The following is a 196447-nucleotide window of genomic DNA, read 5'->3' on the forward strand; positions in this document are numbered from 1 at the left end:
TGCTCAGTGCCCGTTTCATTCGATTTGGGAGTGCAAAGGTAGTGGTTCTTATTTTGATTGTCAAGAGAAAGTTTAAAATCTTTTTCGAGTCATTCGCCACTCACTCTGTTTTGTTTATCCTCGTGGGGTCAGCCGTTGCTGATCAGGAGGCCCTGTTTCGTTCGATTTGGGAGTGCAAAGGTAGGCAAAAAACAGGGTTTGTCAAGGGCTCGGGTTAAACATTTCGGAGTGATTTGCGTCGCCTGCGGGTAAGTCGCTGATAGCGTCTAAGTTACCGTATAAAAATTTTTTAAACTTTTTTTAGTTCATTCAGATACTACTCCTTCTATATATATGGTATTGTATTTTACCTATATTGAATTGACAGCAAAAACGTGATTTTACGCCAACCAACCGCTCTCCATGCGTTATATTGCATCTTTGTTTTAAGGTTCTATTTCTGGAACAAAGTAGTAAGCCATGAAAATATTGCACACAGCAGACTGGCATTTGGGGAAACGCTTGCAGGATTTTCATCGGTATGAGGAGCAGGTAGCTGTTCTGAATGAAATTGTACAGATCGCCGACGAACAAGAGATCGATCTGGTTCTGGTGGCTGGCGACCTGTTTGATACGTTCAATCCAGACCCAAAAGCAGAAGACCTATTATATAGTACGCTCAAGCGACTGTCCAACGGAGGACAACGAGCCGTAGTAGCCATTGCTGGTAACCACGACAATCCCAGTCGGCTCGAAGCACAGGACCACTTTGCCCGGGAATGCAGCATTGTACTGATGGGTTTTCCACAAACCGAGTTTCGCCCGTTCGATTGCGACATCAAAATTTCACGATCGGCACCGGGTTTTGTAGAACTACAGTTGCCCACGCTTGATTACCCCATTCGTATTATATTGACGCCCTATGCCAACGAGTCCCGAATGCGTACGTATCTCGGTCTGCTTACCGTTGAAGAAGAGTTGCGCCAGCATTTACAACGCCATTGGGAGAACCTGGCTACTGCTTATATGGATACAGCTGGTGTCAATCTGCTTGTTGCTCATTTATTCGTTATGAAGCGTGGGGGTGAACAGCCCGAAGAATCCGACGATGAACGAAGTATTCTGCAGGTTGGTGGCGCGTCGGTTTTCTATACGGATATGATTCCGGAGCAGGTTCAATACACAGCACTCGGGCATTTACACCGTTATCAGCAGTTGGATGGCGGTCATGCTCCCGTCGTATATAGCAGTAGCCCGCTGGCCTACAGCTTTGCCGAGGCCGATCAGCAGAAGTACGTAATCATAGTAGATGTAGAACCGGGCCAACCGGCTGCTATAACTCCCGTACCGTTGAAGGTAGGAAAGCGGTTACTACGGCCACGGTTCACCCAGGTTGAGGAAGCGGTGGAGTGGTTACAGCAAAACCAGGAGTGTTATGCCGAAATCACGATGCAAACAACGTCGTACCTCACCAGCGAGGAGCGTCGACAACTTCAGCAGGCACACAGCGCACTGGTAACAATCGTGCCCGATGTGCGCGATATAGATAAGACAGGCGAGACCGAAGCTAGCCAGACCATCGACCTGACGCAGAGCATGGAGCACCTTTTTACCGATTACTTCAAAAACAAGAACAAAGGCCAGGAGCCGAACGAGCGCCTGAAGCAGTTGTTCAAAGAGATTTTAGCAACAGATTCCGAATGATACCCATAAAACTGTCCATTCAGGGACTATACTCTTACCAGGGCTTGCAGGAAATTGACTTCCGTCAGCTCGTCGGGTCGAGCGTGTTTGGTATTTTCGGAAAGGTAGGCAGCGGGAAAACCTCCCTATTGGAAGCTATCAGCTTTGCTTTGTATGGCGAAACCGAGCGCCTGAACAGCCGCGACAATCGACAGTATAATATGATGAATTTGAAGTCGAAGCATCTGATGATCGACTTCGAATTTCAGGCGGGACCCGATGAGCAGCTTTACCGGTTTGTTTACGAAGCGAAGCGACATCCCAAAAAACACCAGGAGATCAGTTCGTCCGAACGACGTATGTTTATTCGTCAGAGTAATGAATGGCATCCGATCGGTAATGAGAAGGAAGACGTAGCCATACTGTCGAAGCAGATCTTGGGGCTGGACTACGATAATTTCAAGCGGACGATTATCATCCCCCAAAACCAGTTCCGGGAGTTTCTGGAGCTTAGTCCGACCGATCGGACCAAAATGATGAACCAGTTGTTCAAACTGGATCAGTATGACTTGGCGGCACGAGTGAGTAAACTCAGCAAAGCGAACGACGACCAACTCTCTGAACTTCGTGGCCTCCTGGCTCCTCTGGCGGATGTAAACCTGGAAGCCATTGAGCAGGCTGATCTCGATATTTCGGCGGTTTCGGTTTCGTTACGCCAAAAAGAGGATGAAATTAATCGGCTGGTGCCGGTTGAAAATCAACTGCTCGACAATCAGAAACGCAGCAAAACGCTGGTTTCTATGCAGGAAGAGCTTGCTTTGTTGCTTACCAAAGAGCCTGCTTACCAGCAACGGGAGCAGGACCTCGCAGTATTTGAAAGCTGCCTGCTCATTTTTCAGGCTGATTTTGCCAACCTCGACAAGCTACAGGCCAAAAAGCAGAAGCTTACTGAGTCGGTGGGATCTGCCCAACAGCAACTCAACTTGGTTACGAAACGGCTGGTCGGTTTGCAGAACGTCTTTGAAGCAGCCAAACAAGCCTACGAGACGCGGGAGGAACTACAGCAAAAGGCCGATGAGTTGGATACCGTTCAGCAAATCAGAACGCTGCATCAGTCGATTGGACAGCAAACGCGCAACCAGACTTTACTGACCGGCCAACTCAGTGAGTTAGTCGGTCAGCTTGATCGCTTCAAAACCGATCGGGCTAACCATCAGCGATTACTTGACGCTGCGATTGGTCGTACGTCCGATATGGAACGCTTTTATAAAGTAAAAGACTGGTTCACGGCTTATAAACCGCTAAAGAAGCAGGCTGACGATCTACAGCTGGCCGTCGAGAAATACGATCTGGCCATTGCAGCGCTTAAGCAGGAAAAGGATAAAGCGCTGGAGGGTTTTCCATCCGACTGGGCTGCGTTAAATCTGAAGACATTGCCGGATGCCATTGAGCAGGCCCTTGTCAAATTCAAAGCGGCCCGGCAGGACCGGGAGACAAAACACCGGCAACTGATGGTTCAGGATGGGTTACGGAGGTACGCGGATGCGCTGCACGACGGATCGCCCTGCCCCCTCTGCGGATCAGAACACCACCCGAACCGGCATACCGGTGATGCCTATACCGTTGATGTGCAGCAAAGCGAAGCCGCGCTGAACAACGTAGACCGAAAAATTGAGGTAACAACTGCTCTGCAATTAATCATCAAAGAGCTAACGACGAAGCTGCGTAGCGAGTTGGAGAACGGCAAACGTTTAAATCAGGAACGGGGCGACGTACTCCAGCGATTGATCGAACACGAGGATACCTTCATCTGGCCCGAGTTCTCCAGAGATCAAGAAGGTCAGGTTGTTGAGGCAATCCAGAAAGAAAGTGATACGCAAAAGCAAATTCAGGACGCTCAACAGGCTATTCGCACGATCGATGCACGGATTGGAGAAACGGAAACAGCCCATAATCGACTAGCGCAACAGGTCGTTGACGTGGGTAACGCCATCTCAGGCTTAAACGGCCAGTTGAAAACCGCTGCCGAATCGCTGGATCATTTTCGGTTGGATGAAGTGAAAAACTGGGCTATAGATCAGATCAATGATCTACGCAACTCGCTAACCAAGGCCTATGCGCAGGTGAAAGTCCATTACGATAATGCGTCGAAGCAGAAAGGAGATACCGAGAAAGAACTGGCAACGGTTGAGGAACAGATTCAGCAGCTACAAAACCAGCTAGCCGAAGTGATTGCGGAACTGGACTCCCTGGAAGCAACCATCGAGCAGAACCTGATTCATCAAAACCTGACCCGCGACCAGGCCAGACAAATTTTGCGATCGGGGCTGGATGTTACCCAGGAGAAACAAGCCATAAAGGAATACAACGAGCGACGTAGCGGTTTGCAGTTACAGGTCGGTAACCTGGAGACCGAACTGGCCGAACACCCCTTCGACCCGGTTGCGTTAGAGACGATTCAACAGCAGCTGGCCGTAGTGCAGGCCGAAAAAGATGCGCTGAACAAAGAGCATGGCCGGGCAACCAGCGTATTGGAATCGCTCAAAACCCAGTGGAAACAGAAGAAAGACCATCAGAAACGGCACGATGCGCTCGAACTACGTCGGCAGGATCTAAAGAAGATGGACGAGATGTTCCGGGCGCAGGGCTTTGTCAACTACGTATCGTCGGTCTACTTGAAAAACCTCTGTGAATCGGCTAACGAGCGTTTCTTCAAGCTGACGAACAATCAGCTGAAGCTTGAACTCGATGAGAAGAATAACTTTCTGGTGCGCGACTACCTGAATGGGGGCGATGTGCGAAGCGTGAAGACGCTGTCGGGCGGGCAAACGTTCCAGGCCGCTCTATCGCTGGCGCTGGCGTTGTCGGATAATATTCAGCATTTGACCAAAGCGAAGCAAAATCTGTTTTTCCTCGACGAAGGCTTCGGTACTCTCGACAAAGACGCGCTGCAAACCGTGTTCAAAACGCTGAAAGCACTACGTTCCGAAAACCGCGTAGTCGGCATCATCTCCCACGTTGAAGAACTCCAGCACGAAGTGGACAACTACATCCGGGCAGAATCCACCGACGAGGGAAGTAGGATCTTCAGGAGTTGGGAAAAATAAAAAAGGAGTAAAGGGAGGGGGACGAAAGGGAAGAAGGGGGCATGTACGCGATCCCTCTCTTCCCTTTCGTCCCCCTCCTCCCTTTACTCCCTCAATTTATTCCTTATTCACCAGCGCCATTATCTCTTCCGAGATACCGGTCATGGAGAAACCGCCGTCGTGGAACAGGTTTTGCATGGTTACCATGCGGGTCAGGTCCGAGAACAGCGTGATGCAGTAGTCGGCGCACTGGTCGGCGGTGGCGTTGCCTAGGGGAGCCGTTTTATTGGCAAAATCGTAGAACTTGTCGAATCCACCGATGCCGCCACCGGCTGTTGTTGGCGTTGGCGACTGCGAAACGGTGTTTACCCGCACCTGTCGGTATTTACCATAGTGGTAGCCAAAGCTTCGGGCAATGGACTCCAACAAAGCTTTTGCATCGGCCATGTCGGTATAGAACGGGAAGGTCCGTTGAGCGGCCATATAGGTCAGCGCCACAATCGATCCCCCTTCGCTGACGGCATCAAGCTTATAAGCCGTCTGCATCATTTTATGAAAGGACAGCGCCGAAATGTCGACGCTCTGCTTGAACCACTCATAGTTCAGGTCGGTATACGCTTTGCCTTTACGGATGTTCGGGCTCATACCAATGCTGTGTAGGACAAAATCAGCTTTACCGCCCAGAATTTCGGTCGACTGGGTAAATAGGTTCGTCAGGTCATCGACCGACGTAGCGTCAGCGGGGATAATTTCGGCGTTGCAGTGTTGAGCCAGTTCTTTGATGGCACCCATACGCATGGCAACGGGCGCGTTGGTGAGCGTAAAGGTGGCGCCTTCTTCTTTCGCTTTCAGCGCGACTTTCCAGGCAATTGATTTTTCGTCGAGGGCACCCGAAATGATGCCGCGTTTTCCCTTCAGTAATCCGTAGGCCATAATAGTTAATAAGTAATGAATAATGAACAATGCCTAGCAAGGGCTGTAGACCGCACATTCATGCAGGCTACCGTATTCATTATATATGGGTCAAAGTTAATTATTTTTTTGTCGGTCTTTCGTCGCTCCGAACCGCTACCAGCGATGTCGGGGTAGCCGGTACGACCGGCAGCTTCAATACGTCGACAATGAATTTCTCGGTTTGGTTATATACACCATCCAGATCGCCCGATGTGAAATGGGACGCAATGACGTGCTGTCCGGCATTGGGAAACGCCATTTTCCGTTTGTTTTCGGCTGGCGTGCCTAAGGCTTCGTACATATCCAGCATAGCCTCCACCGACACAACCTTATCCTGATTATCCTCATCCTTGTAGTAATACCCCATGAACAGCGGCTGTTTTACTTTTGCGAACTGCTCGGGCGTCATGACCTGGTCGAGCATGGTTTGCAGCGTGATCAGGCCATTGATATGGTACTGCGGAAACCAGTAACGTGCACGACCTCCTGTATAATTGGTATTTACAACATGGTCGCCCCCCATGGCCGTCCGCACGATTTGTTCACCCCATGGTTTGGTCGCGAGTTTCAGGGTGGGATTAGCCACCGCAATACAGGGCGAGTAGAGTACCAGCCCATGAATTTCGGGGTGATGAGCGGCCAGATATAGCGACAGCATACCCCCCGCCGACGTACCAATGACCACGACCTTATCGCCTAGTTCCTTACCGATAGCCAGGGCGCGCTCAGCCGAAGCCGCATAGTTAGCAGGGGTAATGTCTTTGAGTGCATCAGGCGAGTCAACGCCATGTCCATAGGTACGAGCGAGGTAGAGGTTACAGCCAAAGCGTTTGGCCAGCTGCTTATGAACGGGGTCGCCCTCGGCCCAGCTAGCCGAATAGCCATGGATGTAGACCATGCTGAATGGCGTTTTTACCTTCTTCGTACTATCGGCCCAAATGATACGGGCCTCGTTGTCGGGACGCAGGTTTGCTTTCTGTTCCGACGCTATGATATCCTGTTCCAGTTTGACTAAATCCGGGTCGAGTTTGATGACTTCGTTCGTAACGCCCTCAGGATGAGCAGTGGGACCAACCATATAACCAACAACGAGTAGAGCCAGTACCAGGCCCGTAATAGTGAAAAACCGTTTCATAATGTGTATGGAATAGGTGGGGGGTTACGCTTACTTCTCACTGATGTCCATTCTGATTCGCCAGTCTTTGGGCAGGTAGTTGTTCACCCGGTTGCCAACGCCTTTCATCCAGCCAATGTTTAGTCCGTTATACCGGGCCAGGAGCCAGCCTGTTGCGGGTTCGTCGAGGATCAGGTTCTCTTTCTTAAAATACCGCAGGGCATTTTCTTTACTCAACGATACGGCAGGCAGATGCTGGTTAATGGCCGTACTCAGCGCCAGGGCATGCGAAGGGATAAAGTCCGTTCCTTTAAACTGGCCGATCTCCAGCCCGAAGCCTTTGTTTTTCAGCGCGACATCCAAACCAAGAAACTGCTTCTCCAGCGCTTTGGGCAAGGCCATGACGTCGCCGTTCGGCTTTTCCCAGAGCGAGAAATCAGCCGGGTTCTGTAGCCAGGTTGCCGCCGACGCAGCTTCCCGCGTCCGTAGTGCCCGGATGCTGCGAAACGTGCGGGCGTCTAGCTTGGGTGGGGCCGTGAAGGCTGTTTTTTTGAATACGCTAATGAAGAACCCTTCCCCCCGCACCCGGTGCGGATAGCATTGATACCCTACCGAACCGTCGATATCTTTCTCGACAATATTCCAGTCGGGCGGTAACACGAGCGGGTGATTCCGGAAGCCGTTTTCCGTCAGGTACCGGATATTGTCCAGGTTCTCATCATCATTGTAGGTGCAGGTGCTGTAGATAAGCGTCCCGCCCATATCGAGCAGGGGAGCCGCAGCCGCCAGAATACGTTTCTGGCGGGCCGAACACAGTTGCACGCTATCTTCCGACCACTCGTTCATGGCGTCGGGGTCTTTCCGGAATAACCCTTCGCCCGAGCAGGGGGCATCGACAACGACCACATCGAAAAAGCCCGACAGGCTCAGCATATCTTCGGGGTCGTGGTTGCTGACGACAACGTTAGGAAAGCCCCACTTATCGATGTTCTCGCGCAATACCGATACCCGGCTGCGGATAACCTCATTACAAATCAGCAAACTATCGGGATGCAGCGCCGAGGCCAGCAACGTGCTTTTGCCACCCGGAGCCGCACACAAATCCAGCACCCGCAGCGGCCTCGTCAGGTTAGCCGACTGTTTGAGGGCTTCGTTCAGCAGCATCGACGAGGCTTCCTGAACGTAGTAAGCGCCCGCCTGAAACTGAGGATCGAGTGTAAAGCTGGGGCGCTCGGGCAGGTAAAATCCGTCGGCGCACCAGGGAACGGGCTGCAGACCCGACGTATCGAATCCACTCTTGCGCGGGTTCACACGGATACTCACCGGCGTTTCCTGCCTTAAAGCCGCTTCAAATGCGGCATAGTCATCACCCAGTTGAGCCCGCATCTGTGCCACAAATGCCTGAGGCAGTTCGGCGGTTACCACTTCCGTTCGGGCTTCATCCGGTTGACCGCTCCCTGTTTCAGTCGGTCCATTTATAGACCCATCCGATCTGAACTTGCCAGCTGACTGTCGGTCTTGGCGCGGCCGCTTGTGTTGCTTCATTGGTCAAAAATACGGAACTGTCGGGCGGTTTTTGCTAAACTTGCAGCATGCTCAACAAACAAGCCCAATTTGCCCGCGTCAAAACCCTCATTTTCGACATTGACGGTGTATTTACCGATGGCCGTGTCCATCTGCTATCATCGGGAGAACAATTCAGAACCTTCGACATCAAAGATACGTATGGTGTCGAGCAGGCCCTGAAAGCGGGTCTTCGGGTTGGTATCGTCTCGTCGGCCAATGCCGATGGTATTCGAAAGTGGCTGGATATTATCGGCATAAAAGATATTTTCATGGGTGGACCACCCGACCAGAAACTGAACGCTTTTCTGGGTTACGTCACCCGCGACGGTCTGGATGAGTCAGAAATCCTCTACATGGGCGACGACCTGCCCGACTGCCCTATTCTTAGCCGCGCCGACGTCCTGGCTGCGTGTCCGGCCGATGCTGTCGACGAAGTCAAAGCAGCCTGCGCCTATATATCACCCAAAGCGGGTGGCTGCGGGGCCGTGCGGGATGTTGTTGAGCAGGTATTGAAAGCGCAGGGCAAATGGCCCGTCATTTAACAGTTATGACAAATTTATCGGTTCGTGATCAGGCTGTCATCTGGCATCCGTTCACACAAATGCAAACAGCTCCCTCGCCAATACCCATCGTGCGGGGTGAGGGCTCAGTCCTATTCGACGCCAACGGCCGCGACTACCTTGATATGGTTTCGTCGTGGTGGGTGAATCTTCACGGTCATGCCCACCCGTACATTGCCCGGCGCATCTCGGAGCAGCTGAACACCCTCGAACATGTCATCTTTGCCGGGTTTACCCACCAGCCCGCTGTCGAACTTGCTGAGCGCCTGTTAACTATTCTGCCCCCGAATCAGGCAAAGATTTTCTACTCCGACAATGGTTCCACAGCCGTTGAGGTCGCGCTGAAGATGGCGTTTCAGTACTGGCACAACCTGGGCAAGCCCCGGCTGAAAGTAGTAGCGTTCGACAGTGCTTACCACGGCGATACGTTCGGGGCTATGGCGGTGAGTGGCCGCAGTGCCTTCACCGCGCCGTTTACGCCTTTCCTGTTCGATGTTACCTACCTACCTGTTCCGGTGGCCGGTCAGGAAGAGGCCGTACTGAAACAGGCCGCCGAACTGTTTACCGATGAGGTAGCAGCTTTCATTGCCGAACCGCTCGTTCAGGGGGCGGGCGGCATGGTGATGTATGAGCCCGCGCTGCTCGACCAGTTAATTCAACTGGCCCGGCGCAACGACACCCTCATCATTGCCGACGAAGTCATGACGGGTTTTGGGCGAACGGGTCGTTTGTTCGCGTCGCATTATCTGGCCAACAAACCCGACCTGATGTGTTTGTCGAAGGGGCTGACGGGCGGAACAATGGCCCTGGGCGTAACGGCCTGCACCCAGCCCATTTACGACGCTTTTTTGTCGAACGATAATTTCAGGACCCTGTTCCACGGACACTCCTTCACGGCCAATCCCCTTGCCTGCACGGCGGCTTTAGCCAGTATGGATCTGTTACTGGCCGAGGAAGCCCAAGCCAGTATACAGCGGATTGCCGAGCAGCACCAGGGGTTTGCCAATCGCCTGGCCACCCGGAAGAACGTAATCAATATCCGTCAACACGGTACGATCATCGCCTTTGACATTTACGTGGGAGAGCAAACTTCGTACTTCAACACCATCCGCGATACCGCCTATAATTTCCTGCTGGATCGGGGGGTGTTAATGCGACCGCTGGGTAATGTGCTGTACATGATGCCGCCGTACTGTACTACTAACGAGCAGTTACAGTATACCTACGTGCAGGTGGAGGACTTGCTGGATACGCTTGCGAAGAGAACGGAACAGGAATGAAAAAACGAATGCCATTACTTCGAGTAATGGCATTCGTTTTTTCATTCCTGTTCCGTTCTCTTAACTGACCGGGCGGGTCGTATACTGATCCATGACATCGCTCGGGTGAATTTCCAGCACATTGGCCAGCACCAGCAATACCAGCGTGCGGGAAGCGATTTTCCGGGATATTCCCGCGATCGATGCGAACAGATCGACCGTAATGTTATCATGCTCGCCGAGGTGCTGCATTAGTTTTTTCTCCTTCTCGCCGTAGCTGAATCGGATATCACGATCGGCCTGCGTTCCCTTTAAAATTTCGCGCACCTCCCGACTGGCCTGCACCGATTTGTCGGCCACCCGAACGTAAGCTTTCTTGATTTCCGGGTCAGCCGGGTCGGGCAGGATATAGTGGGGTTTGCTAAGACTGGGCGGTACCCGAATGACAAGCACCTCGCGCTCGTCCAGGAGCTGAACCCGGTCGATAGTGTAGCTGATGCGCGGGAAACAATGTTTGTGTATGGCCCGAACGAGCAAGTACTCGTCTTCGTCGGCATATTTGAGGCCTGGAATTTTTTTGTCGTCGCCGACGCCGATGAGCATGATGCCGCCATATGTATTGGCGAAGGCTACCACGCCCCGGATTATTTTTTCAGGGTGATTGGTTTTCAGTTTGAACTCTAAACTGCTTCCCTCTCCCCGCCTGACCAGGTTCTTGAGCGCCTGATAGTCCATACCCGATGGGTTCATCTGGTTGAGCACTGAATCGTGATAAAGATACGGTTTCTCCACAAATTTGCAAGTCTAACCGGTGTATCTCTACTTTGCGCTAAAAGTTGAATTAAACAAGCCAACTTTTACGCATAGCAAACCGTTACTGAATACAAAACTTACCTACTGTTGTCATTTTAATAAACGCAAAAATGCTGCTAAACGTTGCTCTGGTTCTTGGTACATTCCTTTTTATGGAAGGTGTCGCCTGGTTCACACATAAGTATGTAATGCATGGCTTTTTGTGGAGCTGGCACCGCGACCATCATAACCATCATGCCGGTTTTTTTGAGATAAATGATTTGTTCGCCGTTGTCTTTAGTTTGACGGCTATCAGCCTGATCGTTACAGGAGTGGAAGTGCCAGAGTACAATTACCTGGCCTGGGTTGGCGCGGGCGTTACGCTCTATGGCCTATTTTACTTTCTGTTTCATGATGTCATTGTGCATCGGCGGGTGAAAGTGAAACTCGATACCAATGGACGGTATATGCAGCGTATTATGCGTGCCCATTATATTCACCACAAGGTGCACTCGAAGGAAGGTGCCGAAGCATTCGGCTTTCTATACGCCCCTAAAAAATACGACCGGCCCGTAAAAAGTAAGCCAGTCGATGTCGATTCAACCACAGCCTGATCAGGTACTGCCTATAGATGCCAGGATGGTATCGAACTTATCATCAAAAAAGGGAGCCATTCTAGCGAATGGCTCCCTTTTTTGATGATAAGTTCGGCAGGTCAGTACTCGTCTTCATTGAAGAAGAAGTCATCCTTGGTTGGATAGTCGGGCCAGATCTCTTCGATGCTTTCGTAGGGTTGTCCATCATCTTCGAGTTCCTGCAGGTTCTCAACAACTTCCAGTGGGGCGCCGGAACGAATCGAATAATCGATTAATTCGTCTTTGGTTGCAGGCCAGGGAGCGTCTTCGAGGTAGGATGCTAATTCGAGTGTCCAGTACATAGTGTGTTCCGTATTTAATTACTACTTTTTCAATGAGGGTGCAAAAGTAAAAAAATCGTTATTATCCAAGCTCTTTTCTACAAAAATGTTCTGTAGTTTCGACCTGCTGGGGTTTAGGCCATTAACCCGGAAGGCGTATGTTTGTTTTCAATAGCGAATTAAACGTATTCTGTGATTCATGGATACGAAACGTCACTATCTTTTCAATTATTTTACCAAACATCATTTTACGCACGCTAACTCGCTCATGACCATTGAAGTATGTGCCTATTCGCTCCAATCCTGCCAGACGGCGCAGACGGCGGGCGCACACCGTATTGAATTGTGTGGCGGACTTGCCGAAGGAGGTACTACGCCCAGCGCAGGCCTTATCCAACTGGTCTGTCAACAAATAACTCTTCCGATATACGTTATGATCCGCCCACGGGGTGGCGACTTCCTCTATACCGATACCGAACTGGCCGTTATGGAAGCCGACATCCGACTGGCCAAACAGCTGGGTGCCGGTGGCATCGTGCTGGGTTTGCTACACGCCGACGGTAGCGTTGACGAAGAACGAACCCGGCACCTGATTGAACTGGCCCACCCGCTGCCCGCTACCTTCCACCGCGCCTTCGACATGACGAACCAGCCACTGGAAGCGCTCGAAGCCATTATCCGCACCGGGGCCGAACGTATTCTTACCTCTGGCCAGCAACAAACCGCCGAAGCGGGTCTGCCTCTGTTACGCCAGTTGGTTGAACAGGCAGCCGGGCGAATCGATATTATGGCTGGGGCTGGTGTCAACGCCACGAACGCCGAAGCACTCCTCGAAGCCGGCGTCGACGCGTTGCACCTCAGCGGCAGCGTTCGGTATGACAGCGGTATGATCTACCGGCATCCCGCCGTTTCCATGGCCTCGGCCGTACCGGGCGAGTACGAACAGCTAGAGACGGCCGAAGAGAAAGTACGGGCAGTTCTGCAAAAAGCCGGACTTACAACACAATAGCCCGGTTGCCAGAGATGAACACCCGATCGCTGAATACCAGTTTCAGCGCCTGCGACAGCACAATTTTCTCCACATCCTTTCCCTTGGTAGCCATATCCGCAGCCGTGTGCCGGTGATCGACCTCCTGCACATTCTGCGCGATGATGGGCCCTTCGTCCAGGTCGTTGTTGACAAAGTGTGCCGTGGCCCCAATGATTTTAACCCCCCGCTCATACGCCTGCCGGTAGGGATTGGCACCCACAAAAGCGGGTAGGAACGAATGGTGGATATTGACGATCCGGTTGGGAAAATTGTTGACAAAGTCCGGCGTCAATACCCGCATGTACTTGGCCAGTACGAGGTACTCGGGTTCGTAGATAGCCAGCGTACGTAAAATGGCTTCTTCGTGTTCTTCCCGGCTGCGTCCCTCGTGGGAGACGTAATGAAACGGAATCCCGAACTTGCTCACCAGCGGTTGCAGTACATTATAATTACTGACCACGGCCAGAATATCGGCATCCAGTTCATCGAAGGCGTAGCGAATCAGTAACTCACCCAGGCAATGATGCTCTTTTGTCACCATCACCACGATGTTCTTCTTACGCTTCGGATTCAGCCGGAACGTAATGCCCTCGGCGTTGGGCAGGGTCGAGTTGAGTTCGGTAAGCAGGGCGTCGCTCTCAAATGTCCCTTCGAACTCCGTCCGCATAAAGAAATGCCCCGACGGGCTAACGTACTCGTCGTTATGAATAATGTTGAGGTTGTGCCGGTACAATACGCCCGTCACGTGGTAGATCAGTCCCTTACTATCGGGGCCATCCATGAGTAGAATATGTTTTGTCGCGTCGGGCATGAACGAAAGGTCAATTGTGCGGCAAAGTAAGCGAAAGACCCGCATTTACCGCCAGCCTTCGGGTTGCTGAGCCGTACGATATAAGCTTTCCCTGCAAGGTTCGCAGGTGGTCCAGACGGGATACACGTTTCTGGCGAATGGCAAACCCGCTCCGCTTAGTCTATTCACGTATACAATTCGCTGCTTACGGGCCGAAGACCAGAAACCGGGTTTGCGAGTAGGTATAGCTGAGCCAGCCCGTCAGCAGTCCGACGTTTTTGCGGACGTAGAGTTCCAGCCCCCGAGAAAAACCGCTGCCCTGTAAAAAAACTGTTTCAGGATAGGGGTTCAGCAGCAGTGTAGTGCCGCCTTTAAAATCATTAACGTTGTTCAGCCGCTTATAAAAAACCTCGACCGACACTTCAACAGCATCGTTACGCAGGTTCTGAAAATACCCCAGCGAAGCCTGATCCGCAACTTGCGGTTTTAAGTACGTGTCAGCCACCAGCCAGCGGTCGGCAGGAAGGGCGGCAGTGGTATTGGTAAGCTGTTGCAGATACTGAATCATACGGCTCAGTCCAGCCTTAATGGACGCCCGCTCACTGAGAGCCAGCCGGATAGACAAACGGGGTTCCAGACCACCGTAGGTTTTGGCGAACCGCCCCGCCCCGGTCAGGACCGAATCACTGATGGTTTCGGGCGACCGGGAAGCACCCGTACGATACGTGTAAATTTTGGCAGGTCCCATGCGCCCAAACCAAGAATACCGCAGTCCCACCTGCGCTGATAGTCGTTTCGAAAGCGTCACCTCAGCCTGCCCGTACAGGCCAGCTTCAACGGCCTGTACGTTGGGTAAGAATAACGGGTTTACCTGCGAAGCGGGATGGTTGGGTTCAAGCTGCCCCGATCTAATAGCATACAAGATTCCGCTCAGCCCAACTTCGGTCTGCAGACGTGTGCTACTTGCATAGCTTAACCCTGTTTTGACCTGTTTATAGTCGATACCGGATGTTAGCTTGTAGGCCTGCGCCGAATCGGGAGTACTAATAGTGGACCGGTAACGGCTACAGACACCTGTTGTCTGTATCTGCCAGCGAGCCGAGAGGTAGTGCGACCAGCCGAGTGAAACCATCTGTGTTTGCCAGTTGAACACAGACTGGGAACCGTCTAATTCGACCTGCCGCAATGAATCGCCGGGGAGACGAAAGCGGTCGGCACTGCTGAATAGCGTCAGCGACAGTTTGTTTTTGGCATTGGGGAAATAGTCAGCCCGCAGGACGCCATCCGTAAAACCTGCCTTGACGCCCATAAGCGCCTTTATCGGAAATAATTTCAACAGCTGATCAGGATAGGCCAGCCGCCCCGCTGCGTAGAACGCTAGTTTATTCCTGATGAGTGGTGCTTCGATCTTTAGCCGACTACTGATTAAGCCCAACCCGCCCGACACACCAAATCGGGTAGCTTTAGCTTCCTTCAGCCGCGTGTGCAGCACCGAAGCCGCCCGACCGCCATAACCGGCGGGTACGCTGCCCCGGTAAAAGTTTATGTCCTGCACCACGTCAGGATTAAACACCGAGATGAACCCCAGCAGGTGCGAAGCATTAAACAAGGGTGCATCATCCATTAAAATGAGATTTTGGTCGGCATTGCCGCCCCGCACGTTAAAGCCCGAACTAGCTTCACCCACATTACTGACGCCCGGCAAAAACTGCACTGTTCTTAAAACGTCAACTTCGCCCATCAGGGTTGGTAACTGCTTCAGTGTCCGAACCGATAGCGTTGTTACGCCCACCGAACTACTCCGTACGTTTTGTCCCGGCTGACTGCCCGTTACGGTTGCTTCGCGCAGCAGTGTAACCCGCTCCGTCAGCCGGAATGTCAGCGACATGTTAGCCCGTGCCGTAAGGGTACGCTGTTGGGTCTCGAAACTCTGATGTGACACCTGTATGGTTTGATTGCCTTTGGGTAGCGAGAGGGCGAAATACCCCATCGAGTCAGTGAGTGTGCCTAATCCTACGTCCAGCAGCAGTACCGTCGCGCTGGCTACAGGAGCGTCGGTCTGGGCATTACGCACGTAGCCTGTTACCTCAAAGCGGGGCTGTGCAAGGCAAAAACTCACAAAAAACACATTCAACAGCACACAGCCTAAAAGTATCTTCATTCGATCGAAGGATTTCTGGTTACTTAATGACTAAGCACCCTTACTCGTAAGGACGTTATTATCCCCATCCAGAGGCACATGTAACACTTGTCTTTTGTGGAACAGGTAATTTCTCCGCTTATTGCATTGTCGTTTGAGCGCTGAATGCACCCAAAATCGCCACTATCATCGTCGTAATGACAACTTGATAAGAAGTCTTAAGACCAGTTCTCATAGCTTATGTTTTGAGTTGGAGAGTAGTAAAGCGGTATACCAAACATAAGTAATTCTACTCAGTACATACTAGTTGGTTATTCAGCTTATACTAACAAGTAGCCTCATGTTGCCTTTAGCGGAGTTATCAAATCAATACAATTTTTCACCTGTCATGTTAAACCGTCGTCGTTTTCTAACCCTCAGTTCTCTATCAGGCCTGTTCCCATCGCTGGCCTTTCAACCCGGCAGCGTGGCTCCCGCTCCGCTGGTTATCTCGACCTGGAAACAACCGAAAGCCAACGCAGCCGCTCAGGCCGTCCTCGACCGGGGTGGACGGGCGCTGGAAGCCGTAGAAGCCGGGGTTCGTATACCCGAAGCCGACCCGAACGATACCAGTGTTGGTTACGGTGGCCTGCCCGACCGCGACGGTCGCGTAACGCTCGATGCCTGCATTATGGACGAGAAGGGGAATGCCGGTTCGGTTACTTATCTCGAAAAGATCATGCACCCCATTTCGGTGGCGCGTGCTGTTATGGAAAAGTCGCCCCACGTCATGCTCAGTGGCGAAGGTGCCCTGGCGTTTGCGCTGGCACAGGGATTCAAGAAAGAAAATTTGCTGACCAAGTCTTCCGAAGCGGCCTGGCGCGAGTGGCTGAAAACGGCCAAGTATAAGCCCATTATCAACATTGAACGGCACGACACCATAGGTATGCTGGCGATGGACAGCAAGGGCGATCTCTCAGGAGCCTGCACCACCAGCGGGCTAGCCTACAAAATGAACGGCCGCGTGGGCGACTCCCCCATCATTGGTGCCGGCCTGTTTGTCGACAACGAAATTGGCGGTGCCTGTGCAACGGGCCTGGGTGAACTGGTCATGCGTACGTGCGGGTCGTTTCTGGTCGTTGAGCTGATGCGGCAGGGCCGTAGCCCGCAGCAGGCTTGCGAAGAAGCTGCCCTGCGCATTGTTAAGAAGCAGGACTACAAAGAAGTACAGGTTGGTTTTCTGGCTACAAACCGCCAGGGCGAGGTTGGCGCATACAGCATCCAGCCCGGATTTAGCTACACCGTTTCACGAGGTGGCAAGACTGAAGTGCTAGAAGCTAAATCTTTTCTGGGTAAATAGTTTGGGGTTTGTGGTTTGTGATACGTAGTTTGGGCCTACTTTTCGTAAGGTAAGTGCTCAGACTCGTCCAAACCGGTACTTCTCATTCTACCACAAAACCACAAACATTAACTTGGAATCGATATTCTCAACGTCAAAGCGGAAACTTCTACTCGAAGTTGCCTGGGAGGTCTGCAATCAGGTAGGCGGCATCTATACGGTCATCCGTTCGAAGGTTCCGGCAATGGTCGAGAAGTGGGACGATAACTATGTAGCGATTGGTCCTTATTTTCCCCAGCGGGCCGCTTCTGAGTTCGAGCCTATCACCGAACCTGACGAAACCGAAATTGGACAGACCGTTCGAAAAATGCGGCAGTTAGGCTATGGCGTCGAGTATGGCTACTGGCTCGTAACGGGTCGGCCGCGGGTGGTGATGTTCGACATTGCCAGTTTCAGCGCCGATCAGCTCAACCAGGTTAAAGGATTGCTCTGGCAAAATCACCAGATTTCGACATTAAACGTCGAGGACCTTGTCAACCAGACACTCATTTTTGGCGAAATGGTCCGGCAGTTTGTGACCTTACTGGCCGAAGATCATGCTAAACGAATTGATATTGTTGCTCATTTCCACGAGTGGATGGCCAGTTCGGGATTACCTGACTTACGCCGGGACAACGTTAAAGTAGCTACGGTCTTCACTACCCATGCAACCATGCTTGGGCGTTATCTGGCTCAGAACGAACCCGGTTTCTATGGTAAGCTGCCCTTCTTCGACTGGAAACGCGAAGCCCAGCACTACGGTATTGAAACGCAGGCCACCATCGAACGGCTGGCTGCCATGCAGTCCCACGTGTTCACGACGGTAAGTGATGTTACAGCCCGGGAGTGCGAAGTATTCCTGGGTCGGAATGCAGACCTGGTACTACCCAACGGCCTGAATATTACCCGCTTTGCGGCCGTTCATGAATTCCAGAATTTACACGTCCGGTATAAGCAGAAGATCCACGAGTTTGTGATGGGGCACTTCTTCCAGAGCTATTCATTCGATCTGGAAAAAACGCTGTACTTCTTTACCTCGGGCCGGTTTGAGTTTTCGAACAAAGGCTATGACCTGACCCTGGAAGCGCTCGCCCGGCTTAACTACCGCATGCGTGAGGCTAAAATGGACATGACCGTCGTCATGTTCATGGTTACGAAACAGCCCTATACATCCATCAATCCTGACGTACTTCACTCGCGGGCCCTGCTCGACGAGATCCAGGAAACCTGCGAAAACATTGAAAAGCAGGTTGGCGAACGCCTTTTCCAGGCAGCAGCATCGGATCAGGGAATTACCCTGCCCGACCTGAACAACTTCGTAGACGAATACTGGCGGCTCCGGCTTCGGCGAACCGTTCAGAGCTGGAAAACCAAACGGTTGCCACCTTTCGTGACCCACAACCTGGTGGAGGAGGATGATATGACCCGCTTTATTCGTCAGGCCAATCTGGTCAACAACGAGTTTGACCGTGTCAAGATCGTGTATCACCCCGATTTTATTGCTTCAACCAACCCCCTATTCGGGCTGGACTACAGTCAGTTTGTGCGCGGCTGCCACCTGGGGGTGTTCCCAAGTTATTATGAGCCCTGGGGCTATACGCCCCTGGAGTGCGTAGTACGGGGAATTCCAACCGTCACCAGCGACCAGTCGGGTTTTGGTGATTTTATCATGCAGATCATGCGTGACTATGAGAGCCGGGGTATCTACGTCATTAACCGCCGGACGCAGAATTTCAACGAAGCCGCCGACCAGTTAGCCAGCGTCCTGTTCCGATTTGTTAAGATGGCGCAGCGTGACCGCATTGCGCAGCGTAACCGCGTCGAAAGCATCGCGGAGGTATTCGACTGGAGCAACTTACGTTCCTATTACGATACCGCACACGATCTGGCACTGAAGCGAAAAAAACCATAAACGGGTTCAGAATGTATGATATAGGGTGTATGTTTTTTTAACATGCACCCTATATTTTATACCTTACAGTGAATACTTATGATCAACATTGGCATTATTAACGTCTCAGACCGGGCCAGCGCAGGCGTTTACGAAGACATTCCCGGTAAAGCCGTTGTCAGTTTGCTAACAGAGTGGCTTACCTGCGACTGGCAACCGGTCTATCGGGTTATTCCCGACGAGCAGGATCAGCTTGAGGCCACTATGACTGAACTGGCCGATACAGAGGGGTGCTGTTTAGTCGTCACCACCGGCGGCACAGGTCCTGCCCTACGCGATGTAACGCCTGAAGCGACGGAAGCCGTCTGCCAGAAAATGCTGCCCGGTTTTGGGGAGCTTATGCGGCAGGAAAGTCTCAAGTATGTTCCAACAGCCATTCTTTCCCGGCAAACTGCGGGTATCCGCAACCAGACACTCATCCTGAATTTGCCGGGAAAGCCGACTGCCATTGGCCAGTGTCTATCGGCGGTATTCCCCGCTATTCCTTACTGTATCGATCTTATTGGCGGCCCTTTTCTGACAACAAACGAAACGCTGATGAAGGTATTCAGGCCTAAAAGTTAGGTAACCCAAACTCAGCCAGGAAAACTTATCTTGCCCATCGACACCGTTGGTACCCCTTGACGGTCTCCAAAAGAGGTAGTTCCTCCCACCAGACATTCGTTGGCTAAAACGGCAAACAGGACCGCTTCCTTAGCATCACCGTCGATGCCGAGTTCATCGGTTCGTTTAAACAGGCAGTTGGGCAGCAAGGTCTGAATAGCCGTTGTCAGGGCTGGATTGTGCGCTCCGCCCCCACTCAGGTAAACGACATAGGACTCGCCCGATTGCATCAGTTGTCCAACAGCATCGGCAATGGTATCGGCGCTGAACTGAACGAGTGTGGCCATCAGGTCGGCAGGTGCTACAGCCGTTGTTTGGCTTGCCGCTTGGGCTTTCTCAACATAGCTGGTATTGAACACCTCCGGCCCGGTAGTTTTGGGGAATGAGGTACCAAAAAAAGGGTTGTCTTTGAGCGCATTCAGCAACTCAGTATTGACATTTCCACGAGACGCCAGTTGACCGCCTTCATCGTACGGCTTGCCTAGCACACGCCTTGCGTAGGCATCCAGTAGTGTATTACCCGGTCCGGTATCGGTCGTAAAAACAGTTCCCGCATCCTGATTAGCGGGCAGGTACGTAAAATTGGCAATCCCCCCCATATTCAATAAGATGCGATGCTCGCCCCTGGCAGAGAACATAAAGTAATCGCCGTAAACCGCCAGTGGAGCGCCTTCGCCCCCCAAGGCAATATGTTTCTGCCGAAAATCGCTTATCGTGATAATACCCGTTGTAGCAGCTACGTGGTCGCCATCGCCAATCTGTAGCGTAGCATTGGGGAATTTAGCCCGGCCATGCTGCCGTTTGGGGGCATGATACACGGTTTGTCCATGGCTGGCTATAATGTCTATATCGGCAGGTTGCAGGCCCCACAAGGCCAGACAATCAAGAATCAGCTGACCGTGAAGCCGACCAATGTAGGGATTGAGCAAACAAAGCTGCTCGAATTCGATTTCTCTTTTGGCGAAGATGGTGCGAATTTCGGCTTTCAGTTCCTCATCGTACGGCACAGTAGCGAAACGTTCGAGGAGTACGGTCGTATCAGGTCCACTTCCCGACAGGCGGCAAAGCGCCACATCAAGACCATCGAGCGAGGTCCCGGACATAAGACCAATAATCCGACGCTCGGTTTTACGGGCAATAGTGTAAAGCTGTTGGATTTGTACGTTCATAGGAAAACAACTGTCTGGCAAAAGTATTTAATTCACAATAAACGTTCGTGGGAACGTTTGCTACCACATGGATTTCTGGGGCGACGAGCAATTTTCCTTTTTTGAGTCTATCCTTTTCCTGGCTCTTGGTCAGACCGTAGAGGTTATTGGAACACAATTTTTATCGGGGGGCGATATCAGCACGGCTGCGCAGGTATTCACGTCGGAGGGTGTCTTTTTCATCAAGTGGAATCATGCCCGCCCTAACGAATCAGACGCTATCGACATGTTCGAGGCCGAAGCACGGGGACTCGATCTGCTTCGGCAGACTGACGCCCTTTACATTCCGCAGGTTGTTGGTTTTGGACAGCAGTTGGATAAATCCTATCTGATCCTCGACTACATTGACCCCGGCCAGCCCGACCACCGGTACTGGGAGACACTTGGCCAGTCGCTGGCCATACTGCACTCGCACACACAGGCTACGTTTGGACTGAGTTTTTCAAACTACATTGGTTCGCTACAGCAGACGAATACCCCTACTACCAGCGGAATCGATTTTTTCTTCGAGCATCGACTATTGCCTCAGGCCGGGATGGCTCTTTATAAAGGGCTCCTTACAAAAACTACCTACGAGGCCCTGTTCCGACTGCGTAACCGGTTACCCGATATCCTTCCCCACGAACGCCCGGCGCTGCTCCACGGCGATTTATGGTCCGGTAATGTGATGGTTACTGAGCAGGGGCAGCCTGCCCTGATCGACCCGGCGGTCTATTACGGCTTCCGCGAGGCCGACCTGGCACACACTCGATTATTCGGTGGTTTCGATCAGCGCTTTTACGATGCCTATGACGAAGCGTTTCCGCTTCATGATGGCTTCGACGAGCGCGTGGCCATCTACAATCTGTATCCATTACTGGTCCATGTGAATCTGTTTGGCTCAGGTTACGTTAGTGGCGTGGAACGGGTGCTGAAAAGGTTTTAATCAGTCGATCAGTTAGTGAGTCAATCAGTTGGTGAGTCGGTCAGTCAGTGAGTCGGTCAGTCAGTCAGTGAGTTGTACATTTACTGGCCCACCGACTGACCGACTCACCAACTGATTGACTGAGTAACTGTCCCCGGCCCCCTTATTTATTTTTATGGAAATTACGTCTTTCGAGCAGTTTGACCTAAATCGGCAGTTGCTTAACGCCATCGCCGATGCTGGCTATACAGAACCCACACCTATACAGCAGAAAACTATTCCGCTGAGTCTGGGCAACCATGATGTGCTGGGTATTGCCCAGACAGGCACTGGAAAAACAGCGGCCTATCTGCTGCCCTTACTCATGAAGGTCAAGTACGCGCAGAGTAATAACCCAAGGGCGTTAATTCTGGCACCAACGCGTGAACTGGTGATGCAAATCAATGAAGCGATCAGCCAGCTAGCGAAATACACGGATCTGCGCCACCTGGCCTTGTATGGGGGACTCGGTCCAAAAACGCAGATCGAGATGCTTCGTAAAGGAGTCGATATTCTGGTTGCTACTCCCGGCCGGCTGATGGATTTGTACAGGACGGGCGAGATTGTGATGAAGGAAATCCGGACGCTGATCATTGATGAGGCCGACAAGATGATGGACATGGGCTTCATGCCCCAGATTCGGTCTGTTCTGGAGGTTATCCCGTCGAAACGGCAAAACATGCTCTTTTCGGCTACCTTCGGTGCCCGAGTTGAGCGGTTGTCAGGCGAATTCCTGGAAGCCCCCATCCGGGTAGAAGTGAGCCCTCAGGCTTCTACCGCCGACATGGTCAACCAGATTCTGTATCTGGTACCAAACTTTCGGACAAAAATCAATCTGCTCGATTATCTGATTCGAAAAGAAGAATTTCAGCGTGTCATCATCTTTGCCCGCACCAAAGGCACAGCCGATAACGTCTACAAGTTCCTGGCCAGAAAGGTACTTGATCCAGCCAATATTCGGGTTATCCACGCCAACAAAGGTCAAAACACCCGTATCAATGCCATGGAGGCTTTTCGGGAAGGCAATATAAAAGTGCTTGTCTCTACCGATGTAGCGGCACGGGGTATCGACATTGCCGAAGTCAGCCATGTCATCAACTTCGATGTCCCACTGATTTACGAAGATTATGTACACCGTATTGGCCGGACAGGTCGCGCAAACCATACCGGTGAGGCCATTACCTTTATGACAATGGCCGAAGAATACCATGTGCAAAAGATCGAGCGGATCATTCGTATGACCATTCCGCGCGAGCCAATTCCAAGAGTAGTTGAGATAACAGAGACACCAGCTGAAGAGCAGCAGGCCATGCTTCGTGAGATTGATGATCAGCGCCGGAAAGAAGATCCAACCTTTTTAGGTGCCTTTCATGAAAAAAAGGGCATAACCACTGTCGTTGGCAAAGACCGGCTGAAAGCCAAATCAAAAATGACGGCTACCAAGAAACCAGCCTCATCATCTACAGGGCCGCGTTCAGGCCCGGCACGCTCCAAACCAGGTACATCGACAGGGTCAAAAACGGGTGGTGTAAAGCGCTCAGGCACACGGGGGGGACGGCGGTAATTTCCATTTTATGTACTAACTTGGATTCCCTCTTCGTTCTACCGGAACATAGGCCCAACGGTATATAGATTATATGAGCGTTCGGATAAATCTGATGCACTTGAGTTTGGTTGTTTTTCCGCTCTTTGCGGTCGCGCAGCCCAGGCAGCTTATTACGTCAGCGCGTTCAGGCGATTCTGTCCGGCAGGCTAGTAGTGATAAACGCACCACCGAAGAACGCAAACAAGCCAGCAAAGAGACGTCTACCAATGAAACGAATACAGACGTAGTTGGCGGATCGGTCAACCTGTTACCACTCTTTGGCGAACGCCCCAAAACAGCGGCTCAGATTGATGAGGAAATTCATTTTCTGAACGATTGTGACCGGAATTTTGCCAGTCGCCCCGAAGCCAGTGATTTTTTTGCTGCCCGCGGCTGGGATTACGTCGCCGACGGACAGCTGGATACGGCTACACATCGCTTTAACCTCTCCTGGTTGCTCAATAACCGTAACCCTGATGCTTATTGGGGACTGGGTGTAGTTAGTTATCAGAAGAACGACATACCCGGTGCTATTCGACTACTGAAAAAGGGGTTAATCGTTGCTGATACCAACGTTGTGCTGATGGACGATCTGGCTGCTCTTCAGATCAAGAACTACCAGCAAAAGAAAGACCCGACCGATTTAGCCGAGTCTGAGCGTTTGTTACTTAAAATAGTTGCGCTGAATCCTGCTTCAGCTTCTTCCTACCAGAAGCTTTCGGTAGTTAATTACCTCAAAGCCGATTATGAAAAGTCCTGGGATTACTTTCACCAGGCACGCACACTCGATCTATCCATTCTCGACCTGGAATTTCTGAACGAGCTTCTGGCCAAGCAACCCGACCCCAAAGGCGTCTTTAAGTGACGTCGCAGGCTCAATTCTCGGTTTCCTCTTCCTGAATGACTTTTTCTTTAGCCCGCTCGAAGGTTATCTTGCCTTTTTCGTCCCACTCACTGATTGTATAGGGCTCGAATGCCGTGTCCCACTGGTCGCTGGCATACTGCGTCAGTTTCCGGCGCATCCGGCGGCCACTCGGATTAATTGGGTAAAATTCGGTCCATCGGCCAACCTTCACTCCATTGTCGTACTTGCCCTCTTCGGCCAGTAAACCGTTCTCATGAAAGGCCAGGTACGTACCTTTCACTTTGCCGTACTCGATGGGAATAATCTCTTTGATTTTGCGGTGTGTTGAATCATAATAGGTCAGTTTGGATTCAGCAGGTACCCCCCTATGCCAGTTCGTCTTGTCGAGAAGCATAAAATTGGCATCATACCGCTCCCATCGTCCATCTTTCATACCGGCATAGTAATAGCCTTCCTCAACGAGATCATCATTTTGGTATCGTTTGTAGGGACCATGTAAGAGAAGACCTTTGTCATCGTCTTTAATGATTGAGCTTGTAACCCGTCCACTCCGCTGGTAATACCTGAATATCTCCCGTATATAGGGTAGTGGTTTAGCCGCGTCATTGTCCCGCAGTATATAAAACTCCTCCACGATGGTCCGGTCACCACTACCTAGCTTGGTATATGCTTTTACCATCGACAGACCTTCATAATCTGTTTTGGACACTTTCGCCTTGGCCTTCCTGTCGGCTTTCAGCTTCTTCAGCTGTTTCATTTTCAATCCCAGGTCGGGCATAATGCCCGACAGGTAGGCATCTTTCTGCTCCTTCAACGAGGCTACAGTTGGCAAGCCGAGCGTGGTGAGCGAAGACGGAACAGACGTGAATGAAGACAAAGGAGACGCGGGTGCACCCGATGGTGCCAGCACAGGTGCCGATGATGTAGTAAGCGCAGCTGGTGCCGTCGTTTGCGCCCACAAGCGAGTGACAAGCAGGCCACTTAGTAAAATAAGATTGAATACGAATTTTAAGCCGGGAGTAAACATGATGCGGGCAAACGATTGATGCCTTTAGTTTGTTAAATTTGCAACGCTTTATAAAGCGCTATTATTTTGTCAATCTGCCTGTTGCTCTTATTCGACAGGCTATCACAAGCAATCATCGTGGAAAAACAGGCCCGTATTTACGTTGCCGGACATCGGGGTATGGTCGGTTCGGCCATCGTTCGCAAATTACAAGCTGAAGGCTATGATACCATCCTCACACGCACTTCGTCGGAACTGGATTTGCGTGACCAACGGGCGGTAGCTAATTTTTTTGAAACTGAGCAACCTGAATTTGTATTCCTGGCAGCCGCCAAAGTTGGCGGTATTATGGCCAACAATACGTATCGTGCCGATTTTCTGTACGATAATCTGATGATCGAGTCGAACATCATCCACAGCGCGTATAAGACCGGCGTTCGTAAATTGCTGTTTCTGGGTTCGTCATGTATTTATCCGAAACTAGCGCCCCAACCGCTTAAGGAAGAATATTTGCTGAGCGGCTTACTGGAGGAAACCAATGAGCCTTATGCCATTGCTAAAATTACGGGAATTAAACTGTGTGAGTCCTACCGGAGTCAGTACGGCTGTAATTTTATTTCGGCCATGCCTACAAACCTCTATGGTCCTAACGACAATTATGACCTACAGGGATCGCACGTGTTGCCTGCGCTCATCCGTAAATTCCACGAAGCTAAAGTAAACGACCAACCTGTTGTTGAGGTATGGGGTACGGGCTCACCCATGCGTGAGTTTCTCCATGCTGACGATCTGGCTGCGGCTTGTTTCTTTCTGATGGAACAGTACAACGACGACCTCTTCGTGAACGTCGGTACCGGTGAGGATGTCACTATCCGTCAGCTGGCCGAGATGGTGAAGGAAACCGTCGGGTTTGAAGGCGAATTGCGCTGGAATACGGATAAACCTGATGGCACCCCCCGTAAGCTGATGGACGTTTCGAGGCTGCATGCGCTGGGCTGGAAACACACAACCGAGCTTAAGGATGGATTAGAGAGAACCTACCAGGATTTCCTGGCCAATGAGGTTCTGTACGTAGAGTAAACCCAAATCCGCAACCTATTGTGGCCTGGGGCCGTCAGCTCTGTTCCAAAAACTGCTGACGACCCCAGGCCACAATAGGTTACGGATTTACAGTTTTTTCGCGGGGTTACCGAATACGGTTGCGCCAGCTTCGACGCTTTCCACCACAACAGATCCAGCACCAACACGCGCGCCTTTACCAATGGTAACGCCCGCAATGATTGTGGCACCGGTACCGATAAAGGCTCCTTCTTCCACTACAGTTCCGCTGTTGATTAAGCAGCCGGTTCCCAGATGAACATAGTCGCCCACTTTGGCGCGGCTTTCAATAATGGTCCCCGCCTGAATGATGCAGTGGCTCCCCACCTCTGCGTATGGATTCACGACAGCGCGGGCAGCAATCAGATTACCATGTCCTAGTGTTGCCATTGCGGAGACGACAGCCGTATCGTGAATAGCATTTACAGGCTGCACTTTACGCCGTTCATTAAGCATCTTGACCAATCGCTTACGCACTCGCCCGTCGGCAATAGCCACAAACGCTTCGCATTTCTGTCCGACGAACTTCAGGAAGCCATCGTCATCTGTCTCGCCCAACACCGACACATCACCGAATTCTGTACCGTGCAGGCTCTTATCATCGTCGAGTAATCCGTAAACAACTACATTATTGCGCTGAAACAGGTCTAGAGCCGTTAGGCCAAGATTGCCGGCGCCAAAGATCAACACTGGATTCTCCATCTACTATATCTTGTTAAGTCAATGTAAACAATTGTCTATTTACGTGGCAATCGTTTCCAATTTGGTAACCGTTTGGTAAAATCCAGTTCATGTACAGAACGTAATTTCGTACATGAAATCAAGTACTCAGTTCCGCACCATCGTACTATCCGACATTCACCTCGGCACGACCGGGTCAAAGGCAAAAGAGGTTACTGAATTTCTACAAAATTACTCCTGCCAGAAACTCATCCTCAATGGCGACATTATCGATGGCTGGCAACTGAAGCAGTATGGTACCTGGAAGAAAAAACACACTGCTTTTTTTAAAACGGTTTTAAAGCAAATCGTTCATTACGATACTAAAGTTGTTTATCTGCGCGGTAATCACGACGACTTTCTGGATCAGGTTATGCCGATGAAAGTTGGCAAGAACTTTTCGATCCGTAAAGATTATACCCTTACATCCGGCACAAAAAAATTCTATGTCACTCACGGCGACGTCTTTGACTCGATCACATCGCACATGAAATGGCTGGCTTATCTCGGTGATATCGGATACACATTTCTTTTGTGGGTTAACAAGTTCTACAATCAATACCGGGCCTGGCGGGGCCTACCTTATTACTCGCTCTCCCAACAGGTAAAAAGCCGCATCAAGCAGGCCGTTAGCTACATATCCGACTACGAGCAAAAACTTACCGAGCTGGCTCGTGCCCGCAACTGCGATGGGGTTATCTGCGGACATATCCACCAGCCGGCGCTTCATGAGTTTAATGGGATTATATACATGAACTCCGGCGATTGGGTTGAGTCTCTTAGCGCGCTGGTCGAAGACCACGAGGGCAACTGGAGCCTCCTTTACTACACATCCGATTTATCTGAAGAGGATGCCGAAAAAAAAGCATTGAAAAAGGTGGCTAAACAAGCCCGGCAAATTCTCAAAAACGATTCGCCCCTCTTACGGGCCGACTAACTCTCAAGGGCTATGCGTGTTTTATTTTTGGTACAGGGCGAGGGGAGAGGCCATTTGACCCAAGCGCTTTCACTGGCACAAATTCTTACCATTGCGGGCCACGAAGTTACCGGCGCTCTCGTTGGTGTTACGGCCGAACGGGGCGTTCCGGCTTTTTTTTCCGAGACGTTTACGGCCGCTATAACGCCTGTATTCAGTCCGGGCCTGGTTTATAACACGGGCACTAACGAGCTACAGCCATTTAAAACTACCCTACACGCTATTCGCCACATTCCGTCGCTCTGGCGAAGCTTAAAGCAGGTTCAGCGCCATATTAAGGAACATCAGCCAGATGTTGTCGTCAATTTTTACGAAATGCTGGGGGGCCTAACCTATGCGTTGCTCCATCCAGGCGTACCTATGGTTTGCATAGCCCATCAATATATGGCCTTTCATCCCAATTTTCAGTGTCCGAAAGGGCAATGGTTCTATCGGCAGGCGTTCAAACTGAACACCCGGCTTACCTGCCTGGGAGCCCGTGAGCTATTGGCACTTTCTTTCGATAAACAAGCCGATGAGCCAGCGCAGCGACTGCGGATCGTCCCACCACTGCTCCGTCAGGAAGTTACGCAGTTGAAACCGGTTACGGGCAATTCGCTGCTGGCTTATGTTACGCAGCCGGGACTAACGGTTGACATACAAAAGGCACACAGGCAACGTCCCGACGTACCGATCGATGGATTCCACGCTGGTGTGACTGTTCCGGATCAGGTTATCGATGAAACATTAACCTACCACGCTATTGACGGAAAGCGATTTTTAGCGTTTATGGCCCGTTGCAAAGCCGTTATCACTACGGCGGGGTTCGAGTCGGTTTGCGAAGCGGCCTATCTGGGAAAGCCGGCTCTTATGATTCCTCAACCCAACCACTACGAGCAGGCTTGCAATGCCATTGACGGAGAGCGGGCAGGCGTAGGAAAAGCATCAGCCCGTTTCGACCTTACCCTCCTGCTGGACTACCTGCCTCAGCACGATGCTCAGGTAAGCGAGCAGTTCAGGGCCTGGTATGGGCAGGGCTACTTTCTCTTTCTGGCTGCGCTCAATCGGGCAACCACACCGCGACCCAAATCGACGGGCGGCTTTTTCGGTACGCGAGTCAGGCATTTATTACGCTCGTAGGTTAGTGTCCTTCCAGTCCTTTATACGCTACTGACTGTAATAAAAATCCAGCGGATTTGGGTAGTGAAATTGGTAGCCAGTAGCTTGAATCAATTTATCAGGGCTAACCACTTTGTAAGGAACTGGTGTATTTGGCTCAACGAACGTAGGAAGGGTATACCCAAAATCCATGCAACTTCTGCGGTAAATAGCCTCCCGGGCCGGGTGTTCAGGGGCTACCGCATTAAAGACGCCAGCCAAGGGCTTTTCGATCAGATGCAACAGGAGATCGACCGCATCATCACGATGAATATAGTTTACTGGTACAGCGCCACTATCAACGGTTCGTCCGGCCACGTACTTGCCGGGAATACGATCATAGCCCATTAATCCCCCGCAACGAAGAATGGTTACGAGTCGCTGTGGTTCTAGTGCCTGTACATATGTTTCGGCTTGAAACAAAGCAGGTGCAGCTGTCTGGGCGAGCGCGGTAACATCTTCTTCCCTGGCTATACCGTTCGCTTCGGCATACACCGATGTGGAGCTAACATAAATAACGTGCGTGATGCGCGAACCCTGTACAGCCTCAACTATACTCCTGACCTGTTGCGGGTGAAAACTATCCCCCATTTTCCCCGCTTTGGGCGGTATATCGATCAGCAATGTGTCGGCCTGTACTAAGGCTGTCAGATCGCCAACCGGATCAGGGCTCAGCTGCAACAGGTGTGCATCGATCCCTTTCCGGCGAAGGAGGGTTAACTTTTCTTCCGATGTGGTACTTCCCTTAACTGAGTGGCCTGCGCCTGTCAGTCGTTCTGCCAGGGGTAGGCCCAACCAGCCGCAACCGAGTATAGAAATGAGTTTGTTAGCCATTCATTATAAGCCAATGCCGAAGGTGAGTACGCGCACGTCGGGACCCTTACCGGCAACGAACAGCGGGCTAAGGTCATACTTTACAAAGAAGTTCGCGCTTTTGATGCCCAGATGTGCCATGAGCCCATACCGGTAGTCAGCCAGATCGAAGTTGGAATGTCGTCGGTCTTTGCTACCATCGGCCTCCTTTATTTTGCGGTAACTATCGATCCGGTAATTAACATAACCACCTAGCCCGATATGGCCAATACGCCGGCCATCGCTATTGTAAAATGTCAATCGGGGCACTACGGGAATTCCAATCGTGCACACGGTTAACTTACTCTTCCGAAGTTCCCGTCCGGCATCGGTGAAAGCAATACCGGTGGGCGTTCGCTCGGGAATAACATCTGCGTCGAACATGAAATTGGTCCAGGCCAGTTCGAGCCCATAATATAGCTTTAGCGAAGCCCGTTTACCCCGAACAAGCGTTGGCATGGCGCCCATAGCCAGCGACAAGTAGCGCGATCCAATTGGCCGCAGCGCATAACTATTTTCGGGATATACCGGCAACACCGACTGTTGGAGAAAATTACTCAGGCCGATACTCAAACCGTAGTCGAAGCTACTACCACCTCCCCCCCGTTTACGTTTCGATTGGGTATAGTCTTTTTTATGCTGTATAGTTTCTGTCCATGTCGTATCGCCCGATCTATTGATCTCAATGGTCACTCCGTCTTTCTTCTTTATGACCAGTACCGTATCCTTCAGGTATTTGTCACCTTCTCGTGAAATGGCGGTTTTACCATCTGGCAATGAGTCCAGCTGCATACCCATTTCACGCACGATTTTGTTCAGGTCATAATTAGCTAACGCCTGAATCCCTGCTTTATCAGGTGCATAAATAACCAGGCGAGTTCGATTGGCAAACCGAATCACCAACGAGTCTGCCGGAATTGCCGACGCTGCCATCGGCCTTGTAGCCACTAACCCAATAACCAATGCAGTGATTAGTCGGAGTCTAGTATTCATTGTTTTATTGATTTATCCTTATCCAATGTCTGCTTCAGGCCGCTGTAAGCCCGACCAATCAGACCACGTTCATCGTCTACAGCGTCTTTCCGGGCAAATATTTCACCCTGTTTTATTCGCTTCACCTGCTGCCAGAGGGCAGCGGCTTTCGTATCCTTTTCCGGCTTATTATCCAGGCTATTGTCAAGTTCTTCACCAGACAGTACTCTCTTTGCCGTTTTACGGGCGCCAATGAGGGCTTCCGGCTCAGCAATGGTTACGACCAGCACACGCTCAGTACTTACTGCTGGAGTAGGACTAGTTACAATTTTGTCATCGGTTGCCTCTACTGAAACTGGTCTTTGCTCTGTTTTAGCAAGCTGATCGGATAGTTTAGTAGACGCCGGTACCGGCATTTCGGGCTGCACTTTTTCGGCTTCGGGAAAAGATTTTTTCTGTTTAGCTACTCGTTGACTTTTATTGCCTTTCGAGTAGGCCACTGATCGTTCAGCCTCTGTTACTGATTCCTCAACCAGAGGTATATCTGACTGATTCGAAATCGTAGGGTCAGGAATTGGCTTGGTCGCCACCAGATTGCTGTCTGTACTGTTCAACGAGCGATCCTCAAGCTGTGGCCGTATGATGGGGGCTTTAATTGTATTCGCAGCAACCGTATCATTGCCTGGTGTGGGGGTTTCGGTCGATAGATAGAACCACCCAAAGAGACATACCAAAACCAGACAGGCTGCAACAGCCATATAGCGCTGAACGGTCACGTTCTGCCAGAAAACGACGCGAGTCTTTACATCACGCTGTTCCATTCGCGCCTGTAAGCGTGCCATACCATCCCGGCTGGGTGGTAACAACATGTTTTTCAGCTTGCGGGCGAACAGGTCGTCAATTGGCTGCTTTTCGTTGTGTTCCTTCATTTTTATTCAGTTGGTTAGCTCCGCTCCTTAATCCTGTAGGCTGCGGTTGTCCGCTGGCTCCTACCCGGTGTTGCGACTCCTGTTCCAGTTTTTTTAAATTCATTTGTAACATCGTCCGGGCCCGGCTCAGTTGAGACTTAGATGTTCCCTCCGATATATCGAGCATGGCAGCAATCTCAGCATGAGCATACCCCTCAATGGCGTACAGGTTAAATACGGTTCGGTAGCCATCTGGTAATTGATTTACGAGACGCAACAGGTCATTCTCATGTACTGCCGTATCGGCCCACTCGTAGTCTGGCTCAATAGTAACTTCATCCATTGAGACCTCTTGCCGCCACTGTTTGTTTTTTCGTAGAAACATTAGCGACTCTGTAACCATCACCCGTCGTATCCACCCCTCAAAGCTACCATCCTCACGAAACTGCTCTATCTTCTCGAACACCCGCATGAAACCGTCGATCATTATCTCTTCCGCGTCATCCCTATTGGCGCAGTAGCGAGTACAAACGGCTAACATCTTGCCCGAAAAACGTTCATAAACGACTTTATGAGCGCGGCTTTCGCCCCGCTTCAGCGCAGCGATCAACTGCGTTTCAGTCGTAAAAAACGGTATAAGTCGCAGCATACATGTTCAGGTTCGATCAGTAGATGCAAGATACAGAGGGGAGGTTGCATGGCTATAAAAAAAGTTTGCAGGCTACCCTTTCCAGGCAACCTGCAAACAAAAAAAGGGCCTTTAGAGCCCTTTTACGTATTTTATGCCAGCTACATAATGAAGCCAGATTACTCTCGATATTCTGAAGTTGACGGGCGCTATGAGGATCATAACAGGTGCCACAACAACTGCGTATACCCATCCCTCAGGATCGCCTGCCAGGTAGAAGAGCATAAATCCCAGTACCAGTGCAACTCCACCCGATATAGCATAGCTGACGTACATGGCTCCGATAAAATATCCTGGTTCGACTTCGTATCTCAACCCGCAATGCGGGCAAAACTCATACATCTCATCGAAGTGCTTCGGAGAATAAAAGGGTTTGCGAAAAAGTTTACCCTTTCGACACCTAGGACAAAGCCCGTTTAACGCGGCCTGCAATTTCGAGACGTCTTCCATGTTCCTGTTTACTGTTTCGATACCACAAATAACCAATCGTGGCCACAATCAGGTATGGAATCACTAACAAATACAAAATGCCAAAATTTAATTCCGACGCGATAACGCTACGGCCATCGCTAACGGTGCTTTCAACTGTTCCCCGACACATAGCACATTGGGCCATCAGGTCCGGAGCAAGCGTCAGTAAAGCAATAACAACCAATAATACTCTGATATTTTTCATTGCCTCCCTTAGGTTAATGAAGATAATACGGCTCTATAAGGAAATACACGACAACTCCTGTTACGCTAACATATAGCCAGATCGGAAAGGTATATTTTACGGTTTTTTTGTGTCGAAGGATCTGTCCACTCAACGCAAAGTAAACGGCTCTCAATACAAACCAGACAACAACGATCGATAGAACGATATGTGACACCAGCAGGAAGTAGTAAACCGGACGAATCCAGCCCTGACCGCCAAAAGGGGTCGATTCATGGGTGATGTGATACAGAATGTAACATACCAGAAACAAAGAACCCAGTCCGAAAGCGGTCAACATAACTCGCTTATGTGCCTGCACATTACCTTGCTTGATAAAGAACAAGCCCAATAGCAACAGAACTGACGTGAGCGAATTAATTATAGCATTCAGGTGGGGTAGATAAGAGGTCCAGCTACCGAGGTCAACTTTCTGCCGAATTCCTAGCATGACGGCTACGGCAACTGGAATAGCGATAGAGAGAACATTGATCACCCGGCTTACCTTTTTCTCCTGAACCGGTTGTAGCGTTTCCATCTTGAATGAATTATTCTTTACTGTAGATATCAAGTAACACTCTGATTTCAAGCACGAGCCGGTCTACATCTTCCTTATCGGTACCGTCGTAAAAACCTCTGACAATGCCCTGCTTATCTACTAATACCAACTTTTCGCTGTGAATAAAAGTTTCGTCCGGACTGCCATCCTTAACGCCTGCGTCGACGGCTGGCAGGTAGTAACCCCTCATGGCTAATTTGTAGATATCAGCTTTGTCTCCCGTCAGGAAATACCATTTTCCTGGAATAGCTTCGTATTTCGTTGCATATGCTTTCAGCTGAGCAGGGCGATCATGTTCCGGGTCGACAGAATGGGATAAAAAGACCAGATCAGGATTATTTCGAAATATGTCCTGCACACGAGTTAGCTGAGACGAAATACGTGGGCAAACTGTGCCGCACCTTGTAAAAAAGAAACTGGCTACGTAAATCTTGCCTTCAACGATAGATTGATTTACGGTTTTGCCATCCTGGTCGATTAAACTGAAAGGCGGTATATGGTTAAAGACAGTGTCTGTTACTTCACGACCATCAGCCAGCTTGACACGGCTCATCAATGGCTCCCCACGTGCTGAGTCGATTTTGGGTAAGTAACGGGGTAAAACGTAATGATTTTCTGTAAAAAACCGAAGGAATACATACAGCAAAGCCGGGACCAGCAGCGTAGTGAGCAGGATCCCGGCTTTTTGAGGTTTTGTCATGTTACCTAAGTTGGAAAATCGAGCCGCCTTCGGTTAAAAGTGCGATCAACAACCAGACAATGAACAATACCGGAACAGTAATTGCCCAAATCAGGCTTTTGACCTCGTGCTTCAAGTGCATAAATTCACCTACGATGTAGAACGCTTTGACTAAAGTCATGCCTACAAAGATCGAGGTACGTAATCCGCCAGCTTTCATCAGATAAGCCAGCGTAAATTCAAAGGCTGTGATGACGGAAAGAATAATAAATGTCCGCCAGATCAGACCTGTATTTGCAGGCGGTATTTCTGTACCCCCCTGTGCGTCGTGGTTGTGTGCGTTGTCAGCCATTAGTGTGCGAGCTTTATCAGACCAGATAAAAGAAGGTGAATACAAATACCCAAACAAGGTCAACAAAGTGCCAGTACAGACCTACTTTCTCAACCATTTCATAGTGACCACGACGTTCGTAGAGACCCGTGGCAGAGCGATAAAATATAAGTACATTCAGTACCACTCCACTTAATACGTGTGTACCATGGAAACCTGTGATAAAGAAAAACAGGTCGGCAAATGCAGGCGGTCCATACTGATTTTCTACCAGATTAGCACCGAATATCGTACGTTGGATGGTTTGTCCATTGACAAGCTCATTAATTATAGTGCCCTGTTCCGTACCATGTATAAAGTGACTCCACTCCCATGCCTGGCTTCCCAGGAAGGTAATACCGCCAAGAATAGTCCACAGCATGTACTTATCTACATCTTTGCGGTCCATCCGGTGTCCAGCCTCAACAGCTAATACCATTGTAACACTACTAAAGATGAGGATAAAGGTCATAATGCCCACAAATATCAGGGGCAGGTCAATACCATGGAGAAATGGCACTGAGTTGTAAACTTTCTCAGGAGTAGGCCAGTACAAGTTCGAGAACTGGAATACCTCACCGTATATAGCCGGATCCCATGCAGGATAGCTGTAACGAATCAGACCATAGGTTACCAGCAAAGCTGAGAACGTAAATGTATCTGAGATCAGAAAAAACCACATCATCAACTTGCCATAACTGGCATTCATTGGCTCGACACCACCCATCCAGGCTTTCTTGTCGAACGTTTGTGTTGAATCTGTTGCTACGGGGTTCGTCGCAGTAGCCGCCATGCGTCTAAAAGATTATCAATGAAAATAAACCAAAAAGAAAAACAAATACAACCATAAAATGTCCAGGAAATGCCAGTATGCGGCTGCTATCTCAATCTGATTCAGGCTTTTTGCATGAATCGAGAATCGGAAAGCGGCTACTAACGCAAACACCAGCACGATCAGGCCAGATATCAGGTGAAAGCCATGTAATCCCGTGAATATGTACATGAACGATCCAGCCGGGTTCCCAACAAAGAAAACATTTTGGTTCACCAACTGTACCCATCCCTGAAACTGCATATAGAGGAATGCCATTCCAAGCGCAAAAGTAATGGTAATTGCTATCTTAAGACTTCTAAAGTTATCTTTTTTTGCAGCAATGTACGCCCAGTGCATAGTAAGGCTACTCACCACCAGCACAACTGAACTGTAAGAGAAAACAGCTGGAATTGTGTATTCCAGCCAGTTACCCTCTGCCCTACGTACTAAGTAAGCACTAGTCATAGCGGCAAAAAGCATAATAATACTTACAATGAACAACCAAAGAATAAACTTCTTTGGGTTCATCGAAAGAGTTTGTTCAGGCTCTTCAATCAGCGAAATATCATTTACTAACTCACTCATGGTCTGTTATACTTTATCGATCAAGTAAACAATTTGCACGACCGGCAAATACAGTAATGATCCAAACATCATCTGCAGTGCGGCCTTATCCGTGCAGGTTCTCATTAAGTGAAACGTTTGGGCCAGGAACAAGATTCCGCCAACCATAGCCACCAGTGCGGAATTAATACCCGTCATCCCCAGCATATAAGGCAACCAGCCTATAGGAATCAAAAACAGCGTATAGATCATGATCCGAAAAGCGGTATCCGTATTTTTGCTGTCGCCGGGCATCATTTGTATGCCTACTTTTTTGTATTCATCAAATGCTAACCATCCAATTGACCAAAAGTGGGGAAACTGCCAGAAGAACTGAATGGCAAACAGTATACCAGGTTCCCACCCATAATGGTTCGTTGCAGCTACCCAGCCAATCATAGGTGGGAAAGCGCCTGGTAGAGCGCCAACCCAAACAGCTATTTGCCCTTTCGTCTTTAGGGGCGTGTAAACAAACCCGTAAAGCAGCAATGATAATACTGCCAACGCAGCTGCCCTGATATTGAATACTTCAACGAACAGGTAGCAGGAGATCCCGAATAAGCAGAAAGCGAACAAGGCGGCTTCTGTCACTGTCAAACGGCCTGTTGGTAAAGGACGCGATGCAGTACGTTTCATCACCTTATCAGACTCTCTCTCAATAATCTGGTTTATGGTGTTTGCGGAGCCTGTTATTGCAATAGAAGCAATAATTAGCACAGCTAATTTCCACCATATGACTTCGTTTACTGCCAGGCAATAACCAAACACTCCCGAAAACACAACTGCCAATGTCAATTTAAGCTTTATTAGCTCCACATAAGCTTTTGCTTTGGCGTTTATTGCAGCCAAGCCAAGTACTTTATCCATCTTAAATTTTCTGTAAGCGAGTGGTGTCCACTATTCGCTTCGGTGAACTCAAAGCCGGGTGTAGCAATAGCCAAATGGTAAATTGCAAACCCATCATCAGTACAGCCAAAAATAGATGTGCAGGCTGAGCTGCCGCCGGCACAGCAAAATAGGCCATTACGATACCTGTTACTATTTCTGCTACAACCAGTGTTATCAATCCGGTTGTCAGTTGCCGCATAACACCGTCATTGAATGATTTTTTCAACTGGTATATGAAGCCAATGTGTAGCGCTAGAACGACTAACGAGAAGGACCGGTGTACATAAAACCGCCAATCCAGTTCACTAATCCATTGCTCACGCTGATCGTACCCTATTCGCTTTACTACTTCGTTCAAACCGTCACGAACCTGTGTTCCCAATACAATTTGAGCAAAAGAAACTGCCAATAGTAGTAATAAAAATGAGTTAAGCTTTTTACCATTCTGGTCACTGTGTAACGCCGGTTGTTTAACTGCACCCGACCGTACCAGGACAAAAAGTAAAGAGAATACCAGAAGAATAGCCAACAGCAAGTGAAACGTAATCATGTACTGCGCTAACTCGGTAGCAACAACACGAGAACCAAGCCATGCATTGGCCAGAATTAACAATAAGGCTAAAAAAGTACCCCAGAAAACTAGGCGATCTTTGCGAAGATAGGGAAGAGAAGCCACCAGCGTGGCCAGAACGAGGAAGCCAGAAAAGGCACCTAACAAACGATTGATGTATTCAATCCACGTTTTAACAGCATTAAACTCGACTTCTCCTTTCAATTTCGCACCGTATACCTGCTGGTAGTTAGGCGGTAACTGTGAGACTTCGGTTGGGGGCACCCATCGGCCAAAACATTTAGGCCAATCAGGACAGCCCATCCCGGAGCCTGTTCCTCTGACAATACCTCCTGCCAATACAAGCAGGTAAATAGTGACTACCGTCAGAAGAGCCAGGCTCCGGAAGCGTACTGAATGTTTATCAGTGAGGCTGCTTGAATTGATCATTTAAATTTTGTGCCTCTATCTCTTTTTCCAGGGAGATTAACTCATTCTCGTGGGGAAGATTCGATTCAGGCGTCTGCGAATAAGGAACGTTCTGAGGAATAAAATCATCCTTTGCTCCTGGTTTGCTGTAATCATATGGCCAACGATAGACGGCAGGAATTTCGCCGGGCCAGTTACCATGACCGGGTTCGATAGGCGTCGTCCACTCCAGCGTATTAGATTTCCATGGATTCTGTGTAGCTTTTTTACCTTTAAAAAGGCTATACACGAAGTTGTACATGAATACCCATTGAGCTGTGAATGTAAACACAGCCGCAAGGCTAATGAAGCTGTTCATATCGGCGAAGATGTTCTTCGTGAAATCATAGCTTGTAAAGGCATAGTACCGCCGTGGGAATCCTGCTATACCTACATAGTGCATCGGGAAGAACACCAGATAAATACCGATGAATGTCAACCAGAAGTGAATATAACCCAGCTTCTCGTTAAGCATCCGCCCGAACATTTTGGGAAACCAATGATAAACACCGGCCAATAGACCAAAGGCTGAAGCAGCACCCATCACTAAGTGAAAGTGAGCTACTACAAAGTACGTATCGTGTAATTGAATATCTAAGGCTGAGTTACCAAGGATCAAACCTGTCAGTCCCCCAGATATAAAGAACGATACGAGACCAATCGAGAACAGCATGGCCGGTGTAAACCGGATGTTTCCACGCCAGAGTGTCGTTATGTAGTTAAACGCTTTAACAGCTGAAGGTACAGCGATAATAAGCGTCAGGAACATAAAGATCGACCCTAGGAAAGGGTTCATACCTGTAACGAACATATGGTGGGCCCACACAATGAACGCCAGGAAAGCAATACCCATCATGGAGGCAATCATGGCACGATACCCGAAGATTGGTTTACGAGAATTTGTAGCAATGATCTCCGAAGTCATACCTAGAGCTGGCAGAAGTACTATATATACCTCCGGGTGACCCAGGAACCAGAACAAGTGCTGGAACAGAATTGGGCTACCTCCTACGTTTGGCAATGCCTCACCGTTGATATAAATCTCAGAAAGGTAAAAGCTTGTACCGAAGCTACGGTCAAATATTAACAGCAGGGAAGCCGATAACAGAACAGGGAACGAGATCAGACCCAACACAGCTGTTAGGAAGAAGGCCCAGATTGTCAACGGTAATTTGCTGAACGACATACCACGCGTCCGTAAGTTAATTACCGTTGTGATGTAGTTGATACCACCCAAAAGCTGAGATACTATGAACAGGGCCATACTTACAAGCCACATGGTCATACCGCTTCCACCACCGGGACTTGCCTGGGGTAGTGCACTCAACGGCGGATAGACCACCCACCCACCACCGGCAGGTCCTGTCTCGATAAACATCGAAGCAAACATGATAACACTGGCCAGAAAGAAAAACCAGTACGATAACATGTTCAAGAAACCCGATGCCATATCACGGGCACCAATTTGTAGGGGAATCAGAAAGTTAGAGAACGTACCACTTAGGCCTGCCGTGAGAACGAAGAATACCATGATGGTACCATGCATCGTCACCAGAGCAAGATAAAAGTTTGGATCTAACTTATTGGACTCATTAATCCAGTTACCAAGAACAGGGCGTAAAAAACCCATGTTCATATCAGGAAAGCCTAATTGGAGCCGAAATATAACTGACAGGCTAATACCGATTACCGACCAGATGATACCGGAAATAAGGTACTGCTTAGCAATTGTCTTGTGATCTTCCGAGAAGATATACGTGCGCAAAAAACTCTGTGGCTCATGGTGCTCATGCTCGGCTACATGTGCCACAGTTGCCTGATTATCTATTGCAGTCGCCATAGTAAGTTTGTTGTAATTTGTAAAAGTTATCGAATCGTAGAGCGAACTACTGCCAGACCACCACTTTTCTGCACAGAAGCAGTTGCGCTGTCGGCAGGTGCCGAGGCTCCATCAGCAGGCAAATACTTAGCAGCTTTTGCCTTTAGATTACCAGGAATACGTACAGCCAGTTCAGGAGTTGAGCTAAGTAGCGGCTTTTGCTCCTTACACCAGGCTTGCCAAGAGGCTTCATCTTCAACAATTAATCGTAGACGCATTGAAAAGTGTCCCCGTCCACAAACTTCAGTACAAGCAATCTCGTATCCGAAGTCCTGATTACCGGTTTCATTTCGCATTTCATCAGTCGTTTTGTCTGCTACAAACCAAAAACGGGTTGGCATTCCAGGTACTGCATCCATTTTAACCCGCATGTGGGGAATGAATACGCTATGCAATACATCACGTGCACGGATTTTCAACAAGATGGGCTTATTAACAGGAATATGCAGCTCTGTTGTCGATGTGAAGTCATCGAATGATGCCTCATCTGTATAATCGATACCTGTGTCGTTATTGTTATCGATCAACTTGTAGTTATAAGCTCCTAACTTATTATCGTCAATACCTGGGTAACGAACAATCCAGTTAAATTGCTTACCTACTATCTCAAACACCTGCGCGTCTTTTGGAGCTTCGGACATAATATCCCGCCATGCTCTCCAGCCTGTGAATACCAGAACGGCCATGATAACAGCTGGTATTACAGTCCATATTAACTCCAGCTTATGGTTTTCAGGATAGTACGAAGCCTTTCGGCCTTCCTTATGCTGATAACGCCAGGCAAAGTAGAATAAGAGAATATTCGTAACTACGAAGGCGAAGGTGATTATACTCATCGAAAGCCAGAACAGGAAATCTACCCGCCGACCATGAATGGATGAAGCTTCCGGTAGAAAGAACTGGCGAGCATATAAAAATGACCAGACAGCCCCTATCAAACCCAAAATCAAAAAGGCTAAAAAGAGCGCGCCATTTATACGATTGCTCGTACCGATACGATCTTCGCTAACCGGTCCGTTTACGTTCTTAACTACGCCCGCCATTCGAGAGACAACTAATGCGGCAAGCCCCAGGAAAACTACTGCCAACAGTGCAACTATGTAAACCATGACATGAACAGATTATAAGATTAAATATCGTGGTGTAATGTCTCTTCCAACATTGGATGATTCTTCGCGATTAGGTTGGCTTTGGCAAGCTGCGAAGAAAGAGACCACATAAATCCACAGGCAAAGATCAAAATCATTCCAAACTCAATTGGGCCAAAACCCGCGTGTTCGCCTACTGTGCCAGGCATTATGTTCGTGTAGAAATCAAAATAGTGGCCAACTATTATTCCCCAGGCAGCAATCTTTAAAAAGATATAAGTCCGCTTGGAATCCCTTGTCATCAGAACAAAGAATGGAAAGACAAAGTTTAGGAAGATATTTATAAAAAATGGGGCTAAATAGATACCGCCATAGCCGCTAAAACGCTCCCGATAATAAATGGCTTCCTCAGGTAAGTTAGCGTAGTAAATCAACATAAACTGAGCGAACCAGACGTATGCCCAGAAAATACTGAAAGCAAACATAAACTTGCCCAGATCATGCAGGTGGCTGTCGTTGACGATCTGTAGATATCCCCGCTCTTTCAGCGTAACAACTGTCAGCGTAATTATTGCCAGACCCGTTACGTGCCAGCTAGCCAGTGTGTACCAGCCAAACATAGTGCTGAACCAGTGTGTGTCAATAGACATTACAAAATCCCAGGCCGATGTCGAAGACGTAACAGCAAATACTACCAGAAAAGCAGTACCCCATTTGATACTCTTCTCATAATACTCTGTTCCACCATGCAAGTCTTCCTGTAACGAGAAGTTACGCAGCATACGCCAGAGCAAATACCACGAAACAATATAAATCGCCAACCGGATTAGATAGAAAGGGGTATTCAGGAAACCCTGCTTTCCAGCGATGACCGGGTCATAGCTTTCACTCGTTTTGTTAAAAAGGTCTGGGTTCGTCCAGTGGAATAAATCGTGACCCGCCAGGAAGAAAACAGCAATGATTACAATACCCATTGGCAACACATAGGCTGGCATCGCTTCCGGAATACGTTTGAAAGCGGATGACCAACCGGCTTGGGCCAGATAGTTATAGGATATGAAGAACATACCAATAACCGATGCACCAATAAAATAGATGGCATTCAGCCAGATATTAGCGTACAGGCGGTTTGTCCATTTATACGCATGACCACCATCATGACCCTCACTCGCTCCCGCTCCATGAACAACCTCATGCTGTTCGTGACTGCCAACGCCTGAAGCAAGCAGATAAGAGCCAATTGCCACCAATGCCACGCCAACACCGATGCCGATGAGAAGCCGACGTTTGGATTCCGCAGTAAATTCAAATTGTTCGTCTAAAGACGGTATTGCGTGAGCCGATGCCATTCTTTGGTTAATTGTTTCAGATTTAAGCTATGAAAGAAGACTCCCACAGCTCAAATCCGAACTTGAAACGATACTAAATATTATCCCTGCTGTAATTTGTGAACGTATTGCACAATTTTCCACCGTTCCTCGGGGGTCATTTGAGAGCCATGAGGCCACATACGTCCTTTTCCGTGTGTGATCACGTGGAAAATGTGACCATCATTCATAGTCTTGTAAGCATCTGCCGAATAGCTTGGAACACCTTTATATTCTTTACCTACCAGACCGTCTCCTTTGCCACCTTCACCATGGCAGTGAATGCAGTAGCGACCGTAGAGAATTTTACCTTCTTCCAGTGTTTTTTCAGTCTGTGGAATCGGGCTTGTAAGCGCCCGTTCTGCCAAACCGATACTGTCTTTAGGAATGTTGTAAATCATTAAATCCGTAGCGGCACTATCACCCGTACCGAAGGTGGTATGGTAATTTGGGCGTGATACCGTCCCACGCGCTGGATCACGCATGTTCAGCCCATAAGGATTTATGGAGTTTGCACGGATCTGACGGTACGGCTCATAACCAACAGCATCATACATCTGTGGTGCGAACTCACGACCTGTATCGTTGTGGCTATCTGTACAGGATGTCCCTGCAAATAATAAACCAACGATGGCCAATGCCGTTGCGCTCGTATGTTTGATTGTCATGTTCATCTTGATAGTTAGAACTGCTTCACGTTAACTTCAGCAGCTCCGGAGTTTTTCAGGATTCTCTCTACGTCACCTTCGCCCAGATTGTTTTTGCTCATATCAATAGCCATGGCAAACTTGTTATCTGTTGTACGAAGATCGTACATCAACGGCTTCACCGTTGGTCCAAGTCCATTTGAGACGATGAATGTCCCAACCATGCCCAAAGCACAGAAAAGAACAGTCAATTCAAAAATGATAGGTACATAGACAATTATTGAATATGAATCTTTACCCCCAACGATCATAGGCCAATCGAAGCTCTCCATGTAAGCTGTCAACAGAAGGGCAGTTGATGTCCCAGACAAGGCAAATAGGAAGGCAGCAATACCCAGGCGACTACGTGGATGGCCAAGGGCAATATCAAGACCGTGGATTGGGAAAGGAGTATACACCTCATGAATCCGGACACCCGCATCTTTTACATCTCTAACGGCTTTTAATACGACATCATCATCATCATAGATGCCAACTAAAAACTTGCCGTTACCAGTTACGTCTGACATGTTCAGTAATTATTGGTTTGTGGGTCAATGGCCTGTACAGTTCGCAAGTTGTCAAACGGTAACAGAAACCTTTTTATTCTGCGTCCTTATTAAACGTCGGGTTAGTAACACGCTCTCCCTTAGCCACACCCGATACCGAAACCGGTAACTTCTCGGAAGAAGACTTGATAATCGCTTTTACTTCTGCCATGTTGACAACAGGAAGGAATTTGGCGAATAGCAGGAACAACGTAAAGAAAAGACCGAATGAGAAGATGTAATCGCTGATATCGAACAGAGTCGGGTGGAACATGGCCCAGCTGGATGGCAGATAATCACGGTGAAGCGAAGTGACGATAATCACAAAACGCTCGAACCACATACCGATGTTCACAATTACGGAGAGCACAAAGGTCCAAACGATGCTTCGACGGATGGTCCTTGACCAGAATAGCTGCGGAGAAATTACGTTACACGTCATCATGGCAGCATAAGCCCACCAATATGGACCTGTTGCACGGTTAATGAAGGCATAGCTTTCAAACTCAACACCCGAGTACCAGGCAATAAAGAACTCGGTCAAGTAAGCTACCCCTACAATAGAACCTGTAAGCGTAATAACCTTGTTCATCGACTCAATGTGCTCTACGGTGATGTAGTCTTCCAGTTTGAAAACCACCCGGATAATCAACATCAGGTTCTGCACCATAGCAAAACCAGAGAAGATAGCACCAGCAACGAAGTATGGCGGAAAAATAGTTGTGTGCCATCCAGGTATAACCGACGTAGCAAAGTCCATACTTACGATCGTATGTACAGACAGTACAAGTGGGGTAGACAGACCAGCCAGGATCAGACTCATGTATTCGTACCGAGCCCACGTTTTAGCCGAACCATTCCAGCCTAACGAAAAAGCACCGTAGATATAACGGGACACCTTACTCCTTGCGCGGTCACGGATAGTAGCCAGATCAGGAAGTAAACCCATATACCAGAACACCAACGAAACAGTAAAGTAGGTACTGATAGCAAATACGTCCCAAACAAGTGGCGACTTAAAGTTTACCCAAAGCGAACCGAATGTATTAGGCAAGGGAAGTGCCCAATAAGCCAACCAAGGCCGACCCATGTGCATCAGAATGAAGCTGGCTGCGCATAGTACAGCAAAGATGGTCATCGCTTCGGCAGCCCGGTTGACTGCTGTCCGCCATTTTTGACGGAACAGTAATAAGATAGCTGAGATCAGTGTACCAGCGTGACCAATACCAACCCACCATACGAAGTTTGTAATGTCCCACGCCCAACCAACGGTTTTATTTAAACCCCATACGCCCAGACCTTCCCACCAGGTCCAGAACACGCAGGCGGTTCCATAAAGTAGCACGATCACCGAGATAGTGAAGGCAATGGTCCACTCGCGGGTGGGGGAGCCCTCAACCTGTCTGCTGATATCCTCCGTCACGTCGGCGTAGGTTTTACCACCGGTGACGAGTGGAGTTCTTACGGCTGATGTTACATGCGACATATTTCTACTCAATTAATAGTTCTGCGATTGACATTATACGCTTTACGGTCTGTGAGGTTCAATTGTTTTGCTTGCCTTGCACAACACAAACCGTAAAGCGAATTATTTTTTATGCCTGTGACTCCTGACGAGTTTCCTGCTTTGGCATTTCGTCCTTGTTACGAATTTTCGTCAGGTACGAAATCTGCGGCCGAACGTTGATTTCTTCCAACACGTGGAAGGCACGCCCTTTCATTTCGACCTCCAGCGTTTTAGAAATCGTACTTTCAGGGTTATTCATGTCTCCAAATATGATAGCGTTGGTTGGACAAGCCTGCGCACAAGCTGTTTGGATTTCGTCTGGTAATGGACGACGACGCTCTTTCTTGGCAGTAAGTTTTCCTTCCTGAATCCGTTGTACACAGAAAGAACACTTTTCAATAACACCCCGCGACCGTACGGTCACATCTGGATTGATGACCATTTTTCCCAGGTCATTGTTGAAGTGATAATCGAAGTTATCGTTATCGAAATACTTCCACCAGTTGAAACGACGTACTTTATATGGACAGTTGTTAGCACAATAACGTGTACCGATACAACGGTTGTAGGTCATCTGGTTCAGACCTTCCGTGCTGTGGGTCGTAGCTAATACAGGGCAAACTGTTTCGCAGGGAGCATTGCTACAGTGCTGGCAAAGCATTGGTTGAAACACAACCTCAGGATTAGCAGAGGCTACTTCCAGGGCTTTAAAATCTTCGGCTTCAGCATCACTGCTATAGTAGCGGTCAATCCGAATCCAGTGCATTTCACGCCGGTTTATAACCTCCTGGCGGCCTACTACCTGAATGTTATTTTCAGACTGGCAACCAACTACACAGGCGTTACAACCTATGCAGGAATTCAGGTCGATAACCATACCCCAGGAGTGGTTCGGCTTGCCGTAACCATGCCAGAGCGAGATATCTGCCGTTTCGGTTGGCCCTTCCGATGTTTCTACCTTTGGGACATAACGTCCCGCCATCGGGTTTTTCTGGTAATCAGCAAGTTTGGCTTCCTGCACAACGGCCCGACGGCCCATTACGGTATCGTGCGTTTGTGTCTGCGCAATCTCACGTGTACCGCTGGCCTTCTCAACTTTAGCATTGACAGCGCTGTAGCTTAGATGGCCATTAACCGTCGATACGAACGGAAAAGCATTTTTACCAACGCCATTCGCCGACTTGCCGCCTTTTTCACGACCATATCCAACAGCAACCGAAACCGTGTTGTCGGCCTGCCCGGGCTGAACCAGTACAGGCAATTCCATCGATTTGCCACCAACTGTGATCGTTACCAGATCGTTCTGGGCAAGACCCATGTCATTAGCAGTCTTCTGTGACAGAGCTGCATAATTGTCCCAACATGCTTTCGTTACGGGATCAGGCATTTCCTGTAACCAGGGGTTGTTAGCTGTCGATCCGGTTCCCATGCTTACTTTCTCGTAAAGAGCTAGTTCCATGCCGGTTGTCGGCTTATAACGTTGCGTTACAGCAGCAGCAGCCTGGGCTACGTTACCAGCGAAAGAAGCACCAGCAGCAGCGGTCTGGGCAGTAGAGGTTTCAAAAACACCGTCGTGCAGACACTTGATCCAGAATGCATCAAATGAGTCGAAACCGGTTGCCTGAGGATAATACGTCGTGCGCCAGAAACTCTTCAGGTAAGTCTGGAAGTCATTAGGCTTGCCAGCCCACGTTAACAGACTCGACTGAAACTGACGGGTCTTAAATATATGCGTAATAGCAGGCTGTGTCAGGCTGTAAGAACCTTGCTTTGGCTCGGCATCATTCCAGCACTCCAGAAAGTGAGGAGCTGGTGTGATGTACTTCGCCAGAGAAGCCGTCTCATCGGCCCGATCCGCAAACGAAATAGACAGGCTTATTTTCGGCAATGCTTCAGCTAGTTCAGCACCACGAGGATGATCATAAACCGGGTTAGCGCCAAAGAACAACACGGCACCAACACGTCCTGCTTTTGCTTCGTCGATGAACGCGTTCATCTGTTGGTCATTGCCCTGCCGATAATTGACTGGCTTACCCAAGTCGATTGTCGTCCCGTAATTGCCCAGCAGATTGTTTAAAGCATTAACAATCACTTGTACGTTGGGATCGTTGGATCCTGACACAACCAGGGACCGGCCGCGGGTAGCTGCCAAGTCTGTAGCAGCTTTGTCCAGATACTGAATATCAACGGATGCACCTCCTGCCGAAGCACTCCCTACTTTGGCAGCAACTTTATTGTACAAAGCAAGAGCGACCAAGCCTTCCTGCGAAGGTTTATAGGTGCCTCTGTAGTCAGCATTTGCGCCGGTCATCGACAAACCGGTTTCAAACTGGTAGTGCCGTGACATCGTCTTTTTACCAGAACCCACCGCACCGATCTTACGACCTTGAGCGTAAGGAAGCGCATATTCGAGAGGAGAAACCCAGGTACCCAGGAAATCAGCTCCTAAACTGACGATAGTCTGCGCCTTGCTGAAGTCGTAAGTTGGAATTACGGCTTGGCCAAATGATGTCTGGTTAGCCTGCACCATACCAAAAGCCGAGTTAGCATCATACATGATGTGCCGGGCGCTTGGGTACTTAGCAATGAAATCAGCCACAACGGCTTTGGTAGCCGGACTTAAAATGGTAGAAGTGACGATACGAATAGCACCACCACGGGCTGTAACTGACGCAAGCTGACTGGTTATCTCCCGGTCGGCGGTAGCCCAATCGATAACAGTCTCTCCCCGGCGCGGGCCATTCAGCTTATCGATATCATAGAGCGACAACAACGATGCCTGCACCCGGGCAGTAGTTCCACCTTTTGAGATACTCGAGAGGGGATTGCCTTCAATTTTTATTGGTCGACCTTCACGGGTTTCAACCAGTATAGCTGCGTAATCTCCTCCGTCAGTATAAGTTGATGCGTAATAATCCGAAATTGAAGGGAACGTAGCTTCCGGCTTATTAAGATACGGAATAGCTTTATGGACGGGTGTTTCGCAGGCGGCTAAAGATACAGCAGCCATACCAAATCCCATTACTTTCATGAAGTCACGGCGCTTGGTATTCGAGCCGCCGAGCAGACCATCCAAATCACTTGGAGACTCACTCGGATCAGGATTTGCAAACTCACTGTTAGCGTTCTTAACAAACGTAGCGTCGTTTCGTAACTCCTCAACCCCTTTCCAATACCGTTTAGTTGTATTTTCCATGCGTGGCATTTGTAATTGAACAATGGCTAATGAATGATAGACCCGTTGCTCACGCAGAAACCCATGTCAGGTTCGGGGTCGCCCAGCGGGTCATCATTCATCATATTAATAGTGGCATTTAGAACACTCCAAACCACCGATATTGGCTACTTTAAGCGGTTCCTTACTCTCTTTCCGGTGCAGCGCAACGAGCTTGTCGTAATAAGCGTTGTCCTTGGTATTAACTTCTGTCTTCCGGTGGCAATCGATACACCAGCCCATCGTTAATGACGAACGCTGCTCAACTACTTCCATCTTCTCGATTTCACCATGGCAGGTAGTACACTGTACATTACCCACGTTCACGTGTTGGGCATGGTTGAAATAAGCCAGATCGGGCAGATTATGAACCCGAACCCATTCGATAGGCCGGTTATTTTCAATAGCTGCGTATATCTTTTGAATTTCAGGAGACTCCTTTTTGATGACTCCGTGGCAATTCATACAGATATTAGCGGATGGGATCGTAGCCGATTTACCCTTGTTCACACCGGTGTGGCAGTAGTTACAATCGATCTTGTACTGCCCGGCATGGAGTTTGTGCGAGTAAGCAATAGGCTGCTTAGGAGCATACCCTTGCTGAATACCAACGCTGTAAGCGCCATCCAGAGTGGCCTTCGTCACAACCAGCAAGAATATCCAGATAGCGATCGACCGAAGTGTAGGATTGTTAAAGGCACTTGACATACCTTCTTTCAGCCGCTGGCCTAGGGAAGACGCTGTTTGTGTACCATCTGTAACTCCTACCGGCGTTACGGCTTTAGACAGGATTGTTACGATAACGAGTAGAACACCCAGTACCAGCAGCATCACAACCAATAGAGCTACCAGAACAAACGTGAACAGTTCAGATGGACCAGCACTGCCACCACCATTCTCGGCAGAAGCACCACCACCGCCCCGTTCCTGAGCCGTGCCTCCACCGCCAACAGTTGCCGTTTTAGGAGCACTAGCCTCATCAATGTAAGCGAGAATACCATCGATGTCAGCATTCGTCAAGTTCGGGAAACTCGACATCTGGATCTTCTGGTATTTGTTAAATACCTGTACAGCATAAGGGTCACCTGTAGCGATGACTGCACTGGAATTACGAATCCATTTGTACAGCCACTCTTTGCCCGGTGTCCGTTGTACCACACCTTTTAAACCAGGTCCTACGACAACCTCCTCGGTTACTGCATGACACTGAGCGCAGTTGTTTGTAAAAAGGGCTTTACCCTTTTCAGCATCACCTCCACCAGCTGCCGCTGGCGTTGCCGCAGCTGGTCCACCACCACCTGCTGCGGTCGAGTCCTGTGCTGTTACCTGACTACTGTTCACAAACAGCGCCAACGATAGAGCTACAGCCCCCCAAAGCCTGGATAAGCGACTCATTTTGTGAAATTTATTTATAGTGTTAATCAACATAATTACCGCTGAATTATCATTGGCCCACAAAAGTACGACACGATTGGTTGATAGGCAAAAATCCTCGTTTAGTTATTTTTAAACCTGATTTTTATTTATATCGGTTCTACTTAAGTTGGGTTACCTGGTTTCATTTTGCCCTCTTAACGCTTTGTTCCACACCTTGTTTAAAAAAAAGCCGTTTGGCTAATTCTGTTAGAATCAGCCAAACGGCCAGTGAGCCAAAGGCTCTCGATCACGAAGAGGTTCCGAGCGGATTCGAACCGCTGTACGAGGTTTTGCAGACCTCTGCCTAGCCACTCGGCCACGGAACCTTATTGCCCCAAACATGACAGATCACGCTTTCGGGACTGCAAACATACACTTTTATTGATTATATGTAAACGTGTGACCTAAAAAAAGTGCTCCAGCCCTTCCGGACCGGAGCACTTTTGATTACTGAAAGCTAAACCTTAGCCTTAGTTACGACCTTCCATCTGCTCTTTTAGAGCAGCCAGAGCGTCAAGATCGCCTAGCGTAGCACCCCGATCAGCCTGGTTAGAGGTCGATGTGGGAGCTGCCTTAGCTGCTTTAGGTGCTTTTACCTCTTTAACGGGCTCATTCTTCTCGCCCCAGGTTCTGCTGTGCGAAAGCATGATGCGTTTTTCATCTTTAGAGAACTCCGTTACTTTGAAGTCGAGGTTTTCACCTACTTCAGCGAACGTACCATCTTCTTTGGCCAGGTTCTTCAACGACGAGAATCCTTCGATACCGTATGGCAATTCCAGGGTTGCCATCTTGTCGTTCTTGTTCAGAATCGTGCACCGGTGAATCGTTCCAACGGCAAAGACCGTCTCGAACGTATCCCATGGGTTCTCTTCAAGTTGCTTGTGACCAAGGGCCAGACGACGGTTGTCAACGTCCAGTTCCAGTACAACCACTTCAAGTTCTTCACTAACCTTGATGAAGTCAGATGGGTGTTTCACCTTCTTCGTCCATGATAGATCCGATACGTGTACCAGACCGTCGATACCTTCTTCCAGTTCAAGGAACAGGCCGAAGTTGGTCAGGTTACGCACCAGACCTTTGTGGTGAGTGCCGATTGCGTATTTCTCACGCAGTTCAGGACGCGTCCATGGATCTTCGGTGAGTTGTTTGATACCCAGCGACATTTTCCGATCGTTCCGATCCAGTGTCAGCACTTGTGCTTCTACTTCATCACCAACTTTCAGGAACTCCTGTGGGTTACGCAGGTGCTGCGACCACGACATTTCTGATACGTGGATTAACCCTTCGACACCTGGCATGATTTCGAGGAACGCACCGTAATCGGCTACGTTTACGATTTTGCCTTTGATTTTCGAGCCAATCTGAATATCCTGCGACAAAGCATCCCAAGGGTGTGCCTGCAGTTGCTTCATGCCTAACGAGATACGCTTCTTGTCCTCATCGAAGTCAAGTACCACCACATTAACTTTCTGGTCAAGGTTGAGCACTTCCGATGGGTGGCTGATACGACCCCACGAGATATCGGTGATGTGCAACAGACCGTCGACACCGCCGAGATCGATAAACACACCGAAGTTGGTCATGTTCTTGATAACACCCTCCAGTACCTGACCTTTCTCAAGGTTATTCAGGATTTGAGCGCGTTGGGCTTCAAGGTCTTTCTCGATCAGGACTTTATGCGATACGACAACGTTATCGTTGGCATAGTTGATCTTAACGACCTTAACTTCCATTTTCTTACCGACAAAGATGTCGAAATCACGAATCGGCTTAACGTCGATCTGCGATCCTGGCAAGAAGGCTTCAATGCTAAAAATATCAACGATCAGACCACCTTTTGTCCGGCGCTTAACAAAGCCGTCGATCACGAGGTCTTCGTCCAGCGCACGCTGAATTTTCTGCCAGGCGGTGATCACTTTCGCTTTCTTGCGCGACAGTACCAACTGGCCGTTCGGGTCTTCCTGATTTTCTACGTAAACTTCAATCTCATCACCCATCTTCAGTTCCGGCATATCGCGGAATTCGGAAGCTGGAACCAGTCCGTCCGATTTGAAGCCGATGTTGAGCAGAACCTCCCGGTCCGTGATGCCAACAACGGTTCCCATCACTACTTCTTTCTCTTTGACTACCGCCAGGGTATTGTCATAGAGTTCCAACATCCGGTTGTGTTCGTCAACCGAATAGCCGCTCCCAAATCCTTTGTTGTCTGCCCGGTCCCAATCAAATGCCGGCAGTTCGCGTTGCTGCGTTTTGCTCATAAATACTATTTCCTGACCCGCTCCGTACATCAGTCCGTAGGTCAATGGCGGACTGACTTTTATATTAGTGAATTTTTGCCCTTAAAAAAGGACTGCAAAGATAGCAAATGCATTTCGATAAAAGTTTCGGAAGCGGCAAAAGTCTTTGACAGAGAAGGAGTAGAGGGGAAGAGGGGGAGTAAGGAGGAAAGGGAGGAGGGGGAAGAAAGGAAATGCGATCAGCAAACTCCCTTTCTTCCCCCTCCTCCCTTTCCTCCTTACTCCCTTATTTAAAAGCCTTTTCCTTCTTCGCCAGAAATGGCATCCAGCTTTCTTCGATCGAGCCGGAGAATTCCCGCAGAAAAACCAGGAACGTTGGCTTAAACGGTTTTTGACGCAGTTTTAGGTTGGCTTCGTCTGGCGTGTAGTCACCCTTGCGTGAGTTACATCGTTTACAGGCGGTAGCCAGATTGTCCCAGCTTGTTTTGCCTCCTCTTGATTTAGGGATAACGTGGTCGAGCGTCAGGTCTTCGGTAGTACCACAATACTGGCAATGATGACCATCACGTTTGAAAATATTCTGCCGCGTGAGCATAACTCCTTTGTAAGGCAGACTTACGTACCGATGGAGCCGGATGACCGTCGGCATCGGGAACTCGGCAGAAACCGTTCGGAGCATAAACTGCTCGGATTCGGCAACAAGTTCGGCTTTGTCTAAGTAAACCAGCAAAAATGCTTTAGGAACGGAGCAGATGCTGAGTGCGCTGTAATCTTGATTTAAGACTAATACTTTCCTGCCCATATCGCGTTTAGATGCCTCTGTACGGTAGCAAGTTACAGAGTTATCCACAAAACGACAAGTAGCGTTGCAAAGTTTAATATCGTTCGCGTTGCATCTCCCGCTGTACGTCGCGCTCCTTTATACTATCACGTTTATCGAATAACTTTTTACCCTTGGCCAGCGCAATCTCTATCTTGGCGAAACCCCGATCGTTGGTAAACATTCGGATCGGCACAATCGTCAGCCCCTGATCTTTCAGCTTTTCGCTGATGCGTTTGATCTCGCGCTTGTTGAGGAGCAGCTTGCGGTCGCGAAGGGGTTCGTGGTTGTAGTGGGTGCCCTCATTGTAAAGTGAAATGTTCATCTGCCGAATGTACAGTTCGTCATTCAGAATCAGGCAATACGCATCCTGTAGGCTCACCTTCCCCTGCCGGGCCGATTTAATTTCGGTACCCGTCAGAACAACGCCAGCCGTGAATTTTTCCAGAAATGAATACTCGAAAGAAGCTCGCCGGTTGCGAACGTCAACGTGTTTTACAATAGAAGCAGAGGCCATACAAATCAGTCAAAGGGGCTACAAAGGTAACCGGGTAAGACCAAGAACACCGTAAAATGAAGAGTGGTTTAAAGCACAACTAAAAAAGAAGCGGAATGACTATGCCGCAGTGATTGCCTGCGAGAAGGTCCCAAACGAGAACGCCTGCTCATCGCGATTACGATCGAACAGGCGTTCTGGTGATTAAAACAGTCGTACAGCAAGTCAACGCAAGCCTTATTTCTTCTTGGTCTCTTTAGGCTGGTATTCTTTGTTAAGACCATCCAGAATAGCTTTGGTCTGATCGGCTGCTGGATCGGCAAATAGTATGCCGCCCCCTTTGGTGTAGCCTAAAACGAATTCGTATTTGTTCTGAGCATTCACCTTTTTGAGGTAATCATAAATCTGATCATACAACTGCTTATTCTTGGTCTGCTCTTCAGCTGCTAAGTTTTGAGCAGCCCGCTCGCGGTAAGCCAGGATATCCTGTTGTTCTTTTTGTAGTGAAGCTTCCGTTGCCCGGCCTTGCTCCTGCGTCATAGTTGGGGCGCGCTGCTGGAAGAAAGCTACTTTGTTTTGCAGATTCCGGCCTTTAGTAGCTAACTCATTCTCAAGCTGAAAGCGCTTACTTTCAAGCACTTTCTGGGTGTCTTTGAAAAAGTCATACTTGGTCAACAGCGAATCGACATTGACATACACGATGGCCCGGCCTTTTGCTTCAGCAGGTTTCGCCGATACAGATGCCCCGGCAGGTTGTTGGTCTTTAAAATGCAGGTAGTATAAAATAGCTACGGCGATTGTCAGGACGACGTTCAGAATTAACGAGGCATTCTTCACAGGAAACAGATTGGTTAGTGACAAGTATATTCTACAAAGGTATAGGATTTAAGGATTAGGCGTTACGAACCGGCGGTTGATTTACCGTCGCCTGTTTAACGAAGTACCCGGTCAGTCCGGATAGTCCACCCACTAAACCACCCAGGAGCGCTGTAACAAGTGCCGGCAAAGCGCTTGTATTCGATTTAAATAACAGCTCGCTCATTCGGCCAATAAACAGCCCATCTGTCCGGAGTTGGATTAGGAGCGCGTAGCCCAGCCATACCAGGGCTACCCCAGCGAAGCCGTAAAGAAAAGCCCGGCCAGCACTATGACTACGCCAGAAACAAACACCAAAAGCAACCAGCGCAATACTCCACCACGGTAGAATCAGTTGAGCCACTAAGCTTACTACAACAATAAGGATGAGTTGAATCATGTAGATAAGGCAGCGATCAGGCTGCTTTTTTGATAAAATAGATTAGAACCAGGTGGCTGTACTACTTGATAATGACTTTGCGCCTGATACGGGGGTTCTTTTCCTGCGCCGATTGCAAATACAGCAACTCATTGAGTTGTCCGGTGCGCCATGTCTCAAGCATGTTCAGGTAATTAGGGCTACCGGGATTCCCCGATTGTCCACCCGGATACACGCCATATGCTTTGGGTTTCGGTCCCAGTGCCACAACCATTCGCCAGGACGGACCATTACGCTCGCTGGTGGCGTTGACAATTCCGTTGCCACCACCAATTTGCACATTCAGGGCACTCAGCGCGTCGAGTCTGGCCAAATGGCTGATACGTGTCGCCTTATGGTTACCCCATTGCCAGGCCTCACTTAGTTTACCATGCTGACGGGACAGGGAGTCGACGGCTGATTGAAAACTTTGCGTCAGGGCCTCCCGGATGGTTTCCCGGCCGGGCGTCTTCGTGTTATCGAACCAGCGAGCGGCTGGCTCCTTCTCGGCCAGTTGAAGCGTTCGGTCGAAGCTTGGGTAGCGCAAGGGGCTCGAATCATCACTGGGGAAGTCGTCTTTCCAGACAGCATCCATGTATTGCCGCATCCATTCGGTGAAAATAGTAGGGGCAATTTCAGCTACATCATGGTTATAGCGCCACGTCTTCACGATGCTCAGTGCCTTGACTTGCTCTTCAGTGAGTTTCTGGGTCTGTAGATAAGGCAGGAAAACAGGTAGTGCATTTCTGGCCCGTATGTTCAGGTTGTCATTCTGCAATAAGCGCAGGCTATCGGGGGTTGCGGCCTGCATAGCGGCAAGGCGCTCATTGATACGGGTACCTCGCTCCGAAGGGGCAAACTGCCAGTTTATATAGTACGGGTAAGTAGGATCGGTAGATGACTGGTTGGCCGAGCTGACAAAACCACGTGCGGGATTTATCACGTGCGGATTATGCTCTGCCGGAATCCAGCCCTGCCAGTCGTGAGTCGGATCGGTGCCGTCCAGCAGAAACTTGCCCTGATCTTTCCATTTAAGCGGAAAGCGGCCGTTGGGCGAAATGGCGATGTCTTTGGCAACGTCGGCAAAGACGAAGTTCTGCGCCGGAGCACCGTAGTAAGACAGGGCTTTGCGGTAATCGGCGTGATTTTTGGCGCGATCGAGCAGGTAATAGGTCAGGAAATCGTTCGACTCCTCATGGGCAATCCAGCGGGCCGCATAGCCAACAGGCACGTTTTTGGCGAATGGCTTCTGGCCAGCCATATACATGACCGGTCCGTGGTGGGTGTACAGCACCGTATCAACAACCGCCGGTTGGCCCTTCACTTTCACCGTTTCAATCCGCCGGGTAACGGGCTTCCACTGGTTATCGTGCCAGTATTCACGCCGGTTATTGTCTTTAAATCGAATTTTATAGAAGTCCAGCACATCGGCTCCTACGTTGGTGACGCCCCAGGCTACCTGTTTATTGAATCCAATAATGACCCCCGGTGAACCCGGCATGGTAGCTCCATATACATTCATGGTTGGCGTTACGAGCTGCATCTGGTACCAGATCGATGGAAGGCTCAGCGATAGGTGTGGGTCATTGGCCAGAATGGGATAGCCAGTGGCCGATCTCTGCGCCCCAACGGCCCAGTTGTTGCTGCCGATGGTGGGGTCGTGCTCGGGCCATTTCATGCTGATCGCGTCTGTACTGCTGAACGAGTTGACAGGCGTAGGCGGACGGGGAACGGGTTTGAAATCCCACTTGGTCCCAGTCGGAATAATAGGATCTTCGCGGAAGGGATAATCGGGGAATAAGTCGGCAGCTACGGTAGGGCCAACCTGTTTGAGCACATTGCTCATGTTCAGGTCGTCGGCTCCCAGGGCCAGTACACCTGACATATACTTGAGGAAATAGGCACACTTGATCGGCTTCCAAAGCTCGGGGGCATATCCCAGCAGTTTGTATTCCAATGGATACTGAGCGGGCTTGAGCTGTTTGATATACGCATTTACCCCCGCCGTGTAAGCTTCGACCGACTCCCGCGAACGCGGATCGGCCAGCATCGCTTTCAACGAACGCTCGGCACCAAAACCCATACCCAACCGCCGGTTGTAGCGATCCAGTTCCAGCGCCCGATCACCCACTATTTCCGATACGCGACCAGCAGCTGCGTGGGTCTGGAATTCCATTTGCCAGAGTCTGTCACGGGCCGTCAGGTAACCCTGAGCAAAATAGGCATCTCGGTCGTTCTGGGCGAAGACATGGGGAATGGCCAGATCGTCAATGATAACTGTAACCGGCGCGGTTGTACCCGTCAGCGTTATTTCTTCATCCGTTGCATCGACAGACTCCGCATTTTGCCAAAATCCAACGAAGGGACTTAACAAGGGACCAAAAGCGGGTATAGCACCCCAGGAGCGGTTCAATCCGTAAACTATTCCAAAAGTAAGCAGTGAAATCAGGGCAGCTTTTGTGTAGCGCATAGCAAAAACAAATACAGTTACTTAGTAGGCGATGCAAGTTTACGATTGCACATAGCAAATAAAAAATATTCTAATATCAACCCGGCTGAAAGTTTTTTACATTTGCTTACTAGGATAACTTGTCTTTAAGCATTAGTTACCTGTTACATAAACGGTGTGCTAGTATGGAACCAACAGATTCGCAGTTGACGCGTCGATTAAGGCAGCACGACGAGGCAGCGTTCGAGACGCTGTTCAGGCGATATTACCGGTATTTATATACTGTTGCCATTCAGTACGTAAAAGATCCCGACCTGGCTGAAGACGCGCTTCAGGAAGTGTATCTTAAAATATGGATAAACAGGGAGCAGTTGGACGAATCGCAATCGATCAAAGCTTACCTGGCAACAGCTATGCGCCATCAGGTCCTGAACCGTCTGCGTAACGATAAACGGGCGGTTTTGCATCACCTCGAACATCAGTCGATGCTGCCCGAGTTTGATACAGCGACGGAAGAGAGTATCACGTTGAGCGAATATGGGTCAGTTGTCCGTCAGGGATTGCTGTTGTTGCCTGCTCAGCGCCGGTTGATATTTACACTTCGCTCAGAACTAGGCCTCACCAATCAGGAGGTCGCTGAGCAACTACGAATTTCCATCAATACCGTTAAAGTACAATACTACCATGCCTGCCGCTTTCTGCGCGATTACCTGCGCCAGCATGCCGATTTGCCTACGTTACTGGCGTTGATCATACTATATAATTATCATTAAAAAAAGAATATATTTTTTCATTCCAATAATACTTATGATTCCGGGGGGTGTATAGCCTATAAATTCGCTATACCCTATGACAGAAGAATTACTTCAACGGTACTTTGTCAGCCAGACTACGCTGGAGGAAGCCCGGCAAGTACTGGACTGGTTCGATACCGAAGCGGGTCAGGCTTATCTGGCCCACCGGCTCGATACCCAGTTGAGCCCCACCGACTGGCCTCTGTCTGCATCGGACCCTATGCCTGATGCTAACCGCCTTTGGCACCGGCTTTATCAAACCGTACACCATACCGATCTGGAGCAAGAGCCAACTGTTCGTCGCCTGAACTGGTATGCTACACCCATGCGCTGGGCTGCTGTATTGATAGGCGCGCTTCTGGTGGCCTTGAGCAGTTACTGGGGTTATCGTCAACTATATCCGGATGACTTGATTCGAAATACGGCCTATGGAACAACCAGTAAGCTAACGTTGCCCGATGGCTCGATGGTGACATTGAACGGCAACAGTCGCCTGCGCTATGCCCCCCGCTGGGCTTACGGGCAAGTTCGTGAAGTTTGGCTCGATGGAGAAGCGTTTTTCCGCGTTACCCACCAGCCCCATCATGAGCGCTTCCTGGTACACCTGCCTAACAAACTAACGATCGAAGTGTTGGGTACGCAGTTTAACGTCCTGGCGCGTCAAAGCCGGGCGCGGGTGGTGCTTAGCAATGGAAAAATCCGGCTCGACGTTGGCCAGCAGTCAACAGAGCGGCTGGTCATGCTGCCGGGCGATCTGTTCTTCGCTGATGTCAAAACTAATGTCTTTTACCGCAAGCGCGTCGACCCGGCGGTTCAGTCTTCCTGGCAGGAGGGCAAATTGCGTTTCGACGGTACTACACTGGGCGAGGTAGCCCAAATGCTCGAAGAAACCTATGGCGTAACCATTGTCATTGCCGATACCACGTTGCAAAAACAAGCGATATCCGGCACAATACCGAACAAAAACCTTAACATAATTCTGAAGGGCCTGTCAACGCTCTTCGACTTGCACATTGTCCGTCAGGCTAACCAAATTACAATCCAATAACTTAATCTACTTCTGTCATGAAGAGAACATTATCTACACTGTGGCTTTTGCTATCGATTGGTTTTTTGCCAGCCAAAGCTCAATTGCTGGCTTCTACCAGTGGCTCTTACCGCGCGGCTCAGGCGAAGGAAACCGAAGTCCGGCTCACTACGCTGCGATCAGCCCTAACTGATCTGGAACAACGGTACCGCGTATCCTTTATCTATCCGACCAGTCTTGTCGACACAAAGGTGATCCAGTCGAAATCGGGAAGCCGAAACCTGGAAGCCGACCTGACCGAACTATTGGCTGATAAGGGATTATCGTATAAAAAGGTACAGGCAAATTTTTACGCCATTGTATCTGAAAAAGATAAAAAAGGGCGGTTTTTTCGCCAAATCGAGCGAATTAACGCCCAGCCGGAAGCTGAACCGGCCGAAACGCCTGGCACGATTTCAACCAAAGCCATCGACAAATTAGAGCGAATTGGCTGGTCGATGACCTCCGCTCAGCCCCTGGCCGACATCGGCGGTAAAGTGACGGACAAAAGCGGACAGGGCATCCCGGGCGTAAGTGTCGTCATCAAAGGCACCAGCCGGGGAACGACTACCAGTGCCACGGGCGATTACAGCATCAACGCACCCAACAACGCGGTGCTGGTATTCAGCTTCGTTGGCTACGAATCCCGCGAAGTAGCCGTGTCGAACCGCAGCCGCATCAATGTCTCGCTAACCGATGACATTAAAGCACTGAGCGAGGTCGTCGTGGTGGGCTATGGTACGCAGAAGCGGGCCTCGGTAACGGGCGCCATTTCGTCGATATCGTCGCAGGAGGTGACTCAGTTGCCTGTTCCCAGCATAGAAAGTGCCATTCAGGGCCGGGTACCGGGGGTAAGCGTTGTCAACAATGGATCACCGGGTGAGAGCCCTATCGTGCGTATCCGGGGAATTGGCTCTATTCTGTATGCGTCGAACCCGCTGTATGTCATCGATGGCTTTCCAACCAGCGACCTGAATAACTTCGACTCCCGCGACATCGAATCGGTCGATGTATTGAAAGATGCCAGTGCCGCTTCCATCTATGGATCGCGGGCGGCCAACGGCGTTATCGTCATTACCACCAAGCGCGGCAAGAACGACGGTCGCCTGCATGTGAGCTATGACGGATATACAGGTGTTCAGAGCGCCTGGCGTCAGCTGGACCTGCTCAACACGCAGCAGTACCTTCAGTATGGCACAGCACTGCTCCAAAATGCAGAAAATGATGCCGCTATCGCTGGCAACCGTGCGCCGATCGACGCCCGGCCCAAGCGTTTCCTGAGCATGGACGAACCCATTTACACTGGCGCTTCACAGACGTATGCACAAACGAACACGAACTGGCAGAAGGAGGTTTTCCGAAATGCGGCCATTCAGCAGCACAGCGTTCAGGTATCGGGCGGTAACGAACGTTCCCGTTTTCTGTCCTCGGTGGGTTTCTTCTCTCAGGACGGGATTATGATTGGAACGAGTTACAAACGCGGAAACTTCCGTATCAACTCCGACCATACCATCAGTAAACGCTTTACCTTCGGGCAGGCCCTAACCATTGCCTACAGCGACCGTTTCGCCGAGGTTAGCGCCGGTGGCCGTACGCAGGTCCAGAATCTGATCCGGATGACTCCTTACATGCCCGTAACGGACCCTTTCCTGCTTGGCGGCTACCGCGGGCCAGACGGGTCTGATGCAACCGACCCGCAGAATCCCGTTCGGGCTGCGTTACAGGACCGTACCAATTCCCAGCAGTTTAAACTACTCGGCAGTGCTTACCTGGACGTAAAACTGATCGAAGGTCTGACATACCGGGTTCGGGGTGGTATCGATTACGTCACGAACCGCGATTTCACCTTCCAGCCGATATACAACGAGAGTTTCAACGCCCGGGCGCTGGCAGCTGTCATTGACAACCGCTATGTGTATGCGTCGCCACTCATCTCAAACCAGTTAACCTACGAGCGAACCTTTGGCAAGCATAGCATCAACGCAGTAGCAGTAGCAGAGCGGCAAGCTGGTAACTATAACTTTCTGAACGGTACCGGACAGGCGGCTTCGAACACCATTCGGCAGGTTTCGGCCCTGACGCCTACAAGTGTCGGTATCGATGGTGGCAGACGGCAGAACGTCCTGCTCTCTTACCTGGGCCGCGTCAATTATGAGTATGACGGTCGGTATTTGCTGAGTGCGTCCATCCGGCGCGATGGCTCGTCGAAGTTTGCACCCGGCAACAAGTGGGGTAACTTCCCTTCAGCTTCGGTGGGCTGGCGCGTGAGTGAAGAGCCGTTTATCAAGAATGTTCCGTCTATCTCAGAGTTGAAGCTACGGGCCAGCTACGGCAGTATGGGCTTTAACGGCATTGGTGACTATGACTGGCAGGTAGCGGTTGCTCAAAATACCAATGCAATCATCGGTAGTGGACGGACGCAGGGTTTCTACTTCGACAGACTGGGAAATACCGCCCTGAAGTGGGAGATCACAAAAATGAGCAACGTTGGAGTCGATCTGGGATTGTTCAATAACAGCATCACCATGACGGCCGAATACTTCATCCGCAATACCGATGGCTTGATTCTGCCCCAGCCTATTGCGCCTTCTATCGGGTACTCTCAATCGCCGGTTGTCAACGTGGGTAACATGCGGAATCAAGGCTTCGAGATGCAACTGGGTTATAACAACCAGAAGGGCCCTTTCCGCTACACAGCCTCAGCTAACCTGAGTGTTATCCGGAACAAAGTCCTGAGCTTGGGGCCCAATGTCTCACCCCTGTTTTCAGGTCAAAACGCCGACTTTGGTGGTTTCGACATTACCCGTACTGTAGCGGGCGAGCCCGTTCAGTCGTTCTACGGCTGGAAAGTGGCGGGCATCTACCAGAACACAGGCGATGTATCATCCGGTGCAGCCCAGCCCAATGCCAAGCCTGGCGACATTCGGTTTGTTGACACGAACGGCGACGGGAAAATCGATGCCGACGACCGCGTGAACCTCGGCAGTTTCCTGCCTAAGTTCCAGTATGGCTTCAACTTCAGCGCTAACTACAGCAATTTCGATTTGTCACTGTTCATTCAGGGTGTTCAGGGCAATAAAGTCTACAACGGTACCAGGGTGCTGACAGAAGGGATGCTGCGCCTGTTCAATTCGGGTACGGGCGTTCTACAGGCCTGGACACCAGAGAACACCAACACGAGCATTCCACGGGCCATTAGTGGTGACCCCAACGGAAACACGCGCACGTCTGACCGGTTTATCGAGGATGGTTCTTACTTGCGCCTGAAAAACCTGAGCCTGGGTTACAACCTGCCCGCTACTACCTTACAGGGCTGGTCGCGCGGAACGCTGAGCCGCGCCCGGCTTTATGTAGCCGCAACCAACCTGCTGACATTCACGAAATATACCGGCTACGATCCGGAAATCGGTTCCCGCACCAATGGTACTCTTACCAACGGTATCGATTATGGTCAGTTTCCCCAGCCCCGTACGTTAATGGCAGGACTGCAACTGGGGTTTTAGTACAAGAAAGTGGTAAAACACAAGACCAAACAATTGGTTATCAGTAAACTTCATTAAATTTCATACAGATGAAACGTCATTATTTCACAGCCAGCGTCGTTGCTCTCGGCCTCTTGGTAGGGTGCAGCACCAGCAATCTGGATAAGATCAATCCCAATCAGGTTACCACCGATACCTTCTATCAAACGGCTAGTCAGCTCGTTTCAGGCGTAAACTCAGTCTATGCTGTCTGGCAAAGTGCCAACCTGACCGGGCGGGAGTGGTTTTTTACCCACGACCTCCGTAGCGACGACGTACTGGCAGGTGGCGGGCAGTTGGAAGCGCCCCGTAATCAACTCCTGATTGGCGCACAAATTCCGGGTAATGCGGTCATGGGATCGGTCTGGAACGGCTTATACCGATCCATCCACCGGGCCAATGTCATCATCACGAAAGGACCCGAGGTGACCGATAACCCGGCGCTGGTGAAACGGGCCATTGCTGAAGCCAAATTTCTAAGGGCACTAGCCTATACCGAACTGGTAACCCTCTGGGGCGGGGTTCCGCTGTATACCAGTTTCGTAACAGCCGTCGATGGCACCAAACCCCGCGCATCGGCCGACGAAGTATACGCAGCTATCATCGCCGATCTGACAGCCGCTCAAACTGACCTCCCCGCCAGTTACGGTGGCAGTGACCTTGGCCGGGCTACCTCAGGAGCCGCATCGGCACTGCTGGGACGGGCATACCTGCAAAAGGGCGACTACCCAAATGCCCGAACGCAGTTACAGAAAGTGATCAGCTCGGGAGTATATAAGCTCATGGATGAATATACCGACAATTTCACGGAAGAAAGCAAGTTCAACGCTGAAGGCGTATTTGAAATCGGCTTCTCAAAAATAGGTGACTTCAACTGGGATGGCGACGGTAACGATGGCGGAGCTAATGAAACCACTACCCGTAGCCAGGAGTACAGCCCTATCGGCTGGCGTAACCTGATCCCGTCGGCAGTATTACTGGCCGATTTCGAGCATACCGCCAAAGGAGACCCTAAAACCGATCCCCGTCTGAAGTACAGTTTCTATTTCATTGGCGATACTTTCAATAACGGCGCAAGGGTGCTGGCTGATGCCGACGTACAGGGCAATGGTCAGGTTTTCAACGGAGTAACCCAGAAAGTAAGCTGGCGTAAATACACGGCTCTTTACAAGAATGCCGAAACATTTTACACCTCCGGTATCAACATGAAGATCATCCGGTATGCCGATGTGCTGCTGGGTATGGCCGAATGCGAAAACGAAGCTGGCAACACCGCTGCGGCCATTGCCCTGATGAACCAGGTACGGGCGCGCAAAAGCGTAGCCATGCCTCCCTACCCCACAGCTACCTATCCGGTCAACAGCAAAGACGAAGTGTTTCGGGCAATCGTACACGAACGGCGGGTGGAACTGGCAGGTGAGCAGGTTCGTAACCGGGATATCGTTCGGTGGCGGGCACAGAACAAGCTAAAAACCGAACCTATCGCCTATTTCGTAAAGGGACGGCAGGAAGTACTGCCAATCCCGCAGCAGGAATTGGACAACAACGACAAACTGGACCAGAAAGATCAGAACCCAGGCTATTGATTTGTCGAGCACTCTAGCAAACGCCAAAGGCCTTCTCTACTTGGGGAAGGCCTTTTTGGTCGTATATTTCCCCATGCGCTTTCTGCTTTTTGTAGCCCTGGCTGGCTGGCTGGTAGCCTGCCAGGTCACCCCCTCCCGCTTCGAACGGCTAACAGCCGATCAGACCGGCATCCGGTTTGCCAATTCCATCACAGAAAGTGATTCGCTCAACGTGCTGGAATTTGAATACATCTACAACGGTGGCGGTGTGGGCGTAGGCGATTTTAACGGCGATGGAAAACCAGACGTATTTTTTGCGGGCAATCAGGTATCGAGCCAGCTCTACCTGAACAAAGGAGATTTGAAGTTCGAGGATGTAACGAAACCGGCTGGTGTATCCACCCGTCTATGGTGTACGGGCGTAGCCGTAGCCGACATCAATCAGGACGGCCGACAGGATATTTATCTCTCAACCGTTCATCCGGATCGCCACAAAGCTGTCCCGAACTTGTTATTTCTGAATATGGGTAACGACGCCCGTGGCATCCCGCATTTTCAGGAAATGGCTTACCAGACCGGACTGGCCGATTCGAGTTATGCCACGCAGGCTACGTTTCTGGATTATGACCGCGACGGCGATGTGGACGTATTTCTGCTGACAAATGCCCTGGAAGCCTACAACCGGAATACGGTTACCGGCCCACAGAATCAGGGACGTGCCCGCAGCCGCGACAAGCTGTTCCGAAATGATAGTTCACCGGGCGGCAAACTCCGTTTCACAGATGTCTCCGACCAGGCTGGACTGGTCCACGAGGGCTGGGGGTTGGGCGTGGTCGTCAACGATATCAACAACGATGGCTGGCCGGATATTTACGTAGCCAACGATTTCCAGTCGAACGACGTCTGGCTTGTCAATAACCGGCAGGGTGGCTTCGAAAACCAGATAGCCCGCCTGCTCAAGCACCAGAGCCACAACAGTATGGGGGCCGACATGGCCGACATCAACAACGATGGCCTGAACGACCTGGCCGTTGTCGACATGATGCCGGACGATAACCTGCGGCAGAAAACCATGTTCGCCAACATCCCCTACGACCGTTTCCAGATGGCAAAACGGCTCGGTTATCAGCCTCAGTACATCCGAAACATGCTTCAGCTAAATAGGGGCGAAACACTCTCCGATATTGGCTACATGGCCGGCACAGCTGCCACCGACTGGAGTTGGAGCGCCCTGTTCGCCGATCTCGACAACGATGGATTGCGCGACTTACTCATCACAAATGGCTATAGAAAAGACATCACCGACCTTGACTTCACCAGTTATAACCGGGACGCTGGCACATTCGGCTCAGACAACGAACGACGTTCCGGCTTACTGAACCGCGTGGCCGATCTGGACCCCGTATACAAGCCTAATTTCCTGTATCACAACCAGGGCAACTTACGATTTACGAACGTAGCCCCCCAGTGGGGATTGACCGAACAATCATTCACCAACGGAACCGCCTATGCTGATTTTGATGGTGACGGCGATCTGGATCTCGTGATGAACAACATCAATGATCCAGCCTTCATCTACCGAAATCGAACGATGGAAACGGCTTCTGACCCCCTGGATCATCATTATTTACGGGTTGAGCTGGCTGGAAAACCAGGAAACCGGGAAGGTCTGGGTGCAAAGATCGCAGTTTGGGCAGGCGGGCAGTTGCATTACCTCGAACACACGCGGCAGCGCGGTTACCAGTCGTCGGTAGAATCGGTGCTGCATATGGGTTTGGGTAAAGCCCGCCGGATTGACTCACTGCGTATCTGGTGGCCGGGCGGAACCGGACAAACGCTGTTCAATCTGCCTGCCAATCAGACACTAACGTTGAGAGAACAGCAATCGACGCAACAGGCGACTTCGTTCATGGTGTTTCAACCACCCACAACTCCCCTATTGACCGATGTGACAACAACCCTCGGCCTGACCTATCAGCAGGAAGAAGATGACTTCGTCGATTACAAGCAACACCAGATTACCCTGCCCCGTAAACACTCTCAGCTTGGGCCGGGCATTGCCGTGGGCGATGTTGACGGAAACGGTCTTGATGATCTATACATTGCCGGATCAGCGCATCGGGCGGGTACGTTCTTTTTACAGCAACCAAACAGCACGTTCCGTCGGCACGACCGTCGGACTAAAGCTCCCGAAGAAACGGGGGTGTTGTTGATCGATGCTGACCGCGACGGGGATCTGGACCTCTACGCCGTGCATGGGAGCACCGAATTCGGTCAGGAAGCAGGCCGTTATCAGGACAGCCTGTATCTGAATGATGGCCGGGGCAATTTTCGGGCTTCGCCCGGCGCGTTACCGCCTGTAACAGCCAGCGGCTCCTGCGTGGTGGCAGCTGATTACGACCACGACGGCGACCTCGACTTGTTCGTTGGTGGCCGGGTCGTGCCCCAGCGATACCCCGAATCAGCACAAAGTTATATACTCCGCAACGACAGCCGGGGCCAGCAGGTGCGCTTTACGGATGTAACCGACCTGGTGGCACCCGGCTTGTCGAAACTGGGCTTGCTCTGTGCAGCCCTGTGGACCGATGTCGATAACGATACCTGGCCCGATCTGCTGCTGGCGGGCGAGTTTATGCCGATCACGCTTTACAGAAACAACCAGGGCCGCTCCTTTACGAATCAGTCCGGTACACAACCCGATCTTCAGGCGGCTACCGGTTTCTGGAATAGCCTGACAGCAGGCGATTTCGACAACGACGGCGATATGGATTACATCGCGGGAAATCTGGGGCTGAACAGCCGCCTGCAGGCATCTCCCGAGCGGCCCATTTCGATCTATGCTGCCGATTTCGACAATAACGGCACGCTCGACCCTATTCTGAGCCTCTTCAACGGCTCAGCCGAATACCCGCTTCACCCCCGCGACGCGCTCACCGATCAGATTCCATCCTTCAAAAAACGCATGACCTCCTATGCGGCTTACGGCAAACTAAGTCTCCACGACCTGCTCACCAAGGACGAACGAGAAAAGGCCTTGATAAGACAGGCCACCTACCTGGCATCGGCCTACGTAGAAAACAGATCGGGTAAGCTTTTTCTTCACCCGCTACCAATCGACGCTCAGTTCTCGCCGGTGTTCGGCGCAGTCGCTACCGATCTGAACGAGGATGATCAGTTGGACCTGCTTACCATTGGCAACGACTATGCTACCGAGGTGCTGTCGGGGTATCAGGATGCGGGTATGGGCCTTTGTCTGCTGGGAAGCGGTGGGTCCACATTCCGGCCTTTGTCGCCCAATCGATCAGGTTTTGTTGTCGATGGCGATGCGAAAGCGCTGGCTTCGGTTTTGTTGGCAAATGGCGAACTGGTGTACGTAGCGACGCAAAACAACGGTCCCCTGCGGGCATTCAGGCAAACGAAAAACCCAGCCCGTTACCGCCGTATGACTAGTGCCGACGAAAAAGCGGGGCCGTCATCAGGCGGGAAACGCCACCCAAAAATGGAGATTGGCTGGGGCGGTGGCTATCTGTCGCAATCGTCGCGGGTAGTCAAACAGTACACCAGGTAAGCAGATACCGTACCTTTGATCAGCTAACTTAACCCACTATGCGTTCCATCCTATTGATTTTCTGCATGATCGCTACTGCTTTCGTCTCCTCGACTCCTCCCGCCTTCGACCTGCAGGGCCACCGCGGCTGTCGGGGCCTGATGCCCGAAAATACGGTTCCCGCCTTCATAAAAGCCCTTGAGCTGGGTGTAACCACCCTTGAGCTGGACGTTGTTATCAGCCACGATCAGCAGGTTGTCGTTTCACATGAACCTTATTTTAACGCAGCATTCAGTATCAAACCAGATGGCAGCCCGGTCTCAAAGAAAGAGCAAAAGGAACTGGTCTTGTATCGAATGGAGTATGCGGAGATAAAACGATATGACGTTGGCTCGAACGGCAATCCGGCCTACCCGGAGCAGCAAAAACTAAAAACCTACAAGCCGCTGCTGAGTGAAGTGATCGAGCAGGCAGAAGCCTACCGGACGGCGAAAAACTTACCGGCGTTTTCGTACAATATCGAACTGAAAAGTGAACCTTCCGAATACAACAAAAGCCAGCCAGAACCAGCCGTGTTTTGTGAGTTGGTTCAAGCCATTATCCGTAAACAACTCACCCCCGACCGGGTCGTCATTCAGAGCTTCGACTTTGCCATGTTAACCCAGTGGAAGCAGCAGGCATCTAAAGGAAATTTTCCACTTGTCCGACTGGCCGCGTTGGTAGAGAACCTGCGCAGCCCCGAAAAGAACCTGGAGGAATTAGGCTTTACACCTGATATTTATAGTCCCAATTATCGGTTGTTGAGCGCGGACAAAGTAGCCCGGCTGCACGAAAAGGGCATAAAAGTAATTCCCTGGACGGTTAACCAGCGCGACGACATGGTTCAGATGAAACGCTGGGGAGTCGATGGACTCATTACCGATTACCCAGACCGAGCGCTCAGTTTATAAACCAACTGTCTGTTTGTGCGTTTGAAGTAGTACCACGACCTATCGTTTTTTTGCTTACTTTGGCCTTATGACTTTCCTAAACACCACGCTCAAATGGCTTCTGCAACGGCGAATCCCGCGCATTGAAGCTATGATGAAACACCCCGGCGCGGTGCAACAGACGGTTTTTACGCAACTGATCCGGTCCGGTCGCCGAACAGAGTGGGGTCAAAAATATGGCTACAAGTCCATACAGACCATCGCCGATTTCCAGCAGCAGGTGCCGGTGTCGAGCTATGAGGAGTTGTTTCCATACATCGAACGCGTGATGAAAGGTGAGCCTAAAGTGCTGTGGCCGTCGCCGGTGCGCTGGTTCTCCAAATCGTCGGGCACGACCAACGCCCGCAGCAAATTCATCCCTGTAACGACCGAGTCATTAGACGAAAGCCATCTCAAAGGGGGCAAGGACATGATGGCGCTTTATATTGCCAACAATCCTGAGAGCCGTACCTTCGAAGGAAAAGGCTTATCTATTGGCGGTAGCCTGCATGCCAATCCATACGGCGCTAACAGCGCGGCTGGCGATGTCTCAGCGGTCGTCATGAAAAACCTGCCAAGCTGGGCACAATTCATCCGGACGCCGTCGCTCGAAGTAGCGCTCATGGACGAGTGGGAAGCCAAACTGGAGCGAATGGCGGAGATAACCTCGCAGGAAAATGTGACGAGCCTGCTGGGCGCACCTACCTGGGGACTTGTACTGATCGATAAGATCCTGGCCCGAACGGGCAAATCGAACATTCTGGAGGTCTGGCCGAACTTTGAGCTGCTTGTTCACGGAGCCGTTAATTTTCAACCTTACCGGGACTTATTCCAGCACCACGTTTTTCCGGCGAAGACGGTCCATTATCAGGAAGTATATAATGCGTCAGAGGGATTTTTCGCCATTCAGGACGACCTGACGCGTGTAGGCGAAATGCTGCTGATGCTGGACTATGGTATTTTTTACGAGTTCGTGCCGATCCACGAAGCTGACCAGCCCTTCCCAAAGGCGCTCACCATCGAGGAGGTAGAACTAGATAAAAACTATGCCCTCATCGTGTCGACCAACGGGGGTTTATGGCGCTACAAGGTGGGTGATACGGTACGCTTCACCTCGCTGTATCCACACCGGCTAAAAGTTAGCGGACGAACCAAGCATTTTATCAACGCCTTTGGCGAAGAAGTGATTGTTGAAAATGCGGAGGCTGCCATTACGTGGGCCTGCGAAGCAACGGGAGCGGTGATGGCCGAATACACCGCTGGACCAGTTTATATGAGTAACGGTGCGAACGGTTGCCACGAATGGGTTATTGAGTTTACCCAGCGGCCCGACAATCAGCAGCGTTTCAACCAGGTTCTGGACGAGTCCCTTCGTAAGATCAACTCCGACTACGACGCTAAACGGTACAACGATATCGTACTCAAACGTCCCCGCATTCATGTAGTACCACGCGGTACGTTTTACACCTGGATGAAACAGCGGGGTAAGTTAGGCGGTCAGCATAAGGTGCCGCGTCTGGCCAACTCGCGCGAGTACCTGGACGACATTTTAAAGGTCGTGATGAGTGATAAGTAAGGTGCTTTATTCGGTACGACACCGCCTTTTATCCCCGCACTAATTTTTTCTCTTTTATAAACTGGTTTGTCATGACCTCTTTGTCGGGGTTCAGCACAACCTGTTTGCTTACCTCACAGATGAATAGCTCGTGGTCACCGGCTTCGGTCGAGTGCATAACCCGGCACTGGACGTAGCCAATGGCCTCGGTCAGGTAAGGGCAACCCCGTTCATCGAGCGCGTAGGGCAGATTTTTAAATTTATCCCGGTCCCGTCCTGACTGCTGACCTAGTTTTCGAATAAGCCCCGTTTGGTCGGTGGCCAGCAGGTTCACGTTCAGGATACCGCTTTCCCGCACCAGTTCAATGGTGTAGTCGACCCGATAGAGCGCTACGGTCAGGACCTTGCCGCCCATAGCGGTTTGCATGACCCAGGTAACGATATTGGCATTTTGCCGCCCCTGCGATACCGTAGTAACGCTATGCACATCGTAGTTTTTGTATTTTAGTACCCGTTTCGGCATAAGGCTGATTTATGTTTTTTTGTACAATGTTGTCGTTCTGTCGTCTAAACGGGGTAGCTCCGTCCAGGCGACAGAACGACGATCAGGCATTAACTTTGTACCGAACGAAGCGTTTTGCTCTTCTGTTCTTTACCCAGTAGGTGATTCATTATTGAGTTAGGTGTGAAAAGGCTGTTTCGCTCTTTCAGGCTACGCGCCCCGCTCGTTTGCTCGTTCAGTCAATGAAATCTTTCGACATACCCGATTATTACCGCAGTAGTATTATCACGCCCCTGAAAGAGTTTCGGCGGAAGCGGGACAAACTGAAGCGGGACTTTACGCCGACCGTACTCGATTTTGGACCAGTCCGATTTTATATAGCCCGGCATTTCGGCTTTTGTTACGGCGTCGAAAATGCCGTTGAGATCGCTTATAAAGCCATTGCAGAAAATCCGGACAAGCGAATCTTCCTGCTTAGCGAAATGATTCATAACCCCGACGTCAACGCTGATTTGCAGGACCGGGGCGTTCGGTTCATCATGGACACCTCCGGTCAGCAGTTGACGCCCTGGTCGGCGTTAACGCCTGATGATGTTGTTATCATTCCGGCTTTTGGTACCACCCTCGAAACACAGCAGCAGCTTGCATCGATTGGCCTCGATGTAGCCAAATACGATACTACCTGCCCGTTTGTAGAGAAAGTGTGGAATAAGGCCAGCCAGATCGGGCAGAAGAATTATACGGTTGTGGTGCATGGGAAACCTACTCACGAGGAAACCCGGGCCACTTTCTCGCACAGTAAAGAAGCCGCCCCTACCGTTGTCGTCAGAGATATGGCGCAGGCGCAGCGACTGGCGGGTTACATCACCGGCGAACTGCCAGCCGACCAGTTCTACACCGAATTTGCCGGACAATTCTCCACTGGTTTCGAGCCCGCCCGCGACTTACAGCGAATTGGTGTGGTTAACCAGACAACTATGCTGGCTTCTGATACGCAAGGCATTGCCGATCACCTGAAGCAGGTCATGATCCAGCGGTATGCGCTACAGCCCGATCAGGTCGACGCCCATTTTGCCAACACCCGCGATACGCTCTGCTATGCCACCAACGATAACCAGGACGCGACCTATGCACTACTCGACTATCCGGCCGACTTTGCTATTGTGGCAGGCGGCTACAACTCGTCGAATACGTCACATATCGTTGAATTATGCGCGGGAAAACTGCCAACCTATTTTATCGAATCAGAACAGAAAATTCTGTCTGATACCCTTATCAGGCATTTCGACATTCACAGCAGGCAGGAGATTGTAACCGAGAACTTTATTCCGTTGCCGGATGGTCAGGGCCAGCCGCCCGTTACAGTTATGCTAACCTGTGGCGCGTCCTGCCCCGACGCCGTTGTTGAAGGCATCCTGCTGAAACTAGTAAGCTATTTTCCCCAGGCCCACCCAATTGATGACGTGATGCTGGCTTATCAGTCCTGATCACTGGACCCTCAGCACCGTTTCCCGACTCTCGTTATTTAACCGGTCAACAGCCGTGACCACATACACGTACTTCTTTTTAAGATCGGCATTTTTATCGATGAAACGCGTGGATGATTCGCCAAAGCAGCGGGCCACGATAAACCGGGGATCATTAAGCAGCAAATGCGGGCGACGGCCTTCAAATCGGTAGATGACATACGAGTTGGCACCGTCGCCATCAAGTGCCTGAGCCGGCTGCTGCCAAAAAAGTTCGATCCCTTCCGGGGTCATAGCCGCCTTCAGGTCGTGGGGCGGCAGGGGCGGAATACTGTCCAGCCAGGGCATTGGGGGTACAAGAGCGGGATGCCGATAGAAATTATGTTGCAACGAATCACGAATAGCCAGGGGATTCGTTTTCAGTGACTTGGCGCTAAAAAAAATACTTCCCAGTACGGCTTTCTGTTGCCGGTTGTAACGCATCTGATCGGGAAATTCTGTGGCCCGGCCCCAGCCCGGGTCCCGTTCTGAACCACGTCCAACCCGGTAAGCGCCCTGACCAACATACAAATGCACTTTGCCCGAATTGCGGGTCCACCAGTCTACCAGCGTTTTGTAAGGTGCCCGGCCAAACTCCGAACTAAAATATACTTGTGGCACGATGTAATCGACTAAGCCATCCCGTACCCATTTGCGCGTATCGGCATAAAGGTCATAGTACGATTGCCCGCCGTTGGTGAGCGAACCGTCTGGGTCGTTGCTGCGGTTTTTCCAGATGCCAAACGGGCTGATGCCGAATTTAACCCAGGGTTTGTTAGCCCGAATTGAATCGCGCAGTTCGGCAACGAGTTTGGTTACGTTATCGCGTCGCCAATCGTCCTTTTTCATTCCGTTGAAATTGGCCTGATATGTTACATCATCACGCAGGGTCTGACCAGCTACGGCATAAGGATAGAAGTAATCATCGAAATGAATACCATCCACATCATATTCGCGCACCACATTGGCCACAACCCCGGCAATGTATGACCGAACGGCGGGCATGCCCAGGTTAAACAGCTTGCGACCACCATATTCCAGTATCCACTCCGGTTTGCGGTAAACGATGTTTGTCGACGCCACACTCGACACTTTACTAAACGTGGCCCGGTCCAGATTGAACCAGGCGTGAAACTCCAGGCCGCGCTCGTGCGCCTGCTCGATCATAAATTCGAGCGGATCGTAAAAGGGTTCCGGTGCCAGCCCCTGCTGCCCCGTTAGCCATTCTGACCACGGCTCGGAACTCTTGGCGTAGAACGCATCGGCCGCTGACCGTATCTGAACGACTACGGCATTCAGTCCCATTTGCTGATGCTGGTCGAACATCTCAACAATTTCGCGCTGCTGATCGGTCGTGGGTAGTCCCTTTTTGCTGGGCCAGTCGATGTTGTCGATTGTAGCAACCCAAACCGCCCGAAACTCATGCTTGGGAGGAGCTATACCAGGCATGGCTGCCAACTGATCTGCTACGTTATCAAACTCAACGGTATCGACAGGCGGTACGACTACGACAGGCGCTTTGGGTTTGGGCACCGCCGATTTGCCCGCTACGGGTTTAGGAGGGGTGGTTTTGCTGGCTACAGCTGGAGCTGGCCTAGCAGCGGGTCGATGGTTAGGTAAGCGCGCGACAGCCGGTTTATTACGGCGGCATCCGTACCCTGAAAAGACAACAAATAGTATGTAAACAAGAGCGAGTGAGCGCATTACTACGAGGCAGGTTAACTGCCAAAAGTAACGATAGTCGATCACACCTTAGCCGAAGTGACTGTCAATTTTGCTTTTTTCCAATCGTTCGGCAGGCATCGCTGCAATAGATAACGTTATCCCAGTCGCGCTCCCACTTCTTGCGCCAGACAAAAGGCCGGTTGCAGACGGGACACAGTTTAGTCGGCAAATCCGACTTTTTACGCATTTTCATAAGCAGTGGCAGGGCGGTAACTTTGGCAGCATTCAGTAGTTCATCAACGTTACAACCCCGCCACTGCTTATGTTTCGGAAATACTGGCTCACTACGACCATCACCCTGTTTACTACGTTCCAGCTACCAGCTCAAACTATACACGATTCATTAACGACTCAACTTACCTCTTTACAAGCCCGGTCTCTTTTCCCCGGATTCAGCGTTGCCATCGTTCGGCAGGATTCTGTTCTGTATCAACAGGGGTTTGGCCTGGCCAATGTACAATCCCACCTACCCTACACCTCGCAAACTATTCAATCCGTCGGGTCAGTCAGTAAAACACTCATCGGAGTTGCGCTCATGCAATTAGTTGAACGCGGGCGTTTTTCTCTCGATACCCCCATCAATAGTCTGCTTCCTTTTCGGGTAGTGAATCCTTATTTCCCGACAGACACTATTCGAATCAGGCATCTGGCCACCCATACATCGGGGCTGGTCGACTACGAACCGGTTTATGCCCAGACGTACGTCTTCAGCGGTGATCCGGGAACAGTACCGTCGAACGAGTTGACGATGTACGATTTGTCCGGCAAAAACGCCGGCGAAACGCTCAGCAGCTTTCTCTTCAGTTGTTTTAATGAGAAAGGCAGCCGCTACACCCGACGAAATTTTGCCAGAACGAAGCCGGGAAAGACCTACGCCTATACGAATCTGGGAGCCGCCCTGGCCGCGCTGTTGATCGAAACCGAAACCGGCCTTTCCTACGCCGATTATACAAGGAAGTATATTCTTGAAGCCTCGGGCATGACCCACTCGGGCTGGTCCTTCGAGACGCTCGACCGCGAGCGTCAGGCAGGGGCCTATAACCTGACGAAGCAACGTTACCCAACCTACTCGTCAATTACTTATCCTGATGGTAACCTCCGCACATCCTGCGCCGATCTTAGCCAGTACCTGATGGCCATTCTGAAAGGCTATGCCGGACAAGATGGGCTGCTAACGGCCAAATCGTTTCAGCAGATGTTGAGCCCCCAATTCCCCAAAAACCAACTACCTAGCGGTTTACCCCCCAGGGATATCAACCAGGGTATTTTCTGGGTTATGCGTTCCAATGGGAGCATTGGCCATACAGGCAGCGACCCGGGCGCATCGGCTTTTATGTTTTTCAACCCTAAAACAGGTATTGGCCGGCTATTCATGACAAACATAGACATGGAGAACAATGCCGATATAGCCGCCCAGTTCGCTGCCATCTGGAAAGCACTTGGCAATGCCGAAGATCGCTTGACCCGCTAATTTATTCCTGGTCAATCCAGTAACTGTTTGCCTGTCTGGCGAGTTCTACCGGTATGAAAACACCCGTTTCAGTTTTAACACTAACCGATGCTGACCTTGACCGAGTCGTTGAGATGGCCTGGGAAGATCGTACTCCGTTCGATGCTATTGAAACCCAGTTTGGCCTGTCGGAGCAGGACGTGATTACGGTGATGCGACGAGCGCTGAAACCGTCGTCGTGGCGCATGTGGCGGGCCCGGGTGCAGGGGCGATCCACGAAGCACGCAGCACTGTCGGCAGTCGATGATGGCCGATTCAAGTCAGATCAGCAACGGACTGTTACGCACAACAAGGTTACCAAACGGTAAGTTACTGATTTGGTGTCTGCCGTATTTAGCTTAATTTTGTGCCGCTAAAGTAAAAGACTGGCATTATTTCTATTGCTTTTTGCAAGAAATCAATATCTTATTAGACTATTTACGGTCTAAGATACTAAATTTGCCCCCGTTCAGGAACACAGTTTAAATCAGACCGCTCCGTTTATGTCGATCCAGAAGTTAGATCAAATAGATCGTAATGTATTAGAAATCCTGCAAGCCAACGCCAAGATCACCAACGCTCAGCTTTCCAAAGAAATTGGCCTTTCGCCTGCTCCTACGTTAGAACGAGTCAAGAAACTCGAAACGTCGGGCATCATTCAGAGCTACCACGCTCAACTCAACCGCGATAAAGTTGGCCTGGGTGTAACAACATTCGTGATGGTTACGCTGGTCGGTCATAAAAAAGACACCACCATGTCTTTTGTTGACAAAGCGAACACGATTCCAGAAATCATTGAGTGCCACCACATTACTGGCTCAGGCGACTTTTTACTAAAAGTGATCGCCAAAGATATTCAGTCCTATCAGGCGTTGATGCTGGACGTGATCAACGAAATTGGTGAGGTGGCCAGCACCCAGACCATGGTGATCATGTCGACCTTCAAAGAAAGCAAAGTCCTTCCAATTCCTTGATAGAAACCAACTCAGGAATTAACGGGTAAGGGGGACAAAGGAGATAAAAGGAATTGCTGCTGCGAAACCTTATCATCTTCTTTGTCCCCCTTACTTCTGTATCCTTATTCCTCTACTCTCTTCGTTTCCTGCGCTCTTCTCTACGTGACTTTTTACTGGCGTCCAGCAGCTTTTTGGCTTCTTTAAACTGGCTGGACTTGCGCTCGGCTTTGTCCATAACCTCTTTGAAATAGCCTTGTGCCTGGTCGTACTGCTTCTCTTCGGTCGCAATTTTGCCCAGCGCCAGCACCGACGACCAATAGTAACCGGCATCCGTTGAATTAGTCTGTTTGGCAAACTCAATTGCTTTCAGATAATTGGCCTTTGCTTCAGGAAGATTTTTGTAAAATAACTGGTTAATGTAGCCAAGAATATAAGCCGCAGTTCGCCCGCTGACGCCTTCATAACCCGACTGGCTGCGCTCAATCTTAACCAGAATATCTTTGGATACCCGCTCTGCTTCGTTCAAACGACCTTGGGCAAAGGCTGATCGAGCATAGTAGCGCTCAAAAAATGGGTTATCGGGATATTGTTCTGTCATGTACTTAGCCATTTCATAAGCTTTATCGTACTGACTTTCCATGCTGTAAATCTGGAGTAGAAAATAGCGGGCCTCCACGCGGGTGTAGAAAGCGGTGTTGGCTGTTTTCTCTAGCTGCTGGATGCCACTTTTCTTGTTTCCTTTGGGAAAGAAAGCCAGGATAGGCTTCAGGAGTGGATAATTTTCCGGAATCCATTGGGCATAGTAATTATACATGCCATCGCCAAAGAGCAGTTCGGGACTGATTTCGGCATTGCCTTTACACTTGTCGAAGTACTTGAGCGCGTTCTTACCCGCTAGTGTGGCCTTTGCCCACTTCTTGCGTTCGGAGTACAGGCGCCCTTTGAAGGCATAGGCCGCAGCCAGGAAAAAGGCGGGCTCTACTTTGTTCTCGCTCTTATCGTACAGCTCCTCAGCCAGCGTAATGGTCGAGTCCATATACATCAGGCACTGGTTATCATAATCCGTGACATCGGTATTGGGAACGATCTTCCACCATTCGGCCAATCCCATCATGAAGTAGGGCATAGGATGTTTGGGATAGCGAAGGCGCAACCACCGGAACTCCTTATCGGCTTCGTAGAACTTATAGTTGTACATCTGGTTGATAGCCTCCGCCGATTCGATCTGAACGCCGGGGTGCTTCAGCAACCCATCATATACCTTATCAAACGCCGACGGATCATATAGCTGAGCCTGCGCCAGAACCGCCAGCCCCGTCAACCATACCGTCAACACAAGTCGTTTCATTTGTTTCACGTACTACGAGCTCCCGCCCGTTTTTTGTCATTTATCTGTTGGCCTGCCGGATGGTTTAATCCGTTATGTACTAACGTAATCCCAGGACAGTACGTTTACCTATGCTTATTTTTTGGTGAAATTTTGCCCGCTTGCCTACCCCAACTGTATCTTTGATCTTCCCCGACGCCAATATGCTAGCCATTAACGACAAGAGATTTGTGCCCTTTATCGCTGCCGAAGCCATTCAAACGCGTATTCAGGAGCTGGCCGACCAGATCAATCAGGAATACGCCGATAGAAAGCCACTAATCGTAGTGGTCCTCAACGGAGCATTCATCTTTGCCGCCGACCTGATGAAAAACCTGACGATCCCGTGCGAGGTGACCTTTATCCGGGTGGCGTCGTATACCGCAACGGAGTCGACCGGGCAGCTGAGACAAATTCTTGGCCTGAGCGAAACCATCACCGGCCGCGACCTGATCGTCATTGAAGACATTGTCGATACCGGCCTGACCATTTGTGAGGTGTGTGATCAGCTACGCAGCCAGCAACCAGCCTCCATTGCCATTGCTACCTTACTGTTCAAACCCACAGCCCTGAAAAAATCGATCGATCTACATTACGTCGGCTTCGAGATCGAAAACCGGTTCGTACTCGGCTATGGGCTGGATTATGACGGGATAGGCCGCAACACGAAGGATATTATGGTATTGGAGGAGTAGGGAAAGGGGAAGGGAGAGGAGAAAAGGGAGGAAGGAGGAAAGAACGATCGGGTGGCAAATACCCCGTAAGGCCTATACCGCCGGATAGCTCCTTCCTCCCTTTCCTCCCTTTCCCTCCCCTTTTCACCGATCCACCTCCCCCATCACCACATCGATTGAGCCGATAATAGCGACCAGATCGGCCAGCATGGCTCCTTTGCTGATTTCGCTGATCACCGACAGGTTGTGAAAACAGCACGACCGGGCTTTGCAGCGTACCGGCACGTCGGAGCGGCCATCGGTCCGGAAGAAGAACCCTAATTCGCCCTTTGCGCTTTCGGCACGGGCGTAAAAATCCATGGCTTTCGGCCTGATCTTTTTGGGTACTACTGCCTGCGGGTCGTAGTCGCGGGTGCGTTTGTGGTCGCCAGTGAGCTGATCGAGGCATTGCTCAATAATCCGCAGCGATTCATGGCATTCCAGCACGCGCACATTGTTACGGTCCCAGCAGTCACCCACGGTGCCCACCTTCCCTTCACCAATCGGAATGTCGAACTCCAGTTCAGGATAAACCGAGTAACCATCCACCCGGCGCAGGTCGTAGCGCAAACCGGACCCCCGCAGCATGGGGCCTGTACAGCCGTAGTTGATCGCGACCGGTAATGGCAATACCCCCACGTTGGCCGTGCGCCCGATGAAGATATCATTGTCGATAACGATCTGCTGCAACTCCACCAGTTTCGGTTTCAGGTATGCCACAAACTCCCGGCAGCGCTCCTCAAAACCGACCGGCAGGTCATAGAACAGACCGCCAATCCAGATATAGTTGTAAAGCATGCGGGCCCCACTGACCCATTCCAGCAGGCGCTGAATGTGCTCACGGTCGCGCATGAGCCACAGGAAAGGCGTGTAGGCACCAATATCGAGGGCGTAGGTACCAATGCCGACAAAGTGAGCTGCAATCCGGTTCAGTTCGGCGACCAGCACCCGGATATACTCGGTTCGTTTGGGAATATCGTTCTGAATACCCAGCATTTTCTCCACACCCATAACAAAAGCATGTTCGGAGTTCATGGCAGCCATGTAATCGAGCCGGTCGACGAAAGGAATCGTCTGGTTGAAGGGCAGCGATTCGGCATGTTTCTCAAAACAGCGATGCAGGTAGCCCAGATGCGGCACTACATCCACGACAATCTCCCCATCGGTCACTACTTCGAACCGTAGCACGCCGTGGGTCGACGGGTGCTGCGGTCCCATGTTCAAGATCATCTCCCCCTCGTTGAGCATATCGGGTTGATAAACACTCGGTTCAGAGGCCCGGAAGTGGCCGGGAGCATATTCGTATTGAATCGTTTGCGTAGTCATTCTATCCGTAAAGATCGAAATGAGACGCGCCAAAGCCAACATCTCTATTTTTTTTGATGCTAACCAGCTACAAATCATCTCTTTTATCACCAGTTGTTTGCTGAATAAAAGAGATTTCGTACCTTTGCGCTCCTTATCGAGAAAACGAACTTAAGCGATGGCAAAGAAAGGCGCCAATAGAATCCAGGTTATTCTGGAATGCACCGAGCAGAAAGACAGCGGTGTTCCCGGCATGTCCCGGTATATCACCACCAAAAACCGGAAGAACACACCGGCCCGTATTGAGCGGAAAAAATACAATCCGTTCCTTCGGAAAGTAACGCTGCATAAAGAAATTAAATAGTTTGTCGTTTATTGTTCGTACTTGTTCTACGACATGAACGTCAAGCCACACATTGCGGCTGTTCCGGCTTACCGGCAGAACCGCACAAACAATAAACCGACATGGCAAAAAAGGTAGTTGCAACCCTGAAAACGAAGGACAACGGCAAAGCTTTCGCTAAGATCATCAAAGCCGTTAAATCGCCTAAAACCGGCGCTTACACCTTCAAAGAAGAAATGGTACCGGTTGACGAAGTACAGTCTGCGCTGAAAAGCTAGTGAAACTGTGCCATTCGTTTCCCGTATGAATGGAAAGAGGAGTCCCACAGCCTGTAAGGCCCGGTGGGACTTTTTTTGTTATAGCTTTGTTCAGACATCAATCGTAATAGTCGTAAGGCATAATAGTCGTAGAAGTCGTAAGTACAACTAATCACAGTAGCTACTTATGTCTACTACGACTTACGACCCCTACGACTTATGACCCCTACGACTACTACGCTTTACGACCTCCCAAACCACTATGGCTTTATTCGGCTTATTTTCAAAGGAAAAGAAAGAAACGCTCGACAAGGGGCTGGAAAAAACCAAAGATAGTTTCTTCTCCAAACTAGGGCGCGCCGTCGTTGGTAAGTCGACCGTTGACGAGGAAGTACTGGACGAACTGGAAAACGTCCTGATTTCGTCCGACGTGGGCGTAGAAACTACCGTCAAGATCATCCGGCAGATCGAAGAACGCGTTGCCCGTGATAAATACGTGGGTACCGATGAACTGGATCGGATTCTTCGGGAAGAGATCGCTACGCTCCTGTCAGCCAACAATTCTATTGACGTACCGGAAGACTTTGGCTTACCAGCCAACAAAAAGCCGTACGTAATTATGGTAGTGGGCGTTAATGGCGTCGGCAAAACGACGACCATTGGCAAACTGGCGGCTCAGTTTCATAAGCGGGGCCTGAAAGTCGTGCTCGGCGCGGGTGATACGTTCCGGGCGGCCGCCGTCGACCAACTCAAGCTCTGGGGCGAACGGGTAGGCGTGCCGGTTATCTCGCACGGTATGAACACCGACCCGTCGGCGGTAGCCTTCGATGCCGTTAAAAAAGGCGTTGACATGGATGCCGATGTCGTCATCATCGATACGGCCGGTCGGTTGCACACGAAAGTCAATCTCATGAACGAGCTGACCAAGATTAAGCGTGTGATGCAAAAAGTCACACCCGACGCGCCCCACGAAGTGCTGCTGGTGCTGGACGGATCGACCGGACAAAACGCGTTTATACAGGCTACCGAGTTCACGAAAGCGACCGAAGTATCGGCGCTGGCAATAACGAAGCTGGACGGTACGGCGAAAGGCGGGGTGGTGATCGGCATTTCGGATCAGTTCAAAATTCCGGTAAAGTACATCGGCGTTGGTGAAAAGATCGACGACCTCCAGACGTTCAATAAAATAGAGTTCGTGGATTCGTTCTTTAAGAAATAATCGACAGTTATGGCAGTCGTAACGAACTTAGATCGAGTACATCTGGACGTAATTGACATCATGGAACGCCATTATGGTAACCTGTTGAACCAGATTGTGCTGTTTGGTTCCTATGCTCGTGGCGACTTCAATGAGGAATCAGATGTGGATTATCTAGTCGTTTTGGATGAAGAAAATGTTTCATCTTTTAAAGAGATAACCACTACGATTGCTGACCGAAATGCCTACTTTGATGAAACGTCTATTACAATTTCAGCCGTTGTCGTGTCCAAAAATCAGTTTCTAAGCTCAAATCGAATTTTTTACAGGCAAGTACGAAAAGACGGAAAATGCATCTATGAGCGAGGATCTAGGCCATTGTATCAGTAAAGCAGAAGCGTACTTAGCTAATGCTAAAACGCTGGTGGCAACAGAATTCCCGAATGGTGCTATTACGTCAAGTTACTACTGTTTTTTCTGGCTGGTTCGCGGACTACTTGCCGACAAAGACATTGTCACAAAACGTCACTCGGCTGCCCGCGAGATGTTTTCCCTACACTACATCAAATCCGGGGAAATACCTGAAAAGTACAAGGATGACTTTGCCGTTCTATTCGAACGGCGACAGATAGCGGATTATGACGTAGATGGCGATTTCGAACTTGATGAGATCAGTTATCTGATTAAATTATCCGAAGACTTTCTAGCCTTCGTAAAAACCACCTATGCGTAGCACGTCGCTCCTGTTTTTTCTGTTATTAGCCAGTACCCTGGCCTGCGCTCAGAAGCCCCGTTCGGTAAAAGCCCGGAAAGCTACGGTTAAGGAGGGCATTTGCGGCACCATCGTGGAGAAACGCGGCAACCACATGCCCAGTCCCGACTCGCCCCGGCCGAACGCAGGTAGCACTCCGGTCGAACGGGAGGTGCTTATCTTTAAGCGGCTTGCGATGAATGAGGTCGACGCGGGCGAGAATGGATTTATCAACTCCGTTCGGGACGCAAAGCCTGTTAAAACGGTGATGTCGGGTAAGGACGGGAAATTTTGCGTGAGTGTACCGGCCGGGCATTATTCGGTTCTGGTCCGTGAACCAAAAGGACTATACGCTAACCTGTCCGACAGTCAGAATAATATAAATCCGGTGCGGGTCGAGAAAGGCCGAAAAGCACAGGTAACGGTCGAGATTACACACGAAGCCGTATTTTAAGTAGCGCGGACAACTAGTCCGCCGTAGGTATCAACAGCGCGGGCGGGATGTTCGCATTACGAATGAAAACCAAAGGAATACGTACCAATAAAATCAATATCGTCACGCTCGGTTGCTCGAAGAACCTGGTGGACTCGGAGGTGCTGTTTACGCAGCTCAGGGGCAATGGCATGGACGTGACGCACGAATCGAAGAAAGACGACGCTAACATTGTCGTTATCAATACGTGTGGCTTCATCGATAACGCCAAGGAAGAGTCCATCAACACCATTCTGCGGTATACCGATGCAAAAGAAGCGGGTATAGTCGATAAGGTTTACGTGACGGGTTGCCTCTCGCACCGGTACAAAGACGAACTCGAAATTGAGATGCCCACCGTCGATGCCTGGTTTGGCACCAACGAACTGCCCCGGATGCTGAAAACGCTGCGGGCCGATTACAAGCATGAACTGGTTGGCGAACGCCTACTCACTACGCCTGCTCACTACGCTTACCTTAAAATTGCCGAAGGCTGCGACCGGCCCTGCTCGTTCTGCGCCATTCCGCTCATGCGCGGCAAACACGTATCGCGTTCGATCGATGAACTGGTGGTTGAGGCTCAATCGCTGGCCCGGCGTGGTACCAAAGAACTGATTTTGATTGCGCAGGACCTGACCTATTACGGGCTGGATATATACAAAAAACGGAACCTCGATGAACTCATCAGCCGCCTGTCGGATGTTGCCGGTATCGAGTGGATTCGCCTGCAATATGCCTATCCGTCGGGCTTCCCGATGGAGATTCTGGATGTGATGCGCGACCGGCCGAACGTGTGCAACTACCTCGACATGCCGCTGCAAACCGGCTCGACCGAGTTGCTTAAGCTGATGCGCCGGGGCATTACCCGCGAAAAAACCGAGAGTCTGATCGCGTCCATCCGCGAAACGATTCCGAACATCACCCTTCGCACCACCCTGATTGTGGGCCACCCCGGCGAAACGGACGCGATGTTCCAGGAAACCTATGACTTCGTAGAGCGAATGCGTTTCGACCGGATGGGCGTATTCACTTACTCCCACGAAGACGATACGCACTCGTTCTCGATGCCCGACGATATTCCCGCCGACATTAAGCAGGAGCGCGCTGACGAACTGATGGATCTGCAACAGGGTATCTCCCACGAGCTGAATCAGCGAAAAGTTGGTCAGACCTACAAAGTGCTGTTCGACCGTAAAGAAGGTGGCTATTTCATTGGCCGTACCGAAGCCGATTCGCCTGAGGTAGATAATGAAGTGCTGGTAGCTGCCAGCGGTCCGGCGTCGGGGCAGCACGTGCGATTGGGCGACTTTGCCCATGTACGCATCAACCGGGCGGAGGAGTTTGATTTGTACGGGGAGGTTGTGTAAACTTACAGCATGAACCTGTCTGCTAGCGACATTGCTAAAATCAGCCAATACCTGGAAGATAAACCGGTTGTAAGAGCCTATATTTTTGGGTCTTACGCCAGAGGAGAAGCTAGCGCCCTGAGCGACCTCGACCTAATGCTGGAGTTGGATTACAGGCAGCCAATTGGTCTTCAATTCATCGGCATGAAGTACGACCTTGAGGATCAGCTCAATAAGCCAGTCGATCTGGTTTCGATCAATGCTGTTTCACCTCGTATTCGCCCGTTCATCGATCAGGACAAACAACTAATTTATGAAAGGGCGGTTCGGCAATAAACAACGCGTTGAACATGCACTGTGGATGCTATTCTGGAAATAGAGAATTACATCGACGGGGCTGAGTTTAACCGGTTTCTTGCCAACTCTATGATGCGTTTTGCCTGTATTAAACAGTTGGAGATCATTGGAGAGGCCTGTAACCACATCGATTTGTCGGTAAAGGAAGAATTTCCAGCTATTGAATGGCGTAAGGTTGTGGGCCTGCGTCATCTTCTGGTTCATGAATATTTTGGCGTAGATACTGCTCTTGTCTGGGATATCGTCACGAACGACATTCCCGTACTAAAAGCTCAACTAGCTGACATAGGCAACAAACTGTAATCTACCATTTAAATCGTGGGTTAACAGACCGAATACGCCCCGTCCGAACCTTGCGGGTTTTTCCGTTGTTGCTCCCAGTAAATCCTAACCTGCATGGACTGTCAGTACCTGCCGCTCGCATCCACCGGCCAGTTTTCTTCCCTTTTCCTCGATTATCTCGACCAGAAAGATAGCTTAAAACCCTTCTACAACCGTTTTCCGGATTTACAGTCGTTCCAGCAGCAGATTGACGAACGCACGTTCGACGCTCAGAAACGGACCGCGCTGGTCGATGCCCTTAACCGGCAGTATCAGCACATAGCCAACAAACCCGATGTTTCGGTCCTGCTTGATCCGAAGACGTTTACGGTGACAACGGGACATCAACTGAACATTTTTACGGGGCCGCTCTACATCGTTTACAAGCTGATCACCACGATCAAGCTGGCCCGGCGACTCAAAGAGACTTACCCAGACTATACTTTCGTGCCCGTCTACTGGATGGCGACCGAAGACCATGATTTTGCCGAGATCAATCATTTCTCGATGTTTGGCAAAAACTACGCCTGGCAAACGGAACAACGTGGGGCCGTAGGCCGCATGAATCCGCAGGAGCTAAAGACCCTGTTCGATCAAATTCCCGAGAAGCTGGCCCTGTTTGAAGAAGCTTATCTCAAACACGACACATTGGCCGACGCCGTTCGTTATTACATCAACGAGTTATTTGGTGCCGAAGGGCTGGTTTGTCTGGACGCCGATGATGCCGGTCTGAAGCAGGTTTTTGCCCCGGTTATACGCGATGAACTGACTCAACAGAAATCAGGTCAGCTGGTGCAGGAGCAAACCGAAAAGTTGTCGGCGCTAGGGTATAAAACCGTTATTGCGCCCCGAGACATCAATCTGTTTTACCTCGACGACCAGATTCGGGAACGTATCGAGCACAAAGACGGCGTTTATAAAGTGCTGCATACCAAGCTCCGTTTTTCGGAGAGCGAGATGCTGGCGCTACTCGACGAACACCCCGAACGGTTTAGCCCGAACGTCGTGCTGCGTCCGTTGTATCAGGAAACGATTTTGCCCAATCTGGTCTATATCGGTGGGCCATCCGAGGTACCCTACTGGCTACAACTCAAACCGGTGTTTGACCAGTATCAAACGCCATTCCCGATGTTGATGCCGCGTAACTTCGCGATGTATGTGCCTACTGTGAGTGCTAAACGCATTCGTAAATTAGGCCTGGTTACTGAGGACCTATTTCAGGATACGATCACCCTGAAGCGGGAGTTTGTTGAACTGCATACCAGCCATGCGTTGAAGTTCGATAATGAGAACAAGCAGGTCAGCAAAGCCTTGGACGCTATTTTGCACAAGGCGCAGATGGTGGATCCAACGCTGGAAAAAGCGGTTCTAGCCGAAACAAAGCGGTTTGCCAACGCAGTTACCAGACTCGAGAAGAAAATGCGCCGGGCCGAAGAACACAACCAGGAGACAGGCGTTCGGCAGTTGCTGGCGGTTAAGAATGAGTTATTCCCCAACGGTAGTTTGCAGGAGCGCTCGGAGAACTTCCTGACGTTCTACCTCAACGACCGTACGTTTCTGCAAAAGATGCTTTCGGCCTTCGATCCGCTCGACTACCGGATGCAACTTTGCCTGGAGTAGACCGAAAATGGGCTCGTCGGTCGTACCATCATGAAAAAAGCTGAGTTACGCCAACAGTTTCTTTCCCAACGCCGGGCGTTAACGACGGATGAAGTAGCGCGCCGTAGCGAGTCGATTGCTAATCAGGTATTTCAGGGTATTCCACTGTTTGCGCAGTTATCCACAGCCAGAGGAGGAGTTATCCACATTTTTCTCCCTATTCTTCGCCAGAAAGAGGTAGACACGTGGTTGATCATTCACCGGCTTTGGCGGGATTTTCCGGCGGTCCGGGTTACTACGTCGATTAGTGATACAGATACCAACCAGCTCACCCATTATCTGCTCACCTCGGAAACACGCCTGATCGAAAACCGGTGGGGTATTCCAGAACCACAGCCAGACGAAAATCTTCGGATCGATAGCGACCAGATCGATACGGTGCTGGTTCCGCTTCTTGCCTTCGATCGGCAAGGCCACCGCGTTGGGTACGGAAAAGGGTATTACGACCGCTTCCTGGCCGACTGCCGCCCCGACTGCCTTGCCATTGGACTTTCCCTCTTTAAGCCCGTCGACCTGATTACCGACGTTGAGCCAACAGACGTAGCCTTGTCCAGTTGTATAAGCCCCGATACGGTCTGGCTCTTTGGTAATCGGTACTAAAGACGGCTTACTAACCCAACGTAGTGGACTACTTCTAACTTTTTTACTATTCTCTCCTTGTCCATCAACGTTTTGACGTATTTTTGCGGGCAATTTAAACACCCGGACGAGAGTCCACTTTTTTACTTTTCAAAAGCGGGTCATTACCCGCGCTACTTGTATGAAAATCGCAGTTGTTGGCGCTACCGGCTTAGTCGGCAGCGAAATCCTGAAAGTGCTGGAAGAACGCAACTTCCCTGTCTCTGAACTTATTCTGGTTGCCTCCGAGCGGTCGGTTGGTAAACAGATCGAGTTTAAGGGCAAGCCGCATACGGTTGTCAGCTTTCAGGATGCCATTGCGGCCAGGCCCGCCGTTGCTATTTTCTCGGCCGGAGGCAGCACATCGCTGGCGCTGGCACCCAAGTTCGCCGAAGCAGGCATTACCGTTGTCGATAACTCATCGGCCTGGCGGATGGACCCGACCAAGAAACTGGTCGTACCCGAAATCAATGCCAATACGCTTACACCCGAGGACAAGATCATTGCCAACCCCAACTGCTCGACCATTCAGATGGTGGTAGCCCTTAAACCTCTACACGATAAGTACAAGATCAAGCGCGTTGTTGTGTCGACCTATCAGTCGGTAACGGGAACGGGCAAAGCCGCCGTCGACCAGCTTTTCGCGGAGCGCGAAGGCCGCGAGGGTGTCGCTAAAGTGTATCCCCACGCTATTGACCTAAACGTGTTGCCGCACATCGACGTTTTCCTTGACAACGGTTACACTAAAGAGGAAATGAAGATGGTGAACGAGACCAAGAAAATTATGGGCGATGAGTCCATACAGGTAACTGCCACCACCGTTCGTATTCCAACCATTGGCGGACACTCCGAAGCAGTCAACGTTGAGTTCGAGAATGATTTTGATCTGAAAGAAGTGGTTGAGCTGCTCACCAATGCCGAAGGCGTTATCGTGCAGGACGATCCAAAAAACTTTGTTTACCCGATGCCCCTGACGGCTCACGGTAAAGATGAGGTTTTCGTAGGTCGTCTTCGCCGGGATGAAAGCCAGCCAAATACCCTGAACATGTGGATTGTGGCTGACAACCTCCGCAAAGGGGCGGCTACCAATGCCGTTCAAATCGCCGAATACCTGATGAAACATGAGCTGGTAAACGTTGCCGAGGATACGGTCGCCTAACTACCACTTATCCGAGTCCGTAACCAAAGGTCCCGTTCGGTTTGCTGCCGGGCGGGACTTTTTTGGTATCTTTCGTACTGAACCTAACCGAATCTTACGTGACTAGTTCCTCCGTAATTGAGCTTAAGGACCTGCAAAAACACTACGGTTCTACCCATGTCCTGAAGGGCATCGACCTTACCGTATCGGCGGGGCAGGTTGTTGGCTATATTGGCCCAAACGGCGCAGGAAAGTCTACGACGCTCAAAATCCTGATCGGTATGCTACCCGATTTCACGGGCGAGGCTACCGTACTGGGCATGGACGTACGAACCCAGGCGCTCGACATCAAACGCCGGATTGGCTACGTACCCGAGAACGCAGCGCTCTACGACACACTGACGCCCATGGAGTACCTGCAGTTCGTGGGCCAGTTGTATGAATTGGATAACGCCCATATTGAGCGAAAATCCCTCGACCTGCTCCGGCTGCTTCAGTTAGCTGACCATGCCAACGCGCGCATGACGACTTTTTCCAAGGGTATGCGCCAGAAAGTGCTGCTCATTTCGGGTCTGCTCCATAATCCTGATGTCATCTTCCTCGACGAGCCACTTTCGGGTCTGGATGCGAATGCGGTGGTGCTGGTGAAAGAAATTATCCGACAATTGGCCAACAGCGGCAAAACCATCTTCTACAGCTCACATATCATGGACGTAGTTGAGAAGATATCCGACCGAATCATTATCATCGCGCAGGGCCGGATCATTGCCGATGGCACCTTCGCCGAATTACAGCAACAACGCCCTGAATCGCTTGAGCAGCTGTTTGCTGAACTGACTGGCAACGACGGACAAACGATGGTAGCCGAAGAATTTATTCAGGCCCTGAACCTATGACCACACCCATTCTCTATATCCTCGACCGTCTGCAAGGTGTTTTCCGCGCCGTTGGAGCCGATTACGGTCAGTTACGGGCCATAGTGGAAGTTAAACTTACGATGGACAACCGTCGGAGTATAGTCAGCCTGGGTCGTTACGGAAAGCAGTCGGGAGAGAACAATAGCAACTTCACGCGCATACTGGGTATCTATACCTTCGTTGGCGGACTTATTAGCCTGGGTATGCTTACCCGAAGCGACAGCGACAGAATGTTCTTTCCGCTGACCCTGCAATTTTCCTATGTCATGTCGTTATGCGCCATGACGCTCATTTCTGATTTTTCGTCGGTCATCCTCGACTCGTCCGACAACCAGATCATTCTGCCCCGACCTGTCAGTAGCCGTACCTTGTGGCTGGCCCGTATTATCCACATTGCCAGTTACCTGTTCGCCATTGCGCTGTCGGCATCGGTCGTTGGCGTACTTATTATTGGCTATCGATTTGGGGCGCTAGCGGGTATACTTTTTCTCATCATGAGCCTGTTAGCTGCGGTGCTGATGGTATTCCTGACCAATGTCTTTTACCTCGTGCTGATGCGTTTTATCAGTGAAGAGAAACTGCGGGAGGTTATCAACTACTTCCAGATCGTGATGGCGGTGGTATTCTACGGAGGCTATCAATTGCTGCCACGCCTGATGGATACCGAGACGATGATAACGGAGGCACTTGAGCATCAATGGTGGCATTTTTTCGTGCCACCCATGTGGATGGCGGGTGCCGTCGAGATCGTTATCAAACCTGTGATCGATCCAACGCACCTACTCTTTCTGGGTCTGTCCCTGTTCATGCCATTTGCAGGTCTCTGGTTCATGAACCGCTTTCTAACAGCCAATTTCACGCAAACCTTGATAAACATAGACCAGGAAGCACGGCCCAGCGCGCTGGCACAAGCGGTGCCGTCAGCCCGTGGTTCCGGACCGGCCTGGGTCGAGCGTCTATCTAACTTGGTTACAACGTCACCCCTGGAGCGAGCTGCTTTTGCATTTACCTGGCGTATCACGGGCCGTGATCGAAAATTTAAACTCAAAACCTACCCACAACTAGGTTTCGGGCTGGCCTATGTGGTAATTATGTCTATCCAGGGACAGAGTCTGGGAAGCAGCGGGTTCTTTTATCTGTTTGCCTTATACTTCGCGGGTATCTACGTGATGGTAGCCCAGTACCAGCTTGGCCTTTCCGACAACTACCGAGCCGCCTGGGTGTATGGCAGCGCGCCCATCCGGGAGCCCGGCGATGTTTTATCAGGCTCGCTGAAAGCACTTATCATTAAGCTGCTAACGCCGTTTTATATCCTACTAGCTGGCTATATCCTCTTCCGATATGGAACCGACAAAACTCCAGATGTCATTCTGGCTTTCTTCAACTCGCTGATTATGCTTATCAGTGCCGCCTTACTCTCGACACGCCATATGCCATTCTCCGTTGAACAGGATGCGGTTAAGCAAAATAATACCGCACGGGGCCTGGTCGTTGGCCTTGTTTTAGGGGTCGTAGGCTTTTCCCATTATGGCTTAACGCTTATCCCCTACGGCGTCATCTGCGCCGTTCCCGTATCAGCAGTTATGTTTTGGGTTTTGTTCCGGCAATACCGACGGACGAGCTGGACGCAAATTGAGATGGGGTAAAAACAAAAATCCTGCCAGCGGTTGCTGACAGGATCTGGTGCCGAAGGCGAGACTCGAACTCGCATGTCCGTAAAGACACACGCCCCTGAAACGTGCGTGTCTACCAATTTCACCACTTCGGCGTAAGGTATTGCCCCTGTTTGGGAATGCAAAGATACGGAGCCGCTTCGCAATAGCGCAAGCCTTAGCTGAAAAAATTTACCACTATCGGTCAAAAACAAGCCTCTTCCCCGCCCGGTCGGCCAGAAAGGTGCCGTTCTGGTAAACTAGTTCGCCTGAAACAATGGTGTGAGTAACCGTAGCGCCAAACGTGTGCCCTTCCAGTGGCGACCAACCACATTGGTACAACAGGTTCTGTTTTGACACTGTCGTCGGCTGGTTCGTATCGACCAGAACCAGATCGGCCCAGTACCCCTCCCGAATATACCCCCGCTTCTCAATTCGGAAACAATCGGCTGGTGCATGGCACATTTTACGCACCAGCGTTTCGATCGATAACTTTCCCTGCTGTACAAATTCAAGCATCATCAATAATGGATGCTGAACCAGCGGTAAGCCCGCAGGTGCCTGCCAGTACGGCTGTTGCTTCTCAGCCCAGGTGTGTGGAGCGTGGTCGGTGGCGATGATATCGAGCCGATCATCGAGTAGAGCGGCTAATAACGCTTCCTTGTGATGCGCATCTTTTATAGCCGGATTACACTTGATCTGATTACCTGACTGTTCGTAATCACGGCTGTCGAACCACAAGTGATGAACACACACTTCAGCGGTAATCCGCTTGTCCCGTAACGCAGTAGCATTAGTAAACAGCGACAGTTCATCAGCTGTTGAAATGTGTAGAATATGCAGGCGGGTGTTATGTCTCTGAGCCAATTCGACAGCTAGTGACGATGATGTCAGGCAGGCCGCTTCGTTCCGGACAAGTGGGTGGAGGGCTGCCGTGGCTTTATCGCCATAGGTCGCACGGTAATGCTCAGTGTTGGCGCGAACAGTGGCTTCGTCCTCACAATGCGTCGCAATGAGCATGGGGCTCTCGCGAAATAGTTCGTTCAGTACATGCTCATCATCTACCAGCATACTACCCGTTGACGACCCCATGAAAACCTTGATACCACAAACGGAGCGCGGGTCGGTTCGCAGCACTTCGGCGAGATTATCGTTCGAAACCCCCATGAAGAAGGAGTAATTGGCCATCGACGACCGGGCTGCAATAGCGTATTTGTCGGCCAGCAGCTCCTGAGTCAAGGCGTTAGGCACGGTATTGGGCATTTCCATGAAGGTAGTAACGCCCCCGGCCACGGCTGCTCTCGACTCCGACCGAATAGTAGCTTTATGGGTAAGCCCAGGCTCTCGAAAATGCACCTGGTCATCGATCACGCCAGGCAATAGGTACTGCCCATTGGCATCAATGACCAGATCTGCGGGAAGGCCAGACAAATCTGATCCGATTCGTTCGATGTAGCCATCGCTAATTAAGACATCTGCCTTGAAAGACCTGTTTTCGTTTACTATAGTTGCATTAACAATCAATAATCTATTCATATTGTAACCTATTCGTTTAAAAACATTCTGTTCAGCTACATACTACGGTCTACCTAATCTACGTTGCAAATAGATATAGTTATCCCAATATGATCTCGTAAACGCAGCAAAAGTAAGTTTCCTGATCGTATATCCAGACTTATTATGCCAACAACTCCTCAACCGATTGAAACAAGTTATAACAGATCAGTATCCACTAAGTCAGATTATTCTTTTATAAGTTGGGTACGAATAATTGCCATGTTCTCAATTGTTGCAGTCCATTGCATAACTTTCCCTAGCCCCTCTTCTAAATTACCAATACATGCACAGGCGAATTTTCCTTTATTTAGCCTTATGACATCCGATCAAGCAACATATTTGCTGGTCCTGGAACAATGTATGCGATTTGGCACATTGATTTTTTTTATGGTATCTGGTTTTCTAGTTGGCGTAACTCTTGATAATAGTTCTGCATGGGAATATTACAAACGTAGAATGAATACGATAGCCATTCCGTTTGTGATTGCTTTCAGCTTATACTGCTTATACTTTTTAAAATCCATATTTATCAATATAATTCTAGGTAATACAACACCTGACCTGTTTTATAGTACAATTGATAAAGTAGGTCTTTACTTGATATACACTCCTTATTGGTTTATTCCGACATATTTCTTCTCACTGGCGATTTTACTCATTCTCCGTCGGCATTTATTAAAACCCTGGCTCGGGATAGTATTAGTCAGTATAAATTTATTTTATGCTTTTAACGTCCATCTCAAATGGATTGAACCACGTCATAGTCAAGCAGCAATCGGATTTATATTATATTTATGGCTAGGCTATATTATTGCTCGTACGGATGCTATTTCCCGTAGTCTGGCACTTGTATCAAATAGCGTCCTTCTTGGCATAACGATCCTAGTTTTTGGGGTTAGCCTATTAGAAGTTTACTCTCTTTATTCAGCTGGAGCGTGGGATCCTGTAAACTCTCTTCGACTGTCAAATCAGCTATTTGCTATTAGTCTATTCTTCCTTCTGGCCCGGAACAACTATATGCATCGGCTTCGCTTTATAAAGCCCCGCACAGAATCATTTGGCATTTATCTGTACCACATGTTTTTTTTAGTCATAGTAGTTCGTGTGCTCGACTATTTCCCATGGTTACACCAGTTCAACTATCAATCTACTTATTCTGGCTTTACGCTTGTCTTACTGTCGTTAGCCAGAGGTATTCTTGTACTTACGCTTACTTTAATATTTGTAAAGATTCTTGCTGCCAGCCGATTCCGATGGCTTATCGGTCTTCATCAAGTACGTCAATAACTTGAGGATCGTAAACTTTCACAATCTGATCAAAGAGCAGCTGATGGCCTGTATCGTTTGGATGGATACCATCAACCGTCAGATCATCTCTGAATAGAGAGGTATTTGTAGACAGCGGATCGAAGAAATTAACTGCTTCACCTGGATAAGTAGCCAGCGTTAAATCGCGCTGTTGTAACCATCTGGAAGTAGCCACTGCATTTAATTTCCGAGGCATACTAGTTGTTATTATTACTCGCTTCACTCCATTTGCCAACGCAATTGCGCGTACTTTTCGAAGATTCTCCATTACTTCATCGACGCTGTACCCATTAGCAATATCATTTGTGGTCATGCTGATGACCAGTACGCTAGGGTGTCTTCTCAATGCAGCAGTGATGCTTCGGGCGGTGTCTGAGGCTGGCCGGTTACTGGGGCGAGCATCGTCTTCTGGCAATATGTGAAAAGTAGTGTAGCCACCTCTGGCCAAATTAATTACCTTCCCTTTATTCAGATAGGCACTGAACAAACCGGCCCAGGCATGCTTGTAGTCAGATGCACCTGTACCAAAGGCTGTGGAAGAGCCTAAGATAACAATTAAAGGCGATTGAGCCGTTTCTTTTACGACAGTAAATGGGGTGTTTTGGGGGGTAACCTGCTCACGATCTTTACAGCCTAAAAAGGTAACCAGTAATAGTAATACAGTATACGTTCTTACCATAGAGTGAGTAGCTTGCCTGAGTAATTAAAAGTTATATTTATACTCAGACAAAACTACTCAAATCTACATGTATAATTACATTATACATAGATTAAAAATTGTACTATCCGCTTAACGCTCGTTTAAAAGCGTCGCCATCTCTTTGGCAAAATAAGTCAGGATTACAGATGCACCAGCGCGCTTAATTGATAACAGTGACTCTGCCATTGCCTTCTGACCATCAAGCCATCCCAGCTGGGAAGCCGCTTTTATCATGGCATACTCCCCACTAACATTATAAGCCGCGATAGGCAGTTTATAATTATCACTAAGAAGTTTAATTATATCAAGATACGGTAACGCTGGCTTGACCATCAAAAAGTCGGCTCCCTCGGCAAAATCGAGCTGGGCTTCGATTAATGCTTCCCGACTGTTGGCAGGATTCATCTGGTACGTTTTCTTATCACCAAATTTCGGAGCTGAGTCGAGTGCATCCCGGAAGGGGCCATAAAACGCGCTGGCATATTTAGCCGTATAAGCCATAATAGCAACATCATGAAACTCATTCTCGTCAAGGACCTGGCGAATATAACCGATACGTCCATCCATCATATCCGATGGCCCAACGATATCGGCACCCGCCTGAGCCTGCGCTACTGCCATTTTACCCAATACTTCCAGGGTTGGATCGTTCAGGATTTTACCGTTTTCCACGATACCATCATGCCCATCAGAACTGTAGGGGTCCATGGCAATGTCGGTCATGACAACTACGTCCGGGAAACGTTCTTTAATGGCACGAACCGTCTTCAGATATAAACCTTCAGGATTATGACTTTCGGTAGCGTATTTATCCTTTTTGGCTTCAGGCAGATTAGGAAACAGGGCAAAGGTCTTAACACCCATACCGACACACTCCTCTACTTCCTGAAGTAATAAGTCAATAGAAAACCGATGGATGCCTGGCATCGATTTTACTTCACTGCGAACGTTCTGCCCTTCCATAACGAAGAGCGGCAGGATGAAGTCGGTAACGGAAAGGCGCGTTTCCTGCACCATGTCCCGGATAGCGGCCGACTGGCGACTCCGGCGGGGGCGACGAATCTGGATCATTGATAGAATAACAAACGTTAACGAATAGACGCAGGCCTGGCACTAAGTCCCGATCCTGTGTCTACTGGCTAACGTAAGTCCTCTATTGTGTGTTCCTTAAACGACCAGCTTAAATCCCTCACCATGTACATTAACAAGTTGCACAGCCGGGTCGGGCCGGAGATACTTGCGTAGCTTGGTTACGTACACGTCCATACTGCGGGCATTGAAATACGAGTCATCTCCCCATACCATTTTGAGAGCAAAACTGCGACTGACGGGTTGATTCAGATTCTGAGCCAGCAATTTTAGCAATTCAGACTCTTTACTGGTCAGTTTCTGCGGCTGTGTCTGTCCGTCGATTCCATCTGCCGTTAATAGCTGGTGCTGATAATCGAACGACAGAGTGCCAATCTGGTATACGGTTGGCTCGGCAACTTCCGATGTTCGCTGATATCGCCGAAGGATGGCCTGAATACGGAGCAGGAGTTCCTCCATACTAAAGGGCTTGGTTATGTAGTCGTCAGCACCCGCTTTGAATCCCTGAATGGTATCCTCCTGCATTGACTTCGCTGTCAGAAAAATAATCGGCACATCACGACCAGCCATACGTACCTCCTTCGCCAGCGTGAACCCATCCTTTTTGGGCATCATAACGTCGAAAATACATAGATCATAGTGAGCCGCCATGAACTGCTGTAGCCCCTGATTGCCATCCGTCGCGCGATCGGTGGTGTACCCTTTCAGTATCAGGTACTCCTGCACTAATTGTCCCAGGTTCGGATCGTCTTCAACGAGTAAAATGGTAGGCATACATGAATGGGTTAAAGAAATGAAACGAGGAAAATGCAGAAGAAGCTAACGGGGGCTTAGGATAGCCGCTTATTTACTCTTTCAGCTTTTCACCCATTTTATAAGGTATTATTATCTCGAACGATGAGCCCTCACCCAGCCGGCTCTCGACCCTGATCTGGCCGTGATGTTCATCCACCATTTTTTTGACGTAGCTGAGGCCCAGCCCAAATCCTTTTACATCGTGGCGGTTTCCCGTAGGTACCCGGTAAAACTTCTCAAATACCCGGCTAATCTGATCTTTGGTCATTCCCAGTCCCTGGTCAGTTACCGTAATGCTGACACCCTCTGGCAAACTGCGTGTTTGAAGGGTTATGTGCGGCTGATTGGGCGAATACTTGATAGCGTTGTCGAGCAGGTTGTAGATGATATTGGTCAGGTGAACCTCATCGGCGTCAACAAGCTCATGTTCAGCGTCAAAATCCAGTTCAACCTCACCTTCCCGCTGCTCGATCTGGAGCCCGATGTTATTAAGCACTTTTTCAATGATATCGTGAATATTAACCTGCGTCAGCTTCAGAACGATTTCACCCCGATCCAAGAGTGCCATTTGCAGCACCTTCTCAACGTGTGATCCCAACCGGCGATTTTCATCGCGAATAATACCCATGTAACGCGTTAGGCGCTGGTCTACACCCGCCCCGGCTACTGCCCGACCATCTGCCACGTCGCCTGTATGTACCGCGTCGGATAGGCCAGATACGCCAGCCACCATAACAGCATCAGCAGGACTCGCGCTGGCTGATCGCAGTTGCTCCTGCGCCATTTCAACCGCTAGTGAAATAGTCGAAATAGGCGTTTTAAACTCATGAGTCATATTATTAATGAAGTCGTTCTTGATATCGGCCAGTTTCTTCTGCTTAACGATCGTGGTGATGGCGATATAAAAACAAGCTAGTATCACCAGCAACAGTACCGCCGATGCGCCAAACGTAAACCCTAGCCGACTCAGAATAAACTGCTGTTGGGTAGGAAAATAGACGTATACATAATTACCCGTCTCCAGAAGATTATTGGGAAACAAAGCAGCCTTGTAGCCATCAGCATCGAACTGTTTGGGCTCGGTACCCATCGATGTAAACAAAAAACTTGGCTGAAGGCGCGTCCGGACACCATAGGCAAACGGAATGCGAATGCCCCGTTCATCCAATGACTGCCGTAGAAGTGTATCCAACGCCAGGCGGTTGACGCGATCTTCGATGGGCCGATCAGAGAGCAACAGTCCTTTCAGTACATCCTTAATCATGTGCGACTGCTCTTCGGCACGGTGCTGGCTTAAACTAGCTGGCTTACTGACGGTTTCGGAAGCAGCTAGCCCACTGCTAGCACTCGCTTGTTGCTTTTGCTGTTTGGCAGCGCGCCGGATACGGTTCCGGACAACACGGGCCGTAGAGTCCTGGCGCCGGGCCGTTTGCGCTACCTGTGTGTTGATTCGGTTCAGTTCGTCGGTCAACACGTGCTCGACCCAATGGTCGAACTGTTGCTGTTGGGCCAACTGCGTTTGCCAGTCACCAACGGCCATTAGTTCATCCTGCTGTCGGAAAAACTCCTCCACAACCACCATCTGATCGACTGATAGCGGATGAACGGTTGGATGCAGCACATCGGATTGAACGACTACAGCTCCGGCTGGCATCATACCCGGCGGAACAGTCATTCGCTCTGTTGAGGCCGGTGGTACACTACGCCTGGATCGACTTTTTGCCAACTCGTCTGCTTTCGTTTCTTTCGGTGTGATGGCCGAAGCCGGTTTTGTTTCTTTCCGGGCAATAGCCATCAGCCGATCCTGCTGCTCTCGCGCATGAATCCGCTGTTTGGTCAGGTACACGATCTCCTGCCGCTCCAGTGTCCGGACAACCTCCTGTAGCGCGTCGGTGACTTTGTAGGCGAACTGCTCTTTCTGTAGCTGAAGCGCGCTCCCGATCCAGTACAATTGCACGCCAACGAGGCCCAGCAACCCTACAGCCATCAGCGCGACGATCCAGCCTATGCGTTGTTTCGACATTTTCTTTACTCACTCATGCAACCTTCGCTCGAATTTGTCATCTATTGAAAAAAACGAGAGGGTCGTCGGTAAAAGTACGAATCACTACGGCCACTCATTGGCCCTTTAACAAACTTTAACAGACGCATGACGCTACCGTTCAACCAACTTTATTTCACTGAGTAACTGCTTTATACTTATGAAAAAAACAGTTTTTGTCCGCTACCGGTTCGTTCCGGCACTGCTGCTCGCGTTTGGCCTGAGTAGTTTGGCAACGGCTCAAAAAGCCGAAACTACCCCCCCTAAGTCAGGTGGAAAAGAAGTCAACGTCCGCATCATCGAACGCAATGGCGACGACGTGCGTGAAACCGAACGTACGTACCGTATTGATGGAATGACCGACCCCGAACGGGATAGACTGGTTATGAAACTGGTCGATTCACTCAAAGCAAACCGCCCGAAAGGCACCGGTCAACACCAGATGACCATTATCCTCGACGATACAGACGGCGACCGTATTGTCCGTAGATCCCGACCGAACGTAAGCAAAGAGCGCGCCCCAGCGGATGCCTATGCCCGTCGCGGCAGACAACCCCGCGTGGGTCGCGACCCATGGGATAGTCAAACCTGGGAGTACGAATTTCGGCGGGGTACTGACTCCCTGGCCGATCAGATGAGCCGCTTCCGCTTCCAGATTCCCCGGGATTGGGACCGTCAGCTGGCCCGTCCGTTTGAAGACTGGGCCCGGACTATGAGTAATAAGCCTTCTACCATTCGTGGATTGGAGGCTTACCCCAACAACCCTGATCGTAATCAGCTGGACGTGCGGTTTACAGCGCCCGCCAAAGGCGATGTCAGCATTATCGTAACCAACCCAAAAGGTAAAGAAGTGGCGCGTCGTGACATAAAAGACTTCTCCGGCGAATTTGTAGGGCAAATCGATTTAGGAAAAAAGCCTGAAGGAACTTACTTCATTACAGTTACTCAAAACCAGGATGGTGCCGTAAAGCGTGTACTGGTCGATTAAAATTCAATGGTAGTGCTTAACACCGGGCACTACCATTGAAAAAATATTTAGTACTATGCTATACAAGATACCAAACAAAACCTATAACTTTGCGTTGTACTTTAAAACAAACGGTCATGAAAACCCTGTTGACAATTGGAATTTTACTGGTTGGGCTGAGCGGAGAAGCGCTGAGCATGGGGCATCCGCATAATGTGTTTGCGGCCCGTAAGCAAATGCGAGCTAAAACATTGGGATCGATTGCTAAGTCAAATCCATCGGCATGTCCATCCTGGCAACCCGTTGTCCACATTAATAAGCATGCATTCAGCAAGCGCTTATTAGCCGCTCTATCACGTATGCAGCCATCGCAGGCGTACTGAGCTACTCGTACACCTTATTGCCCCGCTTCAACCAGATACCCCACAAACGCGAATACGCGTGGACACGCTCCGTGGGCTTCCCCTGCTTATCTACCACTGGGTTTCCTTCGTTAACCCATTCGAACAAACTACCGTATAGGTTGTGAACGTGCGTATAGCCCGCAGCCAGTAGTTTCTCTCCAACCCGTTCACTTCGGTACCCTACCGAGCAATACAGGACCACATTTGCCTGTTTGGGAATGTTTCGAACTCGTTTCAAATCGAAGTCGTCATAACCAACCCACTGCGCATTGGGCAAATGACTAACGTCATATTCTGACCGGGCTCTTGTATCCAGCAACACCACATCAGGCATTTTTTTCAGTTCACCGACGGTAACCAGCGGTACTGTTTTTTTGTACATCGTTTCGAGCATCGCTCCATACGTCCTGCTGGTTGTCTGTGCCAGTACAACAGCTCCCGTCATTAACAGCAGGCTCAAAAGGACCCAGAATAGCTTCATAGTGTGACACTTTATAAGCAGTGAACGTATCCCTGCGCGCCTACAACAGGCAAAATTGTTAGTCAGTTGCTAAAGTAAATAACGGTTGCGACTTGTTCCGATTTTTACGACGTTACCAAACAAATCATATGGCTTTATTCGTTAAAATCGTTGATTATTCAACGGCAGGTTATGGTTTACGCCCATGTTTGGCTACTTTTATGGTTCGACACTAAACCACCGATAGCTGACTGTACCTTCTTTTACCCATTGAGTACCTATGCGGAACAACATCATACGGCCGGTTTTGCTTGTCGGCTTGCTGTCCGTCAGTTTATTGACTGCGTTTGGCCTGACGAATCCAGGACGTACTATATGGACCCGGCTGGCGCTTCCTAAAACCCCTTACAAGGCAACTCCCAAACGGGCGGTTACCCCCCCCGTTATTCACCCACGTACATACGCCAAACCGGTTGAGGTCTTTGCTATGTCTATCAGTGGTGAGCATTGGGTAGATAGTGTGTTTAACACGCTGACACCTGAACAAAAAGTCGGGCAGTTCTTTATGGTCGCGACGTTCTCGAACCGCCATGAGAATCATTACCAATACATAGACCACCTCATCCAGAGCAACCACGTTGGGGGCCTTATCTTCTTTCAGGGTGGCCCACACCGCCAGGCGGTTTTAACCAATCGGTACCAGGCGCAGGCTAAAGTACCTCTGTTAATCGGTATCGACGGCGAATGGGGGTTGGGCATGCGGCTGGACAGCACCATGGATTTCCCCAAACAAATGTCGCTTGGGGCTATACGTGACAATGAGCTTATCTACCGGATGGGTGCCGAAATCGGTCGGCAGTGTCAGCGTCTGGGTATTCATATCAATTTTGCGCCTGTTTCAGACATCAACAGTAACCCTGCTAATCCAGTCATCGGGGTGCGGTCTTTCGGCGAATCCAAAGAGAACGTAGCGCTTAAAGCGTCGGCTTACATGCGCGGTTTACAGGGAACGCACGTCATCGCTACTGCCAAGCATTTTCCGGGACATGGCAATACTAATGTCGATTCGCATCATTCGTTGCCAACGGTTAGCCGATCGTCGGAGCAAATGCGTGACATTGATCTGTACCCCTTCCGCAAACTTATTGCCGATAGTCTGATGGGCGTCGTAACCGGGCATTTACACGTACCGGTTATGGATAATACGCCTGCTCTGGCAGCAACCTTATCGGAAAAGATCGTTACCGAACTGCTTAAGAACGAGCTGGGTTTTCGGGGTCTTGTGTTCACCGATGCCCTGAATATGGGGGGTATCAGCCATTCGCCCAAGACAATGGATATCAACCTGCGGGCATTGATTGCGGGTAATGATATTTTGCTTTATCCGGAGAACGTCCGGGAAGCGGCACAGCATATCCTGAATGCGGTTCAGCAGGGCATTATTTCCCAGTCGTTCATCGACGAAAAAGTAAAGAAAATTCTGCGGGCTAAATACTGGGCGGGGTTGAGTACATACAAACCTATTGACCTCGCCGGGTTATCGTCGGACTTGAACTCGCCCGAGGCCGAACTCCTGAAACGCGAGCTATGCGAACAGTCTGTAACCCTGGTTAACAATCAGAACGGGATACTGCCTTTCAATCGGCTGGACACCCTGCGGTTTGCTTCTATAGCCATTGGTGCCGATGCGGGCAATGTTTTCCAAAAGACGCTGAACCAGTATGCCCCGTTTCAGACAGTTGCCTTGCCGGAGAAACTTACTTCAGAAGCCGATCTTAACACCATACTGGCTCAGGTTAATGACGCCAACGTCGCTGTCGTCAGCTTCCACCGGATGAGCGAATCGGCTACACGCCGGTACGGTATCACCAAACAGTCCCTCGATCTGATCGCCCGCCTGAAACAACGAGGCACTAAAGTCATTGTTACTGCTTTTGGATCGCCTTACAGCCTTCCTCAGTTCACTGGCACCGACGCGCTGGTATGCGCTTATCAGGATATCGATGAGATGCAGCAGGTGGTTCCGCAGATGTTGTTCGGTGGGTTGGGCACCCGTGGCATGCTTCCTATTTCATCGGGCGATCTCCTGATTGGCATGGGTGAAGGCATCAACCCGGAAGGCCGGCTGTCTATAGGATCTCCGGAAAGTGTAGGAATGAAGTCGGCTATTCTGGCTAAAATCGATGCCATTGCGCAGGGAGCTGTGCGGGATCATGTTGTACCAGGCTGCGAGATCCTGGTAGCCCGTCGGGGAAAAGTTGTTTACAACAAAAATTTCGGTGCCCTGACCTATGCTCCCGGAGCCGAGAAGGTTACTGACGAAACACTGTACGATCTGGCATCGCTGACCAAAGTACTGGCTACGCTGCAATCGGTGATGGTGCTTTACGACCGTAAACAAATCGATCTGACTCAGAAGGCCTCGGCTTACCTACCTGAACTCCGGGGTACCAATAAGCAAAACATCGTCATTCAGGATTTGCTCTGGCACCAGTCGGGTATGGTCTCCTATTACCCCACTACCTGGGACCGTACGCGAAAATCCGGTGGAGGCCTGAAGGCCGAGTTTTATAACCCCACCCCCGACAGCCTGCATACACTCCAGGTAGCCCCATCGCTCTGGGCTGTTCCCGCCTTGCGGGATTCGGTCTGGAAGTGGGTTGTTCAGTCGCCGATGTCGCGAAAGAATGACGAATCCGGCAAACCTGCTTATGTGTATAGCGACCTGAACTTTCTGACGCTGCAAAAAATTGTGGAACGCGTCAGCCAGCAACCGCTGGACAAATTCGTAACCGAGAATATCTATAAACCCCTGGGGTTGCACCAACTGGGTTTTACGCCACTGCTACGGCTTAAGAACCCGCATTGCGCTCCCACAGAGCAGGACACCTACTACCGGAATCAATTGCTGGTTGGAACCGTACACGATCAGATGGCCGCCGTACAGGGAGGAATTTCTGGTCATGCAGGGCTGTTCGGCAATGCCCGCGACATTGCCACGCTCCTTCAAATGAACCTACAGAAAGGTATGTACGGACAACAGCGTATTTTAAATCCAATGACGGTGCCTTACTTTACCCAGACGCTCAGTAGCCGGAGTCACCGTTCATTGGGATGGGACAAACCAAATCCTGAAAGTCCAAGCAGTGTCTATATGGCTTCTCAAGCTTCGGCCCGCTCCTTTGGTCACACCGGTTTTACCGGTAATGTAGTTTGGGTTGATCCGGATGAGGAGCTTGTTTTCGTGTTTCTATCAAACCGCATTTATCCCACAGCCGGCAACAATTCAATCAATACAACCAAACTTAGACGCCGTATTCACGAAGTCATTTATAGCGCTACTGAGTAAAGCACTGTAGCAAAAAATCAAACGGATTTCTTTTTTTTGTGACATAATTAGATTATTTAATGCCATTACTTACCAGTAATGGCATTTTTATTAGCCTGTAGTTTTCATCTTTGTGGTGGTTATATAATAGTCAATGAACCATACTTGTCAACTAATTGACAATCAGAGCGGGCAGCACATTTCTACTATATCTGTAGACTTGTTCTACATATATGACAACTCCTTCGTTGTCAGATTGTAGCCTGTAAAAGCATTAACTTTAACCATTGAACAGTTTCATTACATCACCTGTATGAAAGGACGTAACGTTTACGCTTACTTTTTTGTGTGGTTATTCATCAGCGGAGTATGCGCAAACGCCTATTCCCAGACGATAACCACTAATTCCGTTGCTCCGGCAACTATCTGTCCGGGTAAGACCGTCACTGTAACCTTCTCAACAACGGGCACCTTCAATGCAGGCAATATGTTCACGGCGCAACTGTCTGATGCGACCGGTACTTTTGGTGCCAGCCCAACGATCATTGGTAGCATGTCAGGCGTAATCGCCGGTTTGATTACAGCCACGATTCCCAACGATACACCAGAAGGCAATTCGTACAGGGTTCGCGTCGTGTCAAGCGCACCGGCCAGGACCGGTTCCAGTAGCGCGCAGGTTCTGACAGTGGCAACTACCGTGGCCCCCGGCGTAACACCGCCCGCGCCCTATTGTGCCGGTGATACCCCGGCTGGGCTTATTGCAACGCCATCGGCGGGTGGCACACTAAACTGGTATGGCACGAGCGCTACGGGCGGAACAGCCACTCCTGTTGCACCAACGCCGACCAGCAGTGGCACGTACTATGTGAGCCAGACTGTTAACGGCTGCGAAGGACCCAGAGCTTCCATCACCGTAACCGTCAAAGCGAAACCAGCTAAGCCCGGCACCAGTCCCGTAAGTTACTGCGCCGGACAAACGGCAAGCTCACTATCAGCCACGCCATCGGCGGGTGGCACGCTGAACTGGTATGGCACGAACGCCACGGGTGGAACAGCCACTCCTGTTGCACCAACGCCGACCAGCAGTGGCACGTACTATGTGAGCCAGACTGTTAACGGCTGCGAAAGTGATCGGGCCAGCCTTGTAGTCACGATCAGCGCCATACCGGCTGCCCCAACGGCTACCGATCCGCCCCCTTTCTGCAAAGGGGCTTCGGCTACAGACCTTACTGCCAACGGCCAGAACCTGCTCTGGTACGGTACCAACATGACGGGAGGTACCGGTGATAGAAAAGCTCCACAACCCGGCACAACCAACGTCGGAACTACAAATTATTACGTCAGCCAGACAATTAACGGCTGTGAAAGCCCTCGAAAATCCATTGCGGTAGTAGTTAAAGACACACCGGCAGCGCCGGCTTTCACGCCAGCACCGACTTATTGCCAGGGCCAGACAGCTACTGCACTAGTGGCTACTCCTTCCACGGGAGCCACGTTAAACTGGTATGGCACGAGCGCTACGGGTGGAACAAGTTCACCTTCAGCACCAACGCCTAACACTTTGCAGGCTGAAACGGTCATGTATTATGTGAGCCAAACGCTCGATGGCTGTGAAAGTTCTCGTGCAGCTATCAGTGTAGTAACCCGACCAACACCAGCTGCACCACAGACATCGGCGCTTGCCCTTTGCCAGAACCGCCCACCAACGACGCTATCAGCAACGCCATCGGCCAATGGAACCCTAAACTGGTATGGCACCAGCGCCAGTGGTGGTACTGCCTCAGCCACGGCACCAGTTCCGCCCACCGAAGTGCCAGGAACACAAACATATTATGTTAGTCAGACAGTAAACGGTTGTGAAAGCCCACGAGCCAGCCTGGTAGTTACAATCAATACCGTGCCAGTCGCCCCCACCGCTACCCCGCCCAACGCTTACTGCGAAGGAAGCACAGCCGTAGCGCTAGTCGCTACCGGAACAGGTTTGCGTTGGTATGGTACCAGCGCTACAGGTGGCACCGGTACCAGTGGCGCTACCGTTCCAGCCACCACTACCGTTGGCACAACAAACTATTACGTTACCCAAACTGTCGCCGGTTGCGAAAGTGACCGGACAGCCATTCCGGTTCGGGTGAAAGATACACCCGATAGGCCCGTAACGGCGGCCATTGACTTTTGCCAGAATACACCAGCGCCAACACTGACAGCGACAACAGTGACGAGTGCAACGACAAGTTGGTTTGGAACGAACGCAACAGGCGGTACGGCGTCTGCCACACCGCCGACGCCAGCCATATCGACTGTCGGCACAACGACCTATTACGTCAGTCAGACACTGGACGGTTGTGAAAGCCCGCGGGCTAGCCTGAGTGTACGGGTGAAAGAAACGCCTGGGGCTCCGGGTGTAAGCCGGATTAGTTTCTGTAACAACAGCAGCGCTCAGCCGCTTACGGCCAGTGGTTCGAATATTAAATGGTTCGACGCCACTGGATCGCCCCTGAGCAATGCACCTACACCAGCAACGAACAGCGTAGGAGACCAGACCTTTAAAGCCTCTCAAACAAGTAACGAAGGCTGTGAGGGCCCAAAAGCAGATTTAGTCGTTACCATCAAACCATTGCCGGGTTCGCCCAGCGTAGCCAATCTCAACTTTTGTCAGGCTCAAACCGATCAGCCCGGTCAAAATATCTCAGCACTCTCGGCAGGTGGCCAGAATCTTCGCTGGTACAACACGAATGGCAGTGCCTTGCAGAGCGCACCGATACCGTCCATTAGTCAGACAGGCGTTCAGACCTACCAGGTCAGCCAGACGGTCGACAATTGCGAAGGAAGTCGTGCTACGCTACAGGTGACCGTCAACACAACCGCAGCACCAGTAGTGGCCAAACCGTTGGTTGCCTATTGTATCAACGATAAAGCAACACCCCTACAGGCAACGATCGAATCAGGCGCTACGGCACGATGGGTCGATCCTTACAACCGGCTTAGCAACGAAGCACCAACACCCTCTACGATTAACACGAATATCGACCCGGCAGGCGATCCGTTTTTTGTGTATCAGATTGGTAGTAATGGCTGCTACAGCGCCCGATCAACGATCCGTGTTGTGGTCAACACGACACCGACACTTTCTCTGGCGGCCCTTAGAACCAATGTCAATCTGGGTGTACGGGTTCCGCTAAAACTAACATTCACAGGATCGGCGCCGTACAGCTACACCATTACGGGTGGTTATACAGGCACCTCACTAGCCAGTGACACGACCATATCCGTATTGCCGCGGGGCAACACAACCTATCAGGTATTGGCTGTTACCAACGGTTGCGGTATAGGTTTACCCGGAAATCCAGCGACAGCCGAAGTTACCGTGCGCATCCCAACCGTGACTACAGGGAGTGTAACAAGCTCGACGCTTTGCGCAGGCACCTCCCTGACGGTTCCCTTCTCAACAACCGGCGAGTTCAATCCAGGCAACTTATTCCGATTTGAACTGATCAGTCTGGCTGACACGACAAAGAAGTACGCTGTGGCCGCAACAGCTACGGCCTCGCCCGTCACAGCCACCCTACCCCTGACTATACCGAGCGGACGATATACCGTTCGGGTCAATGCGCTAAACCCTGAAATAGGCGTTACAGGGACCAGCAGTCCAACCCAGCTGACTATCCGGTCATTACCGGCGGCTACCCTGACCGGTACACAAACTATCTTCGAAGGAACCCCCGCGAACCTGACTATTGCATTCGGGGGCGACGGTCCCTGGACAGTAGCTTATGCCGACAGCATTCGCAGCTACTCAACCACCACCACCGTGAGTCCTTATGTAGCAGAAGTGCGTCCGTCCCGCACTACCACTTATCGGCTTACAACGGTCAGCAATAACTGCGGTACAGGACCTTTATCGGGCACAGCCACCGTGATGGTAGCTCCGCTGCTGAGCGTCGAAGATAACTCGCTCGATCCATTGGTGACCGCTTATCCTGTGCCTACCAGCAGTATACTGACCGTAGAACTTGATTTGCCGCTTACCCGTGACCCGGCTCAGCTTTCGCTGATCAACATGCAGGGGCAATCGGTCGTGCAGCATACAACGCGCAATCGCCGAACCGAACTGGATTTAAGTACGCAAGCGAATGGTTTTTACATCCTCCGTATTCAGGTCGGTGATCGATATACGATGCGGAAAGTAGTCAAGCAGTAAGCAGTTTTCACCCCATTAACAGTTGCCCACTGCCCATGACCGACACCTATTTTATGGAAATTGCCCTCGGTCTGGCAGAAGAAGCTGCCGAGGACGGAGAAATTCCTGTTGGTGCTGTCGTGGTTTGCCGCAATCGGATCATTGCCAAAGCCCGCAACCAGACCGAACGGCTAAACGATGTTACAGCTCATGCCGAACTGGTTGCCATTACGGCTGCGGCAAATTATCTGGGCGGCAAATACCTCGTAGACTGCACCTTATACGTAACCCTCGAGCCTTGTGTTATGTGTGCGGGAGCCCTCTTCTGGGCACAGGTAGGCCGCCTGGTTGTGGGGGCACCCGACTCCAAACGAGGTTACAGCCGGGTTACTCCATCGCTGTTGCATCCAAAAACCCGGCTGGAAACCGGTGTTTTAGCCGATGAGAGCCAAACCCTGCTGGCAAAGTTTTTTCAGCGCTTAAGAACATAACGTTAACGGGCTTTGTTACTCCAACCGAACTATCTTTCATTCTAAACCAGTACCGAAAAATGGCATTTGTCTTAGATCCACTACCCTACGCGAGCGATTCGCTCGAACCAAATATCGACAAGCAGACCATGGAAATTCACCATGGCAAACACCATAATGCATACGTAACAAACCTCAACAACGCCATTGCGGGCACAGAGATGGAGAATAAATCCATTGAAGACCTGTTGGCCAGCATTAGCCAATCGCCGGTGGCGGTCCGCAACAACGGGGGTGGTCATTACAACCACACTATGTTCTGGAACACAATCTCGGGCAGTGGCGGTGGGCAGCCAACGGGTGAACTGGCCGATGCAATCACAGCTAAGTTCGGTTCGTTCGATGCGTTTAAAGAAGAATTTACGAAGGCGGCTACTACGCGCTTTGGATCGGGCTGGGCGTGGTTAGTTGCAACACCAGACGGTGGAGTAGCAGTTACCTCAACCCCTAACCAGGATAATCCGTTAATGGACACTGCTGAAGTAAAAGGATTCCCTATCATTGGTCTTGATGTTTGGGAACATGCTTATTACCTCAAGTATCAGAATCGCCGACCAGATTATATAGCGGCTTATTTCAATGTTGTCGACTGGAGCGCAGCTGAACAACGGTATCAGAAAAGCAAAGCAAACGCTTAATCATTGATGATGAATTATGAGTGTATCAAATGCATCTTATAAAAAAGGGGCATTTACTACTCATAATTCATCATTATTTCGTACTTTTGCATTCTCAAAAATGGTGATTGTAGCTCAGTCGGTTAGAGCGCCGGATTGTGGTTCCGGAGGTCGCGGGTTCGAGCCCCGTCTTTCACCCCCTTGAAAAAACCCTGAAAAGTCAGGGTTTTTTTTATGCCTTCCAGGCCAACTTTCCGCTGATACAGGTGGTTCTTTTCTTATGGCTGCCAGTATTCCCATAGCGCCCCGTTATCATTCGGCTATCAGGACTGTTCTAGTGCTGGCTTATGTAGCAGGCACCATCGGTCTGCACATGCCCTTCCTGGCCGATTATTTTCGTCCGCTAAGCCCCTTTACGCTTATCAGTTCGCTGGTGGTTCTGATGCTATACCATGCCGATTGGCGTCCTTCTTTCTGCCTGTACCTAATAGTAGCTTTACTAGTCGGTTATCTGGTTGAGGTAGTGGGCGTACATACAAGCCTGATTTTTGGCGAGTATGCTTACGGACAGGGGCTGGGAGCAAAAATATGGGATGTACCACCTGTCATCGGCATCAACTGGCTAACCCTCTCTTACTGCTGTGGCTCCGTCTGCGATCAACTCAAGGTGCCTGTCTGGGCCAAAGTGATCGCTGCTTCCTCATTGATGGTAGGGCTGGATTTTTTCATCGAGCCGGTAGCCGTTTCGCTGGACTTCTGGACCTGGTTTGGGCAACCCATTCCAATCAAAAATTACGTTGGCTGGTGGCTCGTCTCGGCCAGCCTGTTCAGCCTTTGGTATACTCTGCCTTTCAGAAAAGAGAACAGGCTGGCCAAGTGGTTGCTAACGCTCCAGTTTTTCTTTTTTGCCATGCATAATCTGTTGATGCATTTTCGGTAAAAAGTTAAACAAAACACACAGTTTTCGGTTTAATTAACGTGATTTGCATAATTAATATCACACGATGTGGTATGTATGCTTTTCGCTACTAGTTGACTCGTGCAGAGCAGCCAGTGAACCATTTCAGTCGCCGTAATTAAACTCCCATTTGTGTTCAACCGTAGCTATTTTGTGTTATGAGTAATTACTCAATCAAAGATCTAGAGCAACTCTCCGGCATAAAGGCCCATACACTGCGTATTTGGGAACAACGGTATAATATCATTTCGCCTAAACGGACGGACACAAATATCCGGACCTACGACGATCGGGACCTGAAGTTAGTCCTCAATATATCGTTGCTGAAAGATCATGGTTACAAGATATCGGAGATATCGAAATTGTCGATTGAGGAGATGTACCGCGAAGTCATCAAAATATCCGACCGGCAGCTCAATTATCCTGATCAGATCCACGCGTTGACTATCTCCATGATTGACCTGGATGAGGAACGTTTTGAAAAAATAGTTAGCACAAACATTCTGCAGTTCGGCTTCGAGGATACGATGATCCACATTATCTATCCATTTCTGAGCCGCATTGGTACCCTGTGGGTAACAGGATCGGTAGGTCCGGCTCAGGAACATTTCATCACGAACCTGATCCGCCAAAAGATTATCGTTGCTATCGATGGTCAGGTGAGCAAACAGCGCCCCAACGGCAAGAAATACATGTTGTACCTGCCCGAAGGCGAGTTGCACGAGATTAGCCTGCTTTTCGCTAATTACATCATTCGTGCCCGGTACAACAAAGTAATTTATCTGGGACAAAGCCTGCCGTTCAGCGAACTGGTGTTTGCTTATAACGTCCACAGGCCTGACTACATCTTTACGGCCCTTACCTCTGTTCCGTCTAACCACGAAGTACAGCCCTACGTCAATAAGCTGATTAAAGCCTTCCCCGACTCCTACCTGCTACTGACCGGTTACCAGGTAGTTGGCCAGGATATAGAACTACCCGACAACGCTACCGTAATCAATCAAATCGAGGACCTTATCCAAATTGCAGGGTCATAGCCATACAGGTACGCCCGGTACAGGCTGCGTTCAGTTATTGACCTTCAGCGAAAGCAAGCGCACGTCGTTCAGCATAGGTATGCTGATCATGTGCCAGGGCGAACCCTACGTGACCGCCTGTGCGGGGTGTTTCCAGAAAAATATGCGGATGCTTCTCAGCGAGCCATCTGGGTGAGCATTCCGCCGAAAGCAACGGATCATTCTGTGCGTTGAGTACCAACGTTGGTACGGTAATGCCAGGCATAAAATTGACCGCCGATGCCTGTGCATAAAAGTCGCCTGCATCCCGGTAATTGTTGACCGGGGCAGAAAAGAAGTTGTCGAAATCGCGCCAGCGTTTTACCTGCCTCAGTTTGGTCATATCTAACCGGTCAGGAAACCCAACGGCTTTCTGATTTATTTTGACCAACAGCTTTTTCATGAACCGATTTCGGTAAAAGTGGTTCGACGGACGGTCCAGCAATAAAGCACTGGCCTCCAGATCTGTCGGCGATGAAATGGCAATCCCCCGTTTAATGGCTTCCGGCAAGCCAGCCCCCTGCACACCAAGGTACTTCAGAATAATATTACCACCCATACTGTAACCAACCAGGACGATCTCATCATAGGGCCTTGCTTGTAGCGCATGCTGAATCACTTCGCCAATATCATCGATCTCCCCATGATTATAAAGTCGAAAAGCACGATTCATCTCCCCACTACAGGAGCGGCAGTTCCAGGCCAGCACGTCGTATCGGGCCTGAGCAAAAAGGCGGGCCGTTCCCAGCATATACTGCCGGTGGCTATCGCCCTCCAGACCATGCGTTAAAATGACCAGCCGCCTGTTGCCGCGACGGATCCAGTCCAAGTCCACAAAATCATCGTCAGAAAGGGTTAACCGTTCGCGTTCATACACAACGCCCGTGACGGCCCGCATCAGGCTGGGAATGATCGTTTGCAGGTGCCCATTGTACTGGTAAGCAGGCGGGCCAGGATAAGCTGAAGATATAAGCGGCATAGATACAGCGAACAACGCTTACTTTTGAATCGTTGTTTTAAGACTTAACCCAAATTACATGCAGTTTGCCCGGTATCTTTCTGTCATCATTGCCAGTACAGTGAAATTTGTTGCTGGCCCGCTATCGGGTATGGCGCTTGGATTGACCTGGCTCGAAACGGCCATATGCACCATCATTGGCATGATGATAACCGTAGTGATCATATCCTACGCCGGAGCGGCTCTGCAGGCGTTGCTGCACCGCTACCGGCCCCGTACGCCAAAGCGGTTCACCAAGCGAACCCGGATGGCCGTACGGATCTGGAAACGATCCGGCCTTATCGGCATTGCCCTGCTCACACCTCTGTTGCTGACTCCCATTGGCGGAACAGCCCTGGCGGTGTCTTTCCGTGTCAACCGGGGGCAGTTGTTCCTCTACATGCTTGGTAGCGCCGTATTCTGGGCTATTGTTCAAACGCTGGCGCTCTACCAGCTACCTAAATTAAAGGAAATGGTTGGCTGGTAAGCAGCGCTTGACGTAGAAAAGACTATCAGCGGCTAACAGGCTTTGATGCCACTGTAGTCGATTTCTTACGAAAATCGCCCTGTGAAAAGTATTTCTCGATCAGGCAGTACATCAGGATAAAGAAATACCGGCTTCCCATTTCCTTTATCTTCAGTTTGGATTCACCGTATTTTCGATTTGTCCAGCTATTGGGTACAACGGCGTAACTATATCCCCGCACAATGGCTTTCAGCGGCAGTTCCACAGTCAAGTTAAAATGGGGGGCCAGGAAGGGTTTAATACCTTCTATAGTCTCACGTTTGTAGAGCTTGAATGCATTGGTTGTGTCGTTATACTTAATACCCATCACCATCTTCACGATAAAGTTGGCAACGCGGTTGATGGTTTTTTTGAGCGGTGGATAGTCGATAACCTTCCCGCCTTTTACCCATCGCGACCCAAACACGGCGTCCACGTTAGTTTCCTGCATTTTATTATAATACCTGACCAGATCTTCCGGATCGTCAGACAGATCAGCCATGAATACGGCTACGCAGTCACCCGAAAACCGTTCCAGGCCATACCGGACGGCATACCCAAACCCATTAGGACCGGGATTGGTATAGTAAACCAGCGTTGGGATCTCCTTAGCCGACAGCTCCTGCAAAACCCGTAATGTGCCGTCTTTCGAGTTATCGTTGGTGACACAGATTTCGTGCGGAATACCGTGTTTGGCCAGCGTCTCGTAGAGGATACGCAGCGTAGGCGGCAGGGACTCTTCCTCGTTGTAAGCGGGTATAACGACGCTTAGTTTCATACCTGTATCATCGGGTTTTGACCCTGTATGTATAAGATAAATAATAAAACAGACCTGATCTTTTTGAGCGCTAATAGCCTGTAGGTAAGCACATATTAGCGGTAAGGCAGCAACCGGATAGTGCTGTAAATTTTTCGTAACGGTGCTGGTACCACGTAATCCCGGATAACATCCTTGGATTTTCCCCAGCCTGGCTGACCTAGATACAAGTATTTCATCGCTAAACCGACCCGGCGGAAATAGCTCTGCTCATACTGCTTTGCATCGAGCATCATGCGGTAATAACGAGCAATATTCCGGCGTAGTACCCGATCGTATTTGTGGCCCAGTTCCCGGTTTATATCACTATACATTCGAATCCGATTGCGCAGGAATTTCTCATCGCGTTCGTTATCGTGGTAACTGGCACCCGCCCGGTTCTTGCGGTAAACGGTCGTTACATCGGGTAGATAACCGATCTTGCCCATTTTCGCCTTTAAAATCAGACGCGGGATATCGCCACTCGATGAGTCGCTGAACCAGGCCGGATACTCCTTAATACTATTGCGATAGAGCGTACTCGACGTTGCCATAAACCAGATCTCGTCCTCGCCAATCAAGTCGTCTACGGTATAAAACGGCTTCATATCCGGACCGTTGAGCAAATGCGACGGTGCGCCATCTTCATACGTGATAAGCGTATTGGTGAACGCCATCGAATAGTCGGGGTGGGCATCGAGCAGGTCGGACTGCTTCTGAATTTTGAGCGGGTCGGTCCAGTAGTCGTCGCCATCCATCAGCGCGTAATACTCACCTTTTGCCAGCTTGAGGGTTTCCAGGAAATTGATGCCGCCATTTTTCCCCATGTTATGCGGATGCAGCACACCGATGACCAGACCGGGATGCTGGCGTTCGTATTCCTGAATAATCTCCCGCGTACCATCCGACGAAAAATCATCACCAACCAGAATCTCAATGGGAAAGGTGGTTTGCTGAGCAAGGGCGCTATCAATAGCCTTGCGGATGAAATTGCGCTGATTGTAGGTGATAATCAGAACACTAACTTTAACCATAGACTGAAAAATGAACCCGGTTTGCGCGCAGCTTGTTGGCGCAAACCGGGTTTTTGGTAGATAACAAAGATAAGGACAGACCGTCGGTTCTCATCATTGGCATGATGTAATTTTCTGGTTACGCAGCCGCTTCGGTCGATTCGTTTTTGGCGGTTTTGATCTTTGTTTTCCAGCCCTGAGGCTCATCCTTATCCGCTGGTGTTCCCCACGGATTATAGAAGGGCAGAATAGCTACCCAACGCCCGGCGGGGTCGTCCCAGCTGAACCGATCGGCAAAACTCGACGGACTTACCCAGTGTGGCAGATCGTACCGGAACAGGATCAAATCCCCCCGGTCCTGGTGGCCTTCAGTTTCAACAATCGTATCGTTGATGACGTAGCCCGTACCGCCCGAGTGGTATTCCTGTCCGTACTGGTTCAGTGCCAGAATCTGCCCTACCTGCTGGGGATGAAGCGGATGCCAGTGGCGGCCAAAGAAGCTGCCTCCCATGGGGTAGTGCGTAATTTGCGGGTGGAAATACGCTTTCCCTTCCTGAAAACCGAACTCCTCCTCATTACCCGTCAGCGAGTTCCAGAACTGCCGCAGCGGATCGAATACAGGCAGTAGATCCTGTCTGTATTCAGGCTTCATACCATCCATATCATCGAATGTGTGGTCGTGAAAAAGCTGCGGAGCCTGCTGAATTTTAGCGATATGTAACCGGTGTTTATGCTGGTTGTTCCGGAACGTATCTGGAGCATCGGCCAATGGCGTCTCAGCCGACCAGGCGCGGGTAGCCTCAATAGCTCCGTTGAGCAGCTCCTGTGGAATTCCGGTTTTGATAATAACAATGTTGGGTTCGTTAACCAGCCGCATCACTTCCTCGTATGGGATTTCGGGAACGATGCGCCCATCTTTGAACTCAGCATCAACTTTTATGAGGTACTTAGCTACTTCTTTCATGGTGTATAACTTACGGATTAACGTACTGCAAAATAGAACGCTACGTGTGTAACTAACAAATAAAACGCTCTTGTGTTAGCGTGTGGAACGATAAGTAATGAACAATACAGACATAGGATAACCTTAGCCACTATCCAGCAACTCCTTCATGTTGACCGTGGTAATGAGTGTTGACATAATCTCTGGTGTTTACCAACGGCGAAAGTGCAGGGCAAACGGTAGCCTGCCGATGAGATACATCAGACCCGTAACTGATAGAATTCAGTGGTTTCGTTAGTATACAGACCAGTAGCCAACAGAAAGGCCACACCCGCAGCGGGTGTGGCCTTTCTGTTGGCTACTGGTCTGTATACTAACCGGCGTATACCTTATTTGTCTTCCATCGCCTGCGTCGCATAGCCAAATCCCGACGCTCCGAAGCCATTACCATTGTAAAACATGACCCACTCGTTGTTATGTGGGAATATATGACAGTAATCCATCATCATCGAATCCCAGCCATCGGCCGACCGTTCGATACCCGCCAGTTTATCCTTACGGGTCCAGGTCAGTCCATCAATCGATTCAGCGTACCCAATGCGGTAGCTACGCTGTACATCGGTACGGTAGTTGGTAGCGTTGCGGTAAGAGAAGTACATTTTATACAAATCACCGTCTTTATACACGGTTGGCCGACCAATAGCGTCGGTGAATTCGTCATAACCGATACATACCTGACCGGTCCGTACCCAGGTTATGCCATCGTTCGATTCGGCATACTTAACATCGTAGAACGGCTCAGGGTGGCCATGGATGACTTCAATTTTGGTACAGGATAGGTACCACATCCGCCAACGGGCTGTTCCATCGGCATTTTCTTCGCGGATAACGCAAGGCTGCGCCACCCAAACCTGATCGTAAATCGATCGATCGAGCAGTGGGCCCGTATAGCTACGCTCGAAGGTAAGGCCGCCATCACGACTTATGGCCAGACCAATACCCAGCCGGTAACTGGCCGTTTCGCTCTTGTTCCAGCCGGTATAGTATAACCAGATCTCGTCTACACCGTCGGCAGAGGGCACCGTCATAAACCAGGAAGGCATAGCCCCCGACTCATCAAACATGCCAACCGCACCTTTGGTCAGACAAGGCTTATCATGTATATAGGTTACGTTCGACAGGTCATTCGGATCGAGTTCAACAAATGACGTAGCCGACGAAATAGTTTCATCGCGGGTAGAGAAGTAAACCCGTAGTTTGTCGCCCATCGGAAACCCGAAGGGAACCTGTGCATGAGTACGGCTGAAAGGCTTTGAGCCGTCGGGTTTGTAAATAAGCCCTTTTTTAGTCCACATAGGAAAGAGATGCGCGCGATACCCCGCCGGGTTTATTGTAATTAATGTATGAGTACAGCAGTTGCTCCCGACGGTGACTTGGCTGCCAAAGTGCCTGGCTGCGTCAGTATACAATGACGGCCTTCTATGCGATCGAGACGGACGTAAATCCGAGCGTCATTAACAAGTCCCATGTATTTATAATGGGCGGCCACAAAGCGCCCCAACGGCTTTATAAATTCATGGCCCTGCGTTTTTCGGTCCGTCATCCATAGGTTATGGTTACCAACAGCATCGACAAAGACAGGTGGAAACGACCGCAGCACGTTAGCGAGGTAACGATGCTGATATTCTTTCAACATCGGTTTAAAGAACACACTGCGCTGCGAATGGTTTTCGGCAACGCCCTGCGGCATCCGTGTTTCAACATAGTAGGAACACATCCAACCCCAAACCACCAGTTTCTCGCCGGGGTAAGCGTACTTCAAAACAGCCTTGGCAACGGGCGACAGCGGCATTTTCCAGCCACCCTGCTTGTCAGACATATACAGGTTGGTTGGCTTGCCTTGAAGCTGATTAACGATAGTGGGGAAGCAGAACAGTACCAACAACACTGCGGTAGCCACTGCCTGTGATCGCCAGACCAGGGTAAGGGTACGCTTGTCGGATAGCAACGTGCGCCAGCCATAGGCCAGCAATAGCAGTAATGGATTGAAAATGAAAAATAAATAATGAACGAAGTTCATGCCTGTTCGCAGCACGGCATACAGGCCCACCGCTACCATGAACACCAGAAAGCTGCCAATTTTCCAGGTAGGCTGGCTACCGATCCTGTCTTCCGGTAAAGCTGTTCGCCGAACAAGAACAGTTAGCCACACAGCACCCGTCAGCACAATAATTGCCAGCAATTCATCGACATTATGGAGATAGGCCGGTAAGCTCTTCAGCTGTGACCCGATCGAAGGACTGTCGCCATAGCCGAAATTGGCTTTCAGGTAAAAGGTCACGAACGAGTCAAACACGCCATTCAGTGCAATCAACCCGATCAATCCACTAACTGTAGCACAGCCGCTTACGACCAGCACACCCAGCCGGGCCCATTTGGCACCCGCGCTTAACTGCCTGCGCGTAAGCAGGTCGATACCTACAAACATCCCGAGTGTAATAGCAAGTGGTAACCCTTGGAGTTTGCTGAACGGGACTAAGCCTAATGCCAGGCCAATAACGCCAAAGCGCCACAGACTTGGCCTGGATTCGTTAAGTATCCGCGCATAGAGATACCCTGCTCCCGACAGTAAGGCTACGCCAATCAACTCGCTGTTGTAATGCAGCAAATCGGCGTTTTGTGTCAGGCCCAACATCAGAACGAAAGGTAATAACGCCCAGCGGGCAGGCGTCTCACCGAACCAGTAACTAGCTGTTTTATAAGTCAATAATAAAATCACAGTTACCAGCGCATAAGCAACGAGGTGGGCTGTGATGTAGTCGAAGGGAAGTCCTAACAGGCCTACCCAGGTAAGCAGATAGGTATTGAGCGGACCACCCGTTGTTCCATCTACCGACCGCCAGAAGACAGGATCATACCGAAGGGTCAACGCCTGCGCGATCATCTGGCTTTCGTCGGGATTGATTTCCTGATTATAAACGATACTGGCCAGGCGCAACAGGAAGAGCAACAAAAAGGAAAAGCCCAGAAAAAGCCAGGACGAGCGGAGTTTACTTGTAAGTGTTACCCACGCCAGCAGCCAGCAGAGCAGATAAACGGGAACCCAGTAGGTGACTGGAGAAGAATCGAAACTTGGCATAGAGGGCCAGCTAAGGCTGGCAGTTGGATCCTGAAAACTACGTTTTTTTTACCATGAATAATATATTTTTCATCGTATACTTACTAAAAGACTACATAGGTATACTTAATTGACTTTTCGTTTCAACTTATTGTCCGCAACGAAATACCCTTTTTTCCTCGTTGATCGATCATGCCGGACGTAGATACGGGCATCGCTTACCAAGCCTATATAATCATAATGATCGGACACAAACTGACCCAGCGGTTTGATAAGCTCATGACCCTGCGTCTTTCGATTTGTCATCCATAAGTTCTGCTTACCTACAGCGTCGACAAATACAGGTGGAAAAGACCGGACAAAATTTTCGACATACCGTTGCTGATAGATGGCCAGTAACGGATGGGTAAACGCACTTCGTATCGAGTGGTTTTCGGCAACGCCCTGTGGCATTTGTGTTTGTACGTAATAATCACAGCGCCATCCCCAAACTACCAGCTTTTCGCCGGGTCGGGCATATCGAGCTATCGTTTTCGACACGGGTGAAGGCTGTAGCGCCCAACCTCCCTGCCGGTCGGACGGATACAGATTCAGGGGCGTTCCCTGCTGGTATAGGGTAAAAGCCTGAATACCGAATAGCATCAGGAAAATAGCCATAGCGCCCACGGTTATCCACTTTCCGAAACGCCCGTCGGCAAGCAGTTGCTGCCAGCCGTAAGCCAGCGCAAAAAGCAGCGGGCCAGTCAGGAAATAGAGGTAATGAATATATCCGGAGCCTGTTCGGGTAATGGCAAACAGCGTAGCAGCCAACAGGGCAGCTATAAAACCACCTGTAGACCAGACATTTTCTGCAAACCGGGTGTTTCGACGTAAGGCCAGGATAAAGCCTGCCAGCCAAACCCCAGCCGTCAATTTTACAAGCCAGTCGAATTCAGAACCATTTTGAAAAAAGGCTGGCAGGTCCAGCAGGCTTTGCCATTGACTGGTATTACGGGCATACTGAAAATTACCCTGTATGTAAAACGTAACAAAATCGTCGTAGACTCCATTCAGCCAGGTTAGCCAGACAACGAACACAGGAAATAGAACGGCACAGACGCCAAGCAGGGCAATGTGCCCGATTCTGGTGAGCGTCGCCAGATTCCGACGCTTCAGCAGGTCGACTGCCACGAACAGACCCACTACCGCAGCCATTGGAACCGCCTGTAGCTTCCCAAACGGGATCATACCCAGCAGCAAGCCAATCAATGCAACACGCCACCTGACCGGCTGCTTTTGCCTTACCTGAACAGCATATAAATAATAGGTCCAGCTTAGCAAGACCAACGCAATCAGCTCACTGTTATAATGGAGAAAATCGCCATTCTGGGTCAGACCGAACATGAACACCAGGGGCAGCAGGGCTAGCCGGGCGGCTGCTTCCTCAAACCACAACCGGGCCGTTTTGACTAGTAGCCATAAGCATACCGCTACCAGGCTAAAGGCCATCAGGTGAGCAGTAATGTAATCGAAGGGAAGACCTAGGAGAGCGGGTATCGTTAAAAAGTAGCTATCCAGTGGCCCCGCCGTTGTACCATCTACCGATCGCCAGAAGACAGGGTCGTGCCGAAGGGTTAGCGCCTGCGTAATCATTTGACTCTCATCGGGATTGATCTCAGCATTGAACACAATGCTGGGTAACCGAAGCAGGAAAAGTACCCCTGAAGCCGCTATCAGAAACACCCGTTGGTTACCCGCCCACCGAAAGGACATCCATAACAACCCCCAGCAGAGAGCATAAACGGGTAGCCAGTATAGAATGGGAGACGTGTCGAAACTAGGCATTTTTTGGTTAATAAACCCACAGGCACCAGCACGGTTTCAGCGCTCAGGACAGGAAATAACTGGCTATATACGAAGCGATGGGCCATCGACAGCCCAAAACGGGTTACCTATGGCCCATCGCTAAAAAACGCCTTACTTAACTACGGCCAAACGGGCAACCATACTGTCGTGTATCTGACCCATGGTTACTTTCAGGTCGTAGGTCCAGTCCCAGCCCGGATAATGTTCTTTGAACTTGTTCAGGTTCGAGATATACCAGATATGGTCACCGCTGCGGTTAGTTTCCGAATACTGGTAGTTCATCTTATTGCCCGAAATTTCTTCGCACAACGCAATGGCTTCCAGCATGGAGCAGTTAGCATACCGGCCACCACCTGCATTATAAACTTCGCCCGGACGGGGGTTCTGGTAGAAATGCCAGAACATGTTCACCAGATCCCAGCTGTGGATATTGTCGCGAACCTGCTTGCCTTTATAGCCGAAGATCGTGTACTGGTTTCCGGTAATGGCACACTTCATGAGGTACGACAGGAAGCCGTGCAACTGCGCTCCGGAGTGATTAGGGCCCGTCAGGCAACCGCCCCGGAACACACCCGTGTTCATCCCGAAATACCGGCCGTACTCCTGTACCATGATGTCGGCGGCTACTTTCGACGCACCGAAAACGGAGTGCTTGGTGTGGTCGATGCTCATGTACTCATCGATTCCATCCTTGAAATACGGATGGTTCTCATCGATTTCCCAGCGGGTATCGGTTTCGATCAACGGCAGGAAATTGGGGTTGTCGCCATACACCTTATTAGTCGATGTAAAGATAAACACCGCTTCGGGCGCGTGCAGACGGGTCATCTCGAGCATGTTCAGCGTACCAACGGCATTAACACCGAAGTCAGTGAACGGCTCACGGGCGGCCCAGTCATGAGAAGGTTGTGCCGCTGTATGCAGCACCAATTTGATGTCTTTACCGAACTCCTGGAAAATCGTTTCCAGCTGCGATACTTCCCGGATATCGGCGGGACGATGCTGATAGTTGGGATAGGCATCAGCCAGACGGTTGCGGTTCCACTCCGTTGAGCCATCGGCTCCGAAGAAGTACTGACGCATGTTGTTATCGATACCAACGATGAGGTCGAATTTGTCGGCGAAGAACGCGACGGCTTCACTGCCGATCAGACCGGCTGAACCCGTAACCAATGCAATGTTCATGATGTTTCTGGTACGTTTAGCGGTTTGGTTAACCGAATAATACTATTAACAGCTGTATTCAAGTAGGCAAAGTAAAGCAAAAAAACAATGCTTTGACTGTTGTTTTAGGATACGGTTATAGACAAGAAAAGCGACAGTAGGACCATTTGTGGCCATACTGTCGCTTTTCTTATACTACTATACGTCGGTTAAGCCCCTTCACCAATGGTGCCAGCGCCGAACAGTTTATCCCGAATTTTTTGAGTACGCTGTTCCAGTTCCGGATTAGGCGTGTATTTGTACGTCGATTGCACAGCAGCCGAATCCTTACCCTTTCCATATACTTCAGCATCACCAGCCCGGTAGGTCGCCCGGTAATCATTGGCACGTGGATCTGCCTGACGGATGGTGTTATATTTCTGATAGTCGCAGGACGCCAGCGATAGCATTGCCACAAGGGCTATTCCTCCACTCCATGAACGTTTCATAGTCACTTGCTTACAAAATTATTTGGCAAAATTACGTTAGGTCCATTAGGTTTCCAAGCCATACGGACCAATAAGGTCTGAGAATGTACACAACGCTTACAGTTTCTCTATCTCGCTCCATACAAAGCGCATCAACGCCTGAATATGGTCCCGTGAGAAGTCGAAGGGTACGTTGGCAGCCGCATAGATGGCCCGGATCGGCGCTTTATAACCCAGTCCCAAAGCCGCTTTGTAGCCTTCCAGACCAGCCTGTGGGTTGTCCCGATAATTGCGCCATACGCCAATAGCGCCCAATTGCGCGATACCGTATTCGATGTAATAGAACGGCACTTCATACAGGTGTAACTGCCGTTGCCACAGGTACTCTTTGTAGTAGGCGAAACCGCTCCAGTCCGTTAGGGTATCGGTGAATTTATCGTAGATACGCACCCAGTTGTCCCGTCGTTCGGCGGTGGAATGCGTTGGGTTTTCGTAAATCCAATGCTGGAAGGCATCGATGGTAGCTACCCAGGGCAACGTTTCGATAATCGATTCGAGGTGCTGCCGCTTGGCCCGACGCAATTCGGCCGGATCATCGAAGAATACATCCCAATGATCCATCGTCAATAGCTCCATGCTCATCGAGGCCAGTTCGGCTACCTCCATCGGCGGGTTCCGGAAGGCTTTCAGCGGCAGATCCCGCGTCAGGAACGAATGTACGGCATGGCCCCCTTCATGTACCATCGTGACCAGATCGCGCAGGCTCGAGGTGGCATTCATGAAAATAAACGGAACCCCAATTTCTTCCAGCGGATAGTTATAGCCACCCGGCGCCTTACCTTTCCGCGACTCCAGATCCAGATGACCCATGGCGCGCATGATACGCAGGTCATTACCGAGTTCCACATCCAGCCGGTCGAAGCACTTGATGGTCTTTTCAAGTAGTTCAGCACCTGTCGCAAATGGTTTCAGCGGTGGACGCCCTGCGGTATCGACCTTGCTGTCCCAGGGTCGGAGCACGTCGACACCTAGTTCCTGCTTTCGTTGTTGGGCCAGTTGATCCAGCATCGGGACAACAGCCCCGGATACTGACTCGTGGAAATTAAAACAGTCTTCGGGTGTATAATCGAAACGGCCAAGCGCAGCAAACGAATAATCCCGAAAGTTGGCGAACCCGGCGTTAACGGCCACCTGATGGCGCAGATCGCGGAGCCGGTCGAAAAGCTGGTCCAGCCCATCGTGGTCCTGATAGCGCCGTTCCCATATCTTCCGCCAGGCAGTTTCGCGCACAGCCCGGTCCGTAGACTGAAGAAGATCGCTGGCTTCGGGCAGTGTCAGTTCTTTACCATCGATAGACACCGTCATAGCCCCGGCTATAGCGCCGAACTTACGCTCCTCGGTTTGGATATCGGTCTGGAGGGGTATATTCTCCTCCCGGAAAATTTCAATGGCCTTTTTCATGCCCCGTACCATCACCTCGTAGCCATCGTCGGTCAACTGGCTCAGAAAAGGGCTGGCAACCGCTTTCAGGTCGAGGTCGTTGCCGTATGTTGTCATCGCTGGCTGAATCTCCTCGATAAAGAAATTCAGTTTCCGGACCAATGTCTCGTTGGCCGTGTCGCAGGTCATGCGGATGTAGCGCCACGCAAAATTTTCTGACAGGAAGGATTCCAGTTCGCTCCGGTCCATAAGCCACTGCCGCAGGTCTTCGGCATCGTTGATGGACCGACTGAGCAACTCCTCGTAATAAGGCTTAACGGTTTCCCAGTCGTTCAATTCAAGCGTCTCACCAATAAATTGGCGGGGGGCACGGGTTAGTATACTGACTGTTTCGTTCGGGGTCATCTGGGTGATACGGACTGAACGGGCCACTTTAGTCCGTTTATATAAAGTTCAAAAAGGGCCGAAGGTCATGCGCCCTAATCCACGTTACTTCAATCAATTGTATTTCTTTTTTGTTCACTTTCTTGCATGTACGAAATTATTCGTATAGGTTTGCTACGAAATTATTCGTAGATGTCCCATGAAGCCAACTGACTCTGAACTCGAAATCCTGCATGTACTTTGGACAAGTGGCCCCAGTACGGTCCGGCAGGTGCATGAAGCGCTAAGCCAAAGCCGCGACCTGGGTTATACAACGGCCCTGAAACTCATGCAGATCATGCATGAAAAAGGGCTGCTTACCCGTGAAGAATCCAACCGGTCGCACACTTATGCAGCGGCCGTAACGGAGGAAGAAACCCAGCGGGGGCTGGTAGACCGGTTTGTTGAAACCGCCTTCCGGGGCTCAGCCTCAAAACTGGTCATGCAGGTGCTGGGCCAGCATAAGGCCTCCCGACAGGAATTGGACGAGATAAAAAAACTCTTAAATCAAATCAATTCATCCGATGAATCTAATTGATTTCATGTCTGGTTCCGTAGCCGATGCTTTGGGCTGGACGCTGCTTCACGCCATCTGGCAGGGTTTTGCGCTGGTGCTGCCTACGGCCGTAGCCTTACACCTGCTGCGCAACAAATCGAGTAACCTGCGCTATCGGGTTAGTTCATTTACGCTGTTAACTCAGCTACTCGTCTCGGTAGCTACGTTTGTCTGGTACTACCAGCCGGTATCTACGATCGTCCCAGCCCTGACCGAATCGCTGCCGGTCAACTGGCAGGCCATCGCTCACACGCTGGGTCGCCAGCCGCTCCCCTGGCACTACCAGGTGCAACAGTTTCTGGAAATTCACCTCAACCAGTTCGTGCTGGTATACCTGATCGGCGTGGCCCTGTTCGGTATTCGGCTCGCGGGCGGCTGGGTCTATCTCCAGCGGCTGAGCCGCACGGCTACCCTGCCCCCAACAACGGCCTGGACCGAGTTGGTTGATACGTTACGGTCGGCGCTGGCCGTGCGGGTGGTGGTTCAGGTACGTGAGTCGGCCCGGATTGCCGTACCCATGGTGGTAGGAATTCTGAAACCGGTTTTGCTGATTCCCATTGGCCTGGCGACTAACCTGTCCATGCGTGAAGTTGAAGCAGTACTGGCCCACGAACTGGCCCACATCAAGCGGCACGATTACGCCGTTAACCTGCTGCAATCAGTTATGGAAGTGTTGTATTTCTTCCATCCGGCCCTGTGGTGGCTGTCGGCACGGGTGCGCGAAGAGCGCGAACACTGCTGCGACGATCTGGCGGTGATCGCTATTGGCGGCAACGGCCGTATGCTGGCGCAGGCCCTCGCCCGAGTGGAAGAAATACGGCTCATGCAAACGGCGCAACCACCGGCGCTGGCCATGGCATTTGCCAGCAAGCGTCAGCATCTGTTGCACCGGGTTCAGCGCATGCTGGGAGTACCAACCCGACCATTCATTTCCAACGGCAGTTTAGTGGGATTGACACTGGCAACCCTACTACTGATGAGCGTATCGGTCTATGCGGTACAGCAGAACGAACCGCAGCCGAAGCCCCGCAAAGCCCAGTCGAAAGCAAGCCGACGTCATAAAGTCGATGGAAATACAGAATTTGGTTTCACCGATAACCGGAAAGTCGACTATGTTATCTGGAAAGGAAAAAAGCTACCCGCGGCTCACATTGCCCGGCTACAGCAGCAGTATGATCAGGTGATGACCGGACAACGCTCGCTCGATGCGGTCAAACAGCCCGACCGCGATATTCTGCTGACCATCATCGAAACCAATAACTCCTTCGGGGAAGGTATGGATGCGCTGGCTGAAGGATTAGGGAAGATCGATTATGACAACATTGTAGTCAGGGCCCAGGCCGGCATTCCTGTCAATGTTGATGATGCCCTGAAAGAGGTAGCCAGCGTCGATTACAACAGCCTGATCGGCGATGCAATGGCGGCCGTCTCAAACCTGAACATCTCGTCCGATTCGCGTGACAAACAGCGAGCCTATCATGAGCATCAACTGGATAGTTTGCCCGACAGGTTGGCGATTGACAATCAACTACAGGAAACATTGTCAAAATTGTGGGAAGCCAATGCAGCTCTTCATGAGCAAATGAATGAGCACCGGCAGGCGTTCGAAGAGATCTTTACGCGAATACACGGGCCTTTGGAGCAACGGAAGCAATTGATGCAGGAGCGCGTCGAACTCCAAAAGCAGGTTTCGCTAATGCGCGGGCAGATTAAGAACCCAGCTTTCCTTCCGGTGAAAGAAGTACTCGAAAATGAAATTACTACCGTTGAGAAGAATCTATCACAGCTAAAACAGCGTATCGATAATCTGATAAAAACGGAGATTCGTCCATTCATAAGTAACCAGATTCAAGACCAGCACTTTGAACGAATGAACAATCTTATAGATTCGATACGCTCTAACGAAGGGGAAATTATCGACGTAAAGGAAAGGGTTGAAACAGGAGGTTTAGATGGAGTCATATCTGTACCAAAACCTCCCGGTGCGCCAAACAGGGTTAGACCAGCGACACCACCCGCTGCGATAGCACCCGCCCGGCCTGCCATTCCGTCTCACCCGGCCAGACCACCCCGTCCCGCCAAAGCACCCAACGTAATAATGCCAGCGGCACCGGCAATGCCAGTAGCGCCACCCGCACCAAACCCAATGCCACGGGTAGGTGTAAGGCCCAAGATAGCGCCGGTCCCTCGCCCGGCCGCGCCATCAGCACCACGTCCGGCACCAAAGCCAGATGATAACTAGTATCACGCCAAACGTCCCGTCCGGCCGCGAATGAATAAGTCAGCTATAGTTAGCTTCACTTGCTTAGTTGCGGCCGGACGGGACGTTCGGTAGTACAGTTACTCGATTTCGATCACCACATCGCGGCCAACGGGGTGCGCCACGCAGGTCAGGACATAGCCTGCTTTAATTTCAGATTCAGACAGTCCGTCTTCTTCATCCAGTTTAACGGTGCCCGACGTGCATTTGCCAAGGCAGGCTGTACACATGCCTGCCTGACATGAGTACGGCAAGTCGATATCCAGGTCCAGGGCCGCTTCCAGAATAGTCTGGTGCGGAGCGACGGCAAATTTGTATTCGCTGCCTTCGTAAAGCACCGTCACCTCCGGCGAGCCGCTTTCGTCCTCTTCCGTCATAGGTTCCTCAATCACATCGCCAGCCGCTACGGGGGCGGTTATGTAGCTTTCTTTATACACCCGCTCTGTTGGAATACCCACCAGCGAGAGGGCTGAACGGGCTTCGGCCATCATACCATCAGGCCCACAGAGGTACACACTAGCCGTTTGCCGTTCCGTTACCGGCAGATCTTCCAGCAAGCTGGTCAGCGTATGCTGATTCAGTCGGCCGCTCAGCCCACTCCAGTTGGTAGCGGGCTGGCTCAGCACGTGGGTAACCTGAAAGCGCGACCGGCCGTAGGCCTGCTCCATGGCGTCCAGATGGGCTTTGTAAACGATCGAATCCTGGCTACGGTTGCCATAAATGAGCCATACCCGGCTGGTTGGTTCGACATGCAGGGCCGACTTGGCCATCGAGAACAGGGGCGTGATACCGCTGCCGGCACCAATCAAAATCAGCGTCCGGCGATTCTGAGCGTCCAGTTTAGGAACGAAGGTCCCCATCGGCTCCAGCGTTTCGAGAATGTCGCCGGGATGAATACGCTCACAGAGATAATTCGACACCAGCCCGCCCGGTACCCGTTTCACCGACACCGCCAGCGACACGTCGACGTGGGGCGAGGACGACATCGAGTACGACCGGCGCACTTTTTGACCGTTAATATTGAGCAGGAACGTAAGAAACTGCCCTGGCAGATACCGGATTTCTTCGCTGATGGGGTGCCAGAAGGTTATTGTTACGGCGTCGGGCGTTTCCCGAACAACGTCTTTTACTTTCAAAAAATATCTTGCTGCCATTCGTATAGTTACAGGTTGTTGTGGCTTAAACGCCTTAGTTGTAGCCTCGCGGCAAATGGGATGAAACCCATTGATCGCGCTGCGTTTAAACTCTTTTATTAGTTTCACAAAGGTACGTCAAGCCCGCCATTGATGGTACTCAACCAGTTGTTCGGCGGGTGCTTTCAGGATGCGGCCCATGGTCAGGCCAGTCCGTAAAACAGCCTGCTGCAAGGGTTCTGCGAAAACATGAGCCACGGATCCAACGAAGTGAACGGGCCACACGCCCGCTTCAGGAAATCGCCGGACATAGGTCGAAAGAAAAAGCACGAACGCATCCGTCAATAAATCAACGACATGTGGATGGCCTATGTTTTCAGATAAAAATGGCGTGAAGCCCGCAAAATAGCGATTGGGGTACGGCTTTTTATACGCGTTTTCCAGCAGGGTGAGCCGGTCGAGTGCGTAGCGATGGTCAAAGGCATCGCGCAGGTCAGTTGGTAACCGGTCCTGAAAGAAGTCGCGCACAAGCGTTTTGCCCAGATACCCCCCGCTGCCCTCATCACCAAGCCAGAAGCCCAGCGACTGAATACCCCGCGTAATCTGGCTACCGTCATAGCAACAGGCATTCGAGCCGGTTCCCAAAATACAGACAATGCCCGGCTCCCGACCGGCAGCCGCCCGGGCCGCACCCAGCATATCGCTGTTAACGTCGACAGTTTGTAGGCCCGGCAATACCGCCCGTAACGCATCGGCAACTAGTACATTCACAGTGGGACCGCTACAGCCGGCTCCATAAAAGAAAACACTGGTCACGGCTGAGTCGGGCAATCCGGGCAGCAGTTGCGCCTGCAATACAGTAGCTATCTCCTCCGTTGTCTGGTAATATGGATTGATTCCATCGGTGTGAATGGCGCGGGTTGTCTGGTCGGGGGCAACAAGCCGCCAATCGGTCTTTGTGGAGCCGCTATCAGCTATGAGTAAAAACATGGGGGAGTGAAGCCATCGGGTGGTACGTTAAACAAGCCTGCCCACTACCGGAAACTTCGCAAATACCCAGTCGGCATGCGGAGCGTCGGCGAGTTCGGCGGTGAGGTCCTGACCAGCCCAATGCTCATAATGCTTGCCCGTGCGCCACAACCGCGACGCCGATACATCGTAGATAACCGTCTGGTAAGCACACCAGATCTCATCACGATCATTGCCGTTTCGCAGGGCCAGTTGAGAACGGGTATAAGGAATGAGCAGATCGTTTGTTTCGGGCGTCATGGCGTCCGGCTGGCTGGGTTAGGTGAATTATTGAGTATCGTTTTTGTAGGTGACAACAAAATTAACGTAACTTTAGCCACTTCTGATTCTATGCAACAGTTAACTATGAGAAAGACTTCTTTCATTGCTTTTTTTGCCGTAGTAGCCCTGACAAACCTGCTGACGGGTTGTGGCAAGAAAAAAGTAGCTCCCGTTTCGGAACGCATTGCCAAGGTCTGGACGGCACGCATTGTGGAATACAATGGCGCAACAGTGTATACCAAAGGTGTTGCAAATAATATTCAGCCAGGTTATGATCAATTCAAACTGGACCTGAGCGCTCCCCCTGTCGTTACCTACTCAGAATTTGACAAGAACGTGTTTACGGGCCAGTACTCCGTACCATCCGACAACCGTCTTGTCCTGACAAACCTGAACCCGGCACCATCTGGTGTTACAAATGGCACTATTGAGTTTACAATCAATCAGATAAGCGATACAGAGTTAAAACTCACACGAACTACCCCTAGCCTGAAGACCGGCAACACGACTAACACCTATACCCTGTCGACCCCGTAGCTTTTCGCAAACCAATTCGAGTAGTAAGCCGTTCCGTAGGTCAAGCGGAACGGCTTTATTTATGAAATCGTATCACGGTCGTAGTAGTCGTAAGTCGTAGTAGTCATAAGTCGTAGTAGTCGTAAGTCATAAGTGGCCTTGCGGTACTACGGCTTACGACGACTGCGACTTACGACTACTACGACTTATGACTACTACGACTTACGACTATTTCCATATGACTGACCTTAATACTATTGGTGAAATTGGCCTGATCGACCGGATTCGTCAGGCAACGCCAGCTCCCCAACATGCTGAAACCATTCGTGGCATCGGTGACGACGCAGCCGTCTTCGACTGGGGTACTGACTATGGCCTGCTCTCGACTGATATGCTGGTCGAAGGTATTCACTTCGATCTCACCTACGTACCCCTGAAGCACCTGGGCTATAAAGCGATAGCCGTAAACGTGTCGGATATTGCGGCTATGAACGGATTACCGATACAGGTCACCGTAAACATCGGCCTGAGCAGCCGTTTTCCCGTCGAGGCCGTCGACGAACTGTATGACGGCATCCGGGCGGCCTGCGAAGCGTACAATGTCGATCTGGTTGGGGGCGACACGACCGCGTCGCGCTCGGGCCTGATCATCTCGGTATCGGTACTGGGCAAGGTACCCAAAGACCTCATCACTTACCGCAACACGGCCCAGCCAAACGACGTCGTATGCGTAACGGGCGACTTGGGTGCGGCATATCTGGGTCTACAAATGCTCGAACGGGAAAAACAGGTATTTCTGGCCGACCCGAATATGCAGCCTGACCTCTCCGAAGAACGGGCTTATCTGGTACAGCGCCAGCTTCGCCCCGACGCCCGCACCGACATAGTTCATGAACTCCGTGATCTGGGTATCCGGCCAACGGCAATGATCGACATTTCCGACGGGCTGGCTTCGGAGTTGCTTCATCTTTGTCGGCAGTCTGGTACAGGTGCGGTTATTTTCGATGAGAATATACCACTCGATGATCAGGCACTGCTGGCGGCCGATGAGTTCAAGATCAGTCCTGTTACGGCGGCCCTCAACGGGGGCGAAGACTACGAACTGCTGTTCACGGTTCGGCCGCAGGCTTTTGAGAAGCTGTCGACCAACGCCCGCATCACCGCCATCGGTTACCTCACCGCCGATCCGGATCAGGTTGTTTTGGCTACCAAAGCTGGCCAGCAAACGCCCATCCGGGCGCAGGGCTGGGTAGCAGGCGCGTAATTTCAAAATGCGTAGAGACGCGACCCTTCGTGTCTCAGCCTGCGTCAGCAATAGGCTGAGACACGAAGGGTCGCGTCTCTACAAAGTCATGAATATCAGACAGACTACGCCGTCATACCTTCCTTCAGCCGTTCGGCATTTTCGGCGATGCGGAGCTGCTCGATAAAATCACCAATATCACCATCCATCACTGCGGGGAGATTATGAACCGTCATACCGATACGGTGATCGGTTACGCGGCTTTGCGGATAATTGTACGTCCGGATCTTGTCGGAACGGTCGCCACTCCCTACCATCGTCTTGCGTTGGGAGGCAATGGCATCGTTGTGCTTCTGTAACTCGATCTCGTAGATACGCGACCGAAGCACGGTCAGCGCTTTGTCGAAGTTTTTCAACTGCGAGCGTTCATCCTGACACTGTACCACCAGTCCCGTTGGTATGTGGGTCAGACGAACGGCCGAATAGGTCGTGTTTACCGACTGGCCACCGGCACCCGACGAACAGAAGGTATCTTTCCGGATGTCGTTCATGTTCAGCTCTACGTCCACTTCTTCCGCTTCGGGCAGTACGGCTACGCTGGCCGCCGAGGTATGGATACGACCCTGGGTCTCGGTGGCTGGTACGCGCTGTACCCGGTGAACACCCGACTCAAATTTGAGCTTGCCGTAGACATCGTCCCCTTCGATCTCGGTAATGATCTCTTTGTAGCCACCCGAGGTGCCTTCGGTGAAATCGACGAGCGACATTTTCCAGCCCATCTTCTCGCAGAAGCGCTGGTACATCCGGAAAATATCACCGGCGAAAATAGCGGCTTCGTCGCCACCGGTGCCGCCCCGAACCTCCAGAATGACGTTTTTACTGTCGTTCGGATCTTTGGGCATCAGCATTTCCTTCAGCGTTTCTTCGAGCGCATCCCGACGGGGTAGCAGTTCATCGAGTTCGCCTTTGGCCATTTCGCGAAAATCTTCGTCTTTCTCGGTCGCAATAACCTGCTTGGCATTGTCGATCTCTTCGAGTAACTGCAGATAGGCCCGGTGCTGGATCACGATCTTTTCCAGATCCTTGTATTCTTTGCTCAGCTTCATGAAACGTTTCTGATCTGAAACAGCTTCTGGCTGAACGATTTGCTGGGCTACTTCGTCGAAGCGCTCACGAATGGCTTCTAACTGGTCGAGCATACTATATGGTTTGATATCCCCGATCACAGATTGGAGATGAAGTAAGACAATCGATAAAACGCAAAATTACGAAAATCCGGCTAGTACACCTTTGTTATCTATCCGTGCAACCAAGCAGACCCCCAACGCGTTTTCTCAATAAATGACGTAACCTATCCGTATTAAGTTCCTGTTTATGAAGCCCTATACCCTGTTTATCCCCCTGCTTGCCCTTCTCATTTCTGCCTGTAATCCCGAACGGGTAAAGTATACCAGCGAGCTAAAACAGGAGATGGCCGACAAAAAAATAAAGCGGATCACCAACGTTGACCTCGTTGAAACGGTCGATAATTTCGGGGAACGGATCACGACCGTCATCCAGAAAGAGCTGGCCACCCAACTCCAGAAAACAACTGATCCGGCAGCGCGGACCAAACTTTGCCAGTTGCAGAACCTACCACGCACTAAAGCCATCGCCGACCGATATGGCATCGACATCCGGCTTCTGAGCGGAACGGATGTATCGGATAAGTCGCTTGGCGCAAAAGAGCGCGAAGTGCTTGACGCCTACCTGTACAACGCCGAACAGAAATTACCGCAGATCTCGAATATTCAGAAGATCAATGAAACGCTGTACATCTACAACGCAGCCGTACCGACCGACAATGTCATTTGCCAAACATGCTTTGGCGGACAGAAAACACCGCTGGCCGTCTGGCGACTGGCTTTCCCCAAGCGCGAAATTGTCCGTCGAATGAAGGCAACGAAGAAAAAATAGCTCAGGCGCGAATTTGGCTGGTATCCAACGCAGCGACGTGCTGGATCCTTACCCGATGGTATTGCTTGAAGGCGGGGTTAAAGACGAAGTTGTATTCATCGGGTACGATGCTTGATGGAACTCGGAAAGCCACATAATCCTCGCATTTCAAGTGTTTGCTACCCAGTTGCTGGCACTCATCAGGGGGTGGATTAGTCGCCCAGTCGCTGGGGAGGTCAGGGGCCTCAAGACATAGGACAGGACAATCATCAGGCACCTCATACGTAACAAGCGACAGTTTATCCGCTTTGGTACTGGACGATCCCAGCAGCGATTCGCATACCGCCAGCGCGCGGTTACTGCTGGTATACAAGGCGGGGGTGCCTTCGATATTCCAGCGGCCAGGAACTTTGGCAGATCCCTCGCCACTTAAATCATGGGCATATTCTGTGGGGACAACCCGAAACGTAACCATACAAAAGTTCAATTTGTCGTATGGCCCTCAACCGTCTTAGGGATCGATGGTTGGCTGACTCTGCGAAATTTCCTGCTCACGAGCCCAGTCAATGAGCCAACGGGCCGTCTCGGCGGGGCTGTCCACCGAAACATCCAGCGGATGAACCTGCGCCTGGTCCCGTTGCGACAGACCATGGAGGTACGCTTTATCGTAATAATCGAGCGTCAGATCGGCAACGGCGGCATAGTCGTTTCGGGTAAGGGCTTCGAGGGCGTCTTTGGTCACCTTGCCGCCAAGCCGCTTACTGATTCGCTGGGTGGCTTCTACCAGCAAACTATGATCGATACCGGTATATTCAGCAACCAGCCGCTGCACCCGAACGGCCTTCGGCACATCGACAAACGCGACGGGTGCGGCCCGCATCTGCTGCCAGAGGGCCATGGGAACGAAGCAAGAGCCCACATTACGACTTTCGTCTTCAATCCAGATCCGTCGATTCCTGTCCAGGGTACGCCACACACCAAAAAGCAGATTTTCGTACTGTTCCGTGGCTGGCTGCGGCAACTGCCCGATAGCGCCATAAGTAGAGCCTTTATGGTGCGCCAGTCCTTCCAGGTCAATGACCTGTTCGCCCTGCCGGGCCAGTTCTTTCAAAATATCGGTTTTGCCGCTGCCGGTTTTTCCACCCAGAATGATAAGCTCGCGTGGCTCGGCAAAGGCCGATAACACAGCACTCCGGTATGCTTTATAACCACCAGCCAGAGTCGATGCGGTCAGGCCAGCCGTATCCAGCAGCCAGGCAAACGAGCCGCTACGCATGCCGCCCCGCCAGCAATGAACAAGCACTTCTTTGGTTTGTGGATTGAGCTTTTTGGACTGTTTTACGAAGCCAGCCAGCTTTGACCCTACCAGGTCCAGGCCCAGCAATACGGCGGAGTCTTTACCGGCATTTTTGTATTTCGTACCCACCAGCGCCCGCTCCTCATTATCGAACAGCGGAATGCTAACCGCCCCCGGAATATGGGCCTGGTCGTACTCGCCCGGCGACCGAACGTCGACAACAGGCAGCGACTGCGCCTTTGCTAAAAACTCATCGACCGATAACTGATTGACCATAATGTATAAGACCGATGTTGACGCCCCTAAGCTAATTCCCGTAAGTACATTTGAATTGTATTCTCCAGGCCAAAATATAGCGCGTCGCAGATGAGCGCGTGACCAATGGAGACTTCGTCCAGACCCGGCACGTTTTCGGCAAAAAACCGTAAGTTCTCCAGACTCAGGTCATGCCCGGCATTCAAACCTAACCCCAGTTCCTGCGCTTTCAGAGCCGCCTGCACGAACGGAGCCACGGCTGCTTCGCGATTTTCGGTGTAATGAGCCGCGTAAGGTTCGGTATACAGTTCAATGCGGTCGGTACCAACGGCTTTAGCTCCTTCTACCATACGCTCATCAGCGTCGACGAAAATAGAGACCCGAATCCCGTCGGCTTTGAACGTATTGACCAACGCGCGCAAATGGTCGGCGTGAGTGATCGTATCCCAGCCCGCGTTGGACGTAATGGCATCGACAGCATCAGGAACGAGCGTTACCTGCGCTGGTTTCACCCGTTTGACGAGTTCGATGAAGCGCTCGTCAGGATTGCCTTCAATGTTGAACTCGGTCGTAACCAGGTTACTCAAGTCCAGCACATCCTGGTATCGGATATGGCGCTCATCGGGACGCGGGTGAACCGTAATGCCCTGCGCACCGAAGCGTTCGCAATCCAGGGCGACCATCACCAGGTCGGGGTTGTTGCCGCCCCGTGCGTTACGTATGGTGGCAATTTTGTTGATGTTAACGCTTAATCGGGTCACAGCTTGGAACGATGAATGATAAATGAAGAATGATAAACCGGGAATCAATTGCCAATGCAGATAAACGCTTCCCGGTTTCGTAACTTTGCTCAGTGGTGGTTGGTTCGTTTTACCAGCGTTCATCATTCATCGTTCATCATTCCTTATTGCAAAAATGTCTCTCAAGCAACAAATTGACGCCGATATAAAGCAGGCTATGCTAGCCCGCGATCAGGATAAACTTCGTGCCCTGCGGGCGGTAAAATCATTGATTCTACTCGAAGAAACCAAAGAAGGGGGTACGGGCGAGCTAAAACCCGATGACGAAATGAAGGTGCTCATCAAAGCCGTTAAACAACGCAGGGATTCGGCCGATATCTACCGCCAGCAAAACCGCCCCGATCTGCTGGCCATTGAAGAAGCCGAGATCGCTGTGATTGAAAAGTACCTGCCCAGCCAACTATCGGAAGACGAACTGAAAGCCAAACTTCAGGCGATCATGACCCGGGTTGGCGCGTCGGTCCCCTCAGATTTGGGCAAGGTAATGGGCATAGCTTCCAAGGAACTGGCAGGCCAGGCCGACGGCAAAGCCATTTCGGCCATGGTGAAGCAGCTTTTACAATAAGTGAGTGATAGAATGAGTGAATGATATTGTTCACCCATTCACTCAATCACTCATTCTATCATCCACTCATTAAAATTTTGACAACCCTCGACCTGCTCATGTTCATTCCCCTCGCCTGGGGGGCTTTCAATGGTTACCGCAAAGGTCTCCTGGTGGAGATTGTGGCGGTGATTGCTTTTGTGGTGGCCATGATTGTAGGGTTTAAGTTTCTGGCGTTCGGTATCGATTTGCTTAGCCCGTATATAAGCCGCGAGATCGCCCGAAAAATTCTGCCGTGGCTGGGCTTCTCGGTCATTTTCTTTCCAACCGTGTATATGATCAACCAGATGGGATTTGCTATCCGGCGGTCATTGAAGTTTACCATCCTCGGTACCTTCGATAGCGTGGCGGGTGCAGCCGTTGGGCTTTTTACGTGGGTCTTTGGAATTAGTGTGATTCTTTGGCTGTTAAGCTTTATGGGGGTTAAAATGCCCCCCCGTCAGATCGAAGGCGCTTTCCTTTATCCCTACGTTCGGCCTATCGCACCGAAGGTGATGGACAAAGCCGCCGTATGGGTGCCCCAGGGACTCGAAGCTGGCAAAAAATGGCGGGCCAAAATTAATTAGTCAATGAGTAATTGAGTGAATGTCGGGGCCGATCGTGCAGTAGATAGCTGACGCAGTCTCCACAGTCATTCACTCATCCAAAAATGGGAAAACAGGACATACGCAAGCTCAATGCCAGTCAGATAAAGGATTGGCTCGTGCAGAACGGTGAGCAGGGTTTTCGGGCGAAACAGGTGCATGAATGGCTTTGGAAAAAGTCGGCGCTTTCGTTTGAGCAGATGACAAACCTGTCGTTGCCCACACGGGAGTTGCTCAACACTCATTTCGAGATCCGGCCTTTAACCGTCGACCAGCAGCAGCGCAGTAATGACGGGACCATCAAGTCGTCGTTCAAATTGTATGATGGCAACCTGGTCGAAGGTGTGCTGATACCGGCTTTGCGTACCGACGATCTGGACCGTATGACGGCCTGCGTATCGAGCCAGGTGGGCTGTTCGCTAACGTGTAAGTTCTGTGCTACGGGCTACATGGACCGTAAACGCAATCTGGACGCAGCCGAAATCTACGACCAGGTGGTGGCCATCGACCGGCAGGCGAAAGAAAACTACGATGCCCCCCTCACCAATATCGTCTATATGGGCATGGGTGAGCCGTTGCTGAATTACAAAAACGTACTGGAATCGGTCGACAGGATTACCTCCGCCGATGGGCTGGGCATGTCGCCGAAGCGCATCACCGTATCGACGGCGGGCATTGCCAAGATGATTCGGCAACTGGGCGACGACGCGGTGAAGTTCAACCTGGCGCTCTCGCTCCACGCAGCCAACGATACCAAGCGCGACCAGATCATGCCCATCAACGAAAGCAACACACTGGACGTACTGGGCGATGCCCTGACCTACTTCTACCGCAAAACGGGCACTCGTATCACCTTCGAGTACATTCTGTTCTATAACTTTAACGACACCCTACAGGATGCGCAGGAGCTGTGGAAGTTTACGAAACGGGTACCGGCCAAGATCAACATCATCGAATACAACCCCATTGCCGAGGCCAATTTCACGAATACCGACCCACAAACGCTCGACCGGTTTGCCGGTTTTCTGGAGAGTAAAGGCGTAACGGTAAACGTACGACGGAGCCGGGGCAAAGATATCGATGCCGCCTGTGGCCAACTGGCGGGCAAAAAGTAGAGACGCGACCGCACCGGCGGGCCGGCCTTCGCGTCTCCTGCCGGTACGTCGCCTTTGCGTCTCCTGCCGGCACGCGCCCCTTCTCATCCTCTCCGACACGTTCTCTCATCTCCTTAGTTCAACCCTTCATGTCTATACTGGTTCATACCTCATAGGCTACGACTTTACGTCTTGTAGCAGTTCACGGGTATATTTCCGTTCTGTGATGGTTAAGGAGGGTTTGTATACAATAGCGTATAGGGATGTACAAAATTGGCTGGTGTAGCGTTACGACATTATTGGCTGGTGGGTGGTTGCTGACGCGTGATAGTTGACGGTGGGTGGTGGTGCGTGATAGCTGACGCATGGTTGCTGACGCGTGATAGCCGCGAAGGGTCGCGGCTCTACTTAACAATTTGGTAATATGGCTCTGGATTGTTTACTGTACTTTTGTGGCATTCACTGGCTTACGGACCTGCCGTTCGCCTAATCACAGAAGACTACCTCTCCATGTTTGGATTAGAAACGGATGTTTTTATCCTCTTGTTTATCAGCCTCTTTGCTGCCTGCGCTTTCGAGTTTGTCAATGGTTTCCACGACACGGCCAATGCCGTAGCCACCGTCATTTATACGAATTCCCTACGCCCTACGATTGCGGTAGTGTGGTCGGGCATCTGCAACTTCACGGGTGTTTTGCTGGGTGGTATTGGCGTAGCCATGGGTATCGTTAACCTGTTGCCTGTCGAATTGCTCGTCGACCAGAACGTTTATCACAGTGTGGCTATGGTGCTGGCGTTGCTGCTGAGTGCCATCATCTGGAACCTGGGCACCTGGTACTTTGGCCTGCCCAGTTCCAGTTCACACACGCTTATTGGCTCTATTCTGGGGGTTGGGCTGGCCTTTGCCACCCTGCCCGAAAACAAGGAAGGTGCTGCCGTAAACTGGGAGAAAGCCATCGAAACCGGTTACGCGCTCTTACTGTCGCCCCTGCTGGGATTTAGCCTGGTTATCGTCCTCATGTTTCTGATCCGGCGGCTGGTTCCTACCGAAACAAAAGATCAGCTCTTCAAGGAACCCAAGAAAAACTCCCCTCCGCCAACCTGGATACGGGCTATCCTGATTGCCACCTGTTCCCTGGTGAGCTTTTTCCACGGCAGTAACGACGGGCAGAAAGGAGTTGGATTGGTCATGCTGATCCTGATTGGAATCGTACCGTTTCAGTTCGCCGTTAAAACCGACCTCGACCCACGCCTGTTGCAGTCGAACATTGGTGGTATCGAGCAAACCATTGCCGCGCTGGATTCCAATCAGTTAACGCCCACGAACCGCGCCCGGCTAGCCCGAACCCGCACCGAAATGGCCGAACTCAAACAGTTGATCAGCGACCCGACCAACGACAACAAAATTCCTCAGACCAAACGGCTGGACGTGCGGAGCGACCTGTTACTGATCACCAGTAACATGAACAAGATTGTCGACGATGAAGGGGCTAACCTGAGCGCAAATCAACTGGCGACCCTGAAGACCAACCTGAACGAGGAAAGTGGTATCCGTCGGTTTACGGACTACGCCCCGCTATGGGTTATTCTGATGATTGCGCTTTCACTGGGATTAGGTACGATGATTGGCTGGCGCCGGATTGTGGTAACGGTTGGCGAAAAAATCGGCAAGCAACACCTCACGTATGCACAGGGAGCTTCGGCCGAACTGACAGCCGCCATCATGATTGGTGTAGCGTCCATGTTGAAATTACCCGTCAGTACCACCCACGTACTCTCCTCAGGAATCGCCGGCAGTATGGTTGCCAACAAAGGCATCAAGAATTTACAGGCCGGTACGGTTCGCAATATCGCCCTCGCCTGGATACTGACCCTGCCTGTTTCTGTCCTGCTGTCGTTTACCCTCTACATCTTCTTCCGCTGGCTGCTCTAAGCCCTGCCAGTGGTCGAAGCCCCTGGTAGTGGCTGCGTTAATGCCATCTCTGCTGGCGAGTATAGAGTAGCCATCAGGGCAATACAATAGCCACTACCAGGGTCTCCGACCACTGGCAGGGCTACGCTGCGTTACCGAAAGAAGAACCTGGACGGAGCAATTTCGGCTTGGGCTGAATCGACCAGAACCACACTACTTCCGTTCGGGCGGTAGCGCAGTACACGGCCGGCCTGTCTGGACGATGGCGTTACACCGGCGTATAAATAACCCGTTTGAGGATCGACGCCCAGCCCGCTGAAAAATCGGGCAACAATGGGTGTCGTAGCCGGAATGGCAGTGTCCGTGATTTTAAAGCTATATAATTCGCCTTTTTCCCGGAGATTGTCATTCTGATCGATGAATGAATTGACAAAGTAAAAGGTCTGCCGATCCTGACTCAGCGCAATCGAAGACAGCGACCGGGCCGGGTTGCCCACTTTTATCCGAACATCCACGGCTTTTGTGGCCGTATTGATCCGAACCATTTCTTTTGCCGATGCAGCGTAAGCCCATAGCCGACCGTTGGCATCTATGGCTACTGGATTCGTGTTGACGCCTACGTCGATACCGGGTTGTCGGAGCTCATCGGTCTCGGTATCGATGACAGCCAGCGTACGTTCACCTCCCACACTACCCACATATACCTCCGAACCGACTAAAACCATCCGGTCGGCCCCTTTCGTCAAGATGATTTTCTTTACCACCGTCCTCGACGCCAGATCCAGCACCAGAATATAACCGGGGTTGATGTAAACATTCGAAAAATCGCCCGTTGCATCCCAGCAGCTGACATACGCTTTGTTAGGGCCGGCAGCCACCACCGCCCGTGGGTTTATGACATCGGGTGCCTGGATGGTTGCCAGTGATTTGAACGTGCTGGACTCCACAATTTCAATTTTGTCCTGGCCAGTTGCGCTGTTATCGACCAGCACCACGCCCTTACCGTCGATCTCGGTATAGTCCTGGGCGCGCCCTGTAAGGCTCCGGTCATTTGCCGCGTTAAAAATGTCGGTCGAAGCCGTCGTGGAGTTGCGCGGCAAAAAAGATATTGATCCGTTGTTATCGAAGGAACTACCGGCGTTGATAATGTAAGCGCCCGATTCATAGGGCGAGAGGTCTGGGTCCGATACTTTGCAGCCCCCTACGCTTAAGACCCATAGTCCAGCCAGCAACCCTTCACGCCATTGTTTCTTCATTACGTATTTAAACAGATTGATTCGTATCGTAAACCTACGCAGGGTAGTTTCCCTACAACGTGCAATCGTATAATTTAAATTAGGAACTTGTTTAAACTTTTGTTTTGATGCTTTTTTTGTCATCCCGACGAAGGAGGGATCTTCGGTAGGCGGGCTATATTTTACTCCAACCGAAGATCCCTCCTTCGTCGGGATGACAAAAAAGCACTCGTTACTCAAGAATTTATGAAAGTTTAAACAACTCCTAGCTGTAGATCGGCAAAATAGTAGGTTGAAGTCATTTCCGTGCCATCGTCAGTCTTGTACTGATAACTTTTTGATACGATCTCCCCTACTTCGATAGCAATCGGTGCGCTAAAATAAGGGGCCCGATAGACAAATGTATGAAACTCGCCGTTTTCGCCACACGGGTCCACCGTTGGCGGAAGCCGCTCAATAAAGGAACGGTCGAGCACCTGACCGCAAAAGGACGCATCGAGGTGTTGGCTGTTGACACTGACGACGATCGTTTCAAAACCGGCAGCCCAGAAATCGTCCAGCAGTTGAAGCGATGGAATTTGCCAGAGGGGAAAAACGCCCGTCAGCGACCAGCGCGCCAGTTGCGTTTCCCGCCATGTTCGTAAGTCCTCCAGAAAGATATCGCCAAAAATGGCATGGGTAACGCCCGCCCCGACCAATGGCTCCAGCGCTTCGCCCATCTGCTGCTGATAGTCGGTCATCGCACTGTCTTCAGGCAGAAATAACTTCGTTTGGGGCAAATTCAGCCGTTCGGCCTGCGCATCGAGCAGTTCTTCGCGGACCCCGTGCATGGAAATCCGTCGGTTTGCTGCATTCAGGGTAGTGAGGAGTGTATCGATGGCATACTGCCCGCTTCGGAGGCTGTACCAGAGCGCCAGCGCCGAGTCCTTCCCACCGCTCCAGTTCATGAGGGTTCTGTTCATAAAAGAGAGGTTTTAACGGGCATCGGTAAACCGCTAACCATAAACGTAACGGCGTCAGCCTGCCGGGCTACATACTGATTGGCCCACCCCTGCAGATCGGTGAAGGCCCGGCCTACCGCGGTGTCGGCATGAAGACCCATGCCCAGTTCGTTCGTCACGATAACGAACTTCCCCGGCAAGGCCAGCAGCGCGTCGATCTCCTGCGTGAACAGAGCCAGTGCCTGCGGAACGTCCTGCTTCGTGTCTCCGAAGAAGTTGGTCAGCCAGAGTGTTACGCAGTCGATCATGACAACCTGACCAGCCAGTGGCAGACCGCTAACCTGACGCTGTTCTTCATAGACTGTCCACTCCGGGCCCCGGTCCTGCTGGTGATGGGCCACGCGCCGGGAGAAATCCTCGTCCCAGATCTTGGCCGTTGCTACGTAAATGGGCGTTTCGCTCCATTGGCGGGCCAGCTCCTGCGCATACCGGCTTTTGCCGCTACGCGCTCCGCCCGTTACCAGATGCAGGTACGCTTGTCGAGTCGGCATAAATAGGATGAACTTTGTGTTGTAAGGCCGCCGGAACGCTGAACAGATCCGGGTGAAAGCAAGCCGCCAGTAACTCGATACCCCCCACCAGCGTAGCCGCCGACGGCTGGGTAAACAGGTCATAGTCGGCGATGTAGACCGCCCGGTCTGTTACCGCCCGCAACTCGCTCCAGCCGGGTTGCTGCTGAAGGAGGTGTAATTCTTCCATGCTTCGATCGGTTGTAAAGCCGCAGGGCGCAATGACCAGCACTTCGGGATCATACCGGCGCACTTTCTCCCAGGTCGTTACAATGCTGTCGCCCGACGGGTTACCGAGCATATCGATGCCACCGGCGTAAGCGATCTGATGAGGAATCCAGTGGCCACAATTATAGATAGGCGCTATCCACTCCATAACCATAACCCGTTTAGGCAGGACACGGCTAGCGCGAAGCCGGTCGATGATCACGTCGATCCGGTCGCGCAGACCTTTGAGGTAAGGGTAAGCCGCTTCCTCATGACCCAGGGCCGATGCTATCGTTATGGCCGTGTCGAATACATCGGTCAGGCTCTGGGGCGTCAGCGGCACTACGGTTGGCTGCACGGGCAACCGGTCGAGTACGGCCTGGGTACATTTTGTATCGATCTGACATACCTCACACACGTCCTGCGTGAAAATAACGTCCGGTGCAATCCGGTGGAGGTCCTCCTCTTCCACGTAGTACAGGCTTCGTCCTTCCGCTTTAGACGCCGAGAAGATACGGTCGATTTCTTCACTGCTATAGTCATGACCTTCCAGTACGCACCGCACCAGAATAGTCTTTTCGGCCCGGGCTTCTTCGGAACATTCGAACGTAACGCCGTGCAACAGGTCCTGCAAGCCCATGTCGTAGACCATCTGGGTTGCAGCCGGCAAAAATGAACAGGCTTTCATAGTTGGAAAATAAGATTGCCGGGATCTCAAAAAGCCCCCGCAACAGTGAACTTGTTTGGGATGACTGGGTGTATCCTGGACGGCCACGTCCGGGCGTAAATACAGCTCATTTACGCCCGGACGTGGCCGTCCAGGATACACCCAGGCTGCGTAATTAGCTGAAATTCAGGATAATAAAAAAACCTAAACAGGTTCAGTTATAAATTACAGCAGAATCCATCCCGAAAGACTAGGATTGCACCCGCGCCAGGGCCAGTTTCGGGTAACGCGTTTGCAGCCACTCGAAGCAGCCAAACAGCAGGGCACTGTAGACCAGCGTACCGGCCAGGAAGTTACGCATGTACGGTATACCTTGTATAATGCATTGCAGCCAGCCCGCAAAATCACGGCTCAGCGGCAAGTTGGTCCGCAGGTCGGTCCCGCCCGCCAGCCACACGCTCGTGTCGGCCAGCATCCAGTGCGACAGCGCGGCTACCAGCGACGCCACCAGCACATTCTTGACGGACACTTTCTGCAACAGCGTCTTACCGAACCAGACGATCAGGGCAAAAATGCCGTAGATCCAGTACCAGCCATCATACATAAGGCCGTATTTTCCATCGAGTAGCAGGCCATTGATGACCAGATCGCTCAGCCACAACGTTAGTAATGGCAAACCAAATGCCTTCCAGCGGTTGGTGAAGTAGGACCCGCCAAAGAGAGCCATAGCGCCTACGGGGGTGAAATGAGCTACCGGCGACAGATCGACCGAGTTAGCGACGCGCATAGCCGCCATCAGTCCAATGAACGACAGCAGGACCAGAAAGCGGGGATTAACGGATTGTTTCATAGCAACAGACAAAAGGGTAAAGACTACCAGGTAAAGCGTACGCCCACATTCGCATTTCGGCCGCGGGTATTATAACCGTATACATCCGTATACGACTTGTTGAACAGGTTCCGGACATCGCCATAAATCCGGAAATGCTGATTTAGTTTTCCTTCGGCAAACAGATCGATGGTTGTATAGGCACGAAGCGTGATATTATCGGTTCCAAACGTCTCGTCGTTGTAAAAGAGGTCGATCCGATCGCCCACCGAACGCAGTGTTGCACTTACCAGCAAAGCAGGCATAACCTGATAGCCGACGTTCAGATTGACCTGCGTTTTGGGACGACGGAAGAGGTTGTTATAGGTCGTATCCCGCCCGGCAACCTGTGTCGTGATAGCCCCGTCGAGCAGGGTCAGGTTACCGGTCAGCGACAGCCGACGAACCTGCGACTGAACTTCAAACTCCCAGCCGTGGTCGTGCTGCCGGTCGAAGTTGATGTAGCGGCCATACGGATCAACGTTCAGCGACTCGAAGAAAATAGCGTTCTGAATCTGACGGTCGAAGTAGACAGCCCGCACCCAGGCATTGCGACTTTTGGTAAAGAGCTGCAAACCCGCTTCGGTCGAGTGGCTACGCTCCGGTTGCAGCGCTTTGTTGCCGTAAGGCGAGAAAAGCTGGTATAAGGTAGGTGCCCGGAACCCCGACGACAGATTCACGAACACCTTCACACGGTCGGCGATCAGGTACGACGGATTGACCGAATACGTAAATACGGTGCCGTACAACGAATTGCGGTTGTACCGCCCGCCTATCTCTACCGATACTCCTCGGTAAGGCGTCAGAAGACCCGTAGCATAGACACCCAATTGCCCGATGCGGGCGGTATCGGCACCAATAGGCGGTGCTTCGTACGGCCCGAATGAACTGATAGACCGATACACCTGATCTGTGTTGCTGAACCGGTAGTCGGCTCCGGTCAGCAACTCACCCCAGCTACCCAGTTTAAGACTATGGTAGACCTCCGCGAACTGGGCCAGCCCACCATATTTCTGGTACGCGTACAGCACGGATGCGCCCGTTTCGACCAATGCCGAATCATTGGTATAGGTCCGGCGGCTATCGCTCAGGCCATAGTTCAGGACCAGCCGCCCGCGTTGGTGCCGATAAGTGAACCCCGTTGCAATCTGTTTAAACTGGTTTTGGTAGACAAAATCCTTTTCATCGGCAAAGGCACCGGCATCCAGATCGGTGGTGTAGGCTGTTGCTATACCCCGGATCTGCCAGCTTAACTTCGCGTTTACCTGTAGCGTCAGGTTAGCCAGCAGGGCATTCTGCTGATAGCCGTCCTTGTCGAAGTTCTGCTGGCCCGTCCGATCCGTAGCGGCTGAGAATCCGGCCGACGACAACCGGGTATACTGCACATTGTATGACAACTTTTCGGTCTGGCCGCTCACGCCAACTGTTCCCCGGAAAGTTTGGTAGCTGCCGTAGTTGAGCGAAGCGGTAACCCCTACAGGCTTCCGGCCTGCTTTGCTGCTGCTACCCCGCCGGGTGAAAATATTGATGACACCTGCCACAGCGTCGGCCCCGTAGGTCGTTGACTGGGCACCGCGCAGAATCTCGATACGGTCACACTCGCCCACCGTCAGTAAGTTCAGATCGAAGGTATTCGCCGTACCCGACGGGTCATAGACCGGCAGACCATCCAGCAAAATCAGGGTATTACCGGCCGATGCACCACGCAGATAGATGTCGGGGTTGGTGCCCAACGGGCCATTTGCTCCCACGATCTGCAGGCCAGCCTGACGGGACAGCAACTCGGCCACCGACTGGGTGGCGTATCGCTGGAGGATCGAATCCGATAAGACGGTGACGACTTTACCCGTTTGCGAGAGCTTCTGCTCAACCTTGTTGGCGGTTACCGTAACGGCATCCAGTTGGCGGGAGCCCGAACCAGACGGATCGGGGTTGGTCTGCGCCAAAGCGGACAGACCGGTTGTGGCCACAAAAACGGCCGAAAGCAATGTAGTTGTCTTGCTCATTATTAATCAGGTTGATTAAGTAATGAGCCGTCGGAAAGTGAAAATAAAAGATAGACCGGGTGCGCACCCGTCAATGGCCGCCCAAACGACCACGCCATTCAACCGAAAAACGTCTTTCATCCCTGGCTTTTTACCCGAAAGCTCGAATCATGAATTCGTTTGAGGCAGGTCTTCTGGCTTGTTCGACCGATGACGCCTTCCCACCCGGAGGCAGTGGCACCTATGTCATCGGCTTTTGATCGAACTTACAGCTACGGGTATAGCCCCGGTTTTACACCGGTGTTCCCTTTTAATTACCCCTGGTAAGCGGGTAAACCTAAAACGCAGCGCAAAGGTAGACTTATCCAGTTAAAAACCCTCGGCTTTGATTTCCTTCTCGGTTATGGTGCCGTATTTCTTCACCTTATCCCGAATGGTTTCTGCCTTGCCAACCAGCACAAACTGAAGGTTATTTTTGGGAAAATACTGGTCGATGATCTGGCGCGTACGGGCTACCGTTAACCCATCAACGTTCTTCTGAAAATTGTTGATAAACGACTCGTTGAAGCCCAGGCTGAACATGTCTGTCAGCAGATTGGCCAGCGAACCCGCCGATTCATAATTCGGCGGGAAGTCGGCTTTGACGTAATTTTTCGCCGACATAAGGGTCTTTTCGTCGATACCGGTTTTATGCAGGCTATCCAGCACCTGAAGGGCCATGTCGATGGCTTCGGTCGTGGTACTCACCTTCGTAAAGGTCGAAATGGCGAATGTACCGCTGTTGCGGAAGGTCCCGAACCGGCTGCTGGCACCGTAGGTCAGGCCCGAGTTAACGCGCAGGGCATCGTTGAGCCACGACGTGAACCTGCCGCCCAGAATCGTGTTGACAACGGTTACCGGGATAAAATCGGGGTTGTTCTGGGTGATGCCTTTACCGCCAATGATAAAGGTCGTTTCGCGGGCGTCGTCCTTATTCACCAGCAGCACCCGATTTTTGTCGAACGAGACGGTTGGCTCGGTCAGTTTGGGTGAGCTGGCCGCAGCCGTTTTCCAATCGCCGAACAGGGTTGTCATCCGCTTTTTCATGGCAGCTGTATTGAAATCACCCACAATAGCGATAGCTGCCCGGTCGGTTGTGTAGTTTTTCTGATAAAACTGCCGAACGTCGTTCGCCGTTATAGCCGAAACCGCTGAAGGCGTCCCCGAAACCGGGTTGGCGTAAGGATGACCCGTAAATACAAACTGGTTGAAATAAGACGAAAGCACCGCCCGTGGGCTCTCTTTCTGCTGGGTCAGCTGAAGCAGCTGCCGCTGTTTGTACTTGTCGAACTCCCCCTGATCGAAGGTTGGTTTGGTCAGTACATCGTGAATAATGGTAAAGAGCAGATCCTGATCTTTCACCGCAAATGACGCCGTGACCTTCGCCACTTCTTTACCCGCATAGGTATCGATGGAAGCCCCAACGTATTCCGCTTTTTCTTCCAGTTGTGCCTTGGTATAGCTGGCACTTCCGAACAGCAGCGCTTCGGCCGTCATGGTGGCCAGCCCGTAGCGCGTACCGTCCTGCACGGCACCCGCGTCGAACACCGCCGATACATTGATGAGCGGCACTTCGCGCTGTTCCATCAGGTAGATGGTCAGGCCATTTTTGAGTTTAAACGTCTGGTAGGGCGGCACTTTAAATGTCTGTGCCGACGCTGCGCCCGTGAGAATCAGGGCCGTAATGAAGAAGAGTATGTGTTTCATAAAGTGGGGATTGCTCCACCGGGCAGCGGGGCGGGGACGATTCAACAGGTCGGTGAGCAGCAGTTTAGTTAGCGCCAGTGGTCTTTTTAGGTTCGGGCAGCAAATAGCCGACAGTACGGTTGCGGGCAGTGAGGTAAGTTTTAGCCACCCGCTGTACGTCTTCTCGGCTTACTTTCTCGTACAGGGCCGGGGCCTCGTAAAGTTTTTTGTAGTCGCCAAAGAACAGGTCATAGGTGCCGAGCGAGTTGGCTTTGCCGTTGATGGTTTCCATCGTCCGGTAGAAATCCATCAGCTTCTGGTTCTTGAGCTTTTGTAGTTCGGTATCGGTAACGCCGTTGGTAACGACCTTGTCGATCTGCGCCAGCACCGATCGTTCCAGCTGTTCGGCCGATATGTTGCTGGCCGCAATGGCGTAGATAGCAAACAGACTTGGGTCGAACGATTCGCCGAAGTTGGTAAACACCCGCGACGCGATCGTCGAGTCGAGCACGAGCGATTTGACCAGGCGCGACGAATTGCCCGAACTCAGAATACCACTCAGCAGATCGATGGCGTAATAGTCAGGGTGGCTCGTGGCGGGCGTGTGGTAAGCCATCAGAATATTGGGTGTGGCTACGTCTTTATAGGTGGTTACCCGTCGTTCACCGTTCTGCGGTGGCTCTACTGTCCGGAGGCTGTCCGGTAGTTTCTGGGCTGGAATGGGCTCAATGTATTTCTCCGCCAGCTTCTTCACCTGTGCGGCTGTTACATCGCCCACAACGACCGCCACGGCATTATTAGGCGAGTAATAGGTTTTAAAATACCGCTCCAGATCGGCCTGCGTCCATTTTTTGATATCCGACTCGAAACCAATCACCGGAAACATGTATGGATGTTCGACAAAGGCCGTAGCCTGCACCAGTTCGCTGATGACGCGGTAGTTACTGTTTTCCAGACCCGTACTGCGCTCCGACAGCACCACGCCCCGCTCACTCTCCACCATTTTGGGATCGATGGCCAGATCACGAATGCGGTCGGCTTCCAGATCGAAGATCGTTTCGAGCGCGTCGCTCTGGAACCAGTCGGTATAAACGGTCGTGTTTTCTGTCGTATACGCATTATTGGAGCCGCCGTTGGCTTCCATCGTCCGGTCGAACTGCTTGGGGCCGTATTTTTTGGCCCCGTTGAACATCATGTGCTCAAAAAAATGCGACAGGCCCGTGATGCCGTGGACCTCGTTGCGCGAGCCTACTTTCCAGAACGTGTATAGGTTCGCGTTGGGAATGGAATGGTCTTCGAGGACCATAAATTTCATGCCGTTCTTAAGTGTGAACGTCTGTACGTCCTCCGGTTTGGGCTTGTTCTGCGCCGAGGCCGCGATACCCGCCGAGAGCAGCAGGCTGGTGAGCAGCCCGATTCGTTTGTTCATGAGGTGAAGTTTGGTTGGGACGTGTTAAATGTAAGACCGATAGGGCAGATTACAAAAAGCAGTAATATTGTTCAGATCAACCTGACTGACCCGCGAAATGCGGTTGGCTGTTTTATAAAAAACTTGTGTTCATGAATCAATCTCTATGGTCGCTCAGCGGCCAGCGCGCCCTGGTTACGGGCGGTACCAAAGGCATTGGCGAGGCCATTGTCCGCCAATTTCTGGATCTCGGCGCGGCCGTATTTATCGTGGCCCGCGACAATGATCTGCTGCAACAACAGCTTACGGAATACCGACAGCAGGGCCACACGGTCGACGGCCTGGCAGCCGACATAAGCCAGCCGGGAGAAGCAGGTCGAATCATCGAAGCTGTTCAGGCAACGGGCGATACGCTCGACATCCTGGTCAATAATGCCGGCACGAACATCCGAAAACCCACGGTAGAATACGGCGGGGCCGATTATGACCATGTTTTGAATACCAATTTGCGGTCGGCCTATGAACTTAGCCAGGCCGCTTACCCACTCCTGAAAGCCTCGGGCGATGGGAAAGTAATCATGGTGTCGTCGGTGTCGGGACTGACCCATACCAGTAGCGGATCGCTGTACGGCATGTCCAAAGCGGCCATGCTCCAGTTGACGCGCAACCTGGCGGTGGAGTGGGCTCCCGACGGTATCCGGGTCAACGCGGTAGCCCCCTGGTATATCACAACACCCCTGGCCTCACCGGTACTCAACAATCCCGAAAAGCGGGCGGCTATTCTTAAACGGACGCCCATGAACCGTATCGGTGACGCGCATGAGGTCGCTTCGGTCGTTTCGTTTCTGAGTATGCCGGCGTCGGGCTACGTTACCGGCCAAACGATTGCAGCCGACGGGGGTTTGCTGGCGTGGGGTTATTGAAAAGCAGGGCTGACTGGCGTCGGGAATAAAATCTTTTATTTCCGACGCAACCCTTTTCTGCTCCTGCCCGTACTGCGAATGAACCGGTTCAACTGTTCAGTTTCTCACCTTCAAACGCAGTTGATATAATGCACGCCTTCCGTTACAAAACTCGTTCGCTGTCCCTGACGGCACTCCTCCTCGTGGCCACACTAGCCTGTAAGGATGAACCAAACCCGGTCACAACGACCAACGACCTGAATCTGGCCACTACGTCGCTGGGCAAAGTCCTGACCGGCGACGCTGGGCGGACACTGTACGTATTTGCGCCCGATGCCGATGGCAAAGCCAACTGCAACGGAACCTGTCTCGATAACTGGCCCCTGTTTTATAAGGAAACCCCTACCCTGGGCACTGACCTGACCGCTGCCGATTTTACGACCATTACCCGCGCGGATGGTACCAAACAAACGGCCTACAAAGGATGGCCGCTTTACTATTTCAAAAATGACGCGAAAGCAGGCGACGTAGTGGGCGAGAATGTCGGGAATGTGTGGCAGGTGGCCAAACCGAATTATACCATTCTGATGGCATCGCGGCAGTTGATCGGGTCCGACGGAAAATCGTACACGTTCGACACAAAGGAAGGCACGGGAAATTCGTTATTTTTGACTGACAACGTTGGCCGAACTCTCTACGCATTTGCGCCCGACAAGAAGAACAAGAACACGTATACGAAAGCCGATCTGAGCAATAATGCCACCTGGCCGTTGTTCGAAGGAACGGTCGACGAGGTACCGTCAACCCTGAATAAAGCCGATTTTGGCACCACAACGGTGTTTGGTAAAACCCAGGTCACCTACAAAGGCTGGCCACTTTATTATTTCGGTGGGGATCAGGGTTTGCGGGGCAATACCAAAGGCGTCAGCGTGCCCCGGCCCGGTGTATGGCCGGTGGTGAACAAAACCTCACCCGAAGCCCCGGCCAGTTGACGATTGAGCATTGCAGAAAGATGCCCGTCGCGCGGGCTCTTTCTATCTGTACAGTATTGACGTATTACCCGACCTCTTTTGAATGGCTAACACGCCTAACATACCACCACTGTCCGACCTGCTGGCGGGTTGCTTACGCAACCACCGGCAAAGTCAGGAGTTGCTTTACCGGCAATTCTACGGGTATGCCATGAGCGTCTGTCTGCGCTATGCGCCAACCCGCGAAGGGGCGCTGGAGGTACTTAACGACGGGTTCCTGAAAGTGTTTACCCGCCTGGAACAGTACGATCCGGCCATGCCCTTCAAGAGCTGGCTACGGCGAATTCTGATCAACACAGCCCTCGACCATTACCGGCAGGAAGTTCGGCACCATTATTTTGACGATGTTGAACAGGTCGGCCAAACCATTATGTCCGAGTCGGCCGACGCACATAGCCAGTTAGCTCACGAAGAATTGCTGGCGCTCATCCAGCGACTCTCCCCGGCCTATCGGCTGGTATTTAATTTGTATGTTATGGATGGATTTACGCACGACGAAATTGCCGCCCAGCTTGGCATTTCGGTTGGGGCGTCGAAGTCGAATCTGGCACGGGCGCGGGAAAAACTGCGGTCGTATTTAAAGCACGTAAACTACGATGAGTATGCAAGACCCAACCGATGACCAATTGGATGGACTCTTCAGAAAATCGGCTGAAGAGTTCGACGCCCCGTTCGATCCGGCGGCCTGGCAGGCCCTGAAGAGCCGGCTGGACAGGCATGATCGATTTACGATCTGGGAACATATCCTCCGCTGGGGCATTCCGGTCCTGCTGCTACTCCTGTTAACAGTAGGTAGCTGGAACGCACACCGGATCCAGGCGAAGACGGGCCAGGTAAATAGTCTGGGCATTACACTGCCCGGTTCGGTGTTGCTACCGGCTCCGGCAAACAAAACCGCCGAAACAGACCGCCTGGCGACTTCATTCCCGGTACCCGCCGTTACCGACCGCCCGGCCCGGACACGGCCGGTAGCAGAGCCGCACAAACCGGCCCGTCCGGCACAAGCTGATATTGCCGGTCCTGCCGGAAGCACATTGTCCGTTCGGTCAGACAACGAACTACGCAGCAGCGCAGCAACAACAACGCCGACGGGCAGGAAAAACAGCCGGGTCGTTGTGCCTGAATTGACAGGCCAGACGAATCGTCCGGCTAGGTCAGCTGTTTCAACGGACCCGGCCAATCCGATAAAGGACGCTGCCCGCCCACTGGCTACCGCGTCTGTACGGATACAGGAACGTAACGAACGACCGCGTTCTGGCATAAACAAGCGCAAACGATCACGACCGTTGCCGGGAACCCCGTTGGTCTCTGCTTTTTCGATGGAGGACGATGCAACAAAGTCGGCACAATCATTCAGTAAACGGCCGGTAACCTTGGAGAGAGCCGGGAAACCGGAAACCAGCCAATCGCAGACCAGCCCTGCCGATGGTCAACCGGATGTTGTGAAACCAGTGGTTCTACTTTCGTTCAACAAACTGACCAGCCAGCCGGGTCAATGGCCGCGACCCTTACTGTTTAGAGGCCGGGCTATAGAAGCACCTGTGCGCGAACCGGCGGCTGAGCCGCAGTCACTGGCGAAGCCCGTATCCTCTACAAAGGGGCTGAGCATTCGGTTTCTGATCTCGCCTGATCTGAGCGGCATTGGTTTGCGCAACATTCAGCGACCCGGCACCAATGTTGGGCTCATGCTGGACTACCGGCTGGCACCGCGCTGGAGCGTTCAGGCGGGCCTGTTGCGTAGCACGAAGGTGTACAAAGCCTTACCAGATGATTACGACTGGCCCAAAGCATGGCCTGTTATACCGGAGAGTGTTGACGGGCGCTGTAACATGCTCGACATATCCATCAATATACGCTACGACGTCGTGTTAAGGCCCCGTTCGGACGGACGCCTGCCCGACCGCTGGTTTGTAAGTGGAGGAGCTACTACCTACTACATCAGACAGGAAGATTACGTTTATAACTACCCCGCTCATACATATAATGTCCCCAAGGGCTGGAAGGGCAGAACCGGCTGGAACGGGTTCAGCCAGTTGAACCTGTCGGGCGGTTTTGAACGGTCCTTCAGCCGCCGACTCTCGTGGCAGGTGGAGCCATTCGTGAAAGTACCCCTGAAAGGTGTCGGCTATTTCAAGATTGATTTATTGAGTACAGGGGCTTTTTTCTCGCTTCGGTATAAGCTGTAACGTTCTTTTTATCCGTTCTCAAATTTCCAGTTCTCAATCCGTGTAACTACATCAACCAATCGACGCATGAAACCGAATACAACCAACGATCAGATGAATAGAGGAGACTTTCTTCGCAGCCTGGGTATGAGCAGTGCGGCCCTCATGGCGTTTTACTGCATGGGTACTACCCTGACAGCCTGTTCGGGCGACAGTGATCCGGCACCCGGTAATACCGGCACTACGCCCCCGGCTACCAGCACGGGCCTGACAGGAAACGCCCAAACGTCAAAAGGAGCGATCAACTTTACGGTCGACTTGACAAATGCTGATTTCAGTAAGCTAAAAACACAGGGTGAATTTGTAAAAGTGGGTGACGTACTGATTGCCAATACCAAAGGGGGAAGCTATGTTACGCTCCAACGGCTTTGTTCTCACCAAAGCGAAGACCGGGTGGTTTATCAACTGGCATCGGACAATTTTTTCTGTAGCGCCCACGGTTCATCGTTTGGCACTGATGGCAGCGTAAAATTTGCTGCCGGAGGAGCGGGCCAGGCCGCTATGAAACTGTATAAAACCACCGCCAGCGCCGACGGCAATACCCTGACCGTAACCGCCTAACTATTAATTAGTCATTGATGAGATACCTCTGGTTTGCCTTACTGATTGGGTTAGGGACGAATTCGTTGCAGGCTCAGGATTCTACCGCCGTACGCCGGGATACGACGATCTCCCCGGCTACGGTACCTGACCCCTCGGCCGACGATCTGCTGGCTGGCCTGACCGATTCGACGGATGTGGGCCAGCCGTTGCTCCCGCGTAAAATGATAGTCACACAGCGGGCGTTCTGGGGGCCCAAAGGACTGCTGCGCGTGATGAACGTGGCTCCCCTAACGGCTGCCGGTCGGGAGAAGGAGTTAAAAATAAGACGAACCATGCTGGTAACCCACCAGATTGGCGGGTTTGTAACGCTGGCTGGCTTTGTGGCTCAGGGGCTGCTGGGCGCGAAATTGTATAACGCCAAAGGCCAGGAATATGTCGACACGAAAAAATGGCACGAGCGGTCGGCGACGCTGATCAATGTGTCGTATGGTACTACACTGCTGCTTTCCCTTACGGCACCCCGCCGGTAATTGGAGCGGGAAAAGGATTTACCTCCATTAAACTGCATAAATACCTGGCCGTTGTTCATTTGACAGGCATGATCGCTACGAATGTGCTGGCCCAAATGATCGCCACAAATGCAAACCTCAAACCGTATCACCGGGCTGCTGCTTACACGACGTTCGGCGCTTATGCCGCTTCGGTGCTGGCCTTAACTTTCTAAGATCATGAACTGGATTAAGTATAGCTGCTGGCTGGCTATCGGGGCTCTGTGTGCCTTTACAAACCCAATGGCCAAGCGAAAACTGATGGCCGACAAAGCTCTGTCTACCATTACCTACTCGGCCAAACACCCGTTACATAACTGGGACGGGATAAGTCGCGACGTGAATGGGGCGCTTATATACAACGACGAAACCAAACAGCCCGAGACGGTTGCCATCTCCGTTAAAGTAGCCTCATTCGATAGCGACAACAATAACCGCGATTCACATGCGATGGAAGTCCTTGAAGGCCTGAAATATCCGACTGTGACCTTCGTTAGCTCAGATGTGAAGGCGGGCGGGAATGGTATGCTGGTCGCTAAGGGGACGCTGACGTTTCATGGGGTGGCCAAACCAGTCACGTTACAGGCGACACGTAAAGATGCAGACGGCAAGATGACGGTGACCGGTGAATTTCCGGTGAACATGAGCGACCATACCATTGAACGTCCCTCCCTGATGGGTATGAAAACTGAAGACGCTATGGTACTTAAGTTCAACGTGGTATTTCCGCTCTAATTGATACTAGGCTTTTGATAATGAATCTGTTTAGGAATGATTGTATCCTGGAACAGCTTCAACATGCGTCCGATACGCGGCAAAACTTTTTGCCCTTAGGTATTGCTTCCGCCCGTCCGGCGGAAACCGCGCCAAGCCAGTATGGCACTGATCAGCGTCAGGACGGCACCCAGCAGGTAAGGGGCACCCGGAAAGTAAACGGGTGCGTTTGCGGCCGTGAAAAAGGCAAACAGGTTGGTCATGATCAACGGCCCGATGATCGATGTGGTACTGGTCAGACTTGTTAAGGCCCCCTGTACTTCGCCCTGCTCATTGGCAGGAACCTGACCCGAAATAATGCCCTGTACCGACGGACCGGCAATGCCCCCTAACGCATAAACACCCATGAACGCGAACATCATCCAGCTTTGGGTAGCAAACGCAAACAGCGCAAAACCTAACGCACTGAACAATAACCCCACATAAACAGACCGTTGCTGGCCTAGTTTGGGGATGATGATCCGGCTTAAGCCCCCCTGCACAATAGCAAACGCCAGTCCGATGGCCGCCAGCGACCAGCCAACCGTTTTCTCGTCCCACTTGAACTTCTCCATCGTGTAGAACGTCCAGGTGCCCTGCACGGCAAATCCGGCAATGTAGATCAGTACCAGCGACGCTACCAGCCCCAGTATGACCGGGTACCGGCCCAGATTCAGGAGTGAACCAACGGGATTGGCCCGTCGCCAGTTGAACGGCCGGCGGTTTTCGGGTGCCAGCGATTCGGGCAGGATAAAGAAGCCGTACATAAAGTTGATCATCGTCAGCCCGGCCGCTACGAAAAACGGCACCCGGGGACCGTACTGCCCTAAATAACCGCCCATAGCCGGGCCGAGTATGAACCCTACCCCAAAGGCAGCGCCCACCAGCCCGAAGTTTTGCGCCCGCTTTTCAGGGGTGCTGATATCGGCAATGTACGCATTGGCGGTTGTGAAACTGGCCCCCGTAACGCCTGCCAGTAAACGTCCCAGAAACAGCCAGCCGATGGTGGGTGCAAACCCCTGCAATATGTAGTCGACGCCGAAGCCGAAGAGCGAGAACAGCAGTACAGGCCGACGCCCGAAGCGGTCGCTCAGTCCACCCAGGATGGGGGAAAAAACAAACTGCATCAGCGCGTAGGCGAACGATAACCAGCCGCCCCAGCTGGCGGCCTGACTAAGATCACCGTCGATCAGTTGCTCGATCAGTTTCGGAAAAACCGGAATAATGATCCCCAGGCCCGTTACATCGATCAGGAGGGTAATGAAGATAAAAACAAGGGCAGGACCGCGCTTGGTGGAGACGGGAGGGGTAGACATAAATGATGAATGATGAATAATGAATGATGAGCGATACGTGCCGTCTGGCTCCATGTATCACTCATCATTTATCGTTCATCATTCTTTTTAAGCGTATGTATTCAGCATGACTGGCATTACCAGCATCAGGATATCTTCGTTTTCTTCTTTGTCGGCGGGGATGAGCAGACCAGCCCGGTTAGGAGCCGACATCTCCAGCGTGATCATTTTGGCACTGAGGTTACTGAGGACTTCGGCCATCAGTTTGGCATTGAAACCAATTTCCATAGCTTCACCATCGTAGTCGCAGAGGAGCTTCTCGTTTGCTTCGTTCGAGTAGTCCAGGTCTTCGGCCGAAATGGTCAGCGAATTGGTTTTCAGCGACAGCCGAATCTGATGCGTAGTGCGGTTGGCATAGATCATGATCCGCTTCAGCGAGTTGAGCAGATCGGTCCGGCCAATGGTCATTACGTTCGGGTTGTTGGTCGGGATGGCGTTTTCGTAATCCGGGAAGCGCTCATCGATCAACCGGCAGATCAGTTGCGTAGGGCCGAAGGTAAAGGACGCGTTGGCCTGGCTGAATTCAGCAACGACCGGTACGTTTTCGGGCAGCGATGCCTTGAGTAGCTGGAGCGCCTTACGCGGAATAATAAGCGAGGTAGTGGCCGCTCCTGAAGTCGATCCCGTACCAAGATCTGTGCGCCGGTAGCGAATGAGCCGGTGCCCGTCGGTAGCCACAAACGTAGCATTATCGTCGCTCAGTTGCAGATATACCCCCGTCATAGCCGGACGCAGATCGTCGGTGCTGGTAGCGAAAACGGTGTTATTGATGGCACCGAGCAGGACGTCGGATGTCATATCGACAGACATCGTCTTGCTAACAGTAGGCAGTTTCGGGAAGTCGATCGGATTTTCGCCGGAGAGTTTATAGCGGCCGTTGTCGGTCAGGATTTCGGTGCCAAACGTTTCGGTATCGATGTTTATGGTTACTGGCTGCTCGGGCAGGCTGCGCAGCGTATCGAGCAGTAACTTGGCCGGAATGGCAATAGCGCCATTCTCACTGGCTTCGACCGGAATCTGCGTCGTCATCGTCGTTTGCAGGTCCGATGCGGTCACGGTCAGCGTGCCGTCTTCGATGCGAAACAGGAAATTTTCGAGAATAGGTACGATCGGGTTGGTAGCCACGACGCCATTTATATTCTGAAGGTTTTTGAGCAGGACAGACGAGGAAACGATAAATTTCATAAGCTAGTCGGGAAGTAGCGGTTTGACTAAATATATAAAGCAAAAGTAGCGAAAATATACGACCCTACGGTGGTTTTTACGCAGACGGGAAAAGAACCTTATAGGCACGGCTAACGTATACTTGGGTAGTGGACGATAGCCGGTAACCGGTGCGTAAAAAGCCTCGCTTACCTGACGTAGTCGCTTAATTGTATGAACGGAATGGAAACTGAAATCATCAATCGGGTAGCGGGCAGCAGCCTTGTCTCCCTCGATCTCGAAACCTATTATCATCCTGGCCAGCGGGTTGTCTATGACCTGAAAGACAACTTGTATATGGGGCTGATTCTGAAAGAGAAAGAGTTCCGGGCGTTCCTGAAAGAGCACGACTGGAGCCAATATGCAGGCAAAAATGTTGCCATCACCTGTACCGAAGACGCCATTGTTCCAACGTGGGCGTATATGCTGCTTACGCTGCAGCTTCAGCCTTATGCCAATACCGTTGTTTTCGGTACCCTGTCCGACCTCGACGAGAAGCTTTATTTCGACGCCATAGCTACCATCAATCCCGAGGATTATCGCGACGCCAAGGTGGTAGTGAAGGGGTGTTCTAAAGTACCCGTCCCAACGGCTGCTTACGTTGAGCTTACCCGCCGACTGCAACCCGTTGTGCAGAGTCTGCTCTTCGGCGAACCATGCAGTACGGTCCCGCTGTACAAACGGCCGAAGGGATAAATCGCCGGGACCTGGCGAGGCCCGGGTCCTGATTTGGCCGAACGTTTATCTATCCCTGCCTTTTCCTATGCTCGATTTTCGTCTGACTGTATTTTATACCGTTGCCAAGCGACTGAATTTCACAAAAGCCGCTGCCGAATTATTTGTGACACAGCCGGCCGTTACGAAACATGTTCAGGAACTGGAAAATCAATTCGGTACGGCCCTCTTCGACCGGCGCGGTAACCAGGTAAGCCTGACAGCCGCCGGGAGTCTGCTCCTGCGCCATGCCGAAACCATCATGGGTACGTACCGGCAGCTGGAATTTGATATGAACGCCCTCAAAGGCGAGCCCGGTGGCACACTTCGGCTGGGGGCCAGCACTACGGTAGCCCAATACGTGATTCCGCCCGTACTGGCCCGCTACCACGAACATTCGGCGGAGGTAGCCATTTCTCTGCTCAACGGTAATACAGAACAAATTGAACAGGCACTCCTCAACAACGATATAGACCTGGGGCTGGTAGAAGGCCGGACACATCATAGTGACATCCGCTACACGTCCTTCGTGAAAGACGAGCTTGTACTCATCTGTCGCCCCGACCATCCACTGGCAGGCCGCGACGAAATCACGCTCGATGAGCTGCGTACCGTTCCGATCGTGCTGCGCGAACGGGGGTCCGGCTCGCTCGAAGTGGTGGAACACGCGCTGCGCGGAGCCGGTTTACGGCTTACCGACCTCACTATTGACATGCAGCTGGGCAGCACCGAAAGCATCAAATCCTACCTGAGCCATTCCCGCTGCATGGCGTTTATTTCCGTATTCGCCGTTCAGAACGAGTTAAGCGTGGGTTCGTTCAATGTGCTCGATGTGCAGGGACTAACCATCCGGCGCGACCTGTATTCGATTCAGCTACAGGGCATCAGCGAAGGGCTGGCCGATACATTCATGCGGTTTGCCCGCCAGCACTACAATCGGCGCTAGCCGTTAAACCTCAATTACCAGGGGTGTTCGCGATTGGAAGAACCTCTGGTAAAATTACAGACAAGCAAAGCGTCGCTTTTCGTAGTTTTACGGCCCAACTTCTTCCTGGTCAATAAACCATTATGCAAGCAACTCCCGTATCGGCTTTTCTGATCGGCCTGGCTTTAACAACCACGACCTTACAGGCACAAACCCGTACTGCCCGCCCCGGATCGGCTCCACCGCGTCCTTATGCCGCAGGTACGGCGGTTGCCGGGTTGCCTGAATTCTCGATCTCCCGCGCCGAAGTTGAAAGTCAGACGCGCTTCCTGGCCTCCGACGAACTACAGGGCCGTCGGACGGGTGAACCGGGGAACCAGATAGCGGCCCGCTACATTGCCGAACAGTTCAGAACGCTGGGCCTGAAACCAGCCGGATCGGCCGATGGCCAACCCAGTTACATGCAGCCAATTGGTTTTGAAAAAGTAAAAGCAGCCAGTTCGGCCCGGATGGTTCTTGGCAAAGACACGCTCCGGCTGGGCAAAGAGCTGGCCGTAATGAGCGGTGGCCCTATAGATGTATCCGGCGAGGTTATCTATGCCGGTTATGGACTTACCGATGGCGATGACGGCTACAAAAGGCGCGACGTGAAAGGCCGGATCGTGGTTGTACAGGGTGGATCGCCGGACGCCAAAGGGCCGGGCGAAATCTTCAAAGCATCGGGCAGTAAACGCAGATTAGCCACTGAAAAAGGAGCTGCGGTCCTGATCGAATTATACAGCGAGTCGATCCCCTGGGGCTTCGTCAATCAGTACTTCAGCCGGGAGCAGATCAGCCTGCCTGCTGCGGGAGCTGGTGCCGCTTCCGTTGCCCACCTGTGGGTCAACAACGCCAACAACCAGTACAAGCAATTGAAAGAAGCGGGGCAAACCGTTGCGCTAAGCACCTCCGGGCGATTACGGTCGCCCGCCCCGTCGGCCAACGTAGCCGGTATTATTGAGGGTACCGATCCAAAATTGAAAGACGAGTATGTCATTCTGTCGGCTCACTTCGACCATATTGGCGTTGGTAAACAGGGCGGCAGTCCATACCAGCCCACGGATAGTATTTTCAACGGTGCCCGGGATAATGCCTTCGGAACAGTTTCGATTCTAACGGCAGCCAAAGCCCTCATGCAACAGCGCCCCAAACGCTCAGTGCTGGTGCTAGCGCTAACGGGCGAAGAAGTAGGCCTGCTGGGCAGTAACTACTACGCCGAACACCCGCTGGTACCGCTGAAGCAAACTGTTTTCAACCTCAACACCGATGGGGCGGGCTATAACGACACGACGATTATTGCCGTGATTGGCCTGGAACGGACCGGCGCTAAAGCCGAAATCGAAGCGGCTGCCAAAGCGTTTGGCATGAGCATCTTTGCCGAACCCGCTCCCGAGCAGGGACTGTTCGATCGGTCAGACAACGTTAACTTTGCCGTGAAAGGCATCCCGGCCCCCACGTTCTCGCCCGGTTTCAAGGCATTCGACGAGGCCATCGGCAAATACTATCACCAGGCTATCGACAACCCCGAAACACTGGATTTCAACTACGTACTTCGGTTCTGTCAGGCCTACGCCCATGCAGCCCGGCTGATCGCCAATCGCCCGACCCGTCCACAATGGTCGGCGGGGGATAAGTATGAAGCGGCTGGAAAAGCGTTATACGGCTATTAACTGAGCCGTTATTCCCGTTTAGTTTTCCGGTTCCCCAAAGTCGAGGTTATGTTTTCAGCCTCGACTTTGGGGAACCCGAAAACTAAACGATCTGCCCCATCGTTTATTAATTATTAACGACGCCCGAGATGAAGTATATTCTGATTATTACCCTCATCATTATGTTCGTGCCACCCGTTCGGCGGTTTGTGTTCCAGCTATTGGTTGGCAGGCAGTTGGTGAAGGAGCAAAAACGGCAGGCTGAAGCGTTCAGCAAACGCCGGGAAGGTGAAATCCGTGTGGAAAAGCGGCCCACAAAAAACACAGAGCCCCCATACCGGGGTGGCGAGTACGTTGATTACGAGGAGGTTAAATAACTACTGTTCTTTTCTGTATTTCACCGCCAGACCCGTCATCAGGTAACCGTCTTCATGTCTGGACGTATAATACTTGTAGCGTACGCCCACAAGCGCATCAGCGCCAAGCTTCTTGGCTTCCATGGTCAGGCGAGCCAGCAATACTTCTTTTTGCTGCATATTATTACCCCGGGCCAGCATTCGTCGGTTTATCGTCTGGCGATCGGTAAGCGCTGTTTCGCCTTTCGTTTCCATATCCTGTAAGGGTTCATACGGACGTTCGGGCCGCTGTGAATCGTAGAAAACGTCGATAGGATAATTGGGCTGATTTTGCAGGTAAATAATGGGCCTGAAGCAACCCGTCAGCAGTCCGATGCCGAGCATAATCATCCATAGATAGTTACTTCGTTTCATGCGCGTTGGCCCTGGCAGGCAGTTACTGATTCGATGAAGGTCTTCGCTGGCTGACGGGATAGACACCCATCGCTACCAGCGAAGCCCCCAAGTTACGCTTACTTGTCGCTCAAAATCAATGGTACGTTCCCCCGACTGCCCATAATAATTATTTTAGCATTGGGCGATGCCGCCAGTTCGCGCTGGGCTTTGATCTGTTCGTATTGCAGCTGCCTATCGCTCAAACCAGTCGACAGAATTTTCTGGTAATCAGCAATACCCTGTGCTTCTACCCGCTTCCGTTCGGCTTCCTGACGCTCTTTGGTCAGTACAAACTGCATCTTCTGGGAATCCTGCTCGGCATTGATCTTCGACTCGATGGTTTTCTTGACCGACGCGGGCAAGTCGATATTCCGAATCAGCAATTGTTCCAGCATCAGACCGCGCTTCTTGAAATCCGCTTCGATGGTCTTGTAAATACGGCCCTGAAACTCGTCACGCCGGGTTGAGTATAAGGCTACGGCATCATAATAAACAGCGTTGTCGCGGATGCGGGTCCGGGTAATGGGCCGGACAATCTTATCGGTATAGTCCGGCCCGATCTCCCGCAGAATAGCTGGCGCATCGTTAGGAACGACCCGATACAGCACCGTCAGGTCGATAACTACTTCCAGTCCGTCGGCGGTTAGTACCCGAATGGCATCGTCACCCTGTTTATCGCCTTCGCCGTTGTTGGCCGACATGGTGTAATTCTGGGTCTTGATATCGAATTCCGTTACGTTCGCCAGCGGGTTTACGAAACTCAGACCCGAGTTGATAGGCTTCTCGCTGACGTTACCGAAGAGAGATACTACGCCCACCTGCCCGGCGTCGATCTGGCGAACGCTGGACGTGAGTAAGCCTATGATGATGGCAATGATCCCGAGTAGTTTGACGGGACGTGCGTAGTGCGAAAACGCCAACGCGGGTGTATTGATGGCAAATCCGGCAGCAAGCGCCAGAATACCGATAACGAGAAAGAACATGGGGTGAGGGTGTTACAGTTTACAGAGTGGGTGCGGTAGCCACAAGCTACGCACGACAAGGTACGCGAATAAAGCGTCGGTACAGATAGAGTACTTTATAGGCAAAGACGACGAGTACGCACATCGCATAGCAATCGCAGGCAGAAGCAGTCAGCCAGTAAGCCGAGTGAGGTTGCTACCAGCAACTCATCGCAAAAAAGACAGGCAGGGAATACGGCAAAAACGGACTGAAGGCGTCAGTGCGGGGGAGGAGTCATAGCATGAATTCGGTCAGAAGACAAGCCAAAAATACGGCGGGAAAAGGAGCCGTGTATAACCGCTATAGACCAGCGGACGCCCGGTCGGCCAGCCGGTTACAGGGGTTGACGAAGAAAAAATGAAGGCACAAAAAAAGGCATCCGGTAAACTACCAGATGCCTTTCCTGACTACACGTTTAACCCTTAGCGTGAAGTCTTGGTGCTCTTTTTAGCCGATTTAGAGGCTGGCGACTCGGCCGTTGCGGCTGGTGCCTGCGCTACAACTTCGCCTTTCAGGTAAAGAACCGTTTGGCCGGCTTCAGCATTACTGGTTACCGTTACCGTTTTGGTGAACTGACCGGCAGCAGCTGCGTTAAAGGTTGCCGAAACACTACCCGTCTTGCCCGGCATGATAGGCTCACGTGTCCAGTTAGGCTTGGTACAGCCGCAGGAAGCCTGCGCATCGTTGATAACGACAGGATCAGTACCCATGTTTTTGAACTCAAATACATGAGTTACAGGTTTGCCCTGCTCGATTTTGCCGAAATCGTGCGTGTCCTTGGCGAACTTGATGACTCCCTTTTGAGCGAAGCCAACTGAAACGAACACAAATAAAGCTACGAAAAGTGAAAAAATAGTTTTCATTGGACTAGACGGAATTATGGTTTGGTTGTTAAGATGCAATACGCTAAAATCTGTTCCTCAGCAAAGAGTTTGCCAAATAGTTTCCAACTCCTTATTGATTAACAAATAAACACAGAAATTCGTTTTTTTGAAAGCTGCCTTGTTTTCCCTTACTTTTACCTTCACGTGGCGCTCTTAAAACCGGCTCTTTACTCCACTTCATCGATAAATTAATGTTGTACGCTTTCAACCCGTAGCTCTGCTGTGATAGCAAACGAACAACTCCGCGCGACAGATATCTTCTCTCGCGAAAAAATCCTATCCGACTACCGGCTAGCCTGCGAAAGTCGACAGGCGAGTTTGCTAGGCCGGCGTGATGTAATGGGCGGACGAGCCAAATTTGGCATTTTTGGCGATGGAAAAGAACTGGCGCAACTTGCAGCAGCCAGCGCCTTCAACCGGGGTGATTTCCGGTCGGGCTATTACCGCGATCAAACGTTCGTAGCCGCGTTGGGTGAGTTGCGCTGGACCGAGTTTTTCGCCCAGCTGTATGCTCATACCGATCTGGCTGCCGACCCCAATACAGCTGGCCGGTCAATGAACGGCCACTTTGCTACGCGCTGGCTCGATGACCAGGGTCAGTGGCGCAACCAAACCGAGCTGTATAACTCGGTTTGCGACATTGCGCCAACAGCGGGTCAGCTCCCGCGGGCACTGGGCCTGGCTTATGCGTCCAAACTGTTCCGGGCCAACCCCGCGCTCAACAACCTAACCAACTTCTCCCGGCAGGGCAATGAGATCGTTTTCGGCACCATTGGCGATGCGTCCACATCGCAGGGTATGTTCTGGGAATCGATGAACGCAGCCGGCGTATTACAGGTCCCCCTGCTGATGTCGGTCTGGGACGATGGCTACGGCATTTCGGTTCCGGTAGAGTACCAGACAACCAAAGGCAGTATTTCAAAAGCGCTGGCTGGTTTCCAGCGCGATGCCGACGATAAAGGATTCGAGATCTTCACGGTGAAGGGCTGGGACTATGTTGCCCTGCTCGAAACCTACCAGCAGGCCGCCCTGATATGCCGCAATGAGCACGTGCCCGTGCTGGTTCATGTTCAGGAACTCACCCAGCCGCAGGGTCACTCCACCTCTGGCTCACACGAACGCTACAAATCGAAGGAGCGTCTGGCGTGGGAGGCCGAACGCGACTGCAATAAGACATTCCGGCAGTGGATACTGGAAAATGGCTACGCCACAAACGACGAACTGGAAGCCATTGAAGCCGGTGCCAAAGAGGTAGCCAAACAGGCACGAATCAGCGCCTGGAGCGCCTATCAGCAATCGATGAAAGGTGATTTCGATGAAGCCGTCGATCTGCTCCATCAGGTTGCCCGGCACAACTCGAAATCAGCTGAGTTGATGTCTATTCGGGAAGTATTGCGTAAAACGCCAACTCCCCTGCGTCGGGATGCCGTTACAGCCGTTCGTCAGGCCATTCGGTTGCTGCGCACCGATACGGGAAATGCCCGGCCGCTTTTGCAGGCTTGGATCGAGCGCACCAGCGAGGAAAATGTCGACCGCTTCAGTTCATATCTCTATAGCCAGTCGCCGGATTCCCCGATGCGGGTCGACGGTGTTCCTGCCCGCTACGACGCCGATGCGCCCATGCTGGATGGTTACCTGCTGTTACAGCATTACTTCGACAGTCTGTTTGCCCGCGATGCCCGTTTGGTGGCGCTGGGCGAAGATGTTGGCCAGATTGGAGACGTGAATCAGGGCTTTGCCGGCCTTCAGGAAAAATATGGCGAGATCCGCATTACCGACACAGGAATCCGCGAAACGACCATCATTGGTCAGGGCATCGGGTTAGCCATGCGCGGTCTTCGGCCCATTGTCGAGATTCAATATTTCGACTACATCTATTACGCCCTGTCGACGCTGACCGACGATCTGGCTACGTTGCATTACCGCACCAAAGGTGGGCAAAAAGCGCCCCTTATCGTTCGGACACGCGGACACCGGCTGGAAGGCATCTGGCACTCGGGCTCACCCATGGGGACGATGATCAGCAGCCTTCGGGGAATGCATGTACTGGTTCCCCGTAATATGACACAGGCAGTTGGCTTCTACAATACCCTGTTAAAAGGGGACGACCCGGCCCTGCTGATCGAGTCGCTGAATGGCTATCGGCTGAAAGAAAAACTGCCCGCCAACCTCAACGAGTTCTGCGTGCCTCTGGGCGTTCCGGAAATTTTGCGTCCAGGTACTGACATAACCGTGGTGACCTATGGTTCCATGTGCCGGATTGTCGTGGAAGCTGCCGCACAACTGGCTTCGATGGGTATCAGCCTGGAAGTAATCGATGTACAGACGCTGCTGCCCTTCGATGTACATCATTCCATTGTCGACTCGATCAAAAAAACAAACCGGGTCCTGTTTGCCGATGAAGATGTACCGGGTGGTGCATCGGCGTATATGATGCAACAGGTTATAGAGAGTCAAAATGCTTATCGGTATATAGACTCACCCCCCCGCACATTGTCGGCGAAAGCACACCGCCCACCGTACGGATCCGATGGGGACTATTTTTCCAAACCAAGCGTTGACGACGTGATCGAGACGGTCTATGCGCTGATGAGCGAGGCTGAGCCAGATCGGTTTCCCAACATTTAATTTGGAATGAGTGAATGATAAACTCAGTGAATAGAACAGGCCAGGCTGCTTTAGTTATTCACTGAGTCCATCATTCACTCATTTATCATTGAGAAAATGTCATACTTCAAGGACATACAATCCGGCATTCGAACGACGCTCAAGGGCCTTAGCCTGACCCTGAGGCACCTGCGCAATGCAACACATCGCCGGACGGCTGAAGGTATTGCCAGCGATAATTATTTTGACCTCCAGAATGGTCTGGTTACGCTACAATACCCTCACGAGCAACTCCCCATACCCGATAACGGGCGCTACCAGCTACGCAACGAAATCGAAGACTGTATCGTCTGTGATAAATGTGCCAAGGTATGTCCCGTCGATTGCATTACCATCGATGCTATTAAAGCAACAGAAGAAGTCGGGCGGGCATCCGACGGGTCGCCCATCCGGTTGTATGCCGCTAAGTTCGACATCGACATGGCCAAGTGCTGCTACTGCGGCCTGTGTACGGTTGTTTGCCCCACCGAGTGCCTCACGATGGACAAAAAGTTCGATTATAGTGAGTTCGAGCTGGGTAAGCTGACCTATCAGTTCGCAGAACTGACACCCGCCGAAGCCGACGAGAAGCGAGCGCTGTACGAACAGTTTCTGCTGGAAAAAGAAGCTGCCAAAGCGGCCCAGTCGGTGGCCAAAGCCGCGGCTACCAGCGCACCGGCAGAAGCTCCCGCTGCCGCGAAAAAGCCCGTTTTCAGGCCAACGGCAAAACCAGTGTCTACGCCACCACCCGACCCAAACGCCAATTCGACCGATGGTGCCATTGCTCATCCCCTGACCGACGCCACACCGGAGGAAATGCAGCAGATTGCCCAGGGTGGACTGGAGAAAGCGAAAAAGCCTGTTTTCAGACCCACTCAAAAACCCGCTACGCCCGCGGTTGCCAGCCCGCCGACGGGTCCGGACGCTCCCGCGCCGGAACCAGTGGTGGACGACCGTGTGCAGCCTTTAGCCGAAAGCCAGCCAGCGGCTGGTGTAAAACCGGTTCCCGCAAAGCCAGCCGGTTTCCGGCCTACCATGAAACCGCCAAAACCGGCGACGACTAAGCCTGAGCAACCGGACTCTACACCGGCGGCTACGTCTGAAGCGCCCGAGCCGACACAGCCAGCCCCTAAACCGGCTGGTTTCCGGCCTACGATGAAACCGGCACGCACCGACGCACCGGCGTCGCAAGAACCGGTGGCGGATAAGCCCGCTCCGTCCGAACCAGCGCCCGTTGCGCCTAAACCTGCGTTCCGGCCCACGATGAAGCCGGGTGCCCCGGCAAAGGCCGTACCGTCAGCATCGGAGCCGCAACAATCCACAGCGCCTGAAACGCCGGAATCGCCCCCGCCCACCTTGGCCGAACCTAAGCCCCGGCCCGCGTTCCGGCCCACGATGAAACCGGCACAGCCCAACGCACCGGCCACACCCATTCCTACAGCTGATGGACCCGCAAACCCGGCACCAGCTGAAGAAACACCCCAGGCGGAACCGGAAAGCGTACCGAAACCAAAACCGGCCTTCCGCCCGACTATGCGGCCAAAACCGAATGATGAGTCGGCAGCTGCATCATCCTGATTACTTTTGTTTCGTAATTGGTCAGCCCGTGGCGCATCTCCCATCGGGAACGAACACGTAAACGCCCACACTTTTACCAGTAACCCGTGGTTCAACTTGCTTTTTATGCCTTCGCGGCTCTTACGCTCATTGGTGCCTTTGCCGTGCTATTCACGCGTAATGTACTGTATGCGGCCTTTTTTCTGTTGCTGACCCTGTTGGGTACAGCTGGCCTGTTCGTGCTGGCGAGCGCCGACTTTCTGGCCATTGCCCAGATTATGATCTATGTTGGCGGGGTATTGGTGCTGGTTATCTTCGGCGTCATGCTCACCCACAAACCCGAACGGCCGACCGACGCCAGCAGCCAGACGCCCAATCGCATTGCATCGCTGAACCGGGTGGGGACCTCTCTCTCCCGGGTGCTTCCGGTACTGGTAGCTGGCGGCTTATTTATGGCGTTGTATACGCTGCTACGGCGGGCTCATTTCAGCCTGTTGAGCCGACCCATTGGCTGGGAAAGCACGATCCGCACGGTTGGCAAACAACTCATGACCGAGTATGTAGTTCCTTTCGAAATTGTTGGCATTCTGCTGCTGGCAGCGCTGGTTGGCGCTACGTACCTGGCCGCATCCCCTACTAAATCCAGCCCTCATGCAGCCCGTTGACAGTCACCTTTTTTTGATCGTTGGCGCTGCGCTGTTCAGCATCGGGCTGGCCGTCGTGCTCTTCAAGCGTCATGCCATTGTGGTGCTGATGGGTATCGAACTGATGCTGAACGCCGTCAATATCAATCTGGTTGCGTTCAGCCAGTATGACCCTGACCGCTTGCAGGGGCAAATGCTGGCGCTGTTCGTTATGGTGGTGGCAGCTGCTGAATCGGCGGTGGCGCTGGCTATCGTGCTGCAGGTCTACCGCCATTTCAAAACGGCTCAGCTCGACGAACTGAATGAACTGAAGCAGTAACCCGGCCCCGTCTGTATTTCCTGATGAACCCTGACTACGAACCCATTATCGACGGCATCCTTGCGGACGGATACGGCATTCTCGACAACTTTCTGTCACCGTCCGAAGTCTCGGGACTTGCCCTGTGTTTGCGAAACCGGCGCGAGGCTGGTCAATTTCGGTCGGCCGGTATCGGTAACCAGCAGGTGAGCATCCAGACAGCCATTCGGGGCGACGAAATCCTGTGGCTCGACGAAGACACAGTCATTTCGGAGGAACGGGCTTTTCTGGACCGCATCGGCCAGTTTGTCCAGTACGTCAATCAAACGTGTTACCTCGGCTTGCGGGATTACGAATTTCATTACGCCCTCTACCCAACCGGCACCGTCTACAAACGCCACCTGGACCGGTTCAAAAGTGACTCTCGCCGGAAGCTTTCGGTCATCTGCTACCTCAATACGAACTGGCAGGAATCCGATGGTGGCCAGCTGGCGTTGTACGTTCCCGACGCGGATGGGTCAGAACAACAGGTGACGGTAGTGCCAGCAGGTGGTCGGCTGGTATGCTTCGACAGCGGCCAGCTGGAGCATGAAGTTTTCCCGGCTACCCGGGAGCGGCTGAGCGTTACAGGCTGGCTCAAAACGGCCTGAAAACACATCAGCCCGAAATTTGTATCTCGGGCTGACAGTAGCTTAGCGGGTCACGACCAGCGTATCCTGGTAATCATAGAAATTTTCCGTCCGTCCCGACCAGTAACCGTACCGTATCCCCCCTTTGATCACAAAGCCTATTTCGGCCAGCGTATTCACGATAAACGTTTCATCGAAGGCAATCGCATTTTCGGGCGCGTCGGTGCTTTCTACCATCGACAAATCGGTAAACGGCTTAAGGGCAATGCTGGAACGGCCCGCGTCGATCAGTCGCCGGGAGTCTGTATTGAGCAGAAAGATGGTAAAGTACACCCGGCCACCCGGCTTCAGTACGCGATACAGCTCTTTCAGGTAGTGAACCACGTCTTTTTCGAGCATGTGGGTGAACACCGATGTAAGAAAACAGAACGTAAACGAGTCTGCCGGAAAAGGGAAAACAACTTCCGAGGCAAGAACCTGACCCGCCGGATTATAGGTTTTGTTGTAGATGTTCAGGTGGCCAAACCGAAACTCCGGGTACTTTTTCGTGATAAACTGCTGGCACCAGTCTACCCCATCCTTTACGATTTCGATACCTTCGTAGCAGTTGCTGGTCGTCAGGTATTGGGCTAACGGTACGGCTAAACGACCTACTCCGCTACCAACGTCCAGCACCCGATCGGTCGGTTGCAGGTCACCTATCTCCCGGAAGCGCCCGAAGAACGCATCACCATGACTTTTGAAATCCCCACCGCCCACGAAATGAAGCCGTTTAGGCGGGGTGAGCGAATCCCGCTGCCCCGTTATGATCTCGAACCGATCGACGAGCGTGACAGGTACAGCCTGCTTGAGCGCTGTTTTAATTGAGGAAGGAATAAATTGTTTAATGGTCATAGGGAATCGGAGCGCCCTATAGGCAGGGCTTTAGAGAAAGGTGGTTAAAGAAAGGCAGGTAGCTGATCCTCAACGGCTGATCAACAGGAAGCCAGAGAGTGGGCATGGTTTGTGAAAAACAGACCTGGTGATTCAAACCAGAGCGCGTTGTTCAGTAACGTATTTACCATGTAAGTCTAAAGACAAAAGTGGATAGTGGCGTAAAGCTATCAAAAACTGCGGAAGTGCCAGCGGGCGGTAGTTGGTTTCCCATTTATGAATCGGGATATTTGCGGTTTATTCAAACGCCTGCGAATGCCCGTTGACCCGTTTCCTCTAGTATCTGCGCTAACCATCGCCCTGCTCCTGCTCCCTTTCGCCGGTTTTCTGGCGATAGCACGGGCTAACGGACGCCTGGCGGGTGGACTGGCAGTAGGTTTGACAGGGACGGGGTTACTGCTCTCGGTCCTGCTGGCAGCCAACCTGCCGACCGATGTAGTAAGTCTGCGGGCCGATTGGGCAACGATTTCCGGTGTCTCGTTTGGCGTTAGTTTCCGGCTCGATGTGCTTACGGCTCTTATGCTGATTCTGGTACATTTTGTGGCGTTGCTCGTACAGATCTACTCCATAGCTTACCTCCACGAGGAAGCCGAGAGCGCCCCCCGCCAGTTGTCGCGTTACTTTGCTTATCTACAGCTGTTCGTTGGTGCTATGCTGGGTATCGTGCTGGCCGGGAATCTGCTGGTGCTCTATGCGTTCTGGGAACTGGTTGGTCTGGCGTCGTACCTGCTGATCGGCTTTTACACCGAACGTCCTGCCGCTGGCAAAGCCGCCAAAAAAGCCTTCCTGATGAACCGGGTGGGCGACATAGGCTTTCTGCTCGGCATTTTCCTGATGTACTATTACTTCGACACGTTCGACTTGTCGGTTTTGACCGGCACTGGTGCTGTGGGCAACGCCCCAACAGTCCTTGGCTTGTGCCTGTTTATGGGATGCGTCGGCAAATCGGCCCAGTTCCCATTGCTGACCTGGCTACCCGACGCCATGGAAGGCCCCACACCCGTATCGGCCCTGCTCCACGCAGCAACCATGGTAGCGGCCGGTATTTTTCTGCTTGCCCGTATACATCCTTTACTTTCCCCCGATGCGCTGGTCGTTATCACGGTCGTCGGCACCATCACGACGCTCTGGGGCGGTTACTCGGCCGTTTTCCAAACCGACATCAAAAAAGTACTGGCTTTCTCCACGGTCTCCCAACTGGGCCTGATGGTGGCAGGCATGGGGACTGGCCATGTAGAAGGTGCCTTGTTCCACCTCCTGACACACGCATTTTTCAAAGCGGGTCTGTTTCTGAGCGCCGGGTCCGTCATCCACGCGGTTCACACGCAGGACATGCGGCAGATGGGCGGTCTGCGCCATACCCTTCCTACCACCTTTGTGGCTTACACCCTGTGTGCGGCTGCGCTGGCGGGCCTACCCTTCTTCTCTGGTTTCCTCTCCAAAGAAGCTATTCTGGGGGGAGCGTTTGCGTGGGCCGATCGACAACCGGGTTCGTTGTCCGGGGTGATTCCGGTACTGTTATTGGTTTCGTCGGGTCTGACGGCGTTTTACATGGCCCGGCAGTGGCGGCTGGTTTTCTTCGGCGCGTACCGGAAGGATGCGGTATCGCTGGCTCAGGTTCACGAACCCAGCTGGCTCATGCGCGGGCCGGTGGTGGTGCTGGCAGCGCTGTCGGTGTTTATCTGGTTTTCTGTCAATCCATTCAATGCCCACGAGAGCTGGTTTTTTGCTTTCTTCCCGATACCTGAAGAGCCTCCCATTGGCTGGCTGGCCCCGGTTTCGGTGGGGCTGGTGGGGCTGGGAGGCTGGTGGGGCTTTCGGCTGCGGGAGCCCGACTACAGCCGGAGTTATGTAAGACTGTCGCTCGATTATGGCTTTCTCGACACGATCTATCAGTTTCTGATCATTGACCCGACCCTTAAATTTGCGGCTCACCTCAACCGCACCGATCAGCGATTGGTCGATGGGGCTGTCAATAACGCGGGGATATCGGTGGTGGTGCTGGCTCATCTGGCCAATGGCCTGGATCGCTACGTCATCGACGGATTTGTCAACGGCGCAGCCTGGCTGGCGGGTCAGCTTGGCTCGTTGACCCGGTCGGTGCAGAACGGGAAGGTTCAATCCTACATCACCGCTGCGGTAGTGGGTTTGTTGGTAATGCTTTGGTGGTTATTGTAATGCGGCCGGGCGGACGTTTCCGCATCCTGCCCGCCTATTTTTGTGTTTTTATAAGCGGACATCCTGTCCGCGTTACGCATGATTCTTTCGCTACTCATTTTTCTGCCGTTGGTCGGTTCGTTGCTGGTGGCGTTGCTACCCGAAAACCAGACGATGCGGTTTCGCTGGATTGCCCTGATTATCACACTGATCGAGGGAGCGCTGGCCGGACTGGCCTGTATGGCTTTCGATCGGTCGATAGGCGGCTATCAGCTACTTGAGCAGGCCAACTGGATTACGCTGCCACTCGGCAATCTCGGCATCGCGTCCATCGATTACCTGGTCGGTATCGACGGCATGAGTTTACCACTCGTGGTACTCTCGGCAGTTGTCATGCTGGTTGGCGTCGTGTCGTCGTGGACTATTACGCACCGGCAGAAGGCCTATTACTCGCTGTATCTGCTCCTGACGGGCACGATCATGGGTTGTTTCCTGGCCCTCGACTTCTTCCTGTTCTTTTTGTTCTTCGAGTTTATGCTCCTGCCCATGTATTTCCTGATCGGATTGTGGGGCGGACCACGCCGGGAGTATGCTTCCATCAAATTCTTTCTTTATACACTGCTGGGCTCGTTGCTGATTCTACTGGTTATGATCGGGCTGTATCTGTCGGTGATGGACCCGGTCAGCACGGCCGTAGCAGCCGGTTTCATTGCTGACCCCTCGGCGGCAACGGACGAAGTCATCCGGGTTATTCAGGGACATCTGCAAAGCGGTCAGATCAACCCGACGCTGATCGTACATACGTTCGACATGCGTTACCTCGCCGACGGCGGCAACTACCTCCCCAGCGCGTTCCTGAACCCGGCCTCCGAGCCAATCGTACTGGGGCTCCCGGCCCGGATGCTGGCCTTCTGGGCCGTGTTCATTGGTTTTGCTATCAAACTACCCATCGTTCCGCTCCATACGTGGTTGCCCGATGCCCACGTCGAAGCCCCAACGCCGGTGTCGGTCGTGCTGGCGGGTGTCCTGCTCAAAATTGGTGGCTACGGCTTTCTGCGGATCGTCTGGAACTTCTTTCCGGATGGGGCGGCCGAATATGCCCAGACGCTGGCCGTGCTGGGTACGATCTCCATTGTGTATGGTGGGCTGGTAGCGCTGGCCCAGAATGACCTCAAGAAGATGATTGCCTATTCGTCGGTGTCACACATGGGTTTCGTCCTGCTCGGTATGGCGTCACTTACGGCCGAAGGCATCAACGGCGCGGTGTATCAGATGGTGAGCCACGGCGTTCTGTCGGCGATGCTATTTTTGTTGACGGGCGTCATTTACGACCGCACCCACGACCGGCGCATCGATTCCTACCGGGGTCTGATGCAGCCCATGCCCTACTACGCTACCCTGACAGCCGTCGCCTTCTTTGGGTCGCTGGGGTTACCGGGCTTTTCAGGATTCGTCGGCGAGTTGTTCACCCTCATGGGGAGCTTCCAGTCCGAGTGGTTGCCCGGCTGGCTCACGGCCGTAGCCGCAACGGGTATTCTACTGGCCGCAGCTTACTTCCTCTGGACGCTCCAGCGCATGTTTTTTGGTCCGTTCTGGTTTCGCCACGAAGCGACGGCCTTAACGCCTGTCCCTGTTCTGAGCGACCTCACCGCCCGCGAAAAACTCATGCTGATTCCGCTGGGGGCACTGGCGCTGGCACTGGGCCTATTCCCGAACCTGATCTTTACCCTCACCAGCACCACCGTGGGGCAGTGGATGGTGAAGTTTGCGGTGGAGTAAACCACCTGTTCCTATTTCATTCGGTACAACTCGCTCCCCGCCAGCAGCAGACAGCCGAGGCCGTAGTCTTCAAAATCCGGCTTGCTGGTATAGGTGACGGGCTGGCCATCTTTGGGTTCTTTACCCGTTCCCTGCACATACCCCAAAAAACCGGTTGGATGTACTGATTCGGTAGCCATCGCGTTCCAGGCTTTTGCCATAATGGGCGTATAAACTTTTCGGTCGAGCAACCCCTGATTCACACCCCAGGCCATGCCGTAGACGAAGAGGGCCGTTCCTGTCAGTTCTTTACCGCCGAAGTTAGTGGCATCGTGCAGGCTCACGTTCCAGTAGCCATCGGGCCGCTGCAACGGCCTTAGGGCGGCTATCATATCGAGGAAGGTGCGTTCATATTCGGCACGGTGGGGGGCGTTTTTCGGCATAATGGCGAGCACGCGCACCAGGGCGGCTATAACCCAGCCGTTCCCCCGCGACCAGTAGCAGTCTTCGCCGTTCGGCTCTTTATAGGGTGGCACAAAATCGGCGTCGCGCCACCACAAATGATCGGTTGGGTTATATAGACCATTGCCGCCATGCTTCTTTTTCGAATAGGCATACAGCTGATACATCTTCTCGAAGTAGGCCGGATCGTTGTACAACACGCCTAATTTAGCATAAACAGGCATGGCCATTTGCAGGGCGTCGATCCAGTTCCAGTCATCTACTTTCGGACTGGTCAGCATGGTGTCGATACTGGCCTTTATGTCGCGGATGCGCTCCGGCTTTTTGTCGATTTCGAACAGGTCGATGTAGGTCTGACCACAGCACTGGTCATCGGCATTACGGGTTTTCATACCACTCCGCAGGCCCCAGTTATGTTTTTCACCCCATTCGACAGCGTAGTCGTAATACGGCTTTTTTGGGTCTACACCATACAGGGCCATTAATCCTTCGTAATAAACGGCACGGGTCCAGATATTGCTGGGGCGGGTTTTGTTGGTGACGATCACCTGACCGGGGTCTGGCCATGCCTTCATGAAATACGCATTGGCGCGGGTCATGGTCTGTAAAATCGCCGACTTTGCGGGGAGCTTTGAATCCGGTTCGCTATCGGCGGCAGCGAATGTGGACAGTATAATCACACAAATCAGTAACCTGACCAGCGACTGATACGGGCGAAAGAAGAAGAATTTCATAGCAAAGATTGGACACGGCTGGTCTGCGTATACCTGTTTAACGAGTCATTCCCAGCCTAGAAGGAAGTTGGCCATGGCGGTTTACTACTTACCCGCACTATAGTCTGTCATCAAATCTATAAAAGCCGAACTTACCTCCTTACTATACGGGTTAGCGCGCTTAATAATAATCGCACAATGATAGATAAGTTGCTTTTCCGCGTCATAGAAACCATCATCAATCCGCATGTAGTCATTGGCGGCAAAATGATCATACCAGCGGTTGAACTTCCGCCAATGTGCTTCCTCTTTCCGATCGGCAGTATCGCAGATGAAAATTGTAATGGTCAGCTCGCTTCTTTGATAGAAGTCATTGATGATTGCGGCAACAGTGGGAGCAATCAGTACATCGAACGAAGGGCGTCGGCCAGTTGGATTATCCGCAACGTTGATAACTAACTCAACAATCTCGTTCGCCAGTACAAAATCATAACCGAACAGGTACGGTGTGGGCTTAAACTGAATCTCATAAAGGATCAGTTTTTCCGTCGAAAATAGATATATATTTTTCTGACCGCCAACAAATTGAAAATCGTATCTAGATGGCAGCTGTTCCACGCTCGTCACGTCTACGCTTTAACTCAGCGACTGCCGCCTGGATCAACGGATCGGTATGAAAGTTGTCGACAATCTCTTCTTCTGCCTGCCGCTTGTCGGCGATCAGGCGCTCCAGGATAGCCACGGCCCGCTCATGACGAGACAGTGTTATGAAAGGATGTGGATGCGTCTCCATAAGCAATCATTTGTTGATCAGGCCAATTTACTTATTTCTACTCAAAACGGCTACCTGTTGATTCCAGTTCATGCATGATACCGCTTCCGGCGCACAACCTGCCAGACAACCCCAATCAAACCGATCAACGCTAAGGGGCCCAGCACATTCAGCAGTTGCCAGCCGGTACGGCCAGCGTCCAGCCGTATCTTGTCCAGCGGGCGCAGCGCCACCGTACGGGTACGGGCGGCAATCACCCCGTTCGGATCGACCAGGTAATCGATAGCGTTGAGCGCAAAATCCTTGTTGGCATATGTGTTGCGCGTATACCGGTCGAAACCCAGCGGATAGGGTGTATTACGCTTGTAATCGACGTCGTTGATGATCAGGTCACCATCCGAGCAGACCAGCACGCGCGATGGTTCACCTACGGGCCGGAAACCACTGGCGCGGGGGTCGCCCGGCAAGATCCGGTTGGCAAAAAGCGACTGAAAGCGCCCTTCGAGCAAACACCCTATTATCTGCACCCCGGCCGTATAGGTTTCCGGGTCGGGTTGTTGCCGGGCTTCATTGTAGGAAATCAGGGCGGGGGCCTTCAGCAACTGGGTATAAGGCGACGTGAGCAGAAGTGGTGTTTTCTGGATGGGCTGTCCATCGCCACCCGTTGCCCGGACGGTATCCAGCGTACTGACGAACCGGCTCAGGACCGCGTCGAGGTTGCGAACGATGGGGTTGCCGCTGCGGCCAAAGTTATTCAGCAATGGATAGAAACGCCACGGCACCAGCTGTATGTTGGGTTTATCGCCGATGTTACCGACGTTGAGCGGAATCGGCGCACACAACAAATCCTTGACCACGTTCCGGTTGACGCGTACGCCCCAGCGGAAAAACAGGTCGTCGAGGTTGAGGTTAAGCGGCTGAGCGTATGTGCCTTCGTTGTTTACGCTATCGACGCGCTGGCCATCCACGAAAAACAGCGCCCGCCCCCCATTGACGACAAACTGGTCGAGTTTAAATAGTTCGTCTTCCGAAAAGGGCCGGTCAGGTTTGGGCACCAGTACCGCGTCGAGACCGACAATAGGGCCAGGCTTGGACATATCGACAAAAAACAGATTATAATTCTCCTGAACAGACGCCAGCAGATCGGCAAACCGCGAGGGTGGCACCTGCGTGTGGCCATACAGAAGCCCCACCCGTTTGCGGCTCCCTTCTGTCTGTGTGAGTTTGCGGATGGCGGAGGCCAGTTGAAACTCTACCCCTTCATAGGATTGATTCAGTTGCTCTTCAGGCGACGTTGTTTTATTGCCCTTCAATAACAGGACGGCCGTTTCTTTGCCTTTGTAAGAGACGAGCGCACCGGGAAAAACCAGCTTTTCGGTGCGTTTGCCGCCTTCTTTTGCGAACAGGTTCGTGGGCAGCAAACCCCGTTGCTGTAGCCGGTCGATGAGTTTGGTTTTTGCGTCGGCGCTGGTAATGGCATCAGGATCGACAAACCGATACGTAATAGCGGCAGCCCCTACACCACGGCGGGCCTGAAACTCGTCCAGCGTTTCGCGAACTGCATTTTCGAGCCGCTTGAACCCCGGTGGCAAATCGCCCGTCAGGTACACCTCCACGTGGATATCATCGGGCAGATCGGCCAGCAGCGACTGCGTTGCCGGGGAAAGCGTATACCGTTTCTCCTCGGTAAGGTCGAGTCGAAAAAAAACAAACGCCGACAGTATGTTGACGGCAACTAAGGCAGCCAGAAAGAGAAGGGTACGCAGGGAAGCAGATTTCATACAGGACTATAAACGATCAAACCGGTACAGTTGTATCAGCCTGTACCGGTTTTGGCAACTTCAGTTCCAACGCTGTTCGGGAATGGCCAGCAGGTTGATAGCCTGGGCATCGGCTTTGGCGGCTTCCGTAGTATCGAGTTTTTCGGGGTCGATCCCGATCTCTTTCATCAGTCGGTGCTGCCGGGCTTCGATATACACCAACCGGGCCGTGATCTGATGCATTTTAGCCGTTTGCTCATCCTGCCGGGCCATCAGGTAAGCCGTTTTCATTTCCAGTTCGTCCAGTCTTTGTTTATCGCGTTCAGTCATGGTGGGTTTTAACTAAGAGTCGAAGCAAGATACGGATTTATCGAGAATCATTGGGGGATTGGGTGATTTGCTGCATTTCCACTTAATCAGGCTACGCGCCCCGCCCAATCGCTTAATCACTCAATCACTCATTCAGGCTACGCGCCCCGCTCATTAAAACCCTCCCCGGTCGTAGAAACTGCGACGGCGGGAGAGTTTCAGCTCCTGGAGGATGGATGACCGCGCCCGGAGGTCGAACGAGTAGTTGCCGGCCCGCAGGTTATTCCCCGCATAGGGTGTCCAGTTGAAGGCCATTTCCCAGCAGTGCAGGTCGCGGTTGACACCGATGGTGGTTAGCGTAGGGCTTTTCAATTTGAAGTCATAGCCCGTCTGTAACGTAATTTTCCATTTCGGCGTCAGGCTCAGGTCGCCCGTCAGCGTCAGCGCCTGGATCACCTGCGAAATTTGGGGGGTAAGTTTAGTAAGCCCGAAGGTGTAACTCATGTTCATCGACCAGGGTATAGTGAAATCGACGTACAGTTCGGGGTTGTTGTTGATGGCCTTCAGCGTAGCATCGGATGCATTGGGGCTGACTTTCTTCTTGTCGGCCTGCTTCGGCGCGAACCGGGCACTCACATAAGCCTGAACATTGGTCAACCTGAGCAAACCCTGCCCGGCTGTAAACGCATAGCTCTGCGGAACCCGCACGAATTCCCGGTTATCGTAACCAACCGTTCTTAATATCAATGGGGAGAAACTGGTGGGAGGAATGGGGGTTGTCGACGTCGGCAAATTATAATAGGGTGTACCGCCGTAGGGTCTGAGTTCATACGGGTCGAAGGTCGACGAGAAGTTGAAGCTGATGTTTTTGAAAATCTGCGTGTTGGCACTCAGCGCAATAGGTGATAAGTTAAAGTCTGGTGCCAGCAGGTTATAACTTCCCGTGATGCTCAGGTTGTCGAAGATCGGGACCTTCTTGAAATCCTGGCCAGTCGTGTCATTCCGGGTCCGGACTTTCATTTCCAGCTGGTTTACGATACCGAACGAGATAAACGCCGACTCCGTACTCGTTCCACCGCTGCTGTTTCCACCCAGGCCCCGAAACACCGACAGGGTCCGCCGGTATTCAGGTAAGCCCCGAAGGCTTCCAACAGCTGGCAGCACCTGAAACTGACCGAAAATGGGGTTCGTGAAGTCCGGGATATAGCTAAACGAAATCGACGGAGCAACCGTATGCCGAATGGCCTCGATGCGTTTTCCGCGGATAAAGAAGGTGCCGTAAAAACGGGTGTTCATACTGGCATTGGCCGAAAAATTATAGGATGGAAAAAAGCCACGCGCCGTATCGACCCGAACGGCATTCGTGTTGGTTACGTACTGGCCCGTTACCGGGTCCAGATTGACAATATTTCCAACGCCCAGATACGTATAGTTCAGTTTCTTGGTGTAAATGTCGCCCTGCAACGAAAAGCCGGGAGTCAGGTTGATGTAGCGGAGCAGCTTTACGTTTGGCAGCGAAATAGGAATGCTATAGCGTGCCTGAACAAGCCGGTTTTCCCAGATCTGAGGCAGGTTTTTCTGGCTGAAAGGAATCAGGTTTGGGTCCTGTCTCACGGTGCCGATACGCAGGTCAGTCGCCCGCTGCGTGCTATCCAGCGTTCGCTGAATAGCACTGATAGGCCTCAGATTTGAAATAACCGGAAAACCCAGGCCGGTAGTATCGATCTGGCTCCGGATGGTGTTGCTCACACCAATAGACCCGCTGATGTCCAGTCCTACGCGAAAACTTTCATACCAGCGCCCCGTACCGCCCTTGAGCGCGAAAGGTGAAATCTGGTTGACGCCAAGGTTGAAATCGGACGACACGTCGGTTTTTCCGTTGACCCGTTGCTGGGTTATCCGGTCAATCTGCCCAAACTGCTGGTTCACCCGCACGTTGGCACCCGCCCGCACATACTGCCCAAACGTGCGGCTGTACTGCACCGACGAACCCGCTACGTTGGAGATATAGGATTGGGTACTGAACGAATTGTTCTGGTTATAGCTGTTGCTGCTGATGTTTACATTGGCCGAGAAGCTACCCCGCCCACGCGGCACCGGCGAGTGTGACCAGGTGAAAGCAAAATCGTTCCGGGGCGTTTGGCTGGTATCGACACGGTCGCCGGAGCGGTTCCGGTTGAAACGAAGGTCCACTGCTCCGCTAAACCGGTACTTCTTGTTGTAGGCCGACGATACGCCCACCCCCCAGCTACCCCGCGAGTAAATCTGACCTTTGAACTGTAGCCCCAGATTCTCGCTTACGGCCCAGTAATAACCTCCATCGCGCAGGTAGTAGCCCCGGCCGTTGGGCTCCTCGCCATACTGCGGCACCAGAATTCCCGATACACCAATTTCTTTTCGTTTGGGAAACGGAAAAAAACCAAAGGGCAGGCCAAGAGGTAGTGGAATCTGGTTAATGACCAGATTGAACGGCCCCGCCACAACCGATTTGTTATGGATAACCTTCAGTTTGCTGGCGTTGATATGGAAGTGAGGGGTGGCCAGGTTACAGGTAGTGTAGATAGCCTTTCCGATATATAGATTATCTTCCTCATCTTTCTTTACCGTTTGCCCCCGAATATTGCCTTCTCCCTGCTGCGTAATAACGCCCTGAATGCGTCCTTTCTTGGTTTTGAAGTTATATCGGATTTCTTTCGAGTCGTACTTACCCTCACCATCCTCAAAAATAGGACGTCCAATAAGTTTTTTAGCGGTCGAATCGTAGCGACCTTTGGCATATACCTCATTGGTGAGGTAGTTGATGCGGATATAGTCGGCCTTGAGCGAGATATCGCCGTAGACGACGCTGGCATCGCCAAACAGTTCGACTGTCTGCCCATCGGCAGCATAGAGCGTAGAGTCTTTAGCCTGATAAGTAACCGTTGTCTGGAAGGTGGCGTCGGTCTGGGCCGAATCCGTAATGGCCGAATCGGCTACCGCAACCCGGAGCGAATCGCTTCCAACGGCTGTTCGGGATTCGGGGCGCACCACATTGGGCGAAACGAGGCCCGGCCGGGTTTGTCGTGTCGTTTGCCGGGCCGGTACGGTTTGTGACGAAGGCGTTGTGGCGGTGGTTGCCGATGTGCCGGTTGCAGCACCGGAGGCCGGGTTGTTTTCGGCAGCACGGGAAGCGGGTGTAGCGCCCGATGTCTGGTCTGTTACCCGCTGCGACGGTTCGGTGGTGGTAGGTATACCTCCTTTTGCGGGCTGTCGTGGTGTCGTAGTACTCTGACCCAGGGAGTTAAACGCCCAAAGGATGCAAATGATACTCAGAAAAGTACGTACTGAAGCGGACCGCAAAATAAAGTATACTTTTTTCAGTTTTATCAAAAAAATTACATTTGCCAAAAGATCGTTAATCCTATGGCTTACAAAGGTATTCACGAACAGTCATCCCGCTATCGCTTTGAAACGTTTTCCCCTGTTAAAAATTATTAAACCAACCGCGAGTCGGTCGTTGGTTCCGGCTCCCGGAATAATAACAACGCTGCTACTGGCGGTCTTTCCGCTGCTGGCGCTTACTATAGTGCCTGCCCGGATCGACTTGCTGCCCGATCTGACTCAGGACACTGTCCGCCAGTCGGGAGTCAGGCAGGGAAGCGCCCCACGCGCAGCCGAAACCGACGCAGAAGCCCCCGCCGAGAGCCTGTCTAACCAGCTCCGGACGGTGGTACTTGACGCAGGTCATGGTGGTAAAGACCCCGGCACACACGGGCGGTATGCCAAAGAGAAGACGATCAATTTGGATTTAATCCTCCAACTGGGCCGTAAGATCAAGGCGAACCACCCGAACATTCGGGTGATTTATACGCGGTCTTCCGATCATTTCGTCGATTTATACGAACGAGGTGCCATTGCCAATCGTAGCCGGGCCGACCTGTTCATTTCCATTCACTGCAACGCCAGCCCATCGAGCAGTCGCGTGTATGGCACCGAAACCTACACCCTGGGGCTCCACAGAACCCAAAGCAATCTTGACGTAGCCCGACGTGAAAACGCGGTTATCCTGCAGGAAAAAAACTACCAGCAGACCTACAAAGGATTTAACCCTAACTCTCCCCTGGCAACCATTATGCTGGCTAACTACCAGCACGCGTTCATGACAAGCAGCATTAATTTTGCCGAGAAAATAGAGCGCAGCTTCCGGCATAATGCTGATCGCAAGAGCAATGGTGTTAAGCAGGCGGGTTTCATTGTCCTCTGGAAAACGACCATGCCCAGCATCCTGATCGAAAGTGGGTATCTGACCAACCCGGCCGAAGAGTTGTTTTTAAAGTCGAAAGAAGGCCAGGAGCAGATTGCCAGCGCTATCTATAAAGCATTCTCCCAATACAAAGAGGAAGTTGAAGCGGCAAATTAAGCAGAGAGAAGAAAGGAGAAAGAACAGAAAAGACGAACGGAAAAATGCAGACTGGCAGCCTCCCGTTCGTCTTTTTCGTTCTTTCTCCTTTCTTCTCCCAATTTACCGACTATCCTTTTTTGCACTCTTTCGGGACAAATACCTTACGTAGTTGGTTATACGTTCAGCCAAACCGGTTGAGCAACCCGCCCGGCTGTTCACTTTACGTACACATGAAAATCTCTCAGGAAGTAAAAGTCGGCTTGTTGGCCGTCGTCTCGTTATTGATGCTTTTTTTCGGGTTCAACTTCCTGAAAGGCTCCGACTTCTTTTCGTCCAATCATAAATACACCGTCATTTACGATAATATCGATGGACTAACGGCGTCTAACCCGGTGCAGATCAACGGGTTGACGGTTGGACAGATCCGTAACATCAAGATTTTACAGGACAAGGGCAACAGGCTGCTGGTTACCATTGAAGTCAAAGACGGTATCCGGGTTACCCAGGGATCGCGGGCCGTACTGGCCGACGACGGACTACTGGGCGGGAAACTGATTCGGTTGGGAATCAAGCAAGGCACACCAGAACTGGCAGACGGTGGGCAACTGGTGTCGGCGAAAGAAACCGGCCTATCGGCACTGATCAAGGAGAAAACCTTACCGGTGTTGAACAACGTCGATTCGCTGACCTATCAGCTGAACCGGGTAGTCGGGCAATTCGACCAGACCGGTATTGTGCTCAATCAAACGCTTCGGGCAGCCAATGCCGGGGTTCGAACCCTCGATCTGGCCATTGCCGAGAACCGGGTTGGCCTGAAAACAACGCTCGACAATGTGAACCGCCTGTCGAGTTCGCTGGTGGAGACGGAAAAACAACTAAAACCAATTCTGGCCAAGGCCGACACGTTTGCCGATTCGCTCCAGGGCCTTCAACTGAAACAGACCCTCGGCAGCGTGAATAAAACGGTCGACAATCTGCAAAAGATCTTAGGGTCAATCAACGAAGGGAAAGGATCATTGGGCAAGCTTACCTCCAACGACTCACTCTACCGTAACGTCAACGCCACTACGGCCAGTCTCGAAAAACTCCTGACCGACCTGCGCGAGAACCCAAAGCGCTACGTTCACTTCTCACTGTTTGGCAAGAAAGACAAAGCCGCCGATACCAAACCGGGCAGCGCAACAGTCACCACCGTGACCACCACGAAAGTGGATTCTACCCGGCAGTAATTAGCCCTGCCAGTGGTCATAGACCCTGGTAGTGGCGGTATGCCAATCAACCAGAATACAGCCACTACCAGGGTCTACGACCACTGGCAGGGCTGGTTACTCCTAAACCACCTTCATGCAACTCCTTCTCGACGAACTAACGCAGCGCACTATCCAGACCAAACTGGGTGGTGGCCAGAAGAAAATAGATGATCAGCACCGCAAGGGCAAATTAACCGCCCGGGAGCGCATCGATTACCTTACCGACACCGACAGTCGCTTCGTGGAGATTGGCCTGTTTACCGGCGAAGGCCTGTATCCGGAACACGGGGGATGCCCCTCAGGCGGTGTGATTGTAGGTATTGGTTATGTATTGGGACGCCAGTGTGTAATCGTCGCCAACGACGCGACCGTAAAGGCAGGGGCCTGGTTTCCGATCACGGCTAAAAAGAACCTCCGGGCGCAGGAGATCGCGATGGAGAACCGGCTGCCAATCATTTATCTGGTCGATAGCGCCGGCGTGTACCTGCCGCTTCAGGACGAAGTATTCGCCGACAAAGAGCATTTTGGCCGCACATTCCGCAACAACGCCCACCTATCCGCTATGGGTGTGTTGCAGGTAGCGGCTGTGATGGGCAGTTGTGTAGCTGGTGGAGCTTATTTGCCCATCATGTCCGACGAAGCCTTGATCGTTGACGGGACAGGCTCTATTTTTCTGGCCGGGCCCTATCTGGTCAAAGCGTCCATAGGCGAGGATGTCGACGCCGAAACGCTCGGCGGAGCCGTCACCCACACTGACATTTCGGGGGTTATCGATAACCGCTACCCGGACGATAAAAGCTGTCTGGACGCCATTAAGCGCATCCTTGACAAAACGGGCCGCTCCGAAACCGCCGGCTTCGACCGGGCCGAACCCGTTTTGCCCGCCAAAGACCCGGCCGACATCTATCAAATCCTCCCCGCCGACCGGGTGAAGCCTTATGATATGCGGGAGGTTATTGAGCGGCTCATCGACGCATCTGATTTTGACGAATACAAGCCCGGTTACGGTCAGTCGCTGCTGTGCGGCTACGCCCGAATCGATGGCTGGGCGGTGGGTATCGTAGCCAACCAGCGTAAAGTAGTGAAGGCCAAAGGCCGGACCGGACAGCCCACCGAAATGCAGATGGGGGGCGTCATCTACGGCGACGCAGCCGACAAAGCCGCCCGGTTCATCATGAACTGCAACCAGAAACGGATTCCGCTCGTGTTTTTGCAGGATGTGTCGGGCTTCATGGTGGGGAGCCGGGCCGAGCAGGGCGGCATTATTAAAGACGGGGCCAAGATGGTGAGCGCTATGGCAAACTCGGTGGTGCCGAAATTTACGGTTGTGATCGGCAACAGCTATGGCGCGGGTAACTACGCCATGTGTGGCAAAGCCTATGACCCGCGCCTGATGCTGGCCTGGCCCACGGCCCAGATGGCCGTAATGAGTGGTGCATCGGCGGCTAAAACACTGGTTCAGATTCAGGTAGCCTCGCTCAAAGCCAAAGGTGAAGTCATCACGCCCGAAGCGGAACAGGCGTTGCTGACGAAGATCACCGATCAGTACAACGCACAATTATCACCCTATTATGCAGCAGCCCGGCTTTGGGTCGACGCTGTCATCGACCCGCTCCATACACGCCAGACCCTGTCTGAAGGCATCGCTGCTGCTAACCACGCGCCTATTACAAAACCTTTTTCAGTAGGCGTTATTCAGACGTAGGTCATTTTTCTGAATGACCTAGTGGTTGACAAGTAGTCTGGACGACTACGTTCGGGTGAAAAAATAGTTTCTACCCGGACGTAGCCGTCCAGGCTACTTACCGCGTGCGGCCTTTACCTGATCGGGCGTTACCGCATCGGCCTTGTTGGTGAAGTTGCTACGGATGTAGGTCAGTACATCGGCAATTTGGGTATTGTCCAGAAAGTCATGAGCAGGCATCGCATTATCGTATACTTCGCCTTCCACTTCCTCCCCCTGTAATCCCTTCAGCAGCACGTTGATGAGTCGATTTTTGTCACCCAGTACCCAATCAGTACCGCGCAGGGGCGGGTTCAGGTTGGGTACGCCCGATCCATCGGCCTGATGGCAGGCCAGGCAATATTGCTGGTAAATGGCCTGACCGGGGAGTTTGACAGCCTCGGCGGCTGTTGTCGCCGTTGGCCTGGTAACCGCTTTTTTCGTTTGGGCATAGCCTGCCGAGACTGACAGGCAAACCAGAAGTGTATATATGATTTTCATAGCGTAACCTTGATTGTTGATATTCGCTTCGTTGGCAATGCTTATTTCCGCCATTTCAGCGTGTTCAGCAGGTGCAGCATGTCCTTGCGAATATATTGGATAATGGGTTGAAGCGAATCGTTCTGAGTCGCCGTACTGAAGTATAACGCCCCCCGCAGGAAATGGGTTGTCGAGTCGGTCGTTACGAACTGGACCTGGCTTGGCACCTCCCCCGACAGATCGATCAGGCTGGCCTCCAGACCCGATTTCAACTTGAGCGTCCGTTGCTCGATGGCATAGGCTTTGATATTGTGCCGGGCGGCCAGTTTGTACGAATCTTCGAGCATACCCCGCAACCGGTTTACGTCATTCCGGATCGGCTTGTAAGTCAACTGAACACTGGCATGGAAAGCCGGATAGTTAATAAAAATCCAGTGTGGCTCAGCGCGGGCGAACGTATCGGGCAGGATTCGGGCTATACTATTGTACTCGAACTGGTAAGGATGAGTCGGCGCTATCTGGGTATACCGGGGTACCGGCAAATCGAAGCGCGGATAGGCCTTCGGTTTGGGTACATAGTTGTCAGCGGTATCGCTGCCGCAGGCGGTCATGATCAGAGCGAGGCAACCAACAAATGCACAATGGCTTAGTTTCATAAAAAAGGCGTGACGTTACATAAACGATGCTTATTGCTTTCTTAGTCTAACCGTAAAATTCCACATAATGTCTCAGCGCCCCACCTGGTTTCAACCCGTAAAAAACTTTGTATTGATTGTAGCCGGCATCCTGAGCGCCGGCATGGGACTGAAAGGGTTTCTGTTGTCGAGCCACTTCATCGACGGGGGGGTTACCGGCGTCTCTATGCTGCTGGCCGATCTGTTCGGCTGGCCCCTGGCCGCGTTGATTCCAGTCATTAACCTACCCTTTATCATTCTTGGTTACCGGCAGATAGGCGGTCAGTTTGCGCTCAAAAGTGCCATTGCCATCGCCGGGTTGTCGCTCTGCATCGTCTTTGTCCCCTACCCCGATGTTACACCCGACTTACTACTGACGGCTATTTTTGGCGGTTTCTTCCTGGGTCTCGGCATCGGTCTGGCCATGCGGGGCGGGGCTGTGCTGGATGGTACCGAGATAGCGGCTTTGCTCATAAGCCGGAGCAGTAACTTACTTAAGGTCAGTGACGTGATCCTGTTGCTCAACGTGTTCATTTTTAGCGCAGCCGCCTTCTTTCTCACCCTTGAACTCGCTCTGTATTCGATCATCACCTATTTCGCAGCCTCCAAGATGATCGATTTCCTGGTACATGGTTTGGAAGAGTATACGGCTATTATGATCGTATCGCCCAATCATCCCCAAATTCAGATCCGTCTGACCGAAATGGGCTGGGGCGTTACAGTATTGGCCGGGCAGCAGGGACACGGTAAGCATGGGGCCCGTGTACAGGCTCAGGATGTACTGTACACGGTAATTACCCGGCTCGAAATTGGTCGGTTGAAAGCGATCATCAACGAAATTGACCCCAATGCCTTTATAACCCAGCACGGCATAAACGATGTTGGTGGCGGGAAGGTGAAAAGCCTGCCACTCCACTAAAGCGGGCCGTCAGTCCACGGTCGCTAGGTTCTTGGCCGCTTTTTGGGAAAGAACGAAACACCAACCTGATAGTATAACATTTTTGGCTGGAAGCGGGGCAGATCGCCGATGGTCCCGTCGTTGAACCGCCATTGGCCTTGGCCAAATGACGGCAGTTGGTAGCCCACCCGGGCACCCACCCGCAATTCATCGTAGTATCTCTTTAACCAGTATAGCCGGTACTCCCCGGCAGCCGCTGCATGCAGATTCAGGTATAATCCCTGCCGGAAGGTGACAGGGTTATAAGCAGCCGGGTTATTAGCAATAGTGGCGAGTAAGAGATTGTCACGGTCAACCGGGAGCAGCGCCAGCCGGTACCACATCATATCGTAGCCAAACATAGGCCCTACAATGAATCGACGTGTGTTGATTAACTTGTAGGTACCGGAAAAACCGACGCCAAACCCGCTAAGGCGTGCCCGCCGAATGGCCGGACTAACAGCCGGACCGTTACTGGTAGTACCCATAAACAGGAAACGTGTTTCGGCGGTGTGTTTCGGCCAGTCGCGTACGAATGAAAACGTAACGTTGCTGAACTTGTCCCCTACCGCTTTGGCATCGATGTTTGTTTGCTGAAGTTTTTGCTGAATAGCGGTGAGGCTATTGTTCGTGAGCAACCCCGATTCAGTACCAAACCGGAACCCGGTTACCGATCGCTTCGTCGTATCCTGCGCCTGACCCGTTGTTGCTGCGCCCGCAATCAGCAGGCCTATTCCTATGATTCTGTTTTTCATACGGTTTGGTTACTATGCTCAATCCATGCACAGTTCCGAAATATATGAAAAGAAAAAAGTTACCTCAATCCAGTGAAGTAACTTTTTTTGCCCTACAGTAAATTTAATATCAGCAAGCGCGCTTACACATTCACGTCTTCCATTTCCTCCTGCCGAACCGGCTGGCCGAGCAGTGTGGCAAATCGGTTGATGTTGAAGGTAGGCTCAAACCAGACTTCGCCCATAACCGGGTGTTTCACCGGCACATCGGGATTTTGAATCTCGTTGAGCAACACGCCCGTGTCGCCCGTTGTGTGGCGCTTTACCTGGCGAACGGTATAAATCTGGTCCTTCTTTGGGGTCTGAATGCCAAACTCCGCGTAAAAGGCCAGCACCGGTGCCGGAAATTTGTCGTTTGTGCAAATGATCTCCATACTCATCTATGCCTACGTTTTGTCAGATTCTACCGGTTAACACAATTTCAGGCAAAAGTATCCGGTTTGGGACTAAATTCTGATTCAGACTTAATCCAGCAGTCCACCCAACTGGCCTAGAACAGAGCCACTTTCTTTGTTCCCCTGACCGCCACTGGCCGACAGCCGCTGTACCAGTTTGGAGATGGGCATACTCTGAATCCAGACTTTTCCGGAACCGCGCAACGTAGCCAGGAACAGGCCTTCGCCCCCGAACACCATACTCCGCAGACCACCCGCCCGCTGAATATCGAAGTTGACACTTGGCTCAAACCCTACTACACAGCCCGTATCTACCCGCAGGATCTCGTTGTTCAGGGTGCGCTCGATCACCACACCGCCCGCATGAATAAAGGCCATGCCGTCGCCCTGAATTTTCTGAAGAATGAAGCCTTCGCCACCAAAAAAGCCAGCTCCCATTTTCTGGTTGAAATGGATGCTCATCTTGGTGCCCAGCGCAGCACACAGGAACGCGTCTTTCTGAACGATCAGTGTATTTCCGTAAACACCGGATAAGTTAATGGGCATTACCGTGCCGGGATAAGGTGCGGCAAAAGTCACTTTACGCTTCCCGTTGCCCCGGTTGGTGAAGTGGGTCATGAACAGCGACTCGCCCATGATCACCCGCGACCCCGCCTGTAGCAGTTTACCCAGAAACCCCTGGTCGGGCTGGGAGCCGTCGCCCATTTTGGTTTCAAACTGGATACCGTCTTCCATATACAGCATGGAGCCAGCTTCGGCAATGACGGTCTCGTTGGGGTCCAGTTCAATTTCGACGATCTGGATATCTTCGCCGATGATTTTGTAGTCGATTTCGTGAGAATACATAGTCGGGTTTCGGTTCTTGTTTCTGGTTTACTCATTCGAAACTACTGAATGTGCCCGATTGAGCGACGCGTTTTTCGTACAAACGGCACAAAAAAAGCCCAACCGGGCGATTTGACGGGTTGGGCTTGCAGGTGGTGCGGAAGATGGATGTCGTGCGTAGTGTGTCGGCACGTCACCCGCTACTTACCGTCTTGGCTTTTCGTCCAGATCGATATCATCGTCCAGGTTCAGTTCCTCATCGTCCCCTTCTTTGGCTTCGGCCTCGTTGGGGAGCGGTTCACCTTTGAGATTAAGGTCGGTGCGATGGCGCAGTTTTTTATCATCCACCGTCTTATTCAGAAACTGGTTGATCTTGTCTATGTCGAAACTCGTCGTGATCTCGCCAAACGAGTTGATCTGAATATCGAACCCTTCCAGTTCTTTATGAACGCGGGGTTTTTCGTTTTCGTCGGGATTCGGTTTTTTCTTTGCCATGATTACTAACAGAACACGGTTGGTACGGGTAAAACGGATTGGAGCGGATTTCCTCTTCGTAAATAGGCAAAAATCTATCAAATCCGAACCAACTGTGTTCTTCTTATCTATTTAACTGCTGTTTTCAACGTGTTTAGCGCCGTTTCCAGCCGCCCGACCGTCTCGTCTTTACCAATGATTTCCATGGTCAGCATCAGATCAGGTCCGGCACCGGTACCCGTCAGCGCCAGCCGCATAGCCTGCATGATCTTGCCCTGCTTGATACCCGCCTGCGTCATCGCATCGCCCAGCGTGTGTTTGATATCATCGGCCATAAACGGGCCGTCATACGCCTGTAATGCATCGCGAAAAGCCGTTACCGCCCGTACCGCGTCGTCGTTCCATTTCGCGGCTGCAATAGCTTCGTCATAGGTCGTTGGCGCGTTGAAGATCGTAGCCGCTTCGGTAAATATCTCGTGGGCGAAATTAATTCGTCCTTTCAGGAGCGATACGATCTTTTCGGCTTTTTCGGGCGGGCAGTCGAACCCGGCGGCTTCGGCTTGTTGCTGCACGGTAGGGGCCAGTTCAGCATCGGGCCGCAACCGAATGTACTGGTGATTGAACCACTGCGCCTTCTGGATGTCGAACCGGGCCCCGGCCTTATGCACCTGCGTCAGGTCGAAGCTGGCAATCAACTCGTCCATCGTGAACAGTTCCTGCTCGGTGCCGGGATTCCAGCCCAGCAAGGCCAGGAAGTTGATCGTGGCCTCGGGCAGGTAACCTTCTTCCCGAAACCCTTTGGCCACAACGCCCGTAACGGGATCGGTCCATTGAAGAGGGAAGATGGGGAAACCACCAAGGTCGGCATCGCGCTTACTGAGTTTGCCGTTGCCTTCAGGCTTCAGCAACAGCGGCAGGTGAGCAAACTGCGGCATCGTATCTTCCCAACCCAGGTACCGGTACAGCAACACATGCAGCGGAGCCGACGGCAGCCACTCCTCACCCCGGATCACGTGGGTGATCTCCATCAGGTGGTCGTCCACGATATTGGCCAGGTGATAGGTTGGCAACCCGTCCGATTTCAGGAGAACTTTATCATCGATAGCCGACGAATGGACGTTTACCCAGCCGCGGATCAGATCATTGAGTCGAACCTCTTCTTTTCGGGGTGTTTTCAGCCGGATAACATACGGGTCACCGGCGTCTATGCGGGCCTTTACCTCGTCGGCTTTCAGGGTCAGCGAGTTGCGCATCTGCATCCGCGTGATGGAATTATACTGTGCAGCCGGCGCATTGGCTGCTTCGAGCCGCTGCCGCATAGCGTCCAGTTCTTCGGCCGTATCGAAGGCATAATAGGCTTTTCCTTCGTCGACGAGCCGCTGGGCCTCTTTCTGGTAAATAGCCCGGCGCTCCGACTGGCGGTAGGGTGCATGCGGACCACCTACGCCCTGTCCTTCGTCTATAACGATGCCGGCCCAGTGCAGGGCTTCGACGATGTATTCTTCGGCACCCGGTACAAACCGATTCTGATCGGTATCTTCGATACGCAGGAGCATTTTGCCACCCATCTTCCGGGCAAACAGGTAATTATAAAGCGCGGTACGCACTCCGCCGATGTGCAGCGGGCCGGTGGGGCTTGGCGCGAAACGAACGCGAACGGGTTTTGACATAATTGGGGGAGGAAGGGGAGGAAAGGGAGGATGGAGGAAAGGGGCAAAAGGATTGCGACCGCAGATCCCTTTGCTCCATCCTCCCTTTCCTCCCCTTCCTCCTTTTTCTCTATTGGACAGCTATTACTGAAATTTCAACATTGACATCCTTGGGCAGACGGGCCACTTCCACCGTTTCGCGGGCGGGCGGCTCAAACGCAAAAAACGTTCCGTACACCTCGTTGATGGCCGCAAAGTTATTCATGTCCTTCACGAAGATGCTGCTCTTGACGATGTTCGTAAAATCCATGTCGGCGGCCTGCAGGATGGCGCCTATGTTTTTCATAACCTGATGCGTTTCGGCCTTGATGTCGCCCAGGGGTGCCAGATCAATGGCTACCTGCCCCGATACGAACAACATGCCGGTAGCGGTTACTTTTACGGCCTGGCTATAGGGCCCGATGGGCGCTGGTGCCTGTTCAGTATAAACAATTTCCTTGTTCATTGATTTTTATTTTGGTAGTCTTCGGGTAACGGGACGAGTTGCCCGATCCTACATGCCTCCGCAAAGTTACCGACAAACCCCCGTATGGCCGAAAGTACGCTCATCATCTTCGTTAAAAACCCAATTCCCGGTACCGTCAAGACCCGTATTGCCCGCACCGTTGGCAACGAGCAGGCCGTAGCCGTGTACCAGCATTTGCTTCGGCACACGCAGGCTATCACACGGCCACTGCGCTGTCGGCGGGTGGTGTATTATGGGGATTTTGTCAATGAGGACGACGGCTGGAACGGCTACGAAAAGCAGCTGCAATCGGGTCAGGACCTGGGCCAGCGGATGCAGGAAGCATTTCGGGAGCAGTTTGAGCAGGGTGCTGGCCCGGTAGCTATCATTGGCAGCGATTGCCTCTCCATTACGGCCTGTCACATTGAACAGGCGTTTGCGGCTCTGGCCCGGGCCGACGTTGTCATTGGCCCGGCAACGGATGGCGGCTATTACCTGCTTGCCATGAAGAAACTTCACCCGGCCCTGTTCGACGGTATGCCCTGGAGCCAGCCCGAGCTGGGCCAGCTGACCGAACTGGCCAGCCGGCAGAACGGCCTGACGGTTGAGCGGCTGGACGAACTGACCGATATCGATGAATGGGCCGACTATGAACATGCACTGAAATGAGTACCTGGAAAGATTTTTTACTGACTACCGCTTCCGGCGCTGAAGTCCATTTCGATCGACTCAAAAACCGTCTCTTCGGGCGGCTCGATGCCGATAAACCCTACAAGATCGTGTACTACCGGGGCTTTGGCTCGCCATCGGCGGTCTGGCTCAAAGGGCGGGTCCTGCGCGAACGTGACCTGAGCACACCATCCGACAACGACCGCTTCTGGCAGAACCTGCTGGCTACCTACCAGCGCTTCGAGAGCGACGAAGTGCCGGGCGTGACGGTACGGGTTGAGGCTTTTGACAAGGCCTATACGACCGTAACGGATGAGGAAGGGTATTTTGAGGTAACGATCAACCCACCCGATGGGGTGCTCATTGCCAATCCCGGCCGGGTATGGTTTCCGGTACGCTACTCGCTCGATGGCCTTGTACAGCCCACCACGGGCGAGCCCGTCGAGAAAGAAGGGTATATGATGATATCGCCCCAGTTTAGCCAGTTTGGCGTTATTTCCGACATCGACGATACCGTTCTGGTTACCGGCGCAACGAGTCTGCTTCAAACCGCCCGGCTCACATTTCTGGGGAACGCCTATACGCGGTTGCCCTTCGCGGGCGTAGCGGCTTTTTACCGGGCGCTGCAAAGCGGACCGATCACGACGCTGTTCAACCCGATCTATTATGTATCGAGCAGCCCGTGGAATCTCTACGATCTGCTGATCGACTTCTTCCGGATTCAGGGTATTCCCAAAGGACCGATTTTATTGCGGGATCTGGGCTTCGACCCGGCCCTGCTGTCATCCGATTCGCACCACACCCACAAGCTGGCTATGATCCGGAAAGTGCTCGATGTGAACCCGCAGCTGCCGTTTGTACTTATCGGCGACAGCGGGCAGCAGGACCCTGAAATTTACACGCAGGTAGTGCGCGAGAACCCCGGCCGAATCAGAGCGATCTACATCCGCGATGTGACGCCCGAAACCCGCGATGCGTCCGTTCGTGAGTTGATCCGGACAGCCGAGACCAGTCATGTCCCCATGCTCCTCGTCACGGATACGGTGGCGGCTGCCGAACACGCAGCGTCGCTCGGCCTGATCGACTCCGACACGATCCCGGAAATCCGGGCTGACCGACAGGCGGACAAAGAGTAACAACGTCCTGTATCCTGGACGGCTACGTCCGGGCGGTTAGAGTTTTTACCCCCGGACGTAGCCGTCCAGGATACAGGACGTTCCTTGACGGCATAAACCTCAGGCCAAAATAAAATCTTAATCCTGTTTCTATATGCCTTTCACCATAGCCTGCATTTTTGCGAAGGCGGTTTTGGTAACGGCGAGCGCATCCTGGGCGTAGTAACTTTTATTGAATACTTCCAGCGATAATACAATGGGTTTATCGGTACGCCTGATCATCCGGAGTGTATCACGGATGGGCGCTACGCCATCGCCCGGAAACACCCGGTCGGCATCGACAATCACTTCGCGGGACAGCGTAGACGGGTAATCGTTGACGTGAAAAACTTCGATGGCGGGCTTGCCCACGAGCGGCAGGCTGGCCTGCGACGTGCCGCCTTTGTAAAGGTGATAGATATCCAGCAGCAGCCGGGCCGAGGGGTGGCCGCTTTCGGTAGCGACGTACATGACCTCGCTCAGCTTGTTCAGGTTTTTTGAGAAACCCCAGAGTTCCAGTTGCGGAATGACTTTGGTCTGGTCGCTGATTTCGAGAATGGCACGGTAGCGTTCGGCGGCTTTACGCAGGTCAATAATTGGATCTTTGGCCGTTTGGGCACCAATGGGCGGGGTAGCCACGCGCCTACAGCCCACCTCAGCCAGCATCTCCATTTCGCGCTTGAGCTGATCGGCCCCTTTCTGGCGGGCCGCATCATCGTCTACGATCCAGGGCGCAAAGCCAATAGCGTTCTCTACGGTTATGCCCAGGTCGGTCAGCAGTTTGCGAACGTCGGCAGTGGAGTGCGTTTTCAGGTATTCCTGAATTGAATCGATCCAGATTTCGACCGATCGGAATCCCCCTTTCGACGCCGTTTCGAGTTCCTTGGCGAAGCCCAGCTTCTGGCCCCGGATGGTGCTCATGTTGAGACAAAGCGTGAAGGGCTGGCTGGCTGTAGGAGCAATGACAGCCGCTTGTGTCGCTTCAGCAAGAACAGACCCGCCCGCTGTGGCGGCCAGGGTTGCCAGCAACTGGCGACGAGTGAGGGAGGAGTGAGACATGCCCACTAAACGCACAAACCCGCTTTACCTACTGATAGGAGGGGTACGTAACGATTAGTATAAACAAGCAGCAGCCATCAAGTATAACTCCATACATGACCGTTTTTTGCCGGTTTTAACCCCACTGGTCGTGGGGTTTAGCTAGCCGATCTCTTGATAAGAAAATCAATAAAAGAGAGATAGCGTATTGGTATCTTTCAGTTGGCCCTGTTTACTTTTAGGAAACCTATTTTTTATCCGTCATTGGGTGCAACCCCTTAAAAACAATGGCACTTTACCTGATTATAGGTTACCTAGATTGTCATGACGTTCGATTATATGACAACTTTATTCAGGATGCCCAGGCAGTCAATTTGTTAACAGCCTGTTAAGTTGTTTTTTTAAGCCTTAATCGATAAACCAAGCCCTTATTTATGAAAAGTTACAAAGTTGAAGGCCTAATCTACTATTCCAAACTTACGCTCGATTCCAAGCATATTCTGAACGATTCCCAAGCCGAAGTGCAAACTAAACTCGATGAGTACGCTCAGCAAGGCTATCGGCTTGCTTCAACCAACACCGTCAGCTTCGGCTCGGCTATTTACATTTATTTATTCTTTGAAAAAGACGTGGATTAACCCCCTGATGTAAACAGTTAACATGTAAGCACTTATATAGTAGAAATAGATCTCGCATTTTACAGGCGTTTTATGTAATCAGCGTTAAAATAAGTTAACTGTTCGTACTTTATATACACACTCTTGTACATTTGGCGCATAGACAAATTCTCATACGATGAAAAACTATTTGCTGATGTTAAGTTTGTTATTTCCTGTATATAGCTGGGCTCAATCAAGAGTAGAAACACCTTGGCTTAACCAAGGCCAAGTACAGGTAGGTGTAGGAGTAGGAGCTGGCTGGGGTGATGATGTAGGCGGTCATCTGCGTGCAACTCCCTATGCTCAGTATTTTCTAAAAGATGGCTGGGCCTTGCGATTAGAGGGACGTTATAATTACAATGGTCCTGATGGCAATCAATACGCAGGAGCAGGTTTACTAACTCAGTATCACTTTTTACGCACTAAGCGGCTTTCCGTTTTTGGTCAAGCAGGTTACTTCTATGGGAAGGCTGACTATGGTTTGTATCGAACAGTTGATCTAACGCCCACCTCAGGCCGTTTAGAGCGATACCGAGAACAGTTCAATTATGGGATGTTTAACCTCGGTGTTGGCGCTCAATATCAATTAGGTTCGCGTTGGTCAATCAACGCATTAGCTGAGAAAAACGTAGGTAGAAAAATAGGGCGTTTTGGGGCCGACAGTTTCAACACCACGTTAGGCATCGGTTTCCGAATCAAGTAAGGAACGTGATTAAATTTTTCTAAGAAATGATCAGGTCATGTAGTAAAAACATGGCCTGATCATTTCTTAGAAAAATCAATTGGCGTAAGATAGTTATACTAATTCAAATTAATAACGTCGTGTTTTTTAAGTACGGGAAACAGGTCAGTGAAATGACCTTGCCTTCTTCGGCAAACAGCCCCTCAACAATCACCTGAATGCGGCTT

180 protein-coding genes, 3 tRNA genes, 1 pseudogene and 1 riboswitch are annotated in these 196447 nt (G+C 51.6%); of the genes and pseudogenes, 88 read left to right on the forward strand and 96 right to left on the reverse strand.

Translation table 11 applies throughout. The features are described from left to right. The 3 genes from FH603_RS28425 to FH603_RS09580 form a co-directional block, all read left to right on the forward strand. A partial coding sequence (locus FH603_RS28425; protein ID WP_222439549.1) for a hypothetical protein occupies nt 1-218 on the forward strand: 218 nt, incomplete at its 5' end. Between the two features lie 241 nt (nt 219-459). After that, nucleotides 460-1683 carry a metallophosphoesterase family protein gene (locus FH603_RS09575; protein WP_186737278.1) on the forward strand — a complete coding sequence of 408 codons (1224 nt, stop codon included), beginning with the start codon at nt 460-462 and terminating at the stop codon, nt 1681-1683. Beyond that, on the forward strand, nt 1680-4769 hold the full coding sequence (locus FH603_RS09580) for an AAA family ATPase (RefSeq protein WP_186737279.1): 3090 nt from the start codon (nt 1680-1682) through the stop codon (nt 4767-4769). The genes FH603_RS09575 and FH603_RS09580 overlap by 4 nt, the downstream gene beginning before the upstream one ends. A 96-nt stretch (nt 4770-4865) precedes the next feature. Here the strand turns inward: FH603_RS09580 and FH603_RS09585 are convergent, their stop codons facing one another. From FH603_RS09585 to FH603_RS09595, 3 genes are all read right to left on the reverse strand, one after another. Next, nucleotides 4866-5681, reverse strand: coding sequence for an enoyl-ACP reductase FabI (locus FH603_RS09585; RefSeq protein ID WP_186737280.1), 816 nt, complete (start codon nt 5679-5681; stop codon nt 4866-4868). Between the two features lie 100 nt (nt 5682-5781). Further along, nucleotides 5782-6837, reverse strand: coding sequence for an alpha/beta hydrolase (locus tag FH603_RS09590; protein WP_186737281.1), 1056 nt, complete (start codon nt 6835-6837; stop codon nt 5782-5784). A gap of 30 nt (nt 6838-6867) precedes the next feature. Further along, nucleotides 6868-8361, reverse strand: a complete 1494-nt coding sequence (locus FH603_RS09595) for a methyltransferase RsmF C-terminal domain-like protein (RefSeq protein WP_186737282.1) — start codon at nt 8359-8361, stop codon at nt 6868-6870. A gap of 47 nt (nt 8362-8408) precedes the next feature. Here FH603_RS09595 and FH603_RS09600 point away from each other — a divergent pair, with 47 nt between their 5' ends. Further along, nucleotides 8409-8924 carry a KdsC family phosphatase gene (locus FH603_RS09600; RefSeq protein WP_186737283.1) on the forward strand — a complete coding sequence of 172 codons (516 nt, stop codon included), beginning with the start codon at nt 8409-8411 and terminating at the stop codon, nt 8922-8924. A gap of 5 nt (nt 8925-8929) precedes the next feature. After that, nucleotides 8930-10222 carry an adenosylmethionine--8-amino-7-oxononanoate transaminase gene (bioA, locus tag FH603_RS09605; RefSeq protein WP_186737284.1) on the forward strand — a complete coding sequence of 431 codons (1293 nt, stop codon included), beginning with the start codon at nt 8930-8932 and terminating at the stop codon, nt 10220-10222. 60 nt (nt 10223-10282) lie between these two features. Here the strand turns inward: bioA and FH603_RS09610 are convergent, their stop codons facing one another. Then, nucleotides 10283-10951: an AlbA family DNA-binding domain-containing protein gene (locus tag FH603_RS09610; RefSeq protein WP_186737440.1), complete on the reverse strand. Its 669-nt coding sequence runs from the start codon at nt 10949-10951 to the stop codon at nt 10283-10285. Between the two features lie 173 nt (nt 10952-11124). Here FH603_RS09610 and FH603_RS09615 point away from each other — a divergent pair, with 173 nt between their 5' ends. Next, nucleotides 11125-11607: a sterol desaturase family protein gene (locus tag FH603_RS09615; protein ID WP_186737285.1), complete on the forward strand. Its 483-nt coding sequence runs from the start codon at nt 11125-11127 to the stop codon at nt 11605-11607. A 101-nt stretch (nt 11608-11708) separates the two neighbouring features. Here the strand turns inward: FH603_RS09615 and FH603_RS09620 are convergent, their stop codons facing one another. Further along, nucleotides 11709-11930, reverse strand: coding sequence for a DUF2795 domain-containing protein (locus FH603_RS09620; protein WP_009284883.1), 222 nt, complete (start codon nt 11928-11930; stop codon nt 11709-11711). Between the two features lie 247 nt (nt 11931-12177). Here FH603_RS09620 and FH603_RS09625 point away from each other — a divergent pair, with 247 nt between their 5' ends. Then, complete coding sequence (locus FH603_RS09625) at nt 12178-12918, forward strand: copper homeostasis protein CutC (protein ID WP_186737441.1); 741 nt, start codon at nt 12178-12180, stop codon at nt 12916-12918. Here FH603_RS09625 and purU read toward each other — a convergent pair. Together purU and FH603_RS09635 are read right to left on the reverse strand one after the other, a co-directional pair. Continuing rightward, nucleotides 12905-13720 (reverse strand): formyltetrahydrofolate deformylase, encoded by an 816-nt coding sequence (purU, locus tag FH603_RS09630; RefSeq protein WP_235985367.1) that lies wholly within the window; start codon nt 13718-13720, stop codon nt 12905-12907. The genes FH603_RS09625 and purU overlap by 14 nt on opposite strands. A gap of 214 nt (nt 13721-13934) precedes the next feature. Next, on the reverse strand, nt 13935-15890 hold the full coding sequence (locus tag FH603_RS09635; protein WP_186737287.1) for a TonB-dependent receptor: 1956 nt from the start codon (nt 15888-15890) through the stop codon (nt 13935-13937). A gap of 367 nt (nt 15891-16257) precedes the next feature. Here FH603_RS09635 and FH603_RS09640 point away from each other — a divergent pair, with 367 nt between their 5' ends. From FH603_RS09640 to mog, 3 genes are all read left to right on the forward strand, one after another. After that, nucleotides 16258-17208, forward strand: coding sequence for an isoaspartyl peptidase/L-asparaginase family protein (locus FH603_RS09640; protein ID WP_186737288.1), 951 nt, complete (start codon nt 16258-16260; stop codon nt 17206-17208). Nucleotides 17209-17320: 112 nt separating this feature from the next. Further along, a complete protein-coding gene (locus FH603_RS09645; RefSeq protein WP_186737289.1) occupies nt 17321-19138 on the forward strand; it encodes a glycosyltransferase in 1818 nt (605 codons plus the stop codon). Nucleotides 19139-19216: 78 nt separating this feature from the next. After that, nucleotides 19217-19741, forward strand: coding sequence for a molybdopterin adenylyltransferase (gene mog / locus FH603_RS09650; RefSeq protein WP_186737290.1), 525 nt, complete (start codon nt 19217-19219; stop codon nt 19739-19741). Nucleotides 19742-19752: 11 nt separating this feature from the next. On the opposite strand, the gene FH603_RS09655 is transcribed toward mog, so the two are convergent. Further along, nucleotides 19753-20949, reverse strand: coding sequence for an anhydro-N-acetylmuramic acid kinase (locus tag FH603_RS09655; RefSeq protein ID WP_186737291.1), 1197 nt, complete (start codon nt 20947-20949; stop codon nt 19753-19755). Nucleotides 20950-21016: 67 nt separating this feature from the next. Between FH603_RS09655 and FH603_RS09660 the strand changes: the two genes are divergently transcribed. From FH603_RS09660 to FH603_RS09670, 3 genes are all read left to right on the forward strand, one after another. After that, nucleotides 21017-21913 (forward strand): fructosamine kinase family protein, encoded by an 897-nt coding sequence (locus tag FH603_RS09660; protein ID WP_186737292.1) that lies wholly within the window; start codon nt 21017-21019, stop codon nt 21911-21913. Between the two features lie 154 nt (nt 21914-22067). Further along, a complete protein-coding gene (locus FH603_RS09665) occupies nt 22068-23495 on the forward strand; it encodes a DEAD/DEAH box helicase (RefSeq protein ID WP_186737293.1) in 1428 nt (475 codons plus the stop codon). 73 nt (nt 23496-23568) lie between these two features. Further along, the gene (locus FH603_RS09670; protein ID WP_186737294.1) at nt 23569-24381 is read left to right on the forward strand and encodes a tetratricopeptide repeat protein; all 813 of its coding nucleotides are present in this window, start codon (nt 23569-23571) and stop codon (nt 24379-24381) included. Nucleotides 24382-24391: 10 nt separating this feature from the next. Here FH603_RS09670 and FH603_RS09675 read toward each other — a convergent pair whose 3' ends face one another. Continuing rightward, the gene (locus tag FH603_RS09675) at nt 24392-25408 is read right to left on the reverse strand and encodes a toxin-antitoxin system YwqK family antitoxin (protein WP_235985361.1); all 1017 of its coding nucleotides are present in this window, start codon (nt 25406-25408) and stop codon (nt 24392-24394) included. Nucleotides 25409-25525: 117 nt separating this feature from the next. Here FH603_RS09675 and fcl point away from each other — a divergent pair, with 117 nt between their 5' ends. Then, on the forward strand, nt 25526-26467 hold the full coding sequence (fcl, locus tag FH603_RS09680) for a GDP-L-fucose synthase (protein ID WP_186737295.1): 942 nt from the start codon (nt 25526-25528) through the stop codon (nt 26465-26467). Between the two features lie 87 nt (nt 26468-26554). Here fcl and FH603_RS09685 read toward each other — a convergent pair whose 3' ends face one another. After that, the gene (locus tag FH603_RS09685; protein WP_186737296.1) at nt 26555-27187 is read right to left on the reverse strand and encodes an acetyltransferase; all 633 of its coding nucleotides are present in this window, start codon (nt 27185-27187) and stop codon (nt 26555-26557) included. Between the two features lie 112 nt (nt 27188-27299). Between FH603_RS09685 and FH603_RS09690 the strand changes: the two genes are divergently transcribed. Then, a complete protein-coding gene (locus FH603_RS09690; protein ID WP_186737297.1) occupies nt 27300-28142 on the forward strand; it encodes a UDP-2,3-diacylglucosamine diphosphatase in 843 nt (280 codons plus the stop codon). A gap of 12 nt (nt 28143-28154) precedes the next feature. Beyond that, nucleotides 28155-29300 carry a glycosyltransferase family protein gene (locus FH603_RS09695; RefSeq protein WP_186737298.1) on the forward strand — a complete coding sequence of 382 codons (1146 nt, stop codon included), beginning with the start codon at nt 28155-28157 and terminating at the stop codon, nt 29298-29300. A 27-nt stretch (nt 29301-29327) separates the two neighbouring features. Here the strand turns inward: FH603_RS09695 and FH603_RS09700 are convergent, their stop codons facing one another. The 28 genes from FH603_RS09700 to FH603_RS09835 form a co-directional block, all read right to left on the reverse strand. Next, a complete protein-coding gene (locus FH603_RS09700; protein WP_186737299.1) occupies nt 29328-30152 on the reverse strand; it encodes an NAD(P)H-binding protein in 825 nt (274 codons plus the stop codon). Nucleotides 30153-30155: 3 nt separating this feature from the next. Next, the gene (locus FH603_RS09705) at nt 30156-31163 is read right to left on the reverse strand and encodes a hypothetical protein (RefSeq protein ID WP_186737300.1); all 1008 of its coding nucleotides are present in this window, start codon (nt 31161-31163) and stop codon (nt 30156-30158) included. Further along, nucleotides 31160-31963 (reverse strand): hypothetical protein, encoded by an 804-nt coding sequence (locus FH603_RS09710; protein WP_186737301.1) that lies wholly within the window; start codon nt 31961-31963, stop codon nt 31160-31162. Before FH603_RS09710 ends, FH603_RS09705 begins: the two co-directional genes overlap by 4 nt. Before the next feature lie 76 nt (nt 31964-32039). Then, complete coding sequence (locus FH603_RS09715; protein WP_235985360.1) at nt 32040-32699, reverse strand: RNA polymerase sigma factor; 660 nt, start codon at nt 32697-32699, stop codon at nt 32040-32042. A gap of 111 nt (nt 32700-32810) precedes the next feature. After that, entirely contained in the window at nt 32811-33188 is a 378-nt protein-coding gene (locus tag FH603_RS09720; protein ID WP_186737302.1) for a DUF983 domain-containing protein, read from the reverse strand. Further along, a complete protein-coding gene (locus FH603_RS09725) occupies nt 33139-33414 on the reverse strand; it encodes a hypothetical protein (RefSeq protein ID WP_186737303.1) in 276 nt (91 codons plus the stop codon). Before FH603_RS09725 ends, FH603_RS09720 begins: the two co-directional genes overlap by 50 nt. A 13-nt stretch (nt 33415-33427) precedes the next feature. Further along, nucleotides 33428-33970 (reverse strand): DUF420 domain-containing protein, encoded by a 543-nt coding sequence (locus FH603_RS09730; RefSeq protein WP_186737304.1) that lies wholly within the window; start codon nt 33968-33970, stop codon nt 33428-33430. A gap of 10 nt (nt 33971-33980) precedes the next feature. Next, nucleotides 33981-34691 carry an SCO family protein gene (locus FH603_RS09735; RefSeq protein WP_186737305.1) on the reverse strand — a complete coding sequence of 237 codons (711 nt, stop codon included), beginning with the start codon at nt 34689-34691 and terminating at the stop codon, nt 33981-33983. 1 nt (nt 34692) lies between these two features. Continuing rightward, complete coding sequence (locus FH603_RS09740; RefSeq protein ID WP_186737306.1) at nt 34693-35022, reverse strand: cytochrome C oxidase subunit IV family protein; 330 nt, start codon at nt 35020-35022, stop codon at nt 34693-34695. A 16-nt stretch (nt 35023-35038) separates the two neighbouring features. Then, nucleotides 35039-35833, reverse strand: coding sequence for a cytochrome c oxidase subunit 3 (locus FH603_RS09745; protein ID WP_186737307.1), 795 nt, complete (start codon nt 35831-35833; stop codon nt 35039-35041). A gap of 15 nt (nt 35834-35848) precedes the next feature. After that, a complete protein-coding gene (locus tag FH603_RS09750; protein WP_186737308.1) occupies nt 35849-36439 on the reverse strand; it encodes a cytochrome c oxidase subunit 3 in 591 nt (196 codons plus the stop codon). 6 nt (nt 36440-36445) lie between these two features. After that, the gene (gene cyoE / locus FH603_RS09755) at nt 36446-37324 is read right to left on the reverse strand and encodes a heme o synthase (protein ID WP_186737309.1); all 879 of its coding nucleotides are present in this window, start codon (nt 37322-37324) and stop codon (nt 36446-36448) included. Nucleotide 37325: 1 nt separating this feature from the next. Further along, on the reverse strand, nt 37326-38345 hold the full coding sequence (locus FH603_RS09760) for a COX15/CtaA family protein (protein ID WP_186737310.1): 1020 nt from the start codon (nt 38343-38345) through the stop codon (nt 37326-37328). Beyond that, entirely contained in the window at nt 38320-40203 is a 1884-nt protein-coding gene (locus tag FH603_RS09765) for a cytochrome c oxidase subunit I (RefSeq protein ID WP_186737311.1), read from the reverse strand. The genes FH603_RS09760 and FH603_RS09765 overlap by 26 nt, the downstream gene beginning before the upstream one ends. A gap of 26 nt (nt 40204-40229) precedes the next feature. Beyond that, nucleotides 40230-41351, reverse strand: coding sequence for a cytochrome c oxidase subunit II (locus FH603_RS09770; protein WP_186737312.1), 1122 nt, complete (start codon nt 41349-41351; stop codon nt 40230-40232). A gap of 20 nt (nt 41352-41371) precedes the next feature. Continuing rightward, nucleotides 41372-42679, reverse strand: a complete 1308-nt coding sequence (locus FH603_RS09775) for a quinol:cytochrome C oxidoreductase (protein WP_186737313.1) — start codon at nt 42677-42679, stop codon at nt 41372-41374. An 80-nt stretch (nt 42680-42759) separates the two neighbouring features. Further along, nucleotides 42760-43365 (reverse strand): c-type cytochrome, encoded by a 606-nt coding sequence (locus tag FH603_RS09780; protein WP_186737314.1) that lies wholly within the window; start codon nt 43363-43365, stop codon nt 42760-42762. Between the two features lie 14 nt (nt 43366-43379). Then, complete coding sequence (locus tag FH603_RS09785; RefSeq protein WP_186737315.1) at nt 43380-43913, reverse strand: DUF3341 domain-containing protein; 534 nt, start codon at nt 43911-43913, stop codon at nt 43380-43382. Nucleotides 43914-43986: 73 nt separating this feature from the next. Next, on the reverse strand, nt 43987-45417 hold the full coding sequence (gene nrfD, locus FH603_RS09790; protein ID WP_186737316.1) for an NrfD/PsrC family molybdoenzyme membrane anchor subunit: 1431 nt from the start codon (nt 45415-45417) through the stop codon (nt 43987-43989). Nucleotides 45418-45526: 109 nt separating this feature from the next. Then, nucleotides 45527-48634: a TAT-variant-translocated molybdopterin oxidoreductase gene (locus FH603_RS09795; protein ID WP_186737317.1), complete on the reverse strand. Its 3108-nt coding sequence runs from the start codon at nt 48632-48634 to the stop codon at nt 45527-45529. A 105-nt stretch (nt 48635-48739) separates the two neighbouring features. After that, nucleotides 48740-50080: a c-type cytochrome gene (locus FH603_RS09800; protein ID WP_186737318.1), complete on the reverse strand. Its 1341-nt coding sequence runs from the start codon at nt 50078-50080 to the stop codon at nt 48740-48742. A gap of 243 nt (nt 50081-50323) precedes the next feature. Further along, nucleotides 50324-50394: transfer RNA gene (locus FH603_RS09805), tRNA-Cys, on the reverse strand. Nucleotides 50395-50538: 144 nt separating this feature from the next. Then, the gene (rpsA, locus tag FH603_RS09810) at nt 50539-52326 is read right to left on the reverse strand and encodes a 30S ribosomal protein S1 (RefSeq protein WP_186737443.1); all 1788 of its coding nucleotides are present in this window, start codon (nt 52324-52326) and stop codon (nt 50539-50541) included. Between the two features lie 265 nt (nt 52327-52591). Continuing rightward, entirely contained in the window at nt 52592-53107 is a 516-nt protein-coding gene (locus FH603_RS09815) for an HNH endonuclease (RefSeq protein ID WP_186737319.1), read from the reverse strand. Nucleotides 53108-53180: 73 nt separating this feature from the next. Further along, nucleotides 53181-53642, reverse strand: a complete 462-nt coding sequence (smpB, locus tag FH603_RS09820; RefSeq protein WP_186737320.1) for an SsrA-binding protein SmpB — start codon at nt 53640-53642, stop codon at nt 53181-53183. Nucleotides 53643-53858: 216 nt separating this feature from the next. Next, the gene (locus FH603_RS09825) at nt 53859-54458 is read right to left on the reverse strand and encodes an OmpH/Skp family outer membrane protein (RefSeq protein ID WP_186737321.1); all 600 of its coding nucleotides are present in this window, start codon (nt 54456-54458) and stop codon (nt 53859-53861) included. Nucleotides 54459-54513: 55 nt separating this feature from the next. Beyond that, entirely contained in the window at nt 54514-54876 is a 363-nt protein-coding gene (locus tag FH603_RS09830; RefSeq protein WP_186737322.1) for a hypothetical protein, read from the reverse strand. Nucleotides 54877-54937: 61 nt separating this feature from the next. Beyond that, the gene (locus FH603_RS09835) at nt 54938-57364 is read right to left on the reverse strand and encodes a penicillin acylase family protein (protein ID WP_186737323.1); all 2427 of its coding nucleotides are present in this window, start codon (nt 57362-57364) and stop codon (nt 54938-54940) included. A 164-nt stretch (nt 57365-57528) separates the two neighbouring features. Here FH603_RS09835 and FH603_RS09840 point away from each other — a divergent pair, with 164 nt between their 5' ends. From FH603_RS09840 to FH603_RS09870, 7 genes are all read left to right on the forward strand, one after another. Further along, nucleotides 57529-58116, forward strand: coding sequence for an RNA polymerase sigma factor (locus tag FH603_RS09840; RefSeq protein WP_186737324.1), 588 nt, complete (start codon nt 57529-57531; stop codon nt 58114-58116). Nucleotides 58117-58192: 76 nt separating this feature from the next. Then, nucleotides 58193-59185: a FecR family protein gene (locus tag FH603_RS09845; protein WP_186737325.1), complete on the forward strand. Its 993-nt coding sequence runs from the start codon at nt 58193-58195 to the stop codon at nt 59183-59185. A gap of 17 nt (nt 59186-59202) precedes the next feature. Then, a complete protein-coding gene (locus FH603_RS09850; RefSeq protein WP_186737326.1) occupies nt 59203-62706 on the forward strand; it encodes a SusC/RagA family TonB-linked outer membrane protein in 3504 nt (1167 codons plus the stop codon). Between the two features lie 68 nt (nt 62707-62774). Continuing rightward, a complete protein-coding gene (locus FH603_RS09855; protein WP_186737327.1) occupies nt 62775-64310 on the forward strand; it encodes a RagB/SusD family nutrient uptake outer membrane protein in 1536 nt (511 codons plus the stop codon). 73 nt (nt 64311-64383) lie between these two features. Next, nucleotides 64384-67857, forward strand: coding sequence for a VCBS repeat-containing protein (locus tag FH603_RS09860; RefSeq protein ID WP_186737328.1), 3474 nt, complete (start codon nt 64384-64386; stop codon nt 67855-67857). A gap of 38 nt (nt 67858-67895) precedes the next feature. After that, nucleotides 67896-68786 carry a glycerophosphodiester phosphodiesterase family protein gene (locus FH603_RS09865; RefSeq protein WP_235985358.1) on the forward strand — a complete coding sequence of 297 codons (891 nt, stop codon included), beginning with the start codon at nt 67896-67898 and terminating at the stop codon, nt 68784-68786. A 67-nt stretch (nt 68787-68853) separates the two neighbouring features. Continuing rightward, the gene (locus FH603_RS09870) at nt 68854-70380 is read left to right on the forward strand and encodes a GH3 auxin-responsive promoter family protein (protein WP_186737329.1); all 1527 of its coding nucleotides are present in this window, start codon (nt 68854-68856) and stop codon (nt 70378-70380) included. A gap of 28 nt (nt 70381-70408) precedes the next feature. On the opposite strand, the gene FH603_RS09875 is transcribed toward FH603_RS09870, so the two are convergent. Then, nucleotides 70409-70882 (reverse strand): flavin reductase family protein, encoded by a 474-nt coding sequence (locus FH603_RS09875; RefSeq protein ID WP_186737330.1) that lies wholly within the window; start codon nt 70880-70882, stop codon nt 70409-70411. A gap of 221 nt (nt 70883-71103) precedes the next feature. Between FH603_RS09875 and FH603_RS09880 the strand changes: the two genes are divergently transcribed. Beyond that, entirely contained in the window at nt 71104-72348 is a 1245-nt protein-coding gene (locus tag FH603_RS09880) for a 4-hydroxy-3-methylbut-2-enyl diphosphate reductase (protein WP_186737331.1), read from the forward strand. Here FH603_RS09880 and FH603_RS09885 read toward each other — a convergent pair whose 3' ends face one another. After that, entirely contained in the window at nt 72349-74070 is a 1722-nt protein-coding gene (locus tag FH603_RS09885) for a glycoside hydrolase family 10-like protein (RefSeq protein WP_186737332.1), read from the reverse strand. A gap of 64 nt (nt 74071-74134) precedes the next feature. Then, nucleotides 74135-74284: a DUF2256 domain-containing protein gene (locus tag FH603_RS09890; RefSeq protein WP_186737333.1), complete on the reverse strand. Its 150-nt coding sequence runs from the start codon at nt 74282-74284 to the stop codon at nt 74135-74137. A 69-nt stretch (nt 74285-74353) separates the two neighbouring features. On the opposite strand from FH603_RS09890, the gene FH603_RS09895 reads away from it, so the two are divergent. The 3 genes from FH603_RS09895 (at nt 74354) to FH603_RS09905 (ending at nt 76554) form a co-directional block, all read left to right on the forward strand. After that, the gene (locus tag FH603_RS09895) at nt 74354-75562 is read left to right on the forward strand and encodes a serine hydrolase domain-containing protein (RefSeq protein WP_186737334.1); all 1209 of its coding nucleotides are present in this window, start codon (nt 74354-74356) and stop codon (nt 75560-75562) included. Between the two features lie 53 nt (nt 75563-75615). After that, a complete protein-coding gene (locus tag FH603_RS09900) occupies nt 75616-75909 on the forward strand; it encodes a TIGR03643 family protein (protein WP_186737335.1) in 294 nt (97 codons plus the stop codon). Nucleotides 75910-76083: 174 nt separating this feature from the next. Continuing rightward, entirely contained in the window at nt 76084-76554 is a 471-nt protein-coding gene (locus FH603_RS09905) for an Lrp/AsnC family transcriptional regulator (protein WP_186737336.1), read from the forward strand. 112 nt (nt 76555-76666) lie between these two features. Here the strand turns inward: FH603_RS09905 and FH603_RS09910 are convergent, their stop codons facing one another. Next, the gene (locus tag FH603_RS09910) at nt 76667-77884 is read right to left on the reverse strand and encodes a tetratricopeptide repeat protein (RefSeq protein ID WP_186737337.1); all 1218 of its coding nucleotides are present in this window, start codon (nt 77882-77884) and stop codon (nt 76667-76669) included. A gap of 182 nt (nt 77885-78066) precedes the next feature. Between FH603_RS09910 and hpt the strand changes: the two genes are divergently transcribed. Further along, nucleotides 78067-78597: a hypoxanthine phosphoribosyltransferase gene (gene hpt, locus FH603_RS09915; protein ID WP_186737445.1), complete on the forward strand. Its 531-nt coding sequence runs from the start codon at nt 78067-78069 to the stop codon at nt 78595-78597. Between the two features lie 123 nt (nt 78598-78720). Here hpt and FH603_RS09920 read toward each other — a convergent pair whose 3' ends face one another. Continuing rightward, on the reverse strand, nt 78721-79941 hold the full coding sequence (locus tag FH603_RS09920) for an NADH-quinone oxidoreductase subunit D (protein WP_186737338.1): 1221 nt from the start codon (nt 79939-79941) through the stop codon (nt 78721-78723). Between the two features lie 157 nt (nt 79942-80098). Between FH603_RS09920 and rpmG the strand changes: the two genes are divergently transcribed. The 14 genes from rpmG (at nt 80099) to FH603_RS09990 (ending at nt 90943) form a co-directional block, all read left to right on the forward strand. Further along, nucleotides 80099-80284, forward strand: coding sequence for a 50S ribosomal protein L33 (gene rpmG / locus FH603_RS09925; protein WP_186737339.1), 186 nt, complete (start codon nt 80099-80101; stop codon nt 80282-80284). A 101-nt stretch (nt 80285-80385) separates the two neighbouring features. Then, nucleotides 80386-80541 (forward strand): DUF4295 domain-containing protein, encoded by a 156-nt coding sequence (locus FH603_RS09930; protein ID WP_080238052.1) that lies wholly within the window; start codon nt 80386-80388, stop codon nt 80539-80541. 241 nt (nt 80542-80782) lie between these two features. Beyond that, the gene (gene ftsY, locus FH603_RS09935; protein ID WP_186737340.1) at nt 80783-81739 is read left to right on the forward strand and encodes a signal recognition particle-docking protein FtsY; all 957 of its coding nucleotides are present in this window, start codon (nt 80783-80785) and stop codon (nt 81737-81739) included. Between the two features lie 9 nt (nt 81740-81748). After that, nucleotides 81749-82108, forward strand: coding sequence for a nucleotidyltransferase domain-containing protein (locus FH603_RS09940; protein ID WP_186737341.1), 360 nt, complete (start codon nt 81749-81751; stop codon nt 82106-82108). Continuing rightward, nucleotides 82077-82451 carry a HEPN domain-containing protein gene (locus FH603_RS09945; protein ID WP_186737342.1) on the forward strand — a complete coding sequence of 125 codons (375 nt, stop codon included), beginning with the start codon at nt 82077-82079 and terminating at the stop codon, nt 82449-82451. The genes FH603_RS09940 and FH603_RS09945 overlap by 32 nt, the downstream gene beginning before the upstream one ends. Beyond that, nucleotides 82444-82923 (forward strand): hypothetical protein, encoded by a 480-nt coding sequence (locus FH603_RS09950; RefSeq protein ID WP_186737343.1) that lies wholly within the window; start codon nt 82444-82446, stop codon nt 82921-82923. The genes FH603_RS09945 and FH603_RS09950 overlap by 8 nt, the downstream gene beginning before the upstream one ends. Before the next feature lie 62 nt (nt 82924-82985). After that, nucleotides 82986-84308 carry a 30S ribosomal protein S12 methylthiotransferase RimO gene (gene rimO, locus FH603_RS09955; RefSeq protein WP_186737344.1) on the forward strand — a complete coding sequence of 441 codons (1323 nt, stop codon included), beginning with the start codon at nt 82986-82988 and terminating at the stop codon, nt 84306-84308. Between the two features lie 9 nt (nt 84309-84317). After that, nucleotides 84318-84623 carry a nucleotidyltransferase family protein gene (locus FH603_RS09960; protein ID WP_186737345.1) on the forward strand — a complete coding sequence of 102 codons (306 nt, stop codon included), beginning with the start codon at nt 84318-84320 and terminating at the stop codon, nt 84621-84623. Nucleotides 84624-84644: 21 nt separating this feature from the next. Continuing rightward, nucleotides 84645-84947 (forward strand): HepT-like ribonuclease domain-containing protein, encoded by a 303-nt coding sequence (locus FH603_RS09965; protein WP_317171221.1) that lies wholly within the window; start codon nt 84645-84647, stop codon nt 84945-84947. Between the two features lie 93 nt (nt 84948-85040). After that, on the forward strand, nt 85041-86585 hold the full coding sequence (gene bshC / locus FH603_RS09970; protein ID WP_186737346.1) for a bacillithiol biosynthesis cysteine-adding enzyme BshC: 1545 nt from the start codon (nt 85041-85043) through the stop codon (nt 86583-86585). Between the two features lie 30 nt (nt 86586-86615). After that, on the forward strand, nt 86616-87224 hold the full coding sequence (locus FH603_RS09975; protein ID WP_186737347.1) for a 5-formyltetrahydrofolate cyclo-ligase: 609 nt from the start codon (nt 86616-86618) through the stop codon (nt 87222-87224). A 160-nt stretch (nt 87225-87384) separates the two neighbouring features. After that, entirely contained in the window at nt 87385-88401 is a 1017-nt protein-coding gene (locus FH603_RS09980) for an aspartate-semialdehyde dehydrogenase (protein ID WP_186737348.1), read from the forward strand. Between the two features lie 98 nt (nt 88402-88499). Beyond that, a complete protein-coding gene (locus FH603_RS09985) occupies nt 88500-89276 on the forward strand; it encodes an ABC transporter ATP-binding protein (protein ID WP_186737349.1) in 777 nt (258 codons plus the stop codon). Continuing rightward, complete coding sequence (locus FH603_RS09990; RefSeq protein ID WP_186737350.1) at nt 89273-90943, forward strand: ABC-2 family transporter permease; 1671 nt, start codon at nt 89273-89275, stop codon at nt 90941-90943. The genes FH603_RS09985 and FH603_RS09990 overlap by 4 nt, the downstream gene beginning before the upstream one ends. A gap of 35 nt (nt 90944-90978) precedes the next feature. On the opposite strand, the gene FH603_RS09995 is transcribed toward FH603_RS09990, so the two are convergent. Both FH603_RS09995 and FH603_RS10000 read right to left on the reverse strand, forming a co-directional pair. Continuing rightward, a tRNA-Leu gene (locus FH603_RS09995) sits at nt 90979-91065 on the reverse strand. Between the two features lie 82 nt (nt 91066-91147). Beyond that, nucleotides 91148-92485 (reverse strand): dihydroorotase, encoded by a 1338-nt coding sequence (locus FH603_RS10000; RefSeq protein ID WP_186737351.1) that lies wholly within the window; start codon nt 92483-92485, stop codon nt 91148-91150. 144 nt (nt 92486-92629) lie between these two features. Between FH603_RS10000 and FH603_RS10005 the strand changes: the two genes are divergently transcribed. Beyond that, a complete protein-coding gene (locus tag FH603_RS10005) occupies nt 92630-93793 on the forward strand; it encodes an acyltransferase family protein (RefSeq protein ID WP_186737352.1) in 1164 nt (387 codons plus the stop codon). Here the strand turns inward: FH603_RS10005 and FH603_RS10010 are convergent. The 4 genes from FH603_RS10010 to FH603_RS10025 all read right to left on the reverse strand — a co-directional run bounded on the left by FH603_RS10010 (nt 93765) and on the right by FH603_RS10025 (nt 98421). Next, complete coding sequence (locus FH603_RS10010; protein ID WP_186737353.1) at nt 93765-94493, reverse strand: SGNH/GDSL hydrolase family protein; 729 nt, start codon at nt 94491-94493, stop codon at nt 93765-93767. The two genes, FH603_RS10005 and FH603_RS10010, sit on opposite strands and share 29 nt — an antisense overlap. 111 nt (nt 94494-94604) lie before the next feature. Beyond that, nucleotides 94605-95585, reverse strand: coding sequence for a porphobilinogen synthase (gene hemB / locus FH603_RS10015; protein WP_186737354.1), 981 nt, complete (start codon nt 95583-95585; stop codon nt 94605-94607). Nucleotides 95586-95681: 96 nt separating this feature from the next. Further along, nucleotides 95682-96377 (reverse strand): response regulator transcription factor, encoded by a 696-nt coding sequence (locus FH603_RS10020; RefSeq protein ID WP_186737355.1) that lies wholly within the window; start codon nt 96375-96377, stop codon nt 95682-95684. A 73-nt stretch (nt 96378-96450) separates the two neighbouring features. Then, the gene (locus FH603_RS10025) at nt 96451-98421 is read right to left on the reverse strand and encodes a sensor histidine kinase (protein ID WP_186737356.1); all 1971 of its coding nucleotides are present in this window, start codon (nt 98419-98421) and stop codon (nt 96451-96453) included. A gap of 178 nt (nt 98422-98599) precedes the next feature. Here FH603_RS10025 and FH603_RS10030 point away from each other — a divergent pair, with 178 nt between their 5' ends. Both FH603_RS10030 and FH603_RS10035 read left to right on the forward strand, forming a co-directional pair. Then, nucleotides 98600-99427, forward strand: coding sequence for a T9SS type A sorting domain-containing protein (locus tag FH603_RS10030; protein WP_186737357.1), 828 nt, complete (start codon nt 98600-98602; stop codon nt 99425-99427). A gap of 89 nt (nt 99428-99516) precedes the next feature. Further along, on the forward strand, nt 99517-99789 hold the full coding sequence (locus FH603_RS10035; RefSeq protein ID WP_235985357.1) for a hypothetical protein: 273 nt from the start codon (nt 99517-99519) through the stop codon (nt 99787-99789). A 1-nt stretch (nt 99790) separates the two neighbouring features. Here FH603_RS10035 and FH603_RS10040 read toward each other — a convergent pair whose 3' ends face one another. Then, nucleotides 99791-100291: a rhodanese-like domain-containing protein gene (locus tag FH603_RS10040; protein ID WP_186737358.1), complete on the reverse strand. Its 501-nt coding sequence runs from the start codon at nt 100289-100291 to the stop codon at nt 99791-99793. Nucleotides 100292-100550: 259 nt separating this feature from the next. Between FH603_RS10040 and FH603_RS10045 the strand changes: the two genes are divergently transcribed. The 7 genes from FH603_RS10045 (at nt 100551) to FH603_RS10075 (ending at nt 110917) form a co-directional block, all read left to right on the forward strand. Beyond that, nucleotides 100551-103619: a serine hydrolase domain-containing protein gene (locus tag FH603_RS10045; protein ID WP_186737359.1), complete on the forward strand. Its 3069-nt coding sequence runs from the start codon at nt 100551-100553 to the stop codon at nt 103617-103619. Nucleotides 103620-103911: 292 nt separating this feature from the next. After that, nucleotides 103912-107796 (forward strand): Ig-like domain-containing protein, encoded by a 3885-nt coding sequence (locus FH603_RS10050; RefSeq protein ID WP_186737360.1) that lies wholly within the window; start codon nt 103912-103914, stop codon nt 107794-107796. Nucleotides 107797-107831: 35 nt separating this feature from the next. Then, nucleotides 107832-108266: a nucleoside deaminase gene (locus FH603_RS10055; protein ID WP_186737361.1), complete on the forward strand. Its 435-nt coding sequence runs from the start codon at nt 107832-107834 to the stop codon at nt 108264-108266. A 59-nt stretch (nt 108267-108325) separates the two neighbouring features. Beyond that, nucleotides 108326-108943: a superoxide dismutase gene (locus FH603_RS10060; protein WP_186737362.1), complete on the forward strand. Its 618-nt coding sequence runs from the start codon at nt 108326-108328 to the stop codon at nt 108941-108943. Nucleotides 108944-109045: 102 nt separating this feature from the next. Then, a tRNA-His gene (locus FH603_RS10065) sits at nt 109046-109121 on the forward strand. Between the two features lie 81 nt (nt 109122-109202). After that, a complete protein-coding gene (locus tag FH603_RS10070) occupies nt 109203-109862 on the forward strand; it encodes a carotenoid biosynthesis protein (RefSeq protein WP_186737363.1) in 660 nt (219 codons plus the stop codon). Nucleotides 109863-110038: 176 nt separating this feature from the next. Further along, complete coding sequence (locus FH603_RS10075) at nt 110039-110917, forward strand: MerR family transcriptional regulator (protein WP_186737364.1); 879 nt, start codon at nt 110039-110041, stop codon at nt 110915-110917. Between the two features lie 34 nt (nt 110918-110951). Here the strand turns inward: FH603_RS10075 and FH603_RS10080 are convergent, their stop codons facing one another. After that, nucleotides 110952-111914: a YheT family hydrolase gene (locus tag FH603_RS10080; RefSeq protein ID WP_186737365.1), complete on the reverse strand. Its 963-nt coding sequence runs from the start codon at nt 111912-111914 to the stop codon at nt 110952-110954. Between the two features lie 58 nt (nt 111915-111972). Here FH603_RS10080 and FH603_RS10085 point away from each other — a divergent pair, with 58 nt between their 5' ends. Further along, a complete protein-coding gene (locus FH603_RS10085) occupies nt 111973-112419 on the forward strand; it encodes a hypothetical protein (RefSeq protein WP_186737366.1) in 447 nt (148 codons plus the stop codon). A gap of 25 nt (nt 112420-112444) precedes the next feature. Here the strand turns inward: FH603_RS10085 and FH603_RS10090 are convergent, their stop codons facing one another. The 9 genes from FH603_RS10090 to FH603_RS10130 all read right to left on the reverse strand — a co-directional run bounded on the left by FH603_RS10090 (nt 112445) and on the right by FH603_RS10130 (nt 123628). Next, on the reverse strand, nt 112445-113215 hold the full coding sequence (locus FH603_RS10090; protein WP_186737367.1) for a glycosyltransferase family 2 protein: 771 nt from the start codon (nt 113213-113215) through the stop codon (nt 112445-112447). Nucleotides 113216-113310: 95 nt separating this feature from the next. Further along, nucleotides 113311-114267, reverse strand: coding sequence for a glycosyltransferase family 2 protein (locus FH603_RS10095; protein WP_186737368.1), 957 nt, complete (start codon nt 114265-114267; stop codon nt 113311-113313). A 118-nt stretch (nt 114268-114385) separates the two neighbouring features. After that, the gene (locus tag FH603_RS10100; RefSeq protein ID WP_186737369.1) at nt 114386-115210 is read right to left on the reverse strand and encodes a hypothetical protein; all 825 of its coding nucleotides are present in this window, start codon (nt 115208-115210) and stop codon (nt 114386-114388) included. Between the two features lie 368 nt (nt 115211-115578). Further along, nucleotides 115579-116544 carry a glycoside hydrolase family protein gene (locus FH603_RS10105; protein WP_186737370.1) on the reverse strand — a complete coding sequence of 322 codons (966 nt, stop codon included), beginning with the start codon at nt 116542-116544 and terminating at the stop codon, nt 115579-115581. A 41-nt stretch (nt 116545-116585) separates the two neighbouring features. Further along, entirely contained in the window at nt 116586-118328 is a 1743-nt protein-coding gene (locus FH603_RS10110) for a hypothetical protein (protein ID WP_186737371.1), read from the reverse strand. Between the two features lie 105 nt (nt 118329-118433). Then, nucleotides 118434-120131 carry a hypothetical protein gene (locus FH603_RS10115; protein ID WP_186737372.1) on the reverse strand — a complete coding sequence of 566 codons (1698 nt, stop codon included), beginning with the start codon at nt 120129-120131 and terminating at the stop codon, nt 118434-118436. A gap of 132 nt (nt 120132-120263) precedes the next feature. Then, the gene (locus tag FH603_RS10120) at nt 120264-121337 is read right to left on the reverse strand and encodes an NAD-dependent epimerase/dehydratase family protein (RefSeq protein WP_186737373.1); all 1074 of its coding nucleotides are present in this window, start codon (nt 121335-121337) and stop codon (nt 120264-120266) included. A gap of 188 nt (nt 121338-121525) precedes the next feature. Beyond that, a complete protein-coding gene (locus FH603_RS10125; protein ID WP_186737374.1) occupies nt 121526-121804 on the reverse strand; it encodes a hypothetical protein in 279 nt (92 codons plus the stop codon). A gap of 96 nt (nt 121805-121900) precedes the next feature. Further along, nucleotides 121901-123628, reverse strand: coding sequence for a M3 family oligoendopeptidase (locus FH603_RS10130; RefSeq protein WP_186737447.1), 1728 nt, complete (start codon nt 123626-123628; stop codon nt 121901-121903). A 178-nt stretch (nt 123629-123806) separates the two neighbouring features. Between FH603_RS10130 and FH603_RS10135 the strand changes: the two genes are divergently transcribed. Continuing rightward, a complete protein-coding gene (locus tag FH603_RS10135) occupies nt 123807-124184 on the forward strand; it encodes a BlaI/MecI/CopY family transcriptional regulator (protein ID WP_186737375.1) in 378 nt (125 codons plus the stop codon). Then, a complete protein-coding gene (locus FH603_RS10140; protein ID WP_186737376.1) occupies nt 124171-126444 on the forward strand; it encodes a M56 family metallopeptidase in 2274 nt (757 codons plus the stop codon). The genes FH603_RS10135 and FH603_RS10140 overlap by 14 nt, the downstream gene beginning before the upstream one ends. 98 nt (nt 126445-126542) lie before the next feature. On the opposite strand, the gene FH603_RS10145 is transcribed toward FH603_RS10140, so the two are convergent. From FH603_RS10145 to FH603_RS10155, 3 genes are all read right to left on the reverse strand, one after another. Beyond that, complete coding sequence (locus tag FH603_RS10145; protein ID WP_186737377.1) at nt 126543-127616, reverse strand: ferredoxin--NADP reductase; 1074 nt, start codon at nt 127614-127616, stop codon at nt 126543-126545. A 117-nt stretch (nt 127617-127733) separates the two neighbouring features. Next, nucleotides 127734-128585: an N-acetylglucosamine kinase gene (locus FH603_RS10150; protein ID WP_186737378.1), complete on the reverse strand. Its 852-nt coding sequence runs from the start codon at nt 128583-128585 to the stop codon at nt 127734-127736. 27 nt (nt 128586-128612) lie between these two features. After that, the gene (locus FH603_RS10155; RefSeq protein ID WP_186737379.1) at nt 128613-128864 is read right to left on the reverse strand and encodes a cytochrome b5 domain-containing protein; all 252 of its coding nucleotides are present in this window, start codon (nt 128862-128864) and stop codon (nt 128613-128615) included. A gap of 105 nt (nt 128865-128969) precedes the next feature. On the opposite strand from FH603_RS10155, the gene FH603_RS10160 reads away from it, so the two are divergent. Continuing rightward, nucleotides 128970-129422 carry a hypothetical protein gene (locus tag FH603_RS10160; RefSeq protein WP_186737380.1) on the forward strand — a complete coding sequence of 151 codons (453 nt, stop codon included), beginning with the start codon at nt 128970-128972 and terminating at the stop codon, nt 129420-129422. Between the two features lie 217 nt (nt 129423-129639). Further along, nucleotides 129640-130665 (forward strand): thiamine-phosphate kinase, encoded by a 1026-nt coding sequence (gene thiL / locus FH603_RS10165; RefSeq protein WP_186737448.1) that lies wholly within the window; start codon nt 129640-129642, stop codon nt 130663-130665. A gap of 104 nt (nt 130666-130769) precedes the next feature. Here thiL and prfA read toward each other — a convergent pair whose 3' ends face one another. Further along, nucleotides 130770-131843, reverse strand: coding sequence for a peptide chain release factor 1 (prfA, locus tag FH603_RS10170; protein ID WP_186737381.1), 1074 nt, complete (start codon nt 131841-131843; stop codon nt 130770-130772). Nucleotides 131844-132018: 175 nt separating this feature from the next. On the opposite strand from prfA, the gene FH603_RS10175 reads away from it, so the two are divergent. Beyond that, a complete protein-coding gene (locus FH603_RS10175) occupies nt 132019-132600 on the forward strand; it encodes a hypothetical protein (RefSeq protein WP_186737382.1) in 582 nt (193 codons plus the stop codon). Nucleotide 132601: 1 nt separating this feature from the next. On the opposite strand, the gene FH603_RS10180 is transcribed toward FH603_RS10175, so the two are convergent. Genes FH603_RS10180 through FH603_RS10190 form a run of 3 tightly spaced genes read right to left on the reverse strand, consistent with a single transcriptional unit; the run spans nt 132602 to nt 134892 of the window. Then, nucleotides 132602-133054: an RES family NAD+ phosphorylase gene (locus tag FH603_RS10180; protein WP_186737383.1), complete on the reverse strand. Its 453-nt coding sequence runs from the start codon at nt 133052-133054 to the stop codon at nt 132602-132604. 36 nt (nt 133055-133090) lie between these two features. After that, nucleotides 133091-134152 carry a tRNA 2-selenouridine(34) synthase MnmH gene (gene mnmH, locus FH603_RS10185; RefSeq protein WP_186737384.1) on the reverse strand — a complete coding sequence of 354 codons (1062 nt, stop codon included), beginning with the start codon at nt 134150-134152 and terminating at the stop codon, nt 133091-133093. A 26-nt stretch (nt 134153-134178) separates the two neighbouring features. Next, entirely contained in the window at nt 134179-134892 is a 714-nt protein-coding gene (locus tag FH603_RS10190) for a pyridoxine 5'-phosphate synthase (protein WP_186737385.1), read from the reverse strand. A 154-nt stretch (nt 134893-135046) separates the two neighbouring features. Between FH603_RS10190 and FH603_RS10195 the strand changes: the two genes are divergently transcribed. From FH603_RS10195 to FH603_RS10210, 4 genes are all read left to right on the forward strand, one after another. Beyond that, nucleotides 135047-135496 carry a GatB/YqeY domain-containing protein gene (locus FH603_RS10195; protein WP_186737386.1) on the forward strand — a complete coding sequence of 150 codons (450 nt, stop codon included), beginning with the start codon at nt 135047-135049 and terminating at the stop codon, nt 135494-135496. Between the two features lie 98 nt (nt 135497-135594). Continuing rightward, complete coding sequence (locus tag FH603_RS10200) at nt 135595-136101, forward strand: CvpA family protein (RefSeq protein WP_186737449.1); 507 nt, start codon at nt 135595-135597, stop codon at nt 136099-136101. A gap of 83 nt (nt 136102-136184) precedes the next feature. Then, the gene (rlmN, locus tag FH603_RS10205) at nt 136185-137234 is read left to right on the forward strand and encodes a dual-specificity RNA methyltransferase RlmN (RefSeq protein ID WP_186737387.1); all 1050 of its coding nucleotides are present in this window, start codon (nt 136185-136187) and stop codon (nt 137232-137234) included. Between the two features lie 489 nt (nt 137235-137723). Continuing rightward, a complete protein-coding gene (locus FH603_RS10210; RefSeq protein WP_186737388.1) occupies nt 137724-139145 on the forward strand; it encodes an inorganic phosphate transporter in 1422 nt (473 codons plus the stop codon). 131 nt (nt 139146-139276) lie between these two features. Here the strand turns inward: FH603_RS10210 and FH603_RS10215 are convergent, their stop codons facing one another. The 8 genes from FH603_RS10215 to FH603_RS10250 all read right to left on the reverse strand — a co-directional run bounded on the left by FH603_RS10215 (nt 139277) and on the right by FH603_RS10250 (nt 148750). Beyond that, complete coding sequence (locus FH603_RS10215) at nt 139277-140380, reverse strand: DUF5074 domain-containing protein (RefSeq protein ID WP_186737389.1); 1104 nt, start codon at nt 140378-140380, stop codon at nt 139277-139279. A 233-nt stretch (nt 140381-140613) separates the two neighbouring features. Next, nucleotides 140614-141321, reverse strand: a complete 708-nt coding sequence (locus tag FH603_RS10220; protein WP_235985356.1) for an adenine nucleotide alpha hydrolase — start codon at nt 141319-141321, stop codon at nt 140614-140616. Further along, nucleotides 141318-141851 carry a bifunctional adenosylcobinamide kinase/adenosylcobinamide-phosphate guanylyltransferase gene (locus FH603_RS10225; protein ID WP_186737390.1) on the reverse strand — a complete coding sequence of 178 codons (534 nt, stop codon included), beginning with the start codon at nt 141849-141851 and terminating at the stop codon, nt 141318-141320. Before FH603_RS10225 ends, FH603_RS10220 begins: the two co-directional genes overlap by 4 nt. Then, nucleotides 141802-142764 (reverse strand): ABC transporter substrate-binding protein, encoded by a 963-nt coding sequence (locus FH603_RS10230; protein ID WP_186737391.1) that lies wholly within the window; start codon nt 142762-142764, stop codon nt 141802-141804. The genes FH603_RS10225 and FH603_RS10230 overlap by 50 nt, the downstream gene beginning before the upstream one ends. A 229-nt stretch (nt 142765-142993) precedes the next feature. Beyond that, the gene (locus FH603_RS10235; RefSeq protein ID WP_186737392.1) at nt 142994-143593 is read right to left on the reverse strand and encodes a DUF6580 family putative transport protein; all 600 of its coding nucleotides are present in this window, start codon (nt 143591-143593) and stop codon (nt 142994-142996) included. 23 nt (nt 143594-143616) lie between these two features. Continuing rightward, entirely contained in the window at nt 143617-145617 is a 2001-nt protein-coding gene (locus FH603_RS10240) for a TonB-dependent receptor plug domain-containing protein (RefSeq protein WP_186737393.1), read from the reverse strand. Between the two features lie 146 nt (nt 145618-145763). Then, nucleotides 145764-145952, reverse strand: a riboswitch (cobalamin riboswitch). A gap of 13 nt (nt 145953-145965) precedes the next feature. Then, the gene (locus FH603_RS10245) at nt 145966-147342 is read right to left on the reverse strand and encodes a M16 family metallopeptidase (protein ID WP_186737394.1); all 1377 of its coding nucleotides are present in this window, start codon (nt 147340-147342) and stop codon (nt 145966-145968) included. Between the two features lie 64 nt (nt 147343-147406). Further along, entirely contained in the window at nt 147407-148750 is a 1344-nt protein-coding gene (locus tag FH603_RS10250; protein WP_186737395.1) for a M16 family metallopeptidase, read from the reverse strand. A gap of 131 nt (nt 148751-148881) precedes the next feature. Between FH603_RS10250 and FH603_RS10255 the strand changes: the two genes are divergently transcribed. The 7 genes and pseudogenes from FH603_RS10255 to FH603_RS10285 all read left to right on the forward strand — a co-directional run bounded on the left by FH603_RS10255 (nt 148882) and on the right by FH603_RS10285 (nt 154713). Further along, complete coding sequence (locus FH603_RS10255; protein WP_186737396.1) at nt 148882-149652, forward strand: SDR family oxidoreductase; 771 nt, start codon at nt 148882-148884, stop codon at nt 149650-149652. 128 nt (nt 149653-149780) lie between these two features. After that, nucleotides 149781-150623 (forward strand): hypothetical protein, encoded by an 843-nt coding sequence (locus tag FH603_RS10260; RefSeq protein WP_186737397.1) that lies wholly within the window; start codon nt 149781-149783, stop codon nt 150621-150623. An 82-nt stretch (nt 150624-150705) separates the two neighbouring features. Further along, nucleotides 150706-151284, forward strand: coding sequence for an RNA polymerase sigma factor (locus FH603_RS10265; protein WP_186737398.1), 579 nt, complete (start codon nt 150706-150708; stop codon nt 151282-151284). Beyond that, complete coding sequence (locus tag FH603_RS10270; RefSeq protein WP_186737399.1) at nt 151265-152848, forward strand: hypothetical protein; 1584 nt, start codon at nt 151265-151267, stop codon at nt 152846-152848. Before FH603_RS10265 ends, FH603_RS10270 begins: the two co-directional genes overlap by 20 nt. 66 nt (nt 152849-152914) lie before the next feature. Next, nucleotides 152915-153448, forward strand: coding sequence for a Rieske 2Fe-2S domain-containing protein (locus FH603_RS10275; protein WP_186737400.1), 534 nt, complete (start codon nt 152915-152917; stop codon nt 153446-153448). A gap of 17 nt (nt 153449-153465) precedes the next feature. Further along, nucleotides 153466-154154: pseudogene (locus FH603_RS10280) on the forward strand (hypothetical protein). Nucleotides 154155-154158: 4 nt separating this feature from the next. Beyond that, nucleotides 154159-154713 (forward strand): YceI family protein, encoded by a 555-nt coding sequence (locus FH603_RS10285; protein WP_186737401.1) that lies wholly within the window; start codon nt 154159-154161, stop codon nt 154711-154713. A 95-nt stretch (nt 154714-154808) separates the two neighbouring features. Here FH603_RS10285 and FH603_RS10290 read toward each other — a convergent pair whose 3' ends face one another. Both FH603_RS10290 and dnaN read right to left on the reverse strand, forming a co-directional pair. Beyond that, complete coding sequence (locus tag FH603_RS10290) at nt 154809-156047, reverse strand: TCR/Tet family MFS transporter (RefSeq protein ID WP_186737402.1); 1239 nt, start codon at nt 156045-156047, stop codon at nt 154809-154811. 87 nt (nt 156048-156134) lie between these two features. Then, nucleotides 156135-157271 carry a DNA polymerase III subunit beta gene (gene dnaN / locus FH603_RS10295; RefSeq protein ID WP_186737403.1) on the reverse strand — a complete coding sequence of 379 codons (1137 nt, stop codon included), beginning with the start codon at nt 157269-157271 and terminating at the stop codon, nt 156135-156137. Nucleotides 157272-157472: 201 nt separating this feature from the next. Between dnaN and FH603_RS10300 the strand changes: the two genes are divergently transcribed. The 4 genes from FH603_RS10300 (at nt 157473) to FH603_RS10315 (ending at nt 160993) form a co-directional block, all read left to right on the forward strand. After that, nucleotides 157473-157985, forward strand: a complete 513-nt coding sequence (locus FH603_RS10300) for a DUF2480 family protein (RefSeq protein WP_186737404.1) — start codon at nt 157473-157475, stop codon at nt 157983-157985. 67 nt (nt 157986-158052) lie between these two features. Further along, entirely contained in the window at nt 158053-158949 is an 897-nt protein-coding gene (locus FH603_RS10305; RefSeq protein WP_186737405.1) for a LysR family transcriptional regulator, read from the forward strand. Between the two features lie 122 nt (nt 158950-159071). Continuing rightward, nucleotides 159072-160637 carry a M28 family peptidase gene (locus FH603_RS10310; RefSeq protein ID WP_186737406.1) on the forward strand — a complete coding sequence of 522 codons (1566 nt, stop codon included), beginning with the start codon at nt 159072-159074 and terminating at the stop codon, nt 160635-160637. A 128-nt stretch (nt 160638-160765) separates the two neighbouring features. Continuing rightward, the gene (locus tag FH603_RS10315; protein WP_186737407.1) at nt 160766-160993 is read left to right on the forward strand and encodes a DUF4834 domain-containing protein; all 228 of its coding nucleotides are present in this window, start codon (nt 160766-160768) and stop codon (nt 160991-160993) included. Here FH603_RS10315 and FH603_RS10320 read toward each other — a convergent pair whose 3' ends face one another. The 3 genes from FH603_RS10320 to FH603_RS10330 form a co-directional block, all read right to left on the reverse strand. Then, complete coding sequence (locus tag FH603_RS10320) at nt 160994-161386, reverse strand: hypothetical protein (protein WP_186737408.1); 393 nt, start codon at nt 161384-161386, stop codon at nt 160994-160996. It lies immediately after the preceding gene. A gap of 98 nt (nt 161387-161484) precedes the next feature. Further along, nucleotides 161485-162390 (reverse strand): prohibitin family protein, encoded by a 906-nt coding sequence (locus FH603_RS10325; RefSeq protein ID WP_186737409.1) that lies wholly within the window; start codon nt 162388-162390, stop codon nt 161485-161487. A 441-nt stretch (nt 162391-162831) separates the two neighbouring features. After that, entirely contained in the window at nt 162832-163272 is a 441-nt protein-coding gene (locus FH603_RS10330; protein WP_186737410.1) for a DUF1573 domain-containing protein, read from the reverse strand. A gap of 243 nt (nt 163273-163515) precedes the next feature. Between FH603_RS10330 and FH603_RS10335 the strand changes: the two genes are divergently transcribed. The 5 genes from FH603_RS10335 to FH603_RS10355 all read left to right on the forward strand — a co-directional run bounded on the left by FH603_RS10335 (nt 163516) and on the right by FH603_RS10355 (nt 169088). Then, entirely contained in the window at nt 163516-165921 is a 2406-nt protein-coding gene (locus FH603_RS10335; protein ID WP_186737411.1) for an alpha-ketoacid dehydrogenase subunit alpha/beta, read from the forward strand. A gap of 96 nt (nt 165922-166017) precedes the next feature. Continuing rightward, on the forward strand, nt 166018-167517 hold the full coding sequence (locus FH603_RS10340; protein ID WP_186737412.1) for a 4Fe-4S dicluster domain-containing protein: 1500 nt from the start codon (nt 166018-166020) through the stop codon (nt 167515-167517). A gap of 86 nt (nt 167518-167603) precedes the next feature. Further along, the gene (locus FH603_RS10345; protein ID WP_186737413.1) at nt 167604-168161 is read left to right on the forward strand and encodes an NADH-quinone oxidoreductase subunit J family protein; all 558 of its coding nucleotides are present in this window, start codon (nt 167604-167606) and stop codon (nt 168159-168161) included. Then, nucleotides 168148-168459: an NADH-quinone oxidoreductase subunit NuoK gene (nuoK, locus tag FH603_RS10350; RefSeq protein WP_186737414.1), complete on the forward strand. Its 312-nt coding sequence runs from the start codon at nt 168148-168150 to the stop codon at nt 168457-168459. The genes FH603_RS10345 and nuoK overlap by 14 nt, the downstream gene beginning before the upstream one ends. 23 nt (nt 168460-168482) lie before the next feature. Further along, a complete protein-coding gene (locus FH603_RS10355; RefSeq protein ID WP_186737415.1) occupies nt 168483-169088 on the forward strand; it encodes a 2OG-Fe(II) oxygenase in 606 nt (201 codons plus the stop codon). A gap of 42 nt (nt 169089-169130) precedes the next feature. On the opposite strand, the gene FH603_RS10360 is transcribed toward FH603_RS10355, so the two are convergent. After that, nucleotides 169131-169961 (reverse strand): class I SAM-dependent methyltransferase, encoded by an 831-nt coding sequence (locus FH603_RS10360; protein WP_186737416.1) that lies wholly within the window; start codon nt 169959-169961, stop codon nt 169131-169133. Between the two features lie 294 nt (nt 169962-170255). Between FH603_RS10360 and FH603_RS10365 the strand changes: the two genes are divergently transcribed. Both FH603_RS10365 and FH603_RS10370 read left to right on the forward strand, forming a co-directional pair. Next, the gene (locus FH603_RS10365; RefSeq protein ID WP_186737451.1) at nt 170256-172178 is read left to right on the forward strand and encodes an NADH-quinone oxidoreductase subunit 5 family protein; all 1923 of its coding nucleotides are present in this window, start codon (nt 170256-170258) and stop codon (nt 172176-172178) included. A gap of 78 nt (nt 172179-172256) precedes the next feature. Continuing rightward, the gene (locus FH603_RS10370) at nt 172257-173936 is read left to right on the forward strand and encodes a complex I subunit 4 family protein (RefSeq protein ID WP_186737417.1); all 1680 of its coding nucleotides are present in this window, start codon (nt 172257-172259) and stop codon (nt 173934-173936) included. Nucleotides 173937-173947: 11 nt separating this feature from the next. Here FH603_RS10370 and FH603_RS10375 read toward each other — a convergent pair whose 3' ends face one another. From FH603_RS10375 to FH603_RS10400, 6 genes are all read right to left on the reverse strand, one after another. Continuing rightward, nucleotides 173948-175111, reverse strand: a complete 1164-nt coding sequence (locus FH603_RS10375) for a glycoside hydrolase family 88/105 protein (protein ID WP_186737418.1) — start codon at nt 175109-175111, stop codon at nt 173948-173950. Between the two features lie 84 nt (nt 175112-175195). After that, nucleotides 175196-175708, reverse strand: coding sequence for a DUF6169 family protein (locus FH603_RS10380; RefSeq protein WP_186737419.1), 513 nt, complete (start codon nt 175706-175708; stop codon nt 175196-175198). Beyond that, the gene (locus tag FH603_RS10385; protein ID WP_186737420.1) at nt 175689-175883 is read right to left on the reverse strand and encodes a hypothetical protein; all 195 of its coding nucleotides are present in this window, start codon (nt 175881-175883) and stop codon (nt 175689-175691) included. Before FH603_RS10385 ends, FH603_RS10380 begins: the two co-directional genes overlap by 20 nt. 68 nt (nt 175884-175951) lie before the next feature. Next, nucleotides 175952-177643 carry a gliding motility-associated ABC transporter substrate-binding protein GldG gene (gene gldG, locus FH603_RS10390; RefSeq protein WP_186737421.1) on the reverse strand — a complete coding sequence of 564 codons (1692 nt, stop codon included), beginning with the start codon at nt 177641-177643 and terminating at the stop codon, nt 175952-175954. A gap of 60 nt (nt 177644-177703) precedes the next feature. Then, on the reverse strand, nt 177704-177952 hold the full coding sequence (locus FH603_RS10395) for a hypothetical protein (RefSeq protein WP_186737422.1): 249 nt from the start codon (nt 177950-177952) through the stop codon (nt 177704-177706). A 153-nt stretch (nt 177953-178105) separates the two neighbouring features. Then, nucleotides 178106-181270, reverse strand: a complete 3165-nt coding sequence (locus FH603_RS10400; protein WP_235985355.1) for a putative LPS assembly protein LptD — start codon at nt 181268-181270, stop codon at nt 178106-178108. 178 nt (nt 181271-181448) lie between these two features. Between FH603_RS10400 and FH603_RS10405 the strand changes: the two genes are divergently transcribed. From FH603_RS10405 to FH603_RS10415, 3 genes are all read left to right on the forward strand, one after another. After that, complete coding sequence (locus tag FH603_RS10405; protein WP_186737452.1) at nt 181449-182330, forward strand: N-acetylmuramoyl-L-alanine amidase family protein; 882 nt, start codon at nt 181449-181451, stop codon at nt 182328-182330. Nucleotides 182331-182542: 212 nt separating this feature from the next. Beyond that, nucleotides 182543-183541 carry an MlaD family protein gene (locus FH603_RS10410; RefSeq protein WP_186737424.1) on the forward strand — a complete coding sequence of 333 codons (999 nt, stop codon included), beginning with the start codon at nt 182543-182545 and terminating at the stop codon, nt 183539-183541. 115 nt (nt 183542-183656) lie between these two features. Continuing rightward, nucleotides 183657-185267, forward strand: coding sequence for an acyl-CoA carboxylase subunit beta (locus FH603_RS10415; RefSeq protein WP_186737425.1), 1611 nt, complete (start codon nt 183657-183659; stop codon nt 185265-185267). Between the two features lie 93 nt (nt 185268-185360). Here the strand turns inward: FH603_RS10415 and FH603_RS10420 are convergent, their stop codons facing one another. Then, nucleotides 185361-185786, reverse strand: a complete 426-nt coding sequence (locus tag FH603_RS10420) for a c-type cytochrome (RefSeq protein ID WP_186737426.1) — start codon at nt 185784-185786, stop codon at nt 185361-185363. Nucleotides 185787-185827: 41 nt separating this feature from the next. Then, the gene (gldD, locus tag FH603_RS10425) at nt 185828-186421 is read right to left on the reverse strand and encodes a gliding motility lipoprotein GldD (protein WP_186737427.1); all 594 of its coding nucleotides are present in this window, start codon (nt 186419-186421) and stop codon (nt 185828-185830) included. Nucleotides 186422-186488: 67 nt separating this feature from the next. Here gldD and FH603_RS10430 point away from each other — a divergent pair, with 67 nt between their 5' ends. Beyond that, entirely contained in the window at nt 186489-187358 is an 870-nt protein-coding gene (locus tag FH603_RS10430; RefSeq protein WP_186737428.1) for a YitT family protein, read from the forward strand. Nucleotides 187359-187381: 23 nt separating this feature from the next. Here the strand turns inward: FH603_RS10430 and FH603_RS10435 are convergent, their stop codons facing one another. The 6 genes from FH603_RS10435 to FH603_RS10460 all read right to left on the reverse strand — a co-directional run bounded on the left by FH603_RS10435 (nt 187382) and on the right by FH603_RS10460 (nt 192018). Continuing rightward, nucleotides 187382-188131: a hypothetical protein gene (locus tag FH603_RS10435; RefSeq protein WP_186737429.1), complete on the reverse strand. Its 750-nt coding sequence runs from the start codon at nt 188129-188131 to the stop codon at nt 187382-187384. 122 nt (nt 188132-188253) lie between these two features. After that, on the reverse strand, nt 188254-188544 hold the full coding sequence (locus tag FH603_RS10440) for a hypothetical protein (RefSeq protein WP_186737430.1): 291 nt from the start codon (nt 188542-188544) through the stop codon (nt 188254-188256). 90 nt (nt 188545-188634) lie between these two features. Continuing rightward, the gene (locus tag FH603_RS10445; protein WP_186737431.1) at nt 188635-189411 is read right to left on the reverse strand and encodes a TIGR00266 family protein; all 777 of its coding nucleotides are present in this window, start codon (nt 189409-189411) and stop codon (nt 188635-188637) included. A gap of 183 nt (nt 189412-189594) precedes the next feature. After that, the gene (locus FH603_RS10450) at nt 189595-189885 is read right to left on the reverse strand and encodes a hypothetical protein (protein WP_186737432.1); all 291 of its coding nucleotides are present in this window, start codon (nt 189883-189885) and stop codon (nt 189595-189597) included. Nucleotides 189886-189992: 107 nt separating this feature from the next. Continuing rightward, complete coding sequence (gene gltX / locus FH603_RS10455; RefSeq protein WP_186737433.1) at nt 189993-191534, reverse strand: glutamate--tRNA ligase; 1542 nt, start codon at nt 191532-191534, stop codon at nt 189993-189995. Nucleotides 191535-191643: 109 nt separating this feature from the next. Further along, the gene (locus FH603_RS10460) at nt 191644-192018 is read right to left on the reverse strand and encodes a Rid family detoxifying hydrolase (RefSeq protein WP_186737434.1); all 375 of its coding nucleotides are present in this window, start codon (nt 192016-192018) and stop codon (nt 191644-191646) included. Nucleotides 192019-192102: 84 nt separating this feature from the next. On the opposite strand from FH603_RS10460, the gene FH603_RS10465 reads away from it, so the two are divergent. Then, entirely contained in the window at nt 192103-192687 is a 585-nt protein-coding gene (locus FH603_RS10465; RefSeq protein WP_186737435.1) for a TIGR04282 family arsenosugar biosynthesis glycosyltransferase, read from the forward strand. After that, nucleotides 192684-193823: an App1 family protein phosphatidate phosphatase gene (locus tag FH603_RS10470; RefSeq protein ID WP_186737436.1), complete on the forward strand. Its 1140-nt coding sequence runs from the start codon at nt 192684-192686 to the stop codon at nt 193821-193823. Before FH603_RS10465 ends, FH603_RS10470 begins: the two co-directional genes overlap by 4 nt. A gap of 129 nt (nt 193824-193952) precedes the next feature. Here the strand turns inward: FH603_RS10470 and FH603_RS10475 are convergent, their stop codons facing one another. Beyond that, a complete protein-coding gene (locus FH603_RS10475; protein WP_186737437.1) occupies nt 193953-194900 on the reverse strand; it encodes a sugar phosphate isomerase/epimerase family protein in 948 nt (315 codons plus the stop codon). A 413-nt stretch (nt 194901-195313) separates the two neighbouring features. Here FH603_RS10475 and FH603_RS10480 point away from each other — a divergent pair, with 413 nt between their 5' ends. After that, nucleotides 195314-195517, forward strand: a complete 204-nt coding sequence (locus FH603_RS10480) for a DUF4177 domain-containing protein (protein ID WP_186737438.1) — start codon at nt 195314-195316, stop codon at nt 195515-195517. A 157-nt stretch (nt 195518-195674) separates the two neighbouring features. Continuing rightward, nucleotides 195675-196241 (forward strand): porin family protein, encoded by a 567-nt coding sequence (locus tag FH603_RS10485; protein WP_186737439.1) that lies wholly within the window; start codon nt 195675-195677, stop codon nt 196239-196241. Nucleotides 196242-196447: the final 206 nt, after the last annotated feature.

The sequence above is a fragment of the Spirosoma utsteinense genome (assembly GCF_014282275.1).
Lineage (GTDB): Bacteria > Bacteroidota > Bacteroidia > Cytophagales > Spirosomataceae > Spirosoma > Spirosoma utsteinense.

Bases quoted from the DNA above. Each gene is read 5' to 3' on its own strand.
- FH603_RS09575 (WP_186737278.1), top strand. From the start codon at position 460: ATGAAAATATTGCACACAGCAGACTGGCATTTGGGGAAACGCTTGCAG.
- FH603_RS09580 (WP_186737279.1), top strand. From the start codon at position 1,680: ATGATACCCATAAAACTGTCCATTCAGGGACTATACTCTTACCAGGGC.
- FH603_RS09585 (WP_186737280.1), bottom strand. From the start codon at position 5,681: ATGGCCTACGGATTACTGAAGGGAAAACGCGGCATCATTTCGGGTGCC.
- FH603_RS09590 (WP_186737281.1), bottom strand. From the start codon at position 6,837: ATGAAACGGTTTTTCACTATTACGGGCCTGGTACTGGCTCTACTCGTT.
- FH603_RS09595 (WP_186737282.1), bottom strand. From the start codon at position 8,361: ATGAAGCAACACAAGCGGCCGCGCCAAGACCGACAGTCAGCTGGCAAG.
- FH603_RS09600 (WP_186737283.1), top strand. From the start codon at position 8,409: ATGCTCAACAAACAAGCCCAATTTGCCCGCGTCAAAACCCTCATTTTC.
- bioA (WP_186737284.1), top strand. From the start codon at position 8,930: ATGACAAATTTATCGGTTCGTGATCAGGCTGTCATCTGGCATCCGTTC.
- FH603_RS09610 (WP_186737440.1), bottom strand. From the start codon at position 10,951: ATGAACCCATCGGGTATGGACTATCAGGCGCTCAAGAACCTGGTCAGG.
- FH603_RS09615 (WP_186737285.1), top strand. From the start codon at position 11,125: ATGCTGCTAAACGTTGCTCTGGTTCTTGGTACATTCCTTTTTATGGAA.
- FH603_RS09620 (WP_009284883.1), bottom strand. From the start codon at position 11,930: ATGTACTGGACACTCGAATTAGCATCCTACCTCGAAGACGCTCCCTGG.
- FH603_RS09625 (WP_186737441.1), top strand. From the start codon at position 12,178: ATGACCATTGAAGTATGTGCCTATTCGCTCCAATCCTGCCAGACGGCG.
- purU (WP_235985367.1), bottom strand. From the start codon at position 13,720: ATGGATGGCCCCGATAGTAAGGGACTGATCTACCACGTGACGGGCGTA.
- FH603_RS09635 (WP_186737287.1), bottom strand. From the start codon at position 15,890: ATGAAGATACTTTTAGGCTGTGTGCTGTTGAATGTGTTTTTTGTGAGT.
- FH603_RS09640 (WP_186737288.1), top strand. From the start codon at position 16,258: ATGTTAAACCGTCGTCGTTTTCTAACCCTCAGTTCTCTATCAGGCCTG.
- mog (WP_186737290.1), top strand. From the start codon at position 19,217: ATGATCAACATTGGCATTATTAACGTCTCAGACCGGGCCAGCGCAGGC.
- FH603_RS09655 (WP_186737291.1), bottom strand. From the start codon at position 20,949: ATGAACGTACAAATCCAACAGCTTTACACTATTGCCCGTAAAACCGAG.
- FH603_RS09660 (WP_186737292.1), top strand. From the start codon at position 21,017: ATGGATTTCTGGGGCGACGAGCAATTTTCCTTTTTTGAGTCTATCCTT.
- FH603_RS09665 (WP_186737293.1), top strand. From the start codon at position 22,068: ATGGAAATTACGTCTTTCGAGCAGTTTGACCTAAATCGGCAGTTGCTT.
- FH603_RS09670 (WP_186737294.1), top strand. From the start codon at position 23,569: ATGAGCGTTCGGATAAATCTGATGCACTTGAGTTTGGTTGTTTTTCCG.
- FH603_RS09675 (WP_235985361.1), bottom strand. From the start codon at position 25,408: ATGTTTACTCCCGGCTTAAAATTCGTATTCAATCTTATTTTACTAAGT.
- FH603_RS09685 (WP_186737296.1), bottom strand. From the start codon at position 27,187: ATGGAGAATCCAGTGTTGATCTTTGGCGCCGGCAATCTTGGCCTAACG.
- FH603_RS09690 (WP_186737297.1), top strand. From the start codon at position 27,300: ATGAAATCAAGTACTCAGTTCCGCACCATCGTACTATCCGACATTCAC.
- FH603_RS09695 (WP_186737298.1), top strand. From the start codon at position 28,155: ATGCGTGTTTTATTTTTGGTACAGGGCGAGGGGAGAGGCCATTTGACC.
- FH603_RS09700 (WP_186737299.1), bottom strand. From the start codon at position 30,152: ATGGCTAACAAACTCATTTCTATACTCGGTTGCGGCTGGTTGGGCCTA.
- FH603_RS09705 (WP_186737300.1), bottom strand. From the start codon at position 31,163: ATGAATACTAGACTCCGACTAATCACTGCATTGGTTATTGGGTTAGTG.
- FH603_RS09710 (WP_186737301.1), bottom strand. From the start codon at position 31,963: ATGGAACAGCGTGATGTAAAGACTCGCGTCGTTTTCTGGCAGAACGTG.
- FH603_RS09715 (WP_235985360.1), bottom strand. From the start codon at position 32,699: ATGCTGCGACTTATACCGTTTTTTACGACTGAAACGCAGTTGATCGCT.
- FH603_RS09720 (WP_186737302.1), bottom strand. From the start codon at position 33,188: ATGGAAGACGTCTCGAAATTGCAGGCCGCGTTAAACGGGCTTTGTCCT.
- FH603_RS09725 (WP_186737303.1), bottom strand. From the start codon at position 33,414: ATGAAAAATATCAGAGTATTATTGGTTGTTATTGCTTTACTGACGCTT.
- FH603_RS09730 (WP_186737304.1), bottom strand. From the start codon at position 33,970: ATGGAAACGCTACAACCGGTTCAGGAGAAAAAGGTAAGCCGGGTGATC.
- FH603_RS09735 (WP_186737305.1), bottom strand. From the start codon at position 34,691: ATGACAAAACCTCAAAAAGCCGGGATCCTGCTCACTACGCTGCTGGTC.
- FH603_RS09740 (WP_186737306.1), bottom strand. From the start codon at position 35,022: ATGGCTGACAACGCACACAACCACGACGCACAGGGGGGTACAGAAATA.
- FH603_RS09745 (WP_186737307.1), bottom strand. From the start codon at position 35,833: ATGGCGGCTACTGCGACGAACCCCGTAGCAACAGATTCAACACAAACG.
- FH603_RS09750 (WP_186737308.1), bottom strand. From the start codon at position 36,439: ATGAGTGAGTTAGTAAATGATATTTCGCTGATTGAAGAGCCTGAACAA.
- cyoE (WP_186737309.1), bottom strand. From the start codon at position 37,324: ATGGATAAAGTACTTGGCTTGGCTGCAATAAACGCCAAAGCAAAAGCT.
- FH603_RS09760 (WP_186737310.1), bottom strand. From the start codon at position 38,345: ATGATCAATTCAAGCAGCCTCACTGATAAACATTCAGTACGCTTCCGG.
- FH603_RS09765 (WP_186737311.1), bottom strand. From the start codon at position 40,203: ATGGCGACTGCAATAGATAATCAGGCAACTGTGGCACATGTAGCCGAG.
- FH603_RS09770 (WP_186737312.1), bottom strand. From the start codon at position 41,351: ATGGTTTACATAGTTGCACTGTTGGCAGTAGTTTTCCTGGGGCTTGCC.
- FH603_RS09775 (WP_186737313.1), bottom strand. From the start codon at position 42,679: ATGGCATCGGCTCACGCAATACCGTCTTTAGACGAACAATTTGAATTT.
- FH603_RS09780 (WP_186737314.1), bottom strand. From the start codon at position 43,365: ATGACAATCAAACATACGAGCGCAACGGCATTGGCCATCGTTGGTTTA.
- FH603_RS09785 (WP_186737315.1), bottom strand. From the start codon at position 43,913: ATGTCAGACGTAACTGGTAACGGCAAGTTTTTAGTTGGCATCTATGAT.
- nrfD (WP_186737316.1), bottom strand. From the start codon at position 45,417: ATGTCGCATGTAACATCAGCCGTAAGAACTCCACTCGTCACCGGTGGT.
- FH603_RS09795 (WP_186737317.1), bottom strand. From the start codon at position 48,634: ATGGAAAATACAACTAAACGGTATTGGAAAGGGGTTGAGGAGTTACGA.
- FH603_RS09800 (WP_186737318.1), bottom strand. From the start codon at position 50,080: ATGTTGATTAACACTATAAATAAATTTCACAAAATGAGTCGCTTATCC.
- rpsA (WP_186737443.1), bottom strand. From the start codon at position 52,326: ATGAGCAAAACGCAGCAACGCGAACTGCCGGCATTTGATTGGGACCGG.
- FH603_RS09815 (WP_186737319.1), bottom strand. From the start codon at position 53,107: ATGGGCAGGAAAGTATTAGTCTTAAATCAAGATTACAGCGCACTCAGC.
- smpB (WP_186737320.1), bottom strand. From the start codon at position 53,642: ATGGCCTCTGCTTCTATTGTAAAACACGTTGACGTTCGCAACCGGCGA.
- FH603_RS09830 (WP_186737322.1), bottom strand. From the start codon at position 54,876: ATGATTCAACTCATCCTTATTGTTGTAGTAAGCTTAGTGGCTCAACTG.
- FH603_RS09835 (WP_186737323.1), bottom strand. From the start codon at position 57,364: ATGCGCTACACAAAAGCTGCCCTGATTTCACTGCTTACTTTTGGAATA.
- FH603_RS09840 (WP_186737324.1), top strand. From the start codon at position 57,529: ATGGAACCAACAGATTCGCAGTTGACGCGTCGATTAAGGCAGCACGAC.
- FH603_RS09845 (WP_186737325.1), top strand. From the start codon at position 58,193: ATGACAGAAGAATTACTTCAACGGTACTTTGTCAGCCAGACTACGCTG.
- FH603_RS09850 (WP_186737326.1), top strand. From the start codon at position 59,203: ATGAAGAGAACATTATCTACACTGTGGCTTTTGCTATCGATTGGTTTT.
- FH603_RS09855 (WP_186737327.1), top strand. From the start codon at position 62,775: ATGAAACGTCATTATTTCACAGCCAGCGTCGTTGCTCTCGGCCTCTTG.
- FH603_RS09860 (WP_186737328.1), top strand. From the start codon at position 64,384: ATGCGCTTTCTGCTTTTTGTAGCCCTGGCTGGCTGGCTGGTAGCCTGC.
- FH603_RS09865 (WP_235985358.1), top strand. From the start codon at position 67,896: ATGCGTTCCATCCTATTGATTTTCTGCATGATCGCTACTGCTTTCGTC.
- FH603_RS09870 (WP_186737329.1), top strand. From the start codon at position 68,854: ATGACTTTCCTAAACACCACGCTCAAATGGCTTCTGCAACGGCGAATC.
- FH603_RS09875 (WP_186737330.1), bottom strand. From the start codon at position 70,882: ATGCCGAAACGGGTACTAAAATACAAAAACTACGATGTGCATAGCGTT.
- FH603_RS09880 (WP_186737331.1), top strand. From the start codon at position 71,104: ATGAAATCTTTCGACATACCCGATTATTACCGCAGTAGTATTATCACG.
- FH603_RS09885 (WP_186737332.1), bottom strand. From the start codon at position 74,070: ATGCGCTCACTCGCTCTTGTTTACATACTATTTGTTGTCTTTTCAGGG.
- FH603_RS09890 (WP_186737333.1), bottom strand. From the start codon at position 74,284: ATGAAAATGCGTAAAAAGTCGGATTTGCCGACTAAACTGTGTCCCGTC.
- FH603_RS09895 (WP_186737334.1), top strand. From the start codon at position 74,354: ATGTTTCGGAAATACTGGCTCACTACGACCATCACCCTGTTTACTACG.
- FH603_RS09900 (WP_186737335.1), top strand. From the start codon at position 75,616: ATGAAAACACCCGTTTCAGTTTTAACACTAACCGATGCTGACCTTGAC.
- FH603_RS09905 (WP_186737336.1), top strand. From the start codon at position 76,084: ATGTCGATCCAGAAGTTAGATCAAATAGATCGTAATGTATTAGAAATC.
- FH603_RS09910 (WP_186737337.1), bottom strand. From the start codon at position 77,884: ATGAAACGACTTGTGTTGACGGTATGGTTGACGGGGCTGGCGGTTCTG.
- hpt (WP_186737445.1), top strand. From the start codon at position 78,067: ATGCTAGCCATTAACGACAAGAGATTTGTGCCCTTTATCGCTGCCGAA.
- FH603_RS09920 (WP_186737338.1), bottom strand. From the start codon at position 79,941: ATGACTACGCAAACGATTCAATACGAATATGCTCCCGGCCACTTCCGG.
- rpmG (WP_186737339.1), top strand. From the start codon at position 80,099: ATGGCAAAGAAAGGCGCCAATAGAATCCAGGTTATTCTGGAATGCACC.
- FH603_RS09930 (WP_080238052.1), top strand. From the start codon at position 80,386: ATGGCAAAAAAGGTAGTTGCAACCCTGAAAACGAAGGACAACGGCAAA.
- ftsY (WP_186737340.1), top strand. From the start codon at position 80,783: ATGGCTTTATTCGGCTTATTTTCAAAGGAAAAGAAAGAAACGCTCGAC.
- FH603_RS09940 (WP_186737341.1), top strand. From the start codon at position 81,749: ATGGCAGTCGTAACGAACTTAGATCGAGTACATCTGGACGTAATTGAC.
- FH603_RS09945 (WP_186737342.1), top strand. From the start codon at position 82,077: ATGAGCGAGGATCTAGGCCATTGTATCAGTAAAGCAGAAGCGTACTTA.
- FH603_RS09950 (WP_186737343.1), top strand. From the start codon at position 82,444: ATGCGTAGCACGTCGCTCCTGTTTTTTCTGTTATTAGCCAGTACCCTG.
- rimO (WP_186737344.1), top strand. From the start codon at position 82,986: ATGAAAACCAAAGGAATACGTACCAATAAAATCAATATCGTCACGCTC.
- FH603_RS09960 (WP_186737345.1), top strand. From the start codon at position 84,318: ATGAACCTGTCTGCTAGCGACATTGCTAAAATCAGCCAATACCTGGAA.
- bshC (WP_186737346.1), top strand. From the start codon at position 85,041: ATGGACTGTCAGTACCTGCCGCTCGCATCCACCGGCCAGTTTTCTTCC.
- FH603_RS09975 (WP_186737347.1), top strand. From the start codon at position 86,616: ATGAAAAAAGCTGAGTTACGCCAACAGTTTCTTTCCCAACGCCGGGCG.
- FH603_RS09980 (WP_186737348.1), top strand. From the start codon at position 87,385: ATGAAAATCGCAGTTGTTGGCGCTACCGGCTTAGTCGGCAGCGAAATC.
- FH603_RS09990 (WP_186737350.1), top strand. From the start codon at position 89,273: ATGACCACACCCATTCTCTATATCCTCGACCGTCTGCAAGGTGTTTTC.
- FH603_RS10000 (WP_186737351.1), bottom strand. From the start codon at position 92,485: ATGAATAGATTATTGATTGTTAATGCAACTATAGTAAACGAAAACAGG.
- FH603_RS10005 (WP_186737352.1), top strand. From the start codon at position 92,630: ATGCCAACAACTCCTCAACCGATTGAAACAAGTTATAACAGATCAGTA.
- FH603_RS10010 (WP_186737353.1), bottom strand. From the start codon at position 94,493: ATGGTAAGAACGTATACTGTATTACTATTACTGGTTACCTTTTTAGGC.
- hemB (WP_186737354.1), bottom strand. From the start codon at position 95,585: ATGATCCAGATTCGTCGCCCCCGCCGGAGTCGCCAGTCGGCCGCTATC.
- FH603_RS10020 (WP_186737355.1), bottom strand. From the start codon at position 96,377: ATGCCTACCATTTTACTCGTTGAAGACGATCCGAACCTGGGACAATTA.
- FH603_RS10025 (WP_186737356.1), bottom strand. From the start codon at position 98,421: ATGTCGAAACAACGCATAGGCTGGATCGTCGCGCTGATGGCTGTAGGG.
- FH603_RS10030 (WP_186737357.1), top strand. From the start codon at position 98,600: ATGAAAAAAACAGTTTTTGTCCGCTACCGGTTCGTTCCGGCACTGCTG.
- FH603_RS10040 (WP_186737358.1), bottom strand. From the start codon at position 100,291: ATGAAGCTATTCTGGGTCCTTTTGAGCCTGCTGTTAATGACGGGAGCT.
- FH603_RS10045 (WP_186737359.1), top strand. From the start codon at position 100,551: ATGCGGAACAACATCATACGGCCGGTTTTGCTTGTCGGCTTGCTGTCC.
- FH603_RS10050 (WP_186737360.1), top strand. From the start codon at position 103,912: ATGAAAGGACGTAACGTTTACGCTTACTTTTTTGTGTGGTTATTCATC.
- FH603_RS10055 (WP_186737361.1), top strand. From the start codon at position 107,832: ATGACCGACACCTATTTTATGGAAATTGCCCTCGGTCTGGCAGAAGAA.
- FH603_RS10060 (WP_186737362.1), top strand. From the start codon at position 108,326: ATGGCATTTGTCTTAGATCCACTACCCTACGCGAGCGATTCGCTCGAA.
- FH603_RS10070 (WP_186737363.1), top strand. From the start codon at position 109,203: ATGGCTGCCAGTATTCCCATAGCGCCCCGTTATCATTCGGCTATCAGG.
- FH603_RS10075 (WP_186737364.1), top strand. From the start codon at position 110,039: ATGAGTAATTACTCAATCAAAGATCTAGAGCAACTCTCCGGCATAAAG.
- FH603_RS10080 (WP_186737365.1), bottom strand. From the start codon at position 111,914: ATGCCGCTTATATCTTCAGCTTATCCTGGCCCGCCTGCTTACCAGTAC.
- FH603_RS10085 (WP_186737366.1), top strand. From the start codon at position 111,973: ATGCAGTTTGCCCGGTATCTTTCTGTCATCATTGCCAGTACAGTGAAA.
- FH603_RS10090 (WP_186737367.1), bottom strand. From the start codon at position 113,215: ATGAAACTAAGCGTCGTTATACCCGCTTACAACGAGGAAGAGTCCCTG.
- FH603_RS10095 (WP_186737368.1), bottom strand. From the start codon at position 114,267: ATGGTTAAAGTTAGTGTTCTGATTATCACCTACAATCAGCGCAATTTC.
- FH603_RS10100 (WP_186737369.1), bottom strand. From the start codon at position 115,210: ATGAAAGAAGTAGCTAAGTACCTCATAAAAGTTGATGCTGAGTTCAAA.
- FH603_RS10105 (WP_186737370.1), bottom strand. From the start codon at position 116,544: ATGTGGACTAAAAAAGGGCTTATTTACAAACCCGACGGCTCAAAGCCT.
- FH603_RS10110 (WP_186737371.1), bottom strand. From the start codon at position 118,328: ATGCCAAGTTTCGATTCTTCTCCAGTCACCTACTGGGTTCCCGTTTAT.
- FH603_RS10115 (WP_186737372.1), bottom strand. From the start codon at position 120,131: ATGCCTAGTTTCGACACGTCTCCCATTCTATACTGGCTACCCGTTTAT.
- FH603_RS10120 (WP_186737373.1), bottom strand. From the start codon at position 121,337: ATGAACATTGCATTGGTTACGGGTTCAGCCGGTCTGATCGGCAGTGAA.
- FH603_RS10125 (WP_186737374.1), bottom strand. From the start codon at position 121,804: ATGAAACGTTCATGGAGTGGAGGAATAGCCCTTGTGGCAATGCTATCG.
- FH603_RS10130 (WP_186737447.1), bottom strand. From the start codon at position 123,628: ATGACCCCGAACGAAACAGTCAGTATACTAACCCGTGCCCCCCGCCAA.
- FH603_RS10135 (WP_186737375.1), top strand. From the start codon at position 123,807: ATGAAGCCAACTGACTCTGAACTCGAAATCCTGCATGTACTTTGGACA.
- FH603_RS10140 (WP_186737376.1), top strand. From the start codon at position 124,171: ATGAATCTAATTGATTTCATGTCTGGTTCCGTAGCCGATGCTTTGGGC.
- FH603_RS10145 (WP_186737377.1), bottom strand. From the start codon at position 127,616: ATGGCAGCAAGATATTTTTTGAAAGTAAAAGACGTTGTTCGGGAAACG.
- FH603_RS10150 (WP_186737378.1), bottom strand. From the start codon at position 128,585: ATGTTTTTACTCATAGCTGATAGCGGCTCCACAAAGACCGATTGGCGG.
- FH603_RS10155 (WP_186737379.1), bottom strand. From the start codon at position 128,864: ATGACGCCCGAAACAAACGATCTGCTCATTCCTTATACCCGTTCTCAA.
- FH603_RS10160 (WP_186737380.1), top strand. From the start codon at position 128,970: ATGAGAAAGACTTCTTTCATTGCTTTTTTTGCCGTAGTAGCCCTGACA.
- thiL (WP_186737448.1), top strand. From the start codon at position 129,640: ATGACTGACCTTAATACTATTGGTGAAATTGGCCTGATCGACCGGATT.
- prfA (WP_186737381.1), bottom strand. From the start codon at position 131,843: ATGCTCGACCAGTTAGAAGCCATTCGTGAGCGCTTCGACGAAGTAGCC.
- FH603_RS10175 (WP_186737382.1), top strand. From the start codon at position 132,019: ATGAAGCCCTATACCCTGTTTATCCCCCTGCTTGCCCTTCTCATTTCT.
- FH603_RS10180 (WP_186737383.1), bottom strand. From the start codon at position 133,054: ATGGTTACGTTTCGGGTTGTCCCCACAGAATATGCCCATGATTTAAGT.
- mnmH (WP_186737384.1), bottom strand. From the start codon at position 134,152: ATGGTCAATCAGTTATCGGTCGATGAGTTTTTAGCAAAGGCGCAGTCG.
- FH603_RS10195 (WP_186737386.1), top strand. From the start codon at position 135,047: ATGTCTCTCAAGCAACAAATTGACGCCGATATAAAGCAGGCTATGCTA.
- FH603_RS10200 (WP_186737449.1), top strand. From the start codon at position 135,595: ATGTTCATTCCCCTCGCCTGGGGGGCTTTCAATGGTTACCGCAAAGGT.
- rlmN (WP_186737387.1), top strand. From the start codon at position 136,185: ATGGGAAAACAGGACATACGCAAGCTCAATGCCAGTCAGATAAAGGAT.
- FH603_RS10210 (WP_186737388.1), top strand. From the start codon at position 137,724: ATGTTTGGATTAGAAACGGATGTTTTTATCCTCTTGTTTATCAGCCTC.
- FH603_RS10215 (WP_186737389.1), bottom strand. From the start codon at position 140,380: ATGAAGAAACAATGGCGTGAAGGGTTGCTGGCTGGACTATGGGTCTTA.
- FH603_RS10220 (WP_235985356.1), bottom strand. From the start codon at position 141,321: ATGAACAGAACCCTCATGAACTGGAGCGGTGGGAAGGACTCGGCGCTG.
- FH603_RS10225 (WP_186737390.1), bottom strand. From the start codon at position 141,851: ATGCCGACTCGACAAGCGTACCTGCATCTGGTAACGGGCGGAGCGCGT.
- FH603_RS10230 (WP_186737391.1), bottom strand. From the start codon at position 142,764: ATGAAAGCCTGTTCATTTTTGCCGGCTGCAACCCAGATGGTCTACGAC.
- FH603_RS10235 (WP_186737392.1), bottom strand. From the start codon at position 143,593: ATGAAACAATCCGTTAATCCCCGCTTTCTGGTCCTGCTGTCGTTCATT.
- FH603_RS10240 (WP_186737393.1), bottom strand. From the start codon at position 145,617: ATGAGCAAGACAACTACATTGCTTTCGGCCGTTTTTGTGGCCACAACC.
- FH603_RS10245 (WP_186737394.1), bottom strand. From the start codon at position 147,342: ATGAAACACATACTCTTCTTCATTACGGCCCTGATTCTCACGGGCGCA.
- FH603_RS10250 (WP_186737395.1), bottom strand. From the start codon at position 148,750: ATGAACAAACGAATCGGGCTGCTCACCAGCCTGCTGCTCTCGGCGGGT.
- FH603_RS10255 (WP_186737396.1), top strand. From the start codon at position 148,882: ATGAATCAATCTCTATGGTCGCTCAGCGGCCAGCGCGCCCTGGTTACG.
- FH603_RS10260 (WP_186737397.1), top strand. From the start codon at position 149,781: ATGCACGCCTTCCGTTACAAAACTCGTTCGCTGTCCCTGACGGCACTC.
- FH603_RS10265 (WP_186737398.1), top strand. From the start codon at position 150,706: ATGGCTAACACGCCTAACATACCACCACTGTCCGACCTGCTGGCGGGT.
- FH603_RS10270 (WP_186737399.1), top strand. From the start codon at position 151,265: ATGCAAGACCCAACCGATGACCAATTGGATGGACTCTTCAGAAAATCG.
- FH603_RS10275 (WP_186737400.1), top strand. From the start codon at position 152,915: ATGAAACCGAATACAACCAACGATCAGATGAATAGAGGAGACTTTCTT.
- FH603_RS10285 (WP_186737401.1), top strand. From the start codon at position 154,159: ATGAACTGGATTAAGTATAGCTGCTGGCTGGCTATCGGGGCTCTGTGT.
- FH603_RS10290 (WP_186737402.1), bottom strand. From the start codon at position 156,047: ATGTCTACCCCTCCCGTCTCCACCAAGCGCGGTCCTGCCCTTGTTTTT.
- dnaN (WP_186737403.1), bottom strand. From the start codon at position 157,271: ATGAAATTTATCGTTTCCTCGTCTGTCCTGCTCAAAAACCTTCAGAAT.
- FH603_RS10300 (WP_186737404.1), top strand. From the start codon at position 157,473: ATGGAAACTGAAATCATCAATCGGGTAGCGGGCAGCAGCCTTGTCTCC.
- FH603_RS10305 (WP_186737405.1), top strand. From the start codon at position 158,053: ATGCTCGATTTTCGTCTGACTGTATTTTATACCGTTGCCAAGCGACTG.
- FH603_RS10310 (WP_186737406.1), top strand. From the start codon at position 159,072: ATGCAAGCAACTCCCGTATCGGCTTTTCTGATCGGCCTGGCTTTAACA.
- FH603_RS10315 (WP_186737407.1), top strand. From the start codon at position 160,766: ATGAAGTATATTCTGATTATTACCCTCATCATTATGTTCGTGCCACCC.
- FH603_RS10320 (WP_186737408.1), bottom strand. From the start codon at position 161,386: ATGAAACGAAGTAACTATCTATGGATGATTATGCTCGGCATCGGACTG.
- FH603_RS10325 (WP_186737409.1), bottom strand. From the start codon at position 162,390: ATGTTCTTTCTCGTTATCGGTATTCTGGCGCTTGCTGCCGGATTTGCC.
- FH603_RS10330 (WP_186737410.1), bottom strand. From the start codon at position 163,272: ATGAAAACTATTTTTTCACTTTTCGTAGCTTTATTTGTGTTCGTTTCA.
- FH603_RS10340 (WP_186737412.1), top strand. From the start codon at position 166,018: ATGTCATACTTCAAGGACATACAATCCGGCATTCGAACGACGCTCAAG.
- nuoK (WP_186737414.1), top strand. From the start codon at position 168,148: ATGCAGCCCGTTGACAGTCACCTTTTTTTGATCGTTGGCGCTGCGCTG.
- FH603_RS10355 (WP_186737415.1), top strand. From the start codon at position 168,483: ATGAACCCTGACTACGAACCCATTATCGACGGCATCCTTGCGGACGGA.
- FH603_RS10360 (WP_186737416.1), bottom strand. From the start codon at position 169,961: ATGACCATTAAACAATTTATTCCTTCCTCAATTAAAACAGCGCTCAAG.
- FH603_RS10365 (WP_186737451.1), top strand. From the start codon at position 170,256: ATGCCCGTTGACCCGTTTCCTCTAGTATCTGCGCTAACCATCGCCCTG.
- FH603_RS10370 (WP_186737417.1), top strand. From the start codon at position 172,257: ATGATTCTTTCGCTACTCATTTTTCTGCCGTTGGTCGGTTCGTTGCTG.
- FH603_RS10375 (WP_186737418.1), bottom strand. From the start codon at position 175,111: ATGAAATTCTTCTTCTTTCGCCCGTATCAGTCGCTGGTCAGGTTACTG.
- FH603_RS10385 (WP_186737420.1), bottom strand. From the start codon at position 175,883: ATGGAGACGCATCCACATCCTTTCATAACACTGTCTCGTCATGAGCGG.
- gldG (WP_186737421.1), bottom strand. From the start codon at position 177,643: ATGAAATCTGCTTCCCTGCGTACCCTTCTCTTTCTGGCTGCCTTAGTT.
- FH603_RS10395 (WP_186737422.1), bottom strand. From the start codon at position 177,952: ATGACTGAACGCGATAAACAAAGACTGGACGAACTGGAAATGAAAACG.
- FH603_RS10410 (WP_186737424.1), top strand. From the start codon at position 182,543: ATGAAAATCTCTCAGGAAGTAAAAGTCGGCTTGTTGGCCGTCGTCTCG.
- FH603_RS10415 (WP_186737425.1), top strand. From the start codon at position 183,657: ATGCAACTCCTTCTCGACGAACTAACGCAGCGCACTATCCAGACCAAA.
- FH603_RS10420 (WP_186737426.1), bottom strand. From the start codon at position 185,786: ATGAAAATCATATATACACTTCTGGTTTGCCTGTCAGTCTCGGCAGGC.
- gldD (WP_186737427.1), bottom strand. From the start codon at position 186,421: ATGAAACTAAGCCATTGTGCATTTGTTGGTTGCCTCGCTCTGATCATG.
- FH603_RS10430 (WP_186737428.1), top strand. From the start codon at position 186,489: ATGTCTCAGCGCCCCACCTGGTTTCAACCCGTAAAAAACTTTGTATTG.
- FH603_RS10435 (WP_186737429.1), bottom strand. From the start codon at position 188,131: ATGAAAAACAGAATCATAGGAATAGGCCTGCTGATTGCGGGCGCAGCA.
- FH603_RS10440 (WP_186737430.1), bottom strand. From the start codon at position 188,544: ATGGAGATCATTTGCACAAACGACAAATTTCCGGCACCGGTGCTGGCC.
- FH603_RS10445 (WP_186737431.1), bottom strand. From the start codon at position 189,411: ATGTATTCTCACGAAATCGACTACAAAATCATCGGCGAAGATATCCAG.
- FH603_RS10450 (WP_186737432.1), bottom strand. From the start codon at position 189,885: ATGGCAAAGAAAAAACCGAATCCCGACGAAAACGAAAAACCCCGCGTT.
- gltX (WP_186737433.1), bottom strand. From the start codon at position 191,534: ATGTCAAAACCCGTTCGCGTTCGTTTCGCGCCAAGCCCCACCGGCCCG.
- FH603_RS10460 (WP_186737434.1), bottom strand. From the start codon at position 192,018: ATGAACAAGGAAATTGTTTATACTGAACAGGCACCAGCGCCCATCGGG.
- FH603_RS10465 (WP_186737435.1), top strand. From the start codon at position 192,103: ATGGCCGAAAGTACGCTCATCATCTTCGTTAAAAACCCAATTCCCGGT.
- FH603_RS10470 (WP_186737436.1), top strand. From the start codon at position 192,684: ATGAGTACCTGGAAAGATTTTTTACTGACTACCGCTTCCGGCGCTGAA.
- FH603_RS10475 (WP_186737437.1), bottom strand. From the start codon at position 194,900: ATGTCTCACTCCTCCCTCACTCGTCGCCAGTTGCTGGCAACCCTGGCC.
- FH603_RS10480 (WP_186737438.1), top strand. From the start codon at position 195,314: ATGAAAAGTTACAAAGTTGAAGGCCTAATCTACTATTCCAAACTTACG.
- FH603_RS10485 (WP_186737439.1), top strand. From the start codon at position 195,675: ATGAAAAACTATTTGCTGATGTTAAGTTTGTTATTTCCTGTATATAGC.